Source organism: Actinomycetospora sp. ABD4_176, from assembly GCF_056311855.1.
Genome location: NZ_CM149974.1, coordinates 450449 through 674941, shown reverse-complemented (window position 1 = coordinate 674941; position 224493 = coordinate 450449). Strand labels below are relative to the sequence as shown.

Annotated in this window: 231 protein-coding genes, 1 other RNA gene, 1 pseudogene and 1 riboswitch (2 of these 234 only partly in view); of the genes and pseudogenes, 101 read left to right on the top strand and 132 right to left on the bottom strand. The window is 75.3% G+C overall.

The annotated features are described in order from the left end of the window. From ACYX4T_RS03295 to ACYX4T_RS03165, 27 genes and pseudogenes are all read right to left on the bottom strand, one after another. Positions 1–550 carry the 5' portion of a malate dehydrogenase gene (locus ACYX4T_RS03295; RefSeq protein ID WP_476013151.1) on the bottom strand. Its footprint begins 431 nt before the window's first position, so the window shows 550 of its 981 coding nt (coding positions 1–550); it begins with the start codon at positions 548–550; the stop codon falls past the left edge of the window. 75 nt (positions 551–625) lie between these two features. Next, positions 626–1909, bottom strand: a complete 1284-nt coding sequence (locus ACYX4T_RS03290; RefSeq protein ID WP_476013150.1) for an NAD(P)/FAD-dependent oxidoreductase — start codon at positions 1907–1909, stop codon at positions 626–628. A 185-nt stretch (positions 1910–2094) separates the two neighbouring features. Next, positions 2095–2757, bottom strand: coding sequence for a hypothetical protein (locus tag ACYX4T_RS03285; protein ID WP_476013149.1), 663 nt, complete (start codon positions 2755–2757; stop codon positions 2095–2097). A gap of 77 nt (positions 2758–2834) precedes the next feature. Continuing rightward, positions 2835–3773, bottom strand: a complete 939-nt coding sequence (locus ACYX4T_RS03280) for an RluA family pseudouridine synthase (RefSeq protein ID WP_476013148.1) — start codon at positions 3771–3773, stop codon at positions 2835–2837. Beyond that, positions 3770–4339, bottom strand: coding sequence for a signal peptidase II (gene lspA / locus ACYX4T_RS03275; RefSeq protein WP_476013147.1), 570 nt, complete (start codon positions 4337–4339; stop codon positions 3770–3772). Before lspA ends, ACYX4T_RS03280 begins: the two co-directional genes overlap by 4 nt. Beyond that, entirely contained in the window at positions 4336–5910 is a 1575-nt protein-coding gene (locus ACYX4T_RS03270; protein ID WP_476013146.1) for a potassium/proton antiporter, read from the bottom strand. The genes lspA and ACYX4T_RS03270 overlap by 4 nt, the downstream gene beginning before the upstream one ends. A 186-nt stretch (positions 5911–6096) precedes the next feature. Beyond that, entirely contained in the window at positions 6097–7605 is a 1509-nt protein-coding gene (locus ACYX4T_RS03265; RefSeq protein ID WP_476013145.1) for a hypothetical protein, read from the bottom strand. A gap of 65 nt (positions 7606–7670) precedes the next feature. Further along, positions 7671–8606: a DivIVA-like cell division protein Wag31 gene (wag31, locus tag ACYX4T_RS03260; protein ID WP_476013144.1), complete on the bottom strand. Its 936-nt coding sequence runs from the start codon at positions 8604–8606 to the stop codon at positions 7671–7673. A gap of 474 nt (positions 8607–9080) precedes the next feature. Continuing rightward, a pseudogene (locus ACYX4T_RS03255) lies at positions 9081–9350 on the bottom strand (cell division protein SepF); the annotation flags it as partial. Positions 9351–10129: 779 nt separating this feature from the next. After that, positions 10130–10870, bottom strand: coding sequence for a YggS family pyridoxal phosphate-dependent enzyme (locus tag ACYX4T_RS03250; RefSeq protein WP_476013143.1), 741 nt, complete (start codon positions 10868–10870; stop codon positions 10130–10132). After that, the gene (gene pgeF / locus ACYX4T_RS03245) at positions 10867–11631 is read right to left on the bottom strand and encodes a peptidoglycan editing factor PgeF (RefSeq protein WP_476013142.1); all 765 of its coding nucleotides are present in this window, start codon (positions 11629–11631) and stop codon (positions 10867–10869) included. The genes ACYX4T_RS03250 and pgeF overlap by 4 nt, the downstream gene beginning before the upstream one ends. Before the next feature lie 4 nt (positions 11632–11635). After that, complete coding sequence (gene ftsZ, locus ACYX4T_RS03240) at positions 11636–13018, bottom strand: cell division protein FtsZ (RefSeq protein WP_476013141.1); 1383 nt, start codon at positions 13016–13018, stop codon at positions 11636–11638. Between the two features lie 405 nt (positions 13019–13423). Then, the gene (locus ACYX4T_RS03235; protein WP_476013140.1) at positions 13424–14293 is read right to left on the bottom strand and encodes a cell division protein FtsQ/DivIB; all 870 of its coding nucleotides are present in this window, start codon (positions 14291–14293) and stop codon (positions 13424–13426) included. Then, positions 14290–15702, bottom strand: a complete 1413-nt coding sequence (murC, locus tag ACYX4T_RS03230) for a UDP-N-acetylmuramate--L-alanine ligase (protein ID WP_476015174.1) — start codon at positions 15700–15702, stop codon at positions 14290–14292. The genes ACYX4T_RS03235 and murC overlap by 4 nt, the downstream gene beginning before the upstream one ends. A 104-nt stretch (positions 15703–15806) precedes the next feature. Next, on the bottom strand, positions 15807–16940 hold the full coding sequence (gene murG / locus ACYX4T_RS03225) for an undecaprenyldiphospho-muramoylpentapeptide beta-N-acetylglucosaminyltransferase (protein ID WP_476013139.1): 1134 nt from the start codon (positions 16938–16940) through the stop codon (positions 15807–15809). A gap of 32 nt (positions 16941–16972) precedes the next feature. Further along, positions 16973–18307 (bottom strand): putative lipid II flippase FtsW, encoded by a 1335-nt coding sequence (gene ftsW, locus ACYX4T_RS03220; RefSeq protein ID WP_476013138.1) that lies wholly within the window; start codon positions 18305–18307, stop codon positions 16973–16975. Next, positions 18304–19824: a UDP-N-acetylmuramoyl-L-alanine--D-glutamate ligase gene (murD, locus tag ACYX4T_RS03215; protein WP_476013137.1), complete on the bottom strand. Its 1521-nt coding sequence runs from the start codon at positions 19822–19824 to the stop codon at positions 18304–18306. The genes ftsW and murD overlap by 4 nt, the downstream gene beginning before the upstream one ends. Beyond that, the gene (mraY, locus tag ACYX4T_RS03210; RefSeq protein ID WP_476013136.1) at positions 19817–20884 is read right to left on the bottom strand and encodes a phospho-N-acetylmuramoyl-pentapeptide-transferase; all 1068 of its coding nucleotides are present in this window, start codon (positions 20882–20884) and stop codon (positions 19817–19819) included. Before mraY ends, murD begins: the two co-directional genes overlap by 8 nt. Further along, on the bottom strand, positions 20881–22368 hold the full coding sequence (locus ACYX4T_RS03205; RefSeq protein ID WP_476013135.1) for a UDP-N-acetylmuramoyl-tripeptide--D-alanyl-D-alanine ligase: 1488 nt from the start codon (positions 22366–22368) through the stop codon (positions 20881–20883). Before ACYX4T_RS03205 ends, mraY begins: the two co-directional genes overlap by 4 nt. Next, positions 22365–23825, bottom strand: a complete 1461-nt coding sequence (locus ACYX4T_RS03200) for a UDP-N-acetylmuramoyl-L-alanyl-D-glutamate--2,6-diaminopimelate ligase (RefSeq protein WP_476015173.1) — start codon at positions 23823–23825, stop codon at positions 22365–22367. The genes ACYX4T_RS03205 and ACYX4T_RS03200 overlap by 4 nt, the downstream gene beginning before the upstream one ends. A 223-nt stretch (positions 23826–24048) precedes the next feature. After that, a complete protein-coding gene (locus tag ACYX4T_RS03195) occupies positions 24049–25800 on the bottom strand; it encodes a peptidoglycan D,D-transpeptidase FtsI family protein (protein WP_476013134.1) in 1752 nt (583 codons plus the stop codon). A 164-nt stretch (positions 25801–25964) separates the two neighbouring features. Then, positions 25965–26687: a cell division protein FtsL gene (gene ftsL, locus ACYX4T_RS03190; protein ID WP_476013133.1), complete on the bottom strand. Its 723-nt coding sequence runs from the start codon at positions 26685–26687 to the stop codon at positions 25965–25967. Positions 26688–26727: 40 nt separating this feature from the next. Next, a complete protein-coding gene (gene rsmH / locus ACYX4T_RS03185; RefSeq protein ID WP_476013132.1) occupies positions 26728–27717 on the bottom strand; it encodes a 16S rRNA (cytosine(1402)-N(4))-methyltransferase RsmH in 990 nt (329 codons plus the stop codon). Positions 27718–27970: 253 nt separating this feature from the next. Beyond that, the gene (gene mraZ, locus ACYX4T_RS03180) at positions 27971–28402 is read right to left on the bottom strand and encodes a division/cell wall cluster transcriptional repressor MraZ (RefSeq protein WP_476013131.1); all 432 of its coding nucleotides are present in this window, start codon (positions 28400–28402) and stop codon (positions 27971–27973) included. 570 nt (positions 28403–28972) lie between these two features. Then, positions 28973–29368 (bottom strand): DUF3040 domain-containing protein, encoded by a 396-nt coding sequence (locus tag ACYX4T_RS03175; RefSeq protein WP_476013130.1) that lies wholly within the window; start codon positions 29366–29368, stop codon positions 28973–28975. 132 nt (positions 29369–29500) lie between these two features. Further along, positions 29501–30817: a DNA polymerase IV gene (gene dinB / locus ACYX4T_RS03170; protein ID WP_476015172.1), complete on the bottom strand. Its 1317-nt coding sequence runs from the start codon at positions 30815–30817 to the stop codon at positions 29501–29503. After that, a complete protein-coding gene (locus tag ACYX4T_RS03165; protein WP_476013129.1) occupies positions 30814–31563 on the bottom strand; it encodes a class I SAM-dependent methyltransferase in 750 nt (249 codons plus the stop codon). Before ACYX4T_RS03165 ends, dinB begins: the two co-directional genes overlap by 4 nt. Positions 31564–31630: 67 nt before the next feature. Between ACYX4T_RS03165 and ACYX4T_RS03160 the strand changes: the two genes are divergently transcribed. Beyond that, entirely contained in the window at positions 31631–32470 is an 840-nt protein-coding gene (locus tag ACYX4T_RS03160) for a ParA family protein (protein ID WP_476013128.1), read from the top strand. Between the two features lie 12 nt (positions 32471–32482). On the opposite strand, the gene ACYX4T_RS03155 is transcribed toward ACYX4T_RS03160, so the two are convergent. Together ACYX4T_RS03155 and ACYX4T_RS03150 are read right to left on the bottom strand one after the other, a co-directional pair. Further along, positions 32483–33052 (bottom strand): SAV_6107 family HEPN domain-containing protein, encoded by a 570-nt coding sequence (locus tag ACYX4T_RS03155; protein WP_476013127.1) that lies wholly within the window; start codon positions 33050–33052, stop codon positions 32483–32485. A 43-nt stretch (positions 33053–33095) separates the two neighbouring features. After that, positions 33096–33389: a hypothetical protein gene (locus ACYX4T_RS03150; protein WP_476013126.1), complete on the bottom strand. Its 294-nt coding sequence runs from the start codon at positions 33387–33389 to the stop codon at positions 33096–33098. A 324-nt stretch (positions 33390–33713) separates the two neighbouring features. Between ACYX4T_RS03150 and ACYX4T_RS03145 the strand changes: the two genes are divergently transcribed. Together ACYX4T_RS03145 and ACYX4T_RS03140 are read left to right on the top strand one after the other, a co-directional pair. Then, positions 33714–34334, top strand: coding sequence for a GNAT family N-acetyltransferase (locus ACYX4T_RS03145; protein WP_476013125.1), 621 nt, complete (start codon positions 33714–33716; stop codon positions 34332–34334). A 35-nt stretch (positions 34335–34369) separates the two neighbouring features. After that, positions 34370–35071, top strand: a complete 702-nt coding sequence (locus ACYX4T_RS03140; RefSeq protein WP_476013124.1) for an LppM family (lipo)protein — start codon at positions 34370–34372, stop codon at positions 35069–35071. Positions 35072–35101: 30 nt separating this feature from the next. Here the strand turns inward: ACYX4T_RS03140 and ACYX4T_RS03135 are convergent, their stop codons facing one another. Further along, positions 35102–35989 (bottom strand): methylenetetrahydrofolate reductase, encoded by an 888-nt coding sequence (locus ACYX4T_RS03135; RefSeq protein WP_476013123.1) that lies wholly within the window; start codon positions 35987–35989, stop codon positions 35102–35104. Between the two features lie 131 nt (positions 35990–36120). On the opposite strand from ACYX4T_RS03135, the gene ACYX4T_RS03130 reads away from it, so the two are divergent. Genes ACYX4T_RS03130 through ACYX4T_RS03115 form a run of 4 tightly spaced genes read left to right on the top strand, consistent with a single transcriptional unit; the run spans position 36121 to position 40210 of the window. Beyond that, positions 36121–37311: a polyprenyl synthetase family protein gene (locus ACYX4T_RS03130; protein WP_476013122.1), complete on the top strand. Its 1191-nt coding sequence runs from the start codon at positions 36121–36123 to the stop codon at positions 37309–37311. Positions 37312–37349: 38 nt separating this feature from the next. Next, positions 37350–38861: a phytoene desaturase family protein gene (gene crtI / locus ACYX4T_RS03125; protein ID WP_476013121.1), complete on the top strand. Its 1512-nt coding sequence runs from the start codon at positions 37350–37352 to the stop codon at positions 38859–38861. Between the two features lie 18 nt (positions 38862–38879). Beyond that, on the top strand, positions 38880–39851 hold the full coding sequence (locus tag ACYX4T_RS03120) for a phytoene/squalene synthase family protein (protein ID WP_476013120.1): 972 nt from the start codon (positions 38880–38882) through the stop codon (positions 39849–39851). Then, a complete protein-coding gene (locus ACYX4T_RS03115; protein ID WP_476013119.1) occupies positions 39848–40210 on the top strand; it encodes a hypothetical protein in 363 nt (120 codons plus the stop codon). The genes ACYX4T_RS03120 and ACYX4T_RS03115 overlap by 4 nt, the downstream gene beginning before the upstream one ends. On the opposite strand, the gene ACYX4T_RS03110 is transcribed toward ACYX4T_RS03115, so the two are convergent. Together ACYX4T_RS03110 and ACYX4T_RS03105 are read right to left on the bottom strand one after the other, a co-directional pair. Continuing rightward, entirely contained in the window at positions 40179–40541 is a 363-nt protein-coding gene (locus ACYX4T_RS03110; RefSeq protein WP_476013118.1) for an Rv2175c family DNA-binding protein, read from the bottom strand. The two genes, ACYX4T_RS03115 and ACYX4T_RS03110, sit on opposite strands and share 32 nt — an antisense overlap. A gap of 49 nt (positions 40542–40590) precedes the next feature. Continuing rightward, the gene (locus ACYX4T_RS03105) at positions 40591–41274 is read right to left on the bottom strand and encodes an alpha/beta fold hydrolase (protein WP_476013117.1); all 684 of its coding nucleotides are present in this window, start codon (positions 41272–41274) and stop codon (positions 40591–40593) included. A gap of 94 nt (positions 41275–41368) precedes the next feature. On the opposite strand from ACYX4T_RS03105, the gene ACYX4T_RS03100 reads away from it, so the two are divergent. Then, positions 41369–42634: a protein kinase domain-containing protein gene (locus ACYX4T_RS03100; RefSeq protein ID WP_476013116.1), complete on the top strand. Its 1266-nt coding sequence runs from the start codon at positions 41369–41371 to the stop codon at positions 42632–42634. Here the strand turns inward: ACYX4T_RS03100 and ACYX4T_RS03095 are convergent, their stop codons facing one another. From ACYX4T_RS03095 to ACYX4T_RS03085, 3 genes are all read right to left on the bottom strand, one after another. Next, complete coding sequence (locus ACYX4T_RS03095) at positions 42635–44035, bottom strand: class II 3-deoxy-7-phosphoheptulonate synthase (RefSeq protein WP_476013115.1); 1401 nt, start codon at positions 44033–44035, stop codon at positions 42635–42637. A 72-nt stretch (positions 44036–44107) separates the two neighbouring features. Then, the gene (locus tag ACYX4T_RS03090) at positions 44108–44626 is read right to left on the bottom strand and encodes a polyadenylate-specific 3'-exoribonuclease AS (protein WP_476013114.1); all 519 of its coding nucleotides are present in this window, start codon (positions 44624–44626) and stop codon (positions 44108–44110) included. A gap of 26 nt (positions 44627–44652) precedes the next feature. Then, positions 44653–45342, bottom strand: coding sequence for a lysophospholipid acyltransferase family protein (locus ACYX4T_RS03085; protein ID WP_476013113.1), 690 nt, complete (start codon positions 45340–45342; stop codon positions 44653–44655). A gap of 244 nt (positions 45343–45586) precedes the next feature. On the opposite strand from ACYX4T_RS03085, the gene ACYX4T_RS03080 reads away from it, so the two are divergent. Both ACYX4T_RS03080 and ACYX4T_RS03075 read left to right on the top strand, forming a co-directional pair. Further along, positions 45587–46396, top strand: a complete 810-nt coding sequence (locus tag ACYX4T_RS03080; RefSeq protein ID WP_476013112.1) for an alpha/beta hydrolase — start codon at positions 45587–45589, stop codon at positions 46394–46396. Then, positions 46393–47061 carry a hypothetical protein gene (locus ACYX4T_RS03075; RefSeq protein ID WP_476013111.1) on the top strand — a complete coding sequence of 223 codons (669 nt, stop codon included), beginning with the start codon at positions 46393–46395 and terminating at the stop codon, positions 47059–47061. The genes ACYX4T_RS03080 and ACYX4T_RS03075 overlap by 4 nt, the downstream gene beginning before the upstream one ends. 89 nt (positions 47062–47150) lie before the next feature. Here ACYX4T_RS03075 and ACYX4T_RS03070 read toward each other — a convergent pair whose 3' ends face one another. The 5 genes from ACYX4T_RS03070 to ACYX4T_RS03050 all read right to left on the bottom strand — a co-directional run bounded on the left by ACYX4T_RS03070 (position 47151) and on the right by ACYX4T_RS03050 (position 51316). Then, positions 47151–48095 carry an ROK family protein gene (locus ACYX4T_RS03070; protein WP_476013110.1) on the bottom strand — a complete coding sequence of 315 codons (945 nt, stop codon included), beginning with the start codon at positions 48093–48095 and terminating at the stop codon, positions 47151–47153. After that, on the bottom strand, positions 48089–49135 hold the full coding sequence (locus ACYX4T_RS03065; protein WP_476013109.1) for a hypothetical protein: 1047 nt from the start codon (positions 49133–49135) through the stop codon (positions 48089–48091). The genes ACYX4T_RS03070 and ACYX4T_RS03065 overlap by 7 nt, the downstream gene beginning before the upstream one ends. After that, a complete protein-coding gene (locus ACYX4T_RS03060; protein WP_476013108.1) occupies positions 49132–50364 on the bottom strand; it encodes an ArsA family ATPase in 1233 nt (410 codons plus the stop codon). Before ACYX4T_RS03060 ends, ACYX4T_RS03065 begins: the two co-directional genes overlap by 4 nt. Continuing rightward, a complete protein-coding gene (locus ACYX4T_RS03055; RefSeq protein WP_274202693.1) occupies positions 50365–50793 on the bottom strand; it encodes an SRPBCC family protein in 429 nt (142 codons plus the stop codon). It lies immediately after the preceding gene. 106 nt (positions 50794–50899) lie between these two features. Continuing rightward, positions 50900–51316: a polyketide cyclase / dehydrase and lipid transport gene (locus ACYX4T_RS03050; RefSeq protein WP_476013107.1), complete on the bottom strand. Its 417-nt coding sequence runs from the start codon at positions 51314–51316 to the stop codon at positions 50900–50902. A 137-nt stretch (positions 51317–51453) separates the two neighbouring features. Here ACYX4T_RS03050 and ACYX4T_RS03045 point away from each other — a divergent pair, with 137 nt between their 5' ends. Beyond that, positions 51454–53256, top strand: a complete 1803-nt coding sequence (locus tag ACYX4T_RS03045; protein ID WP_476013106.1) for an AMP-dependent synthetase/ligase — start codon at positions 51454–51456, stop codon at positions 53254–53256. A gap of 97 nt (positions 53257–53353) precedes the next feature. Here ACYX4T_RS03045 and ACYX4T_RS03040 read toward each other — a convergent pair whose 3' ends face one another. From ACYX4T_RS03040 to ACYX4T_RS03020, 5 genes are all read right to left on the bottom strand, one after another. Continuing rightward, positions 53354–54499, bottom strand: a complete 1146-nt coding sequence (locus ACYX4T_RS03040) for a glycosyltransferase family 4 protein (RefSeq protein ID WP_476013105.1) — start codon at positions 54497–54499, stop codon at positions 53354–53356. Between the two features lie 46 nt (positions 54500–54545). Beyond that, positions 54546–55433 (bottom strand): alpha/beta fold hydrolase, encoded by an 888-nt coding sequence (locus tag ACYX4T_RS03035; protein ID WP_476013104.1) that lies wholly within the window; start codon positions 55431–55433, stop codon positions 54546–54548. Between the two features lie 41 nt (positions 55434–55474). Further along, on the bottom strand, positions 55475–56494 hold the full coding sequence (locus ACYX4T_RS03030) for a C40 family peptidase (RefSeq protein WP_476013103.1): 1020 nt from the start codon (positions 56492–56494) through the stop codon (positions 55475–55477). Between the two features lie 307 nt (positions 56495–56801). Then, positions 56802–57164, bottom strand: coding sequence for a hypothetical protein (locus ACYX4T_RS03025; RefSeq protein ID WP_476013102.1), 363 nt, complete (start codon positions 57162–57164; stop codon positions 56802–56804). A 102-nt stretch (positions 57165–57266) separates the two neighbouring features. Then, positions 57267–58655 carry an NYN domain-containing protein gene (locus tag ACYX4T_RS03020; protein WP_476013101.1) on the bottom strand — a complete coding sequence of 463 codons (1389 nt, stop codon included), beginning with the start codon at positions 58653–58655 and terminating at the stop codon, positions 57267–57269. Between the two features lie 119 nt (positions 58656–58774). Between ACYX4T_RS03020 and ACYX4T_RS03015 the strand changes: the two genes are divergently transcribed. After that, entirely contained in the window at positions 58775–60535 is a 1761-nt protein-coding gene (locus tag ACYX4T_RS03015) for a DEDD exonuclease domain-containing protein (protein ID WP_476013100.1), read from the top strand. A gap of 54 nt (positions 60536–60589) precedes the next feature. Next, a complete protein-coding gene (locus ACYX4T_RS03010) occupies positions 60590–60868 on the top strand; it encodes an Lrp/AsnC family transcriptional regulator (RefSeq protein WP_476013099.1) in 279 nt (92 codons plus the stop codon). Positions 60869–60926: 58 nt separating this feature from the next. On the opposite strand, the gene trpD is transcribed toward ACYX4T_RS03010, so the two are convergent. Continuing rightward, positions 60927–61982, bottom strand: a complete 1056-nt coding sequence (gene trpD, locus ACYX4T_RS03005) for an anthranilate phosphoribosyltransferase (RefSeq protein ID WP_476013098.1) — start codon at positions 61980–61982, stop codon at positions 60927–60929. Next, complete coding sequence (locus tag ACYX4T_RS03000; RefSeq protein WP_476013097.1) at positions 61979–62395, bottom strand: response regulator; 417 nt, start codon at positions 62393–62395, stop codon at positions 61979–61981. Before ACYX4T_RS03000 ends, trpD begins: the two co-directional genes overlap by 4 nt. Before the next feature lie 294 nt (positions 62396–62689). Here ACYX4T_RS03000 and ctaE point away from each other — a divergent pair, with 294 nt between their 5' ends. From ctaE to qcrB, 4 genes are all read left to right on the top strand, one after another. Next, complete coding sequence (gene ctaE / locus ACYX4T_RS02995; RefSeq protein WP_476013096.1) at positions 62690–63310, top strand: aa3-type cytochrome oxidase subunit III; 621 nt, start codon at positions 62690–62692, stop codon at positions 63308–63310. Between the two features lie 77 nt (positions 63311–63387). After that, the gene (gene qcrC, locus ACYX4T_RS02990) at positions 63388–64215 is read left to right on the top strand and encodes a cytochrome bc1 complex diheme cytochrome c subunit (RefSeq protein WP_476013095.1); all 828 of its coding nucleotides are present in this window, start codon (positions 63388–63390) and stop codon (positions 64213–64215) included. Between the two features lie 80 nt (positions 64216–64295). After that, positions 64296–65393, top strand: a complete 1098-nt coding sequence (qcrA, locus tag ACYX4T_RS02985; protein ID WP_476015171.1) for a cytochrome bc1 complex Rieske iron-sulfur subunit — start codon at positions 64296–64298, stop codon at positions 65391–65393. Next, on the top strand, positions 65390–67072 hold the full coding sequence (gene qcrB, locus ACYX4T_RS02980) for a cytochrome bc1 complex cytochrome b subunit (RefSeq protein WP_476013094.1): 1683 nt from the start codon (positions 65390–65392) through the stop codon (positions 67070–67072). The genes qcrA and qcrB overlap by 4 nt, the downstream gene beginning before the upstream one ends. 732 nt (positions 67073–67804) lie before the next feature. Here qcrB and ACYX4T_RS02975 read toward each other — a convergent pair. Both ACYX4T_RS02975 and ctaC read right to left on the bottom strand, forming a co-directional pair. Then, positions 67805–68203, bottom strand: a complete 399-nt coding sequence (locus ACYX4T_RS02975) for a cytochrome c oxidase subunit 4 (protein WP_476013093.1) — start codon at positions 68201–68203, stop codon at positions 67805–67807. A 40-nt stretch (positions 68204–68243) separates the two neighbouring features. After that, entirely contained in the window at positions 68244–69134 is an 891-nt protein-coding gene (gene ctaC, locus ACYX4T_RS02970) for an aa3-type cytochrome oxidase subunit II (RefSeq protein ID WP_476013092.1), read from the bottom strand. A gap of 320 nt (positions 69135–69454) precedes the next feature. Between ctaC and asnB the strand changes: the two genes are divergently transcribed. Next, complete coding sequence (gene asnB / locus ACYX4T_RS02965) at positions 69455–71362, top strand: asparagine synthase (glutamine-hydrolyzing) (RefSeq protein ID WP_476013091.1); 1908 nt, start codon at positions 69455–69457, stop codon at positions 71360–71362. 95 nt (positions 71363–71457) lie between these two features. Next, positions 71458–72444 (top strand): adenosine kinase, encoded by a 987-nt coding sequence (locus tag ACYX4T_RS02960; RefSeq protein ID WP_476013090.1) that lies wholly within the window; start codon positions 71458–71460, stop codon positions 72442–72444. Positions 72445–72504: 60 nt separating this feature from the next. On the opposite strand, the gene ACYX4T_RS02955 is transcribed toward ACYX4T_RS02960, so the two are convergent. Next, positions 72505–72876, bottom strand: a complete 372-nt coding sequence (locus ACYX4T_RS02955; RefSeq protein ID WP_476013089.1) for a HesB/IscA family protein — start codon at positions 72874–72876, stop codon at positions 72505–72507. Between the two features lie 162 nt (positions 72877–73038). Further along, entirely contained in the window at positions 73039–74175 is a 1137-nt protein-coding gene (locus ACYX4T_RS02950) for a glycerate kinase family protein (RefSeq protein ID WP_476013088.1), read from the bottom strand. A 45-nt stretch (positions 74176–74220) separates the two neighbouring features. On the opposite strand from ACYX4T_RS02950, the gene ACYX4T_RS02945 reads away from it, so the two are divergent. The 4 genes from ACYX4T_RS02945 to ACYX4T_RS02930 are packed head-to-tail and all read left to right on the top strand — an operon-like array spanning position 74221 to position 77239. Further along, positions 74221–74910, top strand: coding sequence for a DUF3043 domain-containing protein (locus tag ACYX4T_RS02945; RefSeq protein ID WP_476013087.1), 690 nt, complete (start codon positions 74221–74223; stop codon positions 74908–74910). A gap of 9 nt (positions 74911–74919) precedes the next feature. Next, the gene (gene cobU, locus ACYX4T_RS02940; RefSeq protein ID WP_476015170.1) at positions 74920–75444 is read left to right on the top strand and encodes a bifunctional adenosylcobinamide kinase/adenosylcobinamide-phosphate guanylyltransferase; all 525 of its coding nucleotides are present in this window, start codon (positions 74920–74922) and stop codon (positions 75442–75444) included. Between the two features lie 56 nt (positions 75445–75500). Next, positions 75501–76496 (top strand): nicotinate-nucleotide--dimethylbenzimidazole phosphoribosyltransferase, encoded by a 996-nt coding sequence (locus tag ACYX4T_RS02935; RefSeq protein ID WP_476013086.1) that lies wholly within the window; start codon positions 75501–75503, stop codon positions 76494–76496. After that, positions 76493–77239, top strand: coding sequence for an adenosylcobinamide-GDP ribazoletransferase (locus ACYX4T_RS02930; protein WP_476013085.1), 747 nt, complete (start codon positions 76493–76495; stop codon positions 77237–77239). Before ACYX4T_RS02935 ends, ACYX4T_RS02930 begins: the two co-directional genes overlap by 4 nt. 165 nt (positions 77240–77404) lie before the next feature. Here the strand turns inward: ACYX4T_RS02930 and ACYX4T_RS02925 are convergent, their stop codons facing one another. Continuing rightward, positions 77405–78505 (bottom strand): branched-chain amino acid aminotransferase, encoded by a 1101-nt coding sequence (locus ACYX4T_RS02925; protein WP_476013084.1) that lies wholly within the window; start codon positions 78503–78505, stop codon positions 77405–77407. A gap of 9 nt (positions 78506–78514) precedes the next feature. Next, positions 78515–79873 carry a PLP-dependent cysteine synthase family protein gene (locus ACYX4T_RS02920; RefSeq protein ID WP_476013083.1) on the bottom strand — a complete coding sequence of 453 codons (1359 nt, stop codon included), beginning with the start codon at positions 79871–79873 and terminating at the stop codon, positions 78515–78517. 29 nt (positions 79874–79902) lie between these two features. Here ACYX4T_RS02920 and ACYX4T_RS02915 point away from each other — a divergent pair, with 29 nt between their 5' ends. Both ACYX4T_RS02915 and ACYX4T_RS02910 read left to right on the top strand, forming a co-directional pair. Beyond that, the gene (locus ACYX4T_RS02915) at positions 79903–80559 is read left to right on the top strand and encodes a DUF2461 domain-containing protein (protein ID WP_476013082.1); all 657 of its coding nucleotides are present in this window, start codon (positions 79903–79905) and stop codon (positions 80557–80559) included. Between the two features lie 51 nt (positions 80560–80610). Next, positions 80611–81186, top strand: coding sequence for a VldE C-terminal domain-containing protein (locus ACYX4T_RS02910; RefSeq protein WP_476013081.1), 576 nt, complete (start codon positions 80611–80613; stop codon positions 81184–81186). Positions 81187–81229: 43 nt separating this feature from the next. On the opposite strand, the gene ACYX4T_RS02905 is transcribed toward ACYX4T_RS02910, so the two are convergent. Together ACYX4T_RS02905 and gcvT are read right to left on the bottom strand one after the other, a co-directional pair. After that, positions 81230–81718: a cupin domain-containing protein gene (locus ACYX4T_RS02905; RefSeq protein WP_476013080.1), complete on the bottom strand. Its 489-nt coding sequence runs from the start codon at positions 81716–81718 to the stop codon at positions 81230–81232. A gap of 4 nt (positions 81719–81722) precedes the next feature. Then, complete coding sequence (gcvT, locus tag ACYX4T_RS02900) at positions 81723–82862, bottom strand: glycine cleavage system aminomethyltransferase GcvT (RefSeq protein ID WP_476013079.1); 1140 nt, start codon at positions 82860–82862, stop codon at positions 81723–81725. Between the two features lie 70 nt (positions 82863–82932). Between gcvT and ACYX4T_RS02895 the strand changes: the two genes are divergently transcribed. From ACYX4T_RS02895 to ACYX4T_RS02865, 7 genes are all read left to right on the top strand, one after another. Continuing rightward, the gene (locus ACYX4T_RS02895) at positions 82933–84483 is read left to right on the top strand and encodes a leucyl aminopeptidase (RefSeq protein WP_476013078.1); all 1551 of its coding nucleotides are present in this window, start codon (positions 82933–82935) and stop codon (positions 84481–84483) included. A gap of 111 nt (positions 84484–84594) precedes the next feature. Continuing rightward, positions 84595–85971 carry a dihydrolipoyl dehydrogenase gene (gene lpdA / locus ACYX4T_RS02890; RefSeq protein WP_476013077.1) on the top strand — a complete coding sequence of 459 codons (1377 nt, stop codon included), beginning with the start codon at positions 84595–84597 and terminating at the stop codon, positions 85969–85971. 38 nt (positions 85972–86009) lie between these two features. Continuing rightward, on the top strand, positions 86010–88001 hold the full coding sequence (gene sucB / locus ACYX4T_RS02885) for a 2-oxoglutarate dehydrogenase, E2 component, dihydrolipoamide succinyltransferase (RefSeq protein ID WP_476013076.1): 1992 nt from the start codon (positions 86010–86012) through the stop codon (positions 87999–88001). A gap of 198 nt (positions 88002–88199) precedes the next feature. Beyond that, on the top strand, positions 88200–89093 hold the full coding sequence (locus ACYX4T_RS02880; protein ID WP_476013075.1) for a TIGR01777 family oxidoreductase: 894 nt from the start codon (positions 88200–88202) through the stop codon (positions 89091–89093). After that, entirely contained in the window at positions 89090–90370 is a 1281-nt protein-coding gene (locus ACYX4T_RS02875) for an NAD(P)/FAD-dependent oxidoreductase (protein WP_476013074.1), read from the top strand. The genes ACYX4T_RS02880 and ACYX4T_RS02875 overlap by 4 nt, the downstream gene beginning before the upstream one ends. 10 nt (positions 90371–90380) lie before the next feature. Next, complete coding sequence (lipB, locus tag ACYX4T_RS02870) at positions 90381–91142, top strand: lipoyl(octanoyl) transferase LipB (RefSeq protein ID WP_476013073.1); 762 nt, start codon at positions 90381–90383, stop codon at positions 91140–91142. Between the two features lie 132 nt (positions 91143–91274). Then, on the top strand, positions 91275–92261 hold the full coding sequence (locus ACYX4T_RS02865; RefSeq protein ID WP_476013072.1) for an LLM class flavin-dependent oxidoreductase: 987 nt from the start codon (positions 91275–91277) through the stop codon (positions 92259–92261). 1 nt (position 92262) lies between these two features. Here ACYX4T_RS02865 and ACYX4T_RS02860 read toward each other — a convergent pair whose 3' ends face one another. Next, positions 92263–93195 (bottom strand): LLM class F420-dependent oxidoreductase, encoded by a 933-nt coding sequence (locus ACYX4T_RS02860; RefSeq protein ID WP_476013071.1) that lies wholly within the window; start codon positions 93193–93195, stop codon positions 92263–92265. Between the two features lie 135 nt (positions 93196–93330). Here ACYX4T_RS02860 and lipA point away from each other — a divergent pair, with 135 nt between their 5' ends. Both lipA and ACYX4T_RS02850 read left to right on the top strand, forming a co-directional pair. Beyond that, positions 93331–94311: a lipoyl synthase gene (gene lipA / locus ACYX4T_RS02855; protein WP_476015169.1), complete on the top strand. Its 981-nt coding sequence runs from the start codon at positions 93331–93333 to the stop codon at positions 94309–94311. A 33-nt stretch (positions 94312–94344) separates the two neighbouring features. Then, positions 94345–95091 (top strand): DUF4191 domain-containing protein, encoded by a 747-nt coding sequence (locus ACYX4T_RS02850; protein WP_476013070.1) that lies wholly within the window; start codon positions 94345–94347, stop codon positions 95089–95091. On the opposite strand, the gene ACYX4T_RS02845 is transcribed toward ACYX4T_RS02850, so the two are convergent. Further along, entirely contained in the window at positions 95092–95643 is a 552-nt protein-coding gene (locus ACYX4T_RS02845; protein ID WP_476013069.1) for an RDD family protein, read from the bottom strand. A 253-nt stretch (positions 95644–95896) separates the two neighbouring features. Here ACYX4T_RS02845 and glnA (ACYX4T_RS02840) point away from each other — a divergent pair, with 253 nt between their 5' ends. Then, the gene (gene glnA / locus ACYX4T_RS02840; protein ID WP_476013068.1) at positions 95897–97318 is read left to right on the top strand and encodes a type I glutamate--ammonia ligase; all 1422 of its coding nucleotides are present in this window, start codon (positions 95897–95899) and stop codon (positions 97316–97318) included. 70 nt (positions 97319–97388) lie between these two features. On the opposite strand, the gene ACYX4T_RS02835 is transcribed toward glnA (ACYX4T_RS02840), so the two are convergent. From ACYX4T_RS02835 to ACYX4T_RS02815, 5 genes are all read right to left on the bottom strand, one after another. Further along, positions 97389–97586 (bottom strand): hypothetical protein, encoded by a 198-nt coding sequence (locus ACYX4T_RS02835; RefSeq protein ID WP_476013067.1) that lies wholly within the window; start codon positions 97584–97586, stop codon positions 97389–97391. A 21-nt stretch (positions 97587–97607) separates the two neighbouring features. Further along, positions 97608–97940: a hypothetical protein gene (locus ACYX4T_RS02830; RefSeq protein ID WP_476013066.1), complete on the bottom strand. Its 333-nt coding sequence runs from the start codon at positions 97938–97940 to the stop codon at positions 97608–97610. Positions 97941–98089: 149 nt separating this feature from the next. Further along, complete coding sequence (locus ACYX4T_RS02825; protein ID WP_476013065.1) at positions 98090–101158, bottom strand: bifunctional [glutamine synthetase] adenylyltransferase/[glutamine synthetase]-adenylyl-L-tyrosine phosphorylase; 3069 nt, start codon at positions 101156–101158, stop codon at positions 98090–98092. Positions 101159–101186: 28 nt separating this feature from the next. After that, positions 101187–102530 (bottom strand): type I glutamate--ammonia ligase, encoded by a 1344-nt coding sequence (gene glnA, locus ACYX4T_RS02820; protein WP_476013064.1) that lies wholly within the window; start codon positions 102528–102530, stop codon positions 101187–101189. Positions 102531–102583: 53 nt separating this feature from the next. After that, positions 102584–104179 carry an alpha/beta hydrolase gene (locus ACYX4T_RS02815; protein WP_476013063.1) on the bottom strand — a complete coding sequence of 532 codons (1596 nt, stop codon included), beginning with the start codon at positions 104177–104179 and terminating at the stop codon, positions 102584–102586. 119 nt (positions 104180–104298) lie between these two features. Between ACYX4T_RS02815 and ACYX4T_RS02810 the strand changes: the two genes are divergently transcribed. The 3 genes from ACYX4T_RS02810 to panB all read left to right on the top strand — a co-directional run bounded on the left by ACYX4T_RS02810 (position 104299) and on the right by panB (position 106719). After that, positions 104299–104619, top strand: coding sequence for an FAD-dependent oxidoreductase (locus tag ACYX4T_RS02810; RefSeq protein WP_476013062.1), 321 nt, complete (start codon positions 104299–104301; stop codon positions 104617–104619). Between the two features lie 42 nt (positions 104620–104661). After that, complete coding sequence (locus tag ACYX4T_RS02805) at positions 104662–105699, top strand: NAD(P)/FAD-dependent oxidoreductase (RefSeq protein ID WP_476013061.1); 1038 nt, start codon at positions 104662–104664, stop codon at positions 105697–105699. 168 nt (positions 105700–105867) lie between these two features. Next, positions 105868–106719, top strand: a complete 852-nt coding sequence (panB, locus tag ACYX4T_RS02800; RefSeq protein ID WP_476013060.1) for a 3-methyl-2-oxobutanoate hydroxymethyltransferase — start codon at positions 105868–105870, stop codon at positions 106717–106719. Positions 106720–106724: 5 nt separating this feature from the next. On the opposite strand, the gene npdG is transcribed toward panB, so the two are convergent. Further along, positions 106725–107435: an NADPH-dependent F420 reductase gene (gene npdG / locus ACYX4T_RS02795; protein WP_476013059.1), complete on the bottom strand. Its 711-nt coding sequence runs from the start codon at positions 107433–107435 to the stop codon at positions 106725–106727. 40 nt (positions 107436–107475) lie between these two features. After that, positions 107476–108456 carry an alpha/beta hydrolase gene (locus ACYX4T_RS02790; protein ID WP_476013058.1) on the bottom strand — a complete coding sequence of 327 codons (981 nt, stop codon included), beginning with the start codon at positions 108454–108456 and terminating at the stop codon, positions 107476–107478. Between the two features lie 294 nt (positions 108457–108750). Between ACYX4T_RS02790 and ACYX4T_RS02785 the strand changes: the two genes are divergently transcribed. Beyond that, the gene (locus ACYX4T_RS02785; RefSeq protein WP_476013057.1) at positions 108751–109059 is read left to right on the top strand and encodes a hypothetical protein; all 309 of its coding nucleotides are present in this window, start codon (positions 108751–108753) and stop codon (positions 109057–109059) included. 96 nt (positions 109060–109155) lie between these two features. Here ACYX4T_RS02785 and ACYX4T_RS02780 read toward each other — a convergent pair whose 3' ends face one another. After that, a complete protein-coding gene (locus ACYX4T_RS02780) occupies positions 109156–109836 on the bottom strand; it encodes a hypothetical protein (RefSeq protein ID WP_476013056.1) in 681 nt (226 codons plus the stop codon). Between the two features lie 318 nt (positions 109837–110154). Here ACYX4T_RS02780 and ACYX4T_RS02775 point away from each other — a divergent pair, with 318 nt between their 5' ends. Together ACYX4T_RS02775 and ACYX4T_RS02770 are read left to right on the top strand one after the other, a co-directional pair. Next, a complete protein-coding gene (locus tag ACYX4T_RS02775; protein WP_476013055.1) occupies positions 110155–111273 on the top strand; it encodes an alpha/beta fold hydrolase in 1119 nt (372 codons plus the stop codon). 79 nt (positions 111274–111352) lie between these two features. Then, positions 111353–113011, top strand: a complete 1659-nt coding sequence (locus tag ACYX4T_RS02770) for a catalase (RefSeq protein ID WP_476013054.1) — start codon at positions 111353–111355, stop codon at positions 113009–113011. Between the two features lie 92 nt (positions 113012–113103). On the opposite strand, the gene ACYX4T_RS02765 is transcribed toward ACYX4T_RS02770, so the two are convergent. Then, entirely contained in the window at positions 113104–113334 is a 231-nt protein-coding gene (locus tag ACYX4T_RS02765) for a DUF2795 domain-containing protein (protein ID WP_476013053.1), read from the bottom strand. A 184-nt stretch (positions 113335–113518) separates the two neighbouring features. Between ACYX4T_RS02765 and ACYX4T_RS02760 the strand changes: the two genes are divergently transcribed. The 3 genes from ACYX4T_RS02760 (at position 113519) to ACYX4T_RS02750 (ending at position 115064) form a co-directional block, all read left to right on the top strand. Next, complete coding sequence (locus ACYX4T_RS02760; protein ID WP_476013052.1) at positions 113519–113968, top strand: DUF6918 family protein; 450 nt, start codon at positions 113519–113521, stop codon at positions 113966–113968. 91 nt (positions 113969–114059) lie between these two features. Then, positions 114060–114356: an EthD family reductase gene (locus ACYX4T_RS02755; protein WP_476013051.1), complete on the top strand. Its 297-nt coding sequence runs from the start codon at positions 114060–114062 to the stop codon at positions 114354–114356. A gap of 78 nt (positions 114357–114434) precedes the next feature. After that, positions 114435–115064: a class I SAM-dependent methyltransferase gene (locus ACYX4T_RS02750; RefSeq protein ID WP_476013050.1), complete on the top strand. Its 630-nt coding sequence runs from the start codon at positions 114435–114437 to the stop codon at positions 115062–115064. A 1-nt stretch (position 115065) separates the two neighbouring features. On the opposite strand, the gene ACYX4T_RS02745 is transcribed toward ACYX4T_RS02750, so the two are convergent. Continuing rightward, entirely contained in the window at positions 115066–115734 is a 669-nt protein-coding gene (locus ACYX4T_RS02745) for a biliverdin-producing heme oxygenase (RefSeq protein WP_476013049.1), read from the bottom strand. Positions 115735–115919: 185 nt separating this feature from the next. Between ACYX4T_RS02745 and ACYX4T_RS02740 the strand changes: the two genes are divergently transcribed. Then, positions 115920–116408 (top strand): pyridoxamine 5'-phosphate oxidase family protein, encoded by a 489-nt coding sequence (locus tag ACYX4T_RS02740; RefSeq protein ID WP_476013048.1) that lies wholly within the window; start codon positions 115920–115922, stop codon positions 116406–116408. A 33-nt stretch (positions 116409–116441) separates the two neighbouring features. On the opposite strand, the gene ACYX4T_RS02735 is transcribed toward ACYX4T_RS02740, so the two are convergent. After that, positions 116442–117308, bottom strand: a complete 867-nt coding sequence (locus tag ACYX4T_RS02735) for a polysaccharide deacetylase family protein (protein WP_476013047.1) — start codon at positions 117306–117308, stop codon at positions 116442–116444. Between the two features lie 167 nt (positions 117309–117475). Between ACYX4T_RS02735 and ACYX4T_RS02730 the strand changes: the two genes are divergently transcribed. The 3 genes from ACYX4T_RS02730 (at position 117476) to ACYX4T_RS02720 (ending at position 119880) form a co-directional block, all read left to right on the top strand. Then, a complete protein-coding gene (locus ACYX4T_RS02730; RefSeq protein WP_476013046.1) occupies positions 117476–119116 on the top strand; it encodes a dihydroxyacetone kinase family protein in 1641 nt (546 codons plus the stop codon). Between the two features lie 63 nt (positions 119117–119179). Further along, positions 119180–119647: a DUF2975 domain-containing protein gene (locus tag ACYX4T_RS02725; protein WP_476013045.1), complete on the top strand. Its 468-nt coding sequence runs from the start codon at positions 119180–119182 to the stop codon at positions 119645–119647. Next, positions 119644–119880, top strand: a complete 237-nt coding sequence (locus ACYX4T_RS02720; RefSeq protein WP_476015168.1) for a helix-turn-helix domain-containing protein — start codon at positions 119644–119646, stop codon at positions 119878–119880. Before ACYX4T_RS02725 ends, ACYX4T_RS02720 begins: the two co-directional genes overlap by 4 nt. Here ACYX4T_RS02720 and ACYX4T_RS02715 read toward each other — a convergent pair. From ACYX4T_RS02715 to ACYX4T_RS02700, 4 genes are all read right to left on the bottom strand, one after another. Further along, on the bottom strand, positions 119864–120178 hold the full coding sequence (locus ACYX4T_RS02715) for a DMT family transporter (protein ID WP_476013044.1): 315 nt from the start codon (positions 120176–120178) through the stop codon (positions 119864–119866). The two genes, ACYX4T_RS02720 and ACYX4T_RS02715, sit on opposite strands and share 17 nt — an antisense overlap. A gap of 12 nt (positions 120179–120190) precedes the next feature. After that, positions 120191–120259: riboswitch (guanidine-III (ykkC-III) riboswitch) on the bottom strand. Positions 120260–120294: 35 nt separating this feature from the next. Beyond that, positions 120295–121218, bottom strand: coding sequence for an alpha/beta fold hydrolase (locus ACYX4T_RS02710; protein WP_476013043.1), 924 nt, complete (start codon positions 121216–121218; stop codon positions 120295–120297). An 18-nt stretch (positions 121219–121236) separates the two neighbouring features. Then, positions 121237–121758 carry a putative immunity protein gene (locus tag ACYX4T_RS02705; RefSeq protein ID WP_476013042.1) on the bottom strand — a complete coding sequence of 174 codons (522 nt, stop codon included), beginning with the start codon at positions 121756–121758 and terminating at the stop codon, positions 121237–121239. After that, complete coding sequence (locus ACYX4T_RS02700; RefSeq protein WP_476013041.1) at positions 121751–122497, bottom strand: DUF2332 domain-containing protein; 747 nt, start codon at positions 122495–122497, stop codon at positions 121751–121753. The genes ACYX4T_RS02705 and ACYX4T_RS02700 overlap by 8 nt, the downstream gene beginning before the upstream one ends. A gap of 93 nt (positions 122498–122590) precedes the next feature. Between ACYX4T_RS02700 and ACYX4T_RS02695 the strand changes: the two genes are divergently transcribed. Together ACYX4T_RS02695 and ACYX4T_RS02690 are read left to right on the top strand one after the other, a co-directional pair. Further along, positions 122591–123085, top strand: a complete 495-nt coding sequence (locus tag ACYX4T_RS02695; RefSeq protein ID WP_476013040.1) for a hypothetical protein — start codon at positions 122591–122593, stop codon at positions 123083–123085. 137 nt (positions 123086–123222) lie between these two features. Further along, positions 123223–123402, top strand: a complete 180-nt coding sequence (locus ACYX4T_RS02690; RefSeq protein ID WP_476013039.1) for a hypothetical protein — start codon at positions 123223–123225, stop codon at positions 123400–123402. Between the two features lie 24 nt (positions 123403–123426). Here the strand turns inward: ACYX4T_RS02690 and ACYX4T_RS02685 are convergent, their stop codons facing one another. From ACYX4T_RS02685 to rnpB, 3 genes are all read right to left on the bottom strand, one after another. Then, positions 123427–123969: a dihydrofolate reductase family protein gene (locus ACYX4T_RS02685; RefSeq protein WP_476013038.1), complete on the bottom strand. Its 543-nt coding sequence runs from the start codon at positions 123967–123969 to the stop codon at positions 123427–123429. A 59-nt stretch (positions 123970–124028) separates the two neighbouring features. Further along, complete coding sequence (locus ACYX4T_RS02680) at positions 124029–124718, bottom strand: helix-turn-helix domain-containing protein (RefSeq protein WP_476013037.1); 690 nt, start codon at positions 124716–124718, stop codon at positions 124029–124031. A gap of 60 nt (positions 124719–124778) precedes the next feature. Then, positions 124779–125179, bottom strand: an RNA gene (gene rnpB, locus ACYX4T_RS02675) — RNase P RNA component class A. Positions 125180–125314: 135 nt separating this feature from the next. On the opposite strand from rnpB, the gene ACYX4T_RS02670 reads away from it, so the two are divergent. Together ACYX4T_RS02670 and ACYX4T_RS02665 are read left to right on the top strand one after the other, a co-directional pair. After that, a complete protein-coding gene (locus tag ACYX4T_RS02670) occupies positions 125315–126073 on the top strand; it encodes a sulfite exporter TauE/SafE family protein (RefSeq protein WP_476013036.1) in 759 nt (252 codons plus the stop codon). Positions 126074–126088: 15 nt separating this feature from the next. Beyond that, positions 126089–127330, top strand: coding sequence for an SLC13 family permease (locus tag ACYX4T_RS02665; RefSeq protein WP_476013035.1), 1242 nt, complete (start codon positions 126089–126091; stop codon positions 127328–127330). On the opposite strand, the gene ACYX4T_RS02660 is transcribed toward ACYX4T_RS02665, so the two are convergent. Then, positions 127308–128168 (bottom strand): helix-turn-helix domain-containing protein, encoded by an 861-nt coding sequence (locus tag ACYX4T_RS02660; protein WP_476013034.1) that lies wholly within the window; start codon positions 128166–128168, stop codon positions 127308–127310. The genes ACYX4T_RS02665 and ACYX4T_RS02660 overlap by 23 nt on opposite strands. A gap of 101 nt (positions 128169–128269) precedes the next feature. On the opposite strand from ACYX4T_RS02660, the gene ACYX4T_RS02655 reads away from it, so the two are divergent. Both ACYX4T_RS02655 and ACYX4T_RS02650 read left to right on the top strand, forming a co-directional pair. Continuing rightward, positions 128270–129124, top strand: a complete 855-nt coding sequence (locus ACYX4T_RS02655) for an oxidoreductase (RefSeq protein ID WP_476013033.1) — start codon at positions 128270–128272, stop codon at positions 129122–129124. Between the two features lie 60 nt (positions 129125–129184). Next, positions 129185–130318 (top strand): DUF2332 family protein, encoded by a 1134-nt coding sequence (locus ACYX4T_RS02650; protein WP_476013032.1) that lies wholly within the window; start codon positions 129185–129187, stop codon positions 130316–130318. Here the strand turns inward: ACYX4T_RS02650 and ACYX4T_RS02645 are convergent. Continuing rightward, entirely contained in the window at positions 130224–131537 is a 1314-nt protein-coding gene (locus ACYX4T_RS02645) for an MFS transporter (protein ID WP_476013031.1), read from the bottom strand. The two genes, ACYX4T_RS02650 and ACYX4T_RS02645, sit on opposite strands and share 95 nt — an antisense overlap. Positions 131538–131711: 174 nt before the next feature. Between ACYX4T_RS02645 and ACYX4T_RS02640 the strand changes: the two genes are divergently transcribed. Then, on the top strand, positions 131712–132479 hold the full coding sequence (locus ACYX4T_RS02640) for a helix-turn-helix domain-containing protein (RefSeq protein WP_476013030.1): 768 nt from the start codon (positions 131712–131714) through the stop codon (positions 132477–132479). Here ACYX4T_RS02640 and ACYX4T_RS02635 read toward each other — a convergent pair. The 3 genes from ACYX4T_RS02635 to ACYX4T_RS02625 are packed head-to-tail and all read right to left on the bottom strand — an operon-like array spanning position 132467 to position 134759. Next, complete coding sequence (locus ACYX4T_RS02635) at positions 132467–133132, bottom strand: histidine phosphatase family protein (protein WP_476013029.1); 666 nt, start codon at positions 133130–133132, stop codon at positions 132467–132469. The two genes, ACYX4T_RS02640 and ACYX4T_RS02635, sit on opposite strands and share 13 nt — an antisense overlap. Beyond that, entirely contained in the window at positions 133129–133869 is a 741-nt protein-coding gene (locus ACYX4T_RS02630; RefSeq protein ID WP_476013028.1) for a zinc ribbon domain-containing protein, read from the bottom strand. Before ACYX4T_RS02630 ends, ACYX4T_RS02635 begins: the two co-directional genes overlap by 4 nt. Beyond that, entirely contained in the window at positions 133866–134759 is an 894-nt protein-coding gene (locus ACYX4T_RS02625; protein WP_476013027.1) for a Nif3-like dinuclear metal center hexameric protein, read from the bottom strand. Before ACYX4T_RS02625 ends, ACYX4T_RS02630 begins: the two co-directional genes overlap by 4 nt. A gap of 253 nt (positions 134760–135012) precedes the next feature. Here ACYX4T_RS02625 and ACYX4T_RS02620 point away from each other — a divergent pair, with 253 nt between their 5' ends. From ACYX4T_RS02620 to ACYX4T_RS02605, 4 genes are read left to right on the top strand one after another with little or no spacing between them, the layout of a single operon-like run. Then, positions 135013–135492: a hypothetical protein gene (locus ACYX4T_RS02620; protein ID WP_476013026.1), complete on the top strand. Its 480-nt coding sequence runs from the start codon at positions 135013–135015 to the stop codon at positions 135490–135492. 40 nt (positions 135493–135532) lie between these two features. Further along, on the top strand, positions 135533–135994 hold the full coding sequence (locus tag ACYX4T_RS02615) for a low molecular weight protein-tyrosine-phosphatase (protein WP_476013025.1): 462 nt from the start codon (positions 135533–135535) through the stop codon (positions 135992–135994). A 47-nt stretch (positions 135995–136041) separates the two neighbouring features. Continuing rightward, complete coding sequence (locus ACYX4T_RS02610) at positions 136042–136800, top strand: fructosamine kinase family protein (RefSeq protein WP_476015167.1); 759 nt, start codon at positions 136042–136044, stop codon at positions 136798–136800. A gap of 58 nt (positions 136801–136858) precedes the next feature. Beyond that, complete coding sequence (locus ACYX4T_RS02605; protein ID WP_476013024.1) at positions 136859–137752, top strand: SURF1 family cytochrome oxidase biogenesis protein; 894 nt, start codon at positions 136859–136861, stop codon at positions 137750–137752. Positions 137753–137780: 28 nt separating this feature from the next. Here ACYX4T_RS02605 and ACYX4T_RS02600 read toward each other — a convergent pair whose 3' ends face one another. Continuing rightward, positions 137781–138746, bottom strand: coding sequence for a cobalamin biosynthesis protein (locus ACYX4T_RS02600; RefSeq protein ID WP_476013023.1), 966 nt, complete (start codon positions 138744–138746; stop codon positions 137781–137783). A gap of 40 nt (positions 138747–138786) precedes the next feature. On the opposite strand from ACYX4T_RS02600, the gene tenA reads away from it, so the two are divergent. Beyond that, on the top strand, positions 138787–139449 hold the full coding sequence (gene tenA, locus ACYX4T_RS02595) for a thiaminase II (protein ID WP_476013022.1): 663 nt from the start codon (positions 138787–138789) through the stop codon (positions 139447–139449). A gap of 10 nt (positions 139450–139459) precedes the next feature. On the opposite strand, the gene ACYX4T_RS02590 is transcribed toward tenA, so the two are convergent. Together ACYX4T_RS02590 and ACYX4T_RS02585 are read right to left on the bottom strand one after the other, a co-directional pair. Then, positions 139460–139786, bottom strand: coding sequence for a hypothetical protein (locus ACYX4T_RS02590; RefSeq protein ID WP_476013021.1), 327 nt, complete (start codon positions 139784–139786; stop codon positions 139460–139462). A gap of 5 nt (positions 139787–139791) precedes the next feature. After that, positions 139792–140151 (bottom strand): hypothetical protein, encoded by a 360-nt coding sequence (locus ACYX4T_RS02585; protein WP_476013020.1) that lies wholly within the window; start codon positions 140149–140151, stop codon positions 139792–139794. Between the two features lie 125 nt (positions 140152–140276). On the opposite strand from ACYX4T_RS02585, the gene ACYX4T_RS02580 reads away from it, so the two are divergent. Continuing rightward, complete coding sequence (locus tag ACYX4T_RS02580; protein ID WP_476013019.1) at positions 140277–140516, top strand: hypothetical protein; 240 nt, start codon at positions 140277–140279, stop codon at positions 140514–140516. A gap of 33 nt (positions 140517–140549) precedes the next feature. Further along, on the top strand, positions 140550–141122 hold the full coding sequence (locus tag ACYX4T_RS02575; RefSeq protein ID WP_476013018.1) for an N-acetyltransferase family protein: 573 nt from the start codon (positions 140550–140552) through the stop codon (positions 141120–141122). 120 nt (positions 141123–141242) lie between these two features. Here ACYX4T_RS02575 and ACYX4T_RS02570 read toward each other — a convergent pair whose 3' ends face one another. Continuing rightward, on the bottom strand, positions 141243–141371 hold the full coding sequence (locus tag ACYX4T_RS02570; RefSeq protein WP_476013017.1) for a hypothetical protein: 129 nt from the start codon (positions 141369–141371) through the stop codon (positions 141243–141245). A 330-nt stretch (positions 141372–141701) separates the two neighbouring features. Between ACYX4T_RS02570 and ACYX4T_RS02565 the strand changes: the two genes are divergently transcribed. Then, the gene (locus tag ACYX4T_RS02565) at positions 141702–143111 is read left to right on the top strand and encodes an MFS transporter (protein WP_476013016.1); all 1410 of its coding nucleotides are present in this window, start codon (positions 141702–141704) and stop codon (positions 143109–143111) included. Positions 143112–143171: 60 nt separating this feature from the next. Then, the gene (locus ACYX4T_RS02560) at positions 143172–144593 is read left to right on the top strand and encodes a glucose-6-phosphate dehydrogenase (protein ID WP_476013015.1); all 1422 of its coding nucleotides are present in this window, start codon (positions 143172–143174) and stop codon (positions 144591–144593) included. 135 nt (positions 144594–144728) lie between these two features. Here the strand turns inward: ACYX4T_RS02560 and ACYX4T_RS02555 are convergent, their stop codons facing one another. From ACYX4T_RS02555 to ACYX4T_RS02545, 3 genes are all read right to left on the bottom strand, one after another. Further along, complete coding sequence (locus ACYX4T_RS02555) at positions 144729–147104, bottom strand: xanthine dehydrogenase family protein molybdopterin-binding subunit (RefSeq protein ID WP_476013014.1); 2376 nt, start codon at positions 147102–147104, stop codon at positions 144729–144731. A gap of 174 nt (positions 147105–147278) precedes the next feature. Further along, positions 147279–149321, bottom strand: a complete 2043-nt coding sequence (locus tag ACYX4T_RS02550; protein WP_476013013.1) for an NAD(+) synthase — start codon at positions 149319–149321, stop codon at positions 147279–147281. 85 nt (positions 149322–149406) lie between these two features. Further along, a complete protein-coding gene (locus ACYX4T_RS02545; protein ID WP_476013012.1) occupies positions 149407–149724 on the bottom strand; it encodes a PspC domain-containing protein in 318 nt (105 codons plus the stop codon). Positions 149725–150068: 344 nt separating this feature from the next. Here ACYX4T_RS02545 and ACYX4T_RS02540 point away from each other — a divergent pair, with 344 nt between their 5' ends. Then, positions 150069–150413, top strand: coding sequence for a hypothetical protein (locus tag ACYX4T_RS02540; protein WP_476013011.1), 345 nt, complete (start codon positions 150069–150071; stop codon positions 150411–150413). A 421-nt stretch (positions 150414–150834) separates the two neighbouring features. Here ACYX4T_RS02540 and ACYX4T_RS02535 read toward each other — a convergent pair whose 3' ends face one another. Then, the gene (locus tag ACYX4T_RS02535) at positions 150835–152352 is read right to left on the bottom strand and encodes a serine/threonine-protein kinase (RefSeq protein ID WP_476013010.1); all 1518 of its coding nucleotides are present in this window, start codon (positions 152350–152352) and stop codon (positions 150835–150837) included. Positions 152353–152639: 287 nt separating this feature from the next. Here ACYX4T_RS02535 and ACYX4T_RS02530 point away from each other — a divergent pair, with 287 nt between their 5' ends. After that, positions 152640–153830, top strand: a complete 1191-nt coding sequence (locus ACYX4T_RS02530; protein WP_476013009.1) for a fatty acid desaturase family protein — start codon at positions 152640–152642, stop codon at positions 153828–153830. A gap of 74 nt (positions 153831–153904) precedes the next feature. On the opposite strand, the gene ACYX4T_RS02525 is transcribed toward ACYX4T_RS02530, so the two are convergent. Then, on the bottom strand, positions 153905–154753 hold the full coding sequence (locus ACYX4T_RS02525; RefSeq protein WP_476013008.1) for an SDR family oxidoreductase: 849 nt from the start codon (positions 154751–154753) through the stop codon (positions 153905–153907). Between the two features lie 57 nt (positions 154754–154810). Then, positions 154811–155323 (bottom strand): hypothetical protein, encoded by a 513-nt coding sequence (locus tag ACYX4T_RS02520; protein WP_476013007.1) that lies wholly within the window; start codon positions 155321–155323, stop codon positions 154811–154813. Between the two features lie 227 nt (positions 155324–155550). Here ACYX4T_RS02520 and ACYX4T_RS02515 point away from each other — a divergent pair, with 227 nt between their 5' ends. From ACYX4T_RS02515 to ACYX4T_RS02495, 5 genes are all read left to right on the top strand, one after another. Next, complete coding sequence (locus tag ACYX4T_RS02515; protein ID WP_476013006.1) at positions 155551–157479, top strand: molybdopterin oxidoreductase family protein; 1929 nt, start codon at positions 155551–155553, stop codon at positions 157477–157479. 3 nt (positions 157480–157482) lie between these two features. Further along, a complete protein-coding gene (locus ACYX4T_RS02510; RefSeq protein WP_476013005.1) occupies positions 157483–159399 on the top strand; it encodes an NAD(P)H-dependent oxidoreductase subunit E in 1917 nt (638 codons plus the stop codon). Beyond that, the gene (locus ACYX4T_RS02505) at positions 159396–160610 is read left to right on the top strand and encodes a 2Fe-2S iron-sulfur cluster-binding protein (protein ID WP_476013004.1); all 1215 of its coding nucleotides are present in this window, start codon (positions 159396–159398) and stop codon (positions 160608–160610) included. Before ACYX4T_RS02510 ends, ACYX4T_RS02505 begins: the two co-directional genes overlap by 4 nt. Before the next feature lie 128 nt (positions 160611–160738). Continuing rightward, entirely contained in the window at positions 160739–160978 is a 240-nt protein-coding gene (locus tag ACYX4T_RS02500) for a hypothetical protein (RefSeq protein ID WP_476013003.1), read from the top strand. Further along, positions 160975–161466 (top strand): hypothetical protein, encoded by a 492-nt coding sequence (locus ACYX4T_RS02495; protein WP_476013002.1) that lies wholly within the window; start codon positions 160975–160977, stop codon positions 161464–161466. The genes ACYX4T_RS02500 and ACYX4T_RS02495 overlap by 4 nt, the downstream gene beginning before the upstream one ends. A gap of 18 nt (positions 161467–161484) precedes the next feature. Here ACYX4T_RS02495 and ACYX4T_RS02490 read toward each other — a convergent pair whose 3' ends face one another. Then, complete coding sequence (locus ACYX4T_RS02490; protein WP_476013001.1) at positions 161485–162132, bottom strand: hypothetical protein; 648 nt, start codon at positions 162130–162132, stop codon at positions 161485–161487. A 75-nt stretch (positions 162133–162207) separates the two neighbouring features. Next, on the bottom strand, positions 162208–163176 hold the full coding sequence (locus tag ACYX4T_RS02485) for a ferritin-like domain-containing protein (RefSeq protein ID WP_476013000.1): 969 nt from the start codon (positions 163174–163176) through the stop codon (positions 162208–162210). 218 nt (positions 163177–163394) lie between these two features. Here ACYX4T_RS02485 and ACYX4T_RS02480 point away from each other — a divergent pair, with 218 nt between their 5' ends. Further along, positions 163395–164114, top strand: coding sequence for a DUF4383 domain-containing protein (locus ACYX4T_RS02480; protein ID WP_476012999.1), 720 nt, complete (start codon positions 163395–163397; stop codon positions 164112–164114). Between the two features lie 54 nt (positions 164115–164168). Here ACYX4T_RS02480 and ACYX4T_RS02475 read toward each other — a convergent pair whose 3' ends face one another. Next, entirely contained in the window at positions 164169–165014 is an 846-nt protein-coding gene (locus tag ACYX4T_RS02475) for a HemK2/MTQ2 family protein methyltransferase (protein WP_476012998.1), read from the bottom strand. A 247-nt stretch (positions 165015–165261) separates the two neighbouring features. On the opposite strand from ACYX4T_RS02475, the gene ACYX4T_RS02470 reads away from it, so the two are divergent. Further along, positions 165262–166266 (top strand): iron-containing redox enzyme family protein, encoded by a 1005-nt coding sequence (locus ACYX4T_RS02470; protein WP_476012997.1) that lies wholly within the window; start codon positions 165262–165264, stop codon positions 166264–166266. 37 nt (positions 166267–166303) lie between these two features. On the opposite strand, the gene ACYX4T_RS02465 is transcribed toward ACYX4T_RS02470, so the two are convergent. From ACYX4T_RS02465 to ACYX4T_RS02440, 6 genes are read right to left on the bottom strand one after another with little or no spacing between them, the layout of a single operon-like run. Continuing rightward, positions 166304–166516 (bottom strand): CDGSH iron-sulfur domain-containing protein, encoded by a 213-nt coding sequence (locus tag ACYX4T_RS02465; protein ID WP_476012996.1) that lies wholly within the window; start codon positions 166514–166516, stop codon positions 166304–166306. 8 nt (positions 166517–166524) lie between these two features. Beyond that, positions 166525–167220: an alpha/beta fold hydrolase gene (locus tag ACYX4T_RS02460; RefSeq protein WP_476012995.1), complete on the bottom strand. Its 696-nt coding sequence runs from the start codon at positions 167218–167220 to the stop codon at positions 166525–166527. Continuing rightward, positions 167217–168245 (bottom strand): LacI family DNA-binding transcriptional regulator, encoded by a 1029-nt coding sequence (locus ACYX4T_RS02455; protein ID WP_476012994.1) that lies wholly within the window; start codon positions 168243–168245, stop codon positions 167217–167219. Before ACYX4T_RS02455 ends, ACYX4T_RS02460 begins: the two co-directional genes overlap by 4 nt. A gap of 10 nt (positions 168246–168255) precedes the next feature. After that, positions 168256–169470, bottom strand: a complete 1215-nt coding sequence (gene galK / locus ACYX4T_RS02450; RefSeq protein WP_476012993.1) for a galactokinase — start codon at positions 169468–169470, stop codon at positions 168256–168258. After that, positions 169467–170453: a galactose-1-phosphate uridylyltransferase gene (galT, locus tag ACYX4T_RS02445; protein ID WP_476012992.1), complete on the bottom strand. Its 987-nt coding sequence runs from the start codon at positions 170451–170453 to the stop codon at positions 169467–169469. The genes galK and galT overlap by 4 nt, the downstream gene beginning before the upstream one ends. Beyond that, positions 170450–170620 (bottom strand): hypothetical protein, encoded by a 171-nt coding sequence (locus ACYX4T_RS02440; RefSeq protein ID WP_476012991.1) that lies wholly within the window; start codon positions 170618–170620, stop codon positions 170450–170452. Before ACYX4T_RS02440 ends, galT begins: the two co-directional genes overlap by 4 nt. Positions 170621–170711: 91 nt before the next feature. Here ACYX4T_RS02440 and ACYX4T_RS02435 point away from each other — a divergent pair, with 91 nt between their 5' ends. Both ACYX4T_RS02435 and ACYX4T_RS02430 read left to right on the top strand, forming a co-directional pair. Further along, positions 170712–172373, top strand: coding sequence for a sodium:solute symporter family protein (locus ACYX4T_RS02435; protein ID WP_476012990.1), 1662 nt, complete (start codon positions 170712–170714; stop codon positions 172371–172373). A 10-nt stretch (positions 172374–172383) separates the two neighbouring features. Then, positions 172384–172671 carry a hypothetical protein gene (locus tag ACYX4T_RS02430; RefSeq protein WP_476012989.1) on the top strand — a complete coding sequence of 96 codons (288 nt, stop codon included), beginning with the start codon at positions 172384–172386 and terminating at the stop codon, positions 172669–172671. 9 nt (positions 172672–172680) lie between these two features. Here ACYX4T_RS02430 and ACYX4T_RS02425 read toward each other — a convergent pair whose 3' ends face one another. Together ACYX4T_RS02425 and ACYX4T_RS02420 are read right to left on the bottom strand one after the other, a co-directional pair. Beyond that, positions 172681–174060, bottom strand: a complete 1380-nt coding sequence (locus ACYX4T_RS02425; protein WP_476012988.1) for an HNH endonuclease signature motif containing protein — start codon at positions 174058–174060, stop codon at positions 172681–172683. A gap of 56 nt (positions 174061–174116) precedes the next feature. Next, positions 174117–174461 (bottom strand): PadR family transcriptional regulator, encoded by a 345-nt coding sequence (locus tag ACYX4T_RS02420; protein WP_476012987.1) that lies wholly within the window; start codon positions 174459–174461, stop codon positions 174117–174119. Between the two features lie 180 nt (positions 174462–174641). Between ACYX4T_RS02420 and ACYX4T_RS02415 the strand changes: the two genes are divergently transcribed. The 4 genes from ACYX4T_RS02415 to ACYX4T_RS02400 all read left to right on the top strand — a co-directional run bounded on the left by ACYX4T_RS02415 (position 174642) and on the right by ACYX4T_RS02400 (position 177597). Beyond that, positions 174642–175127, top strand: coding sequence for a YbaK/EbsC family protein (locus tag ACYX4T_RS02415; RefSeq protein ID WP_476012986.1), 486 nt, complete (start codon positions 174642–174644; stop codon positions 175125–175127). Between the two features lie 193 nt (positions 175128–175320). Beyond that, entirely contained in the window at positions 175321–176073 is a 753-nt protein-coding gene (locus ACYX4T_RS02410) for an SDR family oxidoreductase (protein WP_476012985.1), read from the top strand. Positions 176074–176086: 13 nt separating this feature from the next. Beyond that, entirely contained in the window at positions 176087–176977 is an 891-nt protein-coding gene (locus ACYX4T_RS02405; RefSeq protein ID WP_476012984.1) for an SDR family oxidoreductase, read from the top strand. A gap of 5 nt (positions 176978–176982) precedes the next feature. Beyond that, the gene (locus ACYX4T_RS02400; RefSeq protein ID WP_476012983.1) at positions 176983–177597 is read left to right on the top strand and encodes a TetR-like C-terminal domain-containing protein; all 615 of its coding nucleotides are present in this window, start codon (positions 176983–176985) and stop codon (positions 177595–177597) included. Here the strand turns inward: ACYX4T_RS02400 and ACYX4T_RS02395 are convergent. Both ACYX4T_RS02395 and ACYX4T_RS02390 read right to left on the bottom strand, forming a co-directional pair. After that, complete coding sequence (locus ACYX4T_RS02395; RefSeq protein ID WP_476012982.1) at positions 177584–178579, bottom strand: L-histidine N(alpha)-methyltransferase; 996 nt, start codon at positions 178577–178579, stop codon at positions 177584–177586. The genes ACYX4T_RS02400 and ACYX4T_RS02395 overlap by 14 nt on opposite strands. Then, the gene (locus tag ACYX4T_RS02390) at positions 178576–179313 is read right to left on the bottom strand and encodes a 2OG-Fe dioxygenase family protein (RefSeq protein WP_476012981.1); all 738 of its coding nucleotides are present in this window, start codon (positions 179311–179313) and stop codon (positions 178576–178578) included. Before ACYX4T_RS02390 ends, ACYX4T_RS02395 begins: the two co-directional genes overlap by 4 nt. A gap of 238 nt (positions 179314–179551) precedes the next feature. Here ACYX4T_RS02390 and ACYX4T_RS02385 point away from each other — a divergent pair, with 238 nt between their 5' ends. Next, positions 179552–179728, top strand: a complete 177-nt coding sequence (locus ACYX4T_RS02385; protein WP_476012980.1) for a hypothetical protein — start codon at positions 179552–179554, stop codon at positions 179726–179728. 61 nt (positions 179729–179789) lie between these two features. Here ACYX4T_RS02385 and ACYX4T_RS02380 read toward each other — a convergent pair whose 3' ends face one another. After that, complete coding sequence (locus tag ACYX4T_RS02380; RefSeq protein WP_476012979.1) at positions 179790–181565, bottom strand: ABC transporter ATP-binding protein; 1776 nt, start codon at positions 181563–181565, stop codon at positions 179790–179792. A 101-nt stretch (positions 181566–181666) separates the two neighbouring features. On the opposite strand from ACYX4T_RS02380, the gene ACYX4T_RS02375 reads away from it, so the two are divergent. Then, complete coding sequence (locus ACYX4T_RS02375; protein ID WP_476012978.1) at positions 181667–182083, top strand: MarR family winged helix-turn-helix transcriptional regulator; 417 nt, start codon at positions 181667–181669, stop codon at positions 182081–182083. A gap of 22 nt (positions 182084–182105) precedes the next feature. On the opposite strand, the gene ACYX4T_RS02370 is transcribed toward ACYX4T_RS02375, so the two are convergent. Further along, the gene (locus ACYX4T_RS02370) at positions 182106–182990 is read right to left on the bottom strand and encodes an alpha/beta fold hydrolase (protein WP_476012977.1); all 885 of its coding nucleotides are present in this window, start codon (positions 182988–182990) and stop codon (positions 182106–182108) included. A 92-nt stretch (positions 182991–183082) separates the two neighbouring features. Between ACYX4T_RS02370 and ACYX4T_RS02365 the strand changes: the two genes are divergently transcribed. The 3 genes from ACYX4T_RS02365 to ACYX4T_RS02355 all read left to right on the top strand — a co-directional run bounded on the left by ACYX4T_RS02365 (position 183083) and on the right by ACYX4T_RS02355 (position 185401). After that, the gene (locus tag ACYX4T_RS02365) at positions 183083–184285 is read left to right on the top strand and encodes an acyl-CoA dehydrogenase family protein (RefSeq protein ID WP_476012976.1); all 1203 of its coding nucleotides are present in this window, start codon (positions 183083–183085) and stop codon (positions 184283–184285) included. 109 nt (positions 184286–184394) lie between these two features. Next, positions 184395–184799 carry a DUF5313 family protein gene (locus tag ACYX4T_RS02360; RefSeq protein ID WP_476012975.1) on the top strand — a complete coding sequence of 135 codons (405 nt, stop codon included), beginning with the start codon at positions 184395–184397 and terminating at the stop codon, positions 184797–184799. Between the two features lie 140 nt (positions 184800–184939). Then, positions 184940–185401 carry a DUF7144 family membrane protein gene (locus ACYX4T_RS02355; protein ID WP_476012974.1) on the top strand — a complete coding sequence of 154 codons (462 nt, stop codon included), beginning with the start codon at positions 184940–184942 and terminating at the stop codon, positions 185399–185401. A gap of 52 nt (positions 185402–185453) precedes the next feature. Here ACYX4T_RS02355 and ACYX4T_RS02350 read toward each other — a convergent pair whose 3' ends face one another. Both ACYX4T_RS02350 and ACYX4T_RS02345 read right to left on the bottom strand, forming a co-directional pair. Continuing rightward, positions 185454–185789 (bottom strand): SHOCT domain-containing protein, encoded by a 336-nt coding sequence (locus tag ACYX4T_RS02350; RefSeq protein WP_476012973.1) that lies wholly within the window; start codon positions 185787–185789, stop codon positions 185454–185456. 5 nt (positions 185790–185794) lie between these two features. Beyond that, entirely contained in the window at positions 185795–186256 is a 462-nt protein-coding gene (locus ACYX4T_RS02345) for a DUF6325 family protein (protein WP_476012972.1), read from the bottom strand. Positions 186257–186455: 199 nt separating this feature from the next. Here ACYX4T_RS02345 and ACYX4T_RS02340 point away from each other — a divergent pair, with 199 nt between their 5' ends. Then, a complete protein-coding gene (locus tag ACYX4T_RS02340) occupies positions 186456–186746 on the top strand; it encodes a YrhK family protein (protein ID WP_476012971.1) in 291 nt (96 codons plus the stop codon). Positions 186747–186748: 2 nt separating this feature from the next. Here ACYX4T_RS02340 and ACYX4T_RS02335 read toward each other — a convergent pair whose 3' ends face one another. The 3 genes from ACYX4T_RS02335 to ACYX4T_RS02325 are packed head-to-tail and all read right to left on the bottom strand — an operon-like array spanning position 186749 to position 190625. Then, positions 186749–188110 carry a chloride channel protein gene (locus tag ACYX4T_RS02335; RefSeq protein WP_476012970.1) on the bottom strand — a complete coding sequence of 454 codons (1362 nt, stop codon included), beginning with the start codon at positions 188108–188110 and terminating at the stop codon, positions 186749–186751. Beyond that, positions 188110–189126, bottom strand: a complete 1017-nt coding sequence (locus ACYX4T_RS02330) for a DUF389 domain-containing protein (protein ID WP_476012969.1) — start codon at positions 189124–189126, stop codon at positions 188110–188112. The genes ACYX4T_RS02335 and ACYX4T_RS02330 overlap by 1 nt, the downstream gene beginning before the upstream one ends. Next, positions 189123–190625, bottom strand: coding sequence for an MFS transporter (locus tag ACYX4T_RS02325; RefSeq protein WP_476012968.1), 1503 nt, complete (start codon positions 190623–190625; stop codon positions 189123–189125). The genes ACYX4T_RS02330 and ACYX4T_RS02325 overlap by 4 nt, the downstream gene beginning before the upstream one ends. A gap of 147 nt (positions 190626–190772) precedes the next feature. On the opposite strand from ACYX4T_RS02325, the gene ACYX4T_RS02320 reads away from it, so the two are divergent. From ACYX4T_RS02320 to ACYX4T_RS02305, 4 genes are all read left to right on the top strand, one after another. Beyond that, positions 190773–191237: a DUF7144 family membrane protein gene (locus ACYX4T_RS02320; protein ID WP_476012967.1), complete on the top strand. Its 465-nt coding sequence runs from the start codon at positions 190773–190775 to the stop codon at positions 191235–191237. Positions 191238–191319: 82 nt separating this feature from the next. After that, positions 191320–191853 (top strand): potassium channel family protein, encoded by a 534-nt coding sequence (locus tag ACYX4T_RS02315; RefSeq protein ID WP_476012966.1) that lies wholly within the window; start codon positions 191320–191322, stop codon positions 191851–191853. Between the two features lie 72 nt (positions 191854–191925). Beyond that, entirely contained in the window at positions 191926–192177 is a 252-nt protein-coding gene (locus ACYX4T_RS02310; protein WP_476012965.1) for a hypothetical protein, read from the top strand. Next, complete coding sequence (locus ACYX4T_RS02305) at positions 192177–192449, top strand: DUF3040 domain-containing protein (protein ID WP_476012964.1); 273 nt, start codon at positions 192177–192179, stop codon at positions 192447–192449. Before ACYX4T_RS02310 ends, ACYX4T_RS02305 begins: the two co-directional genes overlap by 1 nt. A 6-nt stretch (positions 192450–192455) precedes the next feature. Here the strand turns inward: ACYX4T_RS02305 and ACYX4T_RS02300 are convergent, their stop codons facing one another. Further along, entirely contained in the window at positions 192456–192662 is a 207-nt protein-coding gene (locus tag ACYX4T_RS02300; RefSeq protein WP_476012963.1) for a hypothetical protein, read from the bottom strand. A gap of 206 nt (positions 192663–192868) precedes the next feature. Here ACYX4T_RS02300 and ACYX4T_RS02295 point away from each other — a divergent pair, with 206 nt between their 5' ends. The 6 genes from ACYX4T_RS02295 (at position 192869) to ACYX4T_RS02270 (ending at position 204948) form a co-directional block, all read left to right on the top strand. After that, entirely contained in the window at positions 192869–195235 is a 2367-nt protein-coding gene (locus ACYX4T_RS02295) for a sulfatase-like hydrolase/transferase (RefSeq protein WP_476012962.1), read from the top strand. 201 nt (positions 195236–195436) lie between these two features. Beyond that, the gene (locus ACYX4T_RS02290; protein ID WP_476012961.1) at positions 195437–197968 is read left to right on the top strand and encodes a helix-turn-helix transcriptional regulator; all 2532 of its coding nucleotides are present in this window, start codon (positions 195437–195439) and stop codon (positions 197966–197968) included. Beyond that, positions 197965–199206 carry an MFS transporter gene (locus ACYX4T_RS02285; protein ID WP_476012960.1) on the top strand — a complete coding sequence of 414 codons (1242 nt, stop codon included), beginning with the start codon at positions 197965–197967 and terminating at the stop codon, positions 199204–199206. Before ACYX4T_RS02290 ends, ACYX4T_RS02285 begins: the two co-directional genes overlap by 4 nt. Positions 199207–199243: 37 nt before the next feature. After that, a complete protein-coding gene (locus ACYX4T_RS02280; RefSeq protein WP_476012959.1) occupies positions 199244–201940 on the top strand; it encodes a winged helix-turn-helix domain-containing protein in 2697 nt (898 codons plus the stop codon). Between the two features lie 90 nt (positions 201941–202030). Continuing rightward, complete coding sequence (locus ACYX4T_RS02275) at positions 202031–204628, top strand: winged helix-turn-helix domain-containing protein (protein ID WP_476012958.1); 2598 nt, start codon at positions 202031–202033, stop codon at positions 204626–204628. A gap of 104 nt (positions 204629–204732) precedes the next feature. Next, the gene (locus ACYX4T_RS02270; RefSeq protein WP_476012957.1) at positions 204733–204948 is read left to right on the top strand and encodes a hypothetical protein; all 216 of its coding nucleotides are present in this window, start codon (positions 204733–204735) and stop codon (positions 204946–204948) included. A 33-nt stretch (positions 204949–204981) separates the two neighbouring features. On the opposite strand, the gene ACYX4T_RS02265 is transcribed toward ACYX4T_RS02270, so the two are convergent. Genes ACYX4T_RS02265 through ACYX4T_RS02255 form a run of 3 tightly spaced genes read right to left on the bottom strand, consistent with a single transcriptional unit; the run spans position 204982 to position 206999 of the window. Then, entirely contained in the window at positions 204982–205494 is a 513-nt protein-coding gene (locus ACYX4T_RS02265) for a DUF1269 domain-containing protein (RefSeq protein WP_476012956.1), read from the bottom strand. Between the two features lie 3 nt (positions 205495–205497). Further along, the gene (locus ACYX4T_RS02260) at positions 205498–206466 is read right to left on the bottom strand and encodes a YhjD/YihY/BrkB family envelope integrity protein (protein ID WP_476012955.1); all 969 of its coding nucleotides are present in this window, start codon (positions 206464–206466) and stop codon (positions 205498–205500) included. An 11-nt stretch (positions 206467–206477) separates the two neighbouring features. After that, positions 206478–206999 (bottom strand): hypothetical protein, encoded by a 522-nt coding sequence (locus ACYX4T_RS02255; RefSeq protein WP_476012954.1) that lies wholly within the window; start codon positions 206997–206999, stop codon positions 206478–206480. 139 nt (positions 207000–207138) lie between these two features. Between ACYX4T_RS02255 and ACYX4T_RS02250 the strand changes: the two genes are divergently transcribed. The 3 genes from ACYX4T_RS02250 to ACYX4T_RS02240 are packed head-to-tail and all read left to right on the top strand — an operon-like array spanning position 207139 to position 209394. Next, on the top strand, positions 207139–208377 hold the full coding sequence (locus ACYX4T_RS02250; RefSeq protein ID WP_476012953.1) for an AI-2E family transporter: 1239 nt from the start codon (positions 207139–207141) through the stop codon (positions 208375–208377). A gap of 28 nt (positions 208378–208405) precedes the next feature. Continuing rightward, entirely contained in the window at positions 208406–208843 is a 438-nt protein-coding gene (locus ACYX4T_RS02245) for a DUF5709 domain-containing protein (protein WP_476012952.1), read from the top strand. Between the two features lie 11 nt (positions 208844–208854). Continuing rightward, positions 208855–209394 carry an ion channel gene (locus ACYX4T_RS02240; RefSeq protein WP_476012951.1) on the top strand — a complete coding sequence of 180 codons (540 nt, stop codon included), beginning with the start codon at positions 208855–208857 and terminating at the stop codon, positions 209392–209394. Between the two features lie 15 nt (positions 209395–209409). Here the strand turns inward: ACYX4T_RS02240 and ACYX4T_RS02235 are convergent, their stop codons facing one another. Both ACYX4T_RS02235 and ACYX4T_RS02230 read right to left on the bottom strand, forming a co-directional pair. Continuing rightward, on the bottom strand, positions 209410–210039 hold the full coding sequence (locus tag ACYX4T_RS02235; protein ID WP_476012950.1) for a polysaccharide deacetylase family protein: 630 nt from the start codon (positions 210037–210039) through the stop codon (positions 209410–209412). Positions 210040–210067: 28 nt separating this feature from the next. Next, on the bottom strand, positions 210068–210310 hold the full coding sequence (locus tag ACYX4T_RS02230; protein ID WP_476012949.1) for a DUF6158 family protein: 243 nt from the start codon (positions 210308–210310) through the stop codon (positions 210068–210070). A gap of 71 nt (positions 210311–210381) precedes the next feature. Here ACYX4T_RS02230 and ACYX4T_RS02225 point away from each other — a divergent pair, with 71 nt between their 5' ends. Beyond that, positions 210382–210726, top strand: coding sequence for an MmcQ/YjbR family DNA-binding protein (locus ACYX4T_RS02225; protein ID WP_476012948.1), 345 nt, complete (start codon positions 210382–210384; stop codon positions 210724–210726). A gap of 4 nt (positions 210727–210730) precedes the next feature. On the opposite strand, the gene ACYX4T_RS02220 is transcribed toward ACYX4T_RS02225, so the two are convergent. The 9 genes from ACYX4T_RS02220 to ACYX4T_RS02180 form a co-directional block, all read right to left on the bottom strand. Continuing rightward, complete coding sequence (locus ACYX4T_RS02220) at positions 210731–211543, bottom strand: enoyl-CoA hydratase/isomerase family protein (protein WP_476012947.1); 813 nt, start codon at positions 211541–211543, stop codon at positions 210731–210733. A 15-nt stretch (positions 211544–211558) separates the two neighbouring features. After that, positions 211559–212137 (bottom strand): TIGR03086 family metal-binding protein, encoded by a 579-nt coding sequence (locus tag ACYX4T_RS02215; protein WP_476012946.1) that lies wholly within the window; start codon positions 212135–212137, stop codon positions 211559–211561. Positions 212138–212219: 82 nt separating this feature from the next. Further along, positions 212220–213233: an anti-sigma factor RsbA family regulatory protein gene (locus ACYX4T_RS02210; protein WP_476012945.1), complete on the bottom strand. Its 1014-nt coding sequence runs from the start codon at positions 213231–213233 to the stop codon at positions 212220–212222. Positions 213234–213407: 174 nt separating this feature from the next. Then, on the bottom strand, positions 213408–213611 hold the full coding sequence (locus ACYX4T_RS02205) for a DUF4236 domain-containing protein (RefSeq protein WP_476012944.1): 204 nt from the start codon (positions 213609–213611) through the stop codon (positions 213408–213410). A gap of 83 nt (positions 213612–213694) precedes the next feature. Continuing rightward, positions 213695–214894: an MFS transporter gene (locus ACYX4T_RS02200; RefSeq protein ID WP_476012943.1), complete on the bottom strand. Its 1200-nt coding sequence runs from the start codon at positions 214892–214894 to the stop codon at positions 213695–213697. 147 nt (positions 214895–215041) lie between these two features. Next, a complete protein-coding gene (locus tag ACYX4T_RS02195) occupies positions 215042–215245 on the bottom strand; it encodes a cold-shock protein (protein ID WP_476012942.1) in 204 nt (67 codons plus the stop codon). Between the two features lie 180 nt (positions 215246–215425). Next, positions 215426–216028, bottom strand: coding sequence for a nitrile hydratase subunit alpha (locus tag ACYX4T_RS02190; RefSeq protein WP_476012941.1), 603 nt, complete (start codon positions 216026–216028; stop codon positions 215426–215428). Then, positions 216025–216318, bottom strand: coding sequence for an SH3-like domain-containing protein (locus ACYX4T_RS02185; protein WP_476012940.1), 294 nt, complete (start codon positions 216316–216318; stop codon positions 216025–216027). Before ACYX4T_RS02185 ends, ACYX4T_RS02190 begins: the two co-directional genes overlap by 4 nt. Beyond that, a complete protein-coding gene (locus tag ACYX4T_RS02180) occupies positions 216311–216595 on the bottom strand; it encodes a hypothetical protein (protein WP_476012939.1) in 285 nt (94 codons plus the stop codon). Before ACYX4T_RS02180 ends, ACYX4T_RS02185 begins: the two co-directional genes overlap by 8 nt. A gap of 221 nt (positions 216596–216816) precedes the next feature. On the opposite strand from ACYX4T_RS02180, the gene ACYX4T_RS02175 reads away from it, so the two are divergent. Continuing rightward, entirely contained in the window at positions 216817–218388 is a 1572-nt protein-coding gene (locus ACYX4T_RS02175; RefSeq protein WP_476012938.1) for a long-chain-fatty-acid--CoA ligase, read from the top strand. A gap of 4 nt (positions 218389–218392) precedes the next feature. Here ACYX4T_RS02175 and ACYX4T_RS02170 read toward each other — a convergent pair whose 3' ends face one another. From ACYX4T_RS02170 to ACYX4T_RS02145, 6 genes are all read right to left on the bottom strand, one after another. Next, a complete protein-coding gene (locus ACYX4T_RS02170; RefSeq protein WP_476012937.1) occupies positions 218393–219094 on the bottom strand; it encodes a GAF and ANTAR domain-containing protein in 702 nt (233 codons plus the stop codon). Positions 219095–219190: 96 nt separating this feature from the next. Next, positions 219191–219424 (bottom strand): hypothetical protein, encoded by a 234-nt coding sequence (locus ACYX4T_RS02165; protein ID WP_476012936.1) that lies wholly within the window; start codon positions 219422–219424, stop codon positions 219191–219193. Between the two features lie 31 nt (positions 219425–219455). Then, entirely contained in the window at positions 219456–220001 is a 546-nt protein-coding gene (locus ACYX4T_RS02160; protein WP_476012935.1) for a YbhB/YbcL family Raf kinase inhibitor-like protein, read from the bottom strand. A gap of 11 nt (positions 220002–220012) precedes the next feature. Then, positions 220013–221581, bottom strand: coding sequence for a GMC family oxidoreductase (locus ACYX4T_RS02155; RefSeq protein WP_476012934.1), 1569 nt, complete (start codon positions 221579–221581; stop codon positions 220013–220015). Next, a complete protein-coding gene (locus ACYX4T_RS02150) occupies positions 221578–222018 on the bottom strand; it encodes a hypothetical protein (protein ID WP_476012933.1) in 441 nt (146 codons plus the stop codon). Before ACYX4T_RS02150 ends, ACYX4T_RS02155 begins: the two co-directional genes overlap by 4 nt. 114 nt (positions 222019–222132) lie before the next feature. Beyond that, positions 222133–223617 (bottom strand): AAA-type ATPase lid domain-containing protein, encoded by a 1485-nt coding sequence (locus tag ACYX4T_RS02145; RefSeq protein ID WP_476012932.1) that lies wholly within the window; start codon positions 223615–223617, stop codon positions 222133–222135. Positions 223618–223849: 232 nt separating this feature from the next. Between ACYX4T_RS02145 and ACYX4T_RS02140 the strand changes: the two genes are divergently transcribed. After that, positions 223850–224329 (top strand): IclR family transcriptional regulator domain-containing protein, encoded by a 480-nt coding sequence (locus tag ACYX4T_RS02140; RefSeq protein WP_476015166.1) that lies wholly within the window; start codon positions 223850–223852, stop codon positions 224327–224329. Here ACYX4T_RS02140 and ACYX4T_RS02135 read toward each other — a convergent pair. Then, on the bottom strand, positions 224289–224493 hold the 3' portion of the coding sequence (locus ACYX4T_RS02135; RefSeq protein WP_476012931.1) for a group I truncated hemoglobin. 182 nt of this gene lie beyond the right edge of the window; the window shows 205 of its 387 coding nt (coding positions 183–387); its start codon lies off the right edge, out of view; the stop codon is at positions 224289–224291. The two genes, ACYX4T_RS02140 and ACYX4T_RS02135, sit on opposite strands and share 41 nt — an antisense overlap.

Here is a 224493-nt window from a genome sequence, read left to right as displayed (position 1 = left end):
CCCAGATCGTCACCTTGGAGACCGACCCGACACGCACGCCGTACTTCGTCGCGAGCTGCCCGAGGGCGCGGTTGTGGTCCAGGCGCGTCATGGCGGTGAACCGGTCGGCCGGCACGTCGGAGTTCGACCGCGCGATGAGCGCGTTGGTGTTCGCCGGGTTGCCGACGACCAGCACCTTCACGTCGTCCGCCGCGCCGTTGAGGGCCTCGCCCTGCGGCTTGAAGATGCCGCCGTTGGCCTCGAGCAGGTCGGCACGCTCCATGCCCTTGGTGCGGGGACGGGCCCCCACCAGCAGGGCGACGTTGGTGCCGTCGAACGCCTGGGCGGCGTCGTCGTAGACGTCGATACCGTCGAGCAGCTCGAACGCCGAGTCGTTGAGCTCGAGCGCCGTGCCCTCGGCCGCCTTCACCGCGTCCGGGATCTCCAGCAGCTTCAGCCGGACCGGCACGCCCTCCCCCAGCAGGTCGCCGGCGGCGATGCGGAAGAGCAGCGCGTAGCCGATCTGTCCGGCCGCGCCGGTGACGGTGACGTTGACGGGGGTGGGCGCCATGCCTTCGCTCCTGCTCACTCTCGGTTCCAGTCGGTCGAGGCGGGAGCCTTGCACGTCGGCCCCCGCCCCGCGCACTCAGCCCGGTTCGTCGCCGACGACGATCTGCCCGCGGCGCTGCGCGAGGTACCGGAAGGCGAGCCCGAGCGTGACGAACACGCGGTTGCGGTTGCCCAGCAGCGCGAAGATGTGCACGAACATCCACACGAGCCACGCGAGCACGCCGACGAGCTTGGGTCCGTGGGCGATGTCGGCGACGGCCGAGGCCCGCCCGATCGTCGCCATCGTGCCCTTGTCCCGGTAGTGGAACCGCTCGGTCGGCTCGCCCGCGAGCAGCCGCGTGATCGTGCGGCCGGCGTGCTGGCCGGTCTGGATCGCCGGCTGCGCGAGCTGGGGCAGCGGGTCGTCGTCGATGACCCCGATGTCGCCCACCGCGAAGATCTCGGGGTGCTCGGGCACGCGCAGGTCGCCGCCGACGACGACGCGCCCGCCGCGGCCCTGCGTCAGGCCCCAGGTCTTCACCCGGTCGTGCGCGGCGACGCCGGTCGCCCACACCGTCATGTGCGCGTCGAGCTCCGTGCCGTCGGCCAGCAGCACCGAGTCGGGCCGGACCTCCTTCACGGCGGCCTCGAGGCGCAGCTCCACGCCGCGCCGGCGCAGCTGCTCGGCGGCGTACTCCCGCAGCCGGGGCGCGAACGGCGCGAGGACCTTGTCGGTCATCTCGACCAGCACGACGTGGACCTCGTCCGGGTCCAGCTCCGGGTACCGGTCGGGCAGCACGGTGTTGCGCAGCTCGGCGAGCGTGCCGGCCATCTCGACACCGGTCGCGCCGCCGCCGACGACGACCACCGTGGCGCCCCGGGCCTCGCCCGTCGCCGCGATGTGGTCGAGGTGGCTCGTCATCCGATCCCGCACGGCGAGCGCCTCGGCGCGCGTGTAGATCGGGAACGCGTGCTCGGCGGCGCCGGGGACCCCGAAGTAGTTCGTCGTCACGCCGTTGGCGATGATCAGGTAGTCGTAGCGCAGGTCCGGCCCGACGTCGAGGGAGACCGTGCGGGTCTCCGGGTCGATCGTCGTCACCTCGCCCTTGCGGAACGACGCGCCGGTGTGGGACGCGAACCCGCGGGCGCCGTACGTGATGTCGCCGGGGTTCAGCGCACCCGTCGCCACCTGGTAGAGCAGGGGCTGGAAGGTGCTGTAGCTGTGCCGGTCCACGAGCGTCACGCGGACCGGGGCCTTGCGCAGGCTGCGGACCGCGGCGAGGCCCGCGAAGCCCGCGCCGAGGACGACGACGTGCGGCCGCGTATCGACGTCCTCGATCGACCTCCCCGGCTGCTGCCGGGGCGACGGATCGGCGGTCATGGCTGCCGCCCTCCTCTCGCGGGGTGCCCGTCGGTGCTGGCCGTGACGATTCAGGACCCGCCGGCGGACGGTTCACACTGGCTCTACCCGCCATGGTCCTCCGCCACGCGGCACCGGCCCGCCGGGCGGGGCCGCGTCACCTGTCGGCCCGCTCACAGCCACCGGGGCGGCGGTCAGGCCGGCGGTCAGGGTGGCGGGACGGGGCCGTCGTCGGGGACGGGACCGATGACGCCGGTCTGCTCGGGCAGCAGCGGCGACACCGCGAGCGCGCCGATCCGGGCCCCGGCGGGCGCCACCTCGACCGCCCGCACCCCCGGTCGGGCGGCCAGCGCGGGCGCCGCGGCGGGGTCGATCTCGACGACCAGCGCGAGGACGCACGCGCACCCCGCCGCGAGCCGCGCCGACTCCGTGGCCGCCACCGCCGCGGCCCGTCCCGACGACGAGCGCGCCTGCTCCCCCGCCCGGTTCGCGGCCTGGGCCTCGGCCAGGCGCAGGGCGGCGACGGGGTCGACGGTGCCCGAGTCGTCGAGCCGGACCTGGCGCAGCGCGGTCTGCACGCGCGGCAGGGGCACGCGCAGGACGACCTCGCGCGCCGGCACGCCCCGCACCGCCGCGGCCGCCGCGGCCACGTCCTGCTCGGTGTCCAGCGTGACCAGGGCCGGGCGCGGGCCGGACGGGCCGGGCGGCGGGGTGCGGATCCGGTCGAGGTAGCCGGCGACGGTCTCGCCCGCCGCCGGCCCGAGCCGCGTCGCGTCGGTGCTGCCGGGGATGCCGCCCGGCCCGGGGCGGCTCGCGGACCCGGCCGCCCACGCCGTCACCAGCACGACGACGAGGACGACGGCGAGCACGATCGCGGCGGTCGGCCAGCGCAGGCGCGGCTCGTCGGGTTCGTCGGGCTCGTCGTCGTGCCCGTGGTGGGGGGTGCTCAGCTCGCCGCCCGGAGCGTCTCGAGGGCGTGGGCGAGGTCGGGCGGGGGCTCGCTGGTGAACTCGACCCAGCGGCCGTCGGCGGGATGGTGGAAGCCGAGCCGGTGGGCGTGCAGCCACTGCCGCGTCAGACCCAGCGAGCGGGCGAGGACGGGGTCGGCGCCGTAGGTGATGTCGCCGACGCACGGGTGGCGCACGGCGAAGAAGTGCACGCGGATCTGGTGGGTCCGCCCGGTCTCCAGCTCGACCTCGAGCAGCGACGCGGCCCGGAACGCCTCGAGCGTGCGGTAGTGGGTCACGCTGGGCCGCCCGTCGCGCATCACCGCGAACCGCCAGTCGTGCTTGGGGTGCCGGTCGATGGGCGCGTCGATCGTGCCCTCGCTCGGGTCCGGGTGACCCTGCACCGTCGCGAGGTAGACCTTCGACACCGTGCGCTCGCGGAAGGCGTCCTTGAGCACCGAGTAGGCCCGCTCGGACTTCGCCACCACCATGACCCCGGTGGTGCCGGCGTCGAGGCGGTGCACGACCCCCTGGCGCTCGGCGGCGCCGCTGGTCGCGATGCGGATGCCGAGCGCGGCGAGCCCCGCGACGACGGTCGGGCCGGTCCAGCCGGGGCTCGGGTGCACGGCGACGCCGACCGGCTTGTCGACGACGACGATCTCGGGGTCCTCGTGCAGCACAACCAGGCCCTCGACGGCCTCGGCGGTGACCACCGGTGTCGCGTCGGGGTCGACCGCGGGCTCGGGCAGCTCGACCTCGAGCCAGGCGCCGGCCACGAGCCGGTCGGACTTGCCCACCACCGACCCGTCGACGCGGACCGCCCCGTCGGCGGCGAGCTCGGCGACGACCGTGCGCGACAGCCCGAGCATGCGGGCGAGACCGGCGTCGAGGCGCATGCCGTCGAGGCCGTCGGGGACGGGCAGGGTGCGCAGGCTCATGCGCGCTCCCCCGCGCTCCCCGCGTCGCCCGACCCGGCCCGCGTGCCGTCGAGGTCACGACCGAGCAGCGCCAGCAGCACGAGCGTCACGCCGCCGACGGTGATCGCCGAGTCGGCCACGTTGAACACCGGGAACCAGCCGACCGACACGAAGTCGACGACGTGGCCCTGCAGCGGGCCGGGGCCGCGGAAGAAGCGGTCGACGAGGTTGCCCAGCGCGCCGCCGAGCACCAGCCCGAGCGCGAGCGCCCACCCCCGCGAGCGCAGCCGGCGCGCGAAGCGCACGATGCCGATCACCACGGCGACCGCCACCAGCGTCAGCACCCACGTCAGGCCCGTGGCCAGCGAGAACGCCGCACCGGGGTTGCGCACCAGCGTGAAGGACACGAGGTCGCCCAGCAGCGGCACCCGCTCCCCGTCGGCGAGCCACGACACCATGACGACCTTGGTGACGAGGTCGAGGACCACGACCGTCGCCGTGATCGCCACCAGCATCCCGATCCGCTTCGGGGGCTGGTCCCCCGGCGCCTCGGGCGCGCTGTCCGGCTCGGTGGGTGCGCTGCTCACCGGTCCATCGTCCCAGGAGCCGATCCGTCCTCGGGCGGGGTGGCGCGGCGCCGTCGCCCGTCGCCGTCGCCACGGCCACCACGCAGGGCCGGCGTGCCCCCGGTGTCGCCCCGCCAGCGGGCCAGCCGCCCGGACCGGTCGACCGAGCGGAGCCGCTGCTCGGCCGCGTCGCGCGCGGTCTCGGTGGCGACGACGAGCAGCTGGTCGCCCTCCTGGAGCCGGCTCGCGCCCTGCGGGGTGAAGCTCGCCCCGTCCCGGACGACGAGACTCAGCCCCGAGCCCTCGGGCAGGCGCAGCTCCCGGACGTAGACGCCGTGCAGGCGCGAGCCGACGGGCACGGTCATCTGCAGGAGGTCGGCGCGCAGGGTGTCCAGGGGCGCGGCGTCGACCTCGATCTCCTCGACGCGCGAGTCGCCCGCCAGCCCGAGACGCCGGGCGACCAGCGGCAGCGTCGTGCCCTGGATGAGGACGAGCAGCACCACCAGCACGAACACGACGTCGACGAGGGCGTCGGCGCCGGGCAGGCCCTCGGTGAGCGGGACGAGAGCGAGCACGATGGGCACGGCTCCCCGCAGCCCCGCCCACGACAGGAAGACCTGCTCCCGCCACGGCACCCGGAAGCCGGTCGCGGCGGCCATCACCGACAGCGGTCGCGCCGCGAGCACCAGCACCGCGCCGGCGATGAGCGCCGGCACCACCGCGCCGGCGAGCCGCTCGGGCGAGACGTAGAGCCCGAGGAGCACGAAGAGCCCGATCTGGGCGAGCCAGCCCAGGCCCTCGGCGAACGAGCGGGAGCCCTCGCGGTGGGGCAGCGTGGAGTTGCCGAGGACGAGCGCGGCCACGTAGGTCGCGAGCAGCCCGGATGCGTGCAGCAGCTGCGCCGACGCGAAGGCGAGGATGCACACCGCGAGCGTCGCCAGCGGGTAGAGCCCGGTCGCGGGCAGCGCCGCGCGGCGCAGACCCAGCGCGCCCAGCCGCCCGAGCGCGCCGCCCAGCAGCCCGCCCACGACGAGCTCGTAGACGACGAGCAGCGGGTCGACCCAGCTCAGCGCGGCCGTCGAGGACAGGATCACGACGGCGAGGAAGACGGGCGCGTCGTTGAGCCCGGACTCGAGCTCGAGGGCGCCGGTGAGCCGCCCGGGCAGGCCGAGGTTGCGCAGGACGCTGAACACGGCGGCGGCGTCGGTGGACGAGAGGACCGCGCCCCACAGGAAGGCGACGCGCAGGTCGAGCCCGAGCAGCGCCCAGAGGGCGAGGCCGGTGACGGCGATGCTCACCGCGACGGCGACCGTCGACAGCGCGATCCCGAGCCCGAGCGCCGGGCGCACCGTCGTCCAGCGGGTGGACAGGCCGCCGTCGGCCAGGATGAGCACGAGCGCGGCGACCCCGAGCGCCTGGGTGAGCGCGGCGTCGTCGAAGCGGATGCCCAGCCCCGACTCGCCGAGTGCCACCCCGATCGCGAGGTAGATCAGCAGCGAGGGCAGGCCGACCCGCGTGGAGACCCGCACCGCGAGCACGGAGACGAGCACCACGCCGGCGCCGATCCCGAGCAGGAGGGGCAACTGGTCCACGCGTCGTCTCCCCTCCTCTCACGGAGGGGACGACAGTAGCGAGCAGGCGCCGCCCCGACCGGCCCGGATCTCCGGTCGGTGAGGCGGTTCACCGCGCCGACAGTGATCTCGGTGCTGATCTCGGCGCCCATCCCCGCGGTGATCTCGGCCGCGACCCCGGCGGCGTCCTCCGCGTCCCGGCGGGCGTCAGCGGCGGCTGTCGGCGCTCGCGCCGGTCAGCGAGGCCACCGGCGTGCACCACGAGCAGCCCGTGAACCCGAGCTCGACCGCCTCGGACACGGGCAGCGGGATGACCTCGCGCCCGTAGAGGTAGCTGCACCGGCCGAGGTGGAACAGCGGCTCCTCGTCGATGACGAGGACCTCCTCGTCGATGCCGGCCACCGCCTGGCGGGCGGCGTCGTCGACGACCTCCTCCTCCGGCTGCGCGGCCGGCGGCGGGGGCGGCGGGGCCGCGCCGGGCGGCGGTCCGCCCGGGGGCCGACCGGCGGGACCGCCCGGGCCCGCGGGGCCACCGGGTCCCCCCGAGCCCTGGCCCGTCGGCGGTCGCCTGCCCTGGCCGGGACCCTGGCCGGGAGGCTGGCCGGGAGGCTGGCCGGGAGGCTGGCCGGGAGGTTGGCCGGGAGGCTGGCCCTGCGCCTGACCGGCCGGCGGGCGACCGGGGGCCCCGTCGGCGCCGGCACCGGCCGCCGCGGCGCCGCCGGGCGCCGCCCCGTCGGTCGAGGCCTGGCGCGCCCGGGAGATGTCGCTCATGTCGATGCGCGTGGTCGCCGCGTCGTCGCCCCCGCTCGTGCGGCCCGCGGGCGCGCCGGTGGGCGGCGGGGCGCCGGGTGCGGCGGCCGCAGGCGAGGCGCCACCGAGGCGGGCCTCGGCCGGCGTCCCGGGCATGGGCAGCATCCCGAGCAGGCGCGCGCCCGACGGGGCACCCGGGACACGGGAGGGTTCGGCACCCGGGCGGGCGTTGGTGGTGGCCCAGCGCCCCGAGGGGCCCGGGCGTCCGGACGGGGCCTGCGCACCCGCCTGGCCCGGCCGGCCCTGCTGACCCGGCGCTCCGGGTCCCGACGACCCGGAGCCGGTCGCCGCGGCGGCACCGGCCGCGCCCGCGACGCCGGCCGCGCCCGCGAGACCGGCCGCGGCGGAGCCGGTGCGCTCGCCACCCGGCCGTTCCCTGCTGTCGCGCTCGGCGGTCCCGCCCGGTGCGGGGGCACCCGGGGCCGCGGCCCGGTCCTGGGGGCCGCCCTCGGGACCCTGACGGTCCGGCGGGGCCGGCGTACCGGGTCCCTGCGGACCGGCCGGGGTGCCGGCGTACTGCGGGCCGCTCTGCGGCCCCGGGCCCTGCCCGCCCTGTCCACCCGGCGCGCCCTGTCCGCCCGCGGCGACCGGACCGGAGCCCGAGCCGATCGACGTCGGCGCCGCCGCCTCCGGAGAGCCCTGTCCCGGGCCCGAGGAGTGCACACCCGGGGCGAACCCGGAGGGCGACGAGGCCGACGCGTTCGACGCGGCCGGAGCCGCTGCGGCGGAGGGACGGCGACCGTCGCGCTCACGTCGACGTCGACGGACGACGTCGGCGATGAGGAGCGCGGCCGCGAGCACGCTGGCGATGACCGAGCCCCAGGCCCAGGTGGCCACCGAGGTGACCACGGCGACCACGAGGAGCCCGAAGGCCACCAGCACGCAGAGCAGGACGAGGAGCAGCACGATCGGACCCCCGACTCAGGGCCACGAGCCCGCGCGCCTCGTGGCGCGCGGGCCGGCGGCGGCCGTCAGCTGCCGGCTTCGGCTCGCGAGCCGTAGCCGCTGGTCGCGTACCCGCCGCTGCCGTTGCGCCCGTTGTCGGGCGCCGCGGAGCCCCGGCCGTCGAGGTCGCGCAGCTGCGACTCGAGGTAGGTCTTCAGGCGGGTGCGGTACTCGCGCTCGAAGGTGCGCAGCTCGTCGATCTTCTTCTCGAGCCCGCCCTTCTGCTGCTCGATGAGGCTGATCGTCTCGTTGTGCTTGCGCTGGGCGTCGCGCTCGAGCGTCGACGCCTTGTCGCGCGCCTGCCGCTCGAGGGTCTCCGCGCGCGTCCGCGCGTCGTTGAGCATGGTCTCGGCGCGGGTGCGGGCCTCGTTGACCATGCTGTCCGACTTGGTGCGCGCCTCGGAGAGGAGCTGCTCGGACTTGGTGCGCGCGTCGGCGAGCATCCCGTCGGCCTCGGACTTGGCCTCGGCGGTCAGCCGGTCGGCCATCTCCTGGGCCAGGCCGAGGACCTTCGCGGCCTGCACGTGGTGGTCGCCACCGCCGGCGGCGCCACCGCCCTGCTGCTCCGACATCCCGAACGGCGGCGGCACGACGGCCTGCTGGGTCGGGGGCATCGGCGGCTGCTGGGCCTGCTGCGCGGGCATGGGCTGCTGCACCGTGCGGGGCGCGTCCTCGACGGGCCGGCTCGGCGGCGGGGCCGAGACCTGCGTCGCCGGCCCGGAGCTGCTCTGGGCGGCACTCGCCTTGCTACGTGCGTCGTCCAGATCGGCGTGGGCGGACGAGAGCTGCTGCTCCAGCTGCTCGACCTGCTCGCGGAGGTCGTTGTTCTCCTCGAGCAGACGGCCGAGCTCGGCCTCGACGAGGTCGAGGAAAGCGTCGACCTCGTCCTCGTTGTAGCCCCTCTTACCGATCGGCGGCTTGCTGAACGCGACGTTGTGGACGTCGGCGGGGGTCAGCGGCATCGGATCTCCTCAAGCACTCCTCGGCTGCGGAACCCCAGGTACCTCGGGCTCTTCGAGCTCCGCCACCCGCAGAGTATGACCTCCGCGAGCGACAGAACCATAATGGACGGGTCCAGTGACGCGCTGCCCTCGCCGCCCGAATGGTGACGCAGAGCCACGGTCGGCCGGTCGGAAACCCACAGACCTACCGATTCCCGCGACCGTCGGCGATCCGCCGGTCGGGTCGTGACGGTCCGTGTCCCTCTACGTGCGGTGACAGGAGGGCTGGACGGGTCCGCCGGACCCTCCCGGGCTCTCCGTCACCACGGGCGCACGCTCGGCGCACGGGACGGGCCATCCGGCGCGCCACGCGCCGCGTCGCCCGATCGGCCGCACGGCGGGCCGGGACACGCGGATGCCGGCACCGTACTCACTGATCGCCACCACGCCCACGGCCGTCACCCCGGCGGCCGGGTCCCGCTCACCGGTGCGGCGTCAGGAGGTCGTGGCGTAGTTCGACTCGGCCAGCTTCCGGCGGTCCGCGGCGGAGACCTCGACGTTCGGCGGTGAGAGCAAGAACACGCGGTTGGTGACCTTCTCGATCGACCCGCGCAGGGCGAACGCGAGGCCCGCCGCGAAGTCGACGAGCCGCTTGGCGGCGGCGTCGTCCATCTCGGTCAAGTTCATGATCACCGGAATGCCGTCGCGGTAGCGCTCACCGATCAGCCGCGCCTCGTTGTAGCTCTTCGGCTGCAGCGAGGTGATCTCGGTCGGCCCGCTCTGCGGGTCGGGCTCCGGCTCGGGCTTCGCGGCCGCCCGCACCGAGGCCGTCGCGGCGGCGCCCGCGGCCGCCGACGGGGCCGCCGCGAGCGGGGTCGGGGGCGGGGTGGCCGACGACGTCCCGGCCGTGGCCCCCGTCGCGCCCGCGGTCGACCCGGTGGACGACGGCGAGGAGAGCGACGGCGGCGTGCGGTGCGTCGTCGGGCGCACCGAGGTGTGGCTCGGGCCGGTGTTCGCCGCCCAGCTGCGCCCGCGGCCGGCGCGCGGCACCGACTCGGTGGCCGCGTCGTCGTCGCGGCGGACCTCGGCGTGCTCGGGGTCGCGGGGGCGGGGCGTGCGGCGCTCGCGGGAGTCCTCGTAGCGGTCGGCCCGATCGGCCCGATCGGCACGGTCGAACCGGTCGTAGCGGTCCTCGCGCTCGACCCGGTCCGCCCGGTCGTCGGCGCGCCCGCGGCCGTACCACCCGCTGTCGTAGCCGTCGCCACGTCCGTCGTAGCGGTCGTCGTACCGGTCGTCGTAGCGATCGGCCCCGTAGCGGTGGCGGTCGCCGGAGTGGCGCTCGGTCGGCCGGCGGTCCCGCGCGTCGTAGCGGTCGCCGTCGTAGGCGTCGTAGCCGTCGTAGTCATCCAGCTCGTCGGCCGGGACCATGCCGAAGTACGCCTTCACCCGGTGCAGAGTGGTCATGGCCTCTCCCTGTCCGACGAGACCCCGCACCATCCGGCCCGTGAGTCACACCCGTGTCGTTCACTCACACGGAACGCTAGCTACCGACGGCCGAGCAACGCCGTTCCGACACGCACGCACGTGGACCCGCGTGCCACGGCGGCCTCGAGATCCCCGGACATCCCCGCCGACAGCGTGGTCGCGTGCGGGTGCGCCGCGCGTATCCGCGCCGCGAGATCCGACACCGTGGCGAACACCTCCTCCGGCGCCACCTCCTGCGGGGCGACGGTCATGAGGCCGCCGAGGTGCAGGTGCGCGCAGCCCGCGACCCGGTCCGCGAGCTCGGGGACCTCCGCGACCGGCGCGCCGCCGCGGGTGGGGTCGGCGTCGACGCTGACCTGGACGAGCACCTCGAGCGGCCCCTCCCGCTCCCCCGCGTCCACGGCCTTCGCCGCGGCGGACTCGAGCGCGTCGACGAGGCGCGCGGAGTCGACGGAGTCCACCGCGTGGGCCCACCGCACGAGGCTGCGCGCCTTGTTGCGCTGCAGCCGCCCGACGACGTGCCAGCGCGGGGACGCGTCGGGACGGAGCTCGGCGAGCTCGGCGGCCTTCGCCGACCCCTCCTGCTCCTTGTTCTCCCCGAACGCGGTCAGGCCGAGGTCGGTGAGCAGGGCGACGTCGTGGGCCGGCCACGTCTTGGTGACCGCGAGGAGGCCGACCTCGGCGGGGTCGCGCCGGGCGGCCCGCGCGGCGTCGGCCACCCGCGCCCGCACCGCGGCGAGCGCCTCCTCGAGCTCCGCCCGGCGGGTGCCGGGCTCCGAGGACTCGGACGGGACCGTCACGGCCGGGCGTACTCCCACCACGTCACGCCGGCGAGACGGCCCGTCGGCTGGTCACGGCGGTGACTGAAGAGCTGGTCGTCCTCGAAGGTGCAGCGCGCGTCGACGTCCACGCGCGTGATGCCCAGGTCGTCGAGGCGCCGGCGCAGGCCCGCCCGCAGGTCCAGCGACGGCGTGCCGAGGCGCGTGGTCGCGGCGCTGCCGGGCAGGGCGGCCTCGACCTCGTCGCGCATGGCGGCGGGCACCTCGTAGTCCTGGCCGCAGATCGCCGGGCCGAGGAGCACCTCGATCCGCGGGGTCTCGGCGCCGAGCTCGGCCATCGCCTCCAGCGTGCGCTCGAGGATCCCGGCCTCGGCGCCGCGGCGGCCGGCGTGCGCGGCGGCGACGACCCCGGCCGCCGGGTCGGCGAGCAGGACCGGCACGCAGTCGGCGACGACGACGGCGACGGCCAGGCGCGGCCGGTCGGTGACCAGCGCGTCGGCCGTGGGCGTCTCGCCGCCCGGCGCGGTGACGGGGACGACGTCGGTGCCGTGCACCTGGTGCATCCACACCACGCGCTCGGGCCCGAGGCCGATCCCCTCGCCCAGGCGCCGGCGGTTCGCGGCCACGGCGGCGGGGTCGTCGCCGACGTGGTCGCCGAGGTTGAACCGGTCGTACGGCGGCGCCGACCGGCCTCCGGCCCGGGTGGTCAGGACGCGCCGGACGCGGACCGAGGGGCCCGCGGCGGGCGCGGCGGAGGACCGGGAGCCGGAAGGGGCAGCCACGTCCTCAGCGTCTCATGAACGACGGGACGTCGACCTCGTCCTCGTCGGCGCTGCGGGCGGCCGGCGCCTCCGTGGCGGGGGCCGCCGGGGTGGACGCCGTCCCCTCGCTGCTCGCGGCCTCGCCGGCGGGGGCGGTGGACCCGGTGGACCCGGTGGGCCCCGCCGGGCCGGCGGGCGCGGCCGGGCCGGCGGTGGACGCGCCGGCGGCCGGGCGCTCCACCGCGCTGCGGTCGACCGCCGGCGCGGCCGGGACGGTCGGCGCCGCGGAGACGGCCGGAGTGGGGCCGCCGACGTTCGCCCCGCCGTTGCCGTGACCGGTGCCGTGACCGTTGCCCGCGCCGTTCGCACCCGGCCGCTGGACCTGGCCGGCCTGGGCGGAGACCGTCGAGCTCGCGGAGGCGGAGCCGAGCGCCTGGGGCTCGAGCTTCTTGTGGGTCGGCGAGCCGGAGTCGAAGCCCGCGGCGATGACGGTGACGCGCACCTCGTCGCCGAGCGAGTCGTCGATGACCGTCCCGAAGATGATGTTGGCCTCGGGGTGCGCGGCCTCCTGGACCAGCGACGCGGCCTCGTTGATCTCGAACAGCCCGAGGTCGGAGCCACCGGCGATCGAGAGCAGCACGCCGTACGCACCGTCCATGCTGGCCTCGAGCAGCGGGGAGTTGATGGCCTTGCCGGCCGCCTCCACCGAGCGGTTCTCGCCGCGGGACGAGCCGATGCCCATCAGAGCACTGCCCGCCCCGGACATGACGCTCTTGACGTCGGCGAAGTCGAGGTTGATCAGACCCGGCGTGGTGATCAGGTCGGTGATGCCCTGGACACCGGAGAGCAGGACCTCGTCCGCGCTGCGGAAGGCGTCCATGAGCGAGAGGCCCACGTCGCCGAGCTGCAGGAGCCGGTCGTTGGGGATGACGATGAGCGTGTCGCACTCGTTGCGCAGCTCGGTGATGCCGTTCTCGGCCTGGGTCGCGCGGCGCTTGCCCTCGAAGTTGAAGGGGCGGGTGACGACGCCGATCGTCAGCGCGCCGAGCTTGCGGGCGATGCTCGCCACGACGGGCGCGCCGCCCGTGCCCGTGCCGCCGCCCTCGCCGGCCGTCACGAAGACCATGTCGGCCCCCTTGAGGACCTCCTCGATCTCCTCGCGGTGGTCCTCGGCGGCGCGGCGGCCCACGTCGGGCGCCGCGCCCGCGCCCAGCCCGCGGGTGAGCTCGCGGCCGACGTCGAGTTTGACGTCGGCGTCGGACATGAGGAGCGCCTGCGCGTCGGTGTTCACCGCGATGAACTCGACGCCCTTGAGGCCGACCTCGATCATGCGGTTGACGGCGTTGACGCCGCCACCACCGATGCCGACCACCTTGATCACGGCCAGGTAGTTGTGCGGGGGCGTCATGCGATCCGCCTTTCGTGCTGGGTCTGGCGACGGTCGTCGTCCGGGTCCGGCGTGTCGCAACCCTCGACCTCGAGTGGAGGTTTACGGTGAGGGCTTTCCGGCGACGTGCGCACGGTAGGCAGGCGGAGCAGCGCATTTCCACGAGGCGCGCCGGGCGTGTCCCGACCTCGCGGCACCCGTTCGCCGGGTGGTCGTCACCCACGCGCGAAGTCTCGACCGCTGGTCGACGGTTGTGGCGCGGGCGGTTCTGAGCGAAGGGCCCCTTCGATCGCCTAGATCGTCGAGGGGTGCCCCTCGCCGGAACGCTCCCGGTGCCCCGGGAACCGGCGAAGGGTGCCCCTCGGTGGCTCTTCGGCGCGAAGGGACCCTTCGCTCGGATACCGGACGGGTCAGCTTCCGGACGGCTCAGCGGACGACGGCGAGGTCCGGGGTGGAGACGTCGTAGACCGTGCCGGGGCGGGTGAGCAGGGCGGCGAGCACCGCGGCCTTGCGCTCGTTGTCGGCGTCGGCGCCCCAGCGGACCTCGCGGCCCCCGGTGAGCACGAATCCGACGTCGTAGGGCCCGTTCGCGCGCACCTCGACGAGGTCGGCGCGCAGCGACGCCGGCAGGGCGACGACGACGTCGGCGGCGGCGCGCGTGCCCGGCTCCTCGGGCGAGGGCAGCATCCCGGGCGGGAGCACCAGGGCCGGGACGCCCTCGGGGCGCGCGGGCATCGTGCGGTAGCCGAAGCCGGTGGCGTCGACGAGCACGACCCCGCCGCCCGGGGCGGGGGTGGCGAGCACCGGTTCGCGCTCGGCGACGGTGACGACGAGGGTGCCGGGCCAGTTTCGGGACACGTCGACCGACGCCGTGCGGGGCAGGGTGCGCACGCGCTCGGCCACGGCGTCGCCGTCGAGCCAGAGCAGCGAGGTGCCGGGGCCGACGCCCGCGGCGGTGCGCACGGCCTCGACCTGGTCGGGCGCGGCGCCGACGACCTGTACCTCGCGGACGTCGAGCACCGGCGAGAAGACCGTCAGCCAGACCAGCGCCGCGAGCACCAGCAGGCCCACGGCCACGCCCGCCCACACGCCGCGGCGCCGGGTCGTCGCGGTGACCGGTGTCCGCGGCCGGCGGGTCCGGCCCGGCGACCCGGCCGCCGGGCCCTCCGGGCGCGCGCCGGCGGCCCCGGTGCGGCGCTCGGCGCGGGCGCCCGACGCCGTGCGACCAGCCCGTCCCGCCCGCCCCGACCGGCCGGTGCGACCGGCACGTCCGGTGGGTCGGGCGGCTCCGGTCACCGTGACCCGGCTCCCGGGCTGTCGGGCTGCTCGGGAGCCGCCGTCCGGGCCACCCGGCGCTCGATCTCGCTGAGCACCTCGGGCCCGAGGACGGTGATGTCGCCGGCGCCCATCGTCACGACGAGGTCACCGGGGCGGGCGAGGTCGGCGAGCAGCGCCGGCACCTGGCCCCAGGACGGCTCGTAGTGCACGTGCTCGGGCGGCAGCGTGAGCTGGCGGGCGATGAGCTCGCCGTTGACGCCGGGCTCGGGCTGCTCGCGGGCGCCGTAGACGTCGAGCACCACGACCTCGTCGGCGAGCGAGAGCGCCGCCCCGAACTCGGCGGCGAAGTCGCGGGTGCGCGAGTACAGGTGCGGCTGGAAGGCGACGACGAGCCGCCCGCCCTCCCCCAGCACCGGGCGCGCGGCGCGCAGCTGCGCGGCGACCTTGGTGGGCGCGTGGGCGTAGTCGTCGTACACCCGCACCCCGGCGGCCGTACCGCGGTACTCGAAGCGCCGGCGCACCCCGTCGAACCCGGCGAGCCCGGCGAGCAGGCCGTCGAGCGGCGCGCCGAGGTCGAGGCCCGCGAGCAGGGCGGCGCAGGCGTTGAGGGCCTGGTGCTCGCCGGGGACGCCGAGCCGGAGCTCGTGCTCGGTCCCGGCGAGCGCGAACCGCAGCACCCCGGCCGAGCCCTCGGCGCGGTAGTCGAGCACGTGCAGGTCCTCGTGGCCGGTGGCGGCGCGACCGTAGCGGCGCACGCGGACCCCGCCCTGTCCGGCGCGGTCGCCCAGGGCGGCGGCACCGGGGTCGTCGGCGCAGACCACGAGCGCCCCGCCCGGCTCGACGCGCGCGGCGAAGGCGTCGAAGACGGCCATGTAGGCCTCGGCGGTGCCGTGGTGGTCGAGGTGGTCGGGCTCGACGTTGGTGACGATCGCGACGGCCGGCGAGTAGGCGAGGAACGAGCCGTCGCTCTCGTCGGCCTCGGCGACGAAGACGTCGCCCAGCCCGTGGTGGGCGCTCGAGCCGGAGGCCAGCAGGTCGCCGCCGATCATGAACGACGGGTCCTCGCCGCAGGCCTGCAGCGCCACGACCAGCATCGAGGTGGTCGACGTCTTGCCGGCGCTGCCCGAGACGCAGGCGGCACGGTGGTCGGCCATGAGCTCGGCGAGCACCGACGACCGGTGCAGCACCGGGATGCCGCGCGCCGCGGCCTCGAGGAGCTCGGGGTTGTCCGGGTCGGCCTGGTGCACGGCCTTCGTCGTCACCAGCGCGGTGGGGCCGCCGGGCAGCAGGTCGAGGTTGTGCGCGTCGTGGCCGACGGCCACCTCGGCGCCGAGCGTGCGCAGCGCCAGCACGGCGCGGGAGTCCTTGGCGTCGGACCCCGACACCATCGCCCCGCGGGCGAGCAGGATGCGCGCGATCCCGCTCATCGCGGCGCCGCCCGCGCCGATGAAGTGCACCCGTGAGAGCAGGCGGGGCAAGGGCGGCACGACGGAGTCCGCCGCGACGCGCTGCTCCTGCTCCACCTGCTCGGTCATGCCCGCCTCCCGCTCGCGGTCGCGCGACCCGCCCGTCCTCCGAGGGCCGCCACCTCCAGCACCGTCCGCGCCAGTGTCTCGTCCGCCCCCGCGTGCCCCGAACGCCGGGCTGCCGCCGCGGTCCCCGCGAGCCGCCCCGGGTCGGTCACGAGGCCCGTGACCAGCGACGCCACCTTCTCGCCGGTCAGCTCCGCGTCCGGCACCAGCATCCCGCCGCCGGCGTCGACGACGGGCCGCGCGTTGAGCTCCTGCTCGCCGTTGCCGTGCGGGAGCGGCACGTAGATCGCGGGCAGGCCGACCGTCGACACCTCCGCCACCGTCATCGCGCCGGCCCGGCAGAGGGCGACGTCCGCGGCGGCGTAGGCGAGGTCCATCCGCTCGAGGTAGGGCACGGGGACGTAGGGCGGGTGGGACGACGACACGACTTGGACGGTGGGCTCGGCCGTCGGCCCGTGCGCGTGGAGCACCTGCACCCCGGCCGCGGTGAGCGCGGGCACCGCGGCGGAGACGGCCTCGTTGAGCGAGCGCGCCCCCTGCGAGCCGCCGAACACGAGCAGCACCGGCGCCTGCGGGTCCAGCCCGAAGTGCTCGCGGGCCGCCGCGCGCAGCCCCGCGCGGTCGAGGTCGGCGATGGCGCGGCGCAGCGGGATGCCGACGACGCGCGCGCCGGCGAGCCCGCTGCCGGGCACGGCGGCGACGACCTCGCGCGCGAACCGGGCCCCGACCTTGTTCGCGATCCCCGCCCGCGCGTTCGCCTCGTGCACGACGATCGGCAGGCGCATCGAGGCCGCGGCCAGGTACGCGGGCAGCGCGACGTAGCCGCCGAACCCGACGACGACGTCGGCGCCGACCTCGCGCAGCACCTGCCGCGTGCGCCGCACCGAGCGGGCGACGCGGTAGGGCAGGCGGGCCAGGTCGGCGTTCGGCCTGCGGGGCAGCGGCACCGGCGGGATCAGCTCGAGCGGGTAGCCGCGCGCGGGGATCAGGCGGGTGTCGAGGCCCTTCTCCGTGCCGAGTGCGGTCACCAGGGCGTCGGGCCGCAGGCGACGCACGGCGTCGGCGGTGGCGAGGGCGGGCTCGACGTGCCCGGCGCTGCCACCGCCGGCGACGACGACGGAGAGCGGGTCCATCCGCCCATCGTCCGGGTCCGGGGTCCCGGCGTTCACCGGCCCCCTCCCCGCCGGTCGGGGTGCGGCGCCGGGCGGGACGCGACCTCGGGCTCGGGCAGGCGCAGCGTGCGCGCCAGCCGACCCTGGCCGTGGGCGCGCAGCACCCGGGCGGCCTCGGGCTCGTGGCGCGCGAAGTTGGCCAGCAGGCCCCCGGAGAGCAGGGCGAGCGCCAGCGACGTGCCGCCCGAGGACACGAGCGGCAGCGGGATGCCGGTGACGGGCAGCAGGCCGACGACGTAGCCGACGTTGATGCAGGCCTGGGCCACCAGCCACACCGTCAGCGTCCCCGCGACCACGCGGATCCACGGGTCGACGCTGCGCGCGGCGATCCGCAGGCCCACGTAGGCCAGCGTGGCGAACAGGGCGATGACCGCGCCGGCGCCGACGAACCCGAGCTCCTCGCCGATGATCGCGAAGATGAAGTCGTTGTCGGCGTTGGGCAGGTAGTCCCACTTCGCGCGGCCCTGCCCGAGCCCGGCGCCGAACAGCCCGCCGTCGGCGAGCGAGTAGAGCGCCTGGCGGGCCTGGTAGGCCGGACCGAGGGGGTCGGCGGTCTCCGGGTTGAGGAACGCGGTGATGCGGCTCTGCCGGTAGGTGGCGACGACGCCGAGCACCACGGCGCCGACGACGCCGCTGGAGACGATGAACGCCATGAGCCCCAGCGGCGCGCACGCGAACCACAGCAGCGCGAACACGATGATCATCAACGACACCGTGGTGCCGAGGTCGGGCTGGAGGAGCACCAGGACGAGCACCAGCAGCGACACCGGCAGCAGCGGCATCAGCGCGGCCCGCCAGGTGCGCGGGTGCGGGCGGTGGCGCACGAGGACGTGGGCCCCCCAGAGCGCGAGCGCGATCTTCGTCAGCTCCGAGGGCTGTAGCGACAGCCCGGCCACCCGGAACCAGCTCCGCGACCCGTTGACCTCCGCCCCCAGGCCCGGCACGAGCACGAGCACGAGCAGGACGAGGCAGCCGGCGAGCAGCCACGGGCTGGCGGCGCGCAGCCGGCGCGGCGGCACCCGCAGGCCCAGCCAGAACAGGCCGAGACCGATGAGCGCGAAGACGGCCTGGCGGAAGAACACGCCGTACGACGAGCCGCCCGCCGCGTAGGCCGAGACCGCCGACGCCGAGAGCACCATGACCAGGCCCAGCGCGGTGAGCAGCCCGAACACCGCGAGCACCAGGTGCAGCGAGGTCAGCGGGCGCTCGAGCCACTGGTGCAGGGCGGTGCGGGCGGAGGCGAGGAGCCCGGGCCGCCCGCTCCGACCCGGCCCGCCCCGGCCCGACCCGCGCGCTCCGTGCGGGCCCCGCCGGGTCGGCGCGCTCACGCCGCGCCGCCGCCGGGGGTGCCGCCTGGCGTCCCGGGCGTGTCCGGCGGGCCGTCCGGGACCGTCGCCGCGCCGTGCGGGCCGACCCCGCCGGCGACGGCGCGCGCCGCGGCCGCGAAGGCGTCGCCGCGCGCGGCGTAGTCGCGGAACATGTCCATCGACGCCGCCGCGGGCGCGAGCAGCACGGTGTCGCCCGGCCGGGCCAGCTCCGCCGCGGCGCGCGCCGCCCGGAGCATGCCCTGGTCCCCGGTGTCGTCCATGCCGCCAACCATGTCGCCATCGTCGCCCCCGCCCACGTCCCGGACGGGGACATCCGGGGCGTGTCGCGCGAGCGCGGCGGCCACGAGGGCGCGGTCGCGGCCCAGCACCACCGCCCCGGCGAGCCGCCCGCGGTGCGCGACGACGACGTCGGCGACGTCCGCGCCCTTGAGCAGCCCGCCCGCGACCCACACGACGCGGTCGTGCGCGGCCAGCGACGCGGCGGCGGCGTGCGGGTTGGTGGCCTTCGAGTCGTCGACCCACCGGACCCCGCCGGACTCGGCGACCACGGCGCCGCGGTGGGCGCCCGGCGAGACGGCGCGCAGGCCCGCGGCGACGGCCTCCGACGGCACCCCGTGGGCGCGCGCGAGCGCGGCGGCGGCCAGCGCGTTCGCCTCGCCCGGTGGGCCGGGCGGGGCGATGTCGACGACGTCGGCGAGCCCGGCTCCGTGGCGCTCGACCTTCTCACCGGGGGCGATGCCGAAGGCGCGGTCGACGATCGTGCCGTCGACGATCCCGATCTCCCCCGGTCCGGGCCGTCCCCGGGTGAAGCCGACGTGGACCGGGGCCGGCGCGGCCAGCAGCAGCCCCGCCGCCGCGCGGTCGTCGATCCCCGCGACGGCGACCTCCCCGCGCAGCACCCGGGCCTTCGCGGCGGCGTAGGCGGCCATCGTCCCGTGCCAGTCGAGGTGGTCCTCGGCGAGGTTGAGCACCGCGCCGGCGTAGGGGCGCACCGACGGCGACCACTCCAGCTGGAAGCTCGAGAGCTCGACGGCCAGCACCCGGTGCCCGGCGCGCAGCGCGTCGACCACCGGCAGGCCGATGTTGCCGCAGGCGACGGTGTCCTCCCCCGCCGCGCGCAGGATCGCCTCGAGCATGAGCGTGGTCGTGGTCTTGCCGTTGGTGCCGGTGACCGCGAGCCAGCGCGGCGGGCCGTCGGGGCAGACGGCCGGGTCGTCGCCGAGCCACCACGCGAGCTCGGGCTCGCCGACCATCGGGACCCCGGCGCCGCGGGCCGCGAGCGCGAGCGGGGCGTCGGTGCGGAAGCCGGGGCTGGTGACGACAAGGTCGACACCGTCGGGCAGCGAGGTCAGGTCGCGGGTGCGCGCGACGTCCCGGTCGCCCAGCGCGTCGAGCTGGGCGGGGTCGCCGTCGCCGACGGTCACCCGGGCGCCGAGACCGAGCAGCACGTCGACCACCGAGACCCCGGTCCGGCGCGCCCCGGCGACGAGGACGTGGCGGTCGCGCCACTCAACCACCCGACGCCGCCAACCACTCGCTGTAGAACAGCCCGAGGCCCAGGGCGCAGCAGATCGCCGCGAGCAGCCAGAACCGGATGATCACCGTCGTCTCGGCCCAGCCGGCGAGCTCGAAGTGGTGGTGGAACGGGGCCATGCGGAACGGCCGCCGTCGCGTGGTCCGGAAGACCGCCACCTGGATGACCACCGACAGCGCCTCGACGACGAACACGCCGCCGAGCACGACCAGCAGCAGCTCGGTACGCGTGACCATGGCCAGCCCGGCGAACAGCCCGCCGAGCGCGAGCGAGCCCGTGTCGCCCATGAAGATGCGGGCGGGCGCGGCGTTCCACCACAGGAACCCGATGCACGCCCCCATGGCCGCGGCCGCCACGAGCGTGATGTCCAGGGGATCGCGCACCTGGTAGCAGCCCGCCTCGATCTGCACGCCGCAGGCGTTGCGGAACTGCCAGAACGACACGATGAGATAGGTCGCGAGCACCATCGCCGACGTCCCCGCCGCGAGGCCGTCCAGCCCGTCGGTGAGGTTCACGGCGTTCGAGGCGGCCGTGACGATGAGGTAGCAGAACAGCACGAAGCCGATCGACCCGAAGCCGACGACGGCGATGTCCCGGACGAACGAGAGGTTCGTGGAGACGGGTCGCAGGCCCTGTTCGTCGGGGAACTGCATCGCGAGCACGGCGAAGACCACGGCGCTGACGAACTGCCCGACGAGCTTGGCGGTCTTGTTCAGGCCGAGGTTGCGCTGCCGCCGGATCTTGATGAAGTCGTCGAGGAAGCCGACGACCCCCAGCGCCGTCATCAGCATCAGCACCAGCAGGGCCGACGCCGAGATCGCGACGTCGCCGACCAGGTGCGCGGCGAGGTAGCCGACCCAGACCGCGGTGAGGATCGCGACGCCGCCCATCGTCGGCGTCCCGCGCTTGCCGCGGTGGCTCTGCGGCCCCTCCTCGCGGATCTCCTGGCCGAACCCCTGGCGGATGAACAGCCGGATCACGTACGGGGTCAGGAGGATCGACACGGCCAGCGCGACCCCCGCCGCCACCAGCACGCCCCTCATGGAGCTCCTCCCCCGTCCGCGATCGGTACCGGCCCGGCGTCGGCGAGCACGTCGGCGAGCTTGTCGGCAACGCGCTCCAGTCCCGCCGACCGGGAGGCCTTGATGAGCACCACGTCACCCGGCGCCACGCCCGCGGCGACGAGCTCGGCGGCGGCCGCGGCGTCGGGAACGAGCTGCGAGTCGACGCCCGCCGAGGACGCCGCCTCGTGCAGCGGCCGCGCCCCGTCCCCGACCACCACCAGGCGCGCCACGCCGGTGCGGGCCACCTCGCGCCCGATCTCGGTGTGCGCGCGGGCCGTGTCGTCGCCGAGCTCGGCCATGGCGCCGAGCACCGCGGTGTGCCGTCCACCCATCGCGCCCAGGGTGGCCAGCGCGGCGCGCATCGACTCGGGGTTGGCGTTGTAGGCGTCGTTGAGCACCCGCACGCCGTCGGGGCGCTCGGTGAGCTCCATGCGCCAGCGCGAGCGCGGCGCGGCCGTGCCGAGGCGCTCGGCGACCGTCGCGACGTCCATGCCGGCCTCGATCGCGATCGCCGCGGCGGCGAGGGCGTTGTCGACGTGGTGGGCGCCGTGCAGGCCCAGGCGCACCGGTGCCTCGCCGACGGGCGTGACCAGGCGGAACGTCGCCCGCCCGGCGTCGTCGATCGCGACGTCGGCGGCCCGGACCGTGGCCTGCGGCGCGCGCCCGGTGTGCACGACGCGGGCCACGGTGCGCTCGCGCATCGCCGCCACGACCGGGTCGTCGGCGCCGAGGACGGCCACGCCGTCCGCCGGGAGCGCCTCGACCAGCTCGCCCTTGGCCTGGGCGATCGCCTCGCGGGAGCCGAACTCGCCGAGGTGCGCCGAGCCGACGTTGAGCACCGCGCCGATCCGCGGCGGCGCCACCCGGCACAGCGCCGCGACGTGCCCGCGGTTGCGGGCCGAGAGCTCGAGCACGAGGTGGCGGGTCGAGCGCGTGGCGCGCAGCGCGGTCCACGGGTGGCCGAGCTCGTTGTTGAACGACCCGGGCGGGGCGACGGTCTCGCCCAGCCCCTCGAGCAGGTGCGCGGTGAGGTCCTTGGTCGACGTCTTGCCCGACGAGCCGGTGATCCCGACGACGAGCAGCCCGCTGCCGGTCCGGGGGTCGGTGAGGACGTCGACGACGTGGCGCGCGAGCAGGGCCAGGGCGGCGAGCACCCCGGCGCCCGCGCCGCCGGCGTCCGCGGCGAGGACGTAGGAGCCGGACACCTCGTGCACCGACGGCACGATCACCGCCGGCGCGTCGACCTCGCGGGCCGCGAGCACGCCCTCGGCGCCGGCCGCCATCGCGGCATCGACGAAGTCGTGGCCGTCGACGCGCTCGCCGGGCAGGGCGACGAACAGGCCGCCCGCGGTGACCGCCCGGCTGTCGAACTCGACGGTGCCGGTGACGCGCTCGTCGCCGGTGGCGCGGTGCAGCCGCCCGCCGGTGGCGCGGGCGACGTCGGCGAGGGTCAGCTCGATCACGACGGACCACCGGCACGCAGCGCCCGGCCGAGCTCGTCCACGTCGGAGAACGGGAGCTTCTCGTCCCCCACCTGCTGCCCGGTCTCGTGCCCCTTGCCGGCGACGACCACGACGTCGCCCGGCCGCGCGGCCGCGACGGCGGCGCCGATGGCCGCGCGCCGGTCGCCGATCTCGTCGACGGCGGCGTCGGCGACCTCGCGGGCGCCCTCGAGCACCGCGGCGCGGATCGCGGCCGGATCCTCGGTGCGCGGGTTGTCGTCGGTGACCCACAGGTGGTCCGAGAGCTGGGCGGCGAGCCGGCCCATCACGGGACGCTTGGCGCGGTCGCGGTCGCCGCCGCAGCCCAGCACCGTGAGCACCCGGCCCTCGGTCTGCGCCCGCAGCGTCTCGAGCAGCGCGGCGACGGCGGCGGGCTTGTGCGCGTAGTCGACGACGGCGAGGAACGGCTGGCCCGCCTCGACCCGCTGCATCCGGCCCGGCACGCGGACCTCCGCGAGGCCCCGGACGAGGACCTCCGGGTCGTGGCCGGCGGCGCGCCCGCAGGCCAGCGCGAGCAGGGCGTTGGTGACGTTGAAGGCGCCGGGCAGGCGCAGCGTCACCGGCAGCTCGAGGCCGTCGGGGCCGTGGACCGTGAAGCGCTGGGTGCCGTCGCGCAGGGCGACGACGTCCTCGGCGCGCCAGTCGGCGTCGGGCGCGCCGACGGTCACCGTGTGCTCGCGCACCAGCCGGCGGCCCCACGGCGAGTCGACGCAGACCACCTCGGCCGCCGCGCGCCCGTCGAAGAGCGTCGCCTTCGCGGCGAAGTAGTCCTCCATGTCGGCGTGGAAGTCGAGGTGCTCGGCCGAGAGGTTGGTGAACGCCCCGACCGCGAACCGCGTGCCCGCGACCCGGCCCAGCGCGAGGGCGTGGCTGGAGACCTCCATGGCCACGTGCGTCGCGCCGTCGTCGGCCATCCGGGCGAGCAGGGCCTGCAGATCGGGCGCCTCGGGCGTGGTGAACCCGCTGGGCAGGCGCCGCCCCGCGAGGCGGGTCTCGACGGTACCGATGAGCCCGGTGCGGGCGCCGGCCGCCGCGAGCGCGGCCTCGAGCAGGTACACGGTCGTCGTCTTGCCGCTGGTCCCGGTCACGCCGAGCACGTCGAGGCGCGTCGAGGGGTCGCCGTAGATGCGGGCCGACGCCGGGCCGAGGGCACCGCGCGGGTCGGCGTGGACGAGCACGGGGACGCCGGCGGCACGCAGGGCCGGGCGGGCGGCCCCGTCGACGTCGGTGAGGACCGCGGCGGCACCCTGCTCGAGGGCCTGTGCGGCGTAGTCGGCGCCGTGCGCGCGGGACCCGGGCAGGGCCGCGAACAGGTCGCCCGGGCGCACCTCGTGGGCCCGCAGCGTCGCGCCGGTGACGCGCACGCCGGCCTCGCCGACGATCTCCACCGGGGCCTGCCCGGGCAGCGCCTCGGCGATGCGCCCCGCCACCTCGGTGATCACCACGGGGACCGTCCGCGCGGGCCGCAAGGGGCCGCGGTCGTCGTCTCCGGAGCCGCCGTCGGCGGCCCGCCCCCGGACGGGTCCGGCGGCGTCGTCGGTGGTCCTCGGTGGTGCGGCGGGCACGAGCGCGAAGGCTACTCACCGTCCCCGCGACGCCCGCGCAGCCCCTGTGGCCTGCGATGCCGGTGTTGCCTTCTCGTCAGGGCAGCGTGAGGGGGACGACGCGGGGCGGCGCGGTCGACACCGGCACGGCCCCGTGCTGGGCGAGGTAGGCGCCGATGTCGTGGAACAGCGGGGCGGCGGAGTCGCCGCCCGGCGGCCGGTCGAGCATGAGCGCGACGACGTAGCGGGGGTCCTGCGCCGGGAACATGCCGGCGAAGGTGATCCAGTAGTTCGACTGCGAGTAGCAGCCGCAGCCCGGGTCGACCTGCTGGGCGGTGCCCGTCTTGCCCGCGACCGGGTAGCCGGGGATCGCGGCCTGCGGTCCGGTGCCGCGGTCGCCGCCACGACCGTCCTGGATCACCGACTGCAGCATGTCCCGCATCGTCCGGGCGGTCTCCGGGCTCATCGCCCGGACGGCCTCGGGCACCTCGGACGGGATGCGGACCCCGTCGGCGCCGACCTCGGCCTCGACCAGCCGCGGCGGCACGCGCACGCCGTCGTTGGCCACCGCCTGGTACATGCTCGCCATCTGCAGCGTCGTCATCGACAGGCCCTGGCCGATCGGCAGGTTGCCGAACGTCGAGCCCGACCAGTCCTCCCGCGCCGGCACCGAGCCCGAGCTCTCGCCGGGCAGCTCGATGCCGGTGCGGGTGCCGACGCCGAGCGCCCGCAGCATGTCCGCGAACCGGTCGGGGCCGACGCGCTGCGCGGTCATGAGGGTGCCGACGTTCGACGAGCGCCCGAGCACCCCGTTCAGCGTCATGTTGATCGTGCCGTGCGACCAGGCGTCGCCGATGGTGCGGTCGGCGACGCGGATGCTGCCCGGCACCGCGAGGACGTCCTCGGGGCGCGCCACGCCCGCCTCGACGGCCGCGGCCATCGTCACCAGCTTGTTGACCGACCCCGGCTCGAACGGGCTCGTCACCGACGGGTTGGACAGCTGCGCGCCGGGGGCACCGGGCGCGGCCGGGTTGAACCCGCCCGAGTTGGCCATGGAGAGGACCTGGCCGGTGTGGGCGTCGAGGACCACGGCGCTGCCGCTGCGGGCCCCGACGCGTGCGGTGTAGTCGCGCAGCCGCTGCTCGACGGCGTACTGCAGGTCGGTGTCGAGGGTGAGGACGACGTCGCGGCCCGCCTGCGCCGGCTGCTCGGCGCGCGTGGTGCCGGGGATGACGGCGTCGCTGCCCTCGGCGGTGTCGACGACGCGGAAGCCGTCGGTGCCGGCGAGGGTGGTGTCGAGCGCGCTCTCGAGGCCGATGGAGCCGCGGATCTTCTGGCGGTCCATGTTCCACGACGCGCTGCCGACGACGGTCGCCGCGACGTCGCCGGCCGGGTACTGGCGGGACTCGCGGTCCTCCTCGGCGATCTCCGGGAACGCCTCGCGGACCTGGCGCGCCGCCCCCGGGTCGACCAGCGGGGCGAGCACGACGTAGCTGCGGTCCGAGGTGAGCGACGCGAAGATCGGGCCGGGGTCGAGGCCCAGGATGCGGCCTATCCCGACGGCGATGGCCGACTTGCGCTGGTCCGGTGTCGGCGAGCCCGGCCGGGAGCGGATGGCCGGGTCGTTCCAGTCCTGGGTGATCCGGCGCGGGTTGGCGACGAGCGCCTTGGCCTCGACGCTGAACGCCAGCGGGGTGCCGTAGCGGTCCAGGATCGCGCCGCGCTCGGCGGGCACGGTCAGGCGCGTGGTGCGCTGCTGGGCCGCATCGGCGGACAGCTCCCCCGCCCGCAGGCCCTGGACCTCGACCAGCTTGAGCGTGCACAGCAACAGGACGGACACGAGGAGCACGCGGCCGACCCGCAGGCGCCGGCGCGGGTCCGGCGGGCGGGACGCCGGGCGACGGGCCGGACGGCGCGGCGGGGGCGGCGGCGGGGCCGGACGACGGCCGCTCGGAGCCCGGCCGCGGGGAGCGCGCGCCGGCGGGCGGCTCAGCATCGCCGAGCTCCGCGCCATCAGCGGCCGGCCTCGGTGACCGCGGCGTCGTCCTGCGGGGTCCCGCCGTCCGCACCCTGCTGCGGCTGCGACTGCTCCGGCTGCGACTGCTCCGGGCCGCTCGGCACCGCCACGAGCCGGTCCTCGGCGGCCGCGGCACCCGCGGGCGCCGGCGCCTGCTGGCCGTCGCTGGCGGCCTGGGCGCCGGTGGTGCCGGCCGTGCCCGCCGCCGGCGGGGCCGGCGGGGCGGGGAGGGGCGCGGGCGGCGCGATCGCCTCGGCGGGCCGGGCGTCGCCGATCACCTGGGACGTCCCGTCGGGCGCCACGAGGAGGACCGCCGGCTCCCCGGCCGGCACCATCCCCTGCGCGCGGGCGGCGGCGGCGAGCGCGGGCGCCGACTGGGCGGCCTCGACGTCGCGGTGCAGGCGCTCGGACTGCTCCGAGAGGTCGCGCGCCACCTGGCGGGCCTCGTCGAGGCGGTAGGAGTCGGCCGCCGCGGCCGTGGAGAGCCACAGCGTCGCCACGAGGCCGCCGGTGAGCAGCACCATGATCAGGAGCACGAACGGCGCGGTGCCCGACGCCGCGGGCGGCGCCGCCGTCGTGCCGCCCGGGCGCGGCGCGCTCGGGCGCGGGGTGCTCGGACGCGGGGTGCTCGCCGCCGGCCGCCGGGCCGGGGCGTCGGGCCGGGGGGTGGTGCGGGTGCCCGTCCCGGTGCGGGGCTCCGACAGGGTCGCCGTGCTCATGCTGCCCTCCGCACCGTCGTCGCGGCGGTCCCGTGCTGGGTCATGCCGCCTCCCGCACTCGCTCCGCGGCCCGGAGCCGCACCGACGCCGCTCGTGGGTTGGCGGCGATCTCGTCGTCGTCGGCCTTCTCGGCGCCCCGGGTGAGCAGGCGCAGCTCGGGCTCGTCCTCGGGGCGCACGACCGGCATGTCCGGCGGCGCCTTCGAGCGGCTGTGCTCGGCGAGCACGCGCTTGACGATCCGGTCCTCGAGGGACTGGTAGGACATGACGACCACCCGGCCGCCCACCGCGAGCGCGCGCACCGCCGCCGGGACGGCCGCAGCCACGGCGTCGAGCTCGCCGTTGACCTCCACCCGCAGCGCCTGGAACGTGCGCTTCGCGGGGTGGCCCCCCGTGCGCCGCGCGGCGGCCGGGATCGCGTCCTCGAGGAGGGCGACGAGCTCCGCGCTGGTGCGCAACGGAGCCCGCCGCCGGGCACGCACGACGGCCTCGACGATGCGTCGGGCCGATCGCTCCTCGCCGTAGTCGTGGAGCACCCGGATCAGGTCGCCGGGCGCGTAGGTGTTGAGGACGTCGGCGGCCGTCGGCCCCGTCGAGGGGTCCATCCGCATGTCCAGCGGCGCGTCGCGGGCGTACGAGAACCCGCGCTGGTCCTCGTCCAGCTGCATGGAGGAGACGCCGAGGTCGAACAGGACGCCCTGGACCGTGTCGTACCCGAGGTCGTCGAGCACGTCGGGCAGCGCGTCGAAGACGGCGTGCACGAAATGGGTCCGGTCGGCGTAGGGCGCGAGACGTTCGGAGGCAAGTCGCAGCGCCGACTCGTCCCTATCAACACCCACAAGAGTGAGTCTCGAGTGCTGAGAAAGGAGCGCGGCGGAGTGGCCGGCAGCCCCCAGGGTGGCGTCGACGAGCACGGCGTCGCGGTCGGCGAGGGCCGGCTCGAACAGCGCGACGATGCGGTCGAGCAGCACCGGGACGTGCCGCCGGCCGTCGGCGCCGCGCGCCTCCGGCCCCGCCCCGTGCTCGTCCACCGACGCCTCCACCACCGACTCGTCGACCGGGCCGGGCGGCCCGCCGTGTGCCCGGACCGCGAACCGGTCGCGGTCCGGGTCCTCCAGGGTCCGGTGCCGTCACGTCCCGGCCCGCAGATCGACGGACCTGGCGCCGGGGAAGGTGCGCCAGGGCCGTCGCCCTGCGGACCGAGGCCTCACGGCATCGGACCGTGCGCCCCGTGGGGGCGCCGCCTGTTCGCTTGTCGTCGGTGCGGTCGGTGTCGTCTGGGGGTCAGAAGACGCCGGGCAGCACTTCCTGCTGGGCCTGCGCGTAGTCGTCCTCGTGGGCGTCCTGGTACTGCTGCCACCGGGCGCTGTCCCAGATCTCGAGGCGGCTGACCGCCCCGATGACCGTGCACTCGCGGTCCAGCCCGGCGTAGCGACGCAGTTCGGCCGCGATCGGGATGCGACCCTGGGAGTCGGGGCGCTGCTCGTCGGTGCCGGCGAACAGGTAGCGCTGGTACGCGCGCACCCGCTCGTCGGTGAACGGCGCCTCGGCCACCTTGCGGGCCATCTGCTCGAACTCGTCGCGGGGGAACACGTAGAGGCAGTGGTCCTGGCCCTTGGTGATCATCAACCCCCCTGCGAGCTCGTCCCGGAACTTCGCGGGCAGCGTCAACCTGCCCTTGTCGTCCAATCGCGGGGTGTGGGTGCCGAGGAACACGGCTCCACCTCCCCGGTGGAGCCCCGATCGCCCCACTGCTCACCACCATACCCCACCTTGCCCCACAGCCAAACCATCCCGCGGGTGTGGTGCCCCCCGTTCGAGGGAGTCGTGCCTGGTCAGCACCGGTGGGGCGCGGTGGGGGGAGCTCGCCCGACCATGACCTGCGAGGGGCGCCCGGGGCTCGTCGACACGCCGTTTCCTCGGCTCCCGGGCCGTTCGGGGGGTCTCGAGCGGCGTGCGACGGGCGGCCGGGGGCCCCGTGGGGCGAGGTGGGGCGACCCGTGGGGCGAGGTGGGGCGACCCGTGGGGCGAGGTGGGGCGACCCGTGGGGCGAGGTGGGCCGCCCGGAAGATCAGCGGGCGGAAAGGCACCTCGCGAGGGGCCCCAGGGGTGCTTCTCGGCCTGCTGATCTCGTCCGGCGCGCGCTGAAGCCCGGCCGGTGGGGCGGGGTGGGGCGCGCGCCGGAGTCCGCCCGGGCACGCACGCGCGCGCCAGAAGACCTGCGAACGACGACGCGCCGCCGACCCGGAGGTCGGCGGCGCGTCGGGTGCGTCGGTGGTGCGGGAGCTACTCCTGCTCGAAGCGGCGGCGGAAACGCTCCTCCATGCGGGAGGTGAAGCGGCTGCGCTCCTTCTCCGAGGCGCCGGCGGCGGGGGCCTCGCCCTCGGCGGCGGCCTCCTTCTTCCGGGCGCCGAACGAGGTGATCGCGAGGACGGCACCGCCGAACATCGCGAGGAAGCCGACCACGCTGACGGCGATGCCGATCGTGGACGAACTGAAGACGACGCCGAGCACCAGCATCACGACGCCGACCACGAAGAGCGCGACGCCCTGGATGCGCCGGCGACGCGACGGGCGTCGGAGCTTGCCTCCCCGAACCGTGGACGCGAACTTCGGGTCCTCGTCGTAGAGAGCGCGCTCGATCTGCTCGAGCAGACGCTGCTCGTGCTCGGAGAGCGGCATGATTCTCCTCCGGCACTGAAGGGAGTTCGCCCGACCCGTGGGGGTCCGGCGGGCATCGTCCTGATGACCTGTGCACCATCGTACGAGTCCGCCGTCGTCCCCACTACCCGGACCGGCGTGTTGCCGTCTCGATCATCCGTTCGGCTCCGGCGGGGATACCACTCGGCCCGCGCCCGGATGCTGTCGGTGACGACCACGGGCCGGATCTCCGGCCTCGGACGGTGATCGCGCGCGCTGCGGGTCGGGGTCGCCGAGCAGGCTCGCCGGGCGGACGGCCGCGACGCCGAAGCGGGAACGCGCCTGGTCAGCGGCACGCTCGGCGTCGGACCACCCGTGCTCGGGCTCGCCGAGGACGATCTGCTCGGGCGCGCGGTCGGCGTCGACGAGCCCTTCGCCGCGCACACCGAGCAGCCGGACCGGCGGCACCTCCCCCAGCGCGTCGTGGAGCTCGACCGCGACGGCGTGGAGATCGCGAGCGAGGTCCGTCGGCGCCGGGAGCGTCCGTGCGCGTGTGATCGTCGTGAAGTCGTCGAAGCGGACCTTGAGCGCGACCGTCCGCGCGCGCACGCCGCGCTGCCGCAGCATCCGCGCGGTGCGGTCGGCGAGGCGCAGCAGCTCGCGACGGCGGAGGGCCGGGTCGACGAGGTCGCGGTCGAACGTCTCCTCGGCGCCGGCGGACTTCTCGCGGCCGTGCGGGTCGACCCGGCGCTCGTCGATCCCGTGCGCGAGCGCGAGCAGGTGCGCGGCGTGCGCCTCCCCCACCGCGCGGCGCAGCGTCGACCGACCGGCGGCCGCGACGTCGGCGACGGTGCCGATGCCGTGGCGTGCCAGCACCTCCTCGGTCTTCGCGCCGACGCCCCACAGCGCCCCCACCGGCAGCGGGTCGAGGAACGCGCGGACGCCGTCGGCCGGCACGAGGTGCACGCCGTCGGGCTTCGCGACCCGCGACGCCAGCTTGGCGACGAACATCGTCGACGCGACTCCTACCGAGCACGTGATCCCCTGCGACGCCGCCACCTCCTCGCGGATCGCGGCCGCGACGCCGAGCGGGGTGGTGCCGAGCCGGCGCAGCGCACCCGCCACGTCGAGGAACGCCTCGTCGAGGCTCAGCGGCTGCACCAGCGGCGTCACCGACCGGAACACCGCCATGACCGCGCGGGAGACCTCGGCGTAGGTGGTGAAGTCGGGGCGCAGGAAGACCGCCTGCGGGCAGAGCCGGTGGGCGCGCGCCGACGGCATGGCCGAGCGGACCCCGAACGCGCGCGCCTCGTAGCTGGCCGAGAGCACCACGCCCCGCTCGGGCCCGCCCCCGACGACCACCGGGCGGCCCCGCAGCTCGGGCCGCGAGCGGATCTCCACCGCGGCGTAGAAGGCGTCCATGTCGACGTGCAGGACGCCGCAGCCGGCGTCGCGCCCCTCGGGCGGAGGGGTCGGGCGGGTGGCGCTCAGCCCGGCCGCCGGGCGAGGACGTGCAGCTTCGAGGCCATGTCGCGCAGCGGCGGCGTGCCGGCGGCGATGTCCTCGAGCTCGGCGAGCGGGTCGGACGACGTGCCGGGCTCCAGGACGCCGTCGGGCACGAGGTCGGCGAGCACCCGGTGGCCCTGCACCCGCTCGACCCCGAGCTGCCCGCCGGCCTCGACCAGGGTGCGGATCTCCTCGACGTCCATGCGCCGGCGCAGCGGGTCGCTCTCGCCCCAGCGCCCGTGGGGGTCGACGAGCACCTGGCGCGCCTCGGTGAGCCGGCCCGCGACCACCCGGGAGAGCACCGCCGCGAACCGGCCCGCGACCAGCAGCGACACCGCCCCACCGGGAGCGGCCGCGCCCGCCATCGCCCGGCAGGCCTCCGCGGGGTCGTCCACGTACTCGAGCAGGCCGTGACCGAGCACCAGGTCGGCCTCGGTGTCGCCGACGGCGTCGGCCAGCGCGTCGACGTCGCCCTGGACCGCCCGCACCCCGGCCGCCACGCCGGACTCGCGCGCGCGGCTGCGCAGCACCGCCAGGGCGTTGGCACTCGAGTCGACGACGGTGACCTCGCAGCCGTCCGCGGCCAGGGGCACCGCCCAGGTGCCGCTCCCTCCGCCGACGTCCAGCACCCGGGGAGCCGCGCCCCCGCGCCGCGCCCGGGCGGCGGTGAGCTCGACCCGCAGGGTGCGCGCGACGACGTCGATCGGGGCGAACGACGCGGCTCGGGTCACCGAGACACCGTAGAACGTGTGACGGACGCACGGGCCACCAGTGTCGTCGGGCCGGTAGGTTCCCCCCGTGCACGTCACGGCGGTGCTGAGCCTCAAGGGCGGTGTCGGCAAGACGACGGTCGTCCTGGGGCTGGCCGGGTCGGCCCTGCGCGCCGGGCTGCGCACGCTCGTCGTCGACCTCGACCCGCAGGGCAACGCGACCACGGCACTCGAGCCCGAGGCGACCGAGACGACGATCGCGCAGGCGATGGAGCGCCCGTCGGCGGCGCTGCTGGCCTCGTCGATCGCGCCGAGCGCCTGGGGCGAGGACGTCCACGTGCTCGTCGGCTCCGAGGACATCGAGCGCCACAACCACCCCGACCCCGGTTCGCAACGCCTCGGGCGACTCGCCCACCTGCTCGCCGCCCTGCCCCGCGACGGCCACGACGACACCGACCTCGGCCTCGCGGGCTACGACCTCGTGCTCATCGACTGCCCGCCCTCGCTGGGTCAGCTGACCCGCTCGGCGCTCGTGGCCGTCGACCGCGCGGTGCTCGTCACCGAGCCGACGATCTTCGCCGTCTCCGGCGTCCAGCGCGCCTTCGAGGCCGTCCAGGCCGAGCGGGAGCACAACCCGGACCTCCAGCCGCTGGGCGTGCTGGTCAACAAGTACCGGTCGCGCTCGTCGGAGCACGAGTTCCGGGTCGCCGAGCTGCGCGAGCTCTTCGGCCCGCTCGTGCTCTCCAGCGCGCTGCCCGACCGCAGCGCGGTGCAGCAGGCCCAGGGCGCCGGGGTGCCGATCCAGCGGTGGGACACCCCGGGCGCCCGGGAGATCGCGAGCCAGTTCGACTCGCTGCTCGGCCGCATCGTCCGCTCGCGCTCGGGCCGCTCGCAGCGCGCCCGGGCGCGCCAGGGGCCGGACGCCTAGAGCACGCCGGGCTCAGCGCCCCCGGCCCGCCACCGTGCGGGTGACGAGGGCGAGGAACAGGTCGGCCTGGCGCACCATGTCGTCGGCGTCGCGCTGGGAGACCCGCCCCCGCACGCCGGCCTCGATGGCCGAGCGCGTGGCCGAATGGGCCGCGAAGAACGCCGCCCACTCCCCGTACTCGGGCGCGACGGACGCGAGCAGCGTCCAGGCGTCGGTGGGCCGGGACGACCGCTTCGCCCGCGCCCGCAGCGCGAGCACCGCCGCCGCGGCCCGCAGCGCCCCGAGGTGCGCGGAGCGGAAACGCTCGGCCGGGTCGTCCTCGGCCTGGGCGGCCCGCAGCTCGTCCCGGGCGGCCCCGAGCAGCTGCACCACGGTGCGCGAGGGCGGCGGCGAGGGCGGAGGAGGAGGCGCGGACCGGGCCGTGGCGCCGCGCGCCGGCACGTCGTACGCCCCCTGATCCGGGACGGGCGGGGCGGTGTCACCGGGCGGGGCGGGGTCGGCGGGCGGGGCGGAGTCGGCGGGCGGGGCGGAGCCGGCGGGCGTGGTGTCGAACAGTCCGGGCATGGCGAGGGCGCTGGTCACGGTGGTCCTCCTCCGGGCAGGAGCGGGCAGGAGCGGGCAGGGGTCACGCGCCGGCCCAGCGCAGGTCCCACACGCCGGGGCCGGAGCGCATGCGCAGGACGAACTCGCCGGGCGGCAGGTGCGGCTCGTCCGACCGGCAGGCGAGCACCCGCCAGCACCGGCACCGGTCCCCCCCGACCGGCATGGCCGAGAGGAACGGCCACCGGGACTCCTCGATCCAGCGTTCCTGCACCTCGGTGACCAGGTAGTGGCTGTCGCGCCGGTTGGGGCGACGATGGAACTCGACGGGGTCACCGTCCGCGCAGCGGACCTGGACCGGCGAGGGACTGCGAACCACGATGCGTCCTCCACGGCGGCTCGTGCTCGTCGGCCCGTGGCTCGGGCCGAGCGGGGTGCCTGCCACCGTGGGGAGCCGGCGGCACTCCCGGACGGCGGGGCGCTTCCCCCGCCCCACCGCCCGAGCGATCGAACATGTGTTCGATGCGGACCAGTGAACCCGTTCGACCCGACGCCGTCAAGTCGCCCCGACGGGGCCCTCGGCCCCCTCGACCGGCGCCCCTCCCACCCCCACCGGTCGACGGACGGGTGGCCCCGGGGCACTGACGTGGTGAGATGGCGGTGTGCCCCACCCCGCCGCCTCCGCAGGCCCGGGGGCCGGACGGTGACGGCCGCGCCCGCCCAGGCCTCCGTCGTCGACCTGACCCCCGACGACCTGGCGGCCCGGCTCGACGAGGCCCTGACCGTCTACGTCCGCGCGATGGCCTACCCGCCCGGCACCGTGCGCCAGCGCCGGCCCATGTGGGTCGAGCACTCCCGGCGCGCCGGCTGGCACGCGGTCGGCGCGATCGGCCCCGACCGGTCGCTGTGGGGCATCGCCTACGGCTACCCGGGGGCGCGCGGCCAGTGGTGGTTCGAGGAGGTCCGTCGCGGCCTGCTCGCCGCCGGGCCGCAGGGCCGTGAGCTGGCCGAGACGGTCCTCGGCGACTACTTCGAGCTCACCGAGCTGCACGTGCGCCCCGACGTCCAAGGGGGCGGGATCGGCGAGGCGCTGGCCCGCCGCCTGCTCTCCCACCCGGTCGACCGCCACGTCCTGCTGTCCACCCCGGAGGCCGACGACCCGACCCGCGCCTGGTCGCTCTACCGGCGCCTCGGGTTCCGCGACGTGCTGCGCCACCACCGGTTCACCAGCGACCCGCGCCCGTTCGCGGTGCTCGGGCGCACCCTGCCCCTGGACCCGCCCGGCGCCGGTTCGTCCGGGGACGCCGGGCCGGGACGCGCCTGACCGACGCCGTCGGGGCCGCCTGGCACCATGCGCGGGTGCCCGACGCCGCCCCCGCCCCGCCCAGCACCCCGACCAGGACCCGCCGCGGCCTCGTCCTGCTCGCCGTGCTGCTGGCCCTGGTCGGGGTGCTGGGCGCCGGCTGCGTCCGGGTCCGCGCCGGCCTCGCGGTCTCCCCCGACGACCGGGTGTCCGGCATCGTCGACGTCGCGACCCCGGACGGGTCGCCGGCCGGGCAGGGACCGCCGCTGCAGGTGCCCGACGACCTCAGCGGCGACGTGTCGGTCGAGCGCTACGAGCAGGACGGCTACATCGGCTCGCGGCTGCAGTTCGACGACCTGTCGTTCGACGAGGTCACGCGGGTGCTGCCCGCGATCAGCCCGTCGACGGGCTCGGCGATCCGGGTGCAGATGCGCCGCGCGGGCGACCGGGTGGTCGTCTCGGGCCAGGTCGACCTCACCCGCGTGTCGCCGGAGAGCTCGGACGTGCAGCTCAAGATGGCGTTCCCGGGCACCATCCGCCAGACCGACGGCACGGCCTCGCAGGGCGTCATCAGCTGGACCTTCCAGCCCGGCGCCGTCACCGACGTCAACGCGGTGGTCGAGTACCCGGACCCGAACGCGCCGTCCTGGATCCTCTGGTCGTTGCTGCTGTTCGCCGTCGTCGCGGTGGCCGTCGCGATCGTCGTGCTGCTGGCGATGTCCAGCCGCACCCACCTGCGCACCCGCGCCCGCCGCTGAGTCCGGGACCCGCGGCGGGCGCGGACCGGGTCAGGCGCCCGGGCGCTCGGCGATCCCGAGGCGCTGCACCACGTCCACCACCGCGGGCGAGCGGTTCATGCTGATGTAGTGGATGTTGGTGACGCCCTCGTCGAACATCCGCTGCGAGAGCTCGACGCACAGGTCGATGCCCGCGTCGCGGTAGCCGGCCTTGTCCTCGGCCAGCGGCTCGAGGCGCTCCAGCATCTTCGCGGGCAGCGGCGCGCCGGCGAAGTCCGCGCCGCGCTCGGCCGACTTCGGCGTCGTCACCGGCATGAGGCCCGGCATGATCGGGATGTCGCAGCCCGCCGCCGCGATGCGGTCGCGCATCCGGAGGAACTGGTCGGCGTCGTAGAACATCTGGGTGATCGCGAACTCGGCGCCCGCCTTCACCTTCTGGATGAAGAAACGGGTGTCGGAGTCCTCGTCGACCGACCGCGGGTGCAGGTAGGGGAACGCGGCGACGCCGACGCAGAAGCCCCCGAGGCGGCGCACCATGTGCACCAGCTCCTCGGTGTAGGCCAGGCCCGCGGGGTGCGGCACCCAGTCGGCGTCCTTGTCCCCGGGAGGGTCGCCACGGATGGCGAGCACGTTGCTGATCCCGGCGGCCGCGTACGACCCGATCACCTGCCGCAGGTCCTCGAGGGACGCGTCGACGGCGGTGAGGTGGGCCATCGCGGTGAGCGTGGTGTCGGTGGCGATCCGTCCGGTGGTCCGGACGGTGCGGTCGCGGCTGGAGCCGCCCGCGCCGTAGGTGACCGACACGAACGCCGGGTCGAGGGGCTCGAGGTCACGGATGGTGCGCCAGAGGGTCGCCTCACCCTCGTCGTCCTTGGGCGGGAAGAACTCCGCCGAGAACGTGGGCACCCCGCGCTGGATGCGCTCCGTCACAGTTGCCATCCGTCGACCCTACGGTGACGGGGTGTCCGGACGGAGGTGCCTTGTGACCGGGACCGCCCGATCAGCCGGTTCCGCCGTCCGCCCCTACGCTCGGTGCCGGAGGCGTTGACCGTCGGAAGGGAAGAGCGCGCATGACGGCTAGCGGGGCCTCGACGACGGTCGGGTCCGGGCCCGCGGACCCGATCGGGACGGTTCTGCCGGACGGCTCCCGGGACGGCGTCTCCGCAGGTCGCGACGACCTCGGGGCCATCGAGGCCGACCTGCCCGCCGCCGTGACCGCGGAGCTCGCCGACTACCTCGCGGGCCGGCGCAAGGGCACGCTCGACGTCGCCGAGGAGTTCGCCGAGGCCACCGACGACCTCGCCCGCTTCGTCCTCGACGGCGGCAAGCGGCTGCGGCCCACGTTCGGGTGGTGGGGCTGGCGCGCCGCCGGCGGGCTCGAGCACCCCGGGCCGGTGCTGCGGGCGCTGAGCGCCCTCGAGCTCATCCAGGGCTGCGCGCTGGTGCACGACGACCTCATCGACGACTCGGCGACCCGCCGCGGGCAGCCGACCGTCCACGCGCGGTGGGCCTCCCGCCACGTCGACGCCGCCTGGGCCGGCGACCCCACGCGCTTCGGGGCCGCCGTCGCCATCCTGCTCGGCGACGTGGCGCTGGCCTGGGCCGACGACATGCTCCACGAGTCGGGCCTCGACCCCGCCGTCCTCGCCCGCGGCCGCCCGGTGTGGCAGGCCATGCGCACCGAGGTGCTCGGCGGGCAGTTCCTCGACGTCCGGGGCCACGCCTCGTCGGACTCCTCGCCCGAGACCGCGCTGCGCATCAGCCGCTACAAGACGGCCGCCTACACCGTGGAGCGCCCGCTGCACCTCGGCGCCGCGCTCGCCGGCGCCGACGACGCCACCGTGCGGGCGCTGCGCCACTACGGCCGCGACCTCGGCATCGCCTTCCAGCTGCGCGACGACGTGCTGGGCGTGTTCGGCGACCCGGCCGTCACCGGCAAGCCCGCGGGCGACGACCTGCGCGAGGGCAAGCTGACCCTGCTCGTCGCGCTCGCGCGCGCCCATCCCGACCGGGAGACCGCGGCCGTCGTCGAACGCGCCGTCGGCGACCCGGACCTCGACGCCGACGCCGTGGCCGCCGCCCGCGAGGCGCTGGTGGCCCTCGGGGTGGTCGACGACGTCGAGCGGCGCATCACCGAGCTCACCGCGTCGGCCCTCGACGCCGTCCGGGGCAGCGGCGACGCCGACGCCCCGGTCCTCGCCCCGCCCGCCCCCGAGCGACTCGCCGACCTCGCCGTCGCGGCCACCCGCCGCGTGCGCTGAGCGCGACCCCAGGAGCACCGACCCATCATGATCGCCGCATGACCCGCACCGTCCGGTCCCCCACGGACCACGTCGTCGTCGTGGGCGCCGGCCTCGCCGGCCTCGCCACGGCCCTGCACCTGCTCGGCGCGGGCCGCCGGGTGACCGTCGTCGAGCGCGACCCCACCCCCGGCGGGCGCGCCGGGCGCCTGGACCTCACCCACGGGAACGGCAGCTTCCGCCTCGACACCGGCCCGACCGTCATCACGATGCCCGAGCTGATCGAGGAGGCCCTGGGCGCGGTCGGGGAGAAGATCGGCGACCGCCTCGAGATGGTCGACCTCCACCCCGCCTACCACGCGCGGTTCGCCGACGGCTCCGCGATCGACGTGCACACCGACCCGGGCGCGATGGAGCAGGAGATCCGCGAGAAGGTCTCGGCCGCCGACGCCGAGGGCTACCGGCGGCTGCGGGCCTGGCTCACCGAGCTCTACCGCGTGCAGATGGCGACGTTCATCGACGCCAACTTCGACTCCCCGCTCGACGTCCTGTCCCCCGAGCTCGCCCGCCTCGGCACGCTCGGTGGCTTCGGGCGGCTGGGGCCGCGGATCGCGAAGTACCTCCATGACGAGCGGCTGCGGCGCATCTTCTCCTTCCAGGCGCTCTACGCCGGGGTCCCGCCGGCCCGGGCGCTCGCCGCCTACGCCGTGATCGCCTACATGGACACGATCGCCGGAGTCTCCTTCCCCATGGGCGGGGTGCGGGCGCTCCCGCAGGCGCTCGCGGACGCGGCGGCCGACGCGGGCGCCGAGTTCCGCTACGGGACCACCGTCACCGGTCTCGAGCGCGCGGGCGGGCGGGTGCGCGGCCTGCGGACCGTCGCCACCGACGACCCGACCGCCGACGGCGACCGCCTCGACGCCGACGCCGTCGTCCTGAGCTGCGACCTGCCCGCCGCCTACGCGCTGGTCGGGCGCACCCCGCGGCGCGCGGTGCCGACGCGGTGGTCGCCCTCGGCGTTTGTGTGGCACGCGGGCGTGCCGGCGGGCACCGGGCAGGTGGATCGGCTGGGCCACCACGCGATCTCGTTCGGCGACGCCTGGGCGAGCACGTTCGACGAGATCATCACCGAGGGCCGGCTGATGAGCGACCCCTCACTGCTGATCACCCACCCGACCGCGACCGACCCCTCGCTCGCCCCCGCGGACCACGAGCTGGTCAGCGTCCTCGCCCCGTGCCCGAACACCGAGGTCGCGCCGATGGACTGGGCGCGCGTCGGGCCCCGCTACCGCGACGAGCTGCGCGGGGTGCTCGCCGGCCGCGGGATCGAGCTCGGCGAGCCGGTCGCCGAGCACGTCATCACCCCGGACGACTGGTCGGCGCTCGGCCTCGCGGCGGGCACCCCGTTCTCCGCGGCGCACACGTTCTCCCAGACCGGCCCGTTCCGCGCCGGCAACCTCGTGCGCGGCGAGGGCAACGTCGTGCTCGCCGGGTGCGGCACGACGCCGGGGGTCGGGGTCCCGACGGTGCTGGTGTCGGGGAAGCTCGCGGCCGCCCGGATCACCGGCTGAGCACGGCGTGAGCACCCCGTGAGCACCGCCGAGCTCGACGCCGCGGGCATCACCGACCCGGCGCTGCGCGCGGCGTACGCGCAGTGCCGGGCGCTCAACGCCGCGCACGGGCGCACGTACTTCCTGGCCACGCGCCTGCTCGCCCCCGTCCAGCGGCCCGCCATCCACGCGCTCTACGGCTTCGCCCGCATGGCCGACGACGTCGTCGACGACCCGGACGCCGACGCCTCGCCCGCCGCCGTCGCCGCGCGGCTGGAGGAGGTCCGCGGCCGCATGCGCCGCGGGCTCGAGGGCACCGACCCGCGCACGCTGGTCGCGGAGGGCGAGCCGGTGGTGGCGGCGCTGGCGGACACGGTCGCCCGCTACGGGATCGACCACCGCCACCTCGAGGACTTCATGGACGCCATGGCCATGGACCTCACGGTCACCGACTACGCCACCTTCGACGACCTCGCCCGCTACGTGCACGGCTCGGCGGCGGTGATCGGGCTGCAGGTGCTGCCGGTGCTCGGCACCGTCGCGCCCCGGGAGGAGGCCGCGCCGTACGCCGCCGACCTGGGCGTCGCGTTCCAGGTCACGAACTTCCTGCGCGACGTCGGCGAGGACCTCGACCGCGGGCGCGTCTACCTCCCGCGCGAGGAGCTCGCGGCCTTCGGCGTCGACCGCGAGCTGCTCGACCACTGCCGCGCGACCGGGCGGACCGAGCCGCGCGTGCGCCGCGCGCTGGCGCACCTCGTCGCCCGTACCCGGGCGGTCTACCGGCGTGCCGAGCGCGGGATCCCGATGCTCCACCCCGTCTCGCGGCCCTGCGTGCGCACCGCGTCCGTGCTCTACGGCGGCATCCTCGACGAGATCGTGGCCGCCGACTACGACGTGCTCGGCCGGCGCGTGGCCGTCGGCAACGCCCGGCGGGCGGCCGTCGCCCTGCCCCACCTCGCCCGCGCGGTCGGCACGCGCCTGGTCCGCAGGGCTGACACCATCGCCGGGTGACCGATCTCGTCCTCGCCTTCGACGCCGCCTGCGCGCGGTGCCGGGCGGTCGCCGCGGCCGTCGCCGGGACGGGGCTCGAGGTGCTGCCGCTCGGCGACTACCGGGTGCGGGCGTGGTGCGCCGAGGCGGGTGTGGCCGGGGACGCGCCGACGCTGGTCGAGGTCACGCCGACCGGCGGTGACGACCGGGTGCGGGCGTGGACCGGTCCCGGGCTGGCCGCCGCGCTGGTGCGCCGGCTCGGGCCCCGGCGCACGGCCCGGCTCGTGGGGGCGCTGCGCACCCACGGGGTGCTGGGCGACGCGGTGCGCGCCGGGCTGCCGGGTCCGCTCAGAACGCCATCGCCTGGGCGCGGCGCTTGACCTCGCGCCCGCGGTCCGAGCGCAGGGCGTCGATCGGCATCCCGGGCAGGGACTCGTCGTCGGCGAAGAGCCACCGCAGGATCTCGCCGTCCGCGTAGCCGCCGTCGCGCAGCACCTGGATGGTCCCCGGCAGGCCCTTGACCACCCCGTCGGCGACGAGGAACGCGGCGGGCACCAGCCACCGGTCGTCCTCGCGGACCCCGAGCAGCTGACCCTGCTTGATCATCTGGCTGACCCGGGTGCGGGGCACGCCGAGGCGCTCGGCGACCTGGGCGAGCGTGACGACCTCGATGTCGTGGCCCACGATGGCGGTGACGGCGGACTCGGACACGCGCGTCACTGTGCCAGAGGACGGCGTCGCCGCGGAGCCCGCAACGCGCTCAGAGCTGCGCGATCAGCGCGGCGGCCAGCCCGTCCGGGTTCGCCAGCGCCAGCAGGTGACCGCCGGGGACGACGACCGGCTCGACCCCGGCGCGCTCGCGGGCCAGGCGAGCCTGGAAGTCGGCGGGGAAGAAGCGGTCGTCGGCGCCGACGATCACCGTCACCGGGACCTCCGGCCACGCCGGCAGCGCCCAGCCGTCGACGAACGGTCCGTCGGTCTGCTCGCGCTGGTGCTCGGCGCCCGCCGCCGCGACGTCGACGGGGACGTCGTGGAGGAACTCCCACTGCTCGTCGAAACCCGCGTCCTCGCGGCCCGCGGCGCGGACGGCGGCCCCCTTGGCCTCCTGGTGGCCCGACGCCGTCCACCAGTCACCGGGCGACTCGCCCACCGCCGGGATCATGGCGTTGACGAACACGAGCCGCCGCACGGGGACCCGCCGGGCGACCTCGGCCGCGCTCGGCCCGCCCAGCGACTGGCCGACGACCACGACGTCCGCCGGGTCGGCCCGCTCCCCCAGCGCCGCGAGCGCGACCTCGACGTACTGCGGGACGCCGGCGGCCGGGTCGTCGGCGGGCAGGTCGGGGGCCACGACGTCGTCGCCCCGCGCCCGCAGCCGCTCCGCCACCAGGTGCCAGTACCAGCCCGCCCCGCCGGCGCCGGGCAGCAGCAGCCACGTCGTCACGACGCTGACCCTAGGGCCCTCGTCACCCGTCAGGGGCCGCGCGTCGCGTCCGCGGATCCCCGCAGGTCACCGCCCTCCTCGTAGCATCGGCGCCATGGCCGCACCCACCGCCCACCCCGAGGGGACGGTGCTGGAGGGGCGGTACCGGGTGGACGGGGTGCTCGCGCGCGGGGGCATGTCGGTGGTGCACCGAGGCGTCGACCTGCGGCTGGAGCGCCCGGTGGCGATCAAGGTCCTGGACGGTGCGCTCGCCGGCGACCCCGCCTTCATCCGCCGCTTCGAGCGCGAGGCCCGGGCCGCCGCCCGCCTTGCGCACCCCGGGATCGTCGCGGTCCACGACCAGGGGCGCGACCCCGACGGCACCGTCTTCCTCGTCCTCGAGCTCGTCGAGGGCGGGACGCTGCGCGACGTGCTGCGCGAGCAGGGGCGCCTGCACCCGGCGGCGGCCCTGACGGTCGCCGAGCAGGTGGTCACCGCGCTGCAGGTCGCCCACGACCGGGGCCTCGTGCACCGCGACGTCAAGCCGGAGAACGTGCTGGTCGGGCGGGACGGGGCGGTCAAGGTCGCCGACTTCGGGCTGGTCGCCGCCGCCTGGGAGGCCGGCACCGACGACCCGGACGACCCCGAGGGGTCCGGCGAGGTCGTGCTCGGCACCGTCGCCTACCTCGCGCCCGAGCAGGTCACCGACGGCCGCGCCGACGCCCGCACCGACCTCTACGCCACCGGCGTCGTGCTGTTCGAGCTGCTCACCGGGGTCCCGCCGCACGGCGGCGACGGCGGCGACGACCCGGTGGCCGTCGCGCGCCGGCACGTGACCGAGGACGTGCCGCCGCCCTCGTCCGTGGTCGGCGGCGTCCCCCGCGCGCTCGACCGGCTGGTCCTGGCCGCGACCAGCCGCGACCCCGAGACGCGCCTCGCCGACGCCGACGCCTTCCTCGCCGCGGCCCGCGGGGTGCGGATCGACGCGGACCTGCCGTTCCACCCGGTGCCCCCGCCGCGCCGGCGCGCGGCCGCCGGCTCCCGCCCGCTGCGGGGCACGCGGCTGCTGGACCTCGACGCCGACCACCCGCCGCCGCCGGTCGCGCAGGACGACGACGCCTGGGACGCCTGGGACTCCGGGGACGAGGACCTCGTCGACCTGGACGACGACCTGGACGACGAGCCGGACGACGACCCCGTACCCGCCCGCCGCCGCGGCCCCGACGACCCCGTCGACGACGTCGACGTCGCCATCGAGCGGATCGAGCGCCGTCGGGCCCGGGCCCGCTCCCGCCGGCTGCTCGCCGCCTGGCTCCTCCTCGAGGCGATCGCCGTCGTCGCGGCGGGCGCGGTCGGGTGGGGGCTCGGGCTGCCGGGCTGACTAGCCGCGGAGCATCTCCGCGACGAGGAACGCCAGCTCGAGCGACTGCTGGGTGTTCAGCCGCGGGTCGCAGGCGGTCTCGTAGCGGCCGGCGAGGTCGGTGTCCGAGATGTCCTGGGCGCCGCCGAGGCACTCGGTGACGTCCTCGCCGGTGAGCTCGACGTGGATGCCGCCGGGGTGGGTGCCCAGGCGCTGGTGGACCTCGAAGAAGCCCTGGACCTCGTCGACGACCTGGTCGAAGTGCCGGGTCTTGTAGCCGGTGGACGCCTCGACGGTGTTGCCGTGCATCGGGTCGCACTGCCAGATGACCTGGTGCCCCGACGCCGTGACCTTCTCGACGATGCCCGGCAGCACGTCGCGGACCTTGCCCGCGCCCATCCGCGAGATCAGCGTCAGCCGGCCCGGCTGGTGGTGCGGGTCGAGGCGCTCGACGTACTCGACGGCCTGCTCCGGCGTCGTCGACGGCCCGATCTTGAGGCCGATCGGGTTCGCGAGCAGCTCGGCGAAGGCGATGTGCGCGCCGTCGAGGGCGCGGGTGCGCTCGCCGATCCAGAGGAAGTGCGCGCCGAGGGAGAACAGGCGCGCGTCCTCGTGGCTCGTCGCCTCGACGCGCGAGTCGAGCCGCAGCAGCGCCCGCTCGTAGTCGAGGACCAGCGCCTCGTGGCTCGCGAAGATCTCGGTGCCGCGAAGCGAATGGTCGGTGACGCCGGCCGCGTTCATGAACCGCAGCGCCCGGTCGATCTCCGCGGCCACCGCCTCGTAGCGCTCACCCGCCGCGGAGGTGCGCACGAACTCACGGTTCCACTCGTGGACCTCGTGCAGGTCCGCCATGCCGCCCGACGTCAGCGCGCGGACCAGGTTCATCGCCGCGCCGGCGTTCGCGTAGGCGCGGATCATGCGGCCCGGGTCGGGCACGCGGCGCTCGGCGTGCGCGGCCAGCGAGTTGACCATGTCCCCGCGGTAGCTCGGCAGGCCGAGGGCGTCGGTGCCCGACGAGCGCGGCTTGGCGTACTGCCCCGCGATCCGCCCGATCTTCACGACGGGCAGCGACGCGCCGTAGGTGAGCACCACGGCCATCTGCAGCAGCGTGCGGATGTTCCCGCGCAGGTGGGGCTCGGTGTTGTCGGCGAACGTCTCCGCGCAGTCGCCGCCCTGGAGCAGGAACGCCTCACCCCGCGCGACGGCGGCGAGCTGCGTCTGCAGCCGGTCGACCTCCGCGGGCACCGTGATCGGCGGGACGTGCTCGAGCACGGTGCGCACGTCCGTCACGGCCTGCGGGTCGGGCCAGTCCGGCTGCTGCGCCGCGGGGCGCGCGAGCGCGTCGTCGAGCCGCTCTCGGAGGTGCGAGGGCAGCGGGGGCAGGCCGGGCAGGGCCTCCACGGGAAGGTCGACGGACCACACGGGTCACAACACTACTGGTGCGGTGGTGGCCCCCCGACGTGTTCCCCGTGACGCCCGCCCGCGGCCCGGATCTCACCCCGTGGCGGCCGGACCGTCGGGGTGGAGGCGCCGCCAGTGCTCGTCGATGACGCGCCAGCGGGCGAGGTTGTGGCGGGCGTCGGCGAGGGCGTCGTGGGCGTCGGCCGGGGGCGTGGGCAGCTCCGGGCGCCCGACGTCGTCCCAGCGCTGGCGCAGGTCGCGGGTGAAGCGCGGCAGCGCCCGCGGGAGGTCGGGCATGGCGCCCCAGAGCTGGGCGATCGCCACGTGGTCGTAGGCCGCGTACCAGGCCCAGAGCTCGACCGGGCCCTCGCCGGCGGTCACGAACTCGTAGAACTCCTCGCGGATCCGCAGGCGGCTGCGCCAGGCCGGGTCGGACATCGACGGCAGCTTGTCCAGCACGTTCTTCCGGACCCACGGCCCGGCGCGCATCGGGTCGAACTGGGTCGAGATCGCGTAGAACTCGCGGCCCTGCTCGTCGACCACGCCCACCGAGACCAGCTCGATCGTGGTCCCGTCCTCGATGAACTCGCAGTCGTAGAAGTACCGGGCCACGCGTCCATCCTGTCGCGGACGACCGGTCAGGCGGCCTGCGGGGTGCCGCGGTCCTTGACGGTGCTGGCGTAGACGTCGACGTACTCCTGCCCGGAGAGCACGCGCAGCGCGTCCATGATCTCGTCGGTCATGGCCCGCTCGACCTGCCGGTCGTCGGTGATGCCGTGGTAGCGGGAGAAGTCGAGCGGCTCCCCGATGCGGATGCCGATGCGGCAGGGGCGCCAGAACCGGGAGCCGACGGGGTTGGCCCGGTCCGTGTCGATCATCGCCACCGGGACGACCGGGACGCCGGCCTCGAGCGCCATGCGGGCGACGCCGGTGCGCCCCTTGTACAGGCGGCCGTCGGGCGAGCGGGTGCCCTCGGGGTAGATGCCGAACAGCCGGCCCTCGCGCAGGATCCCGATGCCGGTGTCGAGCGCCGCACGGGCGGCCCGCCCGCTGCCCCGCTCGATGGGCACCTGGCCCATGCCGGTGAAGAACCAGCGCTTGAGCGTGCCGAGCACGCCGGGCTGGGTGAAGTACTCGGACTTCGCGGGGAACGCCATCCGGCGCGGCACCATCAGGGGCAGCACGAACGAGTCGAGCACCGCGAGGTGGTTCGACGCCACGAGCGCCCCGCCGCGACGCGGCAGGTGGTGCGCCCCCTCGACGCGCGGGCGGAAGGCGACACGCATCAACGGCCCGAGCAGGACGTACTTCATGATCCAGTACAGCATCGTGGCCTCTCGTCCCTCGCCGCCCGCCGCGCCGGAGCCTAGGGCCCGGTCGACGCCGGCGGCACCGTCGCGCGGCGGTGTCACACCCGCTCGGACCCGTGGACGGAACCGTCCGGCGCGACACGGCCCCCACCGCGTGACCCGACCGTGTGGGACGTGCCACGATGGAGTTCCCGAGTCCGCTCTCCCCTGCCTCGTCCGCGAGGCGGGCCTGACGCGGCGCCCCCGCGCCCCGGAGGACCCCGTGCCCGTGCTGCCCGGCGCCGAGCCCTTCGCCTCGGATCCCGAGGAGGGCTCGCGGGAGATCGGCGTCGTGCTCAGCCACGGGCTCACCGGTACGCCGCAGAGCATGCGGGCCTGGGGCGAGCACCTGGCCGCGCAGGGCATCGGCGTGCGCGGGCCCCGCCTGCCCGGGCACGGCACCCGCTGGCAGGACCTCAACCGCACCCGCTGGCCCGACTGGTACGGCGAGGTCGAGCGCGCGGTCGACGACCTGCGCCGCGACTACCGCTCGGTGTTCGTCTTCGGCCAGTCGATGGGCGGCACGCTGACGCTGCGCCTCGCCGAGCAGCGCGGCGACGACCTCGCGGGCATCGCGCTGGTCAACCCCTCGGTGACGACGCTGCGCAAGGACGCCCTGGTCGCGCCGTACATCCAGTGGGTCGTGCCGTGGGTGCCCGGCGTCGCGAACGACATCCGCAAGCCCGGGTCGGTCGAGCTCGCCTACGACCGCCTGCCCACGCGCGCGGCCGTGTCGCTGACGGCGCTGTGGCGGCTCGTGCGCGCCGACCTCGGGCGGGTCCGCTGCCCCGTCCTGCTGTTCCGGTCCCCCACCGACCACGTGGTGGAGCCGGTCAACAGCGAGCTCGTCCTCGACGGCGTCTCCTCCGACGACGTCACCGACGTGGTGCTCCACGAGAGCCACCACGTCGCCACGCTCGACAACGACGCGCCCCGGATCTTCGCCGACAGCACGGCGTTCGTCCGCCGCGTGCACGCCGCGCGCGCCGACCGTCCCGGCGCCGCCCGCTCGACTCCAGGGACCCCCGCATGAGCGCGCCCGACCCGGACCCCGTCGACCCGGCCCGCCCCGACCCCGCGCGACCCGACACGGCGGGCCCCGCCGGTCCCCCGGATCCGGGACCCGGCGCGTCCCGCCGTCCCGACCTGCCCGAGGACGTCGACGCCGCCTTCGCCTCGATCGTCGCCGACTGGGCCGCCACCGGCGCCCCGCGCTGGCCCGACGAGGCCCCGGAGACGCCCGAGGCGCGCACCGACGGGCCCTCCTCCGGGCTCGGCACGGCCACCCCGCCCCGGGGCGCCCGCCCGCCGGCGCCCGACACCCCCAGCCCCGGCGCGCGCCGGCGCCCCGAGCCGCCCGCCGAGCCGCCCGCCGAGCCGGCCGCCGGGTCACCGACCGGAACACCGACCGGGCCTCCGCCGGGTCAGCGGCCCACGCCGCCGCGGCCGCCCGAGGACGAGCACTTCGTGCCGCCGGAGCCGCCGCCCCTGCCGCGCCTGGGCCTGAGCAGCCTGCTCGGCCTGGCCCTGCTGGTGGTCGGGGTCGTGCTGCTCGCGGTGCCCGGGCTGCTCGGCGGGCCGGTGGGGCTCGGCATCATCCCGGGCCTGCTGGCCATGACGGCCGGTCTGGGCTGGCTGGTGTTCGGGCTGCGCCGCGGCCGTGAGCCCGAGGGTCCGGACGACGGCGCGGTGCTCTAGGTCGGCGTGCGACCCGCGTCCCCGGGACGCGGGTCGTCCTCGGCGGTCCGGGCCGTCCCGCCGAGGCGTTTCCCGGAAACTCCTCCTCGCTAGAGCTCGGCCCTCTCCCGCGCGTCGAGCGCCGCGCCGACCATGCCGGCCTGCCCGCCGAGCGCCGCCGGGCGGATCTCGGCGACGCGGCGGTGGCCGCCACCGGTGACCTCCTCGGCGTACCGGCGCCGCGCACCGTCGAGGTAGAGCGACGCCGAGGCCGAGACCTCCCCGCCGATCACCACCACGTCCGGGTCGAACACGTCGGCCACCAGCGCGAGCCCCCGGCCCAGCCACTCGGCGAACTCGTCGACGACCCGCCGCGCCAGCTCGTCGCCGGCCTCCGCGGCGCGGGCGACGTCGCGCCCGGTCACCGGCTCCGCGCGCTCCCACGTGGCCCGGAGCAGCGAGAAGTCCTCGGACGCCGCGATCAGCTCCTCCGCCGACCGCCCGAGCGCCGTCCCGCTGCAGTAGCGCTCGAGGCACCCACGCTTGCCGCAGGGACAGGGACGCCCGCCCCGGACGACGGTGAGGTGGCCGAGCTCGGGGGCGACGCCGTACGCGCCGCGGAACACCACGCCGTCGACGAGCAGCGCGGCGCCGATCCCGGTGCCGAGCGCCACGAGCACCGCCACCGACGCGCCCGCCGCCGCACCGACCCGGTGCTCGGCGAGCCCCGCGGCGTTGGCGTCGTGCTCCAGGACGACGGGCAGCCCGAGGCGCTCGGTGAGGCGGTCGACGACGTGGTCGTCGCGCCAGGGGACGTGGGCGCCGAAGGCGACGGTGCGGCGGTCGCGGTCGACGAAGCCCGCGACCGCCAGGCCGACCGCCCTCACGGGGTGCGCCGCGGCGAGGCCGCCGACGAGCTCGGCGACGGTGTCGTCGAGGACCGCCGCGCGGTCGGGGGTCGGGGCGGCCCGCACCTCGGCCACGATCGAGCCGTCGGGGTCGACGACCGCCGCGCGCACCGAGGTCCCCCCGACGTCGACGCCGACGGTCAGCACGAGGCGTCGCCGCCGGGCGCGTCCGCCCCGGGCTCGCGGCCGCGCGCGGGGCGGCGGATGGCGATGCGCTGGACCGACGGCCGCGCCGCGCCGCCCGCCGCCGGGCCGGTGTCGGGCGGGTCTGTGGACTCGGCGACGGGATCGGGGGTGCCGGGCGCGGGCGTGTCGGGCGTCGTGACCGGGGCCGCGGACCCGGCGGGGCCCGCTGCCGCGTCGCGGAAGGTCGCGGAGCGGGGCGAGGCGCGGCGGATCGGCACCTTCCGGCCGCCGGGCGGACCACCGGTCGCGGGGCGGCGGGGTCGGGGCCCGCGGGCACCCGCCGGTGGGCCGGGCTCCCGCTCCGCGCGACCGCCACCGCGCCCCGCGGTTCCGGCCGTGGTTCCGGCCGTGGTTCCCGCCGTGGTTCCCGCCGTGGTTCCCGCCGTGGTTCCCGCCGTGTTCTCCGCCGTGGCCTCCACCGTGCTCGCCGAGGCGGCGGAGATGTCGCTCGCGTCGTCCCCGCGGTCCGCGGCGTCGACCCGTCCGGCACGGGGCGGGTCGGCGCCGGAGGACCCGGACACGTCCGGCGGGATGCCGCCCCACCCGTCCCACGGACCCCACTCCCGGGGCCACCCGGGTGGCGGGCCGTCGTCGGCCCCCGGCGCGGCACCGCCCGGCGCCGGCGGGGTCTGATCGGCGTGGGTGTGGGGATGGCCCGGCTCCTGGTGTGCCTGCACCATCAGCCGCAGCAGCATCATCAGCCCCGACGCCTGCTCGGCGAGCCGGGCGGTGAGCTCCGGCTGCTCGCCGCGCAGCGCCGCGACGAGCGCGCAGACGGGGCACCAGGAGCACGGCCCGGGGCTCTGCGGCGGCCGCATCCCGAGCCGCGAGCGCCGGGAGCCACCCCCGGCAGGCGGCGTCGCCCGCGGCGTCGCCTCCACGCGCGTGCCCAGCCAGTCGATCAGCGCCGACGCCGTCGCGCGCGCCTCCTCGGTCAGCCGCTCCTGCGCGGCGCGCCCGTCCGGGCCGGCACCACCCGCCCCTCCCCCCGGCGTGCTCACCGCATCCACACCGCGGGGTCGGGACGGAACACCACGGAGAGCAGGTCGTCGTCGAGGTCGGCGCCCGTGACCTCGCACCGGCGCAGCACCGGCGGCAGCGCGACCGCCCGCCGGCGGCCGTCGACGGTGACGGCGAGCTCGTCGCCGATGCGCACGAGGTCGACGTCGGCGTCGCCGATGCCGGCGATGTGCAGGTCGAGCACGAACTCGGAGTCGGCCGCGGTCCCGACGCCGGCGGTGCGCCGGACCGCGACGAGGGCCCGCCCGACCGGCCCGTCGAGCGGGTCGTCGTCGCCGTAGAGGGTGTCGGCGAGGTCGGCGAGCCCCTCGACGCCCACCGGCTCGCCCGCGCGGTGGGGCACGCGCCGTACGGGCACGTCGCCGCCGGCGCCGGCGAGGTCGGTGAGCACCGCCTCCTGCTCGGCGCGCCGGGCGCGCACCCAGGTGGCGGCCTCGCCGCGCCCCTTGCCCGCGTCGGGCACGAGCCGGTTGGCGACCATCCCGTCGACGTGCAGCCCGTGCAGCGCCAGCGCGGTGAGGGTCCGCCGGGTCTCGGCCGCGACCATCCGCTCGGGGGTGAGCACGAGGCGGATGGTGGTCGTGCGGTGGTCGGCGAGGAGGTCGCGCAGGCCGGCGAGCTGCTCGGCGAGCCGCGAGAGCGACGCGGCCGCGGCGTCCCACTTCGCCACCGTCGCGCTGCTGCCGGCGAGGCCCGCGAGCACCCCGCGGACCGCACGGCGGTGGGTCGGGAAGAGCCGCTCGAGGTAGGAGCCGAGGGCCTCGGGCAGCGCGAGCAGCCGCAGCGTCTCGGCGGTCGGGCCGCAGTCGACGACCACGACCTCCCAGGGCCCGTCGACGGTCGCGCGGCGCACGTCCTCCAGCGCGAGCAGCTCCTCGACACCGGGCAGGACGGTCAGCTCGTCGGCGACCATCTCGTCGACGCCCGCGCCCGCGAGCAGCGTGCGGAGCTGGGTGCGCAGCGGCTCCCAGGCGTCGTCCACCAGCGCGCGGGTGTCGATGTGCGCCGCGAACAGCCCCGGGTACGACTCGGGCGCGACCTCGCGCGCGGTGCCGTCGAGGCGGGCGTCGAACGCGTCGCCCAGCGAGTGCGCGGGGTCGGCGGACAGGACGAGCACCTTGCGCCCGCCACGGGCCAGCGCCACGGCGGTCGCCGCCGCCGTCGTCGTCTTCCCGACCCCGCCCTTGCCGGTGAACAGCAGGACCCGCACTCAGCCCTCCACGCGACGCTTCAGCCCGGTCAGCGCCTGGTCCATGATGCGCTTCTCGGCCCGCCGCTTGAGGAGGCCGGGCAGCGGCACGGCGAGATCCACCGAGAGGGTGTAGGTGACCTCGGTGCCGTCGCCGGCCTCGGCCAGCCGGTAGCGGCCCCGCTGCTGACGCTGCATCTGCCCGGACACGAGGTCCCAGGTGACGCCGTCGTCCACCCAGTCGTAGGCCAGCACGTAGTTGTCCTTGATGGGCCCGGCGTCGAGGTTGAACCGGACCTGCTCGGGGCGTCCCTCGTCGTCGTGGGTCAGCACCGTGGCCGCGGTGATCGAGTCCGCCCACTCGGGGTAGGAGTCGAAGTCCGCGATGACCCCCAGGACGTCCGAGGCCGGCGCCGCGATCGTGATGGATTGGGTCGACTCGTCGGCCATGGCGCGGAAGGCTACCGCCGTGCCCGGGGTGGACGGCACGCCCGGTGCCACCGCGGCGACCCCCGTGACCGGGCCCTCACGCGCCGGTGACGGCGTGACCCGGACCTCAGGGGCGCGGGGCCGTCGAGCGGTCCTCCGACCACTGCTCCGGCGGCACCCCGGGCGGCCGGCCCGCCTCGAGCCGGTCCTTGAGGGCGAACGCGAGGACCTTGGCCGCCCGCTGACGTCGGACCGCCTCCTTCGTCGCCGCGCGCCGGGAGAGGGTGTCGCCGACGGGGTCGACCCGCAGGAACCAGTGCAGCACCGTGCCGTCGCCGACGGCCTCGAGCCAGACCTCCATGCTGCCCCGCCACGCGTCGCCGACGACGTTCCAGCGCACGCCCTGCACCCCGCGGTCGGTGAACACCTGCAGCGCCAGGTCGGGCCAGAGGCGACGCCAGGCCGCCGGGTCGGCGAACTCGGCCGCGAGCCGCGCGGGCGGCACCGCGAGGAAGGTCTCGTCCACCACGTCGACGCTCGCCACGCACCCAGCGTGGCAGGACACGTCCGTTACCCCTTCCCGGGCCGTCCGATGGGCGGATTGTCCGGCTACCGGGAGGTAGTCCCCGCGACTATGGTCACAGCCGACGCAGCGAGGCGCGGGCAGGAGAGTGGAACGAGATGCAGCAGTACACGGAGCCGGCGACCGCCAAGGTGGCCGACGACGACAACCTCACCGCCGCGCCGTGGGGCAACGCCGACGCCCACGGCGGGGACGTCGCCTACCGCCGGCTGGTGGACGACGGCTGGCAGGACGTCACCTTCGCCGCCTTCCGCGACGAGGTCGCCGCCGTCGCGAAGGGCTTCCTCGCCGCGGGACTGCAGCCGGGCGACCGCGTCGGGCTCGTCTCGCAGACCCGCTACGAGTGGACGCTGATCGACTACGCGCTCTGGGCGGCCGGCGCGGTGACGCTGCCGATCTACGAGACGTCCTCGGCGGACCAGGTCGAGTGGTGCCTGTCGGACTCCGGCGCGCGCGGCGTCGTCGTCGAGTCCGACGAGCACCGCTCCATCGTGGAGGACCTGCGCGAGAAGCTGCCCGACCTCGGGCACGTGTGGCAGATCGACGGGTCGGGCGGCGCGGCCGGTGCCGTCGACGCGCTGCGCGAGGCCGGCGCCGGGGTCGACGACGCGACGCTGGAGCAGCGACGCACGTCGGTGCACGCCGACGACCTCGCCACGCTGATCTACACGTCGGGCACCACGGGCCGCCCGAAGGGCTGCGAGATCACCCACCGCAACCTGCTGTTCGAGGTGCGCGCGGTGGCCGACACGTTCAGCGACCTCATGCAGCCGGGCAACTCGACGCTGCTGTTCCTGCCGCTGGCGCACATCTTCGCCCGCGTCATCCAGTGCGCCGCGATGGAGTACCGCTACGTCATCGGGCACTTCGCCGACACCAGGAAGCTGACCACCGAGCTGCCGCGGTTCCAGCCGGACTTCCTGCTCTCGGTGCCCCGGGTGTTCGAGAAGGTCTACAACGGCGCGAAGGCCAAGGCCCACAACGAGGGCAAGGGCCGCATCTTCGACATGGCCGAGGCGACCGCCGTCTCCTACAGCGAGTCCCTGGACAAGGGCGGCCCGGGCATCGCGCTGCGCCTCCAGCACGCCCTGTTCGACAAGCTGGTCTACGGCAAGCTGCGCGCCGCGCTCGGCGGGCGCTGCGTCGGCGCGGTGTCCGGCGGGTCGGCGCTCGGGGCCCGGATCGGCCACTTCTTCCGGGGCGTCGGCGTCCCGATCCACGAGGGCTACGGGCTCACCGAGACCAGCGCCGCGATCACCGCCAACCCGAACCGGGCGGTCAAGGTCGGCACGGTCGGCAAGCCGATCCCCGGCGTGACCATCGCGGTGGCCGAGGACGGCGAGGTCCTCGCCAAGGGCGACGTCGTGTTCCGCGGCTACTGGAACAACCCCGAGGCGACGGCCTCGACCATCGTCGACGGCTGGTTCCACACCGGCGACCTCGGCAGCCTCGACGACGACGGCTACCTCTCGATCACCGGCCGCAAGAAGGAGCTCATCGTCACCGCCGGCGGGAAGAACGTCGCCCCCGCGGTGCTCGAGGACCGGGTGCGCGCCCACCGCCTCGTCAGCCAGGCCCTCGTCGTCGGCGACAACCGCCCCTACATCGGCGCGCTGATCACCCTCGACCCCGAGGCCCTGCCCGGCTGGAGCCTCGAGCACGGCAAGGACGCCTCCGACGCGGCCTCCCTCGCCGACGACCCGGACGTCCAGGCCGAGATCTCCGGTGCCATCGAGGAGGCGAACAAGGCGGTCTCGCGCGCCGAGGCCATCCGGCAGTGGCGCATCCTCGCCAGCGACTTCACCGAGGAGAGCGGCGAGCTCACCCCGACGATGAAGCTCAAGCGCAACGTCATCGCCGAGAAGCGCGCCGACGACATCGAGGCGGTCTACCAGCGCTGAGCGGTCGCGCGCCGGACGTGGAGGCAGCGAACGGCCTGTTCGCTGCCTCTACGCGCGCGAACTCCCCGTTGATCATCGAGCGGGGTCCTGCGCGCCGTCAGCCGGCGGCGAGGGCGCGCAGGCGGGCGGCGCGGGCGTGCCAGGTCCAGTCGGCGCGCATCCAGCGGCGCCCGGCCTCACCCATGGCGGCGGCGGTGTCGGGGTCGGCGAGGAGGTCCGCGAGGGTGTCGGCGACGTCGGCGGGGTCGCGGCCGTCGACGAGGCGCCCGGTCTCCCCCGGCCGCACGGTCTCCGGCGCGCCGCCCGAGCGCCCGGCGACCACCGGGACGCCGCACGCCTGCGCCTCGAGCAGGACGATGCCGAGGCCCTCGACGTCCAGTCCCCCGCCGAGCGTGCGGCAGGGCAGGGCCGAGACGTCGGCGGCGGCGTGGTGCGCCGGCACCTCGTCGGGGGTCATCGGGCCGGTGAGGACGACGTGGTCGGCGACGTCGTGGGTGCGGGCGAGGCGCCGGAGACGGTCCCGGTCGGGGCCGTCGCCGGCGATGAGCAGGGCGGCGCCCGGCACCGCACGGCGCAGCCGCGGGAGCGCCGCGACCAGCACGTCCTGCCCCTTGCGACGCACCAGGCGCGACACGCAGCCGATGACCGGCCGCTCGCCCAGCCCGTAGCGCCGCCGGATCGCCTCCCGCCCGGCCGGGTCGGGGCGGAAGCGCGCGGTGTCGATGCCCGAGGGCAGCGGCTCGAGGGCGACGTCGGGGCCGAGCGCCGCGGCGATCCGCCCGCGCGTGTAGCGGCTGACCGTGGTGACGACGTCGCTGTCGTGCCCGATGCGCTGCAGGGCCTGGCGGCCGCCCGGCAGCATCGACCAGCCCACCTCGTGCCCGTGGGTGCTCGCCAGCACCCGGGCCGCGCCGGCCCGCCGCAGCGCCGGCGCCATGAGGCCCAGCGGCGCGGCCGCCCCGAACCACACGGTGTGCGCGTCGTGCGCGCGCACCAGCTCCGCGGCCCGCCGGGTCGCCCCGGGCGTCGGCAGCATCATCGTCGTCGGCAGCCGGTGGACCTCGAACGGCTGCTCGGCGTCGAAGCGCCGGCAGGCCGCGCGCCCCTCGTCGGTGTCCCGCCACGTCGAGGCGAGGACGACGAGCTCGTCGGCCGGCAGCCCGGTGGCGAGCGCGTGGAGGTAGGACTGGATGCCCCCGGGCCGGGGCGGGAAGTCGTTGGTGACCAGCAGCGTGCGCGCCACCGCGGGAGCCTCGCACGGGCCACGGCCGCCCCCCGCGACCGGCCCGCTACGCCCAGCGCCGCAGGAACTCCACGGTCGCGGCGTCGACGGCCGCGGGGTCCGAGGCGCTGAGGAAGTGCTGCCCGCCCTCGACGACCTGCAGCTCCGCGTGCGGCGAGCTCGTGAACCGGCCGATCTCGTCCTGCGCGTTGGCCACGGAGTACACGCGGTCCTCGGTGCCGTGCAGCCACAGCACCGGGCAGCGGACCTCGTCGAGGCGCCCGTGGAGCCCGTCGCGGTCGCGCAGGTTGATCGAGCTCGTGCGCAGCCGGCGGCGCCCGTCGTCGCCGGTGTAGTGCTGCTGGTGGGTCGCGTGCCAGAACGCGCGGGTCTCCTCGTCGACCTGGTCGCCGAGGCCCTCCGCGAGCACCGCATCGACGAGGTCGGTCGGGATCACCCAGTCGTCCCCGACCGGCGTCGCGAGCGCGTCGATCGCCGGGGTGCAGAACGTGACGCCGTCCCAGCAGCCCAGCTCGCGGCTGCGGGGGCTCTCGGAGTCCATCGACGTGCCGAGCGGGACGACGCCCTGCACCACGTCCGGCGCCAGCAGCGCCATCCGGACCGCGATCCACCCGCCCTGCGAGGTGCCCAGCGCGAAGGCCCGGCGGACGTCGAGGGCGTCGAGGACCTGCAGCGCCGCGATCGCGGTGTCCCAGTAGGTGAAGTCGGCGTACCCGGCGCGCGTACGACCGTGGCCGTAGGGCTCGATCGCGAGGAGGTTCGCGGTCCGGGCGAGCTCCTCGTCGGCGAACTGCGGCCGGTAGAGCTCCGCCGACGTGGTGAAGGAGTTGACCATGACGAGGGTCGGGCGCGAGGCGTCGACCGGCCCGCTGGTCGCGTAGCCGATGGTCGACCCACCGAGGTGGGGCACGCTGATCGTCTGCGGGGAGCTCATGCCCGGATGGTGTGATCGGGGCCACGTCCCTGTCAACGGCGCTAGAGGACGATCCGCCGGACCCCGCTGAGGCTGGAGCGCACCTGCGACACCTTGACGACGTCGCCGGACTGCGGGGCCTCGAGGAACTGGCCGCCGCCGACGTAGAAGCCGACGTGGGTGACCGGCTCGTTGAAGAACAGCAGGTCGCCCGGGCGCGCGTCCTGGTAGGGCACCGGGACGCCGACGAGCGCCTGCTGCCGCGAGACCCGCGGCATGCCGACCCCGACCTGGCGGTAGGCCCACTGCACGAGCCCCGAGCAGTCGTAGGTGCTCGGGCCGGTGGCGCCCCAGAGGTAGGGCTTGCCCTGCTGGGTGAGCGCGACCCGCAGCGCCTCGATCGCGATGCCGGCGCCGGGGATGTCGGTCGGGAAGTCGGTGGTGCCCCCGCGGCGCAGCGCGGCCAGCGTCGCCGGCGAGGCGTCGGCGAGGGCCTCCTCGGCCGCGGCGACCTCGCGGTCGGCGTCGGCCTTCCGGCGCTCGGCGTCGTCGGCGGTGCGCTGGGCGTCCGCGGCCGCGCGGTCGGCGTCGCGGGTGCGGGCCTCGGCGTCGCGCTCGGCGGTCTCGGCGACCGCGGTGGCGTCGAGGAAGCGCTGCACGACGCGCTGGTTCTCGGTGGAGATGGTGTCGAGCAGCGAGGTGCGGTCGAGGTAGGCCTGCGGGGACTCGCTGCCCAGCAGCGCGGCGAGCGCGTCGAGCTGGCCGCCCTGGTAGGCCGCGCGCGAGACCTGGTCGACGTCGACGAAGGCCCGGTCGCGGTCGGCGCGGGCCTCGTCGGCGGCCTCGCGGGCGCTCTCGGTCTCGCGGCGCGTGCGGTCGGCCTCAGCGCGGCGGACCCCGAGCTGCTCCTCCGCGTCCAGCGACGCCTCCGTGGCGTCGGCCGCGCGGGCGTTGGCCTCGGCGAGGGCCGTGACGGCGTCGGGGGCTCCGGGCGGGACGATGGGGTCGGCCCACGCGGCGGTCGCGCCCCCGAGGCCCGCGACCCCGGCGAGCAGGGCTCCCACCAGCGCCGTGACCGGCACCCTGAGGAGCCGGGCCGTCCGCCCGCGACCGGGACGCACGCCAGCGGCTCGGGGCGACACCACGTCCTCGTCGGGTCCTCTCTGCGCAGCCCGGCCGTGCCACGCCCACGGACCCGCGGGCGGGCCTCGGGCGCCGCCCCCGCGCCGGACGCGTCGGCCCCCGACGGCCTCCATCCGGTGCCCGGCGCGTCCTCGCCGTCCGGGCGAGCGAACCCTACTGGGCCGTCACGGACAGCCCCGACCGACCCACGCCGGACGGTCGGCGCCCGGGCGGCCGAGGGTCCGGCGCGCGGTGGGCGGTGCGCGCTCACCCGACGCCCCGGGCCCGGTGCGGCCGCTGCCGCTGGGATTCGGCGCGCCCGTCCCGCTGCCGGGGCGGCACCTCGGCCGCCGTGGGTGCTGTGGGCGCCGTGGGCGCCGTGGGCGCCGTGGGCGCTGTGGGCGGCACGAGCCGCAGCCGCGGGATGAGCCCGTGGTCGGCCAGCACCTCGAGCGCCCGCTGCTCGACCGGCCCGAACTCCAGCGGCAGCGGGCCGCCGGGCGCGGCGTCGGAGGGGCGCACCCCGGCACCGGCGCCGGCCGGGACGCTGGGCGTGCCGAGGAGCACCCCGACGACGCAGTCGTGGCAGGCGACGTCGCGGACGGCGCAGGTGTCGCAGTCGATGAGCACGGCGAGCCTCCGGGGGCCTCGCTCCCCGGCCGGTCCGGGGTCGTGGCACGCACGCTAGGAGCGACCCCCGACAACGCCGCCGCGGAACGACGGATCCGCAGGTCAGATGCGGGACAGGCGCGTCAGCAGGACGCTCGACGGGACCGGGTGCGCGCCCGCCCGCCGCACCGACTCGACGACCGCGCGGTCCGAGGTGACGACCACCAGCGGGCGGCCCTCGGGCTCCGCGCCCACCAGCGAGCGGATGAGGTCGTCGGCGAGCACCCCGGGGTCGCTGAAGAGCACCCGTACCCCGCGCACCGAGTGCGTCGGCACCCCGGTGATCCCGGCGCCGTCGAACACGAGGGTCGTCTCGGCGCCCGTCCGTGCGGTGAGGGGCGCCAGCGCGGCCACGAGGCGCTCGCGCTGGGCGGCGAGGGAGAGCTCCGGCCAGCCCGTCTTCGTGACGTTGTAGCCGTCGACGACGAGGTGCACCTCGGGCAGGGCGAGCAGCCGGTCGAGCGCCGCGGGGTCGGTGACGCGAGCCTTGGGCGCGGCCCCCGAGCCGGCGCCGACCAGCTCGGCGGGCCGCGCGCCGGCGTCGACCCGCCGCAGCCCCAGCTCGTGGCGCAGGCCCTCGGCGGCGCCCGCGACGGTGTCGACGAGCAGGGCGAGCCGGGCGTCGTCGGCGCGCCGGGCCTCCACCGACGCGCGGCGGGCGCTCGCGAGGTCGTCGGCAGCGCGCCGGGCGCGGTCCTCGGCGGCCGCGGCGAGCTCGCGCCGGCGGTCGCGGTCGCGGCGCAGCTCCTCGAGCTCGGCGCGCAGCCCGCCGTCGCCGGCCTCCTGCGCGGCCCGCAGCGCGGCGGCCTCGTCCTCGGCCCGGCGGACCCGCACGCCCTGCTCGCGCAGGCGCGCGCGCAGCTTGGCGACCTCCTCGCGACCCTCCTCGGCCGCGGCGTCGACGGCGGCGCGCGCCGCGTCCCGCTCGGCGGTCAGGCGCTCCACCTCGGCCCCGAGACGGTCGGCGCGGGCGACGGCGGCGTCTCGCTCCGCGCGCGCCCGTCCCGCGTCCGCGCGCTCGCCCACGTCGCGGACCAGCCCCGAGCCCTCCTCCCGGCCCTCGAGCACGGCGACGGCCGCGGCGTGCACCGGGTCGGGCACGGGCGGCTGCCAGTCCTCCGGGCGCTCCTCGGCCCACCACCCGACGACCCGCGCCGCGAACCCCCCGGCCGAGCCGAGCGCGCCGAGCAGCGGGCCGGCACCGACGCGGGCGCGCTTGGCCGGCGCGAAGCGGGCGACCGGCCGCACGGGCGGCGGGAGCTCCGAGACCGGCAGGTTCCCGACGGCCACGGCCACCAGCTCCGCGACCTTCGCCCGCACCGCCTCCGGCGCGGCCTCGAGCAGCCGGACCCGCACCGCGGCACGGCCGGCGTCGTCCCCGGGATCGTCGCCCTCCGGGACGTCCCCGGCAGCGGGCGGCACGTCCTCCGCGTCGCCGCCGCCCTCGTCCATGACCGGTGAGGCTAGACCCGTGGCGCGCGACGGACCGGCCGTCGACCGCGCACGGAGGACCGCACGGAGGACCGCACGGAGGACGGAGTGTCGGGGGTCGCCCCTAGCGTCCGCCGGCGATGGACGCCACGGCCCGTTCAGCCCGTCCGGTCACCGGCCCGGACCCCCAGCTCTCGTTCGGAGAGCTCGGCACGCCGCTGTCCGCGGTGACGTTCGTGGTGCTCGACCTCGAGACCACGGGCGGCCCGCCGGACTCGGACGCGATCACCGAGATCGGGGCGGTCAAGGTGCGTGGCGGGGAGGTGATCGGCCAGTTCGCGACGCTGGTCGACCCGGGCGTGGCGGTGCCCCCGCAGATCGTCGCGCTCACGGGCATCACCACGGTGATGGTGCGCGACGCCCCGCGCCTGCCGGCGGTCCTCGGCGCGTTCCTGGAGTTCTGCGCGGGCGCGGTGCTCGTCGCTCACAACGCCCCGTTCGACATCGGCCACCTGCGCGCCGCCTGCCGGCGCCACGGCCCCTCGTGGGCGCGCCCCGCCGTCGTCTGCACCGCGCGGCTGGGCCGGCGGGTGCTCAGCCGCGAGGAGGCGCCGTCCTGCCGCCTGTCCGCGCTCGCGACCCTCTTCCGCGCCCGGACCCGCCCGATCCACCGCGCCCTCGACGACGCGAAGGCCACCGTCGACGTCCTGCACGGGCTGCTCGAACGCGTCGGCGGGCGCGGGGTCTCGACGCTCGAGGACCTGCTGGCGCTCCAGGTCGAGGTCAGCCCCGCGCAGCGGGCCAAGCGCCACCTCGCCGACGCCGTCCCCGAGGAGCCCGGGGTGTACCTGTTCCGCGGCCCCGGCGACGAGGTGCTCTACGTCGGCACCAGCGTCGACCTGCGCCGCCGGGTGCGCTCCTACTTCACCGGCGGCGACAAGCGGGCGCGCGTGAAGGAGATGATCGGCCTGGTCGAGCGCGTCGACTGGGTGGTCTGCGCGACCTCGCTGGAGGCCGAGGTCCGCGAGCTGCGCCTGCTCGCCGGGCACGCCCCCCGCTACAACCGCCGCTCGCGCTTCCCCCACCGCGGCTGGTGGGTCGCGCTCACCGACGAGCCGTTCCCGCGCCTGTCGGTGGTCCGCACCCCCCGCGTCGACGCCGTCGGGCCGTTCGGGCGCCGACCCGACGCCGTGCGGGCGGTCGAGGCGCTGCAGGACGCGCTGCCGCTGCGCCCGTGCACCCAGCGGATCCCGGCGCGCGGCGCGTCGGGCACGCCCTGCGCGCTGCACGAGATGGGCCGCTGCGCCGCGCCGTGCGCCGGCCACCTCGACGTCGAGGCCTACCGACCGGTGGTCGCCGACGCCCGGGCGCTGGTCCGGGGTGCCGACGACGCCGGGCTGCGCCGCCTGTCGGCGACGGTCGGCGAGCTCGCGGCGGCCGAGCGCTTCGAGGACGCCGCCGCCCAGCGCGACCGCCTCGCCGACCTCGCCGCGGCGCTCGGCCGGGTCCAGCGGCTCTCCGCGGTCGCCGCGGCGCCGGAGATGATCGCGGCGCGGCCGGACGGGGCGCGCGGGTGGGACCTCGCCGTCGTGCGCCACGGCCGCCTCGCCAGCGCCGGGCGCGCGCGGCGGGGGACGCCGCCGATGCCGGTCGTCGAGGCCCTCGTCGCGTCGGCGGAGACCGTGCTGCCCGGCGACGGGCCGCTGCGGGGCGCGCCGCCCGAGGAGGTCGCCGTCGTCACCCGCTGGCTCGAGCGCCCCGGCACGCGCATGGTCCGCACCACGACACCCTGGGCGATGCCCGCCGCCGGCGCCGGGGCGTGGGCGGGCTGGGTCGGGCGCGCCCGGGAGGCGCGCCGCGGCGCGGGCGAGGCGGTGAGCGCGCCGGGCGAGCCGCCCTAGACTCCCCCGCGTCCGGGGACCTCAGGTCCCGTCGAAGAGCGACGAGGAGCACCCGTGATCACGGCCTTCGTACTGGTCCACGCCGACGCCGACCGCATCCCCGAGACCGCCCAGGCCATCGCGGACCTCGACGGCGTCACCGAGGTCTACTCGTGCGCGGGCGACGTGGACCTCGTGGCCGTGGTCAAGGTGGCCGAGCACGAGCAGCTCGCGGACGCCATCGCCGGCGGCCTGTCGAAGGTGGACGGCGTGCGGAGCACCACCACCCACATCGCCTTCCGCAGCTACTCGTCGCAGGACGACGCGTCGGCCTTCGCGGTGGGTCTGGACTGAGGGGCCTGGACCAGAGCCCGGACCAGAGCCAGGACCAGGGGCCCGGACCAGCGCCCGCTCAGCCCCGCACCCGCCGCGCGACCTCGGACCAGCGCTCGAGCAGCGCCGTCGCGGCCCCGGAGTCCACGGCCTCGGCGGCCCGACGCCGGCCCTCGGCCACGCCCGCGTGCAGGTCGGTCATCGCGGTGCCCGAGACGGCCTCGTCGTGGGCGGCGAGCGCCGCGCCGGCGTTGAGCAGCACCGCGTCGCGCACCGGCCCCGGCTCCCCGGCGAACACCGCGCGGGCCACCGCGGCGTTGTAGGCGGCGTCGCCGCCGCGCAGGTCGCCCGGCCCGGAGACGGGGACGTCGAGCACGGCCGGGTCGAGGGTCTCCACCCGGACCCCGCCCGGGCCGGCGTGCCAGACGGTGGTGGTGGTCGTCGTGGTGACCTCGTCGAGCCCGTCGTCACCGCGCACGACCACCGCCCGGTCGCCGCGCGCCGCGAGCACCTCGGCGAGGATCGGCGCGAACCGCATGTCCGCACACCCGACGAGCGCCGCACCCGGCCGGGCCGGGTTCGTCAGGGGCCCGAGCAGGTTGAACGCCGTCGGGACGCCGAGCTGGCCGCGCACCGGGCCCGCGTGGCGCATCGCGGGGTGGAACACCTGCGCGAAGCAGAAGCCGATCCCCACCTCGTCCACGCACCGGGCAACGGCGTCCGGCCCGAGGTCCACCGGCACGCCGAGTGCCTCGAGCACGTCCACCGACCCGCTCTGCGACGACGCCGCGCGCCCGCCGTGCTTGACCACCCGCGCGCCGGCCGCCGCCATGACCACCGCGGCCATGGTGGAGATGTTGACCGTGTGCGCCCCGTCGCCGCCGGTGCCGACGATGTCGACGACCGGCCCCGGCACGTCGACCCGCCGGGCGTGGGCGAGCATCGCCGTCGCGAGCCCCGCGATCTCGGGCGCCGTCTCGCCCTTGGCGCGCAGCGCGACGACGAACCCGGCGACCTGGGCGGGCGAGGCCTCACCGGACATGACCTGGTCCATGGCCCATTCGGTCTCGTCCGCGGCGAGGTCCCGGCCCGCGAGCAGGCGCCCGAGGAGCCCGGGCCAGCTCGGTGCGGTCACCCGCGGACGGGGGGACGAGCGCGCTCGCGCAGCACGGTGGCGACCGTCTCGGCCGCGGTCACCGGGTCGAGCGGCTGCACGATGACGGCGTCGGCCTGCGACCACGTCGCGAGCCAGTGGTCGTCCCGGCGGCGCACGACGACGATCACCGGCGGCGGGTCGTCGCTCTCGTTCTTGAGCTGGCGGCACACGCCCATGCCGCCCGTGGGCTGGGCCTCGCCGTCGAGCACCGCGAGATCGATCTCGCCCGCGTCGGCGGCGCCGAGCACCTCCGCCACGCTGCTCGCCTCGACGAACCGCAGCCGCGGCAGGTCCGGGGCAGGGCGGCGGCCGACGGCGCCGGCGATCGCCTCGCGGACCTCCGGGCGGTGGCTCATCACCACGACGGTGAGCGTGGTCGCCGGGGCGGTCATCGCGTGGCTCCGCCGCGCTCGGTGTCCTGCATGCGCCGGATGCTAGCGGTCGGCCCGGAACGTCGGCACGGAACGTCACGACCACCTGACGCCCTCCCCCACGGCCCTCGCGACGGGCGCCCACGGACCGGTACGACGACCCGACGTACGACGGCTGGTAGGAGAACCCGCAGGTGAGGGGCGGTGCAGGTCGGCGCGGGTCCGCACCCGGCCACGGCGGCGGTCACGGATCGACGGGTCGGGGCCCGTGCGGCGCCGCGCCCCAGCGGGCTGGTGTCGGCCGGAGGTGTCATCATGACGCCCGTGACGACCGCCCAGGGTGCGCCGGCGCCTTCCTTCAGCGCGAGGATTCACTCCCTCAACCGGCCCAACGTCGTGAGCGTGGGGACGATCATCTGGCTCTCCAGCGAGCTGATGTTCTTCGCCGGGCTGTTCGCCATGTACTTCGTCGCGCGCGCGAACGCCGAGGAATGGCCGCCGTACCCCACCGAGCTCGATGTCCCGTACGCGCTGGTGAACACGATCATCCTGGTGGCCTCGTCGTTCACCTGCCAGTACGGCGTGTTCGCCGCCGAGCGCGGTGACGTCTTCGGCCTGCGCCGCTGGTACGCCATCACCTTCGCCATGGGCACGGTCTTCGTGCTCGGCCAGGTCTTCGAGTACTACACGCTGGTCACCGAGCACGCGACGACGATCGCGAGCAGCTCCTACGGCTCGGTCTTCTACATCACGACCGGTTTCCACGCGCTGCACGTCACCGGCGGTCTGATCGCGTTCGTCCTGCTGATCGCCCGCACGTTCCTCAGTCGGTTCACCCCGGCGCAGGCGACGGCCGCCATCGTCGTCTCGTACTACTGGCACTTCGTGGACGTGGTCTGGATCGGCCTGTTCGCCGTCATCTACTTCATCCGCTGATGGCCGGCACGGGCCACACCCCGCACGACCGCCAGGACCACCACCCACGGCGAGGAGAGCTCGAGGTTGGGCACCCCATGACTGACGAGAAGCCCCGCCCCGCAGGCACGCGGGCACGGCGCGGGTCGAAGATGCGCCGGCGCCTGTCCGGGCTGCTCGCGCTGGGCGTCGCGCTGGTCGCCGTCGGCGGCCTCTACACGGTGTTCACCCCGCAGCCCGACCAGGCGATCGCCGCGGACCCCGCGATCGTCCGCGAGGGCCAGCAGATCTACGACAACTCCTGCATCACCTGCCACGGCACCAACCTGCAGGGCGTGGAGGGGCGCGGTCCCAGCCTCATCGGTGTCGGCGAGGCCTCGGTCTACTACCAGGTCTCGACGGGCCGGATGCCGCTCGCCGCCCAGGGCGCGGCGGCGGAGCGCAAGCCCCCGCGGTTCGACGAGGCCCAGATCGACGCCCTCGGCGCCTTCATCCAGGCCAACGGCGGCGGGCCGACGACGCCGGTGGTCGAGAGCGGCGAGCAGCTGCGCGGCGAGGACCTCGGCCGTGGCGGCGAGCTGTTCCGCCTCAACTGCGCGTCCTGCCACAACTTCACCGGACGCGGCGGGGCCCTGTCGTCGGGCAAGTTCGCCCCGAACCTCGACCCCGCGTCCGAGGAGCAGATCTACGCCGCGATGCTGTCGGGCCCGGCGAACATGCCCGTGTTCGCCGACTCGCAGCTCTCCCCCGAGGAGAAGCGGGACATCATCGGCTACATCAAGTCGGTCTCGAGCAACAACACCGGCGTCAACCCGGGCGGCGCCGGGCTCGGCGGCTTCGGCCCCGTTCCCGAGGGCCTCGTCGCCTTCTTCGTCGGCCTCGCGGCCCTCATCGGTATCTCCCTCTGGATCGGATCCCGCCAGTGAGCACGCGCCCCACCGATACCCCCGCGGACAAGGGCGCCAACGCCCCCACCGAGCCCCACCCGTCGGACGCGACGCCGCGCATCCCGTCGGACGAGGAGCTCGCGCGGATGAGCACCGACGACCTCGTCCGTCTGGGCAACCAGATCGACGACCTCGAGGTCGTCTCGTCCCGCGAGCGCTTCCCCGTGCCGGGCACGCGCGCCGAGAAGCGCGCCGAGCGCCAGGTCGCCGGCTGGTTCATCCTCGCGGCGGTCATGGGGATCGCCTTCCTCGTGGCCTTCATCTGGTGGCCGTGGGAGTACCGGCCGGCCTACGAGGAGGGCGCGTGGGTGTACGCGCTCTACACGCCGATCATCGGGGTCACGTTCGGCCTGTCGGTGTTCGCCATGGGCATGGGCGTCATCGCCTACTCGAAGAAGCTCCTGCCCGAGGACCTCACCATCCAGCAGCGCCACGACGGGCGCTCGAAGGAGATCGACCGCCGGACCGCGGCGGCCCGGCTGGTGCAGACCGGGCAGCAGAGCGGGATCGGCCGCCGCAAGCTCATCTACCGGTCGCTCGGGGCCGCCGGCGGCGTGCTCGGCCTGGGTGTCCTCGTCGCCGCGTTCGGCGGCCTCGTCAAGAACCCGTGGAAGGAGGGCCCGGACTCCCCGCTGCTCGTCACCGAGTGGAAGTCGCACAACGGTGAGCGGGTCTACCTGCGGAAGAACACCGGCGTCCCGACCGACGTCGTCCTCGTCAGGGCCGGCGACCTCGAGCCGGGCGCCATGGAGACGGTCGTCCCGTTCCGGGAGGAGGACCGCACGGACCCCGAGCACCTCGCCGAGATCCTGCGGACGGCCGACTCGCCCGTCATGCTCATCCGGCTCCGGCCGAACGTCGCGGTGATCAAGCGCGAGGGCCAGGAGGACTTCAACTACGGCACGCTGTTCGCCTACTCGAAGATCTGCAGCCACATGGGGTGCCCCACGTCGCTCTACGAGGACCAGACGAACCGCATCCTCTGCCCCTGCCACCAGTCGCAGTTCCAGGCCAACGAGTACGCCAAGCCCGTCTTCGGCCCGGCTGCCCGTCCACTGGCGCAACTGCCGATCGCGGTGGACGATCAGGGTTACCTGTACGCACGCAGCGACTTCATCGAACCGGTGGGTCCGGCGTTCTGGGAGCGGAACTCATGAGCTCGATCACCACACCCACCCGCAAGGGCGGCGGCCTGGCGATGAAGCTGGCCGGAACGGCCGCGGACGAGGCGGACAGCCGCTTCCACCCGGCCGGACCGCTGCGGCGACAGATCAACAAGGTCTTCCCGACGCACTGGTCGTTCATGCTCGGCGAGATCAACATGTACGCGTTCATCGTGCTGCTGCTCTCGGGCACGTGGCTCGCGGTGTTCTACGACCCGTCCATGGCCGAGACGACCTACGAGGGCGTCTACCCCGGTCTGCGCGGCGTGACGGTGTCGATGGCCTACGAGTCGACCGTCAACATCTCGATGGACGTCCGCGGCGGCCTGTTCGTCCGCCAGGTGCACCACTGGGCCGCGCTGCTGTTCGTCGCGGCGATGATCGCGCACATGATGCGGACGTTCTTCACCGGTGCGTTCCGCCGCCCGCGTGAGACGAACTGGGTGCTCGGTGTCGTCCTGCTGCTCACCGGCATGATCGAGGGCTTCCTCGGCTACTCGCTGCCCGACGACCTGCTCTCGGGCACCGGCATCCGCACCGGCGTGTCGGCGATCATCATGTCGATCCCGGTGATCGGCACCTGGCTGCACTGGGCCATCTTCGCCGGCGAGTATCCGGGCGACATCATCATTCCGCGGCTCTACATCGTCCACGTCTTCCTGCTGCCCGGGATCATCCTGGCGGTCATCGCGCTGCACGTGGCGCTGGTGTGGTTCCAGAAGCACACCCAGTTCCCCGGCCCGGGCCGCACCGAGCGCAACGTCGTGGGCGTCCGCATCCTGCCGACGTTCGCCGCCAAGGCCGGCGGCTTCACCATCGTCTCGGTCGGCGTGATGGCGATCATGGGTGGCGCGTTCCAGATCAACCCGATCTGGAAGCTCGGCCCGTACGACCCGACACAGGTCTCCGCCGGCTCCCAGCCCGACTTCTACATGGGCATCTTCGACGGCGCGGTCCGTCTGTGGCCCGCGTGGGAGATGTACCTGTTCGGGCAGTACACGATCTCGGCGATCTTCTTCCCGGCCGTGATCGGGATGGGCATCCTCACCACCCTGCTCGCGCTCTATCCGCTGATCGAGCGCAAGCTGACCGGCGACGAGGCGCACCACAACCTGCTGCAGCGTCCGCGTGACGTGCCCGTGCGCACCGCCACCGGCATGATGGCCATGTTCTTCTACTTCTGGCTGCTGCTGGCGTGCGGCAACGACATCGTCGCCTACACGTTCGACATCTCCCTGAACGTGATGACGTGGATCGGGCGCATCGGCCTGCTCGTCGGCCCGCCGCTCGTGTACTTCGCGACCTATCGGATCTGCCTGGGCCTCCAGCGCAGCGACCGCGAAGTGCTCGAGCACGGCATCGAGACCGGCCACATCAAGCGCCTGCCGCACGGCGAGTTCGTCGAGGTGCACCAGCCCCTCGGCGGCGTGGACGAGCACGGCCACGCGGTCCCGCTCGCCTACCAGGGCGCCAAGGTGCCCAAGCGCATGAACGACCTGGGCTCGGCCGGCTCGCCCCTCAAGGGCGGCTGGTTCCGCCCCGACCCGCCCGAGGAGCAGGAGGCCCTCGCCGGTGGCGGGCACGGTGACGACCCGCTCCAGGTCGAGCCGGGCGAGAACCGCGAGCTCGCGGGCCGTCCGGACGCGGGGCGCCCCCGCGACATCCAGGAGTAGGCAGCAGCACGACCCTCGACGGGCCGGGAGCGTCAGCGCGACGCTCCCGGCCCGTCGTCGTTCCCGGGCCTCCCCCGAGCGCCGCCCGAGATCGACGCGGGGTGTCCTGACGCGTCCTGGCCCGTCCTGGCCCGCCCTGGCCCGTCCTGCAGGGGTGCTCGGCGCACGGGGTGTGCCAGCGATGCGGCATCGCTGGCGTTCAACGCCAGGATCGCCACATCCTCGATCGCGCGACACGCGGCGAGCGCTCCGAGGGCGCACCACCCCGCGCCGCGTTCGGGTCCGCACGAAGGCCGGAGGAGCTGACCCTCCGTGGAGGCGGGCAACAGGACCCAGCGACCCGGACCCAGGGCGTCACCGGCTGCCTCGGACGCAGCGAGGGCGTCCCTCGCTCCCCCACCAGCCACCCACCCAGGACCCCGCGACCCGGACCCAGGGCGTCACCGGCTGCCTCGGACGCGGCGAGGGCGTCCCTCGCTCCCCCACCAGCCGCCCACCCAGGATCCCGCGACCCGGACCGAGGGCGTCACCGGCTGGCTGGCACGCAGCGAGGGCGTCCCTCGCTCCCCGACCAGCCACCCCCGGCGCTCCGCGCGATGGACACGAACGCGCCGTTCGCTCCCCTAGAAGCCGCGAACAGCGCGTTCGCTCCCACCGAGAGGACCGAAGACCACGGCCCCGTCCCCCGGAAAGCCGGGGGACGGGGCCGTGGTCGGACGGTGGGAGCGGCGCCTAGTGCGCCTCGGGACCCGCGTGGTACTCGAAGACGAGGCCGCAGATGGCGATGAGCAGCCCGACGCCGGCGAGCACGATCAGCCACCACTGCCACAGGGCGATCCCGAGGCCGGTCAGCGCGGTGCCGCCCGCGACCGCGAGGGGCCAGTAGCTGCCGGGGCTGAAGAAGCCCACGTCGCCGGCGCCGTCGGACACCTCGGCCTCGGGGTTGTCCTCGGGGCGCTCCTCGAGGCGGCGGGCCACGAAGCGGAAGTACGTCCCGATGATGAGGGTGAGACCGCCGGTCAGCGTGAGGGCGACGATGCCGACCTCCTCGGCGGAGAGGAGGCCGTACACGATCGCGCAGACGAAGCAGAAGACCGTGAGGATCTCGAAGATGCGGGATTCGACTCTCATCGGGTCCTCGCTGACGTCGGGGCGGTGCGGGCGAGCAGGGTCATCGGATGCCGAGCTGCGCCGTCGGGTTGGGGTTGATCACACGGGTGGTGATCGACTCGGGATTGCAGAGCTCGCCGCAGTTCATGGTGGCGAGGGCCTCGTTGGTGGTGAAGCCCTGGCCGGTCTGCGGGTTGGTCTGCGTGCGCAGCTGGAGGAACTGGTCGAACTGCGCCGGCGGCAGCGCGCGCACCTCGAAGTTCATCATCGAGTGGTACGCGCCGCAGAACTCGGCGCAGCGGCCGACGAAGGCGCCGGGCCGTTCGATCCGGTCGATGACCCAGGTGTTCTTCTGGTCGTTGGCCTCGGGATTGGGGATGACGTCCCGCTTGAACAGGAACTCCGGCACCCAGAAGGAGTGGATGACGTCCTTCGACTCCTGGGTGAACTGGATCGGCCTGTCGGTCGGCAGCACGAGGATCGGCACCGACTGCGTCGTGCCCACCACGGAGGCCGGCAGGCCGTTCGGTGCCGTTGTCCCGGGGTAGGTGAACTCCCAGTTCCACTGGAACCCGGTGACCTGGATTTGCAGCTCGTTGCCCTGCGCGTTGCGGTCGACGACGTTCTGCACGACGACCGTGAAGTAGAAGAGCACCGCGACGATGATCAGCGGGATCACCGTGAGCACGAGCTCGAGCGGCAGGTTGTACTGGAACTGGCGCGGCAGGTCCGACGCGCCGGCGCGGCGGCGGTGGAACGCCACGGTCCAGGCCGTCGCACCCCACACCAGGACGCCGACGACGAGCGCGGCCACCGCGGCCCAGGTCCAGAGCGTGCGCATCTGGGTGGCCTCGGGCGTCACGCCCACCGGCCAGCCGAAGCGGAGGACCTCGTCGACCGAGCAGCCGGAGGTGGTCACGGCCACGGCGACGGCCGCCACGGCCAGGCCCACGGCCCGCCGCGCGCGACCGGTGCGGCTCCGGACCGGCGTCCCATCTCGGCGCACTGCTGGCTGCCTTCCTCCTCGCGCGGTGCCCGCCGGTGTCCGCCCAGGTCATCCGACCTCGCGGCGACGTGGCGAGCGGCCCGGCGGACCCGGGCCCCGACGTCGCTGCGGAGACTATCCGAGCGAGCCACTACGCGCTGTCGGAGGGGCGCGGCGGGTCGGTCGGGACCGGCCGCCGGCCCTGCTCCGAGGGCGTCCCCGGGGCGATCCCGCCGGTCGTCATACTGGGCCCGCCCGACCCCGGAACCGGAGGTGTCAGCGGACGCGTGTGCGGCCTGATGGGATTGATCACGTCCGACGGTGCGGGCGCGGCCTGCGCCGGCGCGGTGCAGGAGAGCCTGACCTGCATGCGCCACCGCGGCCCGGACGAGTCCGGTGAGTGGCACGACGAGGACGTGGTGCTCGGCTTCAACCGGCTCTCCATCATCGACGTCGAGGGCTCCCACCAGCCGTTGACGTACGCGAGCGACCGCTACCGCATCGTCTTCAACGGCGAGATCTACAACTACCTCGAGCTGCGCGAGCAGCTCGCCCGCGACCACGGCGTCCAGTTCGTGACCGAGGGCGACACCGAGGCCATCGTCGCCGCCTACGACGTCTGGGGCGCCGACGCGGTGCGCCGGCTGCGCGGCATGTTCGCGTTCCTCATCTGGGACACCCACGAGAAGGTGCTCTTCGGCGCGCGCGACCCGTTCGGCATCAAGCCGCTCTTCGTCGCCGCCGGTCCGCACGGTGTCGCGTTCGCCAGCGAGAAGAAGAGCCTGCTCCAGCTGGCGAAGGCCCTCGACGAGCCGACCACCGCGCCCGACCCGACGGCGCTCCAGCACTACCTGCAGCTGCAGTACGTGCCCGAGCCGCTGACGCTGCACCGCACGATCCGCCGCGTCGAGTCGGGGACGAGCTTCACGGTCTCCCCCGGCGAGACGGTGTTCGCCGAGCGGTACTTCGAGCCGCAGTTCGACGCCAAGCCGGTCGACGACGAGACGCGCCTGCACGCCGAGATCGCCGAGGTGCTGCGCGACTCGGTGGCCAAGCACATGCGCGCCGACGTCACCGTGGGCTCGTTCCTCTCCGGCGGCATCGACTCGACGGTCATCGCGGCGCTCGCCCGCGAGCACAACCCCGACCTCATGACGTTCACCAGCGAGTTCGCCCGCGAGGGCTACTCCGAGGCCGACGTGGCCCGCGAGTCGGCCGAGGCGATCGGGGTGCGCCACGTCGTCCGCACGGTGAGCGCGCAGGAGATGATGGACGCGCTGCCGCTCATCGTCTGGTACCTGGACGACCCGGTCGCCGACCCGGCCCTGGTGCCGCTGTGGTTCGTGGCCCGCGAGGCGCGCAAGCACGTCAAGGTCGTGCTGTCCGGCGAGGGCGCCGACGAGCTGTTCGGCGGCTACACCATCTACCGGGAGCCGCTCTCCCTCGCACCGTTCGAGAAGCTGCCCGGCGCGGTCCGCAAGCTGGCGGGGGCGCTGTCGACGCGGCTGCCCGACGGCGTGCGCGGCAAGGACCTGCTGCGCCGCGGCGCGCTGCCCCTCGAGGAGCGCTACTACGGCAACGCGCGGATCTTCCGCAACGACCAGCTCGCCGCGGTGCTGCGGGGCCACGACCCCGAGCTCTCGTACACCGACGTCACCGCGCCGATCTACGCCGACTCGGGCAGCTGGGACCCGGTGGCGCGCATGCAGCACGTCGACCTCTTCACCTGGCTGCGCGGCGACATCCTCGTCAAGGCCGACAAGATGACGATGGCGAACTCGCTCGAGCTGCGCGTGCCGTTCCTCGACCGCGAGGTCTTCGAGGTCGCGTCGCACCTGCCCACCGAGCAGAAGGTCGCGCACGGCACGACGAAGTACGCCCTGCGGCGGGCCATCGACGGCATCGTCCCGCCGCACGTGCTCCACCGGCGCAAGCTCGGGTTCCCGGTGCCGATCCGCTACTGGCTCGCCCACGACATGCTCGACTGGGCGCGGCAGATCGTCCGCGAGTCGCAGACCGACGCCGTCCTCGACAAGGCGGCGGTCCTGCGGCTCATCGATGAGCACCGCGTCGGACCCGTCGACCACTCGCGGCGCATCTGGACACTGCTCGTGTTCATGCTCTGGCACGGCATCTTCGTCGAGGAGCGCATCCGGCCGGAGATCCCGGAGCCCGACTACCCGGTGTATGCGTGAACGTGCGCCACGCAACGGTCCGGTCCCGGTGACGCCCCGATTCACCTAGTGTCGGCCGCTGGTCCGAAGGACGTAGCGCGACTCGAGAGGTATCCATGGACGTACTGGGGATCGGCAACGCCATCGTCGACGTGCTGTTCCGCACGGACGACGACACCATCCGCGCGCACGAGCTGCCCAAGGGCGGCATGACGCTCATCGACGAGGCCCAGGCGGAGAAGCTCTACACCGAGGCCGGCGACACGACGGAGCGCTCGGGCGGCAGCGTCGCCAACACGATCGCCATCGCCGCGGCCCTGGGCGCCGACGCCGGCTACGTCGGCAAGGTCTCCGACGACCGGCTCGGCACCTCGTTCACCGAGTCGATCCGCTCGCACGGGGTGCACTTCACGACCCCGGCGCTGTCGGGCAGCCCCGCCACCGCGCGGTGCCTGGTCATGGTCACGCCCGACGGCGAGCGCACGATGTCGACGTTCCTCGGCGCCTGCACCGCGCTCGGCCCCGACGACATCGAGCAGGACGACGTCGCGGGCTCGAAGGTCAGCCTCATCGAGGGCTACCTCGCCGACACCGAGCACGCGCGCCGGACGATCGGCAAGGTCGTCGACGCGGCGGCGAAGAGCGAGGCGCGCGTGGCCATGACGCTGTCCGACGCCGGGTGCGTCGAGCGCCACCGCGAGTACTTCCGCGAGCTGGCCCGCGAGAACGTCGAGATCATCATCGCCGACGAGGACGAGGCCGCGGCCCTCGTCGGCGACGACCCGGTCACCTCGCTCCTGCGCGGGCAGGGCGGCAACTGCGAGGTCGTCGTCGTCACCCACGGCCCGAAGGGTTCGACGGTGTACGACGCGGACGGCAGCGTCGAGGAGGTCGGGATCCGCGAGGCCGACGAGCTCGTCGACACCACCGGCGCCGGCGACGCCTACGCGGGCGGCTTCCTCTACGGGTGGACCCGCGGCCTCGGCCACGCGGCGTCGGGGCGCATCGGCGCCGTCGCCGCGTCGTACGTCGTGGCCCAGCTCGGCGCGCAGCCGCCGGAGGGCCTGCGCGACAAGGTCGCCGCCGAGGTGCCCGGCCTGTAGGTCCCCGGACACGACGAAGGGCCCCGGACCAGCAGGTCCGGGGCCCTTTCGTGTGTCAGCTCAGTTGAAGCTGTCGCCGCAGGCGCACGAGCCGCCCGCGTTCGGGTTGTCGATCGTGAAGCCCTGCTTCTCGATGGTGTCGACGAAGTCGATCACCGCGCCCTGCAGGTACGGCGCGCTCATGCGGTCGACCGAGACGGTCAGGCCGTTGAAGTCGCGCTCGAGGTCGCCGTCGAGGCTGCGGTCGTCGAAGAACAGCTGGTAGCGCAGGCCCGCGCAGCCGCCGGGCTGCACGGCGATGCGCAGGGACATGTCGGTGCGGCCCTCCTGGTCGAGCAGGGCCTTCGCCTTGCCGGCCGCGGACTCGGTCAGCTCGACGCCGTGGGGCTTGACCTCGGTGTCGGTCGGCGCGGCAGGGTTCTCGACGGTCATGGTTCTCCCTTGAGCTCCCGGGACGCAGTGCACTCACTCGGCACAACTGGTCGCGGTGCCGTGTATTCCCGTGGGACCGGTGTACCCGTCCCACCGCCCCATGCTCGCACATCGCGGCCGGTGCCTCACGCGTGCGAGAGATCACCGGTGCCGGCGGGTCACTCACGCCGGGCGGGCGCCCCACCGCCGGGCCACGCCCTCGGCGAGGTCGGCCAGGCGTGCCGCGGGCTCGGCGAGCGCCGCCTCCACCGACCCGGCGTCGGCCGCCACCGAGTAGGCGCCCTCGATGCCGGCCGCGAGCGCCTCGCCGGCGGTCATGTCGACCTGCCCGGCCAGCGCGATGCACGGCACCTCGTGCTCCCGGGCCCGCGCCGCCACCACCGTGACGAGCTTGCCGTGCAACGACTGCCCGTCGAGGCGTCCCTCGCCGGTGACCACCAGGTCCGCCCGGTCCAGCGCCGCGTCCAGCCCGGCGACGTCGCGGACGAGCTCGCCGCCGGGGACCCGCCGCGCGCCGAGGGCCAGCAGGGCCGCCCCGAGACCGCCCGCCGCGCCGGCCCCGTGCTGCTCCGCGAGGTCCGGGCGCGCGCACGCCTGCCCCAGCACGGCGCCCCACGTCGTCAGCGCCGCGTCCAGGGCGGCGACGGTGTCGGCGTCGGCGCCCTTCTGCGGCCCGAACACGGCGGCGGCGCCCTGCGGGCCGGTGAGGACGTGGTCGACGTCCGCGGCGACGACGAGGTCGACGCCGCTCAGCCGCGTCACGACCTCGTCCAGACCCTCGAGGCCCGCGACGGCCGCCAGTGCGCCGCCGCCGTCGGGCAGCTCCGCGCCCGCACCGTCGCGGGGCACGGCGCCGAGCGCGGCCAGCATGCCGGCGCCGCCGTCGGTGCACGCCGAGCCGCCGAGCCCGACGACCAGGCGCGCCGGGCCCGCCGCGACCGCCGCCGCGACCAGCTCGCCCACCCCCCGGCTCGTGGCGGCCGTCGCCGTGGCCGGGGTGCGCTCCCCCACCAGGTGCAGCCCGCACGCCGACGCCGACTCGACGTAGGCGCTCCCGTCGAGCTCCAGCCACGTCGCCGTCGTGGGGGCCCCGAGCGGGCCGGTGACCTCGAGGTCGTGCCGGGTCCCGCCGCGGGCGGTGTGCAGGACCTCGACGAACCCGGTCCCGCCGTCGGCCAGCGGCAGCAGGACCGTCGTGTCGGCGGGGACGGTCCGCGCCCAGCCCTCGGCCATCGCGGTCGCGGCCTGGGCGGCGGTGAGGCTGCCGCCGAAGGAGTCGGGAGCGAACAGGACGCGCATGCGGAGCACGGTAGGGGGTCGGCGCGGTGCCCTATCCTGGTCGGCGTGAAGTTCCTGCGCCGTGGATCCTCGACCGGTTCCGCCACCTCCCCCGAGTCCGCCGACGGCACGTCGGACGAGGCCGAGGAGCGCGAGGCCGTGGTGGTCGGCGAGCGGGGCCGCTCGCAGACCGCCGGCAAGGGCCGCCCGACGCCGTCGCGCCGCGACGCGGAGGGCCGCCGGCGCGGGCCCGTGGCGCCGGCGCCGAAGACGCAGCGCGAGGCGATCAAGCGCGCGCGGGCGCTGCGCGGCAACAAGGACGACCGCCGCAAGTCCTCCGCCGACCGCAAGCAGGCCGCGGCCGACCGGCGCAAGCGGATGATGGCCGGCGACGACACGGTGCTCCTCCCCCGCGACCGGGGTCCCGCCCGGGCCTACGCCCGCGACCTCGTCGACGCCCGCCGCAACCTCATGGGCCTGTTCATGCCGCTCGCGGTGGTCATCTTCGTGACGGTGATCGTCCCGGTGCCCGCGGTGCAGACGGCCGGCAGCCTGATCTGCCTCGTCATGCTCGTCATGATGGCGCTCGAGGGCGTCATGCTCGGGCGCTACGTGGTGACGCGGGTGCGCTCGAAGTTCCCGAAGGAGCAGATCGGCGGCCTGTCCTACGGCTGGTACGCGTTCACCCGCGCGACCCAGCTGCGGCGCCTGCGGATGCCCGGCCCGCGCGTGGCGCGCGGCACCACCATCGACTGAGGCGCGCCAATCCCCCGCACCCTCGTCCTCGGCGGCACGCGCTCGGGCAAGTCCGCGCACGCCGAGGCCCTGCTCGACGCCGGCGCGCCCGCCCTGTACGTGGCGACGGCCCGCGGCGTCGACCCGGCCACCGACCCGGAGTGGGCCGACCGCGTCGCGACGCACCGGCAGCGGCGTCCGCCGACCTGGCGCACGGTCGAGGACGCCGACCTCCCCGCGGTGCTCGCCGTCGCGCCCGCCGCGCCGGTGCTCGTCGACGACCTCGCCACCTGGGTGACCGGCCTCCTCGACGACGCCGGGTGGGCGCGCGACGCCCCGTCGGTGGCGGCGGCGCGGAGCGACCTCGTGGCCGCGGTGGCGGGGTACGAGGGGACGCTCGTGCTCGTGTCCGCCGAGGTGGGGCTGGGCGTCGTGCCGTCGACGAGCGCGGGCCGGCGCTTCCGCGACGAGCTCGGCGCGCTCAACCAGGAGCTCGCGGCCGTGTGCGACGAGGTGTGGCTGCTCGTGGCCGGGCTGCCCCTGCGCCTGCGGTGAGCCCCACCGGATACCGTCACCGCGACCCCGTCGAGCCCGTCCCGGGAGGACCGAGCGTGCACCCCGTCGCCTCCGCGTCCGGTGTCGCATCGCCCGACGAGACGGCCCGTCGCGAGGCCCTCGCGGCCCTGCCCGGCGGGACCTACGGGCGGCTCGAGGAGATCGCCGCCTGGCTCGCCGCCTGTCAGGGCCGCGCGCCGGCCCGCGCCCCGCGCCGGGTGCGGGCGGTCCTCTTCGCTGCCGACCACGGGATCGCCGCGGCCGGTGTCTCGGCGCACGCCCCGGGCGAGACCCAGGTGCGGGTGGCCGCCGTCCGGGACGGGTCGGCGCCGGTGTGCCGGTTCGCCGAGACCGCGGACGCGGGGCTGCGGGTGGTCGACGTCGGGCTCGGCGCGCCGGTCGAGGGCGACGCGCGCGACGACCGCGCCGCGCTCCGCGGCGGCGGGCGGCTCGACGTCGAGGACGTCATGACCGCCGACCAGGCCGCGGCGGCGGTGCGCGCGGGCCGCGAGGTGGCCGACGAGGAGGTCGACGAGGGCGCCGACCTGCTCGTGGCGGGCGAGCTCGCCGTCGGCGTCAGCACCCCGACCGCCGTGCTCGCCGCCGCGATGACCGGCCGCGAGCCGGTGGCCGTCGTGGGCCGCGGGAGCGGGATCGACGACCGCGTCTGGATGGTCAAGGCGGCCGCGGTCCGCGACGGGCTGTGGCGGGCCCGGTCGCTGGGCCGCGACCCGATGGGCCTGCTGCGCGTCGCCGGGGGGGCCGACCTGGCCGCGCTCGTGGGCTTCCTGGCCCAGGCCGCGCGGCGCCGCACCCCGGTGCTCCTCGACGGCGCCGCCACGGCCGTCGCCGCGCTGCTCGCCGACACCGACGCGCCCGGCGCCCGCGCCTGGTGGGTGGCCGCGTCGCGGTGCACCGAGCCCGCGCAGGCCGTCGCCCTCGAGCTGCTCGGGCTGGACCCGCTGCTCGACCTGCAGATGCGCGCCGGTCAGGGCACCGGCGCGCTCACGGCCGTCGGGCTGGTGCGGGCGGCCGTGCACGCCGCCGGGTGAGGGCCGGCCTGGCGCTGGCGGTCGCCATGTTCACCGTCGTGCCGGTGCGCGCCTCGCGGATCGACCGGCCGGCGGCGCGGGTGGCGCTGGCGGTGGTGCCGTTGGTCGGGGCGGTGCTCGGCGCGCTGCTCGGGGCCGTCGCGGCGGGACTGGTCGCGGCGGGGGCGCCGGGCCTGCTCGGGGGGCTCGTGGCGGTGGGACTCGGGGCGGCGGCGACGCGGGGCCTGCACCTCGACGGGCTGGCGGACCTCGCCGACGGCCTCGGCAGCCACGGGGACGCCGCCCGCACGCTGGCGATCATGAAGGACCCCGGGGTCGGCGCGTTCGCGGTGGTCTGGCTGGTCGTCGTGCTCGGGGTGCAGGCCGCGGCGTTCGGGGCGCTGGCCGAGCGGGGGCTCCCGGTGGCCGTCGTGGGGGGCGCGCTCGCCCTGGGCCTCGGGCGGGCGGCGTTCGCGTGGGTGGCGCGGCGCGGGGTGCCCGCGGCGTCGCCCGACGGCCTCGGCGCGCTGGTCGCGGGCACCCAGCGGGCGTGGGTGGCGCCGGCGTGGGCGGTCGTGCTCGGGGCGGCCGCGTTCCCGGTGCTGGGCTGGCGCGCCGCGGGCGCCGCCTTGCTGGCCGCCGTGGTCGTCCTGCTCGTCGCCGCCCACGCCCGCCGGCGCCTCGGGGGCGTGTCGGGCGACGTGTTCGGCGCCTGCGCGGAGCTCGCCGTCACCGCCGGCCTGGTCGTGCTGGCGACGGCATAGCCCCCGCAGCGAACGCGCTGTTCGCTGCTTCTAGGCGCGCAAAGTCCCCGTTGATCACGACGACGCGCTCGCGGTGCCTGCCGCGAGCGCGCCGTTCGTGCGCTTAGAAGCAGCGAACAGCGCGTTCGCTGCACCAGCCAGGCACCCGGTGGTCGGGCGCCGGCCTCAGGCCAGCTGCCACATCCAGCCGCGGGTGTCGGGCGCCGCGCCGCGCTGGATGGCCGTGAGGCGATCGCGCAGCCGGTGGGTCATCGGGCCCGGGGAGCCGTCGCCGATGTCGTAGCCGCCGCCCTCGTGCTTGACGGTGCCCACGGGCGTGATCACCGCGGCGGTGCCGCAGGCGAACACCTCGGTGAGGTGCCCGGAGGCGACCTCCTTCTCCACCTCGTCGGTGGAGATGCGGCGCTCGGTGACCGTCGCCCCCTCCTCGGCCGCGAGCTCGAGCAGCGAGCGGCGGGTGACGCCGGGCAGCAGCGAGCCGGTGAGCTCGGGGGTGACGACCTCGACCGCGCCCGAGGAGTCGGTGAACACGAAGAAGAGGTTCATGCCCCCCATCTCCTCGATCCACCGGTGCTCGAGGGCGTCGAGCCACACCACCTGGTCGCAGCCCTGGGCCGACGCCTGGGCCTGGGCCGCGAGCGAGGCCGCGTAGTTGCCGCCGCACTTGGCCTCGCCGGTGCCGCCGGGGACGGCGCGCACGTAGTCGGTCGAGAGCCACACCGTCACCGGGGCCAGCCCGCGCGGGAAGTACGCGCCGGCCGGGGAGGCGATGAGCAGGTAGAGGTACTCCTCGCTCGGCCGCACGCCGAGCCCCGACGACGACCCGAACATGAAGGGCCGCAGGTAGAGCGAGTCCTCGCCGCCGGCGGCCGGCACCCACCGCTTGTCGACCGCGATGAGCTCGCGCAGCGAGTCGACGAACAGGTCCTCGGGCAGCGGCGGCATCGCGAGGCGCTCCGCCGAGCGCTGCATGCGCGCGGCGTTGGCCTGGGGGCGGAACGCGTGCACCGAGTCGTCGGCCCAGCGGTAGGCCTTGAGCCCCTCGAAAATCGTCTGGCTGTAGTGCAGCACGACCGAGGCGGGGTCCATGGCCAGCGGCTGGTAGGGGCCGACCTGGGCGTCGTGCCACCCGCGGGCGGCGTCCCAGGAGACCGTGACCATGTGGTCGGTGAAGAACTTCCCGAACCCGGGCGCGGCGAGTACCTCCGCCACACGCTCCGCGGTCGCCGGGGCGGGGTGCGGGGTGTGGGCGAAGGTCGTACTCATGGGCCCAGACTAGTCCGCCGGGGCAAGGCGCTCCGGCGCCAGCACCGCCCGCGTCACCAGCCCCGCCACCCGCCCGTCACGCACCAGCCACGCGGCCGGCGCGTCCCCGAGCGCCGCGCGGGCGTCCGCCGGCGTCTCTCCCGCCCCGACGCTCGGCGGCACCGGGCGCGCGTGGACGAGGACGGCGTCGTCGTCGGGCAGGCCGTCGAGGTCGGCGGCCGACAGCGCGCCCAGGATCTCCGAGGGCGCCGCGGGCCCGGACTCGCGGTCGCGGGCCACCGGCGCGGGCCCCGGCAGGCCGTCGAGCTCCTCCCGGGCCCGGGCGACGGTCCACGAGGCGCGGAGCACCGGGACGTCGAGGACGTCGCGCTCACCGACCGACCCGGGCTCCTCGAGGAACCCGAGCCGGCGCAGCCAGCCGTCGTCGTGGTACTTCGACAGGTAGGCCCGGCCCGAGTCGGGCGCGACGACCACCACGACGTCGTCGGGACCGAGGTCGGCCGCCACGCGCAGCGCGCCGGCGACCGCCGTCGCCGATGACCCGCCCAGCAGCAGGCCCTCCTCGCGGGCCAGGCGGCGGGCGGTCGCCATGGTGGTGCGGTCGTCGACGCGCACGACCTCGTCGGCCACCGCCCGGTCCCAGTTGGCGGGCCAGGGGTCGTCGACGGTGTCGGGGTGGCGGTAGTGCCCGATCGCCTCGACGTAGTACGGGCTGCCGTCCCCGCCGCCGTAGGCCGAGGTCAGGGGGTCGACGCCGACGACGCGCACCGGCCCGCGCTCCTTGAGCGCCGCGCCGGTCCCCGACAGCGTCCCGCCGGTGCCGATGCCGGCGACGAAGCAGGTGACCGCGCCGCCGGTCTGCTCCCAGATCTCCGGCGCCGTGGTGTCGCGGTGGGCCTGCGGGTTGGCGGGGTTGCCGTACTGGTCGGCGAGCCAGCCACCCGGGGTCTCGTCGGCGATGCGCGCGGCGAGGTTGGTGACGTGGCGCGGGTCCTCCCGGGTCAGCCCGCCCGGGGTCGGCACCACCGCGGCGCCGTACGCGCGCAGCGCCGCGACCTTCTCGGCGGCCGTCGTGTCGGGGACGACGATGACGGTGCGGTAGCCCAGCACGCCGCCGACGAGCGCGAGCCCGATGCCGGTGTTGCCCGACGTGCCCTCGACGATCACCCCGCCGGGCCCCAGCGCCCCGGAGCGCTCGGCGGCGCGCACCATCGCCAGCGCCGCCCGGTCCTTGACGCTGCCGCCGGCGTTCTGCCACTCGGCCTTGACGTACACGCGCGGCGCCAGGCCCTCGGTGACCCGGCGCAGCCGGATCAGGGGCGTGGCACCGATGGCGTCGAGCACGGACTCGTGCACCGCTCCGGACACGGTTCCTCTCTACACGTCAGGATGGCGCCGTGACGTTCCCGGGCTTCGGCGACGCGGTCGTCGACTTCTACGAGGGTCTCGAGGCCGACAACACCAAGGCCTACTGGACCGACAACAAGGCGGTCTACGACGAGCAGGTGCGCGCGCCGATGCTGGCGCTGCTCGCCGACCTGGAAGCGGAGTTCGGCGCGGGCAAGGTCTTCCGCCCCTACCGCGACGTGCGGTTCTCCGCCGACAAGACGCCGTACAAGATCCAGTGCGGCGCCACCGCGGGCGGGCGCTACGTGCAGGTGTCCGCCGACGGGCTGATGGCCGCCGGCGGCTACTACCGGATGTCCTCGGCGCAGGTGGCGCGCTACCGGGCGGCGGTCGACGACGGGCGCCTCGGCCCTGAGCTGGTGGGGATCGTCGACGAGCTGCGCGCCGACGGCTTCACCATCGCCGGCGAGCAGCTGAAGTCGCGGCCCCGCGGCGTCGACCCCGACCACCCGCGCCTCGAGCTGCTGCGCCACAAGAGCCTGTTCGCGTGGCGCTCCTGGCCGCCGTCGGACGAGCTGCACGACCCCGCCCTCGCCGACCGGGTCGCGACGACCTGGCGCCGCCTCGACCCCCTGAACCGGTGGCTCGACGACCACGTCGGCGTCGACCTCGACGACGCCGCCGAGCGTCCGGGGCGCCGTCGGTGATCCGCCGCTGACTCACCGCCCCCACGCGTGCGCGCCCGTACGGTGATCAACGTGCGGACGGGGACGCGGGCCGCCCTCACGGTGGGCGTGCTGCTGGTGCTCGCGCTGCTCGGGGGGCTGCTCTGGTACGCCGCGGCGGAGCGGGTGCCGCGCGCGTTCTGGGAGGTCGTCGACCCGCCGCCGCCAGAGCCGTGCTCGGTCGAGGACCCGACGTCGTCCGGCTGCCTCACCCCGACGGCGCTGCGCCTGCACGACGCCGCGGTCGCCCGGTTCGGGGAGCCGGGCCGCGGCGCCCCGATCCGCTCGATCACCTGCTGGTCGGAGCACGCGTGGAACCCGTCGAGCGACCATCCCGACGGCCGGGCCTGCGACTTCTTCCCCGCCGCGTACGGCGCGTTCGCCGAGGGCGAGGACCTCGCCGACGGCTGGGCGGTGGCGCGGTGGCTGCGCGAGGACGCCGACGAGCTGGGCGTCCGGTACGTCATCTGGCAGGGCCGCATCTGGTACCGGGGCGGCGCCGACGCGGGCGACGGCTGGGGCCGGGCCTACGGCGGGGGCGGCGTCTACGACCCCGACGACGCCACCGGCGGGCACTTCGACCACGTGCACGTCAGCGTCGGCCCCTGACCCCCACGTGAGCACTTTCCGCCCCTATAGGGCAGGAAAGTGCTCACGTGGGGACCGGGTCGTGCGACCAGTCGCGGAGGTTGACCTGGTCGCAGGTGAGGGCGAACGCGTCGATCTCCTCGGGCGGGGCGCCGCCGGCGAACAGCTCGGCGAGGCCGCGGAAGTAGTGCTCCCGCGGTGCGCCGGGGACGAAGAGGATGAGGAACCGCGCGAGCTCGTCGCCGACGGCGTGGAAGCCGTGGACGCCGTTCACCGGCACGTGCGCGAAGTCGCCGCTGCCGAGCACCCGCCACTCGCGGCCGCTCAGCACGCCGAGGCGGCCCGAGATCACCCAGAACGCCTCGGTGAACCCCCGGTGGTAGTGCGGGATCGCGCCCCAGCGCCCGGGCACCGCCGCGCTCTCGAACAGCCCGTAGCCCCCGCCGACCACGTCGGACGGTGCGGTGAAGACCGCCGGCCCGGCCTGCTCGACGTCGGCGCGGAAGCGGTAGGTGCCGGGGTCGGCGGCCGGCGCCTCGCTCGGGAAGCTCACGGGCTCACCGCACCTTCGACGCCACGAACGGCGGGGTGACGACCTCGCACTCCAGCGTCCGGCCGCGCACGTCGATCGCCACGGTGTCGCCCTCGCCGAGCCCCGCGGCGGTGTCGAGCAGCGCCAGCGCGATGCCCGTCCTCAGCGACGGCGAGAAGGTCCCGGACGTCGTCTCGCCGACCACGTCGTCCCCCCGGCGCACCGTCATGTGCCCCCGCGGGACCCCGCGCCCGGTCGCCCGCAGCCCCCACGAGCGGCGACGCGGCCCGGCCTCGCGCTCGGCCAGCAGCGCCTCGCGGCCCCAGAACTCGTCCTTCTTCCAGCCCACGGCGAACCCGCACCGCGCCTGCAGCGGCGTGATGTCCGGGCCCAGGTCCTGGCCGTGCAGCGGCAGCCCGGCCTCGGTGCGCAGCGTGTCGCGCGCGCCGAGCCCGGCGGGCAGGCCGCCCCGCTCACCGACGACGGCGGCCAGCGCGTCCCACAGCTCGCCGGCGCCCGCGACCGGCGCGATGAGCTCGTAGCCCCGCTCCCCGGTGTAGCCCGTGCGGCACACACGCACGAAGCCGCCCCGCCACTCGGCGTCGACGAACGCCATATAGTCGAGCGCTGTGTCGGCAGCGTCCTCCGCGAGCAGCCCCACCTCCGCCAGCACCGCGGGCGACGCCGGCCCCTGCACCGCGAGCACCACGTGCGCGTCGTGCTCGTCGTCGACGGCGATCCCCTCCGGCGCGACCTCGGCCAGCCGCCGGCCCACGCCCGCGGAGTTCGCGGCGTTGGGGACGGCGAACACCTCGTCCGGCCCGACCAGGTAGAGGATGAGGTCGTCGACCACGCCGCCGTCCTCGGCGCAGCACAGGGTGTACTGCGCCTTGCCCGGGACGATGCGCTCCAGCGAGTTGGTCAGGCACCGGTCGACGAACGCCGCCGCACCCGGCCCGTGGACGCGCACCTTGCCGAGGTGGCTGACGTCGAACAGGCCGACGGCCTCGCGGGTGGCGGTGTGCTCGGCCACCGTGCCCCCACGACCGTCACGGCTGTACTGGACCGGCATCTCCCACCCGCCGAAGGGGGCGAACGAGGCCCCGAGGGCGACGTGGTGATCGTGCAGCGGGCTACGTCTGGTCTCGCTCACGGTCTCCGACACCCGCGGCACGGTAGTGGAGGGCCCCCGGTCCTAGCATGTGATCGACACCGTTGACAGGGAGAGACGCGACGTGAGCAGCACCCCCCACCTCGAGCTCCTCGGCGCGCAGCCCGGCGCCGACTCCCTCGCCGACGCGGACGCCCTCGTCGTCGGCGTCCGTCCCGGCCCAGGCAGTGGGGACGGCGGTGGGGACCCGGTCCTCGCCGGCGACACGGCCGTCCTCGGCGACCTCGCGGGCGAGCTCCCGGGCCTGGTCACCCTGCTGGGCGGCACCGGGAAGGCCGAGGAGGTCACCCGGGTGCCGACGCGCGGGGCGATCGGGGTGCCGCTGGTCGTCGCGGTGGGGCTCGGTGCGGAGCCGACCGAGGCCGCCGCGGCGGGCGAGGCGCCCGACGTCGCCGAGCAGGTCCGCCGGGCCGCCGGGGCGGCGGCGCGCGCCCTGCACGGGCACGCCGCGCACGTCGTCACCACGCTCGCGACGGTCGACCTCGCGGCGGCCGTGGAGGGCACGCTGCTCGGCGACTACGCCTTCACCGCCTACAAGAAGACCCCGGAGACCGCCCCGACCGAGCTCACGCGGGTCGGGCTCGTCGGTGACGGCGACGCGGACGTCGTCACCCGCGCCGCCGCGGCCGCGCGCTGGGTCGCCGCGGCGCGCGACCTCGTCAACACCCCGCCCAACGACCTCTACCCCGACGCCTTCGCGGAGCGCGCGCGGGCACTCGCCGAGTCCGTCGGCGTGTCGGTGGAGATCCTCGACGAGGGCCGGCTCGCCGAGGACGGGTACGGCGGCGTCCTGGGCGTGGGCGGCGGGTCCTCGCGGCCGCCGCGCCTGGTGCGCCTGACGTACTCGCCGGATCGAGGAGGGCACGCCGATGGGCCGAGCAGGAAGGTCGCGCTCGTCGGCAAGGGCATCACCTTCGACACCGGCGGCATCTCGATCAAGCCGGCCGCGAACATGGACCACATGACCTCGGACATGTCCGGGGCCGCCGGCGTCGTCGCCGCGACCTGCCTGGCCGCCGAGCTGGGGCTCGACGTCGAGGTCGTCGCCACCGTGCCGATGGCCGAGAACATGCCGTCGGGCACGGCCTACCGCCCGGGCGACGTGCTGACGATGTACGGCGGGACGACGGTCGAGGTCCTCAACACCGACGCCGAGGGCCGCCTGATCCTGGGTGACGCGATCGCCCGGGCCTGCGAGGACTCCCCCGACTACCTGCTCGAGACCTCGACGCTCACCGGCGCCCAGCTCGTCGCCCTCGGGTCGCGCACCCCCGGTGTCATGGGCACCGACGACTTCCGCGACCGCGTCGCCGGCCGCGCCCGGGCCGCCGGCGACGGCGGCTGGGCGATGCCGCTGCCCGAGGAGCTGCGCGCCGACCTGGACTCCCGGGTCGCCGACCTCGCCAACGTCACCAACCACCGCTTCGGCGGCATGCTCGTCGCCGGGATCTTCCTGCGCGAGTTCGTCGCCGAGGGCGTGCCGTGGGTGCACCTCGACATCGCCGGTCCCGCCTTCAACACCGGCGGCCCCCACGGCTACACGCCCAAGGGCGGTACCGGTGTACCCGTCCGGACCATCGCGGCCGTGGTGGAGGACATTGCGCGTCACGGATAGGACACAGGTGGTGACACGGGTGGAAGGATGAACCCGACATCGCCTCCCCGGGGTCTCCGGCTCCGGGCCGGCGACTCCGCACGCCCACACGCCGACGCGGGAGAAGCAGCAGTGAGCGACACGTACGACGTCATCATCCTGGGAGCCGGATCGGGCGGCTACGCCTGCGCGTTCCGCGCCGCCGAGCTCGGCCTGTCGGTCGCGCTGGTGGAGAAGGACAAGGTCGGCGGGACCTGCCTGCACCGCGGCTGCATCCCCACGAAGGCGCTCCTGCACGCCGCCGAGGTGGCCGACTCGGCGCGCGAGGGCGAGCAGTTCGGCGTGAAGAGCTCGCTGTCGGGCATCGACATGAGCGGCGTCAACTCCTACAAGGACAACGTCGTCGCCCGCCTCTACAAGGGCCTGCAGGGCCTGGTGAAGGCGAACAAGGTGACGCTGATCGAGGGCGCCGGCAAGCTGGTCGGGCAGGACACCGTCGAGGTCGACGGGCAGCGCTACCAGGGCCGCCACGTCGTGCTGGCCTCCGGCTCGTACTCGAAGACGCTGCCCGGGCTCGAGCTCGGCGGCCGGGTGCTGACCTCCACCGAGGCGATCAACCTCGACTACGTCCCCGACCGCGTGGTCGTGCTCGGCGGCGGCGTCATCGGCGTGGAGTTCGCGAGCGTCTGGAAGAGCTTCGGCGCCGAGGTGACCATCGTCGAGGCGCTGCCCCACCTCGTGCCCAACGAGGACGAGTTCCTCTCCAAGCAGCTCGAGCGCCAGTTCCGCAAGCGGAAGATCGCGTTCAAGACGGGCACGAAGTTCACCGGCGTCTCGCAGACCGCCGACTCGGTGACGATCTCGCTGGAGAACGGCGAGCAGATCGAGGCCGACCTGCTGCTCGTCGCCGTCGGCCGCGGCCCGAACACCGCCGACCTCGGGTACGAGGAGAACGGCGTCACGCTCGACCGCGGCTTCGTCCCGACGAACGACCGCCTGCACACCGGCGTCGGCAACATCTACGCGGTCGGCGACATCGTCCCGGGCCTCCAGCTCGCCCACCGCGGCTTCCAGCAGGGCATCTTCGTGGCCGAGGAGATCGCCGGGCTGCAGCCGCCGGTGATCGACGAGACGGGCATCCCGCGGGTCACCTACTGCGAGCCCGAGGTGGCGTCGGTCGGGCTCACCGAGGCCCAGGCCAAGGAGCTGTACGGCGACGTGGCGACGACGACGTACGACCTCGCCGGCAACGGCAAGTCGCAGATCCTCAAGACCGCCGGGGCGATCAAGCTCGTCAAGGGCGGCACCGGCGACGACGCCCCCGTGGTCGGCGTCCACATGATCGGCACCCGGATGGGAGAGCAGGTCGGCGAGGCCCAGCTGATCTACAACTGGGAGGCGCTGCCCGCCGACGTGGCGAACCTGATCCACGCCCACCCGACGCAGAACGAGGCCCTCGGGGAGGCGCACCTCGCGCTCGCCGGCAAGCCCCTGCACAGCCACGGCTGACCTGACCCCGAGAACCCAGCGCGAGGAGTACGAGCACGATGGCCTACACCGTCCAGATGCCTGCTCTCGGGGAGAGCGTCACCGAGGGCACGGTGACACGGTGGCTCAAGCAGGAGGGCGACCACGTCGACGTCGACGAGCCCCTGCTCGAGGTCTCGACCGACAAGGTCGACACCGAGATCCCCTCGCCCCAGGCGGGCGTGCTGCAGCGGATCGTGGCGCAGGAGGACGACACCGTCGAGGTCGGCGGCGAGCTCGCCGTCATCGGCGACGAGGGCGAGTCCGCCGGCGCGTCCGGGGGTGACGGCGGCGGCGCGGCCCAGCCGGCCGAGCAGGCCCAGCCGGCGGAGCAGGCCCAGCCGGCGGAGCAGGCCGAGCCCGCCCAACCCGAGCCCCAGGCGTCCGAGCCGGAGGCCGAGCCGCAGCCGGCGGCCTCGTCGGGCGGGTCGTCGGGCGGCTCCTCCGGGGGCACCACGGTGGAGATGCCGGCGCTGGGCGAGTCGGTCACCGAGGGCACCGTGACGCGCTGGCTCAAGCAGGTCGGCGACACCGTCGAGGTCGACGAGCCCCTGCTCGAGGTCTCGACCGACAAGGTCGACACCGAGATCCCGTCGCCCGTGGCCGGCATGGTGCTCGAGCTGCGGGCCGGCGAGGACGACACCGTCGAGGTCGGCGGGGCGCTCGCCGTCATCGGCGATGCGTCGCAGGCCGGGGGCGGCGGGTCGCCGGAGCAGCAGGCCCCGCAGCAGGAGGAGCAGCAGGCCCCGCAGCAGCAGGCCCAGCCCCAGCAGGACCCGCGCCCCGAGCCCGAGCGCCCGGCCGAGCCAGAGCCCGCCGAGGCGTCGAGCGGGGCGCAGGCGGCGTCCGGTGCCGGCGACTACGTCTCCACCGAGACCGAGCAGCCCACGACGTCCAGCGGCCCGGCCAACGCCGGCGCCCTGCACCCGCGCGAGGACACCTCGCAGGGCAACGGCGCCTCGGCGCCGAGCACCGGCGGGACGACCGAGACGGGCTCGCCGTACGTGACACCGCTGGTCCGCAAGCTCGCGGCCGAGCGCGGCGTCGACCTGTCGTCGCTGACCGGCACCGGCGTCGGCGGGCGCATCCGCAAGCAGGACGTCGTCAAGGCCGCCGACGAGCAGGACAAGGCCGCCGCGCCCGCCGCGGCCGGCTCGTCCGACGTCCCGTCCCAGGCCGCGGCGTCCGGTGGCTCGGGCGGCGGCGCGGTGCACGGCGGCGAGGTGCAGAAGCCGTCGGCCTCGGGGGCGCGCGGCTCGTCGGGCGCGCCGGCCCCGGACACCTCCGGGCTGCGCGGCACCACGCAGAAGATGTCGCGGCGCCGGCAGACGATCGCCAAGCGCATGGTGGAGTCGCTGCAGACCTCCGCGCAGCTCACGACGGTCGTCGAGGCCGACCTGACGCGCGTCGCGCGCCTGCGCGACCGCGCCAAGGCCGACTTCGCGCAGCGTGAGGGCGTCAAGCTCTCGTTCCTGCCGTTCATGGCGCTGGCCACGGTCGAGGCGCTCAAGGCGCACCCCGCGGTGAACGCCTCGATCGACACCGAGAAGAGCGAGGTCACCTACCACGGTGCCGAGCACCTGGGCATCGCCGTCGACTCGCCGGCGGGGCTGATCGTGCCGGTCGTGCACGACGCCGGGGACCTCAACCTCGCGGGGCTGGCGCGCAAGATCGCCGACGTGGCCGACCGCACCCGGGCGAACAAGATCACGCCGGACGAGCTCTCGGGCGGCACGTTCACGATCACCAACACCGGCTCGCGGGGCGCGCTGATCGACACGCCGATCATCAACCAGCCCCAGGTCGGCATCCTCGGCACCGGCGCCGTGGTGAAGAAGCCGATGGTGCTCCAGGACGACTCGGGCGGCGACGTCATCGCGGTGCGCTCGACGGCGTACCTGTGCCTGTCGTACGACCACCGGATCGTCGACGGCGCCGACGCCGCCCGCTTCCTCACGACGATGAAGGACCGCCTCGAGGGCGGCGCCTTCGAGGGCGAGCTGGGCCTGTAGGGGTTCGCCGCTTCCGACCGGAGGGCCCCTTCGCGCGACTAGGTGGCGCGAACGGGCCCTTCGCTCGGTCCGGGACGGCCGGCGGGTTTCTGGCCAAGGGCGCCCCTCGCCCGTCTATGCGAGCGAAGGGGCCCTTCGCTCGGAACGGACGCCCCACCCCGGGTCGCGGCGAGCAGGACACTCCGCGACGATCACCCCATGCGCGTCGTCATCGCCGGGTCCTCCGGGCTCATCGGCACCGCCCTGGTCCCCCGGCTGCGGGAGGCCGGCCACGACGTCGTCCGGCTGGTCCGGCGCACCCCGCAGGCCCCGGACGAGCGCGGCTGGGACCCCGCCGCCGGGCACCTCGCCCCGGGGGCGCTCGAGGGTGCCGACGCCGTCGTCAACCTCTCCGGGGCGGGCATCGGCGACAAGCGCTGGACGGGCGCGCGCAAGCAGGAGCTGCGCGACAGCCGCCTGATCCCCACCGACGTGCTCGCCCGGGCCGTCGCCGACCACGGGATCCCGACGATGGTCAGCGGCTCGGCGGTCGGCTGGTACGGCGACACCGGGGCGATGGCCGTCGACGAGACCGCCCGCCGCGGCTCCGGCTTCCTCTCGGACCTCTGCCGCGACTGGGAGGCCGCGACCCGCCCCGCCGACGACGCCGGCGCGCGGGTCGTCCTGGTGCGCACGGGCCTGGTGCTCGCCCCCAACGGCGGGCTGATGGGCCAGCTCAAGCCGCTGTTCCGCTTCGGGCTGGGCGGGAAGCTGGGCTCGGGCACGCAGTACATGCCGTGGATCTCGATCGACGACGAGGTCGACGCGATCCTCCACGCGCTCGAGCACGACACGGTCGTCGGCCCGATGAACGCCACCGGCCCCGACCCGGTGACCAACGACGAGTTCACCCGCGTCCTCGCCGCGCAGATGCACCGGCCCGCGCCGTGGCTGGTGCCCGGGTTCGCGATGCGCACGGTGCTCGGCGAGTTCGCCGACGAGGGCGTGCTGGTCAGCCAGCGGGTGCTGCCGGGGGTGCTGGAGCGCGAGGGGTTCCGCTTCCGCCACCGCACCCTGTCCGAGGCGCTGTCCGCGGTCCTCGACGGCTCATGACCGCCGCCCGCCCCGCCGCCCAGCCCGCCGAGCTCCCCGACGCCGTCGACGTCGTCGTGGTCGGCGCCGGGCTCGCGGGCCTGCGGGCGGCGCAGGTCGTCGCGAGCGCCGGGCGCTCGGTCGTGGTGTGCGAGGCCGGCGACGGGGTGGGCGGGCGGGTGCGCACCGACGTCGTGGACGGCTTCCTCGTCGACCGCGGGTTCCAGATCCTCAACACGTCCTACCCGGCGCTGCGCGCGGCGATCGACCTCGACGCCCTCGACCTGCGCCGCTTCGTGCCCGGCGCCGCGGTCCGGGACGCCGACGGGCGCCTGCACCGCCTCGCCGACCCGCGCCGCGTGCCGACCTGGGCGCCCCGCACCGCCGTCGACCGGCTCCTCGGACCCGGCGAGAAGGCCCGCGTGGCCGCGGTGACGCTGCGCTCACTGCTCGTGCCGCCGTCGCGCCAGGCCCGGGCCCCCGAGCGCTCGACGGCCGACGAGCTGGCGCGGTGGGGCCTCGGCGGGCGGCCGACCGAGACGTTCCTGCGGCCCTTCCTGAACGGCGTGCTGGGCGACCGCGACCTCGAGACCTCCTCGCGGGTGTTCTCCCTGTTCTGGCGCAGCTTCGCGCTCGGCGACCTGACGCTGCCCTCGCGCGGGATCGGTGCCGTGCCCGCCCAGCTCGCGGCCCGGCTGCCCGCGGGGACCGTGCACCTCGGGACCCCCGTCGAGCAGGTGGCGCCCGGGGTCGTCGAGACGGCGCGCGGGCGGGTCCGCGCCGGCGCCGTGGTCGTGGCCACCGAGGGCACCGCCGCCGCCGGTCTCCTCGCCGGGCGCGTGCCGCCGCCGCGCACCTTCGCCCTGACCACGCACTACCACGTCACCGCCGAGCCCCCGACCCGCCGCGCGCTGCTGCACCTCGACGGGGCGGGCGGGCCGGTGGTCAACACGACGGTGCTCACCGCCGGCGCGCCGTCCTACTCCCCCGACCACCGCCACCTCGTCGCGAGCACCGTCCTCGGCCCCGACCCCCTGCCCGGGCGGGAGCTGCGCGGCGAGCTCACCCGCATCTGGGGCACGCCGGTCGGCGGCTGGGACGAGCTCGCCACCGTGCGGGTCCCGCGCGCGCTGCCGGCCGCGGTGCCGCCCACCCCGATCGGCCTGCGCCGGCCCGTGGACCTCGGCGACGGCCTCTTCGTCGCCGGCGACCACCGCGACACCCCGTCGACGCAGGGCGCCCTGGTCAGCGGGCGGCGGACCGCGCAGGAGGCGCTGGCCCACCTCGGGCAGGGGTAGCGTCGGCGCCGTGAGCCGCTCCAGCCGTGCCGCCAGCGAGCCCGTCGAGGTCCACGAGCTCGGCACCGTCGACTACCTCGAGGCCTGGGAGCGCCAGCGCGCGCACGCCGACGCGCGGGTCGCGGGCGGCCCGGACACGCTGCTGCTGCTCGAGCACCCGTCGGTCTACACGGCGGGGCGTCGCACGCTGCCCGAGGAGCGCCCGCTCGACGGCACGCCGGTGATCGACGTCGACCGCGGCGGCAAGATCACCTGGCACGGCCCGGGGCAGCTCGTCGGCTACCCGATCATCGGGCTCGCGCAGCCGGTGGACGTCGTCGACCACGTGCGGCGGCTCGAGCAGGCGCTCATCACGGTGTGCGACCGGCTGCTCGGACCGGCGGGCCTCGCCGTGGGGCGCATCGACGGCCGCAGCGGCGTCTGGCTGCCCGCCGACGACCGCGGCCCCGCCCGCAAGATCGCGGCGATCGGGGTGCGGGTGGCCCGCGGGGTGACGCTGCACGGGTTCGCCCTCAACGCCGATCCGGACCTCGCGGCGTTCGGCGCGATCGTGCCGTGCGGCATCCGCGACGCCGGCGTCACCAGCCTCACCGCCGAGCTCGGGCGCCGCGTGGGTGTCGACGACGTCCGGGACGCCGCGCGGGACGCCGTCCTCGCGGCCCTCGACGGCTCGCTCGCGCTGACCGATCGCACGCTGGCGACACCCCCGGCCGACGCGGCGCAGGACGTCACGGTCGGCGGGCTGACGGTGCGGGTCGGCGCCGCGCGCTGACCCCCGACGTGTCAGCGAAGTGCCGTCGCCGACGTTGAGTGTCCGTATCGGTACTTCGATCACCAGGCTTGACACGCGATCCACCGCGACGGAACGGTGCTCTGGGTCACACCGGGCAACGAGGAGATCGCCGTGGACGTGTCCGTCGCCTTCCCCACCGCCCTGAGCACGCCCGACGACATCGCGCTCGCCGAGCACCTGGGCTACGCCCGGGCGTGGATCTACGACACCCCGCAGCAGAGCCCCGACGTCTGGATGACGCTCGCGCTCGCCGCCGAGCGCACCGAGCGGATCGGGCTCGGCCCCGGCGTCCTCGTCCCCACCCTGCGCCACCCCATGGCCAACGCCGCGGCCACCGCGACCCTCGCCGCGCTCGCCCCGGGACGGGTCGCGGTCGCGTTCGGCACGGGCTTCACCGGCCGGCGGGCGATGGGCTACCGCGCGATCCCGTGGTCGTTCATGGACGCCTACATCCGCGCCTACCGGGGTCTCCTGCGCGGCGAGGTCGTCGAGTGGGAGGGCGCGTCGATGCAGATGCTCCACCCCGACGGCCACGCGCCCGCGCGGCCGGTCGACGTGCCGGTGCTGGTCGGGGCCCTCGGGCCGAAGGGCGACGCCGTCGCGCGCGAGCTCGGCGACGGCCTGTTCGTCACCCTCGCGCAGCCCGACTTCATGTCGGCGTACTCCTGGGTGCCCTACCTCGCGTGGGGCACGGTGCTCGACGAGGACGAGGAGCAGGACTCCGAGCACGCCCGCGAGGCCGCGGGCCCCGGCTGGGCGCTGGCCTACCACGGCGCCTACGAGTTCGGTGGCCCCGACGCCGTGCGCGAGCTCGTCGCCGGGGACGTGTGGATGGACACCGTCGAGCAGACGCCGGAGGAGCAGCGGCACCTCGCCGTGCACGTCGGGCACTGCGTCGAGCTCAACGCCGCCGACGGCGCGGCCTGGCGGGCCGGCGGGCACACCATGGTGCGCGACGCCACCCTGACCGGGACCCGCCACGAGATCCGCGACCGGCTCCACGAGCTCGCCGCCCGCGGCGTCACCGAGATCGTCTTCCAGCCCTGCGGCCCGGACACCCGCGGCGAGCTGGAGCGCTTCCTCGACGCCGCCCGGTGACCTACACCTGCGGCGCGATCGCCGAGGCCACCAGCTCGAGGTGGTCGAGGTCCGAGAGGTCGAGGACCTGCAGGTACACGCGCTGCACCCCGGCCTGCTCGCGGAACGACCCGAGCTTGTCGACGACCTCGGTGGGCGTGCCCGCGAGCCCGTTGGCGCGCAGCTCCTCGGGCGCGCGCCCGATCGCGGCCGCGCGGCGGGCGACCTCGGCGTCGTCCTTGCCCGTGCAGACGACCTGGGCGGTCGAGCGACCCAGCGTCGCGGGGTCGCGCCCGCGATCGCGGCAGGCGTCGTCGACGCGCTGCCGGCCGGCCACGAGGTCGTCGAGCCCGGCGAAGGGCATGTTGAACTCGGTCGCGTACGTCGCGGCGAGCTGCGGGGTGCGCCGCGTGCCGTTGCCACCGACGATGATCGGCGGGTGGGGCGTCTGCAGCGGCTTGGGCAGGCCGGGGCTGTCGGCGAACGTGTAGTGCTCGCCGTGGTGGGTGTACGGGATGCCCACCGGGGTGAGCCAGGATCCGGTGAGGATCTCCAGCTGCTCGGCGAGCAACCCGAACCGCTCCGCGATCGACGGGAACGGGATGCCGTAGGCCCGGTGCTCGGCCTCGTACCAGCCGGTGCCGAGCCCGAGCTCGATGCGCCCGCCCGACATCTGGTCGACCTGCGCGACGGCCACCCCGAGCGGGCCGGGCAGGCGGAACGTGGCGGCGGTCATGAGGGTGCCGAGCCGGATGGTGCTGGTCTCGCGGGCGAGCGCCCCGAGCGTCACCCACGCGTCGGTCGGCCCGGGCAGGCCGTTGGCCTCCCCCATCGCCAGGTAGTGGTCCGATCGGAAGAAGGCGTCGAACCCCGCGTCCTCCGCCGCTCGAGCCACGCGCAGCAGGTCATCGTACGCGGCGCCCTGCTGAGGCTCGGTGAAGATCCGGAGGTCCACACGATCAGGGTAGTCCGGCGGGGCACGTCCGAACCGTCCCCCGGGGGTCACATCCGTCCGACGCCGTCGCCCGCGCGGCGTAGGGTCGGGAGCGTGACGGTCGCCCCCAGCCAAGATCCGTCGAGCCCGCGGAAGATGTTGCGGCTCGAGGTCCGCAACTCCCAGACGCCCATCGAGCGCAAGCCGGAGTGGATCCGGACGCGCGTGGCCACCGGACCGAACTTCACCGAGCTCAAGGGCCTGGTGAAGGGCTCGGGCCTGGCCACCGTGTGCGAGGAGGCCGGCTGCCCCAACATCTTCGAGTGCTGGGAGGACCGCGAGGCGACCTTCCTCATCGGCGGCGAGCAGTGCACCCGCCGGTGCGACTTCTGCCAGATCGACACCGGCAAGCCCTCGCCGCTCGACACGCTGGAGCCGCGCAAGGTCGCCGAGTCGGTCCGCCAGATGGGCCTGCGGTACTCGACCATCACCGGCGTCGCCCGTGACGACCTCGACGACGGCGGCTCGTGGCTCTACGCCGAGACCGTCCGCCAGGTGCACGAGCTCAACCCCGGCACGGGCGTCGAGCTGCTCATCCCCGACTTCGACGGGCGCGCCGACCAGCTCGGACCGGTGTTCGATTCCGCCCCCGAGGTGCTCGCGCACAACCTCGAGACGGTGCCGCGCATCTTCCGGCGGATCCGCCCGGCGTTCCGCTACGAGCGCTCGCTCGACGTCATCCGGCAGGCGCGCGACGCCGGGCTCGTCACCAAGTCGAACCTCATCCTCGGCATGGGCGAGACCCCCGAGGAGGTCACCGGCGCGATGCAGGACCTCGTCGACGCCGGCTGCGAGCTGCTGACGCTCACGCAGTACCTGCGCCCGAGCCTGCGCCACCACCCCGTGGAGCGCTGGGTCAAGCCCGAGGAGTTCGTCTCCCACCGCGACGCCGCCCTGGCCATGGGCTTCCCCGGCGTCATGGCCGGCCCGTTGGTGCGCTCCTCGTACCGCGCGGGTCGGCTGTACGCGCAGGCCAAGCTCGCGCGCGGCGAGGCGCTGCCCGAGGGCATGGCCGAGCTCGCCGAGGAGGGCCCGGCGCGCCAGGAGGTCGGCGAGGTGCTGGAACGGTTGCGGTGACGGGCACGTGAGCCCATAGGGCAGGATGAGGGCATGGCGAAGCGGGGCTCCGGCACGGCGAGCAAGGAAGAGAAGAAGGCCGCCAAGCAGGCCGCGAAGGCGGCGCGTCGCGAGCGCTTCAGCCAGATCTGGCAGGCGTTCCAGATGCAGCGCCGCGAGGACACGCTGCTGCTGCCGCTGATGATCGGCGCGGTCCTCGGCACGGGCCTCGTGCTGTTCCTCGTCGGCCTGCTCATCGGCCAGCAGTGGTTCCTGCTGCCCACCGGCATCCTGCTCGGCGTCCTCCTGGCGGTGATCATCTTCGGTCGCCGCGTGCAGCGGAACGTCTACGCCAAGGCCTCCGGGCAGCCCGGCGCCGCCGGGTGGGCGCTCGACACCATGCGTGGCCAGTGGCGCGTCAGCCAGGCCGTCGCGGGCACGACACAGCTCGACGCCGTGCACCGGGTGATCGGCCGGCCCGGCGTCGTCCTCGTCGCCGAGGGCGCCCCGCACCGCACGAAGAGCCTCGTCGCGCAGGAGAAGAAGCGCGTCGCGCGGATCGTCGGGCAGGTGCCGATCTACGAGGTGATGGTCGGCGAGGACGAGGGCCAGGTCCCGCTGGCGAAGCTGCAGCGGCACATGACGAAGCTGCCGCGCAACATCGACAAGAACCAGATGGAGACCGTCGAGAAGCGCCTCGCCGCGCTGGCCAACCGCAGCGGCCCGGCGGTGCCCAAGGGGCCGGTGCCGAAGAACGCGCAGCAGCTCAAGGGCATGCAGCGCACCGCGCGCCGGCGCTGATCACCGGCTCCGGACCACCATGGTCCGGCTGGCGCGGTCCTGCACGCCGCGGGAGTCGCGGTCGACGATCAGCGCCGGGATGACGAAGAACACGGACAGGGTCCGCACGAGCGTCCACAGCAGCCCGACGCCCGCCTTCTCCGGCCGGTCGAGGCGCACGACGCGCAGGCCGAGCAGCACCATCGCGGGCGTCGTGCCGACCGCCGCCACGGGCACGATCATGATCAGCGCCCAGGTGAGCAGGCTCCAGTTCTGGGGCAGCGCGGGGTAGGTGAACAGGCCCGCGAGCAGGCCGGCGATGACCGCGTCGAGCAGGAACTGCAGACCCCGGCGGCCCAGCGTCGCGACCGACCCGGGACCGCGTTCGGGCAGGCCGAGGCGCTCGCCGGGGTATCCCGGGGACTCCGGCGCCGCGTGCGGGGACGACCCGCGCGACTCCGCCGGCCGCGTCGCGCGGCGTTCGGCGGTGTCGCCGGGGGCCTCGGACGCCGTTCGGGAGGGCGTGTCGGCGGGCGGGGCGGAGCCGTCCAGCCATTCACGGAACCACGACACCGTGACAGGCTACGGCGCACCGGGAGCGCGGGCGGCGCGAGACCGTGGCGGTGCCGCTGCCTCGCCGCCCGAGCACCCGGTGCGCGTTAACTGCTGTGAAACATGCTGGTGACGACCGAGCAACAGCACCCACCTAGCGTCGGGATCACCTGGACCGGTCGCGGTCGACACCCCCGATCAGTGGGTACGGTGCGATCCGCTGACCAGTCGACCCCCGTCGTCCCCGGCCGAGCGTGTGAAGGAGCCACCGAGGGTGTTCAACAATCAGGACGAGGTCTTCAAGTACATCTCCGACGAGGGGGTGAAGTACGTCGACGTCCGCTTCTGCGACCTGCCGGGACAGATGCAGCACTTCACCGTGCCGGCGTCGGAGTTCGACGAGGACGTGTTCACCACCGGCTTCGCCTTCGACGGCTCGTCGATCACCGGCTTCCAGAGCATCAACGAGTCGGACATGTCGCTGCTGCCCGACATCGCGACGGCCCGCGTCGACCCGTTCCGCGCGCAGAAGACCCTCAACGTCAACTTCTTCGTGCACGACCCGCTGACCCTCGAGGCCTACAGCCGCGACCCGCGCAACGTCGCCCGCAAGGCCGAGAAGTTCCTCTCGACCGTCGACGTCGCCGACACCTGCTTCTTCGGGCCCGAGGCGGAGTTCTACATCTTCGACTCGGTGCGCTACGACTCGAAGGCCAACGGCACGTTCTACGAGGTCGACTCGGTCGAGGGCCACTGGAACACCGGCCGCGACGAGGTCGGCGGCAACAAGGGCAACAAGGTCAGCATGAAGGGCGGGTACTTCCCCGTCGAGCCGACCGACCAGAGCTCCGACCTGCGCGCCGCCATCGGCACCAACCTCATGAACGCCGGCTTCGAGCTCGAGAAGCTGCACCACGAGGTCGGCACCGGCGGCCAGGCCGAGATCAACTACAAGTTCAACACGCTGCTGCACGCCGCGGACGACCTGCAGCTGTTCAAGTACATCGTCAAGAACACGGCGTGGCAGGCCGGCAAGACCGTCACCTTCATGCCGAAGCCGCTCGCCGGCGACAACGGCTCGGGCATGCACTGCCACCAGTCGCTGTTCAAGGGCGGCGAGCCGCTGTTCTACGACGCCAACGGCTACGCCGGGCTGTCGGACCTGGGCCGCCACTACATCGGCGGCATCCTGCACCACGCCCCCAGCCTGGTCGCGTTCACCAACGCCACGGCCAACTCGTACCACCGCCTGGTGCCCGGCTTCGAGGCCCCGATCAACCTGGTCTACTCGAACCGGAACCGCTCGGCGTGCGTCCGCATCCCGATCACGGGCGACAACCCGAAGGCCAAGCGCCTCGAGTTCCGCTGCCCCGACTCGTCGGGCAACCCGTACCTGTCCTTTGCCGCCATGATGATGGCCGGCCTCGACGGCATCCGGAACAAGATCGAGCCGCCGACGCCGATCGACAAGGACCTCTACGAGCTGCCTCCGGAGGAGGCCGCGAACATCGCGCAGGTCCCGGCCAGCCTCGACGCCGCGGTGAACAACCTCGAGGCCGACCACGACTACCTGCTCGAGGGCGGCGTGTTCACCTCGGACCTCATCGAGAAGTGGATCGAGCTCAAGCGCGACGACGTGACGGGCCTGCGCCTGCGTCCGCACCCCTACGAGTTCGAGCTGTACTACAACTGCTGATCGGCGGCTCCCGCCGCGACGGCCCCACGACGGCCCGGCACCCCTCACCGGGGTGCCGGGCCGTCGTGCGTCAGCGCGGGTCGCGGCGGATCTGCAGGACCGCGATCGTGACCAGCACGATCCCGACCACACCGAGGGAGAAGAGCACGATCCCGACGGCCGGCTGCGGCGTGAACGTGAACACCAGGCCGGCGACGAGGACCACGCCGCTGATCACCCACCCGACCACGCAGCGGCGGATGGTGGTGAGACCGAGGGCCGAGAGCATGGAGGCCATGCTGGCACGGCGTCAGGGACGGTCCGTCCGGCGGTCCGGCACGTCCTCCCGCGGCGACAGCGCGGCCGCGACGACGTACTGGTAGACGTAGCGGATCTCCTCGCCCCGCCGGACGGGCAGGCACACCCAGCCCACCCACTCCCCCGTCGTCGTCCGCCGCCAGGCCAGCAGCTCGCCGGGGACACGGCTCTGGAGGTCGACGCCCTCGGGCATCGGGCGGACGGGACTCTCCCGCGGACGCGGGTAGGCGATCGCGAGGTCGACCCACACGCGCTTGACCTCGTCGCGCTGCAGCGCGCCGGACCGGTCCTTGCGGCGCTGTGCCGGACCCCGTTCGTCGAACACGTGTTCGATCGTCGGGGATGGACGGCCCGAGCGCCACCCACACGGCCGGGTGTGTCCGGAGATCACCAGGACGCCAGGCACCTCGAGGAGCCCGTCGAGGTGCGTGGCGTCCTGCTGATCTCCCGGCTCGGGCGCCGCAACCCGGTGGCTCAGTCCACCAGGTAGAAGATCCGGTCGACGACCGCGCGGGCGCGGCGGGTGACGCGGCGGTACTCGTCGAGGAACTCGCCCGGGTCGGCGTCGGGGTCGTGGCCCAGCGCCGAGGCCACCGCGGCGAGGTCGCGCCCGGAGCGCGGGACCTCGTCGGTCGGTCGTCCGCGCACGAGCGTGGCGGCGGCGCGTGCGTGGGTGGCCATGGTCCAGCCGGCGGCGAGCTCCTCGGCGTCGCCCGGGTCGACGAGGCCGGCCTTCGCCGCCGCGTCGAGGGCCTCGAGCGTCGAGGGCGTGCGCAGCGACGGCACGGCGCCCGCGTGCTGGAGCTGCAGCAGCTGCACGGTCCACTCGACGTCGGACAGGCCGCCGGTGCCGAGCTTGGTGTGCAGGGCCTTGTCGGCGCGACGGGGCAGGCGCTCGTTGTCGACGCGCGCCTTGATCCGCCGGATCTCGACGGCCTTGGCGTCCGGCAGCCCGTCGGCCGGGTAGCGGTACGGGTCGATCGCCTCGACGAAGGCGGCGCCGAGCTTCTCGTCGCCGGCGACCGGGCGGGCGCGCAGCAGCGCCTGGTACTCCCAGGTGTCGGCGAGCTTGGCGTAGTACTGCCGGTAGGAGTCGAGGGTCCGCACGAGCGGCCCGCTCTTGCCCTCCGGGCGCAGCTTGGTGTCGACCTCGAGCGGCGGGTCCGGGCTCGGCGCGCCCAGCGCCGCCACCGCGGCCTCCGCCACGGCCTTGGCGTACCGGACGGCCTCGGCGTCCTCGACACCCTCGGCGGGCTCGCACACGAACAGCACGTCGGCGTCCGACGAGTAGCCGAGCTCCGCTCCCCCGAGCCGCCCCATCCCGATGACGGCGATCCGGGCGGGCGCCTGGCCGTCCCCCATCTGGCCGCGCTCGGCGGCGGCGAGCGCGGCCTGGAGCACCGCGACCCAGATGCTCGACAGCGCCCCGCAGACGGCGGGGACGTCGAGCAGGCCCAGCAGGTCGGCGCACGCCACCCGCACGAGCTCGATGCGGCGCATGGACCGCCCGACCTGGCCCGCGGAGTCCGGGTCGGTGTGCCGCGCGACGGCCCGGCGCAGCGACGCCGCGACCTCGTCGGGCCGGCGCGCAACGAGCTCGGCGTTCGGCCCGTCACCGGCGAGCAGCCGCAGCACCTCGGGGGTCCTCGGCATCATCTCGGCGACCCAGCGCGAGGTGCCGAGCACGCGCATCAGCCGCTCGGCGGCCACGCCCTCGTCGCGCAGGTAGCCCAGGAACCAGGGCGTGTCGGCGAGGGCCTCGGACACCTTGCGGTAGGCGAGCAGCCCGTGGTCGGGGTCGGCGGAGTGCCCGAGCTCGTCGAGCAGGACGGGCAGCAGCGCGCGCTGGATGCGGCTCGCCCGGCTGACACCGCTGGTCAGGGCCTGCAGGTGGCCGAGCGCGCCCTGCGGCGACGTCCAGCCCAGGGCCTTGAGCCGGCGCATCGCCGACTCCGAGGTGAGGACGAGGTCCTCGCCCGGCACGCGGGCCACCGACTCGAGCAGCGGCCGGTAGAAGAGCTTCTCGTGCAGGCGCCGCACGCGCACCGTGTGCCGCGAGCGCTCGTGCTGGAGCACCCCGACCGCGTCGCGGGACCCGTCGGCGCGCAGCTTGGCCGCGCGCGCGAGCCAGCGCAGGCCCGCGGTGTCGTCGTCGGGCGGGAAGAGGTGGGTGCGGCGCATCTTCTGCAGCTGCACGCGGTGCTCGAGCAGGCGCAGGAAGCGGTACGAGGCGGCGAGGTTCGCGGCGTCGTCGCGGCCGATGTAACCGCCGTCGGCGAGCGCGGCGAGCGCGGCGAGGGTGTTCTGGCTGCGGATCGTCTCGTCGCCCCGCCCGTGGACCATCTGCAGCAGCTGCACGGCGAACTCGACGTCGCGCAGCCCGCCGCGCCCGAGCTTGAGCTCGCGGTCGGCGTGATCGGCGCGGATGTGGTCGACGACGCGGCGGCGCATGGCCCGGACGTCGGCGACGAAGTCGTCGCGGTCGGCGGCGCTCCACACCATCGGCGCGAGGGCCTCGCAGTACTCGCGGGCCAGGTCCTCGTCGCCGGCCACCGGGCGGGCCTTGAGCAGCGCCTGGAACTCCCAGGTCTTCGCCCAGCGCTCGTAGTACGAGACGTGCCCGTCGAGCGTGCGGACCAGCGCGCCCTGCCGGCCCTCGGGGCGCAGGTTGGCGTCGACCTCGAGGAACGCCTCGGTGGCGACGCGCATCATCGTCGAGGCGAGGCGGGTGGCGACGTCGGTCTGCCCCTCGGCCACGAAGATCACGTCGATGTCGCTGACGTAGTTGAGCTCGCGGCCGCCGCACTTGCCCATGCCGATCACCCCGAGACGGCAGGGCAGCGGATCGTCGGGTGCCCGGTCGTCCTTGGTGCCGAGCGCGTCGGCGATCGTCGCGTCGGCGACCGCGAGGGCGGCCCGCAGCCCGGCGGCGGCGAGGTCGGCGAGCGCGGACGCGACGACCTCGACGGGCACGACCGGCAGGTCCGGCTCGCACACCGACTGCAGGTCGGCGGCGGCCAGCGCCAGCACCTCGTCGCGGTAGGCCAGGCGCAGCACCCCGATGCCGGCCGGTTCGAGCACCGTCGCGCGGGGCGCGCCCGCCGCGTCCCGCCCGTGCTCGGCCCCGACCGCCGCGAACAGCGTCTGCGTGCGCGCCTCGAGGTCGGGCAGCTGCGAGGCGTCGTAGGTGCGCCCGGGCGTGTGCTCGGTGCGCAGCGTGCGCCAGCGGTCGGGGTGGCCGACGAGGTGGTCGCCGAGGGCGGTGGAGCCGCCGAGCACCGAGAGCAGCCGCCCCCGCAGGCCCTGGTCGGTGCGCAGGGCCTCGTCGAGTGCCGACCACTCCTGCTCGCCCATCGCCTCCCGCAGGCGCTCGACGGCGAGCAGGGCGAGGTCCGGGTCGGGGCTGCGGGCCAGCGCCCAGACGACGAGCTCGGCGCCCGCGACCGGGGCGTCCTCGTCCCACCAGCCGAGCACCCCGAGGCGGGGGCCGGCGTCGGGGTCGGTCAGCCCGAGGCGCGCCGGCGCGCGGTGGGCGCGGGTCATGCGGTCACCGGAGAGATCACAGCCCCGGTCACAGCGTCGGCAGGTACGTCGCCAGCTCGTACGGGGTGACGTTGCGGCGGTAGGCGTCCCACTCGGCGCGCTTGTTGCGCAGGAAGAAGTCGAAGACGTGCTCGCCGAGGACCTCGGCCATGAGCTCGGAGCGCTCCATCGCCGCGAGCGCGCCGTCGAGGTTCTGCGGCAGCGTCTCGTAGCCCATCGCGCGGCGTTCGCCCTCGGAGAGCATCCAGACGTTGTCCTCCGCGGCCGGCGGCAGCTCGTAGCCCTCGGCGACGCCCTGCAGGCCGGCGCCGAGGATCGCGGCGTAGGCCAGGTAGGGGTTGGCCGCGGTGTCGATGGTGCGCACCTCGACGCGGCGCGACGACGCCTTGCCCGGCGAGTACATCGGCACCCGCACCAGCGCCGAGCGGTTCGCGTGGCCCCAGCACACGGTGGTCGGGGCCTCGCCGCCGACGATGAGGCGCTTGTAGGAGTTGACGAACTGGTTGGTCACCGCGGAGATCTCGCGCGCGTGGCGCAGCACGCCGGCGACGAACGCCTTGCCGGTCTTGGACAGCTCGTAGGGCTCGGACGCGTCGTGGAACGCGTTCTGGTCGCCCTCGAAGAGGCTGACGTGCGTGTGCATCGCCGAGCCGGGGTGCTCGGTGAACGGCTTGGGCATGAAGGACGCGTTGACGCCCTGGGTGATCGCGACCTCCTTGACGATGTAGCGGAAGGTCATGATGTTGTCCGCCATCGTCAGGGCGTCGGCGTAGCGCAGGTCGATCTCCTGCTGGCCCGGCCCGCCCTCGTGGTGGCTGAACTCCACCGAGATGCCCATGGCCTCGAGCGCCTCGATGCAGCGGCGCCGGAAGTGCGGTGCGACGTCGTGGCTCGCCTGGTCGAAGTAGCCGCCGGTGTCGGCGGGCACCGGGGGCGTGCCGTCCCCGGGCAGGTCCCGCAGCAGGTAGAACTCGATCTCGGGGTGGACGTAGCAGGTGAACCCGGCCTCGGCGGCGCGCGAGAGGCTGCGGCGCAGCACGTGGCGCGGGTCGGCCCACGACGGCGAGCCGTCGGGCATCGTGATGTCGCAGTACATGCGCGCCGAGTAGTGCCCGCCACCCGCGGTCTCCCACGGGAGCACCTGGAACGTCGACGGGTCGGGCTTCGCGACCATGTCCGACTCGTACACGCGGGCGAAGCCCTCGATCGCCGACCCGTCGAACCCGATGCCCTCGGCGAAGGCGCCCTCGAGCTCGGCCGGGGCGACCGCGACCGACTTGAGGTAACCGAGCACGTCGGTGAACCACAACCGCACGAAGCGGATGTCGCGCTCCTCCAGCGTGCGCAGGACGAACTCCTGCTGGCGATCCATGCCGCCGACCCTAGGTCCGGGTGCAGATCCTCGAAAGACGGGGCCCGGTCACGTCAGGACGCGGGGCACGTCGCACCGGGCGGTGCGGGCGTGCCGTCGACGAGGTAGCGGGTCGCGACGTCGTCGACGCACTCCGAGCTCTGGAACACCGCGGTGTGCTCGTCGCCGACCTTGGTCAGCAGCGAGCCGTTCAGCGCGCGGGCCAGCTCCACGCCCGCCTGGTACGGCGTGGCCGGGTCGCCGGTGGTCGAGACGACCAGCGGCGGCGCGAGGCCCGGGACCTGCGGCAGGTGCGGCCGGCTCGTCGGCGGGGTCGGCCAGAACGCGCAGCTGTCGCGCGCCGACGAGACCCCGCGCCCGCTGTCGAGGAACGGCGCGGCCTCGTTGTAGGCCTGCGCGCGGGCCAGCGACTGGGCCGGGTCGGTGACGCGCGGGTCGTCGGCGCAGCGGACGACCTCGAACGCGTCCTGCGACGAGGCGTAGGTGCCGTCGGGGTTCCGCTCGTAGTACTCGTCGGCGAGCGTCATCAGCGCACCGCCCTGGCGGGCCCGCAGGTCGTTCAGCGCGCGCACCAGGCGCGGCCAGTACGTCTCGACGTAGAGCGCGTTGATGGTGCCCTGCTGCGCGTCGGCGTAGGACAGCACGCGCCCGTCGGGCAGGGGCAGCGGCGCGTCGATCAGCGGCCGGGTGAGCTGCTGGTAGACCTCGGTGGTGCGCGCCGGGTCCTGCCCGAGCGGACAGTTCGGCCGCGACGCGCAGTCGCGGGCGAAGGCGTCGAACGCGCCCTGGAAGCCGCGGCCCTGCTCGATGAGCTCGGTGGTCGGGTCCTGGTCGGGGTCGAGCGCGCCGTCGAGCACCATCGCCCGCACGTTGGCCGGGAACTGCTCGGCGTAGGTGTAGCCGATCCGGGTGCCGTAGGAGTAGCCGAGGTAGGTCAGCCGCGGGTCGCCGAGCGTCGCCCGCAGCACGTCCATGTCCCGGGCGACGTCGCGGGTGCCGGCGTTGGCGAGCAGGTCCAGGCCGCTGCGCTCGGCGCAGAGCTCGGCGGTGCGCCGCTCCTCGGCCTCGGTCTGGGCGACGCCGGACGGCGAGGCGTCGGTGTCGTCGTCGCGCCGGTCGGCGTCGCGCTCCGCGGGCTCGAGGCAGCGGATCGCGGGCTCGCTGGCGCCGACGCCGCGGGGGTCGAAGCCCACGATGTCGAACCGGCGCCCGACCTCGGTCTGCGCCAGCGAGGTCGACAGGTACGCGGCGGTCTGGACGCCCGAGGCCCCCGGCCCGCCCGGGTTGATCACCAGCGAGCCGATGCGCTCCGGCGACGCCGGCGCCGCGTGGCGCAGCACGGCGATCGTGCCGGTCCGCTCCCCCGGTCGCGCGTAGTCGAGCGGCACCTCCATGCGCGCGCACTGCAGCGCGGGGTCGGCGTAGATCTGCCGGTCCTCGCCGGTGGTCGCGAACGGGACGCACGGCCCCCACGCGAGCTGCTGGCCGTAGAACCGCTCCAGCCCGGGCGGCGCCGCGGCGGCCGGGTCGGGCACCGCGACCCCCGGCACCACCTGCGCGCACGCCCCGAGCACGACCGCGGCGACCCCGAGGACGGCGGCGACCAGGGCACTCGGACGACGGCGGTGTCGGACGGGGGCGGAGCGCACGGCGGCCACCTTCCCACGGGCCCCGTGATCGGCCGGTGACGGGCTCGCCCCTCGACGCATGCGGATTCTCGGTGCCCGACCCCGACGCGGCCCCCGGGGCCCCGGCCCAGGCTCGGGCGATGGACGACGGCGACGTGGTGGTGTGCGGCGCGGGGATCGTCGGTCTCGCGCTGGCGATGATGCTGGCGGGCGACGGCCGCCGCGTGACCGTGCTGGAGTCCGATCCGGCACCGGCACCCGACGGTGCCTCGGTGGCGTGGTCGGGGTGGTCGCGCCGTGGCGTGGCGCAGTTCCACCAGCCGCACGGCATCTTCCCCCGGTTCCGCCACATCTGCGACGAGGGCCTCCCGGGAGTGACCGACGCGCTCCTCGGTGCCGGCTGCCGGGCCTTCGACCCGCTGGACACCTCCCCGCCCTCCCTCGACGACCACGCCTCCTGACCGGACGACGAGCGGCTCCGGTGGGTCACCGGCCGTCGCCCGGTGCTCGAGTCCGTGCTCGCGCAGCGCGCCGAGCACCAGCCGGGGCTCACCGTCCGGCGCGGGGTCCGGGTCACCGGCCTCGTCGAGGGACCGCGCGCCGTCGACGGCGTCCCGCACGTCGCCGGCGTGGTCACCGACCGCGGCGAGCGTCTCCGCGCCGACCTCGTGGTGGACGCCATGGGCCGTCGGAGGCCCGCGGACGCCTGGCTGACCGACCTCGGCGCCGTCGCGCCGGAGCGCGTCGCGGAGGACAGCGGCTTCGCCTACTACACGCGCTACTTCTCCGGTCCCCTGCCCGAGTGGCGCTCGGGGCCCTTGACGCTGCACGGGACGGTCACGCTCCTGACGCTGCCGTCCGACAACGACACGTGGTCGGTGACGGTGTGCGGGAGCTCCCGCGACGTGCCGCTCAAGGAGATGCGACGCCCCGACTGTTTCGACCGCGTCCTGCGCGGCTTCCCGCTCCAGGGCCACTGGGTGGACGCGCCGGCCGAGCCCGGCGTGGAGGTCATGGCCGGGGTGCTCGACCGCACCCGCTCGCTCGTCGTCGACGGCGCGCCGGTCGTCACGGGCTTCACCGCCGTCGGGGACGCCTGGGCCGCCACCAACCCGTCGGCCGGCAAGGGCGTCAGCGTCGGCGTGATGCACGCCCAGCTCCTCCGTGACGTCCTGCGTCGCCACGCCGACGACCCGGCCGCCTTCGCCGCGGCCTTCCACGAGCTCGGGGACGAGCGGGTCGCGCCCTACGTCCGCGACCAGCTGCGTACGGACCGGGCCCGCGTCGCGGAGATGGACGCCCTGCGCCGCGGCGAGACGCCGCCCGCGCCCGATCCCGACGTCGCCGCCTTCGCCGTGGCCGCGATGGAGGACCCCGAGGTCTTCCGCGCCCTCCTCGAGGTCATCACGTGCCTCGCCCTCCCGTCCGAGGTCCTCGCCCGGCCGCGCCTCGCCGACGCCGTCGCCCGGCGCCGTGGAGAGGCACCCGTGCCGCCGCCCGGACCGGACCGCGCGCAGCTGCTGGACCTCATCGCGGGGTGAGCCGGCGCGCCCCCGGAGCGGGCAGCGCGCCGCCCGGCCCGCTCCGCGTTGTGAGGCTGGTCCCAGCGGGCGGCCGCCGCGTCCGCGCGGTGACACGGTGTGCTCATCCACCCCGACGACCCGGGGACCCGCCGCACCCGGTGGGCCTCGAGGCAAGGACGGACGACGATGACGTCACCCCAGGGCACCCCTGCGTCGGCTCCTTCTGGGCGTCCGAAGCGCACCCGCGTGCACCACCTCCAGGAGATGAAGGCCCGCGGCGAGCGCTGGCCGATGCTCACGGCCTACGACGTGAACACCGCGCGGATCTTCGACGAGGCGGGCGTGCCCGTCCTCCTCGTCGGCGACTCGGCCGGCAACACCGTCCTCGGCTACGACACCACGGTGCCGGTGACCACCGAGGAGCTGCTGATCCTCACCCGTGCCGTGGTGCGCGGGGCGCCGCACGCGCTGGTGGTCGCCGACCTCCCGTTCGGCAGCTACCAGGTCTCGGTCGAGCAGGCCGTCACCACCGCGGTCGAGTTCATGAAGTCCGGCGGCGCGCACGCCGTGAAGCTCGAGGGCGGCGCGCACTACGCCGACCGCATCCGCGCGATCGTCGACGCCGGCATCCCGGTGATGGCGCACCTCGGCTTCACCCCGCAGAGCGAGCACGCCCTCGGCGGCTACCGCGTGCAGGGCCGGGGTGACGACGCCGCCGAGAAGCTCCTCGCCGACGCCCGCGCGGTCACCGAGGCCGGCGCGTTCGCGGTCGTGCTCGAGATGGTGCCCGCGCACGTCGCCAAGCGGGTGACGGCCGAGGTGCCGATCCCGACCGTCGGCATCGGCGCCGGCGCCGAGTGCGACGCCCAGGTGCTGGTCTGGACGGACATGGTGGGGCTGGCCGACCCGGCGCGGCGCACCCCGCGGTTCGTCAAGCGCTACGCCGAGATGGGCTCCGTGCTCGCCGAGGCCGCGAGCACCTACGCCCGCGAGGTGCGCGAGGGCGTCTTCCCGGGCCCCGAGCACTCGTTCGACTAGCGCACCTACTCCAGGTCGGTGATCTTGATGCCGGCGTGCACCTTGTAGCGCCGGTTGATCGCGATGAGGTTCGCCGTCAGGCACTCCACCTGGTAGGCGTTGCGCAGCCGTCCGCCGTAGATCCCGCGCACGCCCGGGATGGCGTCGGCGAGGGCGCGCACGACGTCGGTGGCCTCGCGGTCGTCGCCGAGCACGAGGACGTCGCAGTCGACCTCGTCCTGCTCCAGGTCCGCGAGCAGCACCGCGGAGACGTTGTGGAACGCGGCGGTGACCCGCGACCCGGGCAGCAGCTGCTCGGCCTGCTGCGCGGCGCTGCCCTCCTCGACCGGCAGCGGGTACGGGCCCTTCTTGTCGAACCCGATCGGCACGACGCAGTCGACGACGATCTTGCCCTCGAGATGCTCGGCGAGCCCCCGCAGCGTCTCGGCGTGGGACTCCCACGGCACCGCGGCGACGACGACGTCGGCCTCGGCCGCGCAGGTCGCGTTGTCCGCGCCCCGGACGTGGTCGACGCCGGCGGCCTGGCGGTACTCCTGGGCCTTGTTCTCGGCGCGCTCGGCGGCGCGCGAGCCGACGATGACCCGGATCCCGGCCCGGGCCCAGCGCAGCGCCAGCCCCTCGCCCTGGTTGCCGGTGCCGCCGAGCACCCCGACGGTCAGGGTGGTCGGGTCGACGGCCCCGTCGGAGGACGAGTCGGACGAGGTCGGTGCGTTCACGGCGCGGGCTCCCAGCACGAACGGTCAGGACGGACGGTCTCTACCACGATCGGCCGGTGGGCAACCCGGCGAGCATCCCGGCCAGCTCGGCGTGCAGCGCCGCGACCGCGGCGTCGGCGGCCCGTACCGCGGCGGTGAACCCGTAGAAGCCGTGCACCAGGGCGGGGTGCTCGCGTCGGCGGGCGTCCACGCCGGCGGCGGTGAGCGCGTCGGCGAAGGCGTGACCGGCGTCGCGCAGCGGGTCGTAGCCGGCCGTCGCCACGATCGTCGGCGGGAACCCCGTCAGCGTCTCCGCCCGCAGCGGCGAGAGCCGGACGTCGCCGCGCGGGTCGTGGCCGGCGAGGTAGAGCTTGGAGCAGGCCCGGACGTCGGACGCGGTGAGCCAGTAGCCCTCGGCGTTCTCGGCGACCGACGGGTAGCGGCCCTCGAAGTCCGGCGGCGGGTACACGAGCAGGCACGCCGCCGGCGCCCGGCCCTCGTCGCGCAGCGCCAGCGCGGTGACCGCGGCGAGGTTGGCGCCGGCGCTGTCCCCGACGAGGGCGACCGGCCGCGACCCGTCGTGCAGGGCCCGGACCGCGGCGAGGGTGTCGTCCAGCGGCGTCGGGAAGGGGTGCTCGGGAGCGAGGCGGTGGTCGAGGGCGGCGACGTCGGCGCCGAGGTCGTCGGCGAGCCGGGCGGCGACGGCGTCGTAGGCGTCGCCCCCGCCGAGCACCCACCCGCCGCCGTGCACGAAGACGACGAGGGCGTCCGAGGTGCGGTCCGCCGGGCGGTGCCACCGCACCGCGACCCCGCCCGCCTCGCCGGCCTGCGGCGGACGCGCCGGCCGCCCCGCCGCCTCGGTCATCTGCGCGGTGAACCGGGCCCGGGCCTCGCGGACACCGTCGCCGCCGTCGGTCGACCCGGGCACCGTGCCGGCGAACATGGCGGGCTGGTCGGCCCACCGGTCGAGCAGCGCGCGCACCCCCGGGTCGAGGGGCGCGCGGTCGGTGTCGGCCTCGGGACCGTCGGGTACGGCGCTCATCGGCGCCACCCTAGGACTCGGCGCAGGTTCACCTGCTCGGGTCATCCCCGCCATCCGGGTGACGCCGGGATGATGGGCGGCGACGACGGGGGACCCGCCGTTGCCGAATCGATACCGAAGGCGGGGAACCTGCCGGCCCCCGCAGGCGTCATCCCGGTGTCGATCCCCGCGACGCCCCGGAGCTCTCCGGCCTGCCCGGCCGCGAGCGCCGGCGCGGCTCCCCGACGCGCCCCCGCTGCACCCTCACTGCACCCTCACTGCACCCTCACGACCTCGAAGGACCGACGCACCGCGATGGCACTCCCCTGGCCGCACAGCACCCCGACCCTGCCCCGTCCCGTCCCCGCGCCGAGTCCGGCCGCGCGCGTCGCGGCGCTGACCGACCGCGTCGGCACCGCCGCGCGCCGCCGACCCGCGCTCATCCGCCTCGGGGAGATCGCGGCCAACCCGCTCACCGCGCTGGTCGTCATGCTCCTCGGCCTCGCGCTGCTCTTCGTCCTGCCCACGGTCGGGCTGCCGTTCGTGGCGCTCGTGGTCCTGCCCGCGGTCGTGTTCCACCTGCGCCCCGAGCGCCGCACCGCGCTGCGTCGCCCCCTGGGCTGACCGCGCCTCCCGGGTCCCGCACCGACGGCCCCGCTCCCCACGAGGGGGCGGGGCCGTCGGCGTCCCGGGCCGGGGAGCCCCGTGGTGCGGGTCGGCTCAGCCGTCGCCCGCCGACCCGCTCGTGGGGGTGCCGGACGAGGGCTCCGAGGTCGGCTGCGAGGTCGGCTCCGACGTCGGCTCCGACGTCGGCTCCGAGGTCGGCTCGGAGGACGACCCGGTCGTCGGCGTGCTGCTCGGGGTGCTGCTCGGAGTGGTGCCGGGCGTGCTCGGGGTCGTGCTCGGCGTCGTCGTCCCCGGCCGGGTCGTGGGGCGCCCGCCGGTCGACGAGGTCGGGCGCGAGGGCCGGTCGTCGCCCCGCGCCGCGGGCGCCGAGCGGGGCGCGGTCCCGACCCGCGCGGGCGCCGGGCCCGGTGCGGCCGATCCCGGGCCCGCGGTGGCCGCGGCCGGGGCCGGCGGCACCGGGAGGGGCTGCTGGTCGGCGCGCAGGTCGAGGTCCGCGACGGTCGGGGTGATCGTCGTGGGTGACGGCAGCGTTGCACCGATCGGCGCGAGGGCGGGGGCCGCCCAGGGCAGGGGGCTGTCCTGCTCGGCCTCCGCGACCGGCAGCCCGACGCTGGTCGAGGACTGGGTGATCGTCTGGTAGACCGCCGTCGACAGCGACGCCGCGCCGACGATCCCGACGCCGAGGCCGGCGAGGACCCGGGCCCGCCGCTCCCGCCGCCGGTCCCCCGGGTCGACCTCGCCGGGCGTCTCCGGGACCAGCTCGGACGGCGTCACGGTGATCGGTCTCCTCGTCCCTCGGCGGCCCGGACCGGCGCGCGCCGCGTTCCTCCCGCGGCGCCTCGCCGCCCCGGAACGACGGGCCCGGGGCGGCGCCACCCGATCCAACGCGGCATCGGTGTGATCGTCGTTCTGACGATCGGGCGGAACCGTCGAGGCCCGGACGGCCCAGCGCGCTGGGCCACGAATGTCCCGTCGACCTGCGGGAACCCGCGGCGGAGCCCCTGCCAGGAGTCACCGATCGTGACCGCCCCTCACGACGCGTGAGTGACGGCGGCCGCCGCCCGCGCCCGGACGGCCCTAGCATCTCCGCGCGTGACCGCCGAGCAGCAGCCGCCCGCGCCGACGTCCGGGCCCTCGCTGCCCGCCCTCGCCTCCGGGCCGGCGCGGACCGCGTCGCGCATCGGGGAGAACCTGCGGGACTGGGTGACCCGCGGCCACCTCGCCGACACCCGCCGCATGCCGCGCCTGCCGGTCCTGCTCAGCGACGGCTACACGGTGCACCGCTACGAGCCCACCGTCCCCGTCGACCCTGCGCTCGCCCCGCTGTTGCTCGTGCCCCCGCTCGGCGCCCCGGACTTCGCCTTCGACCTGCGCCGCGGCGCGAGCCTCGTCGAGGACCTGCTGGACACCGGGCGCGAGATCTTCATCGTCACCTACGACGCCACAGGGCCGGGCGCGGGCCGTCGCGGGCTCGAACTGTGGGTCGACGAGATCCTCCCGGCCGCCCTGTACGCCGTCGCCGAGAAGCACGAGGACAGGCCTGTGCACCTCGCCGGCTGGAGCCTCGGCGGCCTGTTCACGCTGCTCACGGCGGCGAGCGGGGTGTCGGGCGCGCCCATCCGCTCGGTGACGGCCTTCGCGTCGCCCGTCGACGTCTCCGCGGTCCCCCTCGTGGCGCCGTTCCGGTCGGTCGCCGAGTACACCGGCGGCCGGATCTTCTCCACGGCCTACCGCACGCTCGGTTCGTTCCCGGCGACGGCGGTGAAGTGGGCGTTCCAGCTCACCAGCGTCGAGCGCTACCTGACCAAGCCCGTGACGCTCGCGACCCACCTCGACGACCGGGAGCTGCTGGAGCAGATCGAGGCCGTCGACCTGCTCATGGCGAGCATGACCGCCTACCCCGGGCGGGCGTTCGGGCAGATCTACCACCACGTGATCCGCTCGAACGACCTCGCCGAGGACCGGCTGGCCCTCGCCGGGCGCCGGGTGCGCCTGGCCGACGTCGACGTCCCGGTGCTGCTCGTCGCGGGTGCCGACGACGTCATCGCGCCGGTCGCGGCGGTCGAGCGCGCCACGGAGCTGCTGACCGGGAGCCCCGACCTGCGCTTCGTCGTCCACCCCGGGGGGCACCTCGGCGTGCTCGCCGGGCGCCGGGCCCGCGAGCACGCGTGGCGGGATCTCGAGGCGTTCCTCGCCGACCACGATCACTGATCGACCCGTGTTGGGGGCGACGGAGCGTCGGGTAGGCCCGGACGGTTCGCCGGCAGTCCCCCACCACGAGGAGCTCCTCATGACCGACGTGTCCAGCCAGGGCCCGGCCCGCGGCGACGACCGCTCGGTGCTCACGAACCGCCAGGGCCACCCGGTCTACGACAACCAGAACCAGCGCACGATCGGCGCCCGCGGCCCGGCCACGCTGGAGAACTACCAGTTCCTGGAGAAGATCAGCCACTTCGACCGGGAGCGGATCCCCGAGCGCGTCGTCCACGCCCGCGGCGCCCTGTCGTACGGGTACTTCGAGGCGTACGGCACCTGGGGCGACGAGCCGATCTCCCGCTACACCCGCGCCACGCTGTTCGGTGAGCAGGGCAAGCGCACCGACGTCGCCGTCCGGTTCTCGACGGTCATCGGTGGCCGCGACTCGGCCGAGACGGCGCGCGACCCCCGCGGGTTCGCCGTGAAGTTCTACACCGAGGACGGCAACTGGGACCTCGTCGGCAACAACCTCGGCGTCTTCTTCATCCGGGACGCCATCAAGTTCCCCGACGTCATCCACGCGCTCAAGCCGGACCCCGTGACCTTCCGCCAGGAGCCGAACCGCATCTTCGACTTCATGTCGCAGGTGCCCGAGAGCATGCACATGCTCGTCAACCTGTTCAGCCCGCGCGGCATCCCGTCGGACTACCGCCACCAGCAGGGATTCGGCGTCAACACGTACAAGTGGCTGAACGAGCAGGGTGAGTCGGTGCTGGTCAAGTACCACTGGATCCCGACGCAGGGCGTGCGGTCGATGACCGAGGACGACGCCGCGAACATCCAGGCAGGAGAGCTCGGCCACGCCACCAAGGACCTCTACGAGGCCATCGAGCGCGGCGACTACCCCGAGTGGGAGCTCCGCGTCCAGATGATGAGCGACGAGGAGCACCCCGAGCTCGACTTCGACCCGCTCGACGACACCAAGACGTGGCCGGAGAACGAGTTCCCGCCGAAGCCGGTGGGGCGCATGGTGCTCGACCGCAACGTCGTCAACCAGTTCGCCGAGAACGAGCAGATCGCGTTCGGCACCGGCGTGCTCGTCGACGGGCTCGACTTCTCCGACGACAAGATGCTCGTCGGCCGGACGTTCTCGTACTCCGACACCCAGCGCTACCGCGTCGGTCCGAACTACCTGCAGCTGCCGGTGAACCAGCCGAAGGCGCCGGTGGCGACGAACCAGCGCGACGGGCAGATGGAGTACACCGTCGACCACGGGGTCAACCAGAACCCGCACGTCAACTACGAGCCCTCGATCCACGGCGGGGTGCGGGAGGGTCAGTACCCGCACCACGACGAGCAGGGCCCGGTGATCGAGGGCCGGCTGACGCGCCGGCGCATCCCGCTGGCCAACGACTACCAGCAGGCCGGCCAGCGCTACCTGGTGATGGAGGGCTGGGAGCGCGACGACCTGGTGAACAACTTCGTCGGGCTGCTCTCCCAGTGCGAGCGCGACGTCCAGGAGCGCATGGTCTGGCACTTCTTCCTCGTCGAGGACGACCTGGGCAACCGGGTCGGCGAGGGCCTGGGCATCAAGGCCTCGGACGTCTCGCACCTCGAGCCGTTGGCGAGCCAGACGCTGACCGAGTCCGACCAGCAGCGCCTGGCGAACCTCGGCAGCAACGGCACCCGCGACGTCGGTGACCTGGTCATGACGCACACCGTGCCGAACGAGCGGTTCGTGACCAGCCGCTGACGGTTCGCGGCCACCCTTGAACCGACCGAAGGGCCCCTTCGCTCGACCTGGTCGAGCGACGGGGCCCTTCGGTCGTTCCGGGGAAGGCTCTCTCAGCGCGCCTCGGGCGGGATCTCGTCGGGGTGGTCGTCCTCGGCGAGCGACACCGAGGCGACGACGTCGGACGGGCTGCCGTACTCCACCGGCGGGATCGCGCGCAGGGCGCGGGCCGTCCGATCGTCGTCGCGACGGCGGGCGGCCTCGACGAGCGTGTCGCGGTCGGCGGGGAACGAGACACCGTCCAGGGCGGCGTCGAGGCGATCACGGGTGGTGGACGCGGACACGGGCGGCTCCTCGGTCGGGCCCCGGTCGTTCCGGGGCGCGGGCCGTGGTGCCCGCCGCGCCCCGCGCGGCACACCCGGGCGCACGGAACCACACGGATGTGGTTCACCCGGCCCTGCCGGAGATCCCACCCCGCGGCTCCCGTACGGTCGGCGCCGCTCCCCTGCTCCCCGAGGAAGGACACCGATGGCCGAGACGCTCAAGGCACGCCTTCTCGACTCCGACCGGCGCGGTGCGGTCGTCGCGGACCTCGACGGCCTCGTCGACGCCGAGGTCGCGAACAAGAGCGGCCTGTCCGGCGGCATCGTCAAGACGGGCTACGCCGCCCTCAAGAAGGTCAAGCCGGGCATCGTGCCCGAGGCGATCGACAAGATGCTCGACGAGTTCGTCGACCAGCTCGAGCCCTTCTGGGCCACCTACACCACCGAGGCCACCGGCGACTTCGGCACGTTCCTCGGCACCCGCCCGCACGAGGCGTCCGAGGCCCTGCTGACGGTCACCGACCGGCGCGCGGAGCGCAGCAGCCGCGCGGCGATCACGTCGATCTACGGCAAGCTGCGCCCGAAGGCGCAGGAGAACGTCATCGAGGCCCTCCCGGGTCTCGGCGCGGTGATCGAGAAGCACGCGCGCGTCTGATCTCCCCGCTCCCCCACCGGCGGCCCCGGGACCACGAACTGCTCCGAACGGACCGTGGCTCCGGGGCCGCCGTTCGTGGTGGGGTGATCCGGTGCACATCCTCACGGTTCTCTACAACCACCCCGACGACCCCGCGGCGTTCGACAAGCACTACCAGGGCACTCACGCGCCGCTGGTCGACCCGATCCCCGGCGTCAGGTCGTTCACCTACCGCCGCTGCGCGTCGTTGGACGAGAACCCGCCGCCGTACTACCTCATCGCCGAGCTCGCCTTCGACTCGCTCGAGGACCTGCAGGCCGGCCTGGGCTCCGAGGCCGGCCAACGCGCGGTCGACGACGTGCCCAACTTCGCCGGGGCCGGCGTCACGATGTTCGTGGCCCACGACTGACCTCTCTCCGGGGCCTTGACCTCGACGACGGTCGAGGTCACAGGCTCGGGGGCGTCACCCGACGCCACGGAGGTCAGCATGTCCACACCCGCCCCGTCCCGCTTCCAGGACGCCTACCTCTCCGGCGAGCCGCCGTGGATCATCGGCGAGCCCCAGCCCGCGATCGTCGCCGCCGAGGCCGAGGGGCTGCTGCGGGGCCGGGTGCTCGACCTCGGCTGCGGCACCGGCGAGCACACCGTCCTGCTCGCCGCCCGCGGCTACGACGTCGTCGGGGCCGACTCCGCGCCCGCCGCCCTGGACCGCGCCCGGGCGATCGCGGCGGACCGCGACGTCGCGGCCACCTTCGTCGAGGCCGACGCCCTGCACCCCGACGACCTGCGCGGCTTCGACACCGTCCTCGACAGCGCGCTGTTCCACATCTTCGACACCGAGGACCAGGGCCGGTACGCCGACGCCCTGCGCGACGTGGTGGTCGACGGCGGGCGGGTCGTGCTGCTGGGACTCGCGCCCGGACCGGCGTTCGGCCCCGAGGTGACCGACGACGAGATCCGGGCGGCGTTCGGCCGCCCGGGCTGGCGGATCGAGGAGCTGCGCGAGAGCACCTACCGCGGGCGGGTGCCCGACGCCGAGCAGGCGGAGACGCTGCGCGTGCCCGTCGGCGGGCACGTCGACCTGCCGGCGTGGCTGGCGGTGGCGCGCCGGGTCTGACTCAGGCCGCGAGGTCCTCCGGCGGCACCGTGCCGGCCAGCTCGGCGAGCATCGCGATGTTGAGCTCGAAGGCGTGGCACGCCTCGTCGGCGATCCGGGCGCGCTCGACGTCGTCCCACGCCGCCTCGCCGGCGGCGTCGAGCAGCGCGCGGTAGCGGGTGCGGAAGGGCGGCACGGGGCCGAGGGCGGCGAAGTCGTAGAAGCGGGCGCCGTCCCCGGTCACGCCGTAGGTGCGCCGCAGCAGCCCGCGCACCGCCTGCCCGCCGGCAAGGTCGCCGAGGTAGCGCGTGTAGTGGTGGGCGACCCAGCCGCCGGGCCAGGCGTCGACGGTCGCGCGGATGCGGTCGGCGTAGGCGGCGGTGGCGGGCAGCGGGGCGAGGTCGTCGGCCCAGGCGGGTCCGCGGAGGAACGCGAGGTCGGTGGCAATGGCGTCGCGACGGTGCAGCGCGTCGACCGCGAAGCCGCCCGCGACGGGGTGGTCGCGCAGCCGGTCGGCGCCGTCCTCGAGCGCCGAGTAGACATGCCAGTACTGGACGACGAGCGTCGCGTAGTCGTCGAGCGCGAGGCGCCCGCCGAGCAGGGCGTCCATGTAGGTCGAGTGGTGCGCGCGCTCGTGGGCGGCGGCGGTGGCACGACGCAGGGCCTGGGAGAAGGGCTGGTGCTCGCTCACGGTCCGCCTCCGGTGTCGCTGGGCTACCGACGACGACACTAGGGTCCGCGATCGAGTAAGGCTAGCCTCACCCGACCGGCGGCGGCGTCCGCCAGGCGATGCTCGCGGCCGACGCCGCCGAGTACGACGTCGCCGGGGTCCGCAGCCCGACCCGGCTGTCGGGGGTCGGCCCTACGGTCCGGTGCATGGCTCTCTGGACCGACTTCGCCGCGGCCGCGCCCCGCATCGCCGAGGTCTTCACACGTCGCCACGCCGCCACCGGGTCGCTGTGCATGCTCGGCACGTTGAGACCCGACGGCTTCCCCCGCATCAGCCCGATGGAGCCGCGGTTCCTCGAGGGCGACCTGTGGCTGGTCGGCATGCCGGACACCGCGAAGTTCGCGGACCTGCGCGCCGACCCGCGGTTCGCCCTGCACACCGCGACGACCGACACGCGGGTCAGCGAGGGCGACGCGAAGCTCTGGGGCCGGGTCGAGGACGTCCGCGACGAGGCGCTGCACCAGCGCTTCGCCGAGGCGGTCTACGAGGAGATCGGGCTCGACCTGCGCGGCCAGCGCTTCGACCAGTTCCTCCGGACGGACATCCTCGGTGCGGCGTCCGTGGCCGTCGGCGAGCACATGGACGTCACCACGTGTCGGGAGGGCGGTGCGGAGAGGGTCGTCCGCAAGCACTGACCGCCGACAGCGCGGTCAGCGCGGTCAGCGCGGTCAGCTCGGCAGGACGAACTGGTAGCCCTGCTCCTGCAGCCAGGGCAGGAGCTGCCGCACGGCCTCGACCGTCTGCTCGCGCGGTCCGCCGCCGTCGTGGAAGAGCACGACCGCGCCGGGGTGCATGCCCTGCTGGACGCTGTCGACGATCGCGGCGGTCCCGGGCTGGGTCCAGTCCAGGGTGTCGACCGACCAGCTCAGCGGACGCATGCCGGTCTCCGCCGCGACCTGGTCGAGGGCCGGCGTCCAGGCACCCTCCGGGGCGCGGAAGTAGTCGATCGTGGCGGGCGGGTCGACGACCTCGGCGATCGTGGTCCGGCTGTTGTTCAGTTGGCGGCTCATGGTGTCGTGGTCGCCGTAGCCCACGGTCGCGTCGTGGGTCATCGTGTGGTCGCAGAGGCGGTGACCCTCGGCGACGATGCGCTGCATCAGTTCGGGCTGGGCCACGGCCTGGTCCCCGATGGTGCAGAACGTGGCCTTTGCCCCGTACTCGGCCAGGAGGTCGAGCACCTGCGGCGTGTACGGCGGGGTCGGCCCGTCGTCGAAGGTCAGGGCCACCGTCGGCCGGTCGGTGCCGGTGTCGGTGACGGTGAGACGAGACGGTGTGATCGCGGGGCGGGCGAAGCCCGGCATGCCGAGGGCCGGGGCGTCCTCGGCGGCGCGGACCGGGCGACCGGCGGCGTTCACGGCCGCGGGCGCGGTGACGGCCGGGCCGGTCGCGAGGACCTGGCGTGCGCCGACGTCACTGAGCACGACGGCGGTCACGCCGGTCATCAGCGCGATCGTCGTCAGCAGCCCGGCCCATCGGTAGATGTAGGGCGGGCTGACGATCTGGCGCAGGATGACGCGCTGCCGAGGAGTGAGCATCAATCTCATCCGTCCCATCAGTCACAGGCGTCACAGCGAGAGACACCATAGAGGGCCTCTCTCGTGACGAGCGAGGGACCCTCTACGTCTGATCGAGTGAATGTCGTTCCAGGACGACCGGGGCGGCTCGCCGTTCACGTACGCGGGCGGCGGGGAAGCCCGCCCGCGTGAAGAAGCTGATCAACGCGACCGAGGACGTCGTCCCCGAGGCCCTGACCGGGGTCGCCCGGGTCACCGAGGGCGCCGCACTGGTGGAGGGCCACCGCGTCCTCGTGCGCAGGGACCGGACAGCGGGACGGGTTGCCGTCCTCTCGGGTGGGGGCTCGGGCCACGAGCCCGCGTTCGCCGGGTACGTCGGGCCGGGACACCTCGACGGCGCCGTGTGCGGCGAGGTGTTCGCCTCGCCCGGGGTGGACGCCGTGCTCGCGGCGATCCGCGCGGTCGACGACCCGACGCTGCTCGTCGTCATGAACTACACCGGCGACCGGCTCAACTTCGGCCTGGCCGCGCAGCTCGCGCGCGCCGAGGGCCGGGAGTGCGCCATGATCACCGTCGCCGACGACGTCGCCCTCGACGCCGACGACGACGTCACCGCCGGCCGCCGCGGCCTCGCCGGGACGGTGCTCGTGACCAAGGTGGCCGGCGCCGCGGCGGCCGCGGGCCGGTCGCTCGAGGAGGTCACCGAGGCCGCGCGGGCCGCCGCTGCCGTGGTGGGCACGATGGGCCTCGCGCTGAGCCCGGCGACCGTGCCCGGCGGCGAGGCCGGTTTCTCGCTCGGCGACGAGGAGATCGAGATCGGGCTCGGCATCCACGGCGAGCCCGGCGTGCGGCGGGAGTCGCTGCGCGGAGCGGACGAGCTCGTCGACGAGCTGGTCGCGACCGTGTGCGACGACCGCGGGATCGGCGCCGGCGACCGCGTCGTCGTCCTGGTCAACGGCACCGGCGCCACGCCGCCGATGGAGCTCTCGATCGTGCTGCGACGTGCCGTCGAGAACCTCGGCGAGCGTGGCGTCACCGTCGAGCGCGGCTGGTCGGGCACCTTCCTCTCGTCGATCGACATGGCCGGGGTGTCGGTCGCGCTGCTGCCCGTCGACGACGACCGCCTCGCGCTGATCGACGCGCCCGCCCGCTCGGCGGGCTGGCCGTCGGGCTCCGGCGTGCTCTCCGGTCCGGCGTCCGAGCCCGTGCCGTCGGTCGGCGTGCGGGGCGAGGCGACGCCGGTCTCCGGCGACGGCTCCGGGCGGCTGCGCGGCACGGTGGAGGCGGTCGACCGGGCGGTCCAGGAGGCCGAGGACCACCTCACCGAGCTCGACGCCGCCACCGGCGACGGCGACCTCGGCACCTCGCTGTCCCGTGGGGCGAAGGCGGTGCAGGACGACCTCGACACCACCGACCTCGACGACCCCGTCGCCACCCTGCGCACGGTCGCCGCGTCGGTGCGCCGGGCCATCGGCGGCACCTCCGGCCCGCTGCTCGCGACGGCGCTGCTGCACGCGGCCGAGCACCTCGACGCCGGCGGGTCGCCGGACGAGGCCCTGCGCGCCGCCGCGGACGGGATCGCCGACCTCGGCGGGGCCCGGCGCGGCGACCGCACCCTGCTCGACGCCCTCTACCCCGCCGCCGACACGCTCGCGTCCTCCGGCTCGATGGCCGACGCCGCCGACGCCGCGGCCGAGGGCGCCGAGGCCACCGCGACCATGACCCCCCGCCGGGGCCGGTCGAGCTACCTCGGCGAGCGCGCCCACGGCCACCGCGACGCCGGCGCCGAGGCCGTCGTGGTCGTGCTGCGGGCACTGGCCGACGCCTGACACCGGTCGCGACCGGCAGGGCCGACTATTGACTTTCGATAGGTATCGCTCGACGATCGATCCATGAGCCCGATCGTCATCGGTGCCCTGCGGGCACTCCTCGCCCTCATCGCGCTCGGGGCCCTGGCCGGTCAGGTCGCGATCGTCGTCGCCGTCGTCCTCGGGTTCGCCGGGGGCGGGGTGACGGGCGTGGCGCTGCTCTACGCCGTGCTCGGCGTCGCGGCGCTCGCCGCCCTCGAGGTGGGTCTGGTCGCCCTGTGGGTGCTGCTGGCGATGGTCCGCCGCGGGGCGATCTTCGACGACGCCGCCTTCCGCTGGGTCCGCGTCGTGACCGTCGCCGGTCTCGTCGCCGCGCTCGTCGTCGCCACGGTCTGCGTGCACTACGGGGAGGTCGACGACGCGCCCGGCATGGTCCTCATCGGCGGTGCGGTCGCGGTCGGCGGCGCCGCCTACGCCCTGCTCATGCTCGTCATGCGCGGGCTGCTGGCGAACGCGACGGGGCTGCGCCGCGAGCTCGACGAGGTGGTCTGATGATCGTCGTCGACATCGACGTCATGCTCGCGCGCCGCAAGATGTCGGTCACCGAGTTCGCCGAGGCCGTCGGCATCACCCCGGCCAACGTCGCCGTGCTCAAGAACGGTCGCGCCAAGGCCGTCCGCTTCACGACCCTCGACGCCGTCTGCCGCGTCCTCGACTGCCAGCCCGGCGACGTCCTGCGCCGGGTGCCCGACGAGGAGCACGCGCACGTCAGCCCAGCGCCCTGAGCCCGATCACGCCGCCGACGATCGCCAGCAGGAAGACGATCCGCAGCGCGCTCACCGGCTCCTCGCCCGTGGCCATCGCGTAGGCGACGGTCAGGGCCGCGCCGATCCCGACCCAGACCGCGTACGAGGTGCCGGTCGGCAGGGTGCGCATGGCCCACGCCAGCCCGATCATGCTCAGGAGCAGGGCGACGACGAAGACGATCGACGGCACGAGCCGGGAGAAGCCGGCGGCCTTGCCGAGGGCGGTCGCCCAGACGGCTTCCAGGACACCGGAGACGACGAGCACGATCCACGCCATGAGGGGCCTCGCAGGGTCGCCGTCTTGTCGTGGGCTGGGTACGGCGCCGCTCGTCCAGGAGCCCCGATCGCCGGGGCACGCGGTCATGCTCGCAACGGCGTACGCCGGCCGCCACGTCACGTGTGGTGGGTCCGGTTTCCACCCGCCTCCGCGGTCCACGACCGGAGGGTGAGCACGGCGTCGGCGAACGCCGCCGGCGCCTCGTAGGGCAGCGCGTGGCCCGCGTCGACGACCCGGTGCTCGTGGCGGGCGGTGAACAACGCGGCGTGGTCGGCGGTGCCGCCGGGCTTGAGGGTGTCGCTCGCCCCGTCCAGCGTCACCGCGGGCACGGTGATCGGCGGGCGCGCGGTCAGCCGGGCCTCGAGGGCGTCGTGGACCGGGTCGCCGTCGGCGTTGCCGAGCGCGTGGCGGTAGGCGTGGACGACGACGTCGACGAAGTCGGGGTTGTCGAACGCCGCGGCCGTCCGGTCGAACAGGGCGTCGTCGAACGCCCAGCGCGGCGACCACTGACGCCACAGCATCCGGCACAGCTCGCGGCGGTGGGCGGCGAGCCCCGCCCGGCCGCGCTCGGTCTGGAACAGGTGCTGGTACCAGAGCGCGTGCTCGAGGGCCGGGTCCGCCGGCGCGCGCTGGGCGGCGACGTCGATGATGTCGTAGCTCGCCAGGGACACGAGCCCGGCCACCCGCTCCGGCCACAGCGCGGCCACGACGCAGGCCGACAGCCCACCCCAGTCGTAGCCGCCGACGACCGGGGCGTGGAGCTGCAGGGCGTCGAGCAGGGCGAGCAGGTCGGACCCGAGAGCCGCCTGCTGCCCGCTGCGCATCGTCGTCGCCGACCGGAAGCGCGTCGGTCCGTGCCCGCGCAGGTACGGGCGGACCACCCGCGCCCCTTGCGCGGTCAGGTGCGGGACGACCTCGTCGTAGGCGTGGACGTCGTACGGGAAGCCGTGGACGAGCACGACCGGCCAGCCGTCGGCGGGCCCGTCCTCGAGGTAGGTGGTGGTCAGGACCCCGGCGTCGACCTGCCGCGTGATCGCCACGGGCCTCGACCCTAGAGGTCAGCGCCGCCGCAGCGCGGCGTCGAGCTCCCGGAGCAGCTCGCCCACGCGCCCTCCCCCGGCCGGCGCCTCCGGGTAGCGCCGCAGGACCTCGACGACCGCGGGCGTCGCGGCGCGCCCGGCCTCGTCGAGCTGCGCGGTCGCCGCCTGCTCGCCGGCCGCGAGCTCGGTCGCCCGGGCCGCGTGGGCCGCCGCGCCGAGGACGTGCCGGACCTGCGTGGCGTTCGGCAGCGGGTGCAGGTACGCCGCCGACGCCGCGGCCGTCGCCGCTCGGGCGGCGTGCTCCGCGGCCGGGATGTCGGTCTCGCCGGCGGCCCGCAGCGCCGCCCAGGCCGTGTCACGCAGTGCCCGGCCGCGGCGCCCGCCGTCCGCGAACGCCCGGGCGGCGTCGACCGCCTCGCGCGGGCGGGCGTCGGCGGGGTGGACGGTCTCGTAGCGGACCAGCACGACCTCGGCGCAGGTCGCCGCGAACGCGGTGACGGCGCGCAGCTCGTCGGTGGTCAGCGGGATCTCGTCAGGCATCGGCCAGCCACGACAGCATCCGGCCCCGCGACCAGCACCGCCCGACGGCCTCGGCGCGCAGCGTCCGGTGCGCGAGCAGGGCCACGCCGAGGATGCTGTGCCCGGACGCGTGGCGGTCCCCCATCGTCGGCACCCCCGGCGCCACCCCGACGCCCTCTGCCGACACCCACGCCACCGGCCGTCGCGCGCCCGCGACGTCGAGGCCCCGCAGGAACCGCAGCCGCGCCTCGACGGAGTAGCGCGCCAGGGCCCAGGTCGTCGTGACCACCGGCAGCGCGTCCGCGGGCACGCGGTCGATCGCCGCGGGGAGCAGGTCGATCGGATCGCCGCCCAGGAGCAGTGGGCGCTCCGCGGCCGCCAGGGCGATCGCCGCGTCGAGCCGCTCCGGCTGGTCGGGCTCGCCGGTGCGCAGCCACCTCACGTCCTCGGGATCGGTGACGTCCACCGGCTCGCGGTCCACGCCGATCCGCGCCACGACCGCGGGCACCGCCCGGTCCGGCACCGGCCGCTCCCCCACCACCGTGGCCTCGAGCTGCACCGGCGACCGCGAATCGCCCAGCACGAGCCCGGTGCTGTAGGTGACGGCGACGCGGTCGACGACCAGGTTGAACCCCGCCGAGCACCCGACGTCGACGAGCCCGACCGCGGCCGCGCCGGCCCGGTGCGCGGCCTCGGCGACGAGCGGGTGGAGCACGGTGGCGCGCCCGGTCTCATCGGCCGGCCGTCGCCGTCGGGCCACGACGCCTCCTGTCGAGCGGGTGCCGTCGCGCCATCCTGCCCCGCTGTCGGTGCCCCGGCCTACCGTCCTCGACGACGACCGGAGGAGGCGCCGATGGACGAGACCGACCCGGACGACCCGGTGATGCAGCGCATCACCGCCGCGATCGAGCAGGGTCACGCGGGCGACCCGACGGGCGCCCGTGCGGGGCTCGAGGCCATCTGGGAGGAGGTCGGTCCCGACGGCGACCCCTTCCACCGCGTCGTCCTCGCCCACTTCGCCGCCGACGTGCAGGAGGACCCGGCGGCCGAGCTCGCCTGGGACGAGCGGGCGTTGGCGGCGGCCGACGAGGTCACCGACGAGCGCGCGCAGCAGTACCACGCCTCGCTCGCGGTGGCGGGGTTCTACCCGTCGCTGCACCTCAACCTGGCCGACGTCCACCGCCGGCTCGGCGACCTCGACGCGGCGCGCCACCACGTCGCCGCCGCCCGCGCGCGGCTCCCGGACCTGCCCGACGACGGGTACGGCGCGATGATCCGCGCCGGCTTCGAGCGGGTCGGCGCGCTCGTCGAGGCCGGCGACACCTCGGCCGCGAGCGTCGAGACGTGACGAGCCTGCTTCCGCGGGGCGAGGTCGCGGTCCACGTCTGATCGGGCGCGGCGTGGCGACGATCGAGGATGTCCGTTCGCTGTGCTCGCCCCTCGGACACGGTTGTCGTCGCCGTCGCAGTGGGCAGCCCCGGACCCATGAGCGAACCCACCACCGACCGCCGGGAGACGGAGACCCGTGACGAGGGCCCGGCGCCGCGCGGCGAGGCCTCCCCCGGGGCGACGTCGCCGGCGACCTACGAGGACACGGAGCAGGCCGACCGCCAGGGCCGCCACGTCGCCGACGACGTCGAGGACAACGCCGACCTCGACGGGTAGCGGTCCCGCCGACACCCCACCGGGTCACCGACGCGGGGCGTAGGCCAACACCACCGCGCCGCTCTGCATCTCGGTCACCCCCGCCAGCTGCATCCCCGTGGTGCCGATGCCCGTCAGCAGCGACTCGCCGGACCCGGCGACGAACGGCGAGATGCTCAGGTGCAGCTCGTCCAGCAGGCCGGCCTCGACGAGCGCCCGGCTGAACGGGCCGTTGCCGTACTTCAGCAGCGTGCCGTCGCCGGCCTCCTTGAGCCGGGCGACGGCCTCGACGGCGTCGCCGTCGAGCACCTGCGCGTTCCAGGCGGCCTCGGTCAGCGTGGTCGAGGCGACGTGCTTGGGCAGGGCGTTGAGCCTGTCGGCGAGCCCGCCGCTCCGGGTCGGCCACGTCGCGGCGAAGCCCTCGTAGGTCTCCCGTCCGAGCACGAGCCCGACGACGTCCGCCAACAGCCCGAACTGGTACTCGAGGTGGTCGTCGCCGGGCGCGAGCGTCAACTGGGTGGCCCAGAAGGCGTCGCCGGAGGTCATCCCGTCGATCGACACGTGGTCGAACTCGATCAGTCTGCGCATGGCCGGAGCCAAGCAGCGGCGTGAGCCGGCCGTCTTGTACCGAACCGAACGCCGCGGGCTCAGAACGCGAGGAAGGGCACGCCCGAGCGCAGCTCGGCGGGCGTGTGCCCCGTCGCCCACCGCATCGCCCGTGCGAGCTGGGGCTGGTCGTAGTAGCCGCCGGCGGCGACGACGTCGCCGATCGCCGCGCCCGCGGCGAGGAGCTGCGCGGCGCGCTGGGCCTGCTCGATGCTGGTGAGCTTGCGGCGCGAGATGCCGACGGCCCGGCGGAACCGGAGCTGCGCCGTCCGCTCGGACATCCCCTGCGGCCGGTCGCCGTGGCGGATGTCGTCGACGACCGGATCGAACGACAACAGGCCGGAGCGCACGAGCCGCTCGAGGAAGACGTCGATGTTCTGCTCGGTCGGCATCTCCCAGTCCCGCCCGTCGAGCAGGACCCGGCCGGAGGGCGACGTCGGCAACAGGGCGTCGTTGAGGTCCGTGAGCCCGGACGGCGGGAACATCGGCAGGTAGGCGCCGAGCTGCAGGTCGACACCGAAGAACGCGCAGTCCGCAGGGCAGGTCATGCGCGTGGCCCGGGTCTCGGGTCCGCGCAGGTGCACGCCCAGCCCGTCACCGCTCCGCGCGATGACGATCATCGAGGAGCCCTTGACCCCCGAGGTGAACGCGGTCGGGGCGTCGGAGCTCGCCGACCACACGCGCCGTGCCAGCGGGGGCGCGCCGGCGACGGTGTCGAACACCAACCCCATCGGGGTGAGGGTAGTGCGCAGCCGCGACGTCGCGAGGATCTCCGGGGACGGGGTGCGGGGCGGACGAGCCGGCCTGTAAGCCGGATCCTGTGCCCACGTCCCTCGCGGGAGCGTGGGTGGCGACCATCCATCTCGGCCCGCCGTCGCCGGCGGGCTCCAGCGGTCTACCCGCAGATCTCGGGCGGGCAGCCCTCGGACGACCTGCGCGGCCGGTCCTCGCGGACCGACCTTCTTGACCTTGCTCCGGGTGGGGTTTACCGAGCCGTCCTGGTCACCCAGGACGCTGGTGGTCTCTTACACCACCGTTTCACCCTCACCACCGCGGTGGCGGTGGCGGTCTGTTCTCTGTGGCACTGTCCCGCGGGTCACCCCGGGTTGCTGTTGGCAACCACCCTGCCCTGTGGAGTCCGGACTTTCCTCGACGGCCCTCGTGGGGCCGCCGCGGTCGCCCGGCCGGCTCGTCCGCACCCCGAATCGTACAGACGCGACGAGGGGCACCTTCCGCAGGCGCCGGTACCTGTCGATCATGCGGAGTGTGCCCGTCGGGGCGCCGGACGGCACGCGCGCCCACGCCCCGACCGTTAGCGTCGCGCATCGTGTCGGACCCGTCGGTGCTCCAGATCGTGCTCCTGGCGGCCCTCGGGCTGCTCGCCGGCGCGGTGAACGCCGTCGCCGGCGGCGGGTCGCTCATCGTCTTCCCCGCGCTGCTGGCGGTGGGCATGCCGCCGTTGCCCGCCAACGTCACGAACTCGGTGGCGCAGTGGCCGGGCTACGCGGGCTCGACGGTCAACGCCCGCCACGACCTGAAACGACAGCGTCGCCGCCTCGTCTCCACCGGCATCGTCGCCGCGCTGGGCTCGGCGCTGGGGTGCGCGCTGCTGCTGATCCTGCCGCAGTCGGTGTTCGACGCCGTCGTCCCCGTGCTCGTCCTGCTCGCGAGCCTGACCCTCGGCGCGCAGCCCTGGATCAAGCGGTGGACCGGGCGGACCGAGCGGACCGCCGACAACCCGAAGGTCCTGCTCCCGTCGATCTTCCTCGCCGCGGTCTACGGCGGCTACTTCGGCGGCGCGCTGGGCGTGGTGCTCATCGCGGTGCTCTCGTTGCTCGCCCACGACACGCTGCGGCGTCTCAACGCGGTGAAGGTGCTGCTCTCGCTGGTCACGAGCACGGTGACCGTGGTGCTCTTCGCGTTCTTCGCGCCGGTCGACTGGTTCGCCGTGCTGCTGCTCGCGCCGACGACGCTCGTCGGCGGCTTCCTCGGCATGGCCGTCGCCAAGAAGATGCCCGACGGCGTCCTGCGCTGGAGCGTCGTGGTGCTCGGCGTCGCGGTGGCGATCTACCTGTTCCTGCGGTGAGGCGGTGAGGTCGACGTGACCGTCGTCGCCGTCGGCCTGCTGGCCGTCGTCCTCGTCGGCGCGGTCACCCGGCCCCGCAACCTGCCCGAGGCGACGGCCGCGATCCCGGCCGCGGTGATCGTCCTCGCGACCGGCCTGCTCGCGCCGCAGCAGGCGTGGGACGAGGTCCGGGAGCTCGGACCGACCGTCGGGTTCCTCGCCGCGGTGCTCGTGCTGGCCCACCTCGCCGACGCCGAGGGCGTGTTCCGGTGGGCCGGCGGCCTGCTCGCCCACCACTCGTCCGGGAGCACGCGACGCCTCTTCGCCCTCGTCGTCCTCGCCGCCGCGGCGACGACCGCCGTCCTGGGCCTCGACGCCACCGTCGTCCTGCTCACCCCGGTCGTCCTCGACACCGCCCGGCGCCTCGGCGCGCGCCCGGCCCCGCACGCCTTCGCCTGCGCGCACCTGGCCAACAGCGGCTCGCTGCTGCTGCCCGTCGCGAACCTCACCAACCTCCTGGCCCTCCAGGCGAGCGGCCTGACGTTCCTCGGCTTCGCCGGGCTCATGGTGCTGCCGCAGCTCGCGGTGCTGGTCGTCGAGTACCTGGGGCTGCGGCTGACCTTCCGCGGCGACCTCGCGACGCCCGCCCACCCCGCCGACGACGAGGAGGAGGTGCCGGCGCCCCGCGTCGCGCTCGCGGTGCTGGCGGCGACGCTGCTGGGCTTCGCGGCCGCCTCGCCGCTGGGGATCGAGCCGGTGTGGGTCGCCGTGGTGGGCGCGGCGGCGCTGGCCACCCGCACCCTGATCACCCGCCGCACGCGCCTCCGGGACGTCGTGGCCTCGGCGTCGCCCCTGTTCTGCCTGTTCGTGCTGGCGCTGGGCGTGGTGGTCGCCGCCGTGACCGAGCGGGGCCTCGGCGACCTGGTCGCGGGCCTCCTGCCGACCGGGACCTCCTTCACCGCGCTCCTCGGGCTCGCGGCGATCGCGGCGGTGCTCGCGAACCTCGTCAACAACCTGCCGGCGACCCTCGTCCTGCTCGCCGCGCTGGGTCCCACGCCCGCGGTGGGTGCCGAGCTCGCGGTGCTCATCGGGGTCAACGTGGGCCCGAACCTCACCCCGGTCGGCTCGCTCGCGACCCTCCTGTGGCGGCGGGTGCTCGCGGCGCGCGGCGTCCCCGCCCCGCTTCCGACGTTCACGGTGGCGGGGCTCGCGACCGTCCCGCTCGGCGTCGTCGCCGGGACGGCCGCGCTCTGGCTCAGCCTCGCGGTGCCGGGCTGACCTCCATCGACTGCGTGCCGAGCGTCGCCAGCAGGTCGAGGCGGCCGCGGGCGTCGGTGCCCGGGGTGGGCGTGAAGACGAGCAGGCGCAGGTCGTCCTCGGCGGTGGTCAGCGTGTCGCACTCGACCTCGACATCGCCGACCTCGGGGTGCTCGACGACCTTGTGGCTCTGCTGGTGCACGGCGACGACCCCCGAGTACCAGAGCTCGGCGAACTCCGCACTCGTCGCGTAGAGGTCCGCGACGAGCGCCGACAGGTCCGGGTCGTGGGGGTAGCGGCTGGTGCTGCCGCGCAGGTCGGCGGTCAGCGAGCGGGCGAGGGCGGCGAGCTCCTCGGTGGTGTGCCGGACGCGGTCGCTCGGCGAGCCCTCGACGAACAGCCGCCAGGGCGTGTTGCGGCTCCGCTCGGACAGGGCGCTCGGGTCGCCCATGAGCGCGGCGTAGAGCGGGTTCCACGCGATCAGCGTGAAGGTCGCGTCGAGGACCGCGACGGGGTTGTCGTGCAGGGCGTCGAGGATGCGACGCGCGCCGGACGGGATGCGCCGCGAGATGCGGCCGCGCTCGGGGGCGTGGCCGGCGAGCCGGAACAGGTGCGCCTGCTCGGCGTCGGACAGGCGCAGCGCGCGGGCCAGCGACGCGCACACCTGCGCCGACGGGGTGCGGGTACGGCCCTGCTCGAGGCGCACGACGTAGTCGATGGAGATGCCGGCGAGCAGCGCCAGCTCCTCGCGGCGCAGACCCGGCGCGCGCCGCGGGGCGTTGACCGCCATCCCGACCTCCGCGGGGTCGGTCCGGTCCCGCCACGTGCGGAGGGCGGCCGCCAGCTCACCGGTGCTCACGCCCCGATCATCCGCTTCGGCGCCCGGCCGTGGGGGGTACGCGGGTTACCAGGACGATCCGTCGCTCCCCGACCACCGGCCCGGCGACCAAGGTAGGAGCCATGACCACCCCCGCACTGACCGACCGCCTCGCGCTCGCCGACGACCTCGTCCTGACCCGGATGGGCTACGGCACCATGCAGCTCGCCGGTCCGGGCGTCATGGGCCCGCCGCGCGACCGCGACGAGGCGGTCGCCGTCCTGCGCGAGGCCGTCGACCGCGGCGTCACGCACATCGACACCAGCGACTTCTACGGCCCGTTCATCGTCAACGAGATCGTCCGGGAGGCCCTGCACCCGTACCCGACGGACGTGCGGATCGTCACCAAGCTCGGCGCCCGGCGCGGCGAGGACGGATCGTGGAACCTCGACACCTCGCCCGACGAGCTGCGCCGCGAGGTACACGAGAACCTCGACCGGCTCGGGCTGGAGACCCTCGACGTCGTCAACCTGCGCGTGTCCGACGACCACAGCGAGTCCCTCGCCGAGGCGTTCCGCACCCTGGCCGAGCTGCGCGAGCAGGGCCTGATCCGCCACCTCGGGGTCAGCAACGTCTCCCCCGAGCAGCTCGCCGAGGCCCGGGAGATCGCCCCCGTGGTGTGCGTGCAGAACCACTACAACCTCGTGCACCGCACCGACGACGAGCTCGTCGACCACTGCGCCGCCGAGGGCATCGCCTACACCTCCTTCTTCCCGCTCGGCGGGTTCAGCCCGCTGCAGTCGGACACGCTGACGCGCGTCGCCGAGCGCGTCGGGGCGACGCCGCAGCAGACGGCGCTGGCCTGGCTGCTGCAGCGCTCGCCGACGATGCTGCTCATCCCCGGCACCTCGTCGCGGGCCCACCTGCGGGAGAACCTCGCGGCCGCCGACCTCGAGCTGCCCGCGGACGCCGTCGCCGAGCTGGACGCGATCGGCTGACGGGCTGGCGCGGGGGCCGGTGGCGTTGCGCGACCGGCCCCGGCTCGGCACGCTGCGGCGGTGACCGCTCCCGACGCGGAGGCCCGTGCGCGGGTGCGCGCCCAGGCCCAGGGCATCGCGGACGGCTGGTCGGCACCGGACGCGCCGCCCTCCTGGGCCCTGACCGCCGAGCTGTTCCGGTCGATCGCCACCGAGCCCGACCTGCTCGGGCTCGCGGCGGCCGTCCCGCTCGACCGCCTGCCGCCGTTGCTGCTCAGCGCCGCCGTCCGCTACCTCGTCGCGCGCCGGCGTCCCGACCCGCTGACGAGCTACTTCCCCTTCCCCGGCACCGGGCAGCCGCCCCTCGACGACGGCTTCCGCCCCGCCCTGGTCGCGTTCGCGCGCGAGCACGCCGGGGAGCTCGCCCAGCTCTGCGCCGAGCACCGCTACCAGATGAACGAGGTCGCCCGGAGCGCCGACGTCGTCGCCGTGCTGGGTCATCTGTCCGGGCAGCGCCCGGACCCCGACCGGCCGATCGCACTGGTCGACCTCGGCACCGGCGCCGGGCTGGGCCTGCACCTCGACCGGTATCGCTACCGCTTCGGCGACCGGACCCTCGGCGACGACGACGCCGCGTTGACCATCGCCCCCGAGCTGCGCGGGCGGCCCGCACCGCTGCCCGAGCGCTTCCCCCCGATCACCGCCCGCCTCGGGGTCGACGTCGAGCCGCTGGACCTCGAGGACCGGCGCGTCCACGACTGGCTCGCCGCCTGCATCCCGCCCGAGACCTCGGCGGTCGACCGGTTCGCCGCCGCGGCCACGGTGGCCCGCGCGCACCCGGTGACGACGGTGCGCGCCGACCTCGCCGACGACCTGCCCGGCCTCTGCGCGGCGATGCCCGACGACGCGCTCCTCGTGCTCGTCGACACCTACGTGCACGTGTTCCTCACCGCCGACGAGCGCGCCCGCTTCCGCCGCCAGCTCACCCGGCTCGGCCGCGACGTCGAGTGGATCTCGGTCGACCCGCTCGTGCCGCTGGGCGCCGACGGACGCGAGAGCACCCAGTACCTGCGGGTCCCGCCGCGGGCGCTGGAGGCCACCCGCGCGGGCGTCACCGGCGTCATCGGGCACCTGTCGGTGCGTCGGGACGGCTCGACGTCGGGTGAGGTCCTGGGTCTGGCGCACCCGGGCGGGGCGTGGCTGGAGTGGCTGTGAGCGTCCGGAACGCGGGCGCGAGCAGGGCCACGACCACGACGGCACCGACCAGCCCGGCGAGCACGAGCCCCGCGACGGGCAGCCCCGCGCCGGCCGCGACGGCAGCGAGCGGGGCGCTGGTCAGGGCCGGGGCGGCGAGGACGACGGTGTTCTGCGCACCGAGGACCCGCCCGCGCATCGCGTCCGGGGTGGCCTCGACGACGACGACGCCGAGCAGGGCGCCCGCCGGCGCGTAGGTCAGCCCGACGAGCGCGGCGCCGGCCAGCACGAGCCACGGCGAGGACATCGCGCCGACCGCGGCGAACCCGGCGAGCGTGCCCGCCATGCCGACGACGAAGAAGGTCCGGCGACGCAGCCGGCCGGCGAGCGCGGCGTAGAGCGCCGACCCGGCGACGCTGCCCCCGGCGAACGCGCTGAGCGTCAGCCCGGTGAGGGCGGGCAGCCCGACCTCGCTGAAGTAGGCCGGCATCAACGTCGTCTGCAGCGAGCTGATGACCGCCGCGAACATCGCCGTCAGCAGCGTGGCCCCGAGGACCAGGCGGTGGCCGGCGAGGAAGCGCCAGGCGACGGCGAGGTCGCGGCCCGCCCGCCGCAGCGCCGTCCCGGCGCCGACCGCGGCCGGGTCGTCGTCGCGGGTCACCACCCCGGTCCGCGGGTCGAGCAGGAGCGCGGTCAGGGCTGCGAGCAGGCTCGTCCCGGCGGTCGCCAGCATCAGCGTCGGCGAGGGCCCGAGCACCCCGACGAGCAGCCCGCCGACGCCCGGCCCGGCCAGGACGAGCACGTTCGCGACGGTCTCGCGCGTCGCGACCAGCCGGTCGAGGGAGCCCCCACCGAGCCGGACCAGCGCGGGGAGCAGGGTCTCGTGCGCCGTCATGCCCGGCACCCGGATGACCGCGCCGAGCACGCCGAGCACGAGGAACCACGTCATGTCCAGGCCCCACAGCGCGTCGACGACGGGCAGCGCGGCGATCACCACGGCGGCGAGGACGTCCGCGGCGACCGACACCCACCGACGGTCGAGCCGGTCGACGAGCAGCCCGGAGACCAGCCCGGCCGCCGCCGACGCCGCCGTGGAGGTCGTGGCGAGGACGCCCGCGGCGAGCACGTCGCCGGTGCGGGCGAGCACGAGCAGCGGCATCACCACCGAGGCGATGCCCGCCCCGAGCAGCGACAGCCCGTACGACGCGAAGTACAGCGGGGCGCTGCGGCGGTCGACCACGTGCGGCCTCCGGATCTCGGGGGGTGGGACGCCGTCCAGCAGGCACCCGGCCGTCGGGGCACGCTCAAGCCGGACGTCGGTGACCCACGACACGGTCGGCGCCCTTGACCGTGCCGCAGCGGCACGGTCTGCACTGTGGTCGGAGAACGGCGGACGTCCCGGGAGGAGCCGACCATGGGGTGGAGCACCCGCCAGCTCGCGGAGCTCTCGGGCACGACGCTGCGCGCCGTGCGGCACTACCACGAGGTGGGCCTGCTCGAGGAGCCCGTGCGGCGCTCCAACGGCTACAAGCAGTACGGGGTGGCGCACCTCGTGCGCGTGCTGCGGATCAAGCGCCTGACCGAGCTGGGCTTCTCGCTCGCCCAGATCGCCGAGATGGGCGACACCGAGGACCACCCCGAGCAGGCCCTGCGCACCCTCGACGCCGAGCTCGCGGCCACGATCGAGCGGCTGCAGCGGGCGCGGGTCGAGCTCGCGACGATCCTGCAGCGGCACGCGCCCGCCGACCTCCCGCCCGAGCTCGGACGGATCGCCGACACCGAGATGTCCGACGCCGACCGGTCACTGGTCGTCGTGCTGAGCCGGGTGCTGGGCGGCGAGAGCCTGCAGGCCTACGCGGACATGATCCGCGAGACGCCGACCGACCCGACGTTCAAGGAGTTCGACGACCTGCCCGTCGAGGCCGACGAGGCGACCCGCCAGGACCTCGCCGAGCGCATGGCCCCCGGCGCCCACGCCCTGCGCACGGCCTACCCCGGCCTGCGCAGCACCGCGGGGACGCAGATGAGCCGGCGGCGCGCCCAGGAGACCGTCGGCATCGCGCTGCGCGAGCTCTACAACGACGCCCAGCGCGACGTCATGGCCCGGATGGAGGCCGTGCTCGCCGAGATGTTCCCCGGGTCGGAGGCGGGCGTCCCGCAGCCCGGCGATCAGGCCAGGTAGGACGTGTCGTTCACCAGGCGGACGGAGGCCCCGCCGTCGGGCCAGAACTCGACCACCGACAGGCACGCCAGGTCGAGGTGCAGGCGGTAGAGCATCTGCGGGCCGGCGTCGAGGGCCCGGCGCAGGATCAGCTTGATCGGCGTCACGTGGCTGACGACGATGACCGTCTCGCCCGCATGGCGGCGCAGGAGGTCGTCGAGGGCGCCGTCGACGCGCCGGGAGACGACGTCGAAGCTCTCGCCCCGCGGCGGGCTGACCGCGCTGTCGGAGAGCCACGCCCGGTGGACCTCGGGATCCTGGGCGGCGGCCTCCGAGAACGTCAGGCCCTCCCAGGTGCCGAAGTCGGTCTCGGTGAGGCGCTCGTCGACGGCGACGCCGAGCCCCAGGACGCCCGCCACCGGCTCCGCGGTCTGCCGGGCCCGCATCAGCGGCGAGCTGAGCACCGTGCGGATGTGGCCGTCGGGGGCGACGTGGCGGGCGGCCAGCGCGGTCGCGGCGGCGGCGGCCTGCTCGAGGCCCTCGCGGGTCAGCTCGGGGTCGCCGCGGCCCGAGTAGCGCCGCTCGACCGACAGCGGGCTCTGCCCGTGCCGCAGCAGCAGCACCCGGGTCGGCGGGGTGCTCCCCCGACCCGTCCACGACCCGGCCGTGCTCACGCGTTCGCCCCCTTGCCCGTCCGCACCACGATCGCCCCGCACTGCTCGCAGCGCACGACGTCGTCGGGCGCGGCGGCGGTGACGTCGCGGAGCTCGCTGCGGTCCATCTCCAGGCGGCACGCGCCGCAGCGGGCGCCGACGAGCTCGCCGGCCCCGGTCCCCGTCCGCGCGCGCAGCTGGTCGTAGAGCCCGACGAGGTCCGCCGGGAGCTCGCCGGCGAGCGTGGTGCGCTCGGCGCCGCGCCGCTCCTCGAGCACGTCGAGGTCGCCGATCGCGCCGTCGCGGCGCTCGACGGCGTCGGCCAGCGCGGTCTCGGCGGCCTCGAGCCCCGCCTGCTCGTGGGCGAGGTCGGTCTCGGCGGCGTCGAGGCGCTCCATCACCTCGAGCTGCTCGTCCTCCAGCACGCCGCGACGGCGGGCGAGCGTGTCGAGCTCGTGGGACAGGTCGGTCATCTGCTTGGCCGACACGCTGCCCGAGTCCATGAGCCCGCGGTCGCGCTCCTCGCGGGTGCGGACCTGGGTGACCTCCTGCTCGAGCTTCGCGACCTCGCGCCCCAGGTCGCTCACCGAGGTCCGCGCGCGCACCACCGCGTCCCGGTGGCCCTGCGCGGTCTTCTCGGCGTCCTCGACCGCGGTCTGCTCGGGCAGGGTGCTGCGCCGGTGCCGGGCCCGGGCGAGCTCGGCGTCGAGCGCCGCGAGGTCGAGGAGGCGGCGCTGGTCGGACGGGTCGGCCTTCACGAGATCATCGCTCCTGCTCCGGCGGGCTCGGGCCCGGTGTCGTCGGCGGCGGCCCCGCCGCGCTGCGGATCGCTGGGGTGACCGAGGCTCCAGGCGTCGGTGCGGGCGGTCGACACGGTGACCTCCGGCCCCGGCGCGGCCGCCCGCAGCACGTCCGCGGCCTGCGCGCACCAGGGGTGCTCGGAGGCCCAGTGCGCGACGTCGACCAGGGCGGGCGCGCCCGGCTCGGCGAGGTGGTCGGTGGCGGGGTGGTGGCGCAGGTCGGCGGTGACGTAGACGTCGACCCCGGCCGCGCGGGCGAGGTGCAGCATCGAGTCGCCCGCGCCCCCGGAGACCGCGACGCGCTGCACCGTGCGCTGCCGGTCGCCGCCGGCGCGCACGCCCCACGCCGTGGCCGGCAGCGCGTCGGCGACGCGGCGGGTGAACGCGGCGAGCGTCTCCGGCCCCGCGAGCGTCCCGATCCGCCCGATGCCGACCCCGCCACCCACCCCGGGCGCGTCGTCCTGCGGGGCCAGCGGGCGCTCGACGGTCACGCCGAGGGCGGCGGCCAGGGCGTCGGACACGCCGGGGTTCGCCGCGTCGGCGTTGGTGTGCGCGCTGAACAGGGCGATGCCGTGGCGGATGAGCCGGTGGACCGCCGAGCCCTTCGGCGCCGTCGTCGCCACCGCGTGCACCCCGCGCAGCAGCAGCGGGTGGTGGGTGACGAGGAGGTCTGCTCTCTTCGTGATCGCTTCCTCGATGACCTCCGGCAGCGGGTCCACGGCGATCAGGACCCGGCGCACCGGCGCCGCCGGGTCGCCGACCGTCAGCCCCACCGCGTCCCAGTCCTGCGCCAGGGCCGGCGGGTACGCGGCCTCGAGCGCGGCGACGGCGTCGGCGACGGTGGTCATGACAGCCCATTCTGCCCACCGCGGCCGTGGTGCTCCGGTGCGGGCGCGCGGGGGTGCCGCAACGAGCGTGGCGTTCGCTGCTCCGCGGCGGACGAACGCCCCGTTCGCCTGCGACGCGGGCGCTCCCGGGGCCGAGGGGTTCACCCCCCGACGTCGGGGGCGCGCCCCCTCGTGATCGGCACGATGCTCGATCACGCTTGTGAGCAGCGAGGACGCGCCGCTCCGGCGGGTCCCGCGGCGACGAGGGGGAACCATGACGAGGGAGAGCTGGCCGGAGCGGAGCCGCCGAACGGCGGCCCGGTGGTGGGACGCGGCGTCCCGCCCGGCGAAGGACGCGGCGGCGGACCGGAGGCGTCGTCGCACCATCCACCGGACCTGGCGGGGGGTCGTCCGCGCGGCCGGGCTGTCCGCGACGGTCCACGCGGCGAGCGGGGTCTTCCGCATCACGCCGCGGATCACGCGCATCGTGCTCGGCCGGTCCGAGCGTTTCACCATCCTGCTCGGCCGCGGCCAGGACTTCGACGACATCGAGGCGGCCGGCAAGGAGATCGCGCGGGCCTTCGACGTCCCCCGCATCCGGCTGACGGAGCTGCCCGCCGACCAGCTCGAGATCGAGCTGCACGTCCCGGCCTCGGACCCGCGTCCCGAGCCGACCCCCGTCGTCACGGTGACGGTCCGCCGGACCGTGGTGGTCCAGCACACGGCTCGCTTCGACTTCTCCCTGGTCGCCTGACCGGCGGCCCCTCGGTCACGCCGCCCGCCCGACCGGGATCATGGCGGACGTGCACGTCGTCTTCGTCTGTTCGGGCAACATCTGCCGCTCGCCGGTGGCCGAGAGCGTCTTCCGCGCGCGCCTGGCCGAGGCCGGTCTCGCCGAGGCGGTGACCGTCACCAGCGCCGGGACCGGCGACTGGCACGTCGGCGAGCCGATGGACCGGCGCGCGGCGGCGTCCCTGCGTGACCGGGGCTACGAGACCCGGCACACCGCGCGGCAGGTCGACGACGAGCAGCTCGGCGCCGACCTGCTCGTCGCCGCCACCGCCGACCACGTCCGCGACCTCGTCGCCGCGGGCGCCGACCCCGACCGCGTCGTGCTCCTGCGGGCGTTCGACCCGGAGGCCCCCGAGGGCGCCGAGGTGCCCGACCCCTACTTCGGCGGTCCCGACGGGTTCGACGAGGTCATCGGCATGGTCGAGGCGGCGATGCCCGGTCTGGTGGAGCGGGTGCGGCGGTGACGTCGGTCGACTCCCTGCTCGCCGGGTCCGGCGGCGGGGGCGTGCGGATGACGACGCTGGACGACGGGACCGAGGTCGTCGTCAAGTCCGGCGAGCCGTCGGCGATCGCGGCGGAGGCGGCGGGGCTGCGCTGGCTCGCGGAGCCCGGGGAGGTCGGGGTGCCGGAGGTGCTCGGGACCGCCGAGGGCCGGATGGTCTCCACCCGCGTGCCGTCGGGGTCGCCGGACGCCGTGGCCGCCGAGCGCTTCGGGCGGGGCCTCGCCGCCCTGCACGCGGCGGGCGCGCCGGCGTTCGGGTCGCCGCCGCCGGGCGGGCCGGTGGAGGCCTGGATCGGCGGGGCGCGCATGGAGAACGTGACCGCCTCCGCGGACCAGGACTGGCCGTCCTGGTACGCCGAGCACCGCGTCCTGCCCCACGCGCGCCGCGCCCTCGGGGGTGACGACCTCGCCGTCGTCGAGCGGGCGTGCGCCCGGTTCGCCGCGGTGGCCGGGCCGCCCGAGCCGCCGGCGCGCCTGCACGGCGACCTGTGGACGGGCAACGTGCTGTGGTCCGGCGGGCAGGGCTGGGTGATCGACCCGGCCGCGCACGGCGGGCACCGCGAGACCGACCTGGCCATGCTCGCCCTCTTCGGGGCCCCGCAGCTCGAGACGATCCTCGCCGCCTACGACGAGACCGCCCCGCTCGCCGACGGCTGGCGCGATCGCGTGGGCCTCCACCAGCTCTGGCCCCTGCTCGTGCACGCCGAGCTGTTCGGGGGCGGGTACGCGCGGCAGGCCCTGGCGGTCTGCGAGCGCCTGGGCGGGTAGAGCGCTCCCGCGGGCGCGACCGACCACGGTACCGACGGCACCCACGTAACCTGACCCCGTGCGGTTCCTGCTGCGACCCGGGTGGATCGCGCTGACGCTCGTGGTGGTCGCGTTCGCGTTCGCCTGCTACTACCTGCTCGCGCCCTGGCAGTTCCACCGCAGCGACGAGCGCGACGAGGTCAACGCCGCGCTGACCCGCGGGGTGGCGACGGCGCCCGTGCCCCGCGCCGAGCTCGTCGCCCCGGGCACGGCGCCGGGCGAGGACGTGGCGTGGCGCCAGGTCTCGGTCACCGGGACCTATCGCCCCGAGGGCGAGGTCCTCGTGCGGCTGCGGGTCGTCGAGGGTCACCCGGCCAGCGAGGTGATGACCCCGCTGGTCACCACGACCGGCGAGACCCTCCTGGTCGACCGCGGCTACGTCCGCACCGACGGCCGGGGCGCGCTGCCGCCGATCCCGGCGCCGCCGGCGGGGGTCGTCACCATCGTCGGTCACCAGCGCCTCGACGAGCGACCGGCGAACCGGCCCACGACCGTCGAGGACGGGCAGCGCCAGGTCTACGCGGCCGACACGGGCACCGTCACCGCGGCGAACGGGATCCCGACGAGCCCGGGCTACGTCCAGCTGGTCGCCGGCCAGCCCGGGGTGCTCACCGCCGTCCCGCTGCCCCCGCCCGACCCGAACCCGTCGTACTCCTACGCCTGGCAGTGGCTGATCTTCGGGCTGATGGCGATCGGCGCGTGGATCTACTTCGCGCGGCTGGAGTACCGCCGCGCCCACGGGCTCGAACCGCGGCCCCGCGACGACCAGGACCCGCGCGACGCCGCCGACGGCACCTACTGGGACGCGCGGCCGACGAGCACCGACAGCGAGGCCGGCACCGACAGCGACACCGGCACCGCCCCCGACACCGGCGCCGACCAGGAGCTGGCCGACCGCCACGGGGGCCGCTGACGCGTGATCGTGGGGACTTTCCCGACGTTCAATGCGTGCGTGGCCGCCAGGCTGACACGACCATGGCGAGCGCGGCCGTCACCAGGCCCACGAGGCGGGAGAGGCGGACGGCGCGGGGCAGGTCGGCGACGGCGGGCGGGCGGCCGTCGCCGAGCACCGGGCGGTCCTGCACGCCGTAGGGGTAGACGGTGCGCCCGCCGAGGCGCAGCCCCAGGGCGCCGGCGAACGACGCCTCCACGGGGCCGGCGTTCGGGCTCGGGTGGGCGGGGGCGTCCCGGCGCCACGCCCGCCACGCCGCCGCCGGCGAGCCGCCGACCAGGGGCGCGACAGCGGTCGTGACCAGCGCCGACACGCGCGCGGGCACCACGCCGGCGACGTCGTCCGCGCGCGCCGAGGCCCACCCGAAGTGCCGGTAGCGCGCCGACCGGTGCCCGACCATCGCGTCGAGGGTGTTCACCGCCCGGTGCCCGAGCAGCCCGGGCACCCCGGCGATCGCGCCCCACACCAGCGGCGCCACGAAGGCGTCGGCGGTGTTCTCGGCGACCGACTCCAGCGCCGCCCGCGCGAGACCGTCGGGGTCGAGGGCCGACGGGTCGCGCCCGCACAGGTGCGGCAGCCGCTCCCGTGCGGCGCCGACGTCACCGGCGGACAGCGACGCCGCCATCGCCGCGCCCTCGCCCGCGAGGGAGGTCCCACCCAGCACCGTCCAGGTCGCCGCCGCCGTCAGCCCGGTGTGCACCGCGGGGTGCCGCACACGCTCGACCAGCAGCCCCACGCCCACCGCCCCGCCGACGAGCACCGCCGCGTACGCCACGCCCGGACCGCGCCGGTCGGCCCACCACCGCCGCTCGAGCCACGACGCCACCGCCCCGAACGCCGCGACGGGGTGCCCGCGTCGCGGGTCGCCGAGCACGGCGTCGGCGAGCACCCCCAGCGCGAGGCCCGCGGCGCGACCGGGACGGGGCCCGCTGAGAACGACCCGGCACGCCCGCACCCCGCGATGATCTCACCCCGCGCGTGACAGGGTGCTCGCCATGGGCTTCAGCGACGACCTGTGGGCCGACGGCGCCGACGTCTACGCCCGGGTGCGGGAGCACCCCTTCCTCACCGGCCTCGCCGACGGGACCCTCCCCCACGACGCGTTCCGGCACTTCATCGTGCAGGACGCCCACTACCTGCGCGGCTACGCCCGCGCCCTCGCGCTCCTGGCGGCCCGCGCGCCCTCCGAGGCCGACACGGTGATGTTCAGCGGCCACGCCGCCGGGGCGATCGCCGCCGAGCAGGAGATGCACGCCGGGCTCGCCGACGCCCTCGGGCTCTCGGGCGCCGAGGCCGCGGCCGTGCCCGTCGCGCCCACCACCACCGCCTACACGTCCTACCTGCTCGCCACCTGCCACGGCGGCTCCTTCGCCGAGGGGCTCGGCGCGGTCCTGCCCTGCTACTGGATCTACGCCGAGGTCGGCGAGGCCCTGCTCGCGGCCTCCTCCCCCGACCCGCTCTACGCCCGCTGGATCGCCATGTACGGCGGCGAGGAGTTCCGGGCCGTCGTCGACGCGGTGCTCGCGCTCACCGACCGGATCGGGCCGACCCTCGGCGACGCGGAGCGCGAGCGCGTCCGGGCGCACTTCGTCACGACCTGCCGCTACGAGTGGATGTTCTGGGACGCGGCCTGGCGGCAGGAGACCTGGCCGGTCTAACGACGGGCCCTCAGGGCGTGGGGCGCCGCAGCACGAACCGCGTCTCGACGACGTGCGGCGCGGTCCCGGGCGCCCGGCCCGGCGCGCTCGGCACCAGCGCGCCCTGCGGGCCGGCCAGGGCGACGAGCTCCCAGCCCTGCCGGCCCAGGTGGTTGAGCTGCTCGGCGTACACGCGCGCCCAGGCGACGCGGTAGGGCCGGTACTCCTCGAGCAGCAGCTCGCCGGCCGGGCCGATCGCGTAGATCTGCCACTCCGCGCTCTCGCCGTCCGCGGCGGCGTCCTCGGACAGGCCGACCGCCGAGATCTCCAGCGTCGCGTACTCCCAGGCGGCGGTCACGGGGCTCAGGAGGCCCGGCGACCGCGACGGTGCTGCGGCGCGAGGGCCGCGGCGCGGGCGGCCTCGGAGCTCCGGGCGGTGGCGCGGGCGGTGCGGGCCCGGCGCAGCGCGGAGCTCCGGCCCGTCGACGACGCGGCGCGGGCACGATCGGTCGTCGCACCGAGCGTCGTCACCGTCCGGCCCGACCCGCGGGGGCCCGGCGTGCCGCCGTCGCCGGTGAGCACGAACCCGCCGACCTTCGCGACCAGGCCGAGGACGATCGCCGTCGGCCCGAGCACCCACGCACCCGGCACGCCGAGCACGAGCACGCCGATGCCGATCCCGAGGAGGACCAGACCGCCGAGCATGAGGAGAGCCGAACGCACGGCACCACGCTACGTGATCGGCGGCGGGTCATCAGTCGACAGTTCAGGGCAAGGGCGGCGGCGACGTCGCGATGACGACCGCGCCCCGGGGTCGTAGGGTGAGCCGATCTCGTCTGGGAGGGCACATGGAGTTCGCTGTCCGGTACGTCAACGGCCCTCTGCAGGGCATCGGGTCGATCACGCTGCCCGACGACGCCGGCGAGGAGCCGCCGCTGCTCCAGCGCATCCCGCTGCCGAGTGGTGAGCACGGCCTGCGGCGCACGGTGTCGGACATGGCCGGTGGCGGGCAGGTCGCCATCTACGAGCGCACCGGCTTCAACGGGCCGGCCGGCGAGTGGGAGTTCTCCCTGGTCCGCGTGGAGTAGCCACCGGCCCGGCAGCGAGGGCAGGATCGGGACGTGTCCACCGAGTCCGCCGCCGAGTCCGCCGCCGGGTCCAGCACCGCGCCCGGCACCGGCGTCCTGCGCCCCGCCACCGCCGACGACGCCCCCCGGGTCGCCGCGATCTTCGCGGGCTACGTGCTGCGCTCCATCGCCACCTTCGTCGAGGAGCCCCCCACCGACGACACCTGGCGCGAGCGCATCACCACCGGCTACGGCCACGGGCTGCCGTTCCTCGTCGCCGAGGTCGACGGCGAGGTCGAGGGCTTCGCGTACGCGGCGTCGTTCCGGCCGCACGCGGCCTACCGCTACACCGTCGAGGACTCGATCTACATCGCGCCGGAGGCGGCCGGTCGCGGGCTCGGGTCGCAGCTGCTCGTGGGCCTGCTCGACGCCCTGCGGGGTACCGAGGTGCGCCAGGTCGTGGCCGTCATCGCCGCGCTGGCGGGGTCGCGCCACGACACCCCGTCGATCGTGCTGCACCGCCGCCTCGGCTTCGTCGAGGTCGGGCGGTTGCCGTCGGTGGGCTACAAGTACGGCCAGTGGGCCGACACCGTGCTCATGCAGGCCGACCTGCGTCCCGACGGCTGAGCCCGCCTCCGTACGACGACGTCGGGCCGCCCCGCGAGGTGCGGGACGGCCCGACGAGCATGATCGAAGTACCGTTACGGACGTTGAGTGTCAGCGAAGGCACTTCGCTGACGCCCCGGGTCAGGCCTCGACGGCCACCGCGGTCGCGGGGCGCCGGGCCCAGTTCCGCTGCGCGTGGCGGACGAGGGCGGTGGCCACCCCGACGCCCGCTCCCGCACTCACGATCATGCCCATGAACACTGCCGCCATGACGGCTCCTCCTCACCACGTGCACGCGCCGGGGCCGGTGACCGGGTCCGGATGACCCGACCGGTCCACGAGGCTTGCGAACGGCGGGTGCTGACTGCACCCACGAAGTGAGACGCGCGACGGACGGCACGTGTTCCACCCGTCGCGGGCGCCCCCGCATGACTCCACGCACAGCAACCGCGTGCGTTCACCCTGTGCCTCCGGCGGGTCCGCAGTAATGTCCGACCGAACGGAAAAGTAAACGGGCGTTAACGACTTTCGGGATTGTTCCCGTCAAAGCGGACAAAGGTTCCCGTCGGGAGTAGCGCTCCGGCGACGAGGGGAGTCGGCATGACCCAGACCGAGGAGGGCGGCGGGACACCGGAGGGCGTCACCGTCACCGACACACCCACCATGCAGCGCGCGGTCGGTGCCGCGGCGGTCGGCAACATCACCGAGTGGTTCGACTTCGGGGTCTACGCCTACCTCGCGACGACCATCGAGGAGAACTTCTTCCCGCCCGACAACCCGACGTTGGCGCAGGTCGGGGTGTTCGCGGGCTTCGCGGTGTCGTTCCTGGTCCGACCGCTGGGCGGGCTGTTCTTCGGCCCGCTGGGCGACCGCATCGGCCGCACCAAGGTCCTGTCGATCACCGTCATCATGATGGCGATCGGGACCTTCCTGCTCGGGCTCATCCCGTCGTACGCCTCCATCGGCATCTGGGCGCCGATCCTGCTCGTGCTCTGCCGCGTCGTACAGGGATTCTCCACCGGCGGCGAGTACGCGGGCGCGATGACGTTCATCGCCGAGTACTCCCCCGACCGCCGGCGCGGTTTCTTCGGCAGTTTCCTGGAATGCGGCACGTTCATCGGCTACGCGCTCGGCGCGACGGTGGCGACCATCATCCCGCTGGTCTCGACCCCGGAGTTCGCGTCCACCTGGGCGTGGCGCATCCCGTTCTTCATCGCGTTGCCGCTGGGCATCGTCGGCGTGTATCTGCGGGTGCGGCTCGAGGAGACACCGGCATTCCAGACGCTGCTCTCGGAATCCGAGGAGCGCGAGGGCACGCAGGCCGGCGCCGGCATCAAGAAGCTGTTCGTCGACTACTGGCCGGCCATGCTCGCGGCCGGCGGGCTCGTCGTGGCCTGGAACGTCCCGAACTACATGCTCACCAGCTACATGCCGACCTACCTCGAGGACAACGTCACCGTCGTGGGCGGCACCGCGATCGACAGCACGACCTCGCAGTGGCTCCAGATCGCCGTGCTCTGGGTGGCGGTCTTCATCATCCCGCTGCTGGGCCGTCTGTCGGACCGCGTCGGCCGCAAGCCGATCCTGTGGGCCGGGGCCGTCGGGACGATCGTCCTCGCCTTCCCCATGATCTTGGTGCTCAAGAGCGGGTCGGTGCCGCTGGTCGGCCTGGGCCTCGCCGTCATGGGCGCGCTGCTGATCTGCTTCTCGGCGACCTGCCCGTCGACGCTGCCGGCGCTGTTCCCCACCGAGATCCGCTACGGCGGCCTGTCCATCTCGTTCAACATCTTCGTCTCGGCCTTCGCCGGGACGACATCGCTGATCATGACGGCCGTGGTGCTCAGCACCGGGTGGGCCTACTGGCCCGCGGTCTACCTGATCATCTTCGGGATCGTCGGCGTCGTCGTGCTGACCAGGCTGCGCGACCCCGCCGGGCGCCCGCTGCCCGGCTCGAACCCCGCGGTCTCCACCGAGCAGGAGGCCCGCGAGCTCGTCGCGGCCCGGGGCTGACCGACCTCGATGGTGGGCGCCGGGGGTGTCGGTGGCGCGCAACACGGGCACGATGAGCCCGTGTCCTCGTCGACCGCCGCCCCCGGCCCCACCGTCTTCGTCCTGTTCGGCGCCACGGGCGACCTGGCCCAGCGCCTGGTGCTGCCGTCGTTCTTCCGCCTCGTCCAGGAGAAGCTCCTGCCCGACGAGTGGCGGCTGATCGGCAACGGGCGCCGCAGCAAGACCGACGAGCAGTTCCGCGACGAGGTCCGCGAGGCCCTGGAGCAGTTCGGCGGCCTGACGCCGGAGGACGGGCCGTGGGACGAGTTCGCCGCGGGGCTGCGCTTCGCCGGTGGCGGGTTCACGGCCGACGACCCCGGCGAGCTGCTCGACCGCGTCGCCGAGGCCCGCGGCGAGATCGGGCAGGACGCGCAGCTGGTGCACTACCTCGGCCTGCCGCCCCAGACCTTCGGCGACTACACCCGCGCCCTCGGCGCCCACGGCCTCGCCGAGGGCTCGCGGGTGGTCTACGAGAAGCCGTTCGGCACGTCCCTGGAGAGCTTCCGCGAGCTCGACCGCGTCGTGCACGACGTGCTCGACGAGTCGCAGGTCTTCCGCATCGACCACTTCCTGGGCAAGGAGGCCACCCAGGAGCTGCGGGCCCTGCGCTTCGCCAACGGCCTGTTCGGCAGCTCCTGGGACCGCCACCACGTCGCCGCGGTCGAGATCGACGTCCCGGAGACCCTCGACGTCGCCGACCGCGCCGAGTTCTACGACGCCACCGGCGCGGTGCTCGACATGCTCGTGACGCACCTGTTCCAGGTCGCCGCCGAGGTCGCCATGGACCCGCCGGCGTCGTTCGCGCCCGACGACGTGGCCGCCGCTCGCAACGACGTCATCCGGTGCTTCCGCACGCTCGCGCGCGACGAGGTGGTCCGCGGGCAGTTCGACGGCTACCGCGACCTCGACCACGTCGCCGACGACTCGACCACCGAGACCTTCGTCGCCGCCCGCCTCTGGGTCGACAGCGACCGCTGGCGCGGCGTGCCCTTCCTGCTGCGCACCGGCAAGCGGATGGCCGAGAGCCACCAGAAGGTCAACCTGGTCTTCCGCGACCCCGAGGGCGGCCCGGTCGCCGAGCGCGACCTGCCCTCGCGCGGCAACGTGCTCTGCTTCGACCTCGCCGGCGACGGCGCGCTGGCGCTGTCGATGAACGTCAAGACGCCCGGGGCGTCGTCGGAGCTGGGCTCCACGTGGACCCAGATCCCGCTGGACACGCTCTCGGGCGGCGACCCGCTCCCCCCGTACGTGCGGCTCATCCACGACGTGCTCACCGGCGACCGGGCCCTGTTCACCCGCCCCGACGGCCTCGAGGACGTCTGGACCGCGGCCGCCGAGGTGCTCGACGACCACCGCCGGCCCGAGCCCTACGCGCCGGGCAGCTGGGGTCCCGAGTCGGCCCTGCGCCTCGCCGACCCCGTCGGCTGGGTCCTCCCCGGCTAGTCCGTTCGGCCCATGTGAGCGATGTTCCCGGCGATCGCCGGGAAAATCGCTCACATGGGCCGGTCCTGGGCGGCCCGCCGGCCCTCGGTCGCGACGGGCAGCGCTAGCGTGGTGGCCTGGACGGCGATGAGCTGCTCAGTGCTGCGACCCGGGCTCGCCGGCGTACTCGGGGCCGGCCTGCTGGCGCCGGGCCGGGTCCTCGGCCCGGGCACCCTCGATGGCGCGCCACACGGCCTCCGGGGTCAGCGGCATGTCGATGTGCCGCACGCCCAGGTGCGAGAGCGCGTCGACGACGGCGTTGTGCACCGCGGGCGTCGAGCCGATCGTGCCCGACTCCCCGATGCCCTTGGCGCCGATCGGGTTGAGGTGGGTCGGGGTCTCGGTGTTCGACACCTCGAACCCGCACAGGTCCGCCGCCGACGGGATGACGTAGGACGCCAGGTTGCCGCTGGTCGGGTTGCCGTCCTCGTCGAACGTGACCCGCTCGTAGAGGGCCTGCGCGATGCCCTGCGCGATGCCGCCGTGCTGCTGCCCGGCGACCAGCATCGGGTTGAGGATGCGGCCCGCGTCGTCGACGGCGACGTGGCGGCGCTGGCGCACCATGCCGGTGTCGAGGTCGACGTCGACGACAGCGATGTGCGAGCCGAACGGGAAGCTCGACTGGCCCTGCTTGAAGTCGAGCTCCTCGAGCAGCGGGCCCTTCGACCCGTCGTCGGTGCCCGAGCCGTCCTCGGCGGCGGTCGCGACCTGCGACCAGGTGATCTCCCGGTCGGCGATGCCGCGGACACCGAAGCCGCCGTCGGTCTGCTCGATGTCGTCCACGGACGCCTCGAGCAGGTGCGCCGCGATCTCCTTGGCGCGCGAGACCAGCTGCTCGGAGGCGTTGTGGATCGCGCTGCCGCCGGTCTGCAGCGAGCGCGAGCCCAGCGTCCCGGCGCCGCTGCGCACGAGCGAGGTGTCGGACTGGACGACCTTGATCTTGTCCATCGGCACCCCGAGGACCCCGGACGCGAGCTGCGCGTACGCGGTCTCGTGGCCCTGCCCGTGGGCGCTGGTGCCGGCCATGACGGTGAAGGTGCCGTCCGGGTGCGCCTGCGCCGAGCCGTACTCGCCGTCGAGGCCGAGCGGAGCGGTGACCTCGACGTAGGACGCGACGCCGATGCCCAGCGCGGTGCGGCTGCCCTCGGCGCGACGGCGCTCCTGCTCGGCGCGCAGCGCGTCGTAGTCGGCGGCCTGCTTGACCGCGTCGAGCGCCTTCTCGTGCTCGGCGTTGTCGTACTCGGCGCCGGTGAGGCTCGTCATCGGGAACGCGTCGGGCTGCAGGAAGTTCTTCCGGCGCATCTCCAGCGGGTCGACGCCGATCTCGTCGGCGGCGATGTCGATGATCCGCTCGAGCAGCTGCGTCGCCTCCGGACGCCCCGCCCCGCGGTAGGCGCCGGTGGTCGTCGTGTTGGTGACGACGGTCTTCCACGTGAAGTCGATGGCCGGGATGTCGTAGACGCCCTGGGCCATGAGCTGGGTCAGGCTCGGCAGGATCGTGCCGACCGCCGGGTACATGCCCCCGTCGCCGACGACGGTCGCGCGCAGCCCGACGATCGTGCCGTCGCGCTTCACGCCCAGCTCGGCGTGCTGCACCTGGGCGCGGCCGTGCACCATCGAGAGCATGTTCTCGGAGCGGGTCTCGGTCCAGCGGACCGGCCGGCCGAGGTCCATCGCGGCGCGCGCGGCGATCGAGTACTCGGGGTAGGCCGTCGCCTTCGGGCCGAAGCCGCCGCCGACGCGCGGGGCGATGACGCGCACCTGGGTGGCGTCGAGGCCGAGGTCGCTCGCGAGGGCGTCGCGCGCACCGTGCGGGGTCTGGATCGACAGCCACAGCGTGACGCCGCCGTCGGGCTCGCCGGGGACCGCGACGCAGGCGTTCGGCTCCATGGGGACGCCCGCGAGGCGCTGGTTGTAGAACTTGCCGGACACCACGACGTCGGCCTCGTCGAACAGGCCCTCGACGTCGCCGGTGCCCGCGCCCGCGACGACGTTCGAGCCGTGCTCCTCGAAGATCACCGGCGCGTCGTCGGCGAGGGCCTCCTCGATGCCGACGACGGCGGGCAGCGGGTCGATGTCGGGGAAGACGCTCTCGGCGGCGTCCAGCGCCTGGCCCGCGGTCTCGGCGACGACCGCGGCGATGATGTCGCCGACGAAACGCACGCGCCCGCGCGCGAGCGGCGGGCGCGACATGGCGTCGGGGACGACGCCGGGCAGGCCCGGCCGGTCGGCGATCTGCAGGTCACCGTCGGTGTAGACGCCCACGACGCCCGGCTTCGCCCGCGCCTCCTCGACGTCGACCGCGTTCAGGGTCCCGTGCGCGATGGGCGAGCGGACGAAGACCACGTGGTACGAGCCCTCGACGGGCAGGTCACCGGTGTACTGGGAGGCCCCGGTGATCAGGGCCTGGTCCTCGGTCCGCTTGACCGAGTGGCCGAAGATCGATCCTGATCGGCTGGGGGTGATGGTCATCGCCGTGCTCCCTCGGTGTCGTGGCGGCGCGGTCAGAAGATCAGACCGTCTCCGTGGCGTCGAGTGCAGATTTCCACGCCGGTTCCGCTCGCGCGCGTCCGGCGGCCGAACGTCCGTGCGTCGGCGACCGTCCGGACCATCGGGGGCGGCGCTGCCGCCGACCGTGGGAGCCCGTCAGCTCTCCGGCACGTGCTCGTCGATCTCGGCGAGCCAGATCGTCGCCGACGAGTCCGACGGCGCGCGCCAGTCCCCGCGCGGCGAGAGCGAGCCGCCCGCGACGACCTTCGGACCGTTGGGCTGCGCCGAGCGCTTGAACTGGGCGAACCCGAAGAAGCGCTGGGCGAAGACCCGCAGCCAACCCCGGATCTCCGAGAGGTCGTAGGCCCGCCGGTCGCCCTCGGGGTAGCCCGGCGGCCAGACCCCGGCGTCGACGTCGCGCCAGGCGTGCCACGACAGGAACGCGATCCGCGACGGCCGGAACCCGTGGCGCAGCACCCAGTAGAGGGTGAAGTCCTGCAGGTCGTAGGGCCCGATCTTCTGCTCGCTGGACTGGATGTCCTGGTCGGCGTCCGCGGGGACGAGCTCCGGGCTGATCTCGGTGTCGAGGACGTCCTGCAGCACCGTGCCGACCTCGTCGGAGAACTGCTCCGAGCTGATCACCCAGCGGATGAGGTGCTGCACGAGCGTCTTCGGGACGCCGCTGTTGACCGTGTAGTGGCTCATCTGGTCGCCGACGCCGTAGGTGGACCAGCCGAGCGCGGCCTCGGACAGGTCGCCGGTGCCCAGCACGATGCCACCGCGCTGGTTCGCGGCCCGGAACAGGTAGTCGGTGCGCAGGCCGGCCTGGACGTTCTCGAACGTCACGTCGTACTGCGGCTCGCCCTGCGAGAACGGGTGGTCGAGGTTCGCCAGCATGAGCCGGGCGGTCTCGGTGATGTCGATGGTCTCGAACGTGGCGCCCAGGGCCTCGGCGAGGCGCTCGGCGTTGCCCTTCGTCCGCTCCCCCGTCGCGAAGCCCGGCAGCGTGAACGCGAGGATGTCCGAGCGGGGGCGCCCGGCGCGGTCCATCGCCCGGGCGGCGACGATGAGCGCGTGGGTGGAGTCGAGCCCGCCCGAGACCCCGATGACGACCTTGGCGTCGCCGATCGCCCGCAGCCGCTGCAGCAGCCCGGCGACCTGGATGTTGTAGGCCTCGAAGCAGTCCTGCTCGAGGCGGGCCGGGTCGGCCGGGACGAACGGGAAGCGCTCGACGGTCCGCCGGAAGCCGATGTCGCCCGCCGGCGGGTCGAGCACGAAGCCGATCGTGCGGAACGGCTGCTCCTCGCGGCGCCGGTTGTCGTCGAAGGTGCCCATGCGCAGGCGCTCGGAGCGCACCAGGCGCAGGTCGACGTCGGCGACCGCGTGCCGCTCGCCGGCCGGGAACCGCTCGGTCTCGGCCAGCAGCACCCCGTTCTCGTGGATGCTCGTCTGCCCGTCCCACGAGACCTCGGTGGTCGATTCCCCGTCGCCCGCCGCGGCGTAGACGTAGGCCGCCGAGCACCGCGCGGACGCCGACCGCGCGAGCAGCTGGCGGTCGTCGGCGCGCCCGACCGTGATGGGGCTGCCCGAGATGTTCGCGAGCACCGTGGCCCCGGCGAGCGCGGCGTGGGCACTCGGGGGGATCGGCACGAACATGTCCTCGCAGACCTCGACGTGCAGCACGAGACCGTCGACGTCGGTGGCGTCGAAGAGCAGGTCGGCGCCGAACGGCACGTCCTCGCCGAGCATGTGGATCGTCCCGGCCTCACCGGCGCCGGACGCCATCTGGCGGGGTTCGTAGAACTCGCGGTAGTTCGGCAGGTAGGTCTTGGGGACGACGCCCAGGACCCGCCCGCGGTGCACGACGACCGCGCAGTTGTAGATGCGGTGGCGGTGGCGCAGCGGCGCGCCCAGCACGAGCACCGGGGTCAGCTCCGACGACGCCGCGACGATCTCGGCGAGGGCGTCGACCACCCCGTCGAGGAGCGTGTCCTGCATCAGCAGGTCCTCGATGGAGTAGCCCGAGAGCGTCAGCTCCGGGAACACGGCGAGGCCCGCCCCGTCGTCGTGGACCTGCCGGGCCACCGCGAGCAGGGACGCGGCGTTCGCCGGCGGGTCGGCGATCGTCGTGCGGACCGTCGCGGCCGCGACGCGCACGAAGCCCTGGTGGTACACCGAGGTGAAGGGCGGGCTGGGCATTCCTGCACTCTGCATGTCCGGGGCTGTCCTCCTGGGCCGACGACGCGGGCGAGCGTAGATCGCCCGCCCGGTCGCCGCCGGAGGGTCAGACGGTGCTGGTCGGAGGGCTGGTCGGAGGGCTGGTCGGAGGCGTCGGGTCGTCCGGCGGCGACACCGGCGCGACACGCTCCCCCGCCCCCTCCTCGGGCACCAGCGCCCAGGCGGCCAGGTAGGCGATCAGACCCACGAGGTGCCCGAACACGGCCAGGAGTACCGCGAGGACGCGGACGAGGTTCGCGTCCAGCCCGGTGCGCGCGGCGATCCCGCCGCACACGCCGGCGATCCAGCGGTCGCGGACGCTGCGGCGGAAGCCGAAGGCCGGCACGGACGAGGGGACGGGGCTGCTGCTCTGCGGGGTGGTCATGCCCCGAGCGTGCCGACGCGCCGGGGCCCCGCCCTCCGGGTCGGGCCCTGGTGGTTCCCCGATCCGTGGGGTCCGGGTCCCTCGGGGTCGGTGGACGGGAACGGGGCCCGCCGCTGTTGTGGTGACGCAACGTCAGGTTTTGCCCGTCCAACCGCCGTGGTCAACCGATCGGAGCTGTCACCGTTCGCCGCTCTCTGACGTGCGTGACCGGTGCCACGGGGCATTCGGGCGGCCCTACCGCACGGGTGGCCACGCCCACAACGACCCGGAGTGACCCGCCCCGGCGGCGCGGGGATACTCGTCGGTAACCGAGCGGTCCCCGTGGACCGCCAGGAGGTGACCCGATGACCGCGCCGACCCGTACGACCAGCACGATCGACAGCTCGACCGAGGCCGCTCCCTGGGTGCTCGCGCACGCCACGGCGTGCGCCGAGGCCGTGGCCACGGCCCTGGACCTGCTCGACGAGGACGACGTCGAGGTCGTCCCGGACGGCACCGGTGCCGGCTTCACCCTGCGGGTGCACGCCGACCCGCCGCGTGCGGTCCGCGCCGTGCGCTGGTCGGCGGTCGAGGGGTGGGCGGCGACGGCGGACGCGGCCCTGCGCCGCGCCCCGCGGTGGCGCGCGCTGCCCCTGGCGGCCGACGCCGAGCCGCTGACGCTGTGCGAGGTGCTGCGCACCGGGCGGTGAGGGCTCACCCGGGGACGGGGCGCCGGCGCGGGCGTTCGCCGGTGCGGGCCCCTCGTCCGCACCGGCGGCCCCGGATCGGAACGTACCGGGCGGTCCCCTCGTCGTGAAGGTGGATGCCGCGACACCCGTGTGGCGGCCACCCGGACGTACGCACAAAGACGTACAGCGCATCGGCCGCCGCCACCCCTAGCCTCGGTGATCGACGTCCCCGCCCACGGGGACGCACGGGAGGCGTCATGCGCGACCCACTGGCCGATCGGCTGATCCAGGAGCCACGCATCCGGCGGATCGTGCGCCGGCCACCGACCGCGGCCGGAGCCGCCACGGCACCCCCCGTGCCGGCTCCCCGGGGCGAGGAGCCGGACGTCCCGGCGCCCCGGTCGCCGGAGCCCGAGGAGCGCACGAGCGCCTGATCGACCGCCTAGCGGTCGCGTCCGCGTGCGCGCCCGCGGGGACGGTCGTCGTCCCGGTCGCCGTCGCGGTCGGAGCGGGCCTGGGCCCGCCAGCGCTCGTACCAGCGCTCCCACGACGCGGCGGCACGGTCGGCGGAGTCGGCGGAGTCGCGCGACCGTCGGCTCGTCGACGGCGAGGACGACGCGACCTCCTCGACGTCGTCGGCCGTGCTGGTCGTGCGACGCGGGGTGGTCGTGGTCGGCGGCGCGGCCGGGACGACCGGTGGCGCGGCCACCGGAACGGGCGCGGGCACGGGCGACTCGGGCGCCGCGAGCGGCACCGGGTCCGACGAGCCCGTCGCGGCCGCGACGACCCCCGCCGCCCCCAGGACGCCGACGAGCCCGGCGCCCACGGCCACCACCCGGCGTGCGGGCCGCCGCGACCGGCGCGGCGGCGGGGCGACCGGCGTCGCCCCCCTGGTCGCGGGACGGGCGGCGGGACGGGCGGGCCCGGGCAGCAGGAGCGGGCCGGTGCGGGCCTCGTCGGCGTCGAGACCGGTCGGGTCGGCCTCGCCCGGGTCGGGGGGCGTGCCCTCGCCGAGCAGGTCGGCGTGGACCGCGGTGCCGGTGCCGCGTGCCTCGCCGTCCCCGGCCCCGGTCACCGGGAGGGCGCCGCTCGCGGGCGCCACGTCGCGCCCCGCGAGCAGCCGCGCCGCGCGGGCCGCGTCGGGCCGGCGGGCGGGGTCGTGGTCGAGCAGGGCGCGCAGGACCGGCGTCAGGTCCCCGGCGCGCCGGGCGGGCGCCACCACGCCCGTCGCGACGCGCGAGAGCACCTCGAGCGCGTTGCCGCCGTCCCCGACGGGCGGGGCGCCCTCGAGCGCGGCGTAGAGCGTGGCGCCCAGCGAGAACACGTCGGCGGCGGCCGTCGCCGGGCCACCGCGCGCGAGCTCGGGGGCCATGAAGTGCGGCGTCCCGGCCACGAGCTGGTCGGCGGTGCCGGGTTCGGCGTCGACGACGGCGATGCCGAAGTCGGCGACGGTGACGGTGTCGCCGAGCCCGATCATGACGTTGGCGGGCTTGACGTCGCGGTGGACGATGCCCCGCGCGTGCATGGCGGCGAGCCCCTCGGCGATCTGCGCGCCGATCGCGGCGACCCGCACGGGCGGCAGGGGGCCCTCGCGATCGAGGAGGTCCGCCAGGGACGGGGCGGCGACGTACTCCATGACGAGGCAGACCTCGCCGTCGAGCTCGGTCATGTCGAAGATCGCGGCGAGCCGCGGGTGGTGCAGGCGGGCGGCGACGCGCCCCTCCCGGTGCGCCCGCTCGCGCACGAGGCGCGCGCGCTGCGCGTCGAGGGCGCGGCCGCCGTGGAGACGCTTGATCGCGACGTCGCGGTCCAGCAGCTCGTCGTGGGCGCGCCACACCGAGCCCGATCCCCCGCGCCCCACGGGCGCGAGCAGGAGGTAGCGACCGGCCACGAGGCGACCGGGCTCGATCGTGGCCCGGCCGTCCTCGAGGGCGACCGGCACCGAGGTCGGCGTCGTCATGCCCCTCCCTTCTGCTCCGTGACCGCGTATCGCGCGCCGTGACCATTCCGTTACCGAATCCGGCCGCGATCGTCCGGACCCCCGATCGGGTGGCGCCGCATCCTCGCCCGACCCTCGACGGGGCCGCCGCCCGACCCGCCCGAGGGCGGCTGTGACCGGGGCCATCCCGGCTGCGGTGTGGGGGGACACAGCGATCACCGCCCCCGCGCGGAGGTTCGTGTCGGTACCTTGGGTACCTAGTACTTCAGGTACCGAACGGGCCCCAGACGATGCGGAGGCAACCCCTCATGGCCATCTCGGACATCAAGGAGTTCACGCACCTGAGCGAGGCCGACGTCGCGGCCATCGGGCGTGAGTTCGACGCGGTCCGCCGCGACGTCGAGGTGTCGCGCGGGGAGGACGACGCCGCGTACATCCGCGGCGTCATCAGGCTGCAGCGCCGCCTGGAGATCGGCGGACGCGTGGCGCTGGTCGGCAGCATCCTGCCGCCGCTCTGGATCGCCGGCACCGCCGCGCTGGCCGCCTCCAAGATCCTCGAGAACATGGAGATCGGCCACAACGTCATGCACGGCCAGTGGGACTGGATGAACGATCCGGAGATCCACTCGGCGCAGTGGGAGTGGGACAACGTCTGCCCCGCGGACCAGTGGAAGCACTCCCACAACTACCTGCACCACACGTACACGAACGTGATCGGCAAGGACAAGGACGTCGGGTACGAGATCCTCCGCGTCCGCTCCGACCAGCCGTGGCACCCCTACTACCTGGGCCAGCCGCTCTACAACGCGCTGCTGATGTTCCTGTTCCAGTGGGGTGTCGCGCTGCACGACCTCGACATCGAGGGCGCGGCAAAGATGGACGCCGACCCCGAGGAGATGAAGGCCAAGCTGCGCCAGATCGGGCGCAAGGCGGGCAAGCAGGCGCTCAAGGACTACGTGGCCTTCCCGGCGCTGTCCGGCCCGTTCTTCCCCGCGACGATCGCGGCCAACGCGACGGCGAACCTCATCCGCAACGTCTGGTCCTACGCGATCATCTTCTGCGGCCACTTCCCCGACGGGGCCGAGGTGTTCACCGAGGAGGAACTCGACGGCGAGACGTGGGGCGAGTGGTACCTGCGCCAGCTGCTCGGGTCGGCCAACTTCACCGGCGGCAGGCTCATGCACCTCATGAGCGGCAACCTCGGCTACCAGATCGAGCACCACCTGTTCCCCGACCTGCCGTCGAACCGGTACCCGGAGATCGCGGAGAAGGTGCGCGACATCTGCGCGCGCTGGGACCTGCCCTACACGACCGGTCCGTTCCCGCGGCAGTTCTGGCAGTCGACACGGTCGATCTGGAAGCTGTCGCTGCCGGTGGCGGGCGAGCTCAAGCGCTTCGTCGACCGGCTGACCGGCCGCGAGGAGCGGGCCCCGCAGCCCGCCGACGTCCCGGCTCCGCGCACCGGGAGCACCCCCGCCGCGGAGCCGGTGGCCGCCTGAGGTGCGCTCCGCGCAGGTGAGCAGAAAGACGTGCCGGAGCACGTCCTTCTGCTCACCTGCCGTGAGGCACCGGGTCAGCCGGGGTGCGTCTCGCCGCCGGCCGGGGCCAGGACCTCGCCGCTGTAGTACGACGAGAGCCGGTTCGCCGCGAAGAACACGTACGACGGCGCGATCTCGTCGGGGGACGCCGGGCGCCCGATCGGGGCCTGCGCGCCGAACGAGTCGACCTTGTCCTCGGGCATCGTCGCCGGGATCAGCGGCGTCCACACCGGCCCGGGGGCGACGCAGTTGACGCGGATGCCACGCGGGAGCAGCTGCTGGGACAGCGACATCGTCAGCGCGTGCACCGCGCCCTTGGCCGCGGAGTAGTCGAGCAGCGCCTTGTTGCCGCGCAGGCCGTTGACCGAGCCGGTATTGATGATCGCCGAGCCCTCCCCCAGGTGCGGCAGCGCGTCCTTCGTGATCCAGAAGAAGCTGGACACGTTGGTCGCGAACGTGCGCTCCCACTGCTCGTCGGAGAGCTCCTCGGGCCCGTCGACCGGCGTCTGCACCGCGGCGTTGTTGACCACGACGTCCAGGCCGCCGAGCTCCTCGACCGCCCGCCCGACCATGCGGGCGCAGTGGTCGCGGTCGGCGATGTCGCCGGGCAGGCGCACGCACCGGCGGCCCTTGGCCTCGACCACGGACTGGGTGTGCGTCGCGTCGTCCCCCTCGGAGAGGTAGCTGATCGCGACGTCGGCGCCCTCCTCGGCGAACGCGACCGCGACGGCGCGCCCGATGCCGGAGTCACCGCCGGTGATCAGCGCCTTCTTCCCGGCCAGGAGGTCGCGCCCGACGTAGTCGCGCATCTCGTCGTTCGGCTCGGGGTCCATCGCCCCGGTGCTGCCGGGGTGGGTCTGTTCCTGCGGGGGAGGCTGCGTCATGCGCGCGGGACTTGACGGCCGTGCCCGGGCACGAAACGTGCCCGGGCACGGCACCCGTCAGCGCAGGGCGGCGATCTTGTCGAGGACGGTCTTGCGGTTCTTGGTCCGCCGCTCGTAGGCGTCGACCTTGCCCAGGTCGCCCGCGGAGAGCCCGTCGAGCTTCGCGACGACCTCGGTCGCGTTGAGGTCGTCGTAGCCCGCGATCGGCAGGTCGTCCTCCACCGACACCGCCCCCTTGGCCTCGCCCTCGGCCTGGGCGACGCCCGGGACGCGACGGGCCTGGTCGGCGGCCGCGCCGGCCGCGCCCCCGATCCCGGAGCCGAGGCGCTGGAGGAGCGCCGGGAAGGTCTCCGCGAGCTCCCGGGTGAACTGCGCCTGGGCGCGGGCGAACGCCTGCACCCACTCGGCGGTCCGGTTGCCGGCCGCCTCCTCGGCCTCGGCCACGTTCTCGAGCAGCTCCTTGTACGCGCGCAGCGACTCCTCGCCGCCCTGCCGTGCGCGGCTCACGATCTGCTCGTTCAGGCTCCGGACCTGCTCGACCACCTGCTCGACCCGCGGGTTGCCCGCCATCGCTCCTCCTCGGTGTGTGCCTTCACCTGTCACTCGGTGCACATCGAGCGCTCGTTTCCCGGCCGGTGCACACCCCCAAACAGGGGAACGACCTCTCCTCCCGGGCAGGGATGGCCGCGGGCCGGACGACGGGTGTTCCGGTGATCGGGATCAGCCGTGTGACGCGCCTCGCAACGCGACCTACGATGGTGACGACGGCGACACCCGTTGTGTTGGGAGTACCGAGGATGCGCAAGCCACGCCACGTGCGTCTCACCGAGCCCCTCGTCCGGGAGAACGGCGAGCTCCGGCCGGCGAGCTGGGACGAGGCGCTCACCCGCGCCGCGGCCGGCCTGCGCGGCGTGCCCGCCGACGCGTTCGGGATGTTCAGCTGCTCGAAGGCGACGAACGAGATGAACTACACCGCGGAGAAGTTCACGCGGGTGGTGATGGGCAGCAACAACGTCGACAGCTGCAACCGCACTTGACACGCTCCCAGTGTCGTCGGTCTGACGACGGTGTTCGGTGCCGGCGGCGGCACCTCCGCCTACGTGGAGGCGGAGCACGCCGACCTGCTGGTGCTGTGGGGCTCCAACGCCCGTGAGACGCACCCGATCTTCTTCCACCACGTGCTGCAGGGCCTGCGCAACGGCGCCCGCCTGTTCTCGGTGGACCCGCGCCACACCTCGACCGCGCACTGGGCGGACTCGTGGCTCGGGCTCGACGTGGGCACGGACATCGCGCTCGCCAACGCGATCGGGCGCGAGATCATCCACGCGGGCCTGGTGAACCGCGCGTTCGTCGACCGGGCGACCACCGGGTTCGACGACTACGCGGCGACGGTCGAGCCCTACACCCTCGAGCGCGCCGAGGAGATCACCGGCGTGCCCGCGGCCTCGATCCGCGAGCTGGCGCACGCCTACGCCCGGGCCGACCGCGCCCAGATCTGCTGGACGCTCGGCATCACCGAGCACCACAACGCCGCCGACTACGTGTTCGCGCTGATCAACCTCGCGCTGCTCACCGGGCACGTCGGGCGCTACGGGTCGGGCCTGGTGCCGCTGCGCGGGCAGAACAACGTGCAGGGCGGCGGTGACATGGGGGCGATCCCGGCCAAGCTGCCCGGCGGGTACGACGTCGGCGACGAGGACGCCCGCGCCCGCTACGCCGCGGTCTGGGGCACCGACGACTACCCCCGCGAGCCGGGGATGCACCTGTCGCAGATGTTCGAGGCGATGGAGCGCGGCGAGCTGCGCGCGCTCTACTGCATCGGCGAGAACCCGGCGGAGTCCGAGGCCAACGCGGCGCACGCGCGCCACCTGCTGTCGAGCCTCGACTGCCTGATCGTGCAGGACATCTTCCGCACCGCCACCGCCGAGCTCGCCGACGTCGTCTTCCCGGCGACGGCCGACTGGTGCGAGTACGAGGGCACGGTCACCAACTCCGAGCGACGCGTGCAGCGCGTCCGCAAGGCGATCGAGCCGCCGGGGCAGGCGCGCCCGGACACCCACATCATCTCGGCGCTGGCCACCGCGCTGGGGCACGACTGGGGCGAGCCGACCGCCGAGGAGGTGTGGGACGAGCTGCGCTCGGTGTCGCTGAACTGGCACGCCGGCATGAGCTACGCCCGCCTCGACGCCCTCGGCGGGCTCCAGTGGCCCTGTCCGTCGGAGGACCACCCGGGCACGCCGCTCATGCACGCCCGGCTGTGGGCCGACGACCCCGCCGACCGCGGCCGCCCGGCGCCGTTCACGCCGGTCGAGCACGTGGCGCCCGTCGACGCCCTCGACGACGAGTTCCCCATCCGCCTGACCACGGTGCGGGTGCTCGACGCCTACAACTCCGGCGTGCAGACCGGGGGCTACTCGTCGCCGCTGCGCCGCCGGGAGTCGCTGCGCATCGACGCCGACGACGCGGCCCGCCTCGGGATCGCCGACGGCGACCGGGTCCGCGTGGTCTCGCGGCGCGGCGCCGTCGAGGCGCCGGTCGCCGTCGACCCGTCGCTGCGTCCGGGGCTCGCGTCCTTCACCCCGCACTTCACCGAGGAGGTGGACGTCAACGTGCTGACCAACGACGCCTGGGACCCGAAGTCGGGCACCTCGGAGTTCAAGGCCACGGCCGTCCGCGTGGAGAAGCTGCCCGTCCAGGCGCCGCCGATGCCGGTGGCAGGAAGCTGACGCATGGATCTGCACCTCTCGAAGGCCGAGCCCACCACCGTCGAGCGCGACACGATCGACGCGGCCTTCGGCGCCCTCACGGATCCCACCAGCCGTGAGGACCGGCCCACCCGCTCGCACCACGCCGGACACGATGCCCGCGCCCGGCGGCACCTGCTCCTGCCGGTGCTGCACGCGGTGCACGACGCCGTCGGCTGGATCTCCGAGGGCGCGCTCAACCACGTGGCGCGCACGCTCTCGGTGCCCCCGGCGGAGATCTACGGGGTCGCGACGTTCTACGCGATGTTCGCCGTCGAGCCCCGGGCGCCGCGGGTGGTGCACGTCTGCGACGACGTCGCCTGCGGCCCCTACGGCGGCGAGGAGATCGCGACGGCGCTGACCGACGCGCTGGGCCCCGAGGGTGAGGGGGAACAGGCCTGCTGGGTGCGCAGCCCCTGCCTGGGCCTGTGCGAGCGCGCGCCCGCGGTGCTCCACCAGCGCACCGCGGAGCCCGACCTCTCCCAGGCCCCCGCGCGCCCCGACGAGGTGCTGGCCGCGGCCCGCACCGCCGAGCCCGGGGTCGCCGACGACGCCGACGCCGCGTTCGCCGACACCCGCGTCAGCGCCCCGCAGAGCGGCCCGCGCGGCACCCTGCCCGGGGGCGGGCCGCTGCGCCTGCTGCGCAGGATCGGCGTCGTCGACCCCGAGAGCCTCGACGACTACCGCGCCCACGGCGGCTACGCCGCCCTGCGCCGGGCGGTCGACCTCGGGCCGACGCGGGTGATCACCGAGCTCGAGGACTCCTCGCTGACCGGGCGCGGCGGCGCCGCGTTCCCCACCGGCGTGAAGTGGAAGGGCGTCGCCGGGGCGCCGGAGCGTCCGCACTACCTCGTCTGCAACGCCGACGAGTCCGAGCCGGGCACGTTCAAGGACCGCGTGCTCATGGAGGGCGACCCGTTCGCCCTGGTCGAGGCCATGACGATCGCCGGCTACGTCACGGGCGCGCGCACCGGCTACCTCTACATCCGCGGCGAGTACCCCCTGGCCACGCGCCGGCTCGAGAACGCGATCGCCGCCGCCCGGGCCCGCGGCTTCCTCGGCGACGACGTCATGGGTGAGGGTTTCGGCTTCGACATCGAGCTGCGCCGCGGCGCCGGGGCCTACATCTGCGGCGAGGAGACCGCGCTGCTCGAGTCGATCGAGGGCTTCCGCGGCGAGCCGCGCAACAAGCCGCCGTTCCCGAGCGTCGTCGGCCTGTTCGGCAAGCCCACCGCGATCAACAACGTCGAGACGCTCTACAACGTGCTCGGCGTGCTCGACCGGGGCGGCCAGGCGTTCGCCGAGATCGGCGGGGGGCGCTCGACGGGGACGAAGCTCTTCTGCGTCTCCGGGGCGGTCGGAACGCCCGGGGTCTACGAGGTCGAGTTCGGCGCGACGCTGCGCGAGCTGCTCGACCTCGCCGGTGGCGCGCGCGGCGAGCTGCGCACGGTGCTGCTCGGCGGCGCGGCCGGCGGGTTCGTCATGCCCGAGGACCTCGACGTCGCGCTGACCCTCGAGGGCGCGCGCGACATCGGGGCGACGCTCGGGTCGGGCGTGGTCCTCGTGTTCGACTCCCACGCCGACCTCACCGGCACGCTGCGGCGGATCGCGGCGTTCTTCCGCGACGAGTCGTGCGGCCAGTGCGTGCCGTGCCGCGTCGGCACCGTCCGCCAGGAGGAGGCGCTCGCCCGGCTCGAGCGCGACACCCCGATCGGCTCGCGCGAGACCGAGATCGCCCTGCTCGACGACCTCGCGCGGGTCATGCGCGACGCCTCGATCTGCGGGCTCGGCCAGACCGCGCCCGCCGCGGTCACCTCGGCCCTGCAGCTCGGGCTGCTCGACCCGCCAGACAGGGAGCACTCCGACAGGGGTTCCCGCAACGGGAAGGTCCCCTCGGCATGACCGACACCCAGCACACGACCACCCCCGGCGACCCCGTGTCCGGCAAGGGCCCGGCCGGCTCCGGCGGCGGCTCGGCGGGCCCGCCCGACGGCCAGCGGATCGACGGCGAGACCGAGGCCTCGGGCGGCGCGGCCGTCACCACCACCGCCGAGACCGGGCCGCCCCCGGGTGAGCGCACCGACGGCGACACCCACGCGCCGTCGGCGGTGGGCCCGACGGTGGTCGACCCGGTCGCCCCGGCCCGCGGTCCCGAGGAACGCCTGAGCAGCGGCCCGGTGATGCTCGGGACGATCAAGCGGCGGGTCACTCTCAGCCTCGACGGCCGCGAGGTCCGCGTGCCCGAGGGGTCGACGATCCTCGACGCGCTGCACGACGAAGGCACCCCGGAGCAGGCCGACACCCCGACGCTGTGCTGGGCGCCGAACATGGACCCGATCAACGCGTGCCGGGTGTGCGTGGTCGAGGTGGAGGGCTCCCGCACGCTCGTACCGTCGTGCGCGCGGACGTGCGAGGACGGCATGGCGGTGCGCACCGACACCGAGAAGGTGCGCCACAGCCGCCGCATGGTGCTCGAGCTGCTGTCGTCGTCGGTGGACATGGACCGGGCGAGTGCGGACGTCCAGCGCTGGATCGGCGACTACGGCGTCGACCCCACCCGCTACGGCCCGCCCGCCCCGCCCAACGCCGCGGGCGAGCGCGACCGGCGGCACGCGGGGCACCACCACACGCCCGACGGGTCGTCGGCGGAGACCGTGCACCAGCCCGTCAAGGTCGACAACGACCTGTACGTGCGCGACTACTCGCGGTGCATCATGTGCTACAAGTGCGTCAACGCCTGCGGCAGCGACGCGCAGTTCACGTTCGCGATCGCCGCGGCCGGGCGCGGGTTCGACGCCCGCATCGCCACCGAGTTCGACGCCCCGCTGCCCGAGTCGGCGTGCGTCTACTGCGGCAACTGCATCGGCGTCTGCCCCACCGGCGCGCTGGTGTCCCGCCGCGAGCACGAGCTGCGCGAGGCCGGCGAGTGGCACCCCGAGTCCGAGACGGTGACGACGACCATCTGCTCGTTCTGCGGGGTCGGCTGCAACCTCGAGCTGCACGTCCAGCAGAACGAGATCGTCAACGTCACGAGCCCCGCCGACCACTCCGTGACCCACGGGCACCTGTGCATCAAGGGGCGGTTCGGCTTCCAGCACGTCCAGAACTTCTGAGCCGACCAGGGTCACCACCGACCGCGAACGGCCGAACACGCAGGGCCATGAGGTGCCAACGCCGTGGCGGACCTTCTCGCGGGGGTACGGGGCTGGTGGGCTGTGCGCAACCGAAGGAGGAGTCGGCCGTGGCGGTGCCGGAGAACAGGTCGAAGAGCAGGGAACGGGACCGGACCGACGAGGTGGTGGACGGCCTCCACCAGCTCGTCGCGGCCGGGCGGATCGACGACGTCGAGGCGGTGCTGACCACGCTCATCGAGAGCGAGCCCGCCGAGGAGCCGTCGGTCGAGGACCGGGAGACGCGCTCCTACGCCGAGGGCATGCGCGACGGCCTCGCGCTGGCCCGGCGGGCGCAGGAGCAGGGGTGACCGCCGCCGCCGCGTACGACCCGGTGGCCGACGGCCGTCCGGCTCCGGCGCGTCCCGCGTCGGTGCCGGACGCGAACCCCACGGCGTCGGCCGCATCGGGTGCTTCCGCGTCGTCGCCCGAGACGCCGTCCGCGGGCGACCGGCTCCGCGCCCTGGCCGTCACCGCGATCGACCGGCTGGCCGGGGTGGCCGCCGCGAAGGTCGAGGAGTACGCCGACAGGCTCGGTGACCTCGCCGCCGACGCCGCCCGGGGCCAGCTCCCCGGCGGGGTGGGCGGCAACGCGCTGATCAAGGGAGCGCTGGCGAAGCTGCAGGGCCAGAACCCGGTGGTCGCCGCGATCAAGGGCGCGGTCGGGGCGATGAGCACGACGACGAAGGTGGTCGTCGCGCTGCTGCTGATCCTCACCGCGGTGCTCGCGCCGGTCGCGCTGCTGGTGCTGGCGCTGGTGCTGCTCGTCGCGGCGATCGTCGGGGCGGTCAGGAACTGAGCGGTCGGCGCCCGTGGGTCACGTGCCCTCGGTCGCCCCCGTGGACGCGGTCACCTGGGCCGGCTCGCCGGTCGGTTCGGGCGGGGCGCCCTGGGCGCCTCCCCCGCCGTCGGTGATCTCCCCGGCCTGGTCCTGGGCGTGCTGCGCGGGGCGCGAGGGCGGGCGCAGGCCCTCGTAGATCGCGGGCTGGATGTCCCAGGTGTTCCAGTACGAGGCCCCGGGCAGGTCGGTGTACGACACCGTGACCTGGAAGTCCTCGCCCTCGAGGCCGTTCTTGCGCAGGAACGTCATCTGGTCGTCGAGGTCGTCCCAGAAGCAGGTGATCCGGGCACCCGGGGAGAGCGACGTCAGGCCGATGGAGAACAGCGGCAGCCCGGAGACGACGACGCCGTCGGAGCTCTCGATCGGGCGGGAGAACTCGAAGCTGATCGACTTGGCCGGGCCCTGGCCGACGTTCTCCACCGCGAGGCTGAGCGCGCGCGTCCCGTGGTCGAACTCGTCGTGGACCGCGACCACCGGCCGCCCGGCGGCGAGGAACTCCTGGCGGACCTCCCGCACCGACTCCCGCGCCGCCCGCAGCTGGAAGTAGATGACGACGATGAAGGCCGCGTAGAGCAGCGGTGACAGGACCTGCGCGATCCCTTGGACGATCTCCAGCGCCGACACGACGGCCTCCTGTCGAGACGTCACCGCGGGCCGGCCGGGACGACCCGGACGGCCCGCGGTGGGTGAGCGCTCCGCTCAGCGGATACCGACGACCTCCTGGGCCAGCGCGGCGTGACGCGTCTGGGCCGCGGAGACGATGCCGCTGCGGTTCTTGTTCGCCTCTTCGTAGACGATGACCTTGTTCAGGCTCTCGACGTCGTCGAGCTGCTTGATCTCGGCCACGGCGTCGCTGACGCCGAGCTGGTCGTAGTTGCGGATCGGCAGCTCGCTCGCGTGCAGGGCGCCGAGGCGGGCGCGGGCCTCGTGGAGGACCTGCGCGGCGTCGGTCGCGCCCTCGCGACGGCTGACGCGCTCGGCACGGTCCAGCGCGGCGTCGCGGCCGGTGGTCAGCACCTCGCGGGTGTCCTCGCCGAGCCGGACGGCACGCCCGGCGGTGTCCGTGACGACCGCGCGGACCTGGTCGCCGCCCTGCTGGAGGCGGGCGGCCCAGCGGCTGACCTGCTCGCGGGCGAAGTTGACCGGCAGGCGCACCGCGCGGGTGGCGCCGCCGACGACCATCTGCACCGGCGTCGGCCGCAGCGCCGGCGGGCCGCCGAGCGCGTGCTCCGCGAGCACGGTGGTCAGCCACTCGATGGTGGCCGAGTGCGCCTCCTCGAGGCGGTCGGCGAGCTGGCGGACGCCGGTGTCCTTGGCGGTCTCGGCGAGGGCCCGCAGGTAGACGGCGCGATCACGCAGCTGGTGCTCGAGCGTCAGGTCGCCGAGCAGGGCCTCGTCGACCGGGCCGGCCTGCTCGACGGTGCCCTTGACGACGGCGCCGACGCGACCCACCAGCGGCGAGACGATGTCGGCGACACCGCCGAGGCGCTGCAGCTCGCGGGTGATCTCGGCGCTGCGTCGCTCGGCGTTCTGGGCGTTCTGCGTCAGCTCGCGCCGGACGGCCTCGGTCCGTGCCTGGGCCACGCGGATGCGCGCGACCTGGACCTCGGTCTGGGTCAACTGCAGCATCGAGCGCAGCTGGGCGATGATGTCGGCCTGGTGGCTCACACTTCTCCTCGATCAGATTCGGTGTCGGTGCGTGTGCTCGTCCGACCTCGCGGCCGGTCGCCCATCGGCTACCACGTCATCGCGGCGCGTATTCGTCCGCGCCCGGTGTGACACCGGTCGCGGGCCGGTGAGCGGGCACGACGGCCGGGTCCGGGGTCCCGCCGGTTCGGCGGCGCGGCGGGTTCCCCGGGCGGGGTCGGGTGGGCATCCCCGCGGGCATGACGCACCCGACCAACCGTCACGGGGAACCGCCCAACCCCGACGCCGAGGGCACGCCCGGTCAGCACGACCAGCAGGGTCGGGGCTCGGGCCCGTACGCCCCGCCGAGCCGTGACGAGCAGGGCAACCCGCTGCCGTCGGTGCCCCACGAGGGTCTGCTGGGCCGGATCGGCACCGCCCTCGTCGCGGGCGAGGTCGTCGTGCTCGCCGTCGTGGGCGTCGCCGGGCTCGTCACGAGCTGGGGTGCCTCGTTCACCGAGCAGGTGCCGAACACGGTCCTCGCCCTGCGCCTCAACCCCGCCCACAGCCTGCTGCTGCTGATGACGGCGGTGCTGGGCGCGGTGTGCCTGCGCAGGCGCACGTGGCTGCGCGCGTTCGCCGGGCTCCAGGCCGTGGTCTACCTGCTGCTGTTCGTCTTCGGGTCGGCGTTCAGCGTCAACACGGCGGGCTCGACGTTCCTCGCCCTCAACACCGCCGACCACGTGCTGCACGGGGTGCTCGCGATCCTCGGGTTCATCGTGGTGATGATCTCGAGTGCGCGGATCGTCGAGCCGCCGCCCGGTTCCCTGCCCTACCCCGGCGTGCTGTCCGAGGGCGAGGACCCGCCGCAGGGCCCGACGCCGGAGCAGCCGGAGCCGAGCCGCGACTCGCCGGTCAACCGGGGCCGGACCGAGCCGCATCCCGACGACCGGGCGGACCGGGGCGCGGACCGGTCCTGACCGGCAACACACGAGCGGGCGTCGGCCACCGTGGTGGGGCCGCTCCTCCCGCGGTCAGGCCGCCGGGCGCACGGCGCGCACCACGACGAGCTCCTCGGTGTGCTGGTCCGCCGTCGCCAGCCCGCGCTCGCGCAGCAGCGCGCTGCGCGCGGTGAGCACCGGGCCGTAGGGGTGCTCGTGGCGGGCGACCACCTCGGCGGACAGACCGCGCGCCTCCAGGCGGGCCACTGTCAGGGCGGGGTCGTTGAACGCCGAGTGCACGACCAACAGGCGCCCGCCCCCGGTGAGCACCCCGGGCGCCTCGTCACAGACCCGGTCGAGGACGGCGCGACCGTCGCGCCCGCCGTCGAAGGCCCGCGCCCAACCGTGGGTCGGGAGGTCGTCGGTGGCGGCCGGCACGTAGGGCGGGTTGGAGACGACGACGTCGAACCGCTCCCCCGCCACCGGAGCCGTCAGGTCGCCGCGCCGCGTCCGCACCCGGCGCCCGTGCCGGGCCGCGTTGACGCGGGTCGAGAGCAGCGCGCGGCGCGAGAGGTCGACGGCGGTGACGTCGGTGCCCGGGACCCCCGCGGCGACCACCGAGAGCGCGCCGGCACCGGCGCCGAGCTCGAGGACGCGGCACGGGCGGGCGGCGCCGCATCCGTGGTCGGTGAGCTCGTCGCGCAGGACGTCGGCGAGCAGCCACGTGTCGCGCTGCACCGGGTAGACGCCGGGCACGCGGAACACGCGGTGGTGGGGGCGGATCCCGGTCGCGGGTACCGGGGGGACTCCGGCCCCGGACGTCCCGGACGTCCCGGACGTCTCGGACCTCCCGGACGTCTCGGACGTCCCGGACGTCCCGGACGTCTCGGCGGGGATGGCGTCGCGGGTGCGGCGCGGCTCGGGTGCGACGGTCGTCATCGGCTCCTCGGCTCGGCTCGGTGGTGACGAGTCGGGTCGCGGTCGCCGGCTGGGCTCGGTCTCGACCTCGGCGTCGACCCGCGGCAGGCGTTACCCGGTCTCCCCCGTTGCTCCATCCCCCGCAGCGCCGTTGATCGGCGTCGCGGATGTCACGTGCGGGACGACGCTCCGGCGGCGACCCGATCGGGTACCACGACGTGCGCCCGGAGCCGGCGTTCGCCGTGCCGACCTCGCGAAGGAGCGATCCGTGCCCGTCCTGCCCCGCGCCCGCGGTCCGGTCTCGAGCGACGTGCTCGACGTGCTCGCCGGCCGTCGCCCCGCCGCCGACCTGCCGCGCCGGCCCGAGGTCCACCAGCTGGACCCCGTCGGCGAGGACCTCCAGCTCGCGCTCTACTGCCTCTACGAGGTGCACTACCGCTCGTTCGACGGGGTCGCCGACGACCTGGAGTGGGACCCGGACCTCCTGCGCCTGCGCGCCGACCTCGAGGCGCCGTTCCTCGACGCGGTGCGGGCGCGGGTCGCGGGTGGCGACGACGTCGACGCCGCGATCGACGGGCTGCTCGTCGAGCCCACCGAGGGCACCGGGCCGTCGTGGCACCTCGCGCGCGACGGCGAGCGCTGGCAGCTCGACGAGTACGTCGCGCACCGGTCGATCTACCACCTCAAGGAGGCCGACCCGCAGGCCTGGGTGATCCCGCGGCTCGACGGCGTCGAGGGCCGGGCGAAGGCGTCGCTGATGACCGTCGAGCACGACGAGTTCGGTGCCGGGCGCGCCGAGCGGGTGCACGCCCGGATCTACGCCGCGATGATGGCGGGCCTCGGGCTGGACACCGCGTACGGCGCCTACCTCGACGTGGCGCCCGCCCCGACGCTCGCGACCGTCAACATCATGAGCCTGTTCGGCCTGCACCGGCGCTGGCGCGGGGCGTCGGTGGGGCAGTTCGCGCTCATCGAGATCACCTCGCCGCCCGGGGCGGCACGGCTCGTGTCCGCGATCGAGCGGCTGGGGCTGCCGGGCGAGGTCACCGACTTCTACGCCGAGCACGTCGAGGCCGACGCGGTGCACGAGCAGCTGGTGCGCCGCGAGCTCGTCGCCGGCCTCCTCGAGCGGGAGCCGGAGCTCGCCGCCGACGTCGTCCTCGGGATCCAGGCCTCGACGCTGCTCGAGGACGACCTCGCCGACCACCTCGTGCGGTCCTGGTCGGCCGGCACGTCGTCGCTGCGGGCGCCGGCGCTGCCGGCCGCCGCCTGATCAGCCGGCCGACCAACCCGCCTGATCAGCGGCCTGGTCAGCCCGTCTGCTCCCGGTCGGGCCGCACCTTGCGCCGGTGGCTCGTGTCGCAGAACGGGTAGCGCTTGGTCCGCCGGCACGCGCACAGCGCGACGACCGGGCGCTCGCTGGTCACCATGGTGCCGTCGGGCAGCTCCAGCTCGACCGGCCCCTCGACCAGGAACGGCCCGCCCTCGGTCATCGTCACCCGCGTCGGGCGCTGTGCTGCCATGGCGGCGACTACCCCGCGAAGCGCGCCCGGCACACGCCCGCGAGCTCGCCGGGGCGCGTGAGCGGCACCATGTGCGCCCCGTCGCGGGTCGTCACCGCCGTGATCCCCGGGCGGACCGCCGCCAGGGCGTCGATCCACGACGCGGGCGCGAGGTGGTCGTGCGGGCCGCGGACGACCACGACCGGCACCGCGGAGTCCCGCAGCGCCGCGCGCAGGTCGTGACCCCGGGCGGCGCGCAGGGCGCGGCCGAAGCCGGAGAGCCGGGTGGTGAGGTAGTCGCGCACCATGCCCGGCACGCGCCGCGGGTCCTCGCGGACCGCGGTGCGCAGCCAGCGGGCGGCCAGGCCCGTGCGTGGCGTGAAGCGGGGATCCGGGGGCGGGCCGACGAGCACCAGCCCGCGCACCGCCGCGGGGTGGCGCCGGGCGACCTCGGCGACCACCTGGCAGCTCGCGGAGTGCCCGAGCAGCACGACCGGCCCGTCGGCGAGCTCGCTCAGGCGCTGGGCGAGGCGGTCGGCGGACGCGGGCGGGTCGAGCGGTGTCGCGCGGTCGGCGCGCAGCCCGAACGCCGGCAGCGCGACGACGGCCGTGGGCAGGGTGCGCTCGAGGCGGGCGGCGACGCCCCGCCAGCCGCGCGTGGTCAGCCCGAGGCCGGGGATGGCGACCGCCGAGGGCGGGCCCGACGCCGGCAGGAGGTCGCTCATGCCGACCGGCGCACCACGAGCGTGGCGGGCAGGAGGCGCTGCGGGGTGTCCTGCTCCGTGTCCTGGTCGCTGTCCTGGTCGCTCGCCTCGCGCCGGGCGCGCACCACGCCGTCGAGGACCTCGACCAGCGTGCGCCCGAGCTCGTACTTGTCGGTGTGCACGGTGGTCAGGGGCGGGTCGAGGTCGGCGGCGAGGGTCAGGTCGTCGTAGCCGACCACCGCACAGTCGTCCGGCACCCGGCGGCCCCGCTCGCGCAGCGCGCGGATGGCGCCGACGGCCATGAGGTCGTTGAACGCGAAGAGCGCGGTGACGTCGGGATGCTCGCGGAGCAGCTCGGCGGCCGCCGCGGCGCCACCGGTGATCGTCGGCGGGCCGGTGACGACCGGTGCGCCCGGCGCGGCGGCGGCGGTGAACGCGTGGCGGCGCACGTGGTCGACGCCGACGGCGCCGTCGAGCATCCCGAGGCGGCGGTGCCCCCGAGCGTGCAGGTGCTCGACGGCGAGCCGGGTGCCGGTGGCGAAGTCCGACGACACCGCGGCGACCGTCGGGGCCGGCGCCCGGCGGTCGGCGACGACCAGCGGCACGCGCCGGTGCAGGCCCACCAGCTCCTCGTCGCCGAGCGCCTCGAAGAACCCGATGACGCCCTCGGCGCCCCGCTCGAGGATCTCCCGCGCCGCCGCCGCCTCGCGCCCGGCGTGCGCGTCGGTGTTGTGCACGACGACCGAGAAGCCCCCGGCCGCGGCGGCGTCGAACACCCCGCGGGCGACGGCCGGGAAGAAGGGGTTGGCGATGTCGGAGAGGATCAGCCCGACCGTGCCGGCGCGCTGCGTGCGCATGCCGCGGGCGAACATGCTGGGCCGGTAGTCCAGCTCCTCGATCGTCGCCAGCACCCGCCGCCGGGTGGCCGCGCTGATCTCGCCCTTGCCGTTCATCGCCCGCGACACGGTCTGGCGCGAGACGCCCGCGGCCCGGGCGACGTCGTCGATCGTCACCCGCACCGACGGTGCCGCGTGACCGGTCTCCATCGTGTCGACCCTAGTGCCGCCGGGCCGGCGTCCAGGGCTCGCGACGCGCCCCGCCGGCCGGGTGCACCTCGCGGACCACGGGCTCGGGGTGACCGTCGTCGGCCGCGCGGCGGCCCACCGCCTCGACGATCCCCTCGGCCGCGGACGCCGGGGCCAGCACGAGGACGCTCCCGCCGAACCCGCCCCCGACCAGCCGCGCCCCCAGCGCGCCGTGCTCCAGGGCCGCCTCGACGACCGCGTCGAGCGCCGGGACCGAGACCCCGAAGTCGTCGCGCAGCGAGGCGTGCGACGCGGTCAGCTCGGGGCCGACCTCGGCGGGCCGGCCCGCGCGCAGGAGCTCGACGACCCGGTGGACCCGCGCCTGCTCGGTGACGACGTGGCGGGTGCGTCTGCGCAGGTCGCCGTCCAGCTGGTCGAGCATCGTCGGCGTCGCGTCCCGCAGGGCCGGCACGCCGAGCGCCGCGGCGGCGGCGACGCACGCCGCGCGGCGGTCGGCGTAGCCGCCGTCGGCGAGGTCGTGGCGCACGCGGGTGTCGACGACGAGCGTCACCAGCCCGACCTCGTCGAGCCCCAGCGCCACGTCCTGCCCCTCGAGCGTGCGGCAGTCGAGCAGCAGCGCCGCACCGTCGCGGCAGAGCAGCGAGGCGGCCTGGTCCATGATCCCGACCGGGGCGCCGACGACGTCGTTCTCCGCGCGGCGCCCGGCACGGGCGAGGGTCGGGCGGTCGAGGTCGGCGCCGGTGAGCTCGGCGACCGCGAGCGCCACCGCGCACTCCAGCGCCGCCGACGACGAGAGCCCCGACCCGAGCGGGACGTCGCCGGCGACGACGAGGTCCCAGCCGTCCTCGCCCGGTAGCCCCGCCTCGCGCAGTGCCCAGAGCGTCCCGAGCGCGTACGCGGACCACCCCCGCGCTCGGGGCAGCGCGTCCAGCGTCGTCGTCACCGGCTCGTCGGGCGCCTGCGCGGAGCGGACCGTGACGGTGTCGTCGGACCGGCGGGCCGCGGCGACCCGGCAGTGGCGGTCGATGGCGAAGGGCAGCACGTGCCCCTCGTTGTGGTCGGTGTGCTCGCCGATGAGGTTCACCCGCCCGGGCGCGGCGAACACGCCCTCCGGCTCGCGCCCAACGGCCTCCCGGAACGCCACGGCGACCTCCGCGACGTCCGGGGTGGTCAGCCTGGGGTCCACGCCGTCGCTGGACGCCAGGAGATCCCCCCGCTCGTTCACGCCGGCACCTCCACCCGTGCACAGGCCTCGCGGAGGCGCTCGGCGGCCACCTCCGGCGCGACGTCGGTGAGGAACGCGCCGCCGAAGGTCTCCGAGCCCGCGAGGTACTTCAGCTTGCCCCCGCCCCGGTGTGGTGGGCAGATCTCGAGGTGCAGGTGGGCGACGTCGCGGTCGCTCCCGTCGGTGGGCGCGGCGTGAAGGCCGAGCAGGTACGAGGTCTCGGCGCCGAAGAAGGCGTCGTAGCCGGCCAGGACCCGGGCCAGCACGCCGGCGAGGTCGGCGCGGGCTTCGCCCGGGAGCTCGGGCAGCGACGGCACGTGCTCGCGGGTCCAGATGTCGACCTCGTACGGGAAGCGCGCCCACGGCGGCACCCCGGCGACGACGTGCTCCCCGGCGACGACCTCGCGGGGCCCGCCCGCCTCGGCCGCGACGACGTCGCAGAACACGCAGCGCCCGGTGCGGTCGTGGTGGCGGCGCCCGGCGGCGAGCTCGCGCGCCGGGCGCGGCGGGACGTCGGGGTAGGCGTAGATCTGGCCGTGCGGGTGGTGCAGCGTGACGCCCACCGCCTCGCCCTTGTTCTCGAACGGGAGCACGTAGCGCACGCCGGGGTCGGCGCCGAGGCCCGCGACGCGGCGCGCCCAGGTCTCGAGGAGCAGCCGCACGCGCGCGGTCCCGACGTCGGCGAGCGTGGCGTCGTGGTCGTCGGTGAACACGACGACCTCGCAGTGCCCGTAGGCCGGCTCGACGGGCACGAGGTCGGTGCCGGCGATGTCCGGCGCGGGCGGGCGGGTCGAGAGCGACGGGAAGCGGTTGTCGAAGACCGCGACGTCGAAGTGGTCGCGGGGGATCTCGGTGGGCTCGTGACCGGGACGCGTCGGGCACAGGGGGCAGGCCGCGGCCGACGGCTTGTAGGTCCGGTCCTGGCGGTGGGTCGCGAACGTGACCCACTCGTCGTGGGTCGGGTCGTACCGGCGCTCGCTCACGTCCCCTCCTCCCCCTCGGCCGTCCCCTCGGCCGTCCCCTCCGACCACGAGAAGAACCGGATCGTGCGGCCGTCGGGCAGCTGCTCGACCTCCTCGAGGACGTCCTGACCGACCGCGGCAGCTCCTGCGGTGCCTCCTGCGGTGCCTCCTGCGCCGTGCCCGTCCAACACCCCTCCCCTTGACGCGGAACCAACACCGGGATCAGTCTCGTGAACCATCACGTTAACGTTCACGGCCCGGAAGTGACAGGGAGACGCGATGCTGCGGCTCGACTTGGGATGGCTGGACTACACCCTGCTGGCGGTCTACTTCGTGGTCGTCCTGGGCATCGGCGTCGTCGCCCGGCGCGCGGTGGGCACCAGCGCCGACTTCCTGCTCGCCGGACGCTCGCTGCCGGCGTGGGTGACCGGCCTGGCGTTCGTCGCCGCGAACCTCGGCGCCACCGAGATCATCGGGATGGCGGCCAACGGCGCGCAGTACGGCGTCGCGACCGTGCACTACTACTGGATCGGCGCCATCCCCGCGATGGTGTTCCTCGGCATCGTGATGATGCCCTTCTACTACCGCAGCAAGGTCCGCTCGGTGCCGGAGTTCCTGCGGCTGCGCTACAACAACGAGACCCACGTGCTCAACGCCGTGGTGTTCGCGGTGGCGAGCGTGCTCATCGCCGGCGTCAACCTCTACGCGCTCGCGATCGTGCTCCAGGCCCTGCTCGGGTGGCCGCTGTGGGCCGGCATCCTCGCCTCTGCCGCGGTGGTCCTGGTCTACATCGGCGCCGGCGGCCTGGGATCGGCGATCTACGGCGAGGTCCTGCAGTTCTTCATCATCCTCGCCGGCCTGGTGCCGCTCGCGATCGTCGCGGTGCGCTCGGTGGGCGGGTTCGGTGAGCTCGGGCGCCGCGTCGAGGCGTCCGCCCTCGGCCCGGAGGGCCTGCACGCGTGGCAAGGCACGGGCGCCGGGGACGTCACCAACCCCATCGGCGCGAGCTGGATCGGCATCGTGCTCGGGCTCGGCTTCGTCCTCTCCTTCGGCTACTGGACGACGAACTTCGCCGAGATCCAGCGCGCCCTCTCGGCCAAGGACCGGTCGGCGTCCCAGCGCACGCCACTCATCGCCGCGTTCCCGAAGATCCTGATCCCGGCCGTCACGATCATCCCGGGTCTGGTCGCGCTCGTCGCCATCCCGAACTTCGGCAACGACGAGACCGGTGGGCTCGAGTACAACGACGCCATCCCCGCGCTCATGGGCCAGTTGCTGCCGCAGGGCATCCTCGGCGTCGCCGTCACCGGCCTGTTCGCGTCGTTCATGGCGGGTGTGGCGGCGAACGTCAGCTCGCTCAACACCGTCGTCACCTACGACCTCGTGCAGCCCTACCTCGCGCGGGTCCGCTCGGACGCGTACTACCTGACGATGGGCCGGGCGGTCACCGCGGGCGGGGTGCTCATCGCCGTCGGCGCCGCGTTCCTCGCGGCCGGCTTCAACAACATCATGACCTACCTGCAGTCGCTGTTCGGCATCTTCAACGCGCCGATCTTCGCGACGTTCATCCTCGGCATGTTCTGGAAGCGGACCACCGGCTGGGGCGGGTTCTGGGGCCTGCTCTCGGGCGTGGTCGCGGGCACCGCGGTGTTCGTGCTGTCGAAGGCCGGCCTGCTGACCTTCGGTTCGGACATCGAGGTGACCTTCTACCAGGCGGGGGCGGCGTTCCTCGTCGACGCCGTGGTCACCGTGCTGGTCTCGCTGTTCGGCCGCGCCCCGGCACGGTCGCAGCTCGCCGGGATCGTCTACGGGGTCGCGGGCGCCGACGGCGTCGTGCCAACCATCCGCCAGCCGCGCGAGGCCGTGTGGTGGCGCCGGCCGGTGCTGCTCGGCGGCATCGCCCTCGCCCTGACCGTCGTCCTCAACATCCTGTTCGCCTGAGGAGTCCGTCGTGACCAGTGAGAACACCCCCGCCGTCACGAGCCGGATGGCCCGGCTGTTCGACGTGCGGTACGTCATCGGAGGGCTGCTCGGCCTCTACGGCGTGGTGCTGGTGATCGTCGGGCTCACCGACGGCCCGGCCGAGCGCGCGCAGGCGGCCGGGTTCGCGGTGAACCTGTGGACCGGGATCGTGCTGCTCGTCGTGGCCGCCGCCTTCCTGCTCTGGGCCTCGCTGCGCCCGCTGGGGATCGAGGTCGACGAGGACGCCGACGACCTCGCAGCTCCCCCGCGGAGCTGAGTACCGGACTCAGAGGGGAACGCGGGGTCGCCCGCCGGGTCGGGGCTGCTGGTCGGGGTCGATCCAGGGTGGCGGGGTGAACCAGGGCAGCCCGTCGACGATGGCGACCTGCCAGTGGCCGTGGTGGATGAGCCGGTGGTGATAGCAGCACGCCAGCACCAGGTTGGCCAGGCAGGTCGGCCCACCGTCGGCCCAGTGGTGCAGGTGGTGGGCCTGGCAGCGGCGGGGTCGGCGGTCGCAGCCGGGGAAGGCGCAGCCGCCGTCGCGCAGGTTGAGCGCCCGGCGGATCGCCTCGGGCACGGTGCGGGTGGCGCGGCCGACGTCGAGGGGCTCGGAGCGCGACCCGAGCACCACGGGCACGACCTCGACGTCGCAGGCCCAGCGGCGCGCGGTGGCGGCGGCGACCCGGTGTCCGGAGTCGAGGGTGGCGTGGCCGGTGGCCGCCTGCAGCCACCGGTGGTCCATCGTGATCGTCAGCAGCGCCCGGCCGGGCCGCTCGACCCGCGGCGGCCGCTCGACCCGCCCCGCCCGCTCGGGTGCCGGGCGCGGCGCGGAGATCAGGGCATCCTCGGCGTCCTGGGTGTCCTGGTCGGCGGTGTCGTCGACCGGGTCGGGCTGGCCGGTGTCGGGCTGGCCGGTGTCGGGCTGGCCGGTGTCGGCGGTGAGGCCGCCGGGGCGGCGGGCGTCCTGGACGAGGTCCTTGAGCCCGTCGGCGCGGCGGCGCCCGATCTCGCGGCGGTCCTCGGGCCCGCACGGCTGGGCCAGGGCGTCGATGACCTCGCAGAACGCCTCGGCGTCGACCGGATCGTGCAACCGGCCCTTGTACTCCAACGCGCCGTCGCGGCGCCGCCGCACCCACACCAGCTCGTCGCGGCAGTCCTCCCCGTCGCCCGGGGCGACCCCGTCCGGGTCCAGCCGCGCCAGCAACGCCTCGGCGGCCTTGGCCAGCGCGCGCGGCGCCAACCACGTGGCCTGGGCGGCCAGCATCGCCTCGGCCTGCGCCCACTGCTCGACGCTCACCGTGTCCACCCGGTCCAGCCGGGCCATCGTGCGGCGGATCACCGCCAGGTGCCCCGCCCCGATCTGCCCCGCCGCGGCCACGGCCGCGGTGGCCGGCAGCCGCGGCGCCAACGACTCCCCCAGCAACGAGCACCGCGCCACGAGGTCGGCAGCCTCCTCGCACCACCGCTTCGCGTCGTGGGCGTCGACGCGCCACAGCTCCGCCACCAGCCGCGCCGTACCCCGATCCCCGGTGCGCTCGGCGACCCCGCCCGCCTCGAGCGCGGCGATGTCCTCGAGCAACCGGAACTGCTCGACGCGCAACGCCACCATCCGCGCCCGGGCACGGTCGAGCAGCCCCTGCCCGCCCACACCCACCGGTTCGCTCATGTGTTCGAACCTAGAACACACCCCCGACACCGCGGCGCCCAACGCTGAGACCCGTCTCAGCGAGACCCGGCCTCCTGGTCGTCGGCGAGGCGGTGCACGGACGCGGCGAAGGTGTCGGCGGCGCGGCGACGGGCGGACAGGGAGCGGGCGCCGACGTCGGTGAGCCGGTAGCGGCGGGGGTCCGAGGACGGGCGACTGACGAGGCGGTTGCGCTGGAGCCGGTGCAGGGTGGGCACGATCCGGGAGTAGGGCAGGTCGAGCGCGTCGCCGACCTGAGCGCGGAGCGTCTCGGCGATCTCGTCCTGTCGCTTCGCGCCGCCGGCCAGCGCGGCGAGGACCAGGGCGTCGATCTGGCCGCGATCGCGGATGCGGGCCCGCGAGCCGGTCGCGCGTGCAGTCATGGTCACGAGGATGGCCCATCACGGCCGGAGGACAAACGACGCCGAAGGGTCCAGCAGATGAGCCCGGACGGGCGATCCTCGCAGGTCAGGCGGGTCGAGCGACCGGTGGGAGGCCTCTCGCCCACCGCCAGGTCGAACCCGCTGGCGGACCGCACGGTCACCGTCCTAGCCTCCGCCGCCGTGGAGATCGAGACGACGGGCCGGGACGCGGTGCGGCGGGCGCTGGAGGCGGCGGGGTCGCCGCGGGAGATCCGGACGTTCGACACGGCGGTGCCCTCGGCGGCGGCCGCGGCGGAGCAGCTGGGGTGCGAGGTCGGCGCGATCGCCAACAGCCTCGTGTTCACCGCCGGCGACGGCGTCGTGCTGGTGCTGGCGTCGGGGGCGCACCGCGTCGACCCCGGCCGGGTCGCCGCGCACCTGGGGGTCGCCAAGCGCCGGGTGAAGCGCGCCGACCCCGAGACCGTGCTGCGCGCCACGGGCCAGCGCGTCGGCGGCGTCGCGCCGGTCGGGCACCCGGCGCCGCTGCCGTGCGTCGTCGACGTCGCTCTCACCGCCTACCCGACGGTGTGGGCGGGCGCGGGCGACGAGCACGCGATGTTCCCGACCACGGCCGCGGAGCTCGTCGAGCTCACCAGCGGGACCCTGCTCGAGGTCGCCGCCGACTGACGCTGGCGTGAGCCGCGCGCGGCGTGTCGCGCTCGCGAGAATGTGGCGATCCTGGCGATAAATGCCAGCGAAGCCGCATCGCTAGCACATCCCACGTTCGTGTGAGCGCGAGCACGACCCCAAATGTGGACGCGACGTCCACTTCGTGCTTCTATATGGGCGCAGCGTCCACATCAACGGACCGGAGGAGACCATGAGCAGCACCGAGCCCACCTCGGCAACCACCCGCACCGCGCTCGTCACGGGCGGCTCCGGCGGTATCGGCCGCGCCGTGGCCGAGCGCCTCGCCGCCGACGGCATGGCGGTCGGCGTCCACTACGCGGGCAACAAGGCCCGCGCCGAGGAGGTCGTCGCGACGATCGAGGAGGCCGGCGGGCAGGCGATCGCCGTCGGCGGCGACGTCGCCGACCCCGAGGAGATGGCCGCCGCGTTCGACGCGGTCGAGCAGGCCTTCGGCGGCGTCGACGTCGTCGTCAACACGGCCGGGATCATGATCCTGACCCCGATCGCCGAGCTCGACCTCGACGACCTCGACCGCATGCACCGCACCAACATCCGCGGCACGGTCGTCGTCGCCCAGCAGGCGGCGCGCCGGGTCCGCGCCGGCGGGGCGATCATCGCGTTCTCGACGACGGTCACGCGCCTGTCCCTCCCGACCTACGGCGCCTACGTCGCCAGCAAGGGCGCGGTCGAGGCGCTCGTGCCGGTGCTCGCCCGCGAGATGCGCGGCCGTGACGTCACCGTCAACGCCGTCGCGCCCGGGCCGACGGCCACCCCGCTGTTCCTCGACGGCAAGTCCGAGGAGCAGGTCGCGTCCCTCGCCGCCGCCCCGCCGCTCGAGCGCCTCGGACAGCCCGGCGACATCGCCGAGGCCGTCGCGTTCCTCGCCGGACCCGCCCGGTGGGTCAACGGCCAGACCCTGTTCGCCAACGGCGGGCTGGCCTGAGAGGAGAAGGCACATGATCATCGTCATCAGCGGGGCGTCGTCCGGCTTCGGCGCCATGACCGCCCGCGCGCTGGCGCGGGCCGGGCACACCGTCCACGCCGGCATCCGCGACACCGCCGGCCGCAACGCGCCGGCGGTCGCCGAGGCCGCGGCGTTCGCCGCCGAGCACGGGGTGGACCTGCGGACCGTCGAGCTCGACGTCGCCGACCAGGCGTCGGTCGACGCCGCGGTCGCGCGGATCGTGGCCGAGAGCGGTGGGCTCGACGTGGTGGTCCACAACGCCGGGCACATGGTGCTCGGCCCGACCGAGGCCTTCACCCCCGAGCAGCTCGCGAGCGTCTACGACACCAACGTCGTGTCGACCCAGCGCCTCAACCGCGCGGCCCTCCCCCACCTGCGGGGCCAGGGCCACGGGCTCGTGCTCTGGGTCGGGTCGACGAGCACCCGCGGCGGCACCCCGCCCTACCTCGCGCCGTACTTCGCGGCCAAGGCGGGGATGGACTCGCTCGCGGTCAGCTACGCCGCCGAGCTCGCCCGGTTCGGCGTCGACACCTCGATCGTCGTGCCCGGCTCGTTCACCAGCGGCACCAACCACTTCGCCCATGCCGGTCGGGCGGCCGACGAGGCGGTGGCCGCCGCGTACGAGGAGCGCTACGGCGGGCTGATGGACCAGGTCGGGGCGCGCCTCGCCGAGCTCGCACCCCCCGACGCCGACCCCGCCGAGGTCGCGCGGGCGATCGTCCGCGTCGTCGACACCCCGGCCGGACAGCGGCCGTTCCGGGTCCACGTCGACCCGGCCGACGACGGCGCCGAGGTCGTCAACGCCGTCGGCGACCGCGTGCGCACCGAGTTCTACCGGCGCATCGGCCTCGACGATCTCCTGCACGCGGAGCCGCTAGCGTGATCCCGGTGACCGAGCAGCAGACCCCGCGGCGGGGCCGAGGGCGCCGGCCCGCGGACGAGGTCCGCGGCGAGGTGCTCGCCGCCGCGGGAAACCTGCTGCTGGCCGAGGGCATAGCCGGCTTCACCTTCGAGCGCGTCTCGGCGATCTCGGGCGCGAGCCGGACCACGCTGCACAAGTGGTGGCCCTCCCGCGGGGCGCTCGCCGCCGAGGCGTACTTCCGCACCGTCGAGAGCACGCTGGCCTTCCCCGACACCGGCGACATCGCCGCCGACCTCACCGAGCAGCTGCTCGCCTTCGTGCGGCTGCTGACCGGGACCGCGGCGGGGCGGGTGCTCGCGGAGCTCATCGGGTGGGCGCAGACCGACCCGGAGCTCGCCGCCGCCTACCGCGAGCACTACTCGGCGCCGCGCCGCGCGCTCGCCGTCACCGCGGTCGAGACCGCGCGCGACCGCGGCCAGGTGCGCGACGACGTCGACGCCGAAGCGGTGGTCGACCAGCTGTGGGGCGCCTGCTACCACCGGCTGCTCATCCCCGACCAGCCCCTGACCGAGACCTTCGCCCGCACGCTGGTCGACCAGCTCGTGCACGGGCTCCGTCCCGGGGAGATCACGCCCTCCTGAAGAGGAACAGCCCGTACTGCCACACCGGGTCGATCCACTCGGTGTCGAGGTCGAAGCCCGCAGCCGCCGCCTCGGCGACGAACTCCGGGCGCCCGAACTTCACCGAATAGCCGTGCACCAGCGACTCCCCGCGACGCAGGTCGAGCGCGTGGTCGAGGCCCCGGAAGGTGACCGTCTGGTCCTCGGTGGCGAACAGGTGCCCGACGACCGCTGAGACCTCCGGGTCCCACCTCGCCCGCGGGTAGAACCGGTCGGCGCGCGCGTCGCCGTCGAAGACCCGGGTGAAGTGCTCGAGCTGGTTCTGCCGGAACCGCGCCTGGGCGGTGGCGCCGGGCGGGTCGTTGTAGGCAGCCTCGAGCACGTCACCGGGCTTGAGGAGGTCGGCGGTGACGAGGAAGTGGTCGCCGGGCTCGAGGGTGGCGGCCACGTCGTCGAGCAGCGCCGCGCGCTCGGCGGTGGTCGTGTTGCCGACGGCGCTACCCAGCCACACGACGGTCAGCGGGCCGGGCCGGTGCGCCCGCAGGTGGGCGAGCGCGGCCTCGTAGCGGCCCCACAGCCCCTGCACGGTCAGCCCGTCGATCTCGGCGGGCAGCTCGGCGGCGCTGCGCTCGAGCATCGCGCGGGTCACGTCGATCGGCAGGTAGGTCGTCGGGCGCCGCCGCTGGCACGCCCCGAGCAGGAGGCGGGTCTTGGCCGCGCTGCCGCTGCCCAGCTCGGCGACGTGCGCGCCGACCCGCTCGGCGACCTCGTCGGCGTGGCGCTTGAGGAGCCCGAACTCCGCCGGCAGCAGGTAGTACGACGGCAGCTGCGAGAGCTCGACCCACAGGTCGGCGCCGACGGCGTCGTAGCCGTACCAGGCGGGGATGCGCGGCGGCGTCTCGCGCAGGCCGGCGACCACGGCGTCGCGGTCGTCCCAGGACGCCGCGTCCGCGACGGACTCCACGGTGACGATGTCGGGAGCCGTCGACGACCCCGCGGTCACGCGTCACCCGCCGGGCGCATGAAGGTGACGACGAGGACGTCCCGGCGCGCCGGCTTCGCCGGGTCCACCGGTCGGATCGGTTCGACGCCGTGCCAGGTGCGCCGGTCGTCGCCGACGAGCAGCGTCCCGTGCTCGGCCAGCGTCGTGGTGAGGATCTCGCGGCCGTCGCCGTCGACGACGGTGCTCGCGCCGCCGGTGGCGTTCCCGCGGTCCACCAGCAGCGAGGACACGAGCGTGACGCCGTCCTGGTGGCGTCCCTCGGGGGTCGCGTCGCCGCGGCTGCCGGCGGAGCCGAGCACGCGGAACGGGTGGACGTGGACGTCCCAGCGCGGCGGGTCGTCCAGCGCGCCGGCGATCCCGCCGAGCGTTGCGAGGACGCCGTCGAGGACGGGGTCGGTGAGGAAGGCCTCGGTCAGGGGCTCGAAGGCGCGGCCCTCGTCGACGAAGAGCGGGTTGGTGTCGGCGGGCTGGCGGAACTCGCCGTGGGGCGTGAGCTCCCGCCGCCCGTCCGGGGTGACGGCGAACCGCCCGTACCGGCGCCGGCGCTCGGTGCCCGAGCGCGCGGCGTAGGGGTCGGCGGCCAGGTCGTCCCAGTGGTCGGCGAAGGCCGCCCAGCGGGTCTCGTCGACGCCGAGCCGGTGCAGGACGTCGGTGCCCGGCACGACGTGGGCGCCGGGGTCGACCACGGCCGCGCGGGCCCGGTCGAGGACGGGGTCGTCGGTCCGGTCCGTCACGGAGCTCGGGTGCTCGCTCGTCACGTGCATGGGCGTCCGGCTACCCACCCGACCGGGCGTCGTGCACGCGGGTCGCCGGTGGCGCGCGGCGGCGTCCGGCGTAGCATGGACGAGGCGTTACTGGATCGATCCGGAACCTCCTCGGCTCCGGGTCGTCCGGCCGGCGCCCGGGACCGCCCGGTGGACACGCCGGGAGGCCACCGCTCCCCGTACACCCGCATCCGCGAAGCGAGAGCCCGTGTCCCTGCGCACCACCCCCGACTCCGAGGTCGACGCCCTCGACACCGAGATCGCGGAGCTGCGTCAGCTCCTCGACCGGCTCGACGGCCTGACCCACCAGGCGCGCACCCGGCTGCGCCGCATCGAGCAGCACCGCAACGGCGTCGACGCCCGCTGGATCGACCGCACGCGCTGACACCCGTTCCCCCTGGCCCGCCCCGACCCCGTCGGGGCGGGCCGACGTGTGTGCGGGCCGGTCAGGCGGCGAGTGCCGCGTAACGACCCTCGCGGTCGACCAGCTCGGCGTGCGTCCCGCTCTCCACCACGCGGCCGTGGTCGAGCACCGCGATGCGGTTGGCGTGGCGCACCGTCGAGAGGCGGTGGGCGATGGTCAGCGTCGTGCGGTGGCGCGCGAGGTCGTCGAGGGCGAGCTGCACGGCGCGCTCGGTCTCGGTGTCCAGCGCGCTGGTGGCCTCGTCGAGGACGAGCACGCGCGGGTCGCGCAGCAGCGTGCGCGCGATCGCGATGCGCTGCTTCTCGCCCCCGGAGAACCGGTGGCCCCGGGCGCCGACCATCGTGTCGTAGCCCTCGGGCAGCGCGGCGACGACGTCGTGGATGCGCGCCGCGCGGGCGGCCGCCTCGACCTCGGCGTCGGTCGCGTCGGGCTTCGCCGCGCGCAGGTTCTCGCGCACGGTGGTGTGCAGCAGGTAGGTCTCCTGGCTGACGACGCCGACGACGCGGGCGAGGTCGGCGAGGCGCAGGTCGCGCAGGTCGACGCCGTCGATGGTGATCCGGCCGGCGTCGGGGTCGTGGAGGCGGGCGACGAGCGCGCCGAGCGTCGTCTTGCCCGACCCCGTCTCCCCCACCAGCGCGAGCGTCGTGCCCGCGGGGATCGCGAGGTCGACGTCGTCGAGCGCGGGCCGGTCGCCGCCGGGGTGGGTGAAGGTGACGCCCTCGATCCGGACGTCGCCCCGCACCTCACCCAGCTCGACGGGGTGCTCCGGGTCGGCGATGTCCACGACCAGGTCCTGGTACTCGAAGATCCGCGAGAACAGGGCCAGCGAGCTGGCGACCTGCACGCCGACGTCGAGCAGGCCCGAGAGCGGCCGGAAGATGCCGGCCTGCAGCGAGGTGAAGGCGACGAGCGTGCCGATCGAGAGCTCGCCGACGGTCCAGGGCAGCCCGGCGCCGAGGTAGATCAGGGCCGGGATCGCGGCGAAGACCACGCTCATCGTGGCCATGCGCCAGCGGCCGGCGAGCTGGCTGCGCAGCTCGAGGTCGGTCAGGCGGGCCGAGGACGCCGTGAAGCGCTCGACGAGGGCCGGGCCGGTGCCGAGGGTGCGGTGCAGCGCGGCGGCGTCGACCGACAGGCCCTCCTCGATGGTGACGTTGAGGTCGGCGAGCTCGCGCTGGCGGGCGGCGGTGAGCTCGCGGCGCATCCGGGCGACGCGCCGGCTGACGAGGACCGCCGGCGGCAGCACCACGAGCGTGACCAGCGAGAGCTGCCAGGACAGCGCGACCATCGCGACGGCGGTCGCGACGACGGTGGTGAGGTTGGCGGCGATCGACGTCGCGGTCGAGGTGACCACGGTCTGCATGCCGCCGATGTCGTTGGTGATGCGCGACTGCACCTCGCCGGTGCGGGTGCGCGTGAAGAAGCCCAGCGACTGGCGCTGCAGGTGGGCGAAGACGTCGGTGCGCAGCCGGTGCATGACGCGCTGCCCGACGCCGGTGGAGATCCAGGTCTGGACGACGCCGAGGGCGGCGGTGATCGCGGCGACGGCGACCATGCCGCCGGCGAGCCAGGCCAGCAGGGGCAGGTCGCGGTGCGGGAGCGCGTCGTCGATGACGGCGCGCAGCAGGAACGGCGAGGCCATGGCGACGATCGACGACGCGACGATGACGGCGACGACGACCGAGAGCGGCCCGCGGTGGGGACGGAACAGGCGCGCGATACGGCGCAGGGACACGTGCCGGGCCTGCTCGGCCTCGCGGGCGCGTGTCTCGGGAGAGGTGTCGACGGGGCGGGGCAAGGGGCGGCTCCCTGCGGTCCGGTGGGGACGGGGATGGTGGTGACTGTGCTGAGGGAACCTCAACGTGAGGCTACAACAGCACTTCCCCTACACTATTCCCCGTGGAGGACGACGGCTCGCTGGCCGCGGCGTTCTGGCAGGTCGCCCGGCGCCTGCGCCACCAGTCGCGCGACGCCCTCGCCCCCTGGGGCATCTCACCCTCGCAGCTCCGGGCCCTCGACGTGCTGCTGCGCCACGGCCCGGTGCGCCCCGGCGGGCTCGCCGAGCACCTGCACATCGCCCCGCGCTCGGCCACCGAGGTCGTCGACGCGCTCGCCGAGCGGGGGCTCGTCGAGCGCCGTCCCGACCCGGCCGACCGCCGCGCCACCCAGGTGGTCGTGACCGCCGCCGGCACGGCGCTCGGCGAGGCGGTCCGCGCGGCGCGCGCCACCGAGGCCGACCGGGTGTTCGCCGTGCTCGACGACGCCGACCGCGCCGAGCTGCACCGCCTGCTGCGCCGCCTCGCCGACGGGCCGTGACCGGCACGCGGCACGGGTCGGGTCAGCCGCCGACCCCGGGTCGGGCGTCCAGCACCTCGCGCAGCGTCGCGGCGAACTCGTCGGGCTTGCCGGGCCAGCCGAACTCGCCGTCGGCGAAGCCGCCGTGGTGGCTCGGGAAGACGACGGCCTCCTGCCCGAGGGCAGCGGCCGTCGCGCGGGCGGTGCGCGCGGTGTAGGTGTCGCCGGTCTCCTCGCCCACGGCGACGACGACACGGCTGGGCACCGAGGTCAGCCGGTCGACGTCGAGGACGTGGTCGGTCACGGCCAGCGAACGGTCCGAGAGCAGCGGGTCGTCGCGGGAGCCGTCGTCCTCGGTCGGCATGCCGAACGCCGCGGGGTCGGGGGTGGGCCGGGCGAAGTAGGCGTCGGTGAACTCGCCGGGCCACGACGCCATCGCCATGAAGGCCGCCATGCCGTGCCCCCATCCCTTGGCCTGGTAGACCTCGCGGAATCCGCGGGAGGCGCGGTCGACGGCCGCGGCGTCGGGCAGCACGCCGGTGATCGGCGGCTCGTGGGCCACGAGCGTGACGACGTCCTCGGGGTGCGTCGCGACGAGCTGCAGCCCGGTGACCGCTCCCCCGCTGCTGCCGAACACCTCCACCGGTCCGGCGCCGAGCTCGGCGACCAGCGCGTGCAGGTCCTCCGCCTGGGTCTGCGGGCTGTTGTCGGTGCGGCCGTCGCTGCGGGTGCTGCGCCCGAGCCCGCGCGGGTCGTAGGTGACGACGGTGCGGTCCGCGAAGCGGGTCGCGAAGCCGCGGAAGCCGCTCGCGTCCATCGGCTGGCCGATCATCAGCAGCACCGGGCGGCCGTCGGCGGGCGGCAGCGGGCCGTCCACGTCGTAGACGATCTCGGCGCCGGCCGTCGACAGGACACGCGTCTCCACCACGACTCCTCGGGATGAGTACGGAAAGAGGACCAACAAGTTCTAGCCTCGCAGTCCCCGTGCGGAGCGTCAAGGACGGTGATGAGGTGGGCGCCATGCCGGAGTCGGACCCCGCCGCCGCGACCACGATCGTCACCACCGGGGAGCAGGAGGAGCTGCGTGGCGAGGTCCGCGAGCTGTGCGCCCGCTTCCCGGACGCCTACTGGCGCGAGCGCGACCGGGCCCGCGAGTACCCCGACGCGTTCGTCGACGCGCTGACCGAGGCCGGCTACCTCGCGGTGCTCATCCCCACCGAGTACGGCGGCGGCGGGCTCGGGATCACCGAGGGCTCGATCGTGCTCGAGGAGATCAACCGCTCGGGCGGGCACTCGGCGGCCTGCCACGCCCAGATGTACACGATGGGCGCGCTGCTCAAGCACGGCAGCGAGCACCAGAAGAAGACCTATCTCCCGGCGATCGCCGACGGCACCCTGCGCCTGCAGGCCTTCTCGATCACCGAGCCGGGCGCCGGCTCCAACACCACCGACATCCGCACCATCGCCGTGCGCGACGGCGAGGACTACGTCCTGACCGGGCACAAGAACTGGACCAGCCGCCTCGAGCAGTCCGACCTCGCCCTCGTCCTCGCCCGCACCTCGCCCCGCAGCGAGGACCCGGCGGAGCGCACCCGGGGCATCAGCCTGTTCCTCGTCGACCTGCGCGAGGTCCGCCGCGACCAGCCCGACACGCTGCAGGTCACGCCGGTGCGCACGATGTTCAACTACGCCACCAACGAGGTGCGCTACGAGGGCATGCGCGTCCCCGCGAGCGCGCTGATCGGCGAGGAGGGCAAGGGCTTCCGCTACGTCATCGACGGATGGAACGCCGAGCGCATCCTGCTCGCCGCCGAGGCGGTGGGCGACGGCTACTGGTTCATCGGCCGGGCGACGGCCTACGCGAACGACCGCGAGGTCTTCGACCGCCCGATCGGCGCGAACCAGGGCGTGCAGTTCCCGCTCGCCCGCGCCTACGCGCAGGTCACCGCCGCCGACCTCATGCGCTACCGCGCCGCGGCCCTGTTCGACGCCGGCGAGAAGTGCGGCGAGCAGGCCAACCTCGCGAAGTTCCTGGCCAGCGAGGCGAGCTGGCAGGCCGCCAACGCCTGCCTGGACACCCACGGCGGCTACGGCTTCGTCGACACCTGGGACGTCGAGCGCAAGTTCCGCGAGACGCGGATGTACCAGGTCGCGCCGGTGAACAACAACCTCGTGCTCGCCTACGTCGGCCAGCACGTGCTGGGGCTGCCGCGCTCGTACTAGGTGCTCGACGATCGCCGTGGGGGCCGCCACCGCGCGCGAAGCAGACCTGGTTCCCGAGGGCACTACTGTGTGCGTGCGGACCACCGGTGCACCGAGCAAGGAGGCTGACGTGCAGCCCGTCCGGCGACCGAACCCGCTGCGGTGGCTCTGGTACGCCTACGGCGGCGGGCTCCCCGCGCGCCACGCCTCGTGGGTGCTGCACGACACCACGTGCCGGACCTGGTGGCTGCGCCACGTCCTCCGGGCGATCGTGCAGATCTCCCCGTTCGTCATCGCGATCATCGTGTTCGTGCCCGGACCGCTGTGGCTGCGGATGATGTGCGCGCTCGGCGGCGCGATCATGGGCCTGATCTTCTCGATCAGCTACCTGCACGAGACCGCCGAGCACCGGCTGGTCAAGGCCGGCTACCCGATCGGCACCGGTCCGGCGACCCGCGCCGAGCGCACCGCCGACAAGGACGCCGCCGCGGCCGAGCGCTACGCCGCCCGCTACCGGACGCCGCCCGGACGGTGACGGCCCCGCTCCCCCTCGGCGGGTGAGGCACGCTCCTGCGACGTCGCGACACGCTGGGCCCGCCGTCCACCCGTGCCGGACAGCCGTCACGAAGCCGGACCCGCGGACGGCGCCCGTCGACGGCGAACAGGAGTGACGAGATGGCCGACACGAAGCGCACGCCGCCCCAGTGGGTGGACGCGATCTACCGGCGGGAGCCGCAGTCGTACGGCACCGACGTCGACGACCGGACGCCCTGGATCCGCTTCGCCGCCGTCGTGATGATCATCGTGGGCGCGATCGCGGTGATCCAGGGCCTCGTCGCGCTGCTGAGCCCGACCTTCTACGTGACCAACGGCGACGGCCGGGTGCTCGCCGTCCTGTCCGCCACCGGCTGGGGCTGGGTCCACCTCGTGCTCGGCGTGCTGGTCGCCGCCGCCGGTGTGGGCATCCTCGCCGACCAGCTGTGGGCACGGGTGGTGGGGATCGTCCTCGCCGCGACCAGCCTCCTGGTCAACCTGGCGTTCATCGCGGCCTACCCCATGTGGGCCGTCGTCGTCATCGCCCTCGACGTGGCGGTGATCGCTGCGCTGGTGACCGACCGTCGGGGCGCACGCACCTGACGCACCCCGGACAGCACCGCGGCGCGGCGGTGCCGTCCGGCGGTGGCCGACCTCAGTGGCCGAGGATGCGCCGCTTCTGGTCCTCGAACTCCGCGTCGGTCAGCACGCCCTGGCTGCGGAGCTCCGCGAGCTCCTTGAGCTGAGAGATCGTGTCGCCACCGGGCGCGGCGGGTGCCCCGTACTGCGGTTCGGCGTACTGCGGCGGCGCCCCGTACTGCGGCTGGGCGTATTGCGGCTGGGCGTATTGCGGCTGGGCGTACTGCGGCGCGTCGGCGGCCTCCTGGGCCGCCCACCGCCCGGCCTGGCGCCGCGACACGCGGTTCGAGACCGCCGTCGCGGTGCCCGCCACCAGCGCCGTCCGTGCGAGTCCTCGCAACAGTCCCGGCATGCTCCTCACCCCGTCCCGTCGGCCCCGGCGGCCGCGGGCGCGGCGTCGAGGGAAGCCATCACGAGGTCGACGGGGATGCGTCCCCCGGCGACCAGCTGCGCGCCGCTCCGGCGCAGAGCCGACGCCAGGGGCGCCGCCCACACGTTCTCGTAGACGAGGACCACCGCGGTCGCCCCCGGCTCCAGCACGCCGCCGGCCTCGGCGAGGTCGCCCTCGTCGAGCAGCCCCGACGCGGCGCCGTGGAACAGCGTCAGGTCGGGGACGCCGTCGCCGTCGAGGTCGGCGATCTCGACCCGCGTCACCGTGCGGTCGTCCTCCTTGCGCAGGAAGACCAGGTCGAGGATGCGGATCAGGCCGCGCTCCACGAGGTCGATCAGCAGGGGCAGGCCCTCACCCGTCGCCGCACCCGGCGGGAACTCGATGACCAGGTAGTCGATGGGCCCGGTGTCAGGTCCGGGATCGTCCACGATCTCCTCCTTCCGTCGGCCGCCGCACATCGGGAGGCGGGCCGTGGTGCGACGCTCCCGTCCCGCTCGCCGTCGGGCATCGCCCGTCGTGGGTGAGCGGGCGGGCCCGCCGGCTGGCGGCCCGGCCGGTCATACCCGCCGGGTGAGCCGCCGGTGCCCGCCCGGTTGTCTCGTGGACGCCGACCGACGCGGAGGAGGAGTGACCGTGTTCCTGTACTGGTACCTGCGCCGCATCGCCCGGACCGCCCACGACATCCCCTGGGTCCACCTGGCCATCGGCCTCGTCGGCAACCTCGCCTTCGTCGTCGGCAGCCTGTTCTTCCTCAGCCCGGCGCTGACGAGGGCCGGCACCTGGCTCTTCGTCGTCGCGTCGTGGGGCCTGCTCATCGGCGTGCTCGGCGAGATCATGGTCCGCTGGGAGGTGCGGCGCCGGGCGGCCGCGCCCGCGCCTGCGGGACCGACGGCCGGGACGGCCCCGGCCGACGGCTGACGTCAGGACGACGGGTTCTCCGGCCCGGCGGGGTCGTGCGCCGGCGCCAACCGCGCCGCCGCGACGTGGGCGACCACCACCGCCACGATCACCAGCGGGGTGACGGCCAGGGCGTCGTCGGCGAGCAGCAGCACCGCCAGCAGCACCGAGGTCAGCGGCAGCCGCAGCATCACCACCGACATGGCGCCGATGCCCATCGCGACCGCCGGCACGAGCGAGAGCCCGGGCAGCGGCGCGAGCGCGAGACCGCCCGCGGCGCCGATGAACATCGCCGGGAAGATCGGGCCGCCGCGGAAGGCGCTCAGGGAGACCGCGTACGCGAGCGCCTTGCACGCCACGAGCACGACCAGGGCGCCGATCGAGAACCGTGCGGGGTCGGCGAGCAGGTCCGGGAGCGCCTCCTCGCCGGAGAAGAGCACGTCGGAGGTGGGGTGCCCGGTGGTGAGGGCGTAGAGCGCGGCGAGTCCGCCCACCACGAGGCCCGCGAGGGTCGTCAGCAGGAGCCGCGACCGGTCGACCAGGTCGCGCAGCCGGAGGCCGGCCCGCGCGATCGTCGTCCCGAGGACCGCGGCGGCGAGGCCGATGACGACGGCCCAGGCGAACTGCGCGATGTCGGGGCGCGCGAAGGCGGGCAGACCGGGCAGGGCCAGGGACACCGGGCCGAGACCGGTCAGCGAGTCCAGCCCGAGGAAGATCAGCGAGCCGACGCCGGACGCGAGGAGGCCCGGGAGCAGGACGAGGCCCAGGGTCGCGCCCCCGATCCCCGCGGCCTCCATCAGCAGGAACGCGCCGAGCAGGGGCGAGCCCAGCAGCGTGCTGATCGCGGCGAAGCTCCCGGTGCTCGCGACGACCGTCACCGTGGACGGGGTGGGCGACGTGCGGGCGGCGCGCACCGCGAGGACGGCCAGGCCGCCGCCGATGGCGATCAGCGGCGCCTCCGGCCCGAGCACGGCACCGAACACGAGGGTCCCGGCGGCGGCGAGGATCACGCCGGGCAGCTCCCGCGCGGTCGGTGGCGCGTGGGGCGTGAAGCCGTCCGCCGGGGAGTGCCCGCCCTCTCCGGGCAGGTAGCGGATCGTCGCCCCGACGAGCAGCCCCCCGACCGCGAGCACGGGCAGTGGCCACCACACGGGCGACGGCCCCAGGCCCAGCGCCGCCGGCAGCGCGACGAACAGGCCCTCCTGCAGCAGCGCGACGCCCTGCAGGAAGCCGTACGCCAGGGCCGAGATCGGCACCCCGAGCAGGGCCGCGAGCGCGAGCAGCCGCAGGTAGGCCGGCGAGCGCAGGAGCTCGGCCGGGGTGGGCCCGCCGGGAGGCCCGCCGCCCGTCGCCGCGGGGGCCGAACCGGTCGTCCCCGACGACATCACGACGACCCCCGGCCCGTGGCCGGCAGCTCCCGCGTACCGCCCAGGACCTCGGACAGGCGGGCGGGGACGTCCGCGAGGCCGGCCTCGTCGAGGGCGCGGCGCAGCGCAGCCGTGTCGGCGGGGGGCGGCGGCCCGGCCGCCACGACCTGGAGCACACCCTGGCTGAAGGTCACGTCGACAACCTGCCACGCCTGCGCCCGCGCCCACCCCTGGACCGCCGGTTGGGCGGTCGTGAGCACCTGCTGGCCGCGGGCGGTCTCGTAGCTCCCGATCCCGAGCGGGACGCTCACGGCGATGAGCAGGATCCCGAGGACGACGACGGTGCGGGCCCGCAGCCGGCCCACGGGCCGGCCCACGGCGGCCGCGACCGCCCGCACGCGGCAGGCCGCGAGCACCACCGTCCCGGTGGCGAGGATGGCGGTGACGTTCGTGCCGAACAGCAGCAGCGCCCCGGCGGCCTGGTCGGGCGCCCCGGACTCGATCGTCGCCCCGACCACGACCAGCGGCGGGACGAGGGAGATGGCGATGGCCACCCCGGGCAGGGTGTCGGAGACGTCGGCGCGGACGAGCGCGAAGGCGCCGACGGCGCCCGTCGCGAGCGCCCCGACCAGGTCGACGAGCGCGGGCGCCACGCGGGAGGCGACCTGCGAGTTCGTCGCCGCGAGCTCGGGCACCGGGCTCAGCAGGCCCGAGAGGTAGCCGACGACGACCACCAGGACCGCACCCCCGACCACGTACGCGACACTGCGGACCACCTGGCGCCGGTCGGCCAGCACCACGGCCAGGGCGGTGCCGAGGATCGGCGTCATCAGCGGGGCGACGATCATCGCGCCGATCACGGTGGCTGTCGAGTCGGCGACGACGCCGGCGCCGGCGATCACCCCGGCGAGGGTGAGCAGCACCCAGAACGCGGAGCGGCCGGCCCGGTCGCCCAGGTAGAGCTTCCCCGTCATGCGGTCCAGGTCCGCCGCGGTGACCCGGACGAACAGGGTCGCGCGGAGCACGGCCGTCACACCGCGCCTCCCACCGGACGCTCGTCCCGGTCCGGCACCGGGATCGTGTGGACCGTCGACGCGGCCGCGGCGGCCAGCTCGGCGGCGGTCGGTCGCGGCCGGCGGCCCGCGCGGCGGGCGAGCGGGATGCCCAGGACGCTGACGATCGCCAGCGCGATCACCGCGCGGGAGAAGGCGGTGGCCAGCGCGTCGGGCGGGGTGGCGCCGGCGGTGATCTGCGCGGCGTCCGTCGAGGTGTAGAGCCCGGAGACGACCGCCGTGACGACGGCCCCGCCGACGTAGCGGGCCATGTTCGAGATGCCCGACGCAGCGCCCACCTGGGCCGGCGGCACCGCGGCCGTCGCCGCGGACGACGCGGGCCCGTTGGAGAAGCTCAGCCCGACGGCGACCGCGAGCAGGCCCGGGAGGAACCACAGGTAGGTCCACGACGCCTCGACGAAGGCGAGCGCCACGAACCCGCCGGTGAGCAGCAGGAACCCGAGCACCACGACCGGACGGCCGCCGAAGCGGTTGGCCAGGGGCGTGATCACGGGTGCGGCCACGACGACGAGCGCGGCCACCGGCAGGCAGGCGAGCCCCGCCTCGAGGCTGGTCATGCCGAACGCCGCCGGGTCCTGGAAGTAGAGGCTGAGGAGGAACGAGATCCCGGCGATCGCCCCCGCGCCGATGAGGATCGCGACCGTCGAGCCGACGAGCAGCATGTTGCGCAGGAGCGCGAGGTCGACCAGTGGCGCGGTGACCCGGCGCTCGACGAGGACGAAGCCGACGGTGGCCGCGACGGACATGGCGAAGCAACCGAGGGTCGCGGGCGAGGCCCAGCCCCAGGTGCCGCCCTCGGTGACCGCGAAGACCAGCGGCGCGAGGATCGCCGCGACGAGGACGGTCCCCCACAGGTCGATCGAGCGGGGACGGTCCGGGTCGCGCGACTCGGGGACCGCGGCGAGGACCCACGGGATGCACACCGCGGCGATCGCGGCGTCGATCCAGAACAGGCCCTGCCACCCCGTCGCCTCCGCGAGCACGCCGCCGACCACCGGCCCCGCCGCGGCCCCGGCCGCCGAAGCCGCGCCCCACAGCGCCACCGCCCGCAGGCGCGCCGGTCCCGAGGTCGCGACCGAGAGCAGGGAGAGCCCCGTCGCGAGGATCGCGGCGCCGGACGCGCCCTGGATCACCCGCCCGAGCACGACCATCTCGCCCGAGCGGGCCAGGGCGATGAGGACGCAGGAGGCGACGAAGAGCCCCAGCCCGGCGACGAACATGAGGCGGCGCCCGAAGACGTCGCCCATCGCGCCCGTGGTGACGATGGTGGCCGCGCCGACCAGCAGGTAGCCGGTGACCGCCCACTGCAGCAGGGAGATCGGCGCCGCGAGGTCGGCGCTGATCGAGGGCAGCAGGATGCTCACCGCCGAGGTGTTGGCGTTCACGACGAACGTCGAGAGGCAGCTCGTCGCGAGGACGCTGCCCGCTCCCCGTGTGGCCGGCGCCTGCGTGTCGGACATGGCGCGACCCTGGTCCGCCGCCGGGGTCGCCCGCCTCATCCACTCCGGGTGACTCCCGGCCCGTCTCATCCGGTTGGGGTGAGGTCCGCGCTCCCGCCGCGGAGCACCGTCGGCCACCACGATCCGAGGTGTGCCCTGGAGGAGATCATGACCGAACAGCAGACCCCGCCGGCCTCGGGACCGGCGATGACGCCCCGCGCGAACGGGACGATGGCGCCGCCCCGCGACTCGGGCGCCTGGACGGGATGGGTCCGTTTCGGCGGCGTCGTGATGACGATCATCGGCGGGTTCGCCGTCATCCAGGGCCTCCTCGCGCTGTTCTCGCCGACGTACGTGACGCTGACGAGCGCCGGCATCCTGGCGTTCGACCTCACCGCGTGGGGCTGGCTGCACCTCCTGCTCGGCGTCCTGGTGCTGGCCACCGGCCTGGCCCTCGTGGGCAGCGCGCCGGGCTGGGCCCGCGGGACGGCGATCGTCCTGCTCGCGCTCAACACGATCGTGCAGCTGGCCTACATGCCGGCCTACCCCATCTGGTCGCTGGTCCTCATCGCGCTGGACATCGTCGTGATCTTCGCGCTGATGGTCACGTGGGACGAGGCCTCGGCCTACTGATCACCACCGGCTGCGAGTCCGCCGACGAGGCCCGCCCGGGTGACGGGCGGGCCTCGCTCGTGCGGGGGTGAGGGGTGTTGCCGTGGATCCCGAGGCACCGTCGGGACGGCGGGTCGCGCTGGTCCTCGCGCGGGCGACGGTCACGGTCGTGCTGCTCGTGACGGTGTACTTCGCGCTGCCGCTGCGGGCGCGGGAGGACGACGGGACGCTCGTGCTGTTCCTGCTCGGGCTCGTCGCGCTCGTCGCGATGGTCGTGTGGCAGCTGCGGGCGATCACGACGGCCGTGCACCCCGGCCTGCGGGCGGTCGAGACCTTCACCAGCGCGATCCCGCTGTTCCTGCTGATCTTCGCGGCGACCTACGTGGTGCTCGACGGGTCGCGCCCCGGGACGTTCTCCGAGCCGATGTCCCGGGTCGACGCCCTCTACTTCACCGTCACGGTCTTCGCGACCGTCGGGTTCGGCGACATCGCCCCGGTCAGCGAGACCGCGCGAATCCTGGTGACCGTGCAGATGGTCGCCGACCTGCTCGTGCTCGGCCTCCTCGTCAACGCGGTGCTCGAGGCGGTCCGGCGGGGGCGCTCCCGTCGTACCGGCTCCGGGCGTCCGTCGTCCTGACCCCCTCCCCGCCCCCTCCCGATCCCCGGAGCGACCGTCATGCCCGCGACTCCCGTGACCCCGGTGTCCTCCGTGCCCTCCGTGCCGGCCGAAGCGACGGCGCCGCAGCCCTCCACCGGCTGGCACGTCGACGTGCCCCTCCTCGGCCCGGTGGGGTGGCCGCCGACCGGCACGCTGGCCTTCGTCGTCGTCCTCGGCGGGCTGGTGGCCGTCGACATCCTGGCGTGGCCGGTGGCGGTCGCCATCGGCGCCGGACACGTCCTGGCCCGCGACCACGACCACCGGATCCTCCGGGAGGTCGGCGAGACCCTGCAGGAGGCGTGATGCTCGACGACGCCGAGCGCGAGTCGCTCGCCGAGACCGAACGGCAGCTGGCCCGCACCGACCCCCACCTCGTCGCCCTGCTCCGCGACGGCGGCACCCGGCGCCGCCGGATGGTGGCCGTCGCCGTCTGGGTCGTCGGGGTCCTCACGTCGCTGCTCGTGGTGGGCCTGCTCTTCCTCGGCCTCGGGTGGCAGGCGCTCCTCGTCGCCACGCTGACGACACTGGTGCTCGGCCGGCGCGGGTGGCGGGCGCTGTGGCGCGGCCGCCCGTGACGAGCCCTACCGATCCAGCGGGTGCGCCTCGACGACGGTGAGCCCGAGCAGGCGCAGCTGTTCGAGGATGCCGTGCAGGTGCGCGTCGTCGACGACGGTCCCGCGCAGCACCGCGCCGGGCCGGACCTCCTCGACGTCCATGTCGCAGAACGCCTCGCGGGCGGTCCCGGTCAGCGGGCCGTCGACCCGGAACTCGTAGCGCCGATCGGTCATCGGTGTCCTCCCCCCGTCGCGGCAGCCCGAGCGTCGCGGACGGGACGGGACTCCGCCCTCACCCGTCGAGGATGGTCCGGGCGCCCGGCCCGTCCCGTTCATCCGGGCGGGGTGAGCCGGGGTGGGGCGGTGGCCACGACGGTCGAGGACCGACGGGGGGGCCACCGGCTCCCCGCTGGCCCTCCGGATCCCGGGAGACACCGACGATGAGCCCGTCCGATCACGCACGGAGCATCCTGCCCATCCCCGACCGTCCCGCGCCCGGGCTCACCACCTACGACGCCAAGGACCCCGACACGGCGTTCGCGCCGATCGAGCCGCTGCTCCCCCCGACCGGCGCGCCGAACGTCGTCGTGGTCCTGCTCGACGACGTCGGCTTCGGGGCCTCGTCGACCTTCGGCGGTCCCTGCCGGACCCCCACCGCCGACCGCCTGGCGGCTCGCGGCCTGCGCTACAACCGGTTCCACACGACCGCGCTCTGCGCGCCCACCCGGCAGGCCCTGCTGACCGGCCGCAACCACCACTCCGTGGGCATGGGCAGCATCACCGAGACGGCGACCTCGGCGCCGGGCTACTGCTCCGTGCGACCCAACACCAAGGCGCCGCTGCCGATGACGCTCAAGCTCAACGGCTACTCCACCGCCCAGTTCGGGAAGTGCCACGAGGTCCCGGTCTGGCAGACCTCTCCCCTGGGCCCCTTCGACGCCTGGCCGACCGGCGGCGGTGGCTTCGAGACCTTCTACGGCTTCATCGGCGGCGAGAACAACCAGTGGGAGCCCGCGCTCTACGACGGGACGACCGCCGTGGAGCCCCCGTCGACCGCGGAGGAGGGCTACCACCTCACCGAGGACCTCGCCGATCGCGCCACCGCCTGGATGCGCCAGCAGAAGGCGCTCATGCCCGAGCGACCCTTCTTCGTCTACTTCGCCCCGGGGGCGACCCACGCCCCGCACCACGTCCCGAAGGAGTGGACCGACCGCTACCGCGGCGAGTTCGACGACGGGTGGGACGCGGCACGCGAGCGCACGTTTGCCCGGCAGAAGGAGGCCGGCCTGATCCCGCCGGAGGCCGAGCTCACCGCGCGCCACGACGAGATTCCCGCGTGGGAGGACATGCCCGACGAGCTCAAGCCGGTGCTGGCCCGGCAGATGGAGGTCTACGCGGGCTTCCTGGAGCACACCGACCACCAGGTGGGCCGTCTCGTCGACACCCTGGAGGACCTGGGGATCCTCGACGACACGCTGGTCTACTACATCGTCGGGGACAACGGGGCCTCCGCCGAGGGCACCGTCAACGGCGCCTTCAACGAGATGGCCAACTTCAACGGCATGGCCGCGCTCGAGACGACGGAGTTCCTGCGCAGCAAGATGGACGAGTTCGGCTCGCCCGAGTCCTACAACCACTACTCCGTGGGCTGGGCCTGGGCGATGAACACGCCCTTCCAGTGGACCAAGCAGGTCGCCTCCCACTGGGGCGGCACCCGCAACGGCACGGTCGTGCACTGGCCGCGCGGGACCAGCGGCCCCGGCGGCCTGCGGTCCCAGTTCACCCACGTCATCGACCTGGCCCCGACGATCCTCGAGGCGGCCGGCATCCCGGAGCCGACCATGGTCAACGGCGTGCTGCAGTCCCCGATCGAGGGCACGAGCATGCTCTACACCTTCTCGGCGCCGGACGCACCGGAGCGCCACGACCTGCAGTACTTCGAGATGTTCGGCAATCGCGGCATCTACCACCGGCGATGGAGCGCGGTGACCAAGCACCGCACGCCGTGGCTGATGATGAACCACCAACCGCCGCCGTTCGACGAGGACGTCTGGGAGCTCTACGACGGGAGCAGCGACGACAGTCAGGCCCGCGACCTCGCCGCCGACAAGCCCGAGGTCCTCGCCCGCCTCCAGCGGCTCTGGCTCATCGAAGCCACCAAGTACGGGGTCCTGCCGATGGACGACCGCACCAGCGAGCGCGTGGAACCCTCGATGGCCGGGCGACCCACGTTGATCCGGGGCACCTCGCAGCTCTTCTACCCGGGCATGGGGCGGCTGTCGGAGAACAGCGTGCTCAGCATCAAGAACCGCTCGTTCTCCGTCACCGCGGAGGTCGACGTCCCGGACGGCGGGGCGCACGGCGTGCTCATCGCGCAGGGCGGGAGGTTCGGCGGGTGGGCCGTGTACCTGCAGGAAGGCCGGCCGACGTTCTGCTACAACGTGCTCGGCATCCGGCTCTTCACCATCCGCAGCGAGTCGCCCGTGCCCGCCGGCGTCCACCAGGTGCGCGCCGCGTTCGCCTACGACGGCGGCGGCCTCGCGAAGGGCGGGGACGTGTCGCTGCTCGTCGACGGCGACGCCGTGGGCGCCGGACGTGTCGAGATGACGCAGCCGGCCATCTTCTCCGCCGACGAGACCACCGACATCGGACGCGAGGAGGGCACGCCGGTCAGCCCGGACTACACGGCGGCGACCAGCCGGTTCACCGGCCGCATCCGCTGGGTCCTGCTCGACGTCGGCGAGGACACCCACGACCACCACATCGACCCGGAGGAGCGTCTGCGGATCGCCATCGCGCGGCAGTAGTCGGGCGTGCGGCCGATCGACGGGACTCGACCGAACTGCCCGTGATCACGCGTTCTCGTCCCGTCGCGGTCTGGTCCGAACGTCGGCGTGGATGCCGCCGGAGGATCGAACACCCACCGGTGCCTGCCTGCTTCCGGACAGTGGCAACAAATCCTATCGTTGCTCTGACCAGGGTTCCCTCAGGCAGGCGAGGTCAAGCAGATGGCCCACCCCCGTCACGGTCCCCCGCCGCTCCCGGCCGGTCACGTCCGGCGCCGGGCGCTCGAGGACGTCCTCGACCAGGGGGCCGAGCGGGACCTGACGGTGCTGTCCGCGCCCCCGGGGTCGGGCAAGACGTCGCTGCTGGCCGCGTGGGTGGGCGACGACCACGGCGGCGCCACGGCCTGGGTGTGCCTCGAGCCCGAGGACCGCGACCCGCGCCGCCTGTGGCGCGCGGTCCTCGGGGAGCTGGCGGCGCTGTCGGTGGTCCCGTCGTCCAGCCGGCTCCACCGCCTCGTGGTGTCGCGGTCGACGGTGGCCCCCGAGTTCCTCACCGAGCTCACCGCGGCGATCGTCGCCCTGCCGTCGACGGTGCGCCTGGTGCTGGACGACGTCCACCACCTCGCGGACCCGCTCTCGCAGCAGGGTCTGTCCATGCTCCTGCGCGACACGGGCGACCGGCTCCGCCTCGTCCTCGCGGGCCGCCGCGACCCCCCGCTCCCGTTGCCGCGCCTGCGGATGGACGAGCGGGTCGTCGAGCTGCGCGCCGACCAGCTGGCGTTCTCGCCGGCGGAGTCGGCGGCGCTCTTCGCCACCTGCGGCCCGGACCTGACGCCCGCCCAGGTCGCGGTGCTGCACGAGCGCACCGGCGGCTGGGTCGCCGGTCTGCGGCTGGCCGCGCTGTCGCTGCGCGACCACCCCGACCCCGACCGGTTCCTCGCGGGGTTCTCCGGCGACGAACGGCCGGTCGCGGACTACCTCGTCGACGAGGTCCTCGCCGGCCTCGCGGAGCCCCAGCGCGAGGTCCTGCGCCGGATCAGCGTGGCTCGTCGGGTGCCGGCCGGGCTCGCGGCCCGGCTCGCCGGTCGCGACGACGCGGCCGAGGTGCTCGACGACCTCGCCCACACCACGGGCCTGGTCGCCGGCAGCGGCGCCCGCGGGGACCCCTACCGCCTCCCGGAGCTCCTGCGCTCCCACCTCGTCGCCGATCTCGGCCGGCGGGGTCCGACGTCGGTCGCGGTGCTCGAGAGGGACGCCGCCGCCTGGTGGGCCGAGCAGGGCTCGCCGGTCGAGGCGCTGCGCCACGCGGGCCGGGCGGGCGACCCGGCGCTGCTCGCCGACCTCGTCGGACGCTGGGGTCCGTGGCTCGCGGGCCGGGGTGAGCGCGAGGCGCTGGCGGCGGCCTCCTCCGAGGAGGGCGGCGACACCCGTCTCGCCGTCGCCGCGGCCCACGTCCACCTCGCCCGCGGGGAGCACGAGCGCGCCCGCGCGGCGCTGCGCCGGGCACGCCGCGACCGGCGTCCGGGTCCGGACGCCGCAGCGTTCCGGGCCGCGACCGAGCGGGTCCTCGGCCGCGCGCTGCCCGTCGCGGACCGTGAGCCGGTGCCCGCCGAGCCCGCGCTCGCCGCGCACGGCCGGATCGGGCGCGGCGCCGCGGCCCTCCGCGCCGACGACCCGACCCTCGCCCGCACCGAGCTCGGCGCCGGCCTGGCTCTGGCCCACCGGCTCGGCCTCGAGGTGCTCGCGCACCGCGGCCGGTGCCTGCTGGCCGCCGCCCTGTGGACCGCCGGCGACGTGCCGCGCGCCCGGGCGGCGGCGGACCGGGCGCTCGCCGAGGCCGGCGCGCAGGGGCCCGGCAGCCCGCCGTGGTCGGCGGTCGCGCGGGCGGTCGCCGCCCACGCGGCCCTGCTGCGCGCCGACCCCGGGGCGACCCGCGCCCTGACCGACGCCGGCGAGGAGGTCGCCGACCCGGTGGTGCGCTTCGCGCTGCTGTGCGCCCGGGCCGGTGCCGCGGCCGACCTGGGCGGGCGGACCGCCGGGCTGCTCGCGCTGCAGGCCGCGCGGGCGGCCCTCGGCGCCACGGCGGTCCCGGGCGCGCTCGCCGCGACCGCGGCGCTGCTCGAGCACCGGGCCGCCGTGGAGCTGGGCCACGCCACCGCGGCGGGCGCGGTCACCGCCTGGCTCGCCGGCCGCGAGCCGGCGAGCCCCGCGCTGGCGTTGATCCGCGGGTGGAGCGCGGCCGCGACGGGCGACCTCGCCGACGCCCGCACGGCGATCGCCGTCCTGCTCGTGCCGACGGTGAGCCCGTCGCCGCCCGCCCTCGACGTCGAGGCATGGCTGCTCGAGGCACGGATCCGGCTCGCGCGGGCCGACCGCCCGGGCGCCCGCGCCGCCGCCCGGCACGCCGTCGACCTCGCCGCCCGGCGCGACGCTCTGCGGCCCTTCGTCCACGCCGACGGCGGGGTGCGCGCCCTGCTGGTGGACGAGCTCGCGACCGGCGCGCCCCGGGCCGCGTTCGTCGCCCGGGCGCTGGCGGCGGGTGCGACGTCGCCCGCCGGGGTCGCGCTGAGCGGCCGCGAGCACGACGTGCTGGCCCGCCTGCCCTCGCTGGAGAGCTTCGACGAGATCGCAGGCGACCTCGACGTCTCCATCAACACGATCAAGACCCACGTCCGGGCGCTCTACGGCAAGCTCGGGGTCACGACCCGGCGGGACGCGGTGCTCGTCGCCCACGAGCAGGGCCTGCTGGGGTGACGGAGCACCCGGGACCGTCGCCCCGCACCGTCCTCGCGCTGCTCGCCGCCCTCATGCTCGTCGACTTCGCCGACCGCCAGGTCCTCGTCGCGGCCTTCCCCTACCTGCGGGCGGAGTGGGGACTCGACGACGCCACGCTCGGGGCGCTCGTCTCGGCGGTGACGCTGACGGTGGGCCTGGGCGCCCTGCCGGTCGCCGCGCTCGTGGACCGGTGGAGCCGGGTCCGGGCGATCGCGCTCATGGGCACGGTGTGGAGCGTGGCGTCGGCGGCGTCGGCGCTCGCCCCCGGACCGGGCACGCTCCTCGCCGCTCGGATCGGGGTGGGGGCCGGCGAGGCGGGCTACGGGCCCGCCGGCGGCGCCCTGCTCGCCACCGTGTTCCCGGCGACGCGCCGTGCGGCGGTGCTCGGCGTGTTCCAGGCGGCCGGACCGCTCGGCACCGTCGTAGGGATGGCGCTGGGCAGCGTGGTCGCCGCGCAGTGGGGCTGGCGGTGGGCGGTCGCCCTGTTCGCCGTGCCGGGGCTGCTGCTCGCGCTCGCCGTGCTGCGGGTGGGCGACTACCCGACCGTGCGCCCCGCGCGGGTGCGCGGGGCGGTCGCCGGGGTCCTGCGCACCCGCACCGTCCCTGCCGCCGTCACCGGCATGGTGCTGCTGCTCGTCGTCGCCTCGGCGCTGTACACGTGGCTCCCCACGCACCTCGAGCGCGAGCTCGGCCTCGCCCCGGCGGCCGCGGGCGGGCTCGCCGCCGTCGTCGTGCTGGCCGGGGTCGCCGGCACCGCGGGGGCCGGGCTGCTCACCGACCGCGCCGCCCGCCGGGACCCCGCGGCGCGCCTGCGGACGCCCGTGCTCGCCGGGCTCGCTTCCGCCGCGCTGCTCGTGCCCGCGTTCGCGGTGGTGCCCGCCGGCCCCGTCCAGGTGACCCTCGTCCTGCTGGGGTCGGCGGCGGTGACCGCCGCGATCGGTCCCGCGGCCGCCGCGATCGTGGACGTCACCGACCCCGCAGCCCGGGCGACCGCGGTCTCCGTGCTGGTCGTCGCCCAGAACCTGCTCGGGCTGACCGTGGGTCCGGTCCTGACCGGCGTCCTCGCGGAGGCGCTCGGGCTCGCCACGGCGCTCACGCTCGTCGCCGGGCTCGGGATGGTCGCCGCCGGGGCATTCCGACTGGCGGGACACACCTACCTCGGTGACCGTGAAGCCATGACCTCGCCTCGCGAACCCGTCCCGGTGGTCGGGGCGTAGCGCCGTGGCCACCCGCCGCGCCTCGTCAGGACCCGTCGTGGCGGGCCCCTGGACGGCGCCGCCGACCGCGGCGCCGGGTGCGGCGCCTGCTGCCGCCTCCGTCATCGGCACGCCGGGCCGCACCGGGGCCGAGCACGCCGCACCCGTGGCGACGCACATCGTCGAGCGCCCACGCCTGCACACCCTCCTCGACCAGGCCGTCACGGAGGCCGCCGCCACCCTCGTCGTCGGGCCCGCGGGCTGGGGCAAGACGCTGCTCGTCGGCTCCTGGCTCGCCGGCGGGGCCGGTGGGCGGTCCGGGGCGTGGGTGACGCTCGGGGCCGGGCACGACGAGCCCACGGTGTTCTGGGCCGCGCTCGCCCGGGCGGTGGGGCCGCGGGCCGGCCCGGCCGCCGCCGCGGCGCTCGCCCGGCTGCACGGCCGCGCCGGCGGCCGGCTCGCCGACCCCGACGAGCTGCCCGGCGCGTTCGCCCACGCCCTGCGGCAGGCGGAGCACCCGGTCGTCGTCGTCCTCGACGATCTCCACGAGGTGTCCTCGCCGGTCGTGCACCAGGGGCTGCGCAGCCTGGTCGAGCGGCCCGTGCCGTCGCTCGCGCTCGTCGCCACCAGCCGCCGCGACCCGCCCTGGCCGATCACCCGCCTGCGGCTGGCGGGCCTGCTCGCCGAGGTCCGGCCCGACGAGCTCGCCTTCCGCGACGACGAGGCCGCCGCCCTCTTCGCGCAGCTCGGCGTGCCCGCCGGCGACGGGCACGTCCGGGAGATGGTCGCGCGGACCGGAGGCTGGGCGGCGGGGATGCGGCTGGCCGCGCTCGACCTGGCCGCACGGCCGAACGTCGACGACGCGGTCGCCGCGTTCTCCGGCGACGCGCACAGCGTGTCGGCGTACCTGCTCGACGAGGTCCTCGGACGCCAGCCGGCCGAGCTCGTGGCGTTCCTCGAACAGATCAGCGTCGTCGACCTCGTCCGCGCGGACCTCGCAGACGCGCTGACCGGGCGCACCGACAGCGAGACGATGCTCGCCGAGCTGTCCGCCGCGCACCTGTTCGTCCAGGCGCTCGACCACCCGGGTCGCTGGTACCGCCTGCACCGCCTGGTCCTGGACGTGCTGCGGGCACGCCCGCTCTCCCGCCGCGAGCGGCGCGACCGCCACCGCCGCGCCGCCGAGTGGTTCCGCGACCAGGAGATGCCGCTCGAGGCCCTGCGGTCGGCGCTGCGCGGGGAGCTGTGGGCGCTGGCCGCCGACGTGGCGGGCGCCCACCTCGTCGCGCTCGTCCTGCGCGGCTCCGCCGACGAGGTCGCTCGCGCCCTCGTGGCGGTCCCGGAACCGGTCCTGCTCGAGCGGCCCGAGCTCGCCACGGCACTGGCCGGCGCCAGGATGGCCCGCGGCGACACGACGCAGGTCACGGCACTGGTCGCGGCCGCCCGGCGGGGCGCGGGCGCGCTCGGTGCGCGCCGGCACCGCCTCGAGGTCCACCTCGCCCTCATCGAGGCCGCGCACGCTCGCGCGCGAGGTGATCTCGATCGCGCCGCCCGCGCGCTCCGCGCGGTGCGCCTCGACGTCACCACCCTGGGGCGCTGGGGGGTGCGGGACGCCGCCGTCGTCCCGGCCGTGGCACTCGCCAACCTCGGGACCGCCGAGCTCTGGACCGGGGACCTCGTCGCCGCCGAGGACCACCTGCGCGCGACCGCCGACGGGGCCGGCCCCGCGCCGCTGCCCCGCGTCAACGCCGCGGCCCACCTCGCCCTGCTCGCGTGCGAGCGCGGCGAGCTCGACGACGCGGAGCGGCGTGCCCGCACGGTCGCCGAGGCGGCCGGCGAGGTCGGCTGGACGCGGATGCCGCAGGTCGCGCCGGCGTTCCTGACGCTGGCCCGGGTGACGATCGACCGCGACGAGCCGGGTGCCGCCGAGGTCTGGCTCGCCCGCCTCGCCGCGGTCGAGGAGGTCGCGCCCGAGCCCCACGTGCAGCTCGCCCGGTCGTTGGCGCTCGCGATCCGCCACGACGCCGCCGGCGACCGCGACGAGGCGCTCTCCCGCCTGCGGGATGCCCGGGCCCGGGCAGGGTCGTGGACGCCGCCCCGGCCGCTGGACGAGCAGTGCGCGCTCGCCGAGGCCGACCTCCTGGCGCGGACGGGCGCTCCTGACGCCGCGCGGGCGGTCGCCGACCGGCTGGGCCCGGCGCGCACCGACGCCGGTCGGGTCGCCGCCGCCCGGCTGCTGCTGCACCTCGGGGAACCGGTCGCCGACGTCCTGGGCGACACCGTCACCAGCGCCCTGCCGCGGGTGCGCACCGAGGCGTGCCTGGTCGGCGCCCTCGCCGCCGAGCGCGCCGGCGACACGGAGCGGGCGACGGCGCTGCTGGAGGAGGCCCTCCTCGCCGCCGCGCCCCACGGGCTGCGCCGGCCCTTCCTCGCCGAGCCCACGCTCGCGGACCTCCTGCGTCGCCGCGTCGACCGGGGCAGCGGGGCGGCCGGCTACGCGGTCGACCTGCTCGAGCGCCTCACCGGCCGGCCCGCGGACCGGGCGGCACGTCCCGCGCTCGCCGAGCCCCTCACCGAGAGGGAGGCGACGATGCTGCGCTACCTCGCGAGCACGCTGTCGAACCCCGAGATCGCCGCCGAGCTGTACGTCTCGGTGAACACCGTCAAGACCCACCAGCGGGCCGTCTACCGCAAGCTCGCCGCGACCGGCCGGCGGGAGGCGGTTCGCCGGGCGCGGGACCTCGGGCTGCTGTGAATGGCCATGCCCGCCTCATCCCGGGAGGACGACGCCGTCTCACCCGCCCGACCGACACCCTCCGTGGCGACGAGCCGGAGGTCGCCCGAGATGGTCCGCATCCCCGCGAGCAGGACGGCGGTGCCGGCACTGCCCGCCTGGCACGTGGCGCGCCCCGCGCTGTGGCGCCACCTGGAGGCCGCCGCGCCCGGAACGCTCGTCGCGGTCATCGCGCCGGCGGGGTCGGGCAAGACCGTCGTGCTCGCCGAGTGGGCCCGCCACGGCCACGGCCCGACCGCCTGGGTGGGCCTCGACCGGGACGACGCCGACCCCGACCGCTTCTGGTCGGCGGTGCACGCGGGCGTGCTCGCGAGCGGTGCCGTCCCCGCGTCCAGCCCGCTGCACCACCTCGGCGGGGACGCCGAGACCCTCGCCGACGGGCTGCTCGAGGGCCTCGCGGTCCTGTCCGGCCCACTGCGCCTCGTGCTCGACGACGTCCACGTGCTCGCCGACCGGCAGGCCGGCGTCCGCGCCCTGGCCCGCCTGGTGCGCCACCGCCCGGCCGGGCTGCGCCTGGTCCTCGCGGCCCGCTCCGACCCCGCCGTCGGGCTGCCCCGGCTCCGCCTCGAGGACGGTCTGCGGGAGCTGCGCGCCGGCGGCCTGCGATTCTCCGTGGGCGACACCGGTGTGCTCGCCGCGGCCAGCGGCGTGGACCTCGGCAGCGAGGACGTCGTCACCCTCCACCGGCGCACCGACGGGTGGGCCGCGGGGCTGCGGCTCGCGGTGCTCGCGCTGCGCCGCGAGGGCGGTGCGGCGGGTCTCACGCGGTTCTCCGGCGACGAGCGCACGGTCGCCGACTACCTGGGCGGGGAGATCCTCGCCGGCCTCGACCCGGACGACCGTGCGCTGCTCGACGACCTCAGCGTCTGCCGCCGCCTGCCCGACGCCCTCGCGGTGACGCTCTCCGGGCACGCCGACGTCGCGCGCCGGCTGGAGGAGCTGGTGCAAGGGCTGGGGATGGTCGAGCGTGCCGGCGCGGGCGAGCACCGCATCCACGCCCTGCTGCGCGCGCACCTCGCCGCCGACCTCGCCCGGCGACGCCCCGGACGTCACCGCCGGCAGCACGCCACGGCCGCGCGGTGGTGGGCGGAGCACGCCGAGCACGCCGACCGCGGCGCCGCCGGTCATGCGCTCCACCACGCCGAGCGGGCCGAGGACCCGGCCCTGACCGCCGAGCTCCTCGGCCGCCTCGCCGTGCCGCTCCTGCTGCGCGGGGAGCGCTCCGTCCTGCGCCGCGCGTTGCGGACGGCCGGCGACGCCGCGCTGCGCTCCGACCCGCGCGTGGCGCTGGTCGCGGCGCTCGCCCACCTCGAGGCGCGCGAGCCGGCGGCCGCGGCGGCGCGGCTGCGGCTCGCCCGGCAGGCCTGGCCCGCCGCGCCCGGTCGCGACCTCGCGGCCCTGCGCGCGGCGTGCGAGCTGCTCACCGGTGGCCGGACCACGGTCCCCCCGGACGTGGTCGCCGACGACCCGGGCGTCGCCGGCCTCCTGCACCTCGCCCGCGGGACCGCGCTGCTGACCGCCCCGTGCGACGCGGCCACCGCCGCCACCGCTCGCGGCGAGCTCCACCGCGCCCTGGCGACCGCGCACGCCGAGGCCCTCCCCCACCTCGAGCAGGCCGCCCTCGCCGAGCTCGCCCTGGCCGCGCTGGCCGACGGCGACGCCGCCGGGGTGGCCGGGGCCGGGGAGGCCGCGGTAGACACCGCGAGTACCCCGGAGCACCGGCCCCGCCTGGCCCGCACGGTCGCGCTGCTCGCCTGGTCCGACCTGCTGCGCGGCGAGCCCGCCCGCGCCGCGGACCGGTGCGCGCGCCTCCTCGACGACGCCGATGTCGCAGACGGCCCCGACCCGCTCGCCCCGGCCGACCGGTACGCGGTGCGCGCGGTACACGGCAGCGCGGTCGGCGACCTGGGCTGCCGGGGTGAGGGGCTCGCGGCGGCGCGCGCGGCCCGGGCCGACCTGGGCGCCGCGCCGCTCCCCGCCGCGCTCGCCGAGGCCCTGGCGCTGCTCGAGCACCGCGCGGCGCTGCGGCTGGGCAACCTGCGCGCCGCGGGCGAGGTCGCCGCGTGGCTCGTGGAGCGGGTCGGCCCGGGGACGGACACCGACGTCCTGGTGCGGGCGTGGACCGAGGCGGCGACGGGTCGCTGGGAGGCCGCGAGGGCCGCGGTCGCCCCGCTGCGCCGGTCGCCGGCGACCGTGCTCGTCGAGGCCCGTCTCGTCGAGGCCGAGGCCGCCCTGCGGGCCGGCGACACCGCCGCCGCCCGGGGCACGCTGGACGCCGCCCTCGCTCTCGCTCGAACCCGCGACCTCGTGCGCCCCTTCGCCCTCGCCAGGCCACTCGTCCGGGCCCTGCTCCTGGAGCAACCCACCGCGCAGACCACGCAGGCCACGCCCGCCGCCCGTGGCCACGCCCGCCGGCTCGCCGCCGCCTGCGCCGCGGTCACCGACGAGCCCGCCCTGCCGCTGTCGGAGCGGGAGCTCGTCGTCCTCGCGCTGCTGCCCTCGCTGCTCGACGCGCCGACGATGGCCGAGGAGCTCGTCGTCTCCGTGAACACCGTCAAGACCCAGATCCGCTCGATCTACGCGAAGCTCGGGGTGTCGACCCGGCGGGCCGCGGTGGACCGGGCGCGGGAGCGCGGCCTGCTCGTTTGACTCCCGTTCACCTGCCCGGGATGAGGCGGCCAGACGTCCGTGCGACGAGCATCGGTGTCGGCGGTGGTCGACCGGGGCGCCGCCGGAAGAGCGAGGAGACGGCCGTGTCGGGACGCTTCGAGATCCGGGTCAGCGGACGGCTGTCGGACCGCGCGCGGGCCGCCTTCGCGGACATGGCCGTCAACGAGGTGCCCGCCGAGACCGTCCTGTCGGGCGTCTCGCGGGACGCCGACGAGGTGCACGTCATCCTCGACCGGATCCAGGAGCTCGGGCTCGAGCTGGTCTCGTTGCGGCAGGTCCGGGAGCCGGGCGACGCGTGACGGGTCGCCCGGCCCACCGGCCCACGCCCGTGCTCAGGCCTTGAGCGGCTCCTGCTCATCGACGTCGGAGAACACCTCGCGCAGCTGCGCCTCCTGGTCGCCCGAGAGGTTGGTGTGCAGCAGCTCGGCGTGGCTGCCCCGGAACGCGTCGGCGACCTTGTCGGTCACCGCGTTCTGGGTCAGCGCGAACAGCGCCGAGGTCCCCGGGGTGACCTTCGAGCGCACCTCGTCGATGAACTCGTCGTCGATCCCCACGTCGGACAGCGAGCCCGCCAGCGCACCGGTCGCCGCGCCGATGGCCATGCCCAGCAGCGGGACGAAGAAGATCAGCCCGAACAGCAGGCCCCAGAAGCTGCCGCCGAGGGCGCCGCCGCCCGCGAGGTTGTGCAGCTGCCGGGTCTTCGGCCGCTTCCGGTCGGCGGGCCACGTGACCACGGCCGCGTCCAGGACCTGGATCAGCTCCTGCTTCTGCAGGTCTTCGAGCGTCGCGAGGGCCTGGTCGGCGCCCTCCGGGGTCGGGAACTTCCATGCCGTCAGGGTCGCCATCGGTCATCCTCCTCGGTGCCACGGACCGCCCTCCGGCACCGAGATGATCGGCGCACCCGGCGCGGAGGGCTCGTCCCGACCTTCGCCGAGGCCCCCGTCGGCGACCTCATCCGCTGGGGGTGACCCCGCGGAGGAACGGGCCGGACGGCGCACCGCGACGAAGTGGCCCACGAGCGCGCCGCCCAGCATCACCACCCCGAACGCCACGAACCACGACAGGATGACGAAGACGATCCCGAGCGGCCCGTACTGGCGGTAGTGCACCGTGATCGCCGGCGACAGCACGAGGCCAGCGGCGAGCCGGAGCCCCACGAGCCCGAGTCCGATGAGGACCGCGCCCGGCAGCAGGCGCGACCACGGCACGCGCCCGGCGAGCAGGAGGTACTGGGTCCACCACGCCCAGATCACCGTGAGGGGCGTCCCGAGGGCGAGGACCGCGACGAGCCACGCAGCGCCGTCGAGGACGGGCCCGACGAACGCCGCGGCCGCGGCCAGCGCCAGGAAGGTCAGCAGCCACACGAGGGGGCGCCAGAGCTCACGGACGCTCCCGTGCGGCAGGTCCCAGACGAGCTCGTACCCGCGCTGGAGCGCGAGCGGCCAGCGCACGGTGAGGATCACGGTGAGGACCAGCCCGATGCCGGTGGTGGCCCCGGAGACCGTGGTGGTGGTGGGGAAGAGCTGCTGCAGGTCGTGGGCGGCCTCCGGGGTGAGGCCGAGCCGGCGGACGAACCCGGCCACGGCGCCGTCGCTGCGCCCGAGCGGCACGACCGCGGCGAGGGTGACCAGCGCCGGGACCACGAGCGTGAAGGCCAGGGCAGCCAGGATCAGCGCCTGCTTGGTGAGCTGCACGTCGACGATCCGCCGCGTCAGCAGCCCGGCCGACGACGCCTCGTAGCGCGTGCGTGTGTCCCGCAGCCGGTCGCGCCAGGCGGGCGGCGCGGAGTCGTCGTCGGGTCGGTCGGCGGAGGTCATCGGGCGCCCGATCAGTGCAGCGCGGCCTTGAGCAGCACGATCCCGGACCCGACGACCAGCGAGGCGGCAGCCCAGGCGAGCTGGACCACGGGGCGGCGCCGGGCCGCGCGCCCGCCGAGCACGCTCAGCACCGTGAGCGCGGCCACCCCCACCCACAGCGTGACGTCGATCCGCACGCCGACCTCGAGGCCGGTCAGCGTCAGCACTCCCAGCAGCAGGCCCGCGACGACGCCGGGCACCGCGGTGCCGACGCTCTCCTCGGCCACGTGGCGCAGGGTGCGCCGGCCCGAGCGCGGCGGCCCGGTGAGCGTGCGGGCGAGAAGTCCCGCGTACGTCTCGCACAGGAAGATCGCGACGCCCGTGCCGGCGACCGTCACGGCCGCCACCCCCGGCACCGGGTCGTAGTCCCCCAGGTAGGCGAGCACCGACATCGCCAGCAGCGTGCCGTACACCGAGGCGCGCAACCGGTCGTGCCGCAGCACCGCGGGCAGACGGGGCGCCGTCGCGGACGGGAGCTCCGGAGAGGTGGTCACACGGTCTCCTCCGGGGTGGGCGGGACGGGCGGCCACCCGGTGGGAAGGCGCGACCCGGGACGCTACGCACCGCACGGGGCGCGGTGCTCACCCCGCGCGGGTGAGCCACGTCGCGGCCGGCGTCCCTACCGTCGTCGGCATGTCGACCTCCATCGAGGCGCCCGACGCCACGGCGCGCGCCGGGATGCCCCGCGCGCTGATGCTGCTGGTCGGAGCGGCCGCCATCGTGATCACCGTCGCCGGCCTCCAGATCGGGGCCTGGCTGATCGCTCCCATCCTGCTGGCGCTGGTCGTGGTCATCGCGGTCAGCCCGATCCAGGGGTGGATGCGCCGGCGGGGTCTGCCCGGCTGGTCGAGCGTGCTCGCCCTCTTCCTGGTCATCTTCGGGGTCATCATCGGGCTGGTGTGGGTGCTGCTGGCGTCGGTCGGGCAGCTCGTCGCGCTGGTGCCGCAGTACTCCGACCGCATCACCCAGATCACGGGGTCGCTCTCGGCGACGCTCACCCGGCTCGGTTTCGACCCGGCGCAGGCCCGGGCGACCGCGGCGTCGGCCGACACCAGCCAGATCCTGGGCGCGATCGGCGGCGTGCTGTCCGGCCTGAGCGGAGCCCTGACCAGCATCGTGTTCATCCTCGCGCTGCTGCTGTTCCTCATCGCGGAGGCGGGGGGCGCCAGCCGGCGCCTGGAGGCGATCGGCGCGGACCGGCCGCACATGGTCTCGGCCCTGCAGGGCTTCGCCGGCGGCACGCGGCGCTACCTCGTCGTCACCGCGGTCTTCGGGCTCATCGTCGCGGTCCTCGACTCGATCGCGCTCGCGATCATGGGCATCCCGCTGGTGGTGCTGTGGGGGCTGCTGTCGTTCATCACGAACTTCATCCCGAACATCGGCTTCATCATCGGCCTCGTCCCGCCGGCGTTCGTCGCGCTGCTCGTCGGCGGCTGGCAGCTTGGGCTCACCGTGGTGGTCGTCTACATCGTCCTCAACGCGGTGGTGCAGTCGCTCATCCAGCCCTACTTCACCGGCGACGCCGTCGGGCTCTCCACGACCATCACGTTCGTGGCGCTGCTGTTCTGGGCCTGGGTCCTCGGCCCGCTCGGGGCCCTGCTGGCGATCCCGGCCACGCTGCTGATCAAGGCGGTGCTCGTCGACTGCGACCCGAGCGCGCGCTGGGTCGAGGCGCTCATCGGTGCGAACAGCCCGCCGGACAAGGGGGGCAAGCGGGGCAGGCACGCGGAGGAGACCGGCACCGACGACCGTCCACCCACCGACGGGGACCAGCCCGACACGGCCGGTGACAGAACCGGTGACGAAGCCGGTGACGAGGCGGGCGACGTCCCGGCGACACCGGCGCCGCCCCGCGCCACACCGGTGACGTGAGGCCGGGCCGGACCGGCACACTGAGGCCGTGACCGATCCCGACAGGACGACCGGCGACGACCGCGACCAGGGCGACGAGCTCGCCTTCGAGCAGCTCGACGAGGCCGAGTCCCTCGACGACCCGGACCTCGCCGACCCCCTCGACGAGGGCGTCTCGCCGAACGAGCAGCCCTGGGGCACCGACGCCTGGGGCACCACGCCCGAGGAGGAGCGCGAGGGCCAGCCGCTGGCCGCGCGCCTGCGCCGCGAGGACCCCGAGCGCACCGACCGCGACGCGGGTGACGACATCGGCGATGCGAGCGACACCGACGGCGAGCCGTGGGACGACGAGGTCGGCGAGGGCCGCTCCGGGCGGTTGGTCCTGCGCGAGGACGGCGAGGACTTCTTCGCCGACGACGTCGGCGTCGACGGGGCCGGGGCGAGCGCCGAGGAGGCGGCGGTCCACCTGGTCGACGACGACCGCTGACGCGGCGCGCCGTGACGACAGGACCGGCGACCGCCGCCACGACGTCGCCGTCGGGGCGCGAGGTCGCGCTCGCCGTCACCCGGTCGGTGCTGACGGTGGTGCTGCTCGTGCTCGTCTACCTCGCGCTGCCGCTGCGGACCGCCGACGGCGACGGCGCGTGGCTGCTGTTCGTCGTGGGGCTCCCGGCGCTCGCGGCCGTGATCGCCTGGCAGCTGCGCGCGATCGTCGAGGCGCGCCGCCCCGCCCTGCGCGCGCTCGAGGCGTTCGCGACGGCGATCCCGCTGTACCTGCTGCTGTTCGCGGCGACCTACGTGCTGCTCTCCGCGGCCCACCCCGGCACCTTCACCGTGCCGCTGACCCGCGTCGACGCGCTGTACTTCACGGTGACGGTGTTCGCCACCGTCGGCTTCGGCGACATCGCGGCGGTCAGCCAGACCGGCCGGGTGCTGGTCACGCTCCAGATGGTCGGCAACCTGCTGGTGCTCGGCCTCCTGGTCCGCACGTTCCTCGAGGCCGTCCGGCGCGGTCAGCGCCGGCGCCAGGGGCCCTGAGGGCGGCGGCCGGGCTCAGGCGAGCTGCGAGAGGGCCACCGCGGAGAGGCCCCGGCGGGCGGTGCGCCCGAGCAGCCCGTCGACGGTGCCGGCGACCCCGACCCGCTGCGGGCCCTCGTGCAGGACGACGACCCGGCCGCGGCGCGCGACCAGGTCGAGCCACCGCGGGGTGGTGGCCGTCCCGGCCCCGGCGCCGCTGATCGCGACCGCGGTGCCCAGCACGCAGCGCAGGCCCTCCTCCTCGGCGATCGCGACGTGGCGCCGCGTCGGCCACCCGGAGCCGGGCCGGAACCAGCGCACCGGGCCGTGGGCCGCGAGCACCCGCTGGGTCGCGCGCAGGTCCTCCCGGAACGCCGCAGGCGCCCGGCGCCAGGTCGGCTCGTCGCGCCAGGTGTGGTTGCCGATCTCGTGTCCCCCGGCCGCGATCCGGGCCATGAGGTCGGGGTACGCGGTGGCCCGCTCGCCGAGCAGGAAGAACGTCGCGTGCGCCCCGTGCCGGGCCAGGACGTCGAGCAGCGCGGGCGTCGTGGCCGGGTGGGGGCCGTCGTCGACGGTCAGCACGAACCGCGGCTCCCGGGTCGGGACGGTGAAGACCACCCGGCCCCGCAGGACGGGGGCGATCGCGGCGACGAGAGGGGTGGGCACCGGACTCAGTCTGCCCTCCGTGGGCCCGTCAGGTGTCGTGGCGCGCGCCCTCCCGGGTGCGGGCGGGGTCGACCTCGCGCTGCGGGTGGCGCCGCAGGTACTCGCCCTCGAGCTCGCGGGTGCGGCGGTCGTGGGCCGCGAGGGCGTCGTCGCTGCCGTGGCGGAAGGTGACGTGCCGCGTGTCGTGGAGGTGCGCCAGCTCGGTGAGCAGGTGGTCCTCGTCGAGCTCGCGGGGGTCCCGTCCCGGCGCGCTGCCGTTGTCCGTGGTCATGGGCCGGGGCGTACCCGACCGGCCCCGCGCGCACCCTCGGGCCGACGGGGGCGGCTGCTAGCTTCGCCGCCATGGCCGACGTGCACGACGTCCGCCGGCTCGCGCTCGGTCTGGACGGCGTCGAGGAGCGCGACTGCGACGGCTTCGACTTCCGCGTGGGCGGCCGGGGCTTCGTCTGGTCCTACCCCGACCGCAGCGGCGGGCGCCGGGTCCTGCGCACCGACGTCGCCGTGCTCTTCGTCGGCGACGAGGCCGAGCGGCAGGCCCTGCTGCGCGGCGAGCCCGACCTGTTCTTCTCGACGCCCTCCTACGAGGGCCTGCCCCTCGTGCTGCTGCGCCTCGCGGCCGTCGACGTCGCGCGCCTGGGCGAGCTGGTCACCGACGCCTGGCGCATGCGGGTGGAGCAGGACCGCTGAGCACTCACTCGCCGGTGAACGTGGCCTTCCCGTGGCCCTGCTCGACGAACGAGGCCATCGCGCCGCGCAGGTCGGCGGTGGCGAACAGGGCCCCGGCGGCCTGCGGGGTCACCTCGTGCGCGGCCTCGAGCCCGCCCTCGGCGAGGTGGCGCAGGATCTCCTTCGTCGCCGCGTGCGCCCGGGTCGGGCCGGTGGCGAGCGCCGTGGCGAACGCCCGCGCGGCGTCGTCGAACCCGTCCTCGGGCATCAGCCGGTCGACGACGCCCCAGCCCTCGAGCTCCTCGGCGCCGAAGCGCCCCGCGGTCATGACGAGCAGCCGCGCCCGCCCCGCGCCGGCGCGCTCGGCGAGGCGCTGGGTGCCGCCCATCGCCGGGGTCAGCCCGACCGTGGCCTCGATCAGGCCGAACGACGCCCGCGGCGTGGCGACGATGAGGTCGCACGCCAGCGCCACCTCGAACGCCCAGGTCAGCGTCAGCCCGTGCGCGGCGAAGACCGTCGGGAACGGCAGGTGGTGGACCCGCCGCCCGAGGTCGACGAGCTCGGCGAAGTACGCGGTGCCGCCCGCGGCGTCCCCGGCCTGCGCCATGGGGTGGAAGACCTGCTTGACGTCGACGCCGCCGCTGACGACCTTGCCCTCCGCGCGCACCAGCGCCGCGCGCGGCCGGGCGCCCTCCAGCTCGGCGACGGCCGCGCGCAGCGCCTCGTGCAGCGCCTCGTCGTAGAGGTTGAGCGGCGGGTGGTCGATGGTCACCACGGCGAGGCCGGCGTCGTCCACGTCGACGGTCACGGGGGGCGGGGTCACGGGGGCCGGGGTCATGACCGTGAACCTGCCCTACACCGGCCGCCCGAGCAGCGCGAGCAGCACGTCGCGGGGCTCCGCGCTGCGCGGGGTCACCGGCGCGGCCCACAGCCCGGGCCCGGTGAGCATGATCGGGTCGCTCCGGACGTAGGCCAGGGCGCGGCCGACGCCGACCGGGTCGAGCTCCTCGCCCTGCCCGGCGCCGCGCGCGAGGTCCCACTCGTGGACGGTGAGGTCGAGCAGCATCTGCTCGGCGTACTCCTCGACCGGGAGCCACCCGAACGACGTGTGCACCCGGGGGGCGTGGGTGTCGGTCGCCGTCCACGCCGGCCGTGACCGGGCGACGGCGCGCTCCCACGCACCGCGCGGGTCGCCCTGGAGCAGGTCGCCCTCGTAGCGGTCGCCGACCACGTCCATCGTCGTGCCCGCCAGGACGTGCGGCGCCCAGAGGTGCTCGAGGCAGAGGTGCGCGACGAGGTCGGCCGCGCTCCAGTCGGTGCAGGGTGTCGGGGCGGCCCAGGTGCCGGGGTCCACGGCGCGGACCCGGGCGCTGAGCCGGTCCAGCGCGCCGGGGACCAGCGCGCGGGCGTCGGCGGAGTCGGTCACGGACACCGACCCTGCTCCTCGCCGCCCGCCCCGTCGAGGGCCGGCACCGGCGAGGGTCAGGGGCGTCGAGGGTCAGGGGCGTCGAGGGTCAGCGCGGCGTCGGCAGGTGCACGGTCAGGCGCACCGTCGTGCCGTCGCGGGGGTCGCTGTGGACCTGCACGAGGTCGCAGAGCTGGTGGGCCAACCGCAGGCCGTAGCCGCGGCCCTCGGCGGGGCCGCAGGGGTGGCGTCCCACCAGCGGGTCGGCGATCCAGCCGCTGTCCTGCACCTCGCAGACCACCGCGGCCGGCTCGGCCCCCTCCCAGCCGGGCGCGCCCGCCTGCCGCGTCCACAGCGCGAGGAGCCCGGGACGCCCGGTGTGCACGACGGTGTTCACCGCCACCTCGTGGGCGGCCAGCGCGAGGTCCGCCGCCCGGTCCTCGTCGAGGCCGGCCCGCAGGGCGTGCTCGGCGGCCGCCGTCCGCACCGCCCGCGGCCCGGTCGGCGCGCTGAACACCAGCGTCTCGCCGAGCTCGGTCGGCTCGACCAGCGGCCCGGCGACGCCCTGGGCGAACCCGGTGGGGTCGACGTAGCGCCCGCTCGCCGCGGTGTGCCCGTGCTCGACGAGCACGGGGTGGGTGCGCTCCGCGTCGGCGATGACGGCCGGGGCGAGCGCGGTGGTGTCGTACGGGCAGAGCACGGTCGCGGGGCGGTCCGCGAGCGCGACGTTGATGAGGGCCTCGTGCTGGACCGCGGCGGCATACTCCTGCGGGGTACGCCCGTCCCAGATCGGCTCGCCGATGATGCGCACCCGCCCCCGGGCGGCGTGCTCGTCGACGAACGCCCGCAGGACCCCGGCGATGATGCGGCCGGGGTTGCGACCGGCGAGCGTCATGTCGTGCAGGACGACCCGCGACGCGAGCGGGCCGAGGGCGTCGCGCACGAGGGCGAGGCGGCTCGGCGGCGCGGCCATCATCACCGGCTCGTCGCGCTCGAGCCCCTCGCGCAGGAACGGCACGGTCCCGGCGACGTAGGCCCCGTCGTCGGCGTAGAACAGCGCCGGGTGCACCAGCGTGCCGGCCCCGCCGTCGCGCGACGGGGCGTGATCGGGTCCGGGATCCACTGCGGCGGCTCCGGGTGTCGGTGTCCTGGCGACGCCATCATGCCTGGTCCGGAGGCTGATCACCGCCCTCACCCGCGGTGTCCTCACCGCCCGCGGGCGAGGTGCGCAACGTCGTGGTGCGCTCGCCCGGTGGCCTTCCCCCGGCTGCGCCGGCGCACTGCGCCGCCGACGCGGTCAGCGGCGCCCCTTGCTCTGCCAGTAGCCCGGCCCGGGGGTGTCGACGGTGTGGCGCCGGCTCTTCGCGTTCCACGACCAGCGCCCGGCGCCCAGGCCCCAGCTCACGCCGTCCGGGCCGGCGTGCAGGCGCAGCGGCCCGAAGCGGAACGTGCGACGCATGTGGTGTCGCGGATGAACGCGGGGCAGCAGACGGAATCCCATGGGGAGCCTCCTTCGTCGTCTCGACAACGGATGCCCCCGGCGTGCGGGTTCCCGAACGACGCCGTCCGGACGAACCGGGCGCGTCAGGTGGTGGCGGGGACCTCGGCGCGCGCCTGCGCCCGCCCCGCCGCGGCGGCCCGGTGGCGCAGCAGCATGCGCCGGCCGGCCAGCACCCCGAGCCCGGCCACGAGCATCGCGACCGCCGCGACCACCCAGGCCGTCGCGAACGACGCCCCCGTCGCGAGCAGGCCGAACCCGACCGGCCCGAGGCACCCGCCCGCGTACACCCCGACCTGCACGATCGCGGTCGCCGCGGCCGGCGCGGTCGGGTTGAGCCGCACCACGGCGAACTGGAGCAGTCCGGGCCACGACCAGCCGAGCCCGAAGCCCAGCACCGTGCCGACGACCAGCGCCGTCGAGCCGGGCAGCGCGAGCAGCAGGACGCCCGCGGCCCCGAGGACCAGGCACCCGGCGACCACCGCGACGTGGCCGCCCCCGCGCCGGTCGGCGAGCCACCCGTGCAGCATGCGCATGACCACCGCGACGACGCTGCCCAGCGTCAGCACGAGACCGGCGAGGCCGGGGGCGACGCCGCCGTCGACGGCCGAGGCGACCAGGAAGATGCTCAGTCCCGTGGAGCTCGCCGCGCCGAGCCCGGCCGCGACGCCGATGACCGCGAGCGCGCCGGTCGCGCGGTCGGCGGTCCGGTCGGCGGAGCGCTCCTCGGGCCCGGACCCGTGCGGCGCCACGGCCAGCGCCGCGAGCGCGAGGCCCGCGCCGATGACGTACGCCCAGCGCCAGCCGACCGTGAGCCCGACGGCCGGCACCGCGAGGCCGGCGAGGAGGGTCGCCAGCGGGACGCAGGCCTGCTTGACCCCGAACGACAGCCCGAGCCGCGCCGCGGGCATCGCCCGGGCGAGGGTGAGGTTGGTGCTGAGCTGGCCCATGACGTTGGTCCAGGCCCCGAGCAGCACGAGCGCGACGACGGCGGTGAAGCTGCGGGCGAACCACGCGGTGGCGAGCATCGCGACCGCGGCGCCCACCAGTCCGATCCGGCTGGTCCGCCGCGACCCGAGCCGCTCGACGAGCTTGCCGACCGGCAGCGACACCAGCGCCGACACCCCGAAGTAGGCGGACACCACGAGGCCCAGCGCGGCCGGGTCGAAGCCCAGCTCGGCGCCGATCTGCACCGACAGCGCGCCCAGCAGGAACACCGGCAGCACCGTGGCGGTGGTGATCGCGACGGCCCCGGCCCCGGTCCGCAGCGCCGACTGCTCGCTCATCGTGAGCAATGCTAACCGACGTCCGGGACGAACGAGACGGCCGGCGGGGGCTGTGGCCCCGCGGGTATGAGGCGCGGGACCACAGCCGGGAGGCCGAGCGGCGCCCCTGACAGCGCGCTCGGCCGGGTCACCCGGTCGAGGGTGGGATCAGAGCGCGCGGACCGAGTCGGCCTGCGGGCCCTTCTGGCCCTGGCTCCACTCGAAGCTGACCCGCTGGTTCTCCTCGAGGGACTTGAAGCCGCCGCCCTCGATGGCGGAGTAGTGGACGAAGACGTCCTTCGCGCCGTCATCGGGGGCGATGAAGCCGAACCCCTTCTCGGCGTTGAACCACTTGACCGTGCCTTCGGACATGCATCCTCTTTCGTTCGCGGCCGGGCGACCGGATGTCGCCGGCGGGTCATTGCCCGACGGCACGCACCGACGAGGGACCGACTGTGCGAGCGGAGTCGAAATCGACCGATCCACGGAGCTCGAGCACAGAGGACAAGAAGAAGGCAACTGGCGCGGACCCTAGCACCCGGTCGTGGCGGCTCAGACCGCCGCGGTCCCGATCAGCCCCTTGCGCGTGACGAGCCCGGCGAGCTCGGACTCGGTGAGGTCGTCGGTGCCCTCGGGCCGGCGGGGCAGCACGAGGTAGCGCGACTCGGCGCTCGCGTCCCACACCGTGATCTGGGTCGACGCCGGCAGGTCCAGGCCGAGCTCGCGCAGCACGCCACGCGGGTCGCGCACCACCCGCGAGCGGTACGCCTCGCTCTTGTACCAGCTCGGCGAGGGGCCGAGGAGCGCGATCGGGTAGCAGGAGCACAGCGTGCAGACGACGACGTGGTGCTCGTCGGCGTCGTTGGCGACGACGATCAGCTTCTGTTCCTGGAGCGCCCCGCCCATCGAGAACCCGAGCTCGCCGATCGCCGCGTTGCCGTCGGCGAGCAGCCGGGCGCGGAAGTCCGGGTCGACCCAGGCGCGGGCGACGATCGCGGCGCCGTTCGCCGGGGAGCCGCCGGCGGCGAAGGCGTCGAGGCGCTCGTCGATCTCGCCCGGCGCCAGCCAGCCGCGCTCCTCCAGCAGCGCCTCGAGGTGCCGCACCTGCGCGGCGAGCGGCGCGTCGTCGTGGGCGCTGCTGTGGGTGGTGCTCACCGGTTCCCCTCCTCGTCGGGTTCGAGGTAGTCCTCCCAGAGCTCGACGACCACCGCGTGCTCGCCCTCGCCGAACAGGTCGCGGGCGGCGAAGCGCACGTGGTGGACCGCTCGCGGTTCCGAGGGCAGGCCGCGGGCGCGCTCGTCGGCGAGCGGGTGGTGCCCGGCGGTCGAGACGATCACCCCGCGCGCGCCGCGGGCGTAGCGGGGCAGGCGGGTGTGGCCCGGCGGGTCGGGGATCCGGGTGCGCACCCGGTCGCCCGGGGCGAACCGGTCGGGGCGGTCAGGCACCGGCCAGCTCCCCCGGGGTCGCGAGCCCCTTCTCCGCGAGCAGCGTGGTGATCGCCCGCAGCCACTTCTCGTAGTACGAGGCGGCGAGGTACTGCTCGGGCGGGATGCGCTCGATCGCGTCGCGGAACTCGTCGAGGTTGTAGACGCCCCGGCGGATCATCGCCGCGTTGAGGGCGACGACGTGCGCCTCCCAGTCGGCGTGGAACGCGGGCTCGTCCGGCTCCTCGACGATCGGCGGGAACCCGACCATCCCGCCCACGTCGTTGATGCGGCTCACGAGAGCGTTCCTACCGCCCCGACACCGGACCCGGCCAGAGCACGGACCGGCCCGGTCCTCGGCGTCGACCCCGGCATCGATCACGATCTCGGTGACGGAGGACCGCACATCTGCGGTGGTTCGTCACCGAGATCGCGATCGACGAGCCCCGGGGCCTTGACGCCGGCTCCCGCCGGGACCTACCCCTGGACCGACAACCGCGGCGAGCACGGGGTGGGCGCATGACGACGGGGTCGATCACCGGCCGGGGCATGACCCTCAGCGACATCCTGGCCCGCTGGGCCCGCGGCACGCCCGACGCGGAGGTCCTCGTCGACGCCGGCACCGGGGTGCGGCGCACCTACGCGCAGTCCGACGACCGGATCACGCGCCTGGCGAACACCCTGACCGCCGAGGGGGTCGAGCCGGGCGACCGGGTCGCGGTCCTGGGCCTCAACAGCGCCGACCTGCTCGAGTCCTACCTCGCGGTCCTGCGCGCCGGGGCGATCTGCGTGCCGGTGAACTTCCGGCTCGTCGCCGCCGAGGTGGCCTACGCGCTGCGCGACTCGGGGGCCGTCGTCGCGATCGCGGACGTCGCCACCGCGGGCCTCCTGGGCGACGCCCGCGCCCACGCGCCCGACGTCCGCCGCACGATCACCATCGGCGACGACCTCGACGACGTCCTCGCCGCCGCCGACCCCACCTACCGCGAGCTCGCCGTCGGCGACGACGCGACCGCGTTCATCATGTACACCTCGGGGACCACCGGCGCCCCGAAGGGCGCGATGCTCAGCCACCGCAACCTCTACCTGCACGCCTTCTCGACGACGATGCACCTCGGCGGGCCGGGCGGTCCGGGCGTCTGGCTCTCGGGCACCCCGTTGTTCCACATCGCGGGCGTCGCGGGCTTCCTCCCGACGCTGTTCGCGGGCGGCACCACCGTGATCCCGCCCTCCACCGGCTTCGACCCCGACGCCGTGCTCGACGTCCTCGAGCGCGAACGGGTCACGGCGTGCTTCTTCGTCCCCGCGCAGTGGGCGGCGCTGTGCGAACGGGTCGCCGCGCAGGACCGCGACCTCTCGGCGCTGCGCAGGGCGTCGTGGGGCGCGGCGCCGGCCTCGACCGCCCTGCTCCGCACGATGATCGCGACCTTCCCCGGCGCCGACATCGTCACCTCGTTCGGCCAGACCGAGTGCAGCCCGGTCACCACGACGCTGCGCGGCGAGGACGCCGTGCGGAAGATCGGCTCGGTGGGCACACCGATGATCAACGTCGAGTGCCGGGTCGTGGACGACGAGATGCGCGACGTGACCCCGGGCGAGGTCGGCGAGATCGTCTACCGCGGGCCGCTGGTGATGTCGGGCTACTGGAACAAGCCCGAGCAGACCGCCGAGGCGTTCCGCGGCGGCTGGTTCCACTCGGGCGACCTCGTCCGCCAGGACCCCGACGGCTACTACTACGTCGTCGACCGCAAGAAGGACATGATCATCTCGGGCGGTGAGAACATCTACTGCGCCGAGGTCGAGAACGTCCTCGCCGGCCACCCGCAGGTCGCCGACGTCGCCCTCATCGGCGTCGCCGACGAGAAGTGGGGCGAGACCCCGCTCGCGGTGATCGTGCCGTGCGAGCCCGACGACCCGCCCACCCCGGAGTCGGTCGACGAGCACTGCCGCGCGCAGCTGGCCCGCTACAAGCGGCCCCGCCGGATCGCGGTGGTCGACGCCCTGCCGCGCAACGCCACCGGCAAGGTCCAGAAGACGGTGCTGCGCGAGCAGGAGCTGGCGGGCTCGCTGGCCTCGCAGGCGGTGTCCTGACGGGTCAGTCGGGCGTCGGTGTCGACTCGGCGACCAGCCAGCGGGCGACGTCGACGAGCTTGATGTTCGTCTCCTGCGAGCTGCGTACGAGGCGCTGGAACGCCTCGTCGTCGCGCAGGCCGAAGCGCTCCATGAGGATGCCCTTGGCGGTGCCGATGACGTCGCGGGAGGTCACGGCCCTGTCGAGCTGGGCGGCCCGCTGGGCGCCGCGCAGCGCGAGGCCGGCCTGGTTCGCGAACAGCGCGCCGAGGACGCGGTCGTCCTCGTCGAAGGCGTGGGTGCGGCGGCTGAACAGGTTCAGCGACGCCGCCCGCTTGTTCTCGCTGTAGAGCTGGAACGACAGCGAGCTGTGGACGCCGTGGTCGAGGGCGCGGCGCACGAAGGTCGGCCAGCGCTCGGTGTGCTCGGAGAAGTCCTGGACGAGCACGATCTCCTCGTCGTAGATCGACTCCACGCACGGGCCCTCGCCGGTGTCGGCCTGCACCTGGTCGAGCTCGTTGACGACCTCGTCGGTGGTGGCCGGCGAGACGATCTTCCCCCGGCCCTCGAGCAGCAGCACGCCGGCGAGGTCGGTGGCCGGCGAGGTGTCGACGGCGGCGGCGAGGATCAGCGCGAGGGTGTCCTCGACGCTCCCCGCGGCGCCGAACCGCCGCCCCGAGGTCAGGAGGTCGCGCAGGCGCGCGTCGTCCTCGGCGAACACCGTCACCCGCCCTCTCGTCGGTCTCGGTGGGGCCTCCGGGAAGGCCCCCGCGAACCGACCGACCCTAACGCGCGGCGGGGCCCCACACCGACGGCGGCCCGGTCACGCACCGGCGCGCAGCCGCGCGAGCGCGATGAGGTCGTCGAGGTGCCGGTAGACGTTCGTCCGGCAGCACACGGCCTCGCCGCACGGGCGTCCGGCGAGGTGGCGCGACACCGCGACGCCGACGTCGTGGTCCACCACCCGCACCGCCGCGGGCAGGCGGCGGTGCGCAGCGGAGACCACGACGGCGGCGAGGCGGGCGTCGGGCAGCAGGCAGACCCGGGTGGTCAGCACCGCGCCGCCACCCCCTCGGGGTCGCCCATGCTCAGCGTTCGAACACGGCGGTGATCGTGGCGCGGGCCAGCGTGTGGCTGAAGAGGTTGAAGCCGAGGAAGGCCGGGGTGGCGGTCCGCGGGATCCCCAGCGTCGGCACGTCCACCGCGTGCACCACGAAGTAGTAGTGGTGGACGCCGTGGCCCTCGGGCGGCGCCGCCCCCAGGTACTGGCGGATGCCGGCGTCGTTCGGGAGCACGATCGCCCCCTGCGGCAGGCGCGAGCCGTCCGGGTCGCCCGCCCCCGCCACCAGCTCGGTGACGTCGGCCGGGACGTCCGCGACCGCCCAGTGCCAGAAGCCGCTGGCGGTGGGCGCGTCGGGGTCGTAGCAGGTGACCGCGAAGCTGCGGGTGGCGGTGGGGAACCCCTGCCAGCGCAGCTGCGGCGACCGGTCCTCCCCGCCGGGCACGCCCATGATCCCGCTGGTGTGCGGGGCGGCCAGGGGCGTGCCGTCGGCGACGTCGGTGCTGGTCAGCGTGAACGTCGGGACCTCGGGGAGGAACGTGTACGGGTCGGGCGGGGCGAGTGCTGTCGTCATCCGTGCCTCCGTCAGGCGAGGGTCTTCGTGAGCTCGGTGGCGATGTACTCCGCCTGTCGCGTGGCGAGCGCGACGATCGTGAGCGTCGGGTTCGCCGCGGCGCCGGTCGTGAAGACGCTGCCGTCGGCGATGAACAGGTTCGGCATGTCGTGGGCGCGCCCGTACCGGTCCACGACGCCGTCGCGGGGCCGCTGGCTCATGCGGCAGGTCCCGAGGTTGTGCGTCGACGGGTAGGGCGGCGTCTCGATCGTCTTCACGGCGCCGACGGCCTGGTAGACCGACGCGCCCTGGCGCTGCCCGTGGCGACGCATCGCGGTGTCGTTGGGGTGGTCGTCGAAGTGGACGTTGGCCACCGGGAGGCCGTGCTGGTCGACGGTGTCGCCCGAGAGCGTCACGCGGTTGTCGGCGCGTGGCATGTCCTCGCCGACGATCCACATGCCCGCGGTGTTGCGGTAGCCGTCGAGCAGCTCCGAGATGTGGCTGCCCCAGCGCCCGGGCGCGATGAACTTCGCCAGGAACGCGGGCCCCAGCGAGATCGTCTCCATGTAGTAGCCGCCGACGAAGCCGCGGTCGGTGTCGAGGCGGGACTCGTCGGCGATGACCCCGGCCATCGTCTCGCCGCGCCACATCCGCACCGGCTTGTCGAACTGCCCCCACACGGTGCCGGTGGTGTGCCGCATGTAGTTGCGCCCGACCTGGCCCGACGAGTTCGCCAGCCCGTCGGGGTGCTGCGCGGAGCCCGACAGCAGGAGCAGGCGGGCGGTCTCGATCGAGTTGCCGGCGACGACGACCACCGCGGCGCGCTGGCGGCGCAGGGTGCCGTTGCGGTCGACGTAGAGCACACCGGTCGCCTTGCCGGCGGCGTCGTGCTCGATCTGCGCGACGTGGCTCTCGGGGCGCAGGTCGAGGTTGCCGGTCTTCTCGGCCTTCGGCAGCTCGGCGACCAGCGTCGACCACTTCGAGCCGTGCTTGTCGCCCTGGAAGTTGAAGCCGTCCTGCAGCGTGGCCGGGCGGCCGTCGTAGGGCTCGGCGTTGGTCGCGTAGGGCCCGGTCGAGTAGTACCGGTAGCCGAGCTTCTCCGCGCCGTTCGCGAAGACCTTGTAGTTGTTGTTGGCCGGCAGCGGCGGACGCCCGTGGCGGTGCGTGACGCCCATCTTGATCTCGGCCTTGTCGTAGTAGGGCTCGAGCTCGGACAGGGCGATCGGCCAGTCCAGGAGGCTCGCGCCGTCGAGGTCGCCGTAGGTCGAGCGCGCGGTGAACTCGTGGGCCTTGAAGCGCGGGCACGCGCCGGCCCAGTGGGTGGTCGTGCCGCCGACGGCCTTGACCAGCCAGGCGGGGAGGTTCGGGAAGTCCTTCGCCACCTGCCAGCTGCCCGACGTGGTGCGCGTGTCGGACCAGGCCATCTGAGCGAAGGCCGGCCACTCGTCCTGGTGGTAGTCCGCGCCGGTCAGGTGCGGCCCGGCCTCCAGCACGACGGTCTTGAAACCGCGCTGGCAGAGCTCGCCTGCGACCGTGCCGCCACCGGCTCCGGAGCCGACCACCACCACGACGTCGGTGTCGTCGTACGCGAAGCGGGTCATGCCGGCACCTCTCCCTCGAACTCGATCTTCGGATCGGGCAGCCAGTCCAGGTCGTCGAAGCCGCGGTCGACGTAGCCGCCCTTGTCGTACGACGGGCCCTCGTAGCCCAGCAGCTCCCACACCTCGGGGTCGCTGTAGAGCGTCACCACCGCGCTGTCCACGATCGCGGTGAGGAACGGGGACCCGTCGGCCCCGCGCAGCACGGCGCCGGCCGTGTCCGCGTCGAGCTCGGCGAACGGGGCCTCCCGCTGCGCGTCGAGGTCGACGAGGCCCTGGATCAGCTGCGCGAGGAACCGCGGGTCCTTCCCGGCCTCGGCGATCACCGCGTCCGCGGCGCGCTCGTAGGGTCCTCGCGGGAACGTGCTGTGCGGGAACGCCGCGTACACCACGTTCACCAGCGTCTGGCGGTCCTGCGCCGTCAGCAGACTGCTTCCCACCGCACCTCTCCTCTCCCTGCTCCCTCTGCGTGGCCGTCCTGCGGGCACGGGCGATCGACCGGCGACCCCCGGTGGGGCGTCGGTGGTGTGGTGGTGGCGGTGTCGTCCGGGCGTCTACGTGGTCGCGGGGCCCTCGTCGGCGCCCGAGGGCAGTCGGATCGCATAGCGGGCGATCCGGCGGTAGATCGTGGAGCGGCTCATCCCGAGCCGGGCGGCGGCGCGGGCGGGGGTGGCGCCGGGCTCGGCGAGGGCGCGGACGATCTCGTCGCGCTCCAGTGTCTCCAGGCGGGTGAGCTGGTGGTGGGTGCCGGTGAAGACCTCGGGCGGGAGGTCCCGCTCGGTGACGACGTCGGCCCGCGCCGCCGCGTGCCGCACGACCTCGCGCAGCTGCGTGGCGTTGCCCGGCCAGTGGTAGGTGCAGAGGGCGTGCTCGGCCGCGGGCGTGAACCGCGCGCCGCGGCGGACGTCGCGGGCGAAGAAGGACGCGAGCGGCAGGACGTCGTCTCTGCGGTGGCGCAGCGCGGGGAGCTCGACCACCCGGCCGACCAGCGGGCGCAGGACGTCGGGCACCGCGGACGGGTCGGGCGCGGTGACGGCGAGCGGGGTGCCGGACCGGGCGGCAAGGGCGGCGAGGTCGTCGGCCGCCCATGCGGGCAGCTGGTCGGCGCGGCCGACGACGACGCCGGTGCCGGGCTTGCGCAGTTCCGGGGACCAGAGCTCCCACCAGGACGCGACGTGCTCGGGCTCCGGGGGCCGCACGTGGAGCACCCGGCGCCCGCGCCGGGCGCGGGCGTGGGCGGCGCCGAGGAGCGCGCCCTTCCCGACGCCCGCCTCCCCCACCACGGCGACGCCCTCGCCGGCGAGCAGGGCCGCGCCGACCTCGTCGGCCGCCGCCCGCCAGGCGGGACCGAGGTCGTCGGCGTACGGGGCGGCGTCCTCGTCGACCGCGGTGCGGACGGGCGCGACCCGGCCGCGGTTCACCGGCCGCGCGCCGCGCCCGTGCCCGCGGGCGAGCATGAGCGCCTCGGTGGTGCGGGCGGCCGTGCGTGCGAGGGCGAGCAGCAGGCGGTGGGACTGCTGGGACCAGGTCGTGAGGTTGACGCTGCCGACCAGCGCGCCGCTGACCGGGTCGGTGACGGGCGCCGCGGCGCACGTGTAGCCCCACAGTCGGGTGCAGTAGTGCTGGTCGGCGCGCACGAGAGTCGGCACGCGGTCGGCGAGGGCGAGGCCCAGCCCGGTGGTGCCGGTGGTGCGCTCCGAGTAGTCGAACCCGGGGGCGAGGGACACGGCGTCGAGGGCCTGGAGCAGGACCCGGTCGCTGCACACGCGGTTGAGCACGAGGCCGTCGGTGTCGGTGAGCATCAGGCTCACCGGCTCGTCGGCGAGCGTCCCCTGCAGCTCGGTGAGGACCTCGCGCCCGGCCTCGAAGAACGACGACTCGTCGTCGACCGCGCCCGCGTAGGCAGGCCGCACCGCGTCGAGCGCCACGCCGTAGCCCGCGCTGCGTCGCCACGACGCGACGAGCCGCCGCGGGAGCACCGACGGATCGCGGTCGCGCGCGAGCGCCAGCTGCTCGCGGTCGCACAAATCCGTCGTCATCTCGGCCTCTCCCCGGCGCGTCATCGCACCCCGGAACGCGCTCGACTGTGGCAGAGACAACAGCCGGGGGAAGGGCCGTCGAGTGTCAACCTGAGACGCCCGGCGGCGGCGACCGTCCTCCTCGACATGAGGTGAGGCTAACCTCACATCTGGCAATCGCGATAGACCCCTCTCAGACCGGTGCCCAGGTGAGGTCGCGCAGGAGCCCGACCGCGGCCGCGGGCCCCTCTAACTGCTCCGGGAACGCCCGCCGCACCCGCAGACCCTCGGCACCGCCGGCGGCGTCCGACTCCCCGCGCACCTCACCGCGTCCGGGCGTGCCGTCCTCGCCGGGCTCGCGCCCGCCCAGCGCCGGGCCCTGCTCGCCGGCGCCGGACCCCTGGTGCGGCGCACCGACCGCGGCCCGACCTCACTGCGCGCGCTGTCCGCAGTGCTGGCCGCCGAGGCCCGGCGCGGCTGGTCGGTCGAGGACGGCGAGGTCAGCCGCGGCTACGCCTCGGTCGCCCGGGCGGTCCGCGACGCCGACGGGGAGGCGGTCGCCGCGATCAGCGTGACGTTCCCGCACCACTGCGAGCCGGTGTGCGACGCCGACTTCGGCGACCTCGCGGCGGTCGTCGGGCGGACCGCCGTCGAGGTCACCCGCCGGCTCGGTGGTCGATCAGGGGCGGGCGTCAGGCCGCCTGCACCACCTGGGGGCGGTAGCTCTCGATGATGTCCATGAACTCGCGGTGCTCCGCGTCCGGGACGCCGAGGAAGCTCAGGGTCGCCGCGATCTCCATCGACACCGCGTCGAAGCCCTTCTCGTCGATGGAGAGCTCGTCGTGGGCCCTGACCATGTCCTCGCCGAAGTAGCACTTCGGGCCGCCCGCGGCCTCG

Bases quoted from the DNA above. Each gene is read 5' to 3' on its own strand.
- ACYX4T_RS03290 (WP_476013150.1), bottom strand. From the start codon at position 1,909: ATGACCGCCGATCCGTCGCCCCGGCAGCAGCCGGGGAGGTCGATCGAG.
- ACYX4T_RS03280 (WP_476013148.1), bottom strand. From the start codon at position 3,773: ATGAGCCTGCGCACCCTGCCCGTCCCCGACGGCCTCGACGGCATGCGC.
- wag31 (WP_476013144.1), bottom strand. From the start codon at position 8,606: ATGCCGCTGACCCCCGCCGACGTCCACAACGTCGCGTTCAGCAAGCCG.
- ftsZ (WP_476013141.1), bottom strand. From the start codon at position 13,018: ATGACGCCCCCGCACAACTACCTGGCCGTGATCAAGGTGGTCGGCATC.
- murC (WP_476015174.1), bottom strand. From the start codon at position 15,702: ATGAGCGGGATCGCGCGCATCCTGCTCGCCCGCGGGGCGATGGTGTCG.
- murG (WP_476013139.1), bottom strand. From the start codon at position 16,940: ATGGACCCGCTCTCCGTCGTCGTCGCCGGCGGTGGCAGCGCCGGGCAC.
- mraY (WP_476013136.1), bottom strand. From the start codon at position 20,884: ATGAGGGGCGTGCTGGTGGCGGCGGGGGTCGCGCTGGCCGTGTCGATC.
- ftsL (WP_476013133.1), bottom strand. From the start codon at position 26,687: ATGAGCACGGCGACCCTGTCGGAGCCCCGCACCGGGACGGGCACCCGC.
- ACYX4T_RS03175 (WP_476013130.1), bottom strand. From the start codon at position 29,368: ATGCCGCTCTCCGAGCACGAGCAGCGTCTGCTCGAGCAGATCGAGCGC.
- ACYX4T_RS03135 (WP_476013123.1), bottom strand. From the start codon at position 35,989: ATGGCAACTGTGACGGAGCGCATCCAGCGCGGGGTGCCCACGTTCTCG.
- ACYX4T_RS03130 (WP_476013122.1), top strand. From the start codon at position 36,121: ATGACGGCTAGCGGGGCCTCGACGACGGTCGGGTCCGGGCCCGCGGAC.
- crtI (WP_476013121.1), top strand. From the start codon at position 37,350: ATGACCCGCACCGTCCGGTCCCCCACGGACCACGTCGTCGTCGTGGGC.
- ACYX4T_RS03100 (WP_476013116.1), top strand. From the start codon at position 41,369: ATGGCCGCACCCACCGCCCACCCCGAGGGGACGGTGCTGGAGGGGCGG.
- ACYX4T_RS03085 (WP_476013113.1), bottom strand. From the start codon at position 45,342: ATGCTGTACTGGATCATGAAGTACGTCCTGCTCGGGCCGTTGATGCGT.
- ACYX4T_RS03075 (WP_476013111.1), top strand. From the start codon at position 46,393: ATGAGCGCGCCCGACCCGGACCCCGTCGACCCGGCCCGCCCCGACCCC.
- ACYX4T_RS03055 (WP_274202693.1), bottom strand. From the start codon at position 50,793: ATGGCCGACGAGTCGACCCAATCCATCACGATCGCGGCGCCGGCCTCG.
- ACYX4T_RS03045 (WP_476013106.1), top strand. From the start codon at position 51,454: ATGCAGCAGTACACGGAGCCGGCGACCGCCAAGGTGGCCGACGACGAC.
- ACYX4T_RS03035 (WP_476013104.1), bottom strand. From the start codon at position 55,433: ATGAGCTCCCCGCAGACGATCAGCGTGCCCCACCTCGGTGGGTCGACC.
- ACYX4T_RS03020 (WP_476013101.1), bottom strand. From the start codon at position 58,655: ATGGACGAGGGCGGCGGCGACGCGGAGGACGTGCCGCCCGCTGCCGGG.
- ACYX4T_RS03015 (WP_476013100.1), top strand. From the start codon at position 58,775: ATGGACGCCACGGCCCGTTCAGCCCGTCCGGTCACCGGCCCGGACCCC.
- ACYX4T_RS03000 (WP_476013097.1), bottom strand. From the start codon at position 62,395: ATGACCGCCCCGGCGACCACGCTCACCGTCGTGGTGATGAGCCACCGC.
- ctaE (WP_476013096.1), top strand. From the start codon at position 62,690: ATGACGCCCGTGACGACCGCCCAGGGTGCGCCGGCGCCTTCCTTCAGC.
- qcrC (WP_476013095.1), top strand. From the start codon at position 63,388: ATGACTGACGAGAAGCCCCGCCCCGCAGGCACGCGGGCACGGCGCGGG.
- qcrB (WP_476013094.1), top strand. From the start codon at position 65,390: ATGAGCTCGATCACCACACCCACCCGCAAGGGCGGCGGCCTGGCGATG.
- ACYX4T_RS02975 (WP_476013093.1), bottom strand. From the start codon at position 68,203: ATGAGAGTCGAATCCCGCATCTTCGAGATCCTCACGGTCTTCTGCTTC.
- ACYX4T_RS02960 (WP_476013090.1), top strand. From the start codon at position 71,458: ATGGACGTACTGGGGATCGGCAACGCCATCGTCGACGTGCTGTTCCGC.
- ACYX4T_RS02955 (WP_476013089.1), bottom strand. From the start codon at position 72,876: ATGACCGTCGAGAACCCTGCCGCGCCGACCGACACCGAGGTCAAGCCC.
- ACYX4T_RS02950 (WP_476013088.1), bottom strand. From the start codon at position 74,175: ATGCGCGTCCTGTTCGCTCCCGACTCCTTCGGCGGCAGCCTCACCGCC.
- ACYX4T_RS02925 (WP_476013084.1), bottom strand. From the start codon at position 78,505: ATGAGTACGACCTTCGCCCACACCCCGCACCCCGCCCCGGCGACCGCG.
- sucB (WP_476013076.1), top strand. From the start codon at position 86,010: ATGGCCTACACCGTCCAGATGCCTGCTCTCGGGGAGAGCGTCACCGAG.
- ACYX4T_RS02880 (WP_476013075.1), top strand. From the start codon at position 88,200: ATGCGCGTCGTCATCGCCGGGTCCTCCGGGCTCATCGGCACCGCCCTG.
- ACYX4T_RS02875 (WP_476013074.1), top strand. From the start codon at position 89,090: ATGACCGCCGCCCGCCCCGCCGCCCAGCCCGCCGAGCTCCCCGACGCC.
- lipA (WP_476015169.1), top strand. From the start codon at position 93,331: ATGTTGCGGCTCGAGGTCCGCAACTCCCAGACGCCCATCGAGCGCAAG.
- ACYX4T_RS02850 (WP_476013070.1), top strand. From the start codon at position 94,345: ATGGCGAAGCGGGGCTCCGGCACGGCGAGCAAGGAAGAGAAGAAGGCC.
- ACYX4T_RS02835 (WP_476013067.1), bottom strand. From the start codon at position 97,586: ATGCTCTCGGCCCTCGGTCTCACCACCATCCGCCGCTGCGTGGTCGGG.
- ACYX4T_RS02825 (WP_476013065.1), bottom strand. From the start codon at position 101,158: ATGACCCGCGCCCACCGCGCGCCGGCGCGCCTCGGGCTGACCGACCCC.
- glnA (WP_476013064.1), bottom strand. From the start codon at position 102,530: ATGGATCGCCAGCAGGAGTTCGTCCTGCGCACGCTGGAGGAGCGCGAC.
- ACYX4T_RS02810 (WP_476013062.1), top strand. From the start codon at position 104,299: ATGGACGACGGCGACGTGGTGGTGTGCGGCGCGGGGATCGTCGGTCTC.
- panB (WP_476013060.1), top strand. From the start codon at position 105,868: ATGACGTCACCCCAGGGCACCCCTGCGTCGGCTCCTTCTGGGCGTCCG.
- ACYX4T_RS02790 (WP_476013058.1), bottom strand. From the start codon at position 108,456: ATGAGCGCCGTACCCGACGGTCCCGAGGCCGACACCGACCGCGCGCCC.
- ACYX4T_RS02785 (WP_476013057.1), top strand. From the start codon at position 108,751: ATGGCACTCCCCTGGCCGCACAGCACCCCGACCCTGCCCCGTCCCGTC.
- ACYX4T_RS02770 (WP_476013054.1), top strand. From the start codon at position 111,353: ATGACCGACGTGTCCAGCCAGGGCCCGGCCCGCGGCGACGACCGCTCG.
- ACYX4T_RS02760 (WP_476013052.1), top strand. From the start codon at position 113,519: ATGGCCGAGACGCTCAAGGCACGCCTTCTCGACTCCGACCGGCGCGGT.
- ACYX4T_RS02750 (WP_476013050.1), top strand. From the start codon at position 114,435: ATGTCCACACCCGCCCCGTCCCGCTTCCAGGACGCCTACCTCTCCGGC.
- ACYX4T_RS02740 (WP_476013048.1), top strand. From the start codon at position 115,920: ATGGCTCTCTGGACCGACTTCGCCGCGGCCGCGCCCCGCATCGCCGAG.
- ACYX4T_RS02735 (WP_476013047.1), bottom strand. From the start codon at position 117,308: ATGCTCACTCCTCGGCAGCGCGTCATCCTGCGCCAGATCGTCAGCCCG.
- ACYX4T_RS02725 (WP_476013045.1), top strand. From the start codon at position 119,180: ATGAGCCCGATCGTCATCGGTGCCCTGCGGGCACTCCTCGCCCTCATC.
- ACYX4T_RS02715 (WP_476013044.1), bottom strand. From the start codon at position 120,178: ATGGCGTGGATCGTGCTCGTCGTCTCCGGTGTCCTGGAAGCCGTCTGG.
- ACYX4T_RS02705 (WP_476013042.1), bottom strand. From the start codon at position 121,758: ATGCCTGACGAGATCCCGCTGACCACCGACGAGCTGCGCGCCGTCACC.
- ACYX4T_RS02695 (WP_476013040.1), top strand. From the start codon at position 122,591: ATGGACGAGACCGACCCGGACGACCCGGTGATGCAGCGCATCACCGCC.
- ACYX4T_RS02690 (WP_476013039.1), top strand. From the start codon at position 123,223: ATGAGCGAACCCACCACCGACCGCCGGGAGACGGAGACCCGTGACGAG.
- ACYX4T_RS02685 (WP_476013038.1), bottom strand. From the start codon at position 123,969: ATGCGCAGACTGATCGAGTTCGACCACGTGTCGATCGACGGGATGACC.
- ACYX4T_RS02680 (WP_476013037.1), bottom strand. From the start codon at position 124,718: ATGGGGTTGGTGTTCGACACCGTCGCCGGCGCGCCCCCGCTGGCACGG.
- ACYX4T_RS02655 (WP_476013033.1), top strand. From the start codon at position 128,270: ATGACCACCCCCGCACTGACCGACCGCCTCGCGCTCGCCGACGACCTC.
- ACYX4T_RS02640 (WP_476013030.1), top strand. From the start codon at position 131,712: ATGGGGTGGAGCACCCGCCAGCTCGCGGAGCTCTCGGGCACGACGCTG.
- ACYX4T_RS02625 (WP_476013027.1), bottom strand. From the start codon at position 134,759: ATGACCACCGTCGCCGACGCCGTCGCCGCGCTCGAGGCCGCGTACCCG.
- ACYX4T_RS02620 (WP_476013026.1), top strand. From the start codon at position 135,013: ATGACGAGGGAGAGCTGGCCGGAGCGGAGCCGCCGAACGGCGGCCCGG.
- ACYX4T_RS02615 (WP_476013025.1), top strand. From the start codon at position 135,533: ATGGCGGACGTGCACGTCGTCTTCGTCTGTTCGGGCAACATCTGCCGC.
- ACYX4T_RS02610 (WP_476015167.1), top strand. From the start codon at position 136,042: ATGACGACGCTGGACGACGGGACCGAGGTCGTCGTCAAGTCCGGCGAG.
- tenA (WP_476013022.1), top strand. From the start codon at position 138,787: ATGGGCTTCAGCGACGACCTGTGGGCCGACGGCGCCGACGTCTACGCC.
- ACYX4T_RS02580 (WP_476013019.1), top strand. From the start codon at position 140,277: ATGGAGTTCGCTGTCCGGTACGTCAACGGCCCTCTGCAGGGCATCGGG.
- ACYX4T_RS02570 (WP_476013017.1), bottom strand. From the start codon at position 141,371: ATGGCGGCAGTGTTCATGGGCATGATCGTGAGTGCGGGAGCGGGCGTC.
- ACYX4T_RS02565 (WP_476013016.1), top strand. From the start codon at position 141,702: ATGACCCAGACCGAGGAGGGCGGCGGGACACCGGAGGGCGTCACCGTC.
- ACYX4T_RS02555 (WP_476013014.1), bottom strand. From the start codon at position 147,104: ATGACCATCACCCCCAGCCGATCAGGATCGATCTTCGGCCACTCGGTC.
- ACYX4T_RS02550 (WP_476013013.1), bottom strand. From the start codon at position 149,321: ATGCCCAGCCCGCCCTTCACCTCGGTGTACCACCAGGGCTTCGTGCGC.
- ACYX4T_RS02545 (WP_476013012.1), bottom strand. From the start codon at position 149,724: ATGACCACCCCGCAGAGCAGCAGCCCCGTCCCCTCGTCCGTGCCGGCC.
- ACYX4T_RS02540 (WP_476013011.1), top strand. From the start codon at position 150,069: ATGACCGCGCCGACCCGTACGACCAGCACGATCGACAGCTCGACCGAG.
- ACYX4T_RS02535 (WP_476013010.1), bottom strand. From the start codon at position 152,352: ATGACGACGCCGACCTCGGTGCCGGTCGCCCTCGAGGACGGCCGGGCC.
- ACYX4T_RS02530 (WP_476013009.1), top strand. From the start codon at position 152,640: ATGGCCATCTCGGACATCAAGGAGTTCACGCACCTGAGCGAGGCCGAC.
- ACYX4T_RS02525 (WP_476013008.1), bottom strand. From the start codon at position 154,753: ATGACGCAGCCTCCCCCGCAGGAACAGACCCACCCCGGCAGCACCGGG.
- ACYX4T_RS02520 (WP_476013007.1), bottom strand. From the start codon at position 155,323: ATGGCGGGCAACCCGCGGGTCGAGCAGGTGGTCGAGCAGGTCCGGAGC.
- ACYX4T_RS02510 (WP_476013005.1), top strand. From the start codon at position 157,483: ATGGATCTGCACCTCTCGAAGGCCGAGCCCACCACCGTCGAGCGCGAC.
- ACYX4T_RS02505 (WP_476013004.1), top strand. From the start codon at position 159,396: ATGACCGACACCCAGCACACGACCACCCCCGGCGACCCCGTGTCCGGC.
- ACYX4T_RS02480 (WP_476012999.1), top strand. From the start codon at position 163,395: ATGACGCACCCGACCAACCGTCACGGGGAACCGCCCAACCCCGACGCC.
- ACYX4T_RS02475 (WP_476012998.1), bottom strand. From the start codon at position 165,014: ATGACGACCGTCGCACCCGAGCCGCGCCGCACCCGCGACGCCATCCCC.
- ACYX4T_RS02465 (WP_476012996.1), bottom strand. From the start codon at position 166,516: ATGGCAGCACAGCGCCCGACGCGGGTGACGATGACCGAGGGCGGGCCG.
- ACYX4T_RS02460 (WP_476012995.1), bottom strand. From the start codon at position 167,220: ATGAGCGACCTCCTGCCGGCGTCGGGCCCGCCCTCGGCGGTCGCCATC.
- ACYX4T_RS02455 (WP_476012994.1), bottom strand. From the start codon at position 168,245: ATGGAGACCGGTCACGCGGCACCGTCGGTGCGGGTGACGATCGACGAC.
- ACYX4T_RS02435 (WP_476012990.1), top strand. From the start codon at position 170,712: ATGCTGCGGCTCGACTTGGGATGGCTGGACTACACCCTGCTGGCGGTC.
- ACYX4T_RS02425 (WP_476012988.1), bottom strand. From the start codon at position 174,060: ATGAGCGAACCGGTGGGTGTGGGCGGGCAGGGGCTGCTCGACCGTGCC.
- ACYX4T_RS02420 (WP_476012987.1), bottom strand. From the start codon at position 174,461: ATGACTGCACGCGCGACCGGCTCGCGGGCCCGCATCCGCGATCGCGGC.
- ACYX4T_RS02410 (WP_476012985.1), top strand. From the start codon at position 175,321: ATGAGCAGCACCGAGCCCACCTCGGCAACCACCCGCACCGCGCTCGTC.
- ACYX4T_RS02405 (WP_476012984.1), top strand. From the start codon at position 176,087: ATGATCATCGTCATCAGCGGGGCGTCGTCCGGCTTCGGCGCCATGACC.
- ACYX4T_RS02365 (WP_476012976.1), top strand. From the start codon at position 183,083: ATGCCGGAGTCGGACCCCGCCGCCGCGACCACGATCGTCACCACCGGG.
- ACYX4T_RS02355 (WP_476012974.1), top strand. From the start codon at position 184,940: ATGGCCGACACGAAGCGCACGCCGCCCCAGTGGGTGGACGCGATCTAC.
- ACYX4T_RS02350 (WP_476012973.1), bottom strand. From the start codon at position 185,789: ATGCCGGGACTGTTGCGAGGACTCGCACGGACGGCGCTGGTGGCGGGC.
- ACYX4T_RS02335 (WP_476012970.1), bottom strand. From the start codon at position 188,110: ATGTCGTCGGGGACGACCGGTTCGGCCCCCGCGGCGACGGGCGGCGGG.
- ACYX4T_RS02325 (WP_476012968.1), bottom strand. From the start codon at position 190,625: ATGTCCGACACGCAGGCGCCGGCCACACGGGGAGCGGGCAGCGTCCTC.
- ACYX4T_RS02320 (WP_476012967.1), top strand. From the start codon at position 190,773: ATGACCGAACAGCAGACCCCGCCGGCCTCGGGACCGGCGATGACGCCC.
- ACYX4T_RS02305 (WP_476012964.1), top strand. From the start codon at position 192,177: ATGCTCGACGACGCCGAGCGCGAGTCGCTCGCCGAGACCGAACGGCAG.
- ACYX4T_RS02300 (WP_476012963.1), bottom strand. From the start codon at position 192,662: ATGACCGATCGGCGCTACGAGTTCCGGGTCGACGGCCCGCTGACCGGG.
- ACYX4T_RS02295 (WP_476012962.1), top strand. From the start codon at position 192,869: ATGAGCCCGTCCGATCACGCACGGAGCATCCTGCCCATCCCCGACCGT.
- ACYX4T_RS02290 (WP_476012961.1), top strand. From the start codon at position 195,437: ATGGCCCACCCCCGTCACGGTCCCCCGCCGCTCCCGGCCGGTCACGTC.
- ACYX4T_RS02275 (WP_476012958.1), top strand. From the start codon at position 202,031: ATGGTCCGCATCCCCGCGAGCAGGACGGCGGTGCCGGCACTGCCCGCC.
- ACYX4T_RS02265 (WP_476012956.1), bottom strand. From the start codon at position 205,494: ATGGCGACCCTGACGGCATGGAAGTTCCCGACCCCGGAGGGCGCCGAC.
- ACYX4T_RS02260 (WP_476012955.1), bottom strand. From the start codon at position 206,466: ATGACCTCCGCCGACCGACCCGACGACGACTCCGCGCCGCCCGCCTGG.
- ACYX4T_RS02250 (WP_476012953.1), top strand. From the start codon at position 207,139: ATGTCGACCTCCATCGAGGCGCCCGACGCCACGGCGCGCGCCGGGATG.
- ACYX4T_RS02230 (WP_476012949.1), bottom strand. From the start codon at position 210,310: ATGACCACGGACAACGGCAGCGCGCCGGGACGGGACCCCCGCGAGCTC.
- ACYX4T_RS02225 (WP_476012948.1), top strand. From the start codon at position 210,382: ATGGCCGACGTGCACGACGTCCGCCGGCTCGCGCTCGGTCTGGACGGC.
- ACYX4T_RS02220 (WP_476012947.1), bottom strand. From the start codon at position 211,543: ATGACCCCGGCCCCCGTGACCCCGCCCCCCGTGACCGTCGACGTGGAC.
- ACYX4T_RS02205 (WP_476012944.1), bottom strand. From the start codon at position 213,611: ATGGGATTCCGTCTGCTGCCCCGCGTTCATCCGCGACACCACATGCGT.
- ACYX4T_RS02200 (WP_476012943.1), bottom strand. From the start codon at position 214,894: ATGAGCGAGCAGTCGGCGCTGCGGACCGGGGCCGGGGCCGTCGCGATC.
- ACYX4T_RS02195 (WP_476012942.1), bottom strand. From the start codon at position 215,245: ATGTCCGAAGGCACGGTCAAGTGGTTCAACGCCGAGAAGGGGTTCGGC.
- ACYX4T_RS02175 (WP_476012938.1), top strand. From the start codon at position 216,817: ATGACGACGGGGTCGATCACCGGCCGGGGCATGACCCTCAGCGACATC.
- ACYX4T_RS02160 (WP_476012935.1), bottom strand. From the start codon at position 220,001: ATGACGACAGCACTCGCCCCGCCCGACCCGTACACGTTCCTCCCCGAG.
- ACYX4T_RS02155 (WP_476012934.1), bottom strand. From the start codon at position 221,581: ATGACCCGCTTCGCGTACGACGACACCGACGTCGTGGTGGTGGTCGGC.
- ACYX4T_RS02145 (WP_476012932.1), bottom strand. From the start codon at position 223,617: ATGACGACGGATTTGTGCGACCGCGAGCAGCTGGCGCTCGCGCGCGAC.